194 protein-coding genes, 6 tRNA genes, 1 pseudogene and 1 riboswitch (2 of these 202 only partly in view) are annotated in these 230,686 nt (G+C 49.0%); of the genes and pseudogenes, 122 read left to right on the top strand and 79 right to left on the bottom strand.

Features of this window, described 5'->3' with window-relative positions; translation table 11 throughout:
• The 14 genes from J7619_RS17280 to J7619_RS17215 form a co-directional block, all read right to left on the bottom strand.
• Positions 1 to 677, bottom strand: the 5' end (the start) of a protein-coding gene (locus J7619_RS17280; RefSeq protein WP_291201040.1) for an ATP-dependent Clp protease ATP-binding subunit. 1,795 nt of this gene lie to the left of the window's left edge; the window shows 677 of its 2,472 coding nt (coding positions 1–677); the start codon lies at positions 675 to 677; its stop codon lies beyond the left edge, outside the window.
• Between the two features lie 32 nt (positions 678 to 709).
• Positions 710 to 1,648, bottom strand: coding sequence for a hypothetical protein (locus J7619_RS17275; RefSeq protein WP_291201038.1), 939 nt, complete (start codon positions 1,646 to 1,648; stop codon positions 710 to 712).
• Positions 1,649 to 1,895: 247 nt separating this feature from the next.
• Positions 1,896 to 3,059 carry a hypothetical protein gene (locus tag J7619_RS17270; RefSeq protein WP_291201036.1) on the bottom strand — a complete coding sequence of 388 codons (1,164 nt, stop codon included), beginning with the start codon at positions 3,057 to 3,059 and terminating at the stop codon, positions 1,896 to 1,898.
• A 21-nt stretch (positions 3,060 to 3,080) separates the two neighbouring features.
• On the bottom strand, positions 3,081 to 3,305 hold the full coding sequence (locus tag J7619_RS17265) for a response regulator transcription factor (protein WP_262510557.1): 225 nt from the start codon (positions 3,303 to 3,305) through the stop codon (positions 3,081 to 3,083).
• 104 nt (positions 3,306 to 3,409) lie between these two features.
• Positions 3,410 to 4,060, bottom strand: coding sequence for a response regulator transcription factor (locus tag J7619_RS17260; protein WP_291201034.1), 651 nt, complete (start codon positions 4,058 to 4,060; stop codon positions 3,410 to 3,412).
• Positions 4,061 to 4,296: 236 nt separating this feature from the next.
• Positions 4,297 to 5,415 (bottom strand): P1 family peptidase, encoded by a 1,119-nt coding sequence (locus tag J7619_RS17255; RefSeq protein WP_291201032.1) that lies wholly within the window; start codon positions 5,413 to 5,415, stop codon positions 4,297 to 4,299.
• Between the two features lie 90 nt (positions 5,416 to 5,505).
• Entirely contained in the window at positions 5,506 to 6,429 is a 924-nt protein-coding gene (locus J7619_RS17250; protein WP_291201030.1) for a DUF4249 domain-containing protein, read from the bottom strand.
• Positions 6,430 to 6,464: 35 nt separating this feature from the next.
• A complete protein-coding gene (locus tag J7619_RS17245) occupies positions 6,465 to 8,828 on the bottom strand; it encodes a TonB-dependent receptor (protein WP_291201028.1) in 2,364 nt (787 codons plus the stop codon).
• A 279-nt stretch (positions 8,829 to 9,107) separates the two neighbouring features.
• Positions 9,108 to 9,599 carry a 2-amino-4-hydroxy-6-hydroxymethyldihydropteridine diphosphokinase gene (gene folK, locus J7619_RS17240; protein ID WP_291201026.1) on the bottom strand — a complete coding sequence of 164 codons (492 nt, stop codon included), beginning with the start codon at positions 9,597 to 9,599 and terminating at the stop codon, positions 9,108 to 9,110.
• 90 nt (positions 9,600 to 9,689) lie between these two features.
• The gene (gene rpmB, locus J7619_RS17235) at positions 9,690 to 9,929 is read right to left on the bottom strand and encodes a 50S ribosomal protein L28 (RefSeq protein ID WP_015813019.1); all 240 of its coding nucleotides are present in this window, start codon (positions 9,927 to 9,929) and stop codon (positions 9,690 to 9,692) included.
• Between the two features lie 93 nt (positions 9,930 to 10,022).
• On the bottom strand, positions 10,023 to 10,709 hold the full coding sequence (locus J7619_RS17230) for a response regulator transcription factor (RefSeq protein ID WP_291201024.1): 687 nt from the start codon (positions 10,707 to 10,709) through the stop codon (positions 10,023 to 10,025).
• Positions 10,709 to 11,959, bottom strand: coding sequence for a sensor histidine kinase KdpD (locus tag J7619_RS17225; RefSeq protein ID WP_291201022.1), 1,251 nt, complete (start codon positions 11,957 to 11,959; stop codon positions 10,709 to 10,711). The genes J7619_RS17230 and J7619_RS17225 overlap by 1 nt, the downstream gene beginning before the upstream one ends.
• A gap of 105 nt (positions 11,960 to 12,064) precedes the next feature.
• A complete protein-coding gene (locus J7619_RS17220; RefSeq protein WP_291201020.1) occupies positions 12,065 to 12,934 on the bottom strand; it encodes an N-acetylglucosamine kinase in 870 nt (289 codons plus the stop codon).
• An 18-nt stretch (positions 12,935 to 12,952) separates the two neighbouring features.
• Entirely contained in the window at positions 12,953 to 13,189 is a 237-nt protein-coding gene (locus tag J7619_RS17215) for a cytochrome b5 domain-containing protein (protein ID WP_291201018.1), read from the bottom strand.
• Positions 13,190 to 13,328: 139 nt separating this feature from the next.
• On the opposite strand from J7619_RS17215, the gene J7619_RS17210 reads away from it, so the two are divergent.
• From J7619_RS17210 to J7619_RS17200, 3 genes are all read left to right on the top strand, one after another.
• Complete coding sequence (locus tag J7619_RS17210) at positions 13,329 to 13,784, top strand: hypothetical protein (protein ID WP_291201016.1); 456 nt, start codon at positions 13,329 to 13,331, stop codon at positions 13,782 to 13,784.
• Between the two features lie 82 nt (positions 13,785 to 13,866).
• Positions 13,867 to 14,889, top strand: a complete 1,023-nt coding sequence (gene thiL / locus J7619_RS17205; RefSeq protein WP_291201014.1) for a thiamine-phosphate kinase — start codon at positions 13,867 to 13,869, stop codon at positions 14,887 to 14,889.
• A 142-nt stretch (positions 14,890 to 15,031) separates the two neighbouring features.
• On the top strand, positions 15,032 to 15,889 hold the full coding sequence (locus J7619_RS17200) for a hypothetical protein (RefSeq protein ID WP_291201012.1): 858 nt from the start codon (positions 15,032 to 15,034) through the stop codon (positions 15,887 to 15,889).
• Positions 15,890 to 15,949: 60 nt separating this feature from the next.
• Here J7619_RS17200 and J7619_RS17195 read toward each other — a convergent pair whose 3' ends face one another.
• A complete protein-coding gene (locus J7619_RS17195; protein WP_291201010.1) occupies positions 15,950 to 16,780 on the bottom strand; it encodes an aminotransferase class IV in 831 nt (276 codons plus the stop codon).
• Between the two features lie 151 nt (positions 16,781 to 16,931).
• Here J7619_RS17195 and J7619_RS17190 point away from each other — a divergent pair, with 151 nt between their 5' ends.
• Positions 16,932 to 17,906, top strand: coding sequence for a polyprenyl synthetase family protein (locus J7619_RS17190; protein ID WP_291201007.1), 975 nt, complete (start codon positions 16,932 to 16,934; stop codon positions 17,904 to 17,906).
• A gap of 24 nt (positions 17,907 to 17,930) precedes the next feature.
• On the top strand, positions 17,931 to 18,551 hold the full coding sequence (locus J7619_RS17185; protein ID WP_291201004.1) for a rhomboid family intramembrane serine protease: 621 nt from the start codon (positions 17,931 to 17,933) through the stop codon (positions 18,549 to 18,551).
• Here the strand turns inward: J7619_RS17185 and J7619_RS17180 are convergent.
• Positions 18,543 to 19,202 carry a phosphatidylserine decarboxylase family protein gene (locus J7619_RS17180; RefSeq protein ID WP_291201001.1) on the bottom strand — a complete coding sequence of 220 codons (660 nt, stop codon included), beginning with the start codon at positions 19,200 to 19,202 and terminating at the stop codon, positions 18,543 to 18,545. The two genes, J7619_RS17185 and J7619_RS17180, sit on opposite strands and share 9 nt — an antisense overlap.
• A 266-nt stretch (positions 19,203 to 19,468) precedes the next feature.
• Positions 19,469 to 22,813, bottom strand: a complete 3,345-nt coding sequence (secA, locus tag J7619_RS17175; RefSeq protein ID WP_291200998.1) for a preprotein translocase subunit SecA — start codon at positions 22,811 to 22,813, stop codon at positions 19,469 to 19,471.
• Between the two features lie 295 nt (positions 22,814 to 23,108).
• On the opposite strand from secA, the gene J7619_RS17170 reads away from it, so the two are divergent.
• The 7 genes from J7619_RS17170 to bshC all read left to right on the top strand — a co-directional run bounded on the left by J7619_RS17170 (position 23,109) and on the right by bshC (position 33,581).
• A complete protein-coding gene (locus J7619_RS17170) occupies positions 23,109 to 23,342 on the top strand; it encodes a PspC domain-containing protein (RefSeq protein WP_291200995.1) in 234 nt (77 codons plus the stop codon).
• Between the two features lie 162 nt (positions 23,343 to 23,504).
• Positions 23,505 to 24,683, top strand: a complete 1,179-nt coding sequence (locus J7619_RS17165) for an acetyl-CoA C-acyltransferase (RefSeq protein WP_291200992.1) — start codon at positions 23,505 to 23,507, stop codon at positions 24,681 to 24,683.
• Between the two features lie 106 nt (positions 24,684 to 24,789).
• Positions 24,790 to 25,797 (top strand): glycosyltransferase family 2 protein, encoded by a 1,008-nt coding sequence (locus tag J7619_RS17160; protein ID WP_291200989.1) that lies wholly within the window; start codon positions 24,790 to 24,792, stop codon positions 25,795 to 25,797.
• Positions 25,794 to 26,909 (top strand): glycosyltransferase, encoded by a 1,116-nt coding sequence (locus tag J7619_RS17155; RefSeq protein WP_291200986.1) that lies wholly within the window; start codon positions 25,794 to 25,796, stop codon positions 26,907 to 26,909. Before J7619_RS17160 ends, J7619_RS17155 begins: the two co-directional genes overlap by 4 nt.
• Position 26,910: 1 nt before the next feature.
• The gene (locus tag J7619_RS17150; protein ID WP_291200983.1) at positions 26,911 to 29,799 is read left to right on the top strand and encodes a putative Ig domain-containing protein; all 2,889 of its coding nucleotides are present in this window, start codon (positions 26,911 to 26,913) and stop codon (positions 29,797 to 29,799) included.
• Between the two features lie 165 nt (positions 29,800 to 29,964).
• Positions 29,965 to 31,779, top strand: coding sequence for an acyl-CoA dehydrogenase family protein (locus J7619_RS17145; protein WP_291200980.1), 1,815 nt, complete (start codon positions 29,965 to 29,967; stop codon positions 31,777 to 31,779).
• 251 nt (positions 31,780 to 32,030) lie between these two features.
• Complete coding sequence (gene bshC / locus J7619_RS17140; protein ID WP_291200977.1) at positions 32,031 to 33,581, top strand: bacillithiol biosynthesis cysteine-adding enzyme BshC; 1,551 nt, start codon at positions 32,031 to 32,033, stop codon at positions 33,579 to 33,581.
• 10 nt (positions 33,582 to 33,591) lie between these two features.
• Here bshC and J7619_RS17135 read toward each other — a convergent pair whose 3' ends face one another.
• The 3 genes from J7619_RS17135 to J7619_RS17125 form a co-directional block, all read right to left on the bottom strand.
• Positions 33,592 to 34,656, bottom strand: a complete 1,065-nt coding sequence (locus tag J7619_RS17135) for a hypothetical protein (RefSeq protein WP_291200974.1) — start codon at positions 34,654 to 34,656, stop codon at positions 33,592 to 33,594.
• On the bottom strand, positions 34,616 to 35,224 hold the full coding sequence (locus tag J7619_RS17130) for a hypothetical protein (protein ID WP_291200971.1): 609 nt from the start codon (positions 35,222 to 35,224) through the stop codon (positions 34,616 to 34,618). Before J7619_RS17130 ends, J7619_RS17135 begins: the two co-directional genes overlap by 41 nt.
• 236 nt (positions 35,225 to 35,460) lie before the next feature.
• Positions 35,461 to 36,024, bottom strand: a complete 564-nt coding sequence (locus J7619_RS17125) for an RNA polymerase sigma factor (RefSeq protein WP_291200968.1) — start codon at positions 36,022 to 36,024, stop codon at positions 35,461 to 35,463.
• Positions 36,025 to 36,204: 180 nt separating this feature from the next.
• On the opposite strand from J7619_RS17125, the gene J7619_RS17120 reads away from it, so the two are divergent.
• Both J7619_RS17120 and J7619_RS17115 read left to right on the top strand, forming a co-directional pair.
• Positions 36,205 to 37,428, top strand: a complete 1,224-nt coding sequence (locus J7619_RS17120; protein WP_291200965.1) for a 4-hydroxy-3-methylbut-2-enyl diphosphate reductase — start codon at positions 36,205 to 36,207, stop codon at positions 37,426 to 37,428.
• A 141-nt stretch (positions 37,429 to 37,569) separates the two neighbouring features.
• Positions 37,570 to 43,029 (top strand): alpha-2-macroglobulin, encoded by a 5,460-nt coding sequence (locus J7619_RS17115; protein WP_291200962.1) that lies wholly within the window; start codon positions 37,570 to 37,572, stop codon positions 43,027 to 43,029.
• A gap of 1 nt (position 43,030) precedes the next feature.
• Here the strand turns inward: J7619_RS17115 and J7619_RS17110 are convergent, their stop codons facing one another.
• Positions 43,031 to 43,771 carry an MIP/aquaporin family protein gene (locus tag J7619_RS17110; RefSeq protein ID WP_291200959.1) on the bottom strand — a complete coding sequence of 247 codons (741 nt, stop codon included), beginning with the start codon at positions 43,769 to 43,771 and terminating at the stop codon, positions 43,031 to 43,033.
• Between the two features lie 153 nt (positions 43,772 to 43,924).
• Between J7619_RS17110 and purB the strand changes: the two genes are divergently transcribed.
• Positions 43,925 to 45,280: an adenylosuccinate lyase gene (gene purB, locus J7619_RS17105; RefSeq protein WP_291200956.1), complete on the top strand. Its 1,356-nt coding sequence runs from the start codon at positions 43,925 to 43,927 to the stop codon at positions 45,278 to 45,280.
• A gap of 5 nt (positions 45,281 to 45,285) precedes the next feature.
• Here purB and J7619_RS17100 read toward each other — a convergent pair whose 3' ends face one another.
• The 7 genes from J7619_RS17100 to J7619_RS17070 form a co-directional block, all read right to left on the bottom strand.
• Positions 45,286 to 45,516: a helix-turn-helix domain-containing protein gene (locus J7619_RS17100; protein WP_291200953.1), complete on the bottom strand. Its 231-nt coding sequence runs from the start codon at positions 45,514 to 45,516 to the stop codon at positions 45,286 to 45,288.
• 172 nt (positions 45,517 to 45,688) lie between these two features.
• Positions 45,689 to 48,241: an adenosylcobalamin-dependent ribonucleoside-diphosphate reductase gene (locus J7619_RS17095; protein ID WP_291200950.1), complete on the bottom strand. Its 2,553-nt coding sequence runs from the start codon at positions 48,239 to 48,241 to the stop codon at positions 45,689 to 45,691.
• A 292-nt stretch (positions 48,242 to 48,533) separates the two neighbouring features.
• On the bottom strand, positions 48,534 to 49,580 hold the full coding sequence (locus tag J7619_RS17090; protein WP_291200947.1) for a hemin-degrading factor: 1,047 nt from the start codon (positions 49,578 to 49,580) through the stop codon (positions 48,534 to 48,536).
• Positions 49,581 to 49,604: 24 nt separating this feature from the next.
• Positions 49,605 to 50,402, bottom strand: a complete 798-nt coding sequence (locus tag J7619_RS17085; protein WP_291200944.1) for a heme ABC transporter ATP-binding protein — start codon at positions 50,400 to 50,402, stop codon at positions 49,605 to 49,607.
• Positions 50,399 to 51,505: an iron ABC transporter permease gene (locus J7619_RS17080; protein ID WP_291200941.1), complete on the bottom strand. Its 1,107-nt coding sequence runs from the start codon at positions 51,503 to 51,505 to the stop codon at positions 50,399 to 50,401. The genes J7619_RS17085 and J7619_RS17080 overlap by 4 nt, the downstream gene beginning before the upstream one ends.
• A 6-nt stretch (positions 51,506 to 51,511) precedes the next feature.
• Positions 51,512 to 52,291 carry a hemin ABC transporter substrate-binding protein gene (locus J7619_RS17075; protein WP_291200938.1) on the bottom strand — a complete coding sequence of 260 codons (780 nt, stop codon included), beginning with the start codon at positions 52,289 to 52,291 and terminating at the stop codon, positions 51,512 to 51,514.
• Between the two features lie 60 nt (positions 52,292 to 52,351).
• Positions 52,352 to 52,699 (bottom strand): DUF6686 family protein, encoded by a 348-nt coding sequence (locus J7619_RS17070; protein WP_291200934.1) that lies wholly within the window; start codon positions 52,697 to 52,699, stop codon positions 52,352 to 52,354.
• A 213-nt stretch (positions 52,700 to 52,912) separates the two neighbouring features.
• Between J7619_RS17070 and dctA the strand changes: the two genes are divergently transcribed.
• From dctA to J7619_RS17030, 8 genes are all read left to right on the top strand, one after another.
• Positions 52,913 to 54,184, top strand: a complete 1,272-nt coding sequence (gene dctA / locus J7619_RS17065; protein ID WP_291200931.1) for a C4-dicarboxylate transporter DctA — start codon at positions 52,913 to 52,915, stop codon at positions 54,182 to 54,184.
• A 46-nt stretch (positions 54,185 to 54,230) separates the two neighbouring features.
• Positions 54,231 to 54,461 carry a DUF433 domain-containing protein gene (locus J7619_RS17060; protein ID WP_291200928.1) on the top strand — a complete coding sequence of 77 codons (231 nt, stop codon included), beginning with the start codon at positions 54,231 to 54,233 and terminating at the stop codon, positions 54,459 to 54,461.
• The gene (locus tag J7619_RS17055; protein ID WP_291200925.1) at positions 54,458 to 54,748 is read left to right on the top strand and encodes a DUF5615 family PIN-like protein; all 291 of its coding nucleotides are present in this window, start codon (positions 54,458 to 54,460) and stop codon (positions 54,746 to 54,748) included. The genes J7619_RS17060 and J7619_RS17055 overlap by 4 nt, the downstream gene beginning before the upstream one ends.
• 23 nt (positions 54,749 to 54,771) lie before the next feature.
• On the top strand, positions 54,772 to 56,505 hold the full coding sequence (locus J7619_RS17050; protein ID WP_291200922.1) for a M3 family oligoendopeptidase: 1,734 nt from the start codon (positions 54,772 to 54,774) through the stop codon (positions 56,503 to 56,505).
• 77 nt (positions 56,506 to 56,582) lie between these two features.
• Positions 56,583 to 56,837 carry a hypothetical protein gene (locus tag J7619_RS17045; protein WP_291200919.1) on the top strand — a complete coding sequence of 85 codons (255 nt, stop codon included), beginning with the start codon at positions 56,583 to 56,585 and terminating at the stop codon, positions 56,835 to 56,837.
• 240 nt (positions 56,838 to 57,077) lie between these two features.
• Positions 57,078 to 58,154, top strand: coding sequence for an NAD-dependent epimerase/dehydratase family protein (locus J7619_RS17040; RefSeq protein ID WP_291200916.1), 1,077 nt, complete (start codon positions 57,078 to 57,080; stop codon positions 58,152 to 58,154).
• A gap of 54 nt (positions 58,155 to 58,208) precedes the next feature.
• Positions 58,209 to 59,156: a glycosyltransferase gene (locus J7619_RS17035; RefSeq protein ID WP_291200913.1), complete on the top strand. Its 948-nt coding sequence runs from the start codon at positions 58,209 to 58,211 to the stop codon at positions 59,154 to 59,156.
• Positions 59,157 to 59,160: 4 nt separating this feature from the next.
• Positions 59,161 to 60,783 carry a hypothetical protein gene (locus J7619_RS17030; RefSeq protein ID WP_291200910.1) on the top strand — a complete coding sequence of 541 codons (1,623 nt, stop codon included), beginning with the start codon at positions 59,161 to 59,163 and terminating at the stop codon, positions 60,781 to 60,783.
• 9 nt (positions 60,784 to 60,792) lie between these two features.
• Here the strand turns inward: J7619_RS17030 and J7619_RS17025 are convergent, their stop codons facing one another.
• From J7619_RS17025 to J7619_RS17010, 4 genes are all read right to left on the bottom strand, one after another.
• Positions 60,793 to 61,236, bottom strand: a complete 444-nt coding sequence (locus J7619_RS17025) for an Rrf2 family transcriptional regulator (protein ID WP_223400728.1) — start codon at positions 61,234 to 61,236, stop codon at positions 60,793 to 60,795.
• Positions 61,237 to 61,308: 72 nt separating this feature from the next.
• Positions 61,309 to 63,714 (bottom strand): 3-hydroxyacyl-CoA dehydrogenase/enoyl-CoA hydratase family protein, encoded by a 2,406-nt coding sequence (locus J7619_RS17020; protein ID WP_291200905.1) that lies wholly within the window; start codon positions 63,712 to 63,714, stop codon positions 61,309 to 61,311.
• Positions 63,715 to 63,753: 39 nt separating this feature from the next.
• Positions 63,754 to 64,218 carry a MarR family winged helix-turn-helix transcriptional regulator gene (locus J7619_RS17015; protein ID WP_291200902.1) on the bottom strand — a complete coding sequence of 155 codons (465 nt, stop codon included), beginning with the start codon at positions 64,216 to 64,218 and terminating at the stop codon, positions 63,754 to 63,756.
• 143 nt (positions 64,219 to 64,361) lie between these two features.
• The gene (locus tag J7619_RS17010; RefSeq protein WP_291200899.1) at positions 64,362 to 65,609 is read right to left on the bottom strand and encodes a peroxiredoxin; all 1,248 of its coding nucleotides are present in this window, start codon (positions 65,607 to 65,609) and stop codon (positions 64,362 to 64,364) included.
• 140 nt (positions 65,610 to 65,749) lie between these two features.
• Between J7619_RS17010 and rsmH the strand changes: the two genes are divergently transcribed.
• The 5 genes from rsmH to mraY all read left to right on the top strand — a co-directional run bounded on the left by rsmH (position 65,750) and on the right by mraY (position 72,260).
• Entirely contained in the window at positions 65,750 to 66,667 is a 918-nt protein-coding gene (rsmH, locus tag J7619_RS17005; protein ID WP_291200896.1) for a 16S rRNA (cytosine(1402)-N(4))-methyltransferase RsmH, read from the top strand.
• 245 nt (positions 66,668 to 66,912) lie between these two features.
• On the top strand, positions 66,913 to 67,326 hold the full coding sequence (locus J7619_RS17000; RefSeq protein WP_291200893.1) for an FtsL-like putative cell division protein: 414 nt from the start codon (positions 66,913 to 66,915) through the stop codon (positions 67,324 to 67,326).
• A gap of 21 nt (positions 67,327 to 67,347) precedes the next feature.
• A complete protein-coding gene (locus J7619_RS16995) occupies positions 67,348 to 69,492 on the top strand; it encodes a penicillin-binding protein (RefSeq protein WP_291200890.1) in 2,145 nt (714 codons plus the stop codon).
• A gap of 6 nt (positions 69,493 to 69,498) precedes the next feature.
• Complete coding sequence (locus tag J7619_RS16990; protein WP_291200887.1) at positions 69,499 to 70,974, top strand: UDP-N-acetylmuramoyl-L-alanyl-D-glutamate--2,6-diaminopimelate ligase; 1,476 nt, start codon at positions 69,499 to 69,501, stop codon at positions 70,972 to 70,974.
• 71 nt (positions 70,975 to 71,045) lie between these two features.
• Positions 71,046 to 72,260, top strand: a complete 1,215-nt coding sequence (gene mraY / locus J7619_RS16985; RefSeq protein WP_223400721.1) for a phospho-N-acetylmuramoyl-pentapeptide-transferase — start codon at positions 71,046 to 71,048, stop codon at positions 72,258 to 72,260.
• 328 nt (positions 72,261 to 72,588) lie between these two features.
• Here the strand turns inward: mraY and J7619_RS16980 are convergent, their stop codons facing one another.
• The gene (locus tag J7619_RS16980) at positions 72,589 to 72,873 is read right to left on the bottom strand and encodes a hypothetical protein (protein ID WP_291200882.1); all 285 of its coding nucleotides are present in this window, start codon (positions 72,871 to 72,873) and stop codon (positions 72,589 to 72,591) included.
• Positions 72,874 to 72,974: 101 nt separating this feature from the next.
• Between J7619_RS16980 and J7619_RS16975 the strand changes: the two genes are divergently transcribed.
• The 3 genes from J7619_RS16975 to J7619_RS16965 are packed head-to-tail and all read left to right on the top strand — an operon-like array spanning position 72,975 to position 75,509.
• Positions 72,975 to 74,912 (top strand): SGNH/GDSL hydrolase family protein, encoded by a 1,938-nt coding sequence (locus J7619_RS16975; RefSeq protein WP_291200879.1) that lies wholly within the window; start codon positions 72,975 to 72,977, stop codon positions 74,910 to 74,912.
• Positions 74,913 to 74,949: 37 nt separating this feature from the next.
• The gene (locus tag J7619_RS16970) at positions 74,950 to 75,213 is read left to right on the top strand and encodes a DUF4160 domain-containing protein (RefSeq protein ID WP_291200876.1); all 264 of its coding nucleotides are present in this window, start codon (positions 74,950 to 74,952) and stop codon (positions 75,211 to 75,213) included.
• Positions 75,213 to 75,509, top strand: a complete 297-nt coding sequence (locus J7619_RS16965) for a hypothetical protein (RefSeq protein WP_291200873.1) — start codon at positions 75,213 to 75,215, stop codon at positions 75,507 to 75,509. The genes J7619_RS16970 and J7619_RS16965 overlap by 1 nt, the downstream gene beginning before the upstream one ends.
• On the opposite strand, the gene J7619_RS16960 is transcribed toward J7619_RS16965, so the two are convergent.
• On the bottom strand, positions 75,506 to 76,420 hold the full coding sequence (locus J7619_RS16960; protein ID WP_291200870.1) for a DUF1338 domain-containing protein: 915 nt from the start codon (positions 76,418 to 76,420) through the stop codon (positions 75,506 to 75,508). The genes J7619_RS16965 and J7619_RS16960 overlap by 4 nt on opposite strands.
• Before the next feature lie 143 nt (positions 76,421 to 76,563).
• Complete coding sequence (gene proC, locus J7619_RS16955; RefSeq protein WP_291200867.1) at positions 76,564 to 77,367, bottom strand: pyrroline-5-carboxylate reductase; 804 nt, start codon at positions 77,365 to 77,367, stop codon at positions 76,564 to 76,566.
• A gap of 304 nt (positions 77,368 to 77,671) precedes the next feature.
• On the opposite strand from proC, the gene J7619_RS16950 reads away from it, so the two are divergent.
• The 5 genes from J7619_RS16950 (at position 77,672) to J7619_RS16930 (ending at position 86,299) form a co-directional block, all read left to right on the top strand.
• Positions 77,672 to 81,088, top strand: coding sequence for a DUF2126 domain-containing protein (locus J7619_RS16950; protein WP_291200864.1), 3,417 nt, complete (start codon positions 77,672 to 77,674; stop codon positions 81,086 to 81,088).
• A gap of 27 nt (positions 81,089 to 81,115) precedes the next feature.
• Positions 81,116 to 83,668, top strand: coding sequence for a circularly permuted type 2 ATP-grasp protein (locus J7619_RS16945; RefSeq protein ID WP_291200862.1), 2,553 nt, complete (start codon positions 81,116 to 81,118; stop codon positions 83,666 to 83,668).
• Positions 83,658 to 84,533, top strand: coding sequence for a transglutaminase family protein (locus J7619_RS16940; protein WP_291200859.1), 876 nt, complete (start codon positions 83,658 to 83,660; stop codon positions 84,531 to 84,533). The genes J7619_RS16945 and J7619_RS16940 overlap by 11 nt, the downstream gene beginning before the upstream one ends.
• A gap of 208 nt (positions 84,534 to 84,741) precedes the next feature.
• Complete coding sequence (locus tag J7619_RS16935) at positions 84,742 to 85,722, top strand: pyruvate dehydrogenase complex E1 component subunit beta (protein ID WP_106595638.1); 981 nt, start codon at positions 84,742 to 84,744, stop codon at positions 85,720 to 85,722.
• A 190-nt stretch (positions 85,723 to 85,912) separates the two neighbouring features.
• The gene (locus J7619_RS16930) at positions 85,913 to 86,299 is read left to right on the top strand and encodes a TraR/DksA C4-type zinc finger protein (RefSeq protein WP_106595637.1); all 387 of its coding nucleotides are present in this window, start codon (positions 85,913 to 85,915) and stop codon (positions 86,297 to 86,299) included.
• A gap of 292 nt (positions 86,300 to 86,591) precedes the next feature.
• Here the strand turns inward: J7619_RS16930 and J7619_RS16925 are convergent, their stop codons facing one another.
• Positions 86,592 to 87,812 carry an exonuclease subunit SbcD gene (locus J7619_RS16925; protein ID WP_291200856.1) on the bottom strand — a complete coding sequence of 407 codons (1,221 nt, stop codon included), beginning with the start codon at positions 87,810 to 87,812 and terminating at the stop codon, positions 86,592 to 86,594.
• A 36-nt stretch (positions 87,813 to 87,848) separates the two neighbouring features.
• Here J7619_RS16925 and J7619_RS16920 point away from each other — a divergent pair, with 36 nt between their 5' ends.
• Positions 87,849 to 88,676 (top strand): polysaccharide deacetylase family protein, encoded by an 828-nt coding sequence (locus J7619_RS16920; RefSeq protein ID WP_291200854.1) that lies wholly within the window; start codon positions 87,849 to 87,851, stop codon positions 88,674 to 88,676.
• Here J7619_RS16920 and J7619_RS16915 read toward each other — a convergent pair whose 3' ends face one another.
• From J7619_RS16915 to J7619_RS16895, 5 genes are all read right to left on the bottom strand, one after another.
• Entirely contained in the window at positions 88,677 to 89,795 is a 1,119-nt protein-coding gene (locus J7619_RS16915) for an acyltransferase (RefSeq protein WP_291200849.1), read from the bottom strand. It lies immediately after the preceding gene.
• Between the two features lie 11 nt (positions 89,796 to 89,806).
• Positions 89,807 to 90,328 (bottom strand): HAD family hydrolase, encoded by a 522-nt coding sequence (locus J7619_RS16910; RefSeq protein ID WP_291200846.1) that lies wholly within the window; start codon positions 90,326 to 90,328, stop codon positions 89,807 to 89,809.
• A gap of 64 nt (positions 90,329 to 90,392) precedes the next feature.
• The gene (locus J7619_RS16905) at positions 90,393 to 91,196 is read right to left on the bottom strand and encodes a Rossmann-like and DUF2520 domain-containing protein (protein ID WP_291200844.1); all 804 of its coding nucleotides are present in this window, start codon (positions 91,194 to 91,196) and stop codon (positions 90,393 to 90,395) included.
• Between the two features lie 122 nt (positions 91,197 to 91,318).
• The gene (locus J7619_RS16900) at positions 91,319 to 91,561 is read right to left on the bottom strand and encodes a hypothetical protein (protein ID WP_291200841.1); all 243 of its coding nucleotides are present in this window, start codon (positions 91,559 to 91,561) and stop codon (positions 91,319 to 91,321) included.
• Between the two features lie 64 nt (positions 91,562 to 91,625).
• Positions 91,626 to 92,378 carry a DUF1080 domain-containing protein gene (locus tag J7619_RS16895; RefSeq protein WP_291200838.1) on the bottom strand — a complete coding sequence of 251 codons (753 nt, stop codon included), beginning with the start codon at positions 92,376 to 92,378 and terminating at the stop codon, positions 91,626 to 91,628.
• Between the two features lie 18 nt (positions 92,379 to 92,396).
• Here J7619_RS16895 and J7619_RS16890 point away from each other — a divergent pair, with 18 nt between their 5' ends.
• From J7619_RS16890 to ftsZ, 15 genes are all read left to right on the top strand, one after another.
• Complete coding sequence (locus J7619_RS16890; protein WP_291200837.1) at positions 92,397 to 93,098, top strand: hypothetical protein; 702 nt, start codon at positions 92,397 to 92,399, stop codon at positions 93,096 to 93,098.
• 125 nt (positions 93,099 to 93,223) lie between these two features.
• Complete coding sequence (gene rplM / locus J7619_RS16885) at positions 93,224 to 93,667, top strand: 50S ribosomal protein L13 (RefSeq protein ID WP_026350982.1); 444 nt, start codon at positions 93,224 to 93,226, stop codon at positions 93,665 to 93,667.
• 3 nt (positions 93,668 to 93,670) lie between these two features.
• Positions 93,671 to 94,057 carry a 30S ribosomal protein S9 gene (gene rpsI / locus J7619_RS16880; RefSeq protein ID WP_015812950.1) on the top strand — a complete coding sequence of 129 codons (387 nt, stop codon included), beginning with the start codon at positions 93,671 to 93,673 and terminating at the stop codon, positions 94,055 to 94,057.
• A gap of 175 nt (positions 94,058 to 94,232) precedes the next feature.
• On the top strand, positions 94,233 to 95,051 hold the full coding sequence (rpsB, locus tag J7619_RS16875; RefSeq protein WP_291200829.1) for a 30S ribosomal protein S2: 819 nt from the start codon (positions 94,233 to 94,235) through the stop codon (positions 95,049 to 95,051).
• Positions 95,052 to 95,234: 183 nt separating this feature from the next.
• Positions 95,235 to 96,071 (top strand): translation elongation factor Ts, encoded by an 837-nt coding sequence (tsf, locus tag J7619_RS16870; protein ID WP_291200827.1) that lies wholly within the window; start codon positions 95,235 to 95,237, stop codon positions 96,069 to 96,071.
• Positions 96,072 to 96,207: 136 nt separating this feature from the next.
• Positions 96,208 to 96,810 carry an RNA polymerase sigma factor gene (locus J7619_RS16865; protein WP_291200824.1) on the top strand — a complete coding sequence of 201 codons (603 nt, stop codon included), beginning with the start codon at positions 96,208 to 96,210 and terminating at the stop codon, positions 96,808 to 96,810.
• Positions 96,811 to 96,908: 98 nt separating this feature from the next.
• Complete coding sequence (locus J7619_RS16860; protein WP_291200821.1) at positions 96,909 to 97,841, top strand: DUF3078 domain-containing protein; 933 nt, start codon at positions 96,909 to 96,911, stop codon at positions 97,839 to 97,841.
• Between the two features lie 25 nt (positions 97,842 to 97,866).
• Positions 97,867 to 98,196, top strand: a complete 330-nt coding sequence (gene mscL, locus J7619_RS16855) for a large-conductance mechanosensitive channel protein MscL (RefSeq protein ID WP_291200818.1) — start codon at positions 97,867 to 97,869, stop codon at positions 98,194 to 98,196.
• A gap of 125 nt (positions 98,197 to 98,321) precedes the next feature.
• Positions 98,322 to 99,665 carry a UDP-N-acetylmuramoyl-L-alanine--D-glutamate ligase gene (murD, locus tag J7619_RS16850; RefSeq protein ID WP_409012742.1) on the top strand — a complete coding sequence of 448 codons (1,344 nt, stop codon included), beginning with the start codon at positions 98,322 to 98,324 and terminating at the stop codon, positions 99,663 to 99,665.
• 68 nt (positions 99,666 to 99,733) lie between these two features.
• Complete coding sequence (locus J7619_RS16845; protein WP_106595622.1) at positions 99,734 to 100,888, top strand: FtsW/RodA/SpoVE family cell cycle protein; 1,155 nt, start codon at positions 99,734 to 99,736, stop codon at positions 100,886 to 100,888.
• A 1-nt stretch (position 100,889) separates the two neighbouring features.
• The gene (murG, locus tag J7619_RS16840; RefSeq protein ID WP_291200813.1) at positions 100,890 to 101,987 is read left to right on the top strand and encodes an undecaprenyldiphospho-muramoylpentapeptide beta-N-acetylglucosaminyltransferase; all 1,098 of its coding nucleotides are present in this window, start codon (positions 100,890 to 100,892) and stop codon (positions 101,985 to 101,987) included.
• Between the two features lie 15 nt (positions 101,988 to 102,002).
• Complete coding sequence (gene murC, locus J7619_RS16835) at positions 102,003 to 103,409, top strand: UDP-N-acetylmuramate--L-alanine ligase (RefSeq protein ID WP_291200810.1); 1,407 nt, start codon at positions 102,003 to 102,005, stop codon at positions 103,407 to 103,409.
• Positions 103,410 to 103,434: 25 nt separating this feature from the next.
• Positions 103,435 to 104,211 carry a cell division protein FtsQ/DivIB gene (locus J7619_RS16830; protein WP_291200807.1) on the top strand — a complete coding sequence of 259 codons (777 nt, stop codon included), beginning with the start codon at positions 103,435 to 103,437 and terminating at the stop codon, positions 104,209 to 104,211.
• Between the two features lie 15 nt (positions 104,212 to 104,226).
• Complete coding sequence (gene ftsA / locus J7619_RS16825; RefSeq protein ID WP_291200804.1) at positions 104,227 to 105,573, top strand: cell division protein FtsA; 1,347 nt, start codon at positions 104,227 to 104,229, stop codon at positions 105,571 to 105,573.
• A gap of 38 nt (positions 105,574 to 105,611) precedes the next feature.
• A complete protein-coding gene (ftsZ, locus tag J7619_RS16820; protein WP_291200801.1) occupies positions 105,612 to 107,051 on the top strand; it encodes a cell division protein FtsZ in 1,440 nt (479 codons plus the stop codon).
• A gap of 35 nt (positions 107,052 to 107,086) precedes the next feature.
• Here ftsZ and J7619_RS16815 read toward each other — a convergent pair whose 3' ends face one another.
• A complete protein-coding gene (locus tag J7619_RS16815) occupies positions 107,087 to 107,629 on the bottom strand; it encodes an NADPH-dependent FMN reductase (RefSeq protein ID WP_291200798.1) in 543 nt (180 codons plus the stop codon).
• Between the two features lie 219 nt (positions 107,630 to 107,848).
• Here J7619_RS16815 and accD point away from each other — a divergent pair, with 219 nt between their 5' ends.
• Positions 107,849 to 108,691, top strand: coding sequence for an acetyl-CoA carboxylase, carboxyltransferase subunit beta (gene accD, locus J7619_RS16810; RefSeq protein WP_291200795.1), 843 nt, complete (start codon positions 107,849 to 107,851; stop codon positions 108,689 to 108,691).
• A 75-nt stretch (positions 108,692 to 108,766) separates the two neighbouring features.
• On the opposite strand, the gene J7619_RS16805 is transcribed toward accD, so the two are convergent.
• Positions 108,767 to 109,270, bottom strand: a complete 504-nt coding sequence (locus J7619_RS16805; RefSeq protein ID WP_291200792.1) for a nuclear transport factor 2 family protein — start codon at positions 109,268 to 109,270, stop codon at positions 108,767 to 108,769.
• 59 nt (positions 109,271 to 109,329) lie between these two features.
• Here J7619_RS16805 and smpB point away from each other — a divergent pair, with 59 nt between their 5' ends.
• The 21 genes from smpB to J7619_RS16700 all read left to right on the top strand — a co-directional run bounded on the left by smpB (position 109,330) and on the right by J7619_RS16700 (position 132,476).
• Positions 109,330 to 109,788, top strand: a complete 459-nt coding sequence (smpB, locus tag J7619_RS16800) for an SsrA-binding protein SmpB (protein WP_291200789.1) — start codon at positions 109,330 to 109,332, stop codon at positions 109,786 to 109,788.
• 147 nt (positions 109,789 to 109,935) lie between these two features.
• On the top strand, positions 109,936 to 110,445 hold the full coding sequence (locus J7619_RS16795) for an HNH endonuclease (protein WP_291200786.1): 510 nt from the start codon (positions 109,936 to 109,938) through the stop codon (positions 110,443 to 110,445).
• Between the two features lie 464 nt (positions 110,446 to 110,909).
• Positions 110,910 to 112,706 carry a 30S ribosomal protein S1 gene (rpsA, locus tag J7619_RS16790; RefSeq protein WP_291200783.1) on the top strand — a complete coding sequence of 599 codons (1,797 nt, stop codon included), beginning with the start codon at positions 110,910 to 110,912 and terminating at the stop codon, positions 112,704 to 112,706.
• An 87-nt stretch (positions 112,707 to 112,793) separates the two neighbouring features.
• Positions 112,794 to 112,864: transfer RNA gene (locus J7619_RS16785), tRNA-Cys, on the top strand.
• Between the two features lie 294 nt (positions 112,865 to 113,158).
• Entirely contained in the window at positions 113,159 to 114,433 is a 1,275-nt protein-coding gene (locus J7619_RS16780) for a c-type cytochrome (RefSeq protein ID WP_291200780.1), read from the top strand.
• Positions 114,434 to 114,478: 45 nt separating this feature from the next.
• Positions 114,479 to 117,574 carry a TAT-variant-translocated molybdopterin oxidoreductase gene (locus tag J7619_RS16775; RefSeq protein ID WP_291200777.1) on the top strand — a complete coding sequence of 1,032 codons (3,096 nt, stop codon included), beginning with the start codon at positions 114,479 to 114,481 and terminating at the stop codon, positions 117,572 to 117,574.
• A 51-nt stretch (positions 117,575 to 117,625) separates the two neighbouring features.
• Positions 117,626 to 119,059: an NrfD/PsrC family molybdoenzyme membrane anchor subunit gene (gene nrfD, locus J7619_RS16770; protein ID WP_223400689.1), complete on the top strand. Its 1,434-nt coding sequence runs from the start codon at positions 117,626 to 117,628 to the stop codon at positions 119,057 to 119,059.
• Between the two features lie 47 nt (positions 119,060 to 119,106).
• Positions 119,107 to 119,637, top strand: a complete 531-nt coding sequence (locus J7619_RS16765; protein ID WP_106595609.1) for a DUF3341 domain-containing protein — start codon at positions 119,107 to 119,109, stop codon at positions 119,635 to 119,637.
• Positions 119,637 to 120,260, top strand: coding sequence for a cytochrome c (locus J7619_RS16760; RefSeq protein ID WP_106595608.1), 624 nt, complete (start codon positions 119,637 to 119,639; stop codon positions 120,258 to 120,260). Before J7619_RS16765 ends, J7619_RS16760 begins: the two co-directional genes overlap by 1 nt.
• Positions 120,261 to 120,294: 34 nt before the next feature.
• Positions 120,295 to 121,671 carry a quinol:cytochrome C oxidoreductase gene (locus tag J7619_RS16755; protein WP_291200768.1) on the top strand — a complete coding sequence of 459 codons (1,377 nt, stop codon included), beginning with the start codon at positions 120,295 to 120,297 and terminating at the stop codon, positions 121,669 to 121,671.
• A gap of 21 nt (positions 121,672 to 121,692) precedes the next feature.
• Positions 121,693 to 122,802 carry a cytochrome c oxidase subunit II gene (locus J7619_RS16750; protein WP_291200765.1) on the top strand — a complete coding sequence of 370 codons (1,110 nt, stop codon included), beginning with the start codon at positions 121,693 to 121,695 and terminating at the stop codon, positions 122,800 to 122,802.
• A 28-nt stretch (positions 122,803 to 122,830) separates the two neighbouring features.
• Positions 122,831 to 124,714, top strand: coding sequence for a cbb3-type cytochrome c oxidase subunit I (locus tag J7619_RS16745; RefSeq protein ID WP_291200762.1), 1,884 nt, complete (start codon positions 122,831 to 122,833; stop codon positions 124,712 to 124,714).
• Complete coding sequence (locus J7619_RS16740; RefSeq protein WP_291200759.1) at positions 124,689 to 125,717, top strand: heme A synthase; 1,029 nt, start codon at positions 124,689 to 124,691, stop codon at positions 125,715 to 125,717. Before J7619_RS16745 ends, J7619_RS16740 begins: the two co-directional genes overlap by 26 nt.
• 20 nt (positions 125,718 to 125,737) lie before the next feature.
• Positions 125,738 to 126,631, top strand: a complete 894-nt coding sequence (gene cyoE / locus J7619_RS16735; protein WP_291200755.1) for a heme o synthase — start codon at positions 125,738 to 125,740, stop codon at positions 126,629 to 126,631.
• A 17-nt stretch (positions 126,632 to 126,648) separates the two neighbouring features.
• Positions 126,649 to 127,236 (top strand): cytochrome c oxidase subunit 3, encoded by a 588-nt coding sequence (locus J7619_RS16730; RefSeq protein WP_291200752.1) that lies wholly within the window; start codon positions 126,649 to 126,651, stop codon positions 127,234 to 127,236.
• Between the two features lie 14 nt (positions 127,237 to 127,250).
• Positions 127,251 to 128,021, top strand: coding sequence for a cytochrome c oxidase subunit 3 (locus J7619_RS16725; protein ID WP_106595602.1), 771 nt, complete (start codon positions 127,251 to 127,253; stop codon positions 128,019 to 128,021).
• Positions 128,022 to 128,052: 31 nt separating this feature from the next.
• Positions 128,053 to 128,388: a cytochrome C oxidase subunit IV family protein gene (locus J7619_RS16720; protein WP_291200749.1), complete on the top strand. Its 336-nt coding sequence runs from the start codon at positions 128,053 to 128,055 to the stop codon at positions 128,386 to 128,388.
• 9 nt (positions 128,389 to 128,397) lie between these two features.
• On the top strand, positions 128,398 to 128,994 hold the full coding sequence (locus tag J7619_RS16715) for a hypothetical protein (RefSeq protein WP_291200746.1): 597 nt from the start codon (positions 128,398 to 128,400) through the stop codon (positions 128,992 to 128,994).
• Between the two features lie 6 nt (positions 128,995 to 129,000).
• Complete coding sequence (locus J7619_RS16710; protein WP_291200743.1) at positions 129,001 to 129,540, top strand: DUF420 domain-containing protein; 540 nt, start codon at positions 129,001 to 129,003, stop codon at positions 129,538 to 129,540.
• Positions 129,537 to 129,818 (top strand): hypothetical protein, encoded by a 282-nt coding sequence (locus J7619_RS16705; protein WP_291200740.1) that lies wholly within the window; start codon positions 129,537 to 129,539, stop codon positions 129,816 to 129,818. Before J7619_RS16710 ends, J7619_RS16705 begins: the two co-directional genes overlap by 4 nt.
• 135 nt (positions 129,819 to 129,953) lie before the next feature.
• A complete protein-coding gene (locus J7619_RS16700; RefSeq protein ID WP_291200736.1) occupies positions 129,954 to 132,476 on the top strand; it encodes a glycosyl hydrolase in 2,523 nt (840 codons plus the stop codon).
• 4 nt (positions 132,477 to 132,480) lie between these two features.
• Here J7619_RS16700 and murI read toward each other — a convergent pair whose 3' ends face one another.
• Entirely contained in the window at positions 132,481 to 133,290 is an 810-nt protein-coding gene (gene murI / locus J7619_RS16695) for a glutamate racemase (protein WP_106595596.1), read from the bottom strand.
• A 132-nt stretch (positions 133,291 to 133,422) separates the two neighbouring features.
• Here murI and J7619_RS32280 point away from each other — a divergent pair.
• From J7619_RS32280 to J7619_RS16610, 17 genes and pseudogenes are all read left to right on the top strand, one after another.
• Positions 133,423 to 134,012: pseudogene (locus J7619_RS32280) on the top strand (RNA polymerase sigma factor).
• Positions 133,993 to 134,829 carry a hypothetical protein gene (locus tag J7619_RS32275; protein WP_291200733.1) on the top strand — a complete coding sequence of 279 codons (837 nt, stop codon included), beginning with the start codon at positions 133,993 to 133,995 and terminating at the stop codon, positions 134,827 to 134,829. Before J7619_RS32280 ends, J7619_RS32275 begins: the two are co-directional and overlap by 20 nt.
• Before the next feature lie 11 nt (positions 134,830 to 134,840).
• A complete protein-coding gene (locus J7619_RS16680) occupies positions 134,841 to 135,962 on the top strand; it encodes a hypothetical protein (protein WP_291200730.1) in 1,122 nt (373 codons plus the stop codon).
• A gap of 164 nt (positions 135,963 to 136,126) precedes the next feature.
• Positions 136,127 to 136,209: transfer RNA gene (locus tag J7619_RS16675), tRNA-Tyr, on the top strand.
• A gap of 63 nt (positions 136,210 to 136,272) precedes the next feature.
• A tRNA-Gly gene (locus J7619_RS16670) sits at positions 136,273 to 136,345 on the top strand.
• A gap of 174 nt (positions 136,346 to 136,519) precedes the next feature.
• A tRNA-Thr gene (locus tag J7619_RS16665) sits at positions 136,520 to 136,591 on the top strand.
• 143 nt (positions 136,592 to 136,734) lie between these two features.
• The gene (tuf, locus tag J7619_RS16660) at positions 136,735 to 137,922 is read left to right on the top strand and encodes an elongation factor Tu (RefSeq protein WP_291200727.1); all 1,188 of its coding nucleotides are present in this window, start codon (positions 136,735 to 136,737) and stop codon (positions 137,920 to 137,922) included.
• A gap of 102 nt (positions 137,923 to 138,024) precedes the next feature.
• Positions 138,025 to 138,095, top strand: a tRNA-Trp gene (locus tag J7619_RS16655).
• A 19-nt stretch (positions 138,096 to 138,114) separates the two neighbouring features.
• Entirely contained in the window at positions 138,115 to 138,306 is a 192-nt protein-coding gene (gene secE, locus J7619_RS16650) for a preprotein translocase subunit SecE (protein ID WP_015812909.1), read from the top strand.
• A 33-nt stretch (positions 138,307 to 138,339) separates the two neighbouring features.
• Positions 138,340 to 138,894: a transcription termination/antitermination protein NusG gene (nusG, locus tag J7619_RS16645; RefSeq protein WP_015812908.1), complete on the top strand. Its 555-nt coding sequence runs from the start codon at positions 138,340 to 138,342 to the stop codon at positions 138,892 to 138,894.
• A gap of 75 nt (positions 138,895 to 138,969) precedes the next feature.
• On the top strand, positions 138,970 to 139,419 hold the full coding sequence (gene rplK, locus J7619_RS16640) for a 50S ribosomal protein L11 (RefSeq protein WP_015812907.1): 450 nt from the start codon (positions 138,970 to 138,972) through the stop codon (positions 139,417 to 139,419).
• A 36-nt stretch (positions 139,420 to 139,455) separates the two neighbouring features.
• Positions 139,456 to 140,154: a 50S ribosomal protein L1 gene (rplA, locus tag J7619_RS16635; RefSeq protein ID WP_015812906.1), complete on the top strand. Its 699-nt coding sequence runs from the start codon at positions 139,456 to 139,458 to the stop codon at positions 140,152 to 140,154.
• A gap of 1 nt (position 140,155) precedes the next feature.
• On the top strand, positions 140,156 to 140,686 hold the full coding sequence (rplJ, locus tag J7619_RS16630; protein WP_291200721.1) for a 50S ribosomal protein L10: 531 nt from the start codon (positions 140,156 to 140,158) through the stop codon (positions 140,684 to 140,686).
• Between the two features lie 90 nt (positions 140,687 to 140,776).
• Positions 140,777 to 141,160: a 50S ribosomal protein L7/L12 gene (gene rplL, locus J7619_RS16625; protein ID WP_291200718.1), complete on the top strand. Its 384-nt coding sequence runs from the start codon at positions 140,777 to 140,779 to the stop codon at positions 141,158 to 141,160.
• 278 nt (positions 141,161 to 141,438) lie between these two features.
• On the top strand, positions 141,439 to 145,305 hold the full coding sequence (gene rpoB, locus J7619_RS16620; protein ID WP_291200714.1) for a DNA-directed RNA polymerase subunit beta: 3,867 nt from the start codon (positions 141,439 to 141,441) through the stop codon (positions 145,303 to 145,305).
• A gap of 81 nt (positions 145,306 to 145,386) precedes the next feature.
• Complete coding sequence (gene rpoC, locus J7619_RS16615) at positions 145,387 to 149,709, top strand: DNA-directed RNA polymerase subunit beta' (RefSeq protein ID WP_291200712.1); 4,323 nt, start codon at positions 145,387 to 145,389, stop codon at positions 149,707 to 149,709.
• Positions 149,710 to 149,879: 170 nt separating this feature from the next.
• The gene (locus J7619_RS16610) at positions 149,880 to 150,209 is read left to right on the top strand and encodes a DUF3467 domain-containing protein (RefSeq protein ID WP_291200709.1); all 330 of its coding nucleotides are present in this window, start codon (positions 149,880 to 149,882) and stop codon (positions 150,207 to 150,209) included.
• On the opposite strand, the gene J7619_RS16605 is transcribed toward J7619_RS16610, so the two are convergent.
• Positions 150,210 to 153,611: a zinc-dependent metalloprotease gene (locus J7619_RS16605; protein WP_291200706.1), complete on the bottom strand. Its 3,402-nt coding sequence runs from the start codon at positions 153,609 to 153,611 to the stop codon at positions 150,210 to 150,212.
• Positions 153,612 to 153,863: 252 nt separating this feature from the next.
• Here J7619_RS16605 and J7619_RS16600 point away from each other — a divergent pair, with 252 nt between their 5' ends.
• From J7619_RS16600 to J7619_RS16580, 5 genes are all read left to right on the top strand, one after another.
• Positions 153,864 to 154,325: a (2Fe-2S)-binding protein gene (locus tag J7619_RS16600; protein WP_291200703.1), complete on the top strand. Its 462-nt coding sequence runs from the start codon at positions 153,864 to 153,866 to the stop codon at positions 154,323 to 154,325.
• A gap of 2 nt (positions 154,326 to 154,327) precedes the next feature.
• Positions 154,328 to 156,472 carry a xanthine dehydrogenase family protein molybdopterin-binding subunit gene (locus J7619_RS16595; RefSeq protein WP_291200699.1) on the top strand — a complete coding sequence of 715 codons (2,145 nt, stop codon included), beginning with the start codon at positions 154,328 to 154,330 and terminating at the stop codon, positions 156,470 to 156,472.
• Positions 156,473 to 156,607: 135 nt separating this feature from the next.
• Complete coding sequence (locus J7619_RS16590; protein ID WP_291200697.1) at positions 156,608 to 157,579, top strand: hypothetical protein; 972 nt, start codon at positions 156,608 to 156,610, stop codon at positions 157,577 to 157,579.
• Positions 157,580 to 157,632: 53 nt separating this feature from the next.
• Complete coding sequence (locus J7619_RS16585) at positions 157,633 to 159,573, top strand: KUP/HAK/KT family potassium transporter (RefSeq protein ID WP_291200694.1); 1,941 nt, start codon at positions 157,633 to 157,635, stop codon at positions 159,571 to 159,573.
• Between the two features lie 233 nt (positions 159,574 to 159,806).
• Positions 159,807 to 160,172: a hypothetical protein gene (locus J7619_RS16580; RefSeq protein WP_291200691.1), complete on the top strand. Its 366-nt coding sequence runs from the start codon at positions 159,807 to 159,809 to the stop codon at positions 160,170 to 160,172.
• Between the two features lie 83 nt (positions 160,173 to 160,255).
• On the opposite strand, the gene J7619_RS16575 is transcribed toward J7619_RS16580, so the two are convergent.
• Positions 160,256 to 160,540, bottom strand: a complete 285-nt coding sequence (locus tag J7619_RS16575) for a hypothetical protein (protein WP_291200688.1) — start codon at positions 160,538 to 160,540, stop codon at positions 160,256 to 160,258.
• A 247-nt stretch (positions 160,541 to 160,787) separates the two neighbouring features.
• On the opposite strand from J7619_RS16575, the gene J7619_RS16570 reads away from it, so the two are divergent.
• Positions 160,788 to 164,126 carry a C25 family cysteine peptidase gene (locus J7619_RS16570; protein WP_291200685.1) on the top strand — a complete coding sequence of 1,113 codons (3,339 nt, stop codon included), beginning with the start codon at positions 160,788 to 160,790 and terminating at the stop codon, positions 164,124 to 164,126.
• Between the two features lie 68 nt (positions 164,127 to 164,194).
• Here J7619_RS16570 and J7619_RS16565 read toward each other — a convergent pair whose 3' ends face one another.
• From J7619_RS16565 to J7619_RS16555, 3 genes are all read right to left on the bottom strand, one after another.
• The gene (locus J7619_RS16565) at positions 164,195 to 165,262 is read right to left on the bottom strand and encodes an acyltransferase (protein ID WP_291200682.1); all 1,068 of its coding nucleotides are present in this window, start codon (positions 165,260 to 165,262) and stop codon (positions 164,195 to 164,197) included.
• Positions 165,263 to 165,396: 134 nt separating this feature from the next.
• Complete coding sequence (locus tag J7619_RS16560) at positions 165,397 to 165,846, bottom strand: T9SS type A sorting domain-containing protein (RefSeq protein ID WP_291200679.1); 450 nt, start codon at positions 165,844 to 165,846, stop codon at positions 165,397 to 165,399.
• 105 nt (positions 165,847 to 165,951) lie between these two features.
• Entirely contained in the window at positions 165,952 to 166,626 is a 675-nt protein-coding gene (locus tag J7619_RS16555; RefSeq protein WP_291200676.1) for a tail fiber domain-containing protein, read from the bottom strand.
• A gap of 39 nt (positions 166,627 to 166,665) precedes the next feature.
• Between J7619_RS16555 and J7619_RS16550 the strand changes: the two genes are divergently transcribed.
• The 3 genes from J7619_RS16550 (at position 166,666) to J7619_RS16540 (ending at position 171,447) form a co-directional block, all read left to right on the top strand.
• A complete protein-coding gene (locus J7619_RS16550; RefSeq protein WP_291200673.1) occupies positions 166,666 to 166,929 on the top strand; it encodes a hypothetical protein in 264 nt (87 codons plus the stop codon).
• A 1,209-nt stretch (positions 166,930 to 168,138) separates the two neighbouring features.
• The gene (locus J7619_RS16545; protein ID WP_291200670.1) at positions 168,139 to 169,245 is read left to right on the top strand and encodes a hypothetical protein; all 1,107 of its coding nucleotides are present in this window, start codon (positions 168,139 to 168,141) and stop codon (positions 169,243 to 169,245) included.
• Between the two features lie 21 nt (positions 169,246 to 169,266).
• Positions 169,267 to 171,447, top strand: coding sequence for a S8 family peptidase (locus J7619_RS16540; protein WP_291200667.1), 2,181 nt, complete (start codon positions 169,267 to 169,269; stop codon positions 171,445 to 171,447).
• A gap of 407 nt (positions 171,448 to 171,854) precedes the next feature.
• On the opposite strand, the gene J7619_RS16535 is transcribed toward J7619_RS16540, so the two are convergent.
• From J7619_RS16535 to J7619_RS16515, 5 genes are all read right to left on the bottom strand, one after another.
• Positions 171,855 to 171,928: transfer RNA gene (locus J7619_RS16535), tRNA-Pro, on the bottom strand.
• A 126-nt stretch (positions 171,929 to 172,054) separates the two neighbouring features.
• Positions 172,055 to 175,486 (bottom strand): efflux RND transporter permease subunit, encoded by a 3,432-nt coding sequence (locus J7619_RS16530; protein WP_291200664.1) that lies wholly within the window; start codon positions 175,484 to 175,486, stop codon positions 172,055 to 172,057.
• Between the two features lie 117 nt (positions 175,487 to 175,603).
• A complete protein-coding gene (locus tag J7619_RS16525) occupies positions 175,604 to 176,734 on the bottom strand; it encodes an efflux RND transporter periplasmic adaptor subunit (protein ID WP_291201612.1) in 1,131 nt (376 codons plus the stop codon).
• Positions 176,735 to 176,779: 45 nt separating this feature from the next.
• Positions 176,780 to 178,141: a TolC family protein gene (locus tag J7619_RS16520; protein ID WP_291200661.1), complete on the bottom strand. Its 1,362-nt coding sequence runs from the start codon at positions 178,139 to 178,141 to the stop codon at positions 176,780 to 176,782.
• The gene (locus tag J7619_RS16515; RefSeq protein ID WP_291200658.1) at positions 178,116 to 178,757 is read right to left on the bottom strand and encodes a TetR/AcrR family transcriptional regulator; all 642 of its coding nucleotides are present in this window, start codon (positions 178,755 to 178,757) and stop codon (positions 178,116 to 178,118) included. The genes J7619_RS16520 and J7619_RS16515 overlap by 26 nt, the downstream gene beginning before the upstream one ends.
• 549 nt (positions 178,758 to 179,306) lie before the next feature.
• Here J7619_RS16515 and J7619_RS16510 point away from each other — a divergent pair.
• Positions 179,307 to 180,800 carry an arginine decarboxylase gene (locus J7619_RS16510; protein ID WP_291200655.1) on the top strand — a complete coding sequence of 498 codons (1,494 nt, stop codon included), beginning with the start codon at positions 179,307 to 179,309 and terminating at the stop codon, positions 180,798 to 180,800.
• Between the two features lie 241 nt (positions 180,801 to 181,041).
• On the opposite strand, the gene J7619_RS16505 is transcribed toward J7619_RS16510, so the two are convergent.
• From J7619_RS16505 to J7619_RS16480, 7 genes are all read right to left on the bottom strand, one after another.
• Positions 181,042 to 181,566, bottom strand: a complete 525-nt coding sequence (locus J7619_RS16505) for an HAD family hydrolase (RefSeq protein ID WP_291200652.1) — start codon at positions 181,564 to 181,566, stop codon at positions 181,042 to 181,044.
• A gap of 2 nt (positions 181,567 to 181,568) precedes the next feature.
• Positions 181,569 to 182,597: a uroporphyrinogen decarboxylase gene (gene hemE / locus J7619_RS16500; RefSeq protein WP_291200649.1), complete on the bottom strand. Its 1,029-nt coding sequence runs from the start codon at positions 182,595 to 182,597 to the stop codon at positions 181,569 to 181,571.
• Between the two features lie 48 nt (positions 182,598 to 182,645).
• Entirely contained in the window at positions 182,646 to 183,047 is a 402-nt protein-coding gene (locus J7619_RS16495) for a hypothetical protein (RefSeq protein ID WP_291200646.1), read from the bottom strand.
• Entirely contained in the window at positions 183,044 to 183,718 is a 675-nt protein-coding gene (locus J7619_RS16490; RefSeq protein ID WP_291200643.1) for a DUF433 domain-containing protein, read from the bottom strand. The genes J7619_RS16495 and J7619_RS16490 overlap by 4 nt, the downstream gene beginning before the upstream one ends.
• A gap of 108 nt (positions 183,719 to 183,826) precedes the next feature.
• The gene (locus J7619_RS16485; protein WP_291200641.1) at positions 183,827 to 186,274 is read right to left on the bottom strand and encodes a TonB-dependent receptor; all 2,448 of its coding nucleotides are present in this window, start codon (positions 186,272 to 186,274) and stop codon (positions 183,827 to 183,829) included.
• A gap of 71 nt (positions 186,275 to 186,345) precedes the next feature.
• Positions 186,346 to 186,440, bottom strand: a riboswitch (TPP riboswitch).
• A gap of 45 nt (positions 186,441 to 186,485) precedes the next feature.
• Positions 186,486 to 186,788, bottom strand: a complete 303-nt coding sequence (locus J7619_RS32270) for a type II toxin-antitoxin system RelE/ParE family toxin (RefSeq protein WP_409012739.1) — start codon at positions 186,786 to 186,788, stop codon at positions 186,486 to 186,488.
• Entirely contained in the window at positions 186,788 to 187,021 is a 234-nt protein-coding gene (locus J7619_RS16480) for a hypothetical protein (RefSeq protein WP_291200638.1), read from the bottom strand. The genes J7619_RS32270 and J7619_RS16480 overlap by 1 nt, the downstream gene beginning before the upstream one ends.
• Before the next feature lie 148 nt (positions 187,022 to 187,169).
• Here J7619_RS16480 and rocD point away from each other — a divergent pair, with 148 nt between their 5' ends.
• The 9 genes from rocD to J7619_RS16435 all read left to right on the top strand — a co-directional run bounded on the left by rocD (position 187,170) and on the right by J7619_RS16435 (position 199,350).
• Positions 187,170 to 188,432 carry an ornithine--oxo-acid transaminase gene (gene rocD, locus J7619_RS16475; protein ID WP_291200635.1) on the top strand — a complete coding sequence of 421 codons (1,263 nt, stop codon included), beginning with the start codon at positions 187,170 to 187,172 and terminating at the stop codon, positions 188,430 to 188,432.
• The gene (locus J7619_RS16470; RefSeq protein WP_291200633.1) at positions 188,429 to 189,820 is read left to right on the top strand and encodes a S41 family peptidase; all 1,392 of its coding nucleotides are present in this window, start codon (positions 188,429 to 188,431) and stop codon (positions 189,818 to 189,820) included. The genes rocD and J7619_RS16470 overlap by 4 nt, the downstream gene beginning before the upstream one ends.
• A gap of 111 nt (positions 189,821 to 189,931) precedes the next feature.
• On the top strand, positions 189,932 to 191,446 hold the full coding sequence (locus J7619_RS16465; RefSeq protein WP_291200630.1) for a GH3 auxin-responsive promoter family protein: 1,515 nt from the start codon (positions 189,932 to 189,934) through the stop codon (positions 191,444 to 191,446).
• Between the two features lie 110 nt (positions 191,447 to 191,556).
• The gene (locus tag J7619_RS16460) at positions 191,557 to 194,655 is read left to right on the top strand and encodes an SMC family ATPase (protein ID WP_291200628.1); all 3,099 of its coding nucleotides are present in this window, start codon (positions 191,557 to 191,559) and stop codon (positions 194,653 to 194,655) included.
• A 47-nt stretch (positions 194,656 to 194,702) separates the two neighbouring features.
• Entirely contained in the window at positions 194,703 to 195,902 is a 1,200-nt protein-coding gene (locus J7619_RS16455; RefSeq protein WP_291200624.1) for a hypothetical protein, read from the top strand.
• A 280-nt stretch (positions 195,903 to 196,182) separates the two neighbouring features.
• On the top strand, positions 196,183 to 196,578 hold the full coding sequence (locus J7619_RS16450) for an FdtA/QdtA family cupin domain-containing protein (protein WP_106595540.1): 396 nt from the start codon (positions 196,183 to 196,185) through the stop codon (positions 196,576 to 196,578).
• Complete coding sequence (locus J7619_RS16445) at positions 196,575 to 197,669, top strand: DegT/DnrJ/EryC1/StrS aminotransferase family protein (protein WP_291200619.1); 1,095 nt, start codon at positions 196,575 to 196,577, stop codon at positions 197,667 to 197,669. The genes J7619_RS16450 and J7619_RS16445 overlap by 4 nt, the downstream gene beginning before the upstream one ends.
• Positions 197,666 to 198,586 carry a glycosyltransferase family 2 protein gene (locus J7619_RS16440; RefSeq protein WP_291200616.1) on the top strand — a complete coding sequence of 307 codons (921 nt, stop codon included), beginning with the start codon at positions 197,666 to 197,668 and terminating at the stop codon, positions 198,584 to 198,586. Before J7619_RS16445 ends, J7619_RS16440 begins: the two co-directional genes overlap by 4 nt.
• Entirely contained in the window at positions 198,583 to 199,350 is a 768-nt protein-coding gene (locus J7619_RS16435; protein WP_291200613.1) for a bifunctional 2-polyprenyl-6-hydroxyphenol methylase/3-demethylubiquinol 3-O-methyltransferase UbiG, read from the top strand. The genes J7619_RS16440 and J7619_RS16435 overlap by 4 nt, the downstream gene beginning before the upstream one ends.
• Here J7619_RS16435 and J7619_RS16430 read toward each other — a convergent pair whose 3' ends face one another.
• Positions 199,351 to 200,229 carry a PIG-L family deacetylase gene (locus J7619_RS16430; protein WP_291200610.1) on the bottom strand — a complete coding sequence of 293 codons (879 nt, stop codon included), beginning with the start codon at positions 200,227 to 200,229 and terminating at the stop codon, positions 199,351 to 199,353.
• Between the two features lie 113 nt (positions 200,230 to 200,342).
• On the opposite strand from J7619_RS16430, the gene J7619_RS16425 reads away from it, so the two are divergent.
• The 5 genes from J7619_RS16425 (at position 200,343) to J7619_RS16405 (ending at position 205,371) form a co-directional block, all read left to right on the top strand.
• On the top strand, positions 200,343 to 201,167 hold the full coding sequence (locus J7619_RS16425) for an SDR family NAD(P)-dependent oxidoreductase (protein WP_291200607.1): 825 nt from the start codon (positions 200,343 to 200,345) through the stop codon (positions 201,165 to 201,167).
• 75 nt (positions 201,168 to 201,242) lie between these two features.
• Positions 201,243 to 201,821 (top strand): TetR/AcrR family transcriptional regulator, encoded by a 579-nt coding sequence (locus J7619_RS16420; RefSeq protein WP_291200603.1) that lies wholly within the window; start codon positions 201,243 to 201,245, stop codon positions 201,819 to 201,821.
• A gap of 48 nt (positions 201,822 to 201,869) precedes the next feature.
• The gene (locus J7619_RS16415; protein WP_291200600.1) at positions 201,870 to 202,871 is read left to right on the top strand and encodes a quinone oxidoreductase; all 1,002 of its coding nucleotides are present in this window, start codon (positions 201,870 to 201,872) and stop codon (positions 202,869 to 202,871) included.
• A 23-nt stretch (positions 202,872 to 202,894) separates the two neighbouring features.
• Positions 202,895 to 203,485 carry an NAD(P)H-dependent oxidoreductase gene (locus J7619_RS16410; RefSeq protein WP_291200597.1) on the top strand — a complete coding sequence of 197 codons (591 nt, stop codon included), beginning with the start codon at positions 202,895 to 202,897 and terminating at the stop codon, positions 203,483 to 203,485.
• Positions 203,486 to 203,496: 11 nt separating this feature from the next.
• A complete protein-coding gene (locus J7619_RS16405) occupies positions 203,497 to 205,371 on the top strand; it encodes a monovalent cation:proton antiporter-2 (CPA2) family protein (RefSeq protein ID WP_291200594.1) in 1,875 nt (624 codons plus the stop codon).
• A 5-nt stretch (positions 205,372 to 205,376) separates the two neighbouring features.
• On the opposite strand, the gene J7619_RS16400 is transcribed toward J7619_RS16405, so the two are convergent.
• From J7619_RS16400 to J7619_RS32265, 9 genes are all read right to left on the bottom strand, one after another.
• Entirely contained in the window at positions 205,377 to 206,762 is a 1,386-nt protein-coding gene (locus J7619_RS16400) for a sodium:solute symporter family protein (RefSeq protein ID WP_291200591.1), read from the bottom strand.
• A 4-nt stretch (positions 206,763 to 206,766) separates the two neighbouring features.
• Entirely contained in the window at positions 206,767 to 207,015 is a 249-nt protein-coding gene (locus tag J7619_RS16395; protein ID WP_291200588.1) for an acyl carrier protein, read from the bottom strand.
• Between the two features lie 94 nt (positions 207,016 to 207,109).
• On the bottom strand, positions 207,110 to 208,759 hold the full coding sequence (locus tag J7619_RS16390; RefSeq protein ID WP_291200585.1) for a fatty acyl-AMP ligase: 1,650 nt from the start codon (positions 208,757 to 208,759) through the stop codon (positions 207,110 to 207,112).
• Between the two features lie 81 nt (positions 208,760 to 208,840).
• Complete coding sequence (locus J7619_RS16385) at positions 208,841 to 209,137, bottom strand: hypothetical protein (protein WP_291200582.1); 297 nt, start codon at positions 209,135 to 209,137, stop codon at positions 208,841 to 208,843.
• 208 nt (positions 209,138 to 209,345) lie between these two features.
• Positions 209,346 to 209,645: a Dabb family protein gene (locus J7619_RS16380; protein ID WP_291200579.1), complete on the bottom strand. Its 300-nt coding sequence runs from the start codon at positions 209,643 to 209,645 to the stop codon at positions 209,346 to 209,348.
• Between the two features lie 29 nt (positions 209,646 to 209,674).
• Entirely contained in the window at positions 209,675 to 210,766 is a 1,092-nt protein-coding gene (locus J7619_RS16375; protein ID WP_291200576.1) for a cell wall metabolism sensor histidine kinase WalK, read from the bottom strand.
• A gap of 557 nt (positions 210,767 to 211,323) precedes the next feature.
• Positions 211,324 to 212,598: a Glu/Leu/Phe/Val dehydrogenase gene (locus J7619_RS16370; protein ID WP_291201609.1), complete on the bottom strand. Its 1,275-nt coding sequence runs from the start codon at positions 212,596 to 212,598 to the stop codon at positions 211,324 to 211,326.
• Between the two features lie 296 nt (positions 212,599 to 212,894).
• Complete coding sequence (gene typA, locus J7619_RS16365; protein WP_223400626.1) at positions 212,895 to 214,709, bottom strand: translational GTPase TypA; 1,815 nt, start codon at positions 214,707 to 214,709, stop codon at positions 212,895 to 212,897.
• Between the two features lie 211 nt (positions 214,710 to 214,920).
• Positions 214,921 to 215,109, bottom strand: coding sequence for a DUF2442 domain-containing protein (locus J7619_RS32265; RefSeq protein WP_409012737.1), 189 nt, complete (start codon positions 215,107 to 215,109; stop codon positions 214,921 to 214,923).
• 179 nt (positions 215,110 to 215,288) lie between these two features.
• On the opposite strand from J7619_RS32265, the gene J7619_RS16360 reads away from it, so the two are divergent.
• The 4 genes from J7619_RS16360 to J7619_RS16345 all read left to right on the top strand — a co-directional run bounded on the left by J7619_RS16360 (position 215,289) and on the right by J7619_RS16345 (position 218,530).
• Positions 215,289 to 216,914 (top strand): M28 family peptidase, encoded by a 1,626-nt coding sequence (locus tag J7619_RS16360; protein WP_291200571.1) that lies wholly within the window; start codon positions 215,289 to 215,291, stop codon positions 216,912 to 216,914.
• Between the two features lie 77 nt (positions 216,915 to 216,991).
• Positions 216,992 to 217,852 carry a TraB/GumN family protein gene (locus tag J7619_RS16355; protein ID WP_291200568.1) on the top strand — a complete coding sequence of 287 codons (861 nt, stop codon included), beginning with the start codon at positions 216,992 to 216,994 and terminating at the stop codon, positions 217,850 to 217,852.
• Between the two features lie 33 nt (positions 217,853 to 217,885).
• The gene (locus J7619_RS16350) at positions 217,886 to 218,341 is read left to right on the top strand and encodes a DUF6934 family protein (RefSeq protein WP_291200565.1); all 456 of its coding nucleotides are present in this window, start codon (positions 217,886 to 217,888) and stop codon (positions 218,339 to 218,341) included.
• A gap of 18 nt (positions 218,342 to 218,359) precedes the next feature.
• A complete protein-coding gene (locus J7619_RS16345; protein ID WP_291200562.1) occupies positions 218,360 to 218,530 on the top strand; it encodes a hypothetical protein in 171 nt (56 codons plus the stop codon).
• Positions 218,531 to 218,534: 4 nt separating this feature from the next.
• On the opposite strand, the gene J7619_RS16340 is transcribed toward J7619_RS16345, so the two are convergent.
• Positions 218,535 to 219,992, bottom strand: coding sequence for an NADH-quinone oxidoreductase subunit N (locus J7619_RS16340; RefSeq protein ID WP_291200559.1), 1,458 nt, complete (start codon positions 219,990 to 219,992; stop codon positions 218,535 to 218,537).
• Positions 219,993 to 220,074: 82 nt separating this feature from the next.
• Here J7619_RS16340 and J7619_RS16335 point away from each other — a divergent pair, with 82 nt between their 5' ends.
• Positions 220,075 to 220,740, top strand: coding sequence for a hypothetical protein (locus J7619_RS16335; protein WP_291200556.1), 666 nt, complete (start codon positions 220,075 to 220,077; stop codon positions 220,738 to 220,740).
• Position 220,741: 1 nt separating this feature from the next.
• Here J7619_RS16335 and J7619_RS16330 read toward each other — a convergent pair whose 3' ends face one another.
• The 5 genes from J7619_RS16330 to J7619_RS16310 all read right to left on the bottom strand — a co-directional run bounded on the left by J7619_RS16330 (position 220,742) and on the right by J7619_RS16310 (position 225,457).
• On the bottom strand, positions 220,742 to 221,986 hold the full coding sequence (locus tag J7619_RS16330) for an alkaline phosphatase family protein (protein ID WP_291200553.1): 1,245 nt from the start codon (positions 221,984 to 221,986) through the stop codon (positions 220,742 to 220,744).
• Between the two features lie 113 nt (positions 221,987 to 222,099).
• A complete protein-coding gene (locus J7619_RS16325) occupies positions 222,100 to 222,600 on the bottom strand; it encodes a hypothetical protein (protein ID WP_291200550.1) in 501 nt (166 codons plus the stop codon).
• 13 nt (positions 222,601 to 222,613) lie between these two features.
• Positions 222,614 to 223,936 (bottom strand): signal recognition particle protein, encoded by a 1,323-nt coding sequence (gene ffh, locus J7619_RS16320; protein ID WP_223410699.1) that lies wholly within the window; start codon positions 223,934 to 223,936, stop codon positions 222,614 to 222,616.
• Positions 223,937 to 224,098: 162 nt separating this feature from the next.
• Positions 224,099 to 224,911 carry a mechanosensitive ion channel family protein gene (locus J7619_RS16315; protein ID WP_291200544.1) on the bottom strand — a complete coding sequence of 271 codons (813 nt, stop codon included), beginning with the start codon at positions 224,909 to 224,911 and terminating at the stop codon, positions 224,099 to 224,101.
• Positions 224,912 to 225,127: 216 nt separating this feature from the next.
• Entirely contained in the window at positions 225,128 to 225,457 is a 330-nt protein-coding gene (locus tag J7619_RS16310) for a DUF6787 family protein (protein WP_019944969.1), read from the bottom strand.
• Positions 225,458 to 225,735: 278 nt separating this feature from the next.
• Here J7619_RS16310 and J7619_RS16305 point away from each other — a divergent pair, with 278 nt between their 5' ends.
• Positions 225,736 to 227,112, top strand: a complete 1,377-nt coding sequence (locus J7619_RS16305) for a hypothetical protein (protein ID WP_291200539.1) — start codon at positions 225,736 to 225,738, stop codon at positions 227,110 to 227,112.
• 32 nt (positions 227,113 to 227,144) lie between these two features.
• Positions 227,145 to 228,914 carry a sialate O-acetylesterase gene (locus J7619_RS16300; protein WP_291200536.1) on the top strand — a complete coding sequence of 590 codons (1,770 nt, stop codon included), beginning with the start codon at positions 227,145 to 227,147 and terminating at the stop codon, positions 228,912 to 228,914.
• A gap of 47 nt (positions 228,915 to 228,961) precedes the next feature.
• Here J7619_RS16300 and J7619_RS16295 read toward each other — a convergent pair whose 3' ends face one another.
• Positions 228,962 to 230,497: a PepSY domain-containing protein gene (locus tag J7619_RS16295; RefSeq protein ID WP_291200533.1), complete on the bottom strand. Its 1,536-nt coding sequence runs from the start codon at positions 230,495 to 230,497 to the stop codon at positions 228,962 to 228,964.
• 6 nt (positions 230,498 to 230,503) lie between these two features.
• Positions 230,504 to 230,686, bottom strand: the end of a protein-coding gene (locus tag J7619_RS16290) for a TonB-dependent receptor (protein WP_291200530.1). 2,163 nt of this gene lie beyond the right edge of the window; 183 of the gene's 2,346 nt are visible here — the last part of the coding sequence; its start codon lies off the right edge, out of view; its stop codon occupies positions 230,504 to 230,506.

The raw sequence follows: 230,686 nt of genomic DNA, 5'->3' as shown, positions 1-230,686 counted from the left end.
GCAATGAGTTTGGAAAACCCCTCCACCAATGCCGATTTACCTACACCGGGCTCGCCGGTCAATATCACATTAGGCTTGCTTCTGCGGCCCAGAATCTCAGCCATTTGGCGGATTTCCCGGTCGCGACCGATGATGTCGTCGGTTTTGCCTTCCGCCGCCCGCTGGGTTTTATCGGAAGTGTACTTCTCAAGATAGCCGGTGCCTTTTGCTGCTGCCGATGCAGATGGTTTTGTGACTTGATTTTCGCCGTTACTTGCAACAGGCGGAGCATTGTGCAGCGCCAATACCTCTTTCTGCGTAATAGGAAGGGATTTCAACTGATCGGAAGAAAATCCCACTCCGGGTTTGAGTAAAGCGGCTAATGTGCAAAGCGGGTCGGTGTCGATATTGAATTGTAATGCAATGAGTTCCGCAAGTTCCAGTGCCGATGAGGCCTGGTTGTCGGCCTGCGGGACTTCCGGCACGCGCACTGATTTGGCGCTTTCTTCGAGTCGTACCTCGGCCCAATCGCGGAGGTACGCGAGGTCTTTACCGGCCATTACGAGCTCGGAAACGAGGCCCACGTCATTATGCAGCAGGCCCATGAGCAAATGCGCGGGACCAAACCGCTCCTGCCGGTATTCGCGCGCAAGCGACTGTGCGATGGTGATCGCGTATCTGAGTGCTTCGGTTTGCATGGATCAATAGGATAGATTTGGAACGCTGTTTCTCAGGGTTGATTTTTTTGTAATGCCAATAGCCGCTCTGTCGCTTTGGCTTTCATGTCTTTGTTGGCCGTGGAAACCTGTAAGCCATCGAATATCTGTTTCGCCTGGTCATAGTATACTTTCCGGTCGTTTTTGCGCAGGTTTCCCTGGGTGAGCAACTGGTAGTAGCCCTCGGCCTCCGAATACCGCAGCCATTCGCGGTAGGTGACGGCGGTGCCATTTTTGGCAGCAAGGCATTCGTCGAGCTGTCGTTGAATGGCGGCAATGTCCCCACCGCCCGATTTGGAACTCCTGCAATTATCGAGGTCGCGTTGAAGCGCGGCTACTTTGGCTTGCAACTCCTTGTCGGGGCCGCCTCCACCGCCACCTCCTCCTCCGCCGCCTGCTGCGGCAGTCAGCAACTGACGTTCCATGCCTTTGATTTCCAGGTCCTTCATATTGATCTGGTTACGGAGGTCATTCACCATTTGCATATCAATGCCTTTGCTGTCGAGCGTGCGCCTGAGCTCGCCGATCGTCTGACGGTAGGTAACCAATGCCTCGGTCAGCTTTGCGATGCCAGTGGATAAGCGTTTATTCTGCTCGTGCGCCGCGGCTGCCGCCAGGTTGTTGAAATGGCTCATAATGCTGTTAACCCGGCTTTCAATGTCGACCAACTGCGTTCTCGCTGTGGCTTTGGCCATTTCGTCGGTAGCGCTGCTGTAAACGCCGTCGAGCTGGATGAGCCTGCGCGATATCTGGCTGAGCGTGTCGGTATCGATTAGCATCGGGTCCTGCTCTTCGACGATTTCGCGGTACTTGCGCCTTTCCGATGCGTCAACCGAGTCGGGTACGCGCATGAGCAGGTATACAGCTGCCAGCGGGAACGTGAGCGAGAGCACATACATGCCTACAAACCGCCCGATCGCCGATTTTCGCTGAATTTTGTTGAGAGGCTCCATTTCGATATCAATGTTGCTGCCAGTTAATCTAATTTCTTATCTATTTCTTTATCTATTTTTTATCTATTGATCCCCGGGTTAAAACCCGGGGCAAGGGGATTTTTTGTTTTGTGATCCATTTCCGTCGGTTTTAACCGACGGGCAACTGGTCAATTCTAGGGTAAATGGGATTTTTTGTTTTGTGATCCATTTCCGTCGGTTTCAACCGACGGGCAACTGGTCAAATCCCGGGCCAATGGGATTTGGGCTAAAGAGGGCTCCATCGGGATTTTGTCTTCTCCGGCTGCACCGGCGGCTCGTGTACGGGGCTTTCGATGATAAATACCTGCTGTCCTTTACGTTTGCCAATAAATTCAAGCTGGCTCAGTTTCAGGAACAGGGCCGTCCACATGCTGTAAAAACCATCGATGATACGCAGGCCGGGCAACATGTCATTTTGATTGAACGGTGCTTGTATCACGGCTAATAGCTGCTTTTCAATACTCCCGGGCGAGTCGTCGGCCCATTCGCCGAGGTAACCCAGCAGTTCTTCCTTCTCCCGGTCGGTAAGGCATTCCATAGCGACGCGTATGGCCTGGGCTGTCTGGATCATCGAGGTTACCATTTGTACCGGCGGTTCGAAAGGGATAGTCCTTTGAAAACTGATGTTAACCATTGTCATCGTACCGACCAGCCCTTCCACCATCATCTGAACACTGTCCGAGAGCGTACTTTTCTGGCTTTTGGTTTTGATCTTCTGCAAAATCCGGAATGAATACATTTCAATGTCGTTCAAATATCCCGACCACCGGCTGTGCCATTCGCGCAGGTTTTTATGGCTGCGTACTGCCCGGCTTGCCGGTACGAAATCGTGCAATACACGCAATTCGGAGTTGCTGTATGCCAGCTTGCCGATGATCAGCCCCGGGCCGCCCCATTGCTCGATGTTAATGAGCTCCGAAGGTACCAGGCTCACGCGGGACAGCGCGATTGTGTAAGGATGCCGCACCGGAATTTCGGATTCCGAAGGTGTTCCGGTCGGCTGTCTTTCGAACATGCCCACACTGACTACGATATAAATTTCCACATGCTGCGTCATCGGCAGCCGGTATTGTTCCAGGATCCCGGCCAGCGAGGTGTCGAGTTTCAGCTCGTCCGTTTCTTCTATGTCGAGCAGGCTGCCGTCGGGTGTTATTGCCTGGCAGCGGCTCACTTTTACCCTGATCTGATTTCCCGCATCGCCCAGAACCTGTATTTCCAGCGGGTCGCTGCCGTCTTTCGGAAGCAACAGGCCAAAATTGAACGGGGTTAACAATGCTGCCCCGGCGCGTCGAACCTGATCGGTGTGATAGTGATCTGTTTCGATAAAATGCTGCCGTGAGATTTTCATCCCATCCACCCAGTTGACGGCCATGCGACGGATATCTGCCATACTAATTTGTAATTACGAGTACTACATTTTCATGGCTGCTTTCACCAGCCCTATCACCGAACGTACACCGAATTTTCTGAACAGACTTCGCCGGTAGGCTTCCACCGTGGAAATGCTCACTTGCAGCCTTTCGGCGATTTCCTTGGAGCTCATTTCGTCCATGATCAGATCCAGGATTTCCTTTTCGCGCTTTGTCAGTTCCATAATTAAAACACTTAGACAAAGTTGTTGCGGCGCAAGCGCTATTTCAATCGGCGGATACCCTGAATTTTTCGAATTTTTACCCTGATTTTACTAATGGTTTTGGTTATTGATTTTAAGGGTTTCCCATGATGAAAACCGGTAAAAAACTACACTACGCCCATGCGGACGGCTATTTTGGTGAGACCTACCGAGTTTCGTACGCCCAGTTTCTGAAAGAGGTTACGGCGGTGCGTTTCGACGGTTTTATCACTGATGCAAAGCTCGCTGGCGATCTTGTTGGTAGAGTATTCGCTGGCGACGAGCCGGAGGATTTCGACTTCTCTTTTACTTAAAAAATCACGTGTAGAAGGCGCCGGTTCCTGGATATATTTGTCCATGGATGTTTCGGCGAGTTTGAGCATGACTTCCTGCCCGTAATACACTTTTCCTTCCGAAACGGCACGTATGGCGCGTTCCCATTCATCGAGCTCGGCTTCGAAAACAATGTAGCCGCTTACGCCCGACCGCACTACCTCGCGGACCGATTCGGCCGATGGGCTGGGGGCGAGCAGGAGGAATTTCAGTTTGGGGTAGAGTTTTCTGATCTTTAAAATCTGGTCTGCCGTCTTCTCGGCGTGATGGTCGAATACAACTACTATATCAATTTCTTTCAGGTAGGGTAACTGGGTGATTTGTTCAAGATTATTACACTTACCAACCAGCTCTATGTAAGACCTCCTCCTCAGCCATTCTGCAACCGCCTCGCACTCTAATGGATGCGGATGGACGAGGCACGCGTGTGTAATAGAATGTTCCATACTTTTCGGGGTTGAGTATTAGAATTTACACATCAAAATTAATTCTAAGCGACAGGTCCGGTCAATACGGGAAAGTACAGGAAAAGCCAGGTAAGATTACCCGGTTTCGTAAAGGGTTGAAAATTAGCGTTTTTTGTCCAAAATCCTAACTAATTGTTTGCATTACCCAAAATATAAGGGAATCCCTTAGGGGTATTCACTGACTGTTTACTATATACGTCGAATTATTTCTCGGGCTATTCCTTGATCCGCCCGTATTTGCGCATGATTTCCAGCACTTTGTCCTTGGGAAGCTCTTCTACCTTGTGGCCCTGGGTCCCTTCGGAAGTTTTGGCCATAAAAAGCGAATTGATAATGGCTTCCTCCGTCGCCTCCATGGCCGCCATGAAGAGCGGCGAAACGTAGTCGTTGTGCAGGAAAGCCGAGCTGAAAACCGGTTCGGAGGTTTCGTGCAGTACTTTGTTGGCCGTCGAAAAGGCGATCACATAGTCGCCGCTGCCGTTCGCGGCGATGCCGCCGGTTTGCGCCATACCGAGCATGACGCGCTTGGCAAGCCGTTTCAGGTTACGGGCGTCCAAAGGCGCGTCCGTGGCGAGTACCATCATGCAGGAACCGTCCGACGACTTGTCGAGCGATTCCTTAAAGGCATATTTGCCCAGTTCCTGGCCTACCGGCACGCCATTTACCCGCAATACGCCTCCGAAATTTGTTTGAACCAATACCCCTACCGTATAGTTGCCCAGCTTTTCGGGCAGTTTCCGCGAGGCTGTGCCAATGCCTCCTTTCCAGCCAAAACAAACCGTGCCTGTCCCGGCGCCTACATTACCCTCTGTCACAGGGCCGCTTTCGGCCTGGGCGAGCGCATTGAGGACGTGGTCTTTTCGCACGTAGCGTCCCCGGATGTCGTTCAGGAAGCCATCATTCGTTTCTCCGATAACCGGGTTCACGGATCTTACATTTTCATTGCCTTTCTGGCCCAATGTCCAGTCAATCACGGCGTCCGCGGCGGTGGGTACGCTTAATGTGTTGGTTAAAACAATAGGAGATTCTATGGTGCCTAGCTCTTCAACCTGCGAATAGCCCGTCATTTTGCCGAAACCATTACCAATGTACATGGCCGCCTGAACCTTTTGCTGGAACATGTTACCATCGTGCGGAAGAATAGCCGTCACGCCCGTGCGTACATCGGCGCCTTCCGTGAGCGTCACCTGACCTACTTTCACGCCCGTCACATCCGTGATCGCGTTCCATGCGCCCGTGGGTAAAACACCTATTTTGATACCCAGTTCGCGGGGGCGTTTCTGGGCGGCAAGGGTGAGCGGGAGCATGACGAGGAGTGAGATCAGGAGCTTCATAGGTCAGTTTGATTCAGGATGAAATATAATAAAAAATCCACTGGGAACCGGGGTTCTCCAGTGGATACATCTGCTGTTGAAGTGTAATTTTTAATCGTTGTCGGGACGTGCTTTTTCCGGGTCGATCACCGTTTCCATGCGGCTCACAGCCGATGTGCTGAAAAATCCGAGTGCTTTGGGGCCCTTGGCATCGGCATTGATGATATTGGACCGGACATTGGCGATCGGGGTGGCGAACAATCCGCCATTCGTACCTTGCTCGTTCACCTGTTTGAGAAACTCGAATGCCTCATAGGTAATGCTGTGCAGCTCGACACCTATTTGCGCACCAGCTGAATACAATGAGTCGGTTGTGATCGATTCGCGCAATGGAAGGATGAATATCAGCCCGTCGGATGGCGCGCCCGCACCGAATGCAGCGTCGTAGGCAATGGAAATGTTGGCGGCTTTGTCTACGACCGCTTTGCCTCGGATTACCGGTTTGATCCAATACGTATCGCCTTCGCCTTCGAGGTCACGGGCGTAGAATGACGCCACAAAACCTTCGCGAGGCCCCTTATCGGGCTCGAAAGGCCATTTTTCGTGGCGATATACCACCGAATCCACGGTTGGAACGCGTTTCAGTTCGGATTGGGCGGTGAAGGTGTCAGTGCCGTTCACGACTTTGAGCGAGTAGGTGCGGCCTACGTGCCCGAGCGTGTCGGCAGTAGTTTTACCCCAGGTATACTTGCCGTCGCCGTCGGTGTCCTCGAATTTGTAAACTTTGCCTTTGTCGTCGGTAACCGTTACCACCGCGCCCAGCACGGGTTTAGGTGCATTATTGTCGAAATAGGCTTGTGACCACGACAATTTGATGGCCTGCTCGCCAGGTTGGTTGGTCAACCAGCCGTCTACCACGAGCTGGGAAGGGCCGTTTGCCGTATCGAGATCGATCACATCTTCGCAGCTTGTGAGGGACATCAATGCGAGCGCGAACAATGCAGGGTATTTGATATATTTTAATGTTTTCATCATTGCAGTTTTTCTGGCGTGATTTCAGTTTGCTGGTATCAGAATTTGAAGTTGTAAGTCACGGAAGGAATGAAGTTTCCAATAATTGAATAGCGTACGGCTTCTGCTTTAAGCGGGTTGTCCTCATTAGTCCGCGTGTAAACCGAGAACGGGTTGCGACGGTTGTAAACATTATACACCGAGAATACCCACTCGCCTTCACCTGCTTTAAACAGCTTCTTCTTTGCCTTTAAAGTAGCTGCCAAATCCAGACGGTGGTAAGCCGGAATGCGGCTGTTGTTGCGCAATCCATCATAGTTGTTACCGAGCACCATGTCGCCCACAGTGTAACGGTTGGTCGGGAATGTGGCCGGGGTACCGCTTTGGATGGTGAAGTTCGAAGAAAGCGACAATCGCTTGTTCAACTCATAAATAGCCACCGCGGTGATGTTATGCGGCTTATCGAAGCGTGCAGGGAACCAGTCGTCATTGTTGATGGATTCGACCAAACGTTCTGTCCTCGAAAGCGTGTAGCTTACCCAACCGGTCAGTCTGCCTTTGTTTTTCTTTACATAAAACTCGGCCCCGTAAGCGCGACCTTTACCGAACAGCAGGTCGCCGGTGAAATATTCGTTCAGCAGCAGGTCGGATGCCGGCACATAATCGATCTGATTGTACAGTTTTTTGTAATACACTTCCACAGAAGCCTCGAAGGTATTATCCTTGAAATTTTGGAACCAGCCTAATGCAACCTGATCGGCCTTTTCGGGCTTGATATTAATGCCGCTCAAAGTCCAGACATCGAGTGGTGAACTGGCTGCGGTGTTGGAAAGCAAATGCAAATATTGCGATGTGCGGTTATAGCTGGCCTTAATGGACGCATTGCTCGTAATACCGATGTTCAATGCCGCCCGCGGTTCCAGGTTGCCGTAGCTTTTGATCACATCACCTCTTTTGTATTCGGTACCCGGGAAAATGGGATCTTTTCGAACGCCCTTGCCCTTATCGGCGTACTCGTATTCCGTGGCTGGTCCGAGGCTGCGGAAGTAGGAGTACCGCGCGCCATACTGCAATGAAATGCGGTCGCCGAATTTCAACTCATTACCTATATATAATGCAGATTCGTCGGCATAGCGGGGTTCAAGGCTGATGTCCTGCATATCGCCTTCCGAAACGAAGGTCGCCTTGCCGGGGCGTGTGTCATAATAAATGTACTGGCCACCAAACGTCAGCTGGTTGTTAGGGGTGATGTAGAATGTAAAATCAGGTTTGATACTGGTGCTGATAATCTTCGATTTCCAATCGAATTTGTCCTTTGCATCGGGCTTGTTCTGGTTCTGGCCCAGGTTATAGTCGTAGTTGCTGTAATAACCGGTCAGGTTCATGAAAAGCTTATTGGAAAAAATGTGGTTCCAGCGGGCTGTGGCCGTTTTGTTCCCCCATCCAAAGCCGAAATCGCCGCCTCCGAACACGTCTTTTCCAAAATAGCCCGAAGCATAGAAGGTATCCTTGTTACCCAATTGATAATTGACCTTCGCCGTCAGGTCATAGAAATAGAATTTGGAATCTTTCAAATCCGAGTTCAAAAATGGCTTTGCCAGAATATCAATGTAGGAACGACGGCCTGCCACGATGAACGACCCTTTTCCTTTTGCAAAAGGCTGCTCGTACGTTAAACGGGAGAAGATAGAACCGATACCGCCATTGATCTCGCGTTTTTTGGCATTACCTTCTTTCATACGGACGTCGAGAATGGAAGAAATCCGGCCGCCATATTGCGAGGGAATACCGCCTTTGATGAGCTTCACATCCTTCACCGCATCCGGGTTGAATACCGAGAAGAAGCCGAACAAGTGGGAAGAGTTGTAAACCGGTGCTTCGTCCAGCAATACCAGGTTTTGAGAGACATCGCCCCCGCGGACGTTAAAGCCGGAGGCCCCTTCACCGACGGTCGTCACGCCGGGAAGCAACTGAATGCTGCGGATAAGGTCCACCTCGCCGAGCAATGCGGGCATTTTGCGGATGGTTTTCATTTCCACCTTGTTCACCGACATTTCGATGCTGCGGACGTTTTCATCTTCTTTTTGTGTCGAAATCGTCACTTCCGCGAGTTGATTGCTTTCGTCGGCCATTTCAATACTCACGGTCTTGTCGCCGTCGAGTACCACCTCGCGGGTCACTTTCTGGTAACCGATGTAGGTAAAAACGAGCGTGTACTTGCCGTCAGGAAGGGTGAGCGAATAGAAACCGTAAGGGTTGGTGACAACGCCGGTTTCGGCTTCACGTACGTAAACGGATACGCCAATGAGTCCCTCGCCATTCGAGTTATCTTTGACGTAACCGCTCACGGAGTGCCGGTTCTGTGCGAGCGCCGGCAGGCTGATCAAGGCTAATAGAAGGCATTTGAGTATTCTGTTTTTCATGGACTGGATTTGTTTACTATCAAATTGGTTTATGTTGCTGTGAGCGGAGGCAGTCATTCTTGCAGACGATCAAATTGAATTTTTCCTTTTCTCCGTGACAACTCAGTGTGGATATACCCCCTTCCAATTGCTAAAAAATATTTCTACAATTTTTTCAAGGCCCGACAAAGCACGTGTTAATCGGCCTAAAAAGACAGCAAAAAATGATGAACTGGTGAAAAACCTGAATAAATGGCTCGATGCCTGAAATGAAACAATGAGAGCGCTTATGGTATTATTTCAAGGTATTTTTGACACAGCAGAGGTGTCGGGGCATTGTTCCAAAAGCTGTGCGCTGGTTTTTTGAAGAAGAGGGTGAACGAAACCGGCGGCAATCTCCGCTAACGGGGCGAGCACAAAACGGCGGTCCTGAATGCGCGGGTGCGGTAACGTAAGGCGGGCGCTGTCCATGACAGTTTGCCCGAAATATAAAATATCGATGTCGATCACGCGTGCGCCCCAGCGCTCGTAACGTACGCGCCCGAGGTCGTGCTCGATATTGAGAATGATCCTGAGCAAATCCTCAGGCAGGAGGGAGGTGGAGATTTCCAGTACCTGGTTCAGGAATACCGGCTGGTCGGTATTGCCCCAGGGTTCGGTTTCGTAGATGGCAGACTGACGGATAATACTCCCTGCCTGTGCCGCAATCGCCTCGCGTGCGGATGCAAGCACCTGCCCGCGATCGCCGAGATTAGAGCCTAACAACAGAAAAACCTGACCGGTGACCGCCATCACGAAAAGTGTTTGGAATAAACAATCCACGAAAAAAAGGACTTCCCGATCGGAGGAAAGTCCTTTTCCAATAAATTCGTAAAATTCCTTTTAGAACGTAAGCGTTCCTTTGTCGTATGCTTTTTGTATAGTTGCTTCGATACCATTCTTGTTGATAGTACGAAGAGCAGAAGCTGCTACTTTCAACGTAACCCATTCTCCTGATGAAGGAAGGAAGAAACGTTTCTTTTGCAAATTCGGGAAGAATTTACGTTTTGTTTTATTGTTAGCGTGGGAAACGTTATTTCCGACACGAGTTCTTTTACCAGATATTTGACAAACCTTAGCCATGACTTACAATTTTTCCAAATGAGGGTGCAAAGATGCGTAATTAATTTTTGTTGAGCAAGTAACGGCAAAACAAATTTTCAAAAAAACTGCATTTTACCATCTCATCCTGAACCCGACGCCATGCACGTTATCGATCCGGATGTCGGGGTCGCCCGAAAGATATTTGCGTAATCTTGAAATGAATACATCGAGGCTACGGCCCATAAAATAGTCGTCGTCGCCCCAAATGGCCTTCAAAAGTTCGTCGCGGCGGATCACCTGATCCGTGCGCTCGGCCATGAATTTCAGGACTTCGGCCTCGCGGAATGTGAGACTTTGCGACTTGCTGTCGAGTGTAAGTGTCAGTTTCTGAAAATCAAAAACATACTTGCCAATCTGCTTACTACCCGGTTTTACGACCAATATCGAATCGGCTTTGCTGCGGCGGAGGAAAACGTCGATCCGGAGTTTCAGCTCCTCGATGCTGAATGGCTTGGTAATATAGTCATCGGCGCCGAGTTTAAGGCCTTTGATTTTGTCCTCCTGCATCGAGCGTGCGGACAGGAAGAGAATAGGCACCTGGCTGTCGGAGCTGCGGATTTTCTCGGCTAATGTAAAGCCGTCCATTTTCGGGAGCATGATGTCGAGCACGCAAATGTCGAAATGCTCCTTGCCGAAAAAGTCGAGCGCTTCGGCGCCGTCCGTCGCGTGCACGACTTCGTAATCGTATTGTTCGAGGTTATCCTTGGTGGCAAATGCCAGATTGGGGTCGTCTTCAACGTACAGGATTCTCTTTTTCATCAAGCGTGTTTCTGCGGAATAGTGATTTTAAATGTACTGCCTTTACCCAGGGCGCTTTCCAGTCCGAGGTGCCAGCGGTGTGCGCGGACGATTTGTTTGACATAACTCAAACCGATCCCGAAGCCTTTCACATTATGCACATCGCCGTAAGGAATGCGGAAAAACTGGTTGAAAACCTTCTTCTGGTACTCAGGTGCAATGCCAATACCCTGGTCGCGGACAGCTATAACGAGGTTATTGCCTTTATTGTATGTTTCGACGACCACATCCGGCACGTCGTCCGAGTATTTCAATGCATTATCGACCAGGTTGCTGATCAGGCAGCGGAGGTGGAAGGGGTCGGCGTCGATCATGCTGTTGGTTGCATTGGCCTGGAAACGCACTTTTTCTTCGTAAGGAAGCAAAATCGACTCGATCATCTGCCGGGCGTCGAGCCGTTCTTTTTGCAAATGCAATGCATCACGTTCGGCTTTGGCCATGGACAGTACCATTTCTACCTGGCCCTGTAAGCGGAGGATTTCGTCCTGCACGATCTGCACATAACGCTTGTGCCGCGCGGGTTGGGATACGATATTGTCGGAATTCAGCACGTCGGCCGCAATGCGGATGGTCGAAATGGGCGTTTGCAGCTCGTGGGTCATGTTATTGACAAAATCGCGCTGCACTTCGGACAGCTGTTTTTGCCTTAAAATCACAAACAATGCATAGGCAAAGAAAGACACCGCCACCAATACCAGCGCCGACGACCAGATGGCGCCGCTGATGCTGCCTGCAAAATAGGTTTCCTGCTGGGGAAAGCGCACGCCGAAATAATAGGGGTACTTGTCGGTTTTGATCCAGTTGGTCGTTTTGGCAGGTATTTTATCGTTGTTTTTAGTACTTAAAGACATGCCGTAACGAATGCGATTGGTAGTACAATCGTAAATACCCACTTCGAAATCGGCGATCAGATTATGTTTCGTAAAACTGTCTTTGATAAAATGTTCCAGCATTTCGGGCTGGGTAGTGGCATTGGTATTCACCAGAAAATATTCCGGTGAAAGCTGCTCTACGGGATTGGTGGTTTGCATCACCCCGCACACGTGGGCGAGTTTTCCGGCAACGTCTTGCAATGCTATGTGGGCATTCTGGTTGAACTGCCGGTGCCGAAGGTCGAGCGCCTGTTTTACCCAGTAAATCTGCGTGATAACGACGCCGATAATGAGCAATGCAGAAAAAACAGTGAGGGACTGAATGGTACGTCTTGACATAACTAACTCGAAATGACCAATAAATATACGGCCATTCGTTCAATTAAACAGCCGTGCCGGTCGTAACATGACCAGCGCTGCATTGTTTAACATTTCATTAACTTTTTAAGCTTTCAAATCGGTGAGATGGTAGCCGATCAATCCTTCCAAGGGCGATTTCAGAATGCGGCCGGTTTTTAAGCCATTGTTTTCCAGCACCGACCGAAGAATATCCTGGTAATAGTAGGCGATCGAACCGGTGAAATGCACGGGATATTGGGTCGCATTCGCATGTTTCAAAATATATTTTTTTGTAAACAACCCGAATGCATGGCTGAGCAAAGTCCGGATGAATTCGTGGGTACGATTTTCTGCAATGAATTTGGAATACGAAGCGAAATACCGGTTCGGGTAAGGCTTTTTGTAGGCATGGTCAAGTACGGTGAGGCGGTCGAGGCCGGGATAATCTTTGACAAAGCGCTCGTGCAGATCTTCGGGCAGCTCGTTTTGCAGGTAATGCACGACCAATGTCTTGCCCAGATAAGAGCCGCTACCTTCGTCGCCCAGCCAGAAACCCAGCGAGCCGATGGAATGCGTAATGCGGTGACCATCAAAAAAAGCATTGTTCGCGCCTGTGCCTAATATGCATGCAAGCCCGGGCTCATGCCCGCATAACCCGCGTGCCGCGCCGAGCATGTCCGAGGCCACTTCCACGATGGTCGCGGAGGGGAAGCAATGTTTCAATGCATTGGTAACAGGAAGGCTCGATTGCTCGTTGGCGCAACCGGCACCATAGAAATGGATTTCCTCAATATCTCCGCCGATGCCGGGTACAACCTGGCTTTGCAGGACGGGGATAATCTCCTCCGTTGTCTGGTAAAACGGGTTAATACCCGCGGATTGAACCGGTTGATAATGGCCGGTTTCCGTTTGAATGCAGGCCCAGTCTGTTTTGGTAGAACCGCTGTCGGCGATGAGGATATATTTGGAATACATTGGTATCGTTCGGTTGGGTTATTCGGGTAATTGCAGCTTGCCAATGACATTGAACCGCTCGAAAACGCGTTCGGTATGCGGAGCGTCGCCGAGTTCTTTGGTGAGGTCCTGGCCGGCCCAGTGTTCGTAATGGTGGCCATTGCGCCAGAGTCGCGACGCGCTCACATCATAAATCATTCCTTTATATGCACACCATATTTCTTCCCGGTCCTGCCCGTTGCGAAGCGCCAGTTGTGCCCTGGTATATACTTTCATTATATTGTTTTAGCGCGCAATTTAGCGATAAGGGTATTCCGTTGGAAAATTTAGAAAATGATCTGCTATGAATATTTTGATTATAAGACTAAAAAGTAAGAACTTGGCGTTTTGAAAAGACATTCACGAAAAATAAAATATGAGAAAAAGTTACGCTCTTCTTTGGTGTTCGATCATGATGCTGGGCCTGGTTGCCGTGGGCTGTAAAGACAAGGTTAAGCCTGTATCTGAAAGAATTGCAAAGGCCTGGACGGCAGAATCTGTAAAGCACGGTTCGACGGTAGTGTATACCCGCGGCGGTTCCGGCAATATCGAAGCCGCTTACTCCGGCTTCCGTTTAACGCTTACCAATAGCGGTGGCACGAAAACAGTGAGCCTGACGGACGTGGACGGCAAAACGTTCACCGGAAACTGGGACGTAGAAGGAGATACCAAGCTCGTCCTTACCAACCTGACTCCCGCACCTACCGGCTCAGGCGGCAAGCTCGAATTTACGATCAACTCGATCGACGATGCCAAAGTGGTGCTGACGCGCCTCACAGCAAGCCCTAAAACGGGAGGTACTATTAATGAATACACATTGACTAACCCGTAAGCGGAAAGTCGATCCAGCATATCATCTGCGAAGCCATTTCCAATGCGGGAATGGCTTCGCTTTTTTTGTCTAATTTTGCGGCATGGAAACAAGAACTGAAATAAGCAGCCTGGGTGAATTCGGGTTGATTCAAAGAATAAATAAAGGAATACGGACTACATTGCCGGAGAGTGTCCGGGGTATTGGCGACGACGCGGCGGTAATAGACCTGGGCGAAGAATTTGGTTTGCTCACGAGCGATATGTTTCTCGAAGGGATCCATTTTGACCTTACGTTTTTCCCGCTCAAACATCTCGGGTACAAAATTATCGCTGCCGGGATTTCCGATATCGCGGCGATGAACGGTATTCCGCGGCAGGTTACGATCAATCTCGCATTAAGCAACCGCTTTTCGGTAGAGGCGGTAGACGAGCTGTATGAAGGAATGAAGCTGGCCTGCAAAGATTTTAATGTAGATCTCGTAGGCGGCGATACTACTTCCTCACGTTCCGGGCTCATTATTTCCGTGAGTGTTTTTGGGAAGGTTAAAAAAGACAAGATCGCATACCGGAACACCGCGCAACCGAACGACCTGCTTTGCGTGACGGGCGATCTGGGTGGGGCCTATATGGGTTTGCAATTGCTCGAAAGAGAAAAGCAGGTGTTCCTGGCCAATCCGAATATGCAACCGGAACTGGAAGGAAAGGATTACGTGATCCAGCGCCAGCTGCGCCCCGAAGCGAGAATGGACGTGGTGTACGAGCTCGATGAAGCCGGCGTAATACCGACTTCGATGATCGACTTGTCCGACGGCCTTGCCTCAGATCTTCTGCATATATGTGCGCAATCGGGTGTGGGCGCGGTCATTTTTGAAGAACGGCTGCCAATCGACGAGCAAACTTACCTGGCGGCTTCGGAACTGAATATCGGCGCGGCAACGGCGGCATTGAATGGAGGCGAAGACTATGAGTTGCTTTTCACCGTTTCGCAGTCGGCTTACGAGCAGATCAAAAACAATCCAAAAATCACTTTTATCGGGTATATCACGGATAAAAAAGGCGAAGTGGAACTTCACACCAAGGGCGATTCCCGCGTGCCGCTTACGGCGCAGGGGTGGAATGCCTGATTTGTTCCCCATCAAAAAGCTTCAAAGCATAACCCACACCGGTTATGCTTTTTTGTTTTAACCCGTACACGCAACCATCGGAAAGGTTTGGTCGTAATCGCGACGTATCCAATTCATCTTTAACAAATCATAATTAGATCCGATGAAAATCTTTTCAACTTCCAGAATGCTGGTTGCATTGGGACTGTTAATGGCCGTCAGCTTTTCGTGCTCGGACGACGACGACAAAACCGACCCTACACCAACCCCCACCAACGATGTTCAATTGAAAGACAATGCGACGCTAGGCAAGATCCTGACCGACAAAGACGGCAAAACGCTTTATTACTTTTCAAAGGATGCCTCCGGCGCCTCGGCTTGCTCGGGAAACTGCCTGATCAATTGGCCTATCTATTCGGCAGGCGACTTGTCGAATATTAAACTCGATGCGGGTCTGGATAAGGCCGATTTTGGAACGATTACGACAGATGGTAAGTCACAAACAACTTACAAAGGCTGGCCGCTTTACTATTATAAGGATGACGCCGTTGCGGGAGATGCGAAAGGTGAGAATGTGGGCACAGTTTGGTTTGTTGTGAAAACGGATTACACCATTATGATCGCCAGCGGTCAGCTTGTGGGTAATGATGGAAAGTCATATAAATCGGACTACACCGAGGGTACCGGCGCCACGCAGTTCTTCACCGACGCCAAGGGAAGGACCTTGTACGCGTTTGCGAACGACAAAAACAATAAGAACAACTATACCAAGTCCGATTTTTCGAATGACGGAGCCTGGCCTATTTACACCGCTGACCTGAAATCGCTGCCTTCGACCGTCGATAAAACATTGTTCAGTACGATCGATGTGTTTGGCAAGAAACAGCTGACATACAAAGGCTGGCCACTTTACTATTTCGGTGCGGACGGAACGACGAGAGGCGCTACTAAGGGCGTGAGCGTTCCTGTACCGGGTAAGTGGCCGATCGTCAACCTACAATCACCGATTGCGCCTAACTAAATAGTGCTTGTTACCAAGTGTAGTTGAAAAGTGGCTTTCTGACAGGGAAAGCCACTTTTTTTATTTACCCCAGCGGGCTACGAGCGCTTCGAATTGCTTCTGCAAATGCAACGTTCGTGCGCCGGCCAGGCCGTTTGCGACAGGCTGGTCGCCAATCTGCACTACGGGCATAACCCATTTCGTAGTGCTGGTAGTGAAAACTTCGTCGGCTGTAATAACTTCCTTGTAGGTAACCGGACGGATTTCTACTTCAAAATCTGCTTTGGCAAGCTCGATCACTACCCGGCGCGTCACACCGTTGAGGATATTGCGGTCGGAAGTAATGAGCTTGTTGCCCTGGAATGCGAACAGGTTACTGCGGGTGAGTTCGCTTACCTCACCATCCTTGTGAAAAAGTAAATCTGCGGCTTGCTGGCGTTTCATTTCATCGGCCATGAGTACCATATGTACATAGTTGGTGCTTTTGATCTCCGGCAAATCGCGAACGTATTCGTACGGCAGGACCTTAATACCTTTCAAACGGCCAGCCGGGTTGTCCTGGGGCAATGCTTCGGTACGGATCAGCAAATTGGGTTGGACTACATGCACGCCATCGGGCGCATAGCCGCCTGTGAGTACAAACCGGAACGCCACTTCGGCCTCTCCTGACATGGAATGCAAATCGGCCAGGATTTTTTCCGTCTCGGGCTGTGTCACGGGAAGCGCCAGTTTCAGCAAGCGGGCCGAATTTTCGAAACGCTGCCAGTAATCATCCCATCGGAAGGGAACGCCATTATAAGTCCTGAAAAAATCGAATAATCCGTAACCCCGAAGTAAGCCGAGGTCGCTGGTTTGGAAAACGGGCTGATCGAGCGGAACGATTTCGCCATTAAAATATTGGTGGAAAGGCATTGAAAGCTGGATTTGTTGATTGGGGTAAAGTTATTGATAAAGGCTTTTCAAATACTGCTTTTGTAAATGTAAATGCCAATTTTTAGGTTTTATCTTTGCGGTTCACATAACCCGCCGGGCCAGTCACGAGCCCGGCTATATTACGCTTCGCATGATCCAACCCACATCATTACTTGAAAGACTTCAGATTGAATTTGACGGGCATTCCTATGGCGATGCTCCGGCGGAGCTTTATGAGCCTATTACCTATATCATGTCGCTCGGCGGGAAGCGTTTCCGCCCGTTGCTGACATTGCTTGCCGCTTCCATTTTTGATACAAATATTGAAAAGGCCCTGAAACCGGCCATGGCGGTGGAAGTGTTCCACAACTTCACGCTCATGCACGACGATATCATGGACCGTGCGCCGCTGCGCAGGGGTATGCCTACCGTGCACGAGAAATGGAATGCGAATACGGCGATTCTGTCCGGGGATGTCATGCTGATCCGTGCTTACGACCTGCTGCTGGATGTGGCGCAGGATAAATTGCGGGCCGTATTGAGCCGTTTTAACCAAACTGCGGCAGAAGTGTGTGAAGGCCAGCAGCTCGATATGAATTTCGAGACACGCTGGGATGTGACGGAGGAAGAGTACATTGGTATGATCCGCTTGAAAACGTCGGTACTGCTCGGTTTTGCGCTGGAACTAGGTGGAATGATTTCCGGGGCGGATGAAGAAACGACGGAACTTTTATACTCGGCGGGAGAGAATATGGGTATCGGCTTTCAGTTGAAAGACGATCTGCTGGATGTTTACGGCGATCCTGCCAAGTTTGGAAAACAGGTAGGCGGTGATATTATTGCCAACAAAAAGACATTCCTGCTCATTGAAGCACTGTCAAAAGCGGAGGGCAATTTGAAAACGGAGCTTGACCACTGGATAAGCCTTGACACCTTCGATAATGCGGAGAAAGTGGCGGCTGTGACCGGCATTTACGATGCGCTGGGCATCCGCGCATTTACCGAACATAAAATAAATGAATATTTCTCGCGCGGAATGGCTAGTTTACAGCAACTGCGCACGGATAGCGTTCAGAAAGATGTGCTTTTGCAGTTTGTAGAGCAGCTGGTGGCGCGGGAAAAGTAATCTTATCAACCAATAACCCATTATATGTCGATTACCCTCATTTTAGTGATCATAACTTCCGGGATCAGCTATTATGCGTTCAACAATTACAGTTTGATGGACAAGCTGATCCTGAACCCTTACCGTGTAACGCAGCGCAACGAATATTACCGGTTTGTGACTTCGGGTTTTGTGCATGCGGATTTCGGCCACCTGATTTTCAATATGCTCAGTTTGTGGTTCGTAGGTGAAAGCATCGAACGGTTGTTCGGTATGCTTTTTGGCCCGAGCGGGACGTTTTACTACTTGTTCCTTTATCTGGTAGGTATTATCGTTTCGGACATCCCTACCTTTTTGAAGCACAGGAAAAACTCGAAATACAACTCGCTCGGGGCGTCGGGCGGCGTGTCTGCGGTACTTTTTGCGGCAATTCTTTACGCGCCGCTGATGCAGATCTGCCTCTACTTTTTCATTTGTATGCCCGGGTTCATATTTGGCCTGCTGTTCCTTGGGTACTCTTTTTACGAGGCACGGCGCGGCACGAGCTATGTCAACCACAGCGCGCACATGTACGGGGCCATTTTTGGGATGGTTTTTATGGCTGTGGTATATCCGAATGCGGTACCACAGTTTTTTGAGCAAATCCTGAGCTGGCGTTTATTTTAAAGTTGCCAGCACAGTGACGCTACCTACCGTCTTGTCTTGAAGATTGACATTGATTTCGGCGTCCAGGGGAATGTAAAGATCGACTCTGGACCCGAATTTGATAAAGCCCATTTCGGTGCTTTGCTCCACTTTATCACCTTCCTTCACATACCAGCGTATACGACGCGCTGCTGCGCCCGCGATTTGGCGGAATAGTACTTCGATACCTTCCTTGTTGCGGATTACAACGGTGGTACGTTCGTTTTCGGTGCTGGATTTGGGGTGCCAGGCGACCAGGTACAGTCCCGGGTGGTACTTGAAATATTGGATTACCCCGCTGATAGGGTTCCAGTTGACGTGCACATTCAGCGGCGACATGAAGATGCTGATCTGGCGGCGCGGACCTTTGAAATACTCTGTTTCAACAACCTCTTCAATAACCACTACCTTACCATCACAAGGCGCCACGATTTCGCGGTCGCTTTGATGCACTACCCGAGACGGAACGCGGAAAAACTGCACGACAAGGAAGAAAATGACAATGCTCGCTATCAATACCAGGCGAGGTATCCAATAGCCGTCGGGAAGGAGATAGTTGATCCCTAAATTAATGATGATCAGTACAATGGCCGTTACAGCCATGATTGTATATCCTTCTCTGTGCAGTTTCATGCAGGTTTATTTTTGTTAATGGTCGTCTCTGAAATGCAAATATCGCATAAATCCTGATTTTACGTCAACGAAAAAGCCCCGACGGGATACGCCGGGGCTTTTTCGTAACGTCTCTTGACACTTCGTCAAGTGTAGTCAGGTATTGTCAGAAGTTGTCATTTGTTGTTAACAGGGTTGAGAAATTTTCTCCTCCTGACTTTCAATGACTATTCTTGACAACCATTGACCATACCTGACTACTACTGACTACACTTGACTAAAAATGACTATTCCTCATGCACATCAACCACCACACAGTCGCCGTTTTTCACCTCGTGCTCCACTTTCTTGAACTTTACGTCGCGGACAATGCGGCCGTCGCGGTACTGAACGGATACCCGTTGGTTGCGGTCGGCGATTTTAATGGTACGCACGGGCTGCGCTTTGGTCGTCGATTCCTGTGAATGGAAAGTATCGGTTTCCACGTCGTAGTCTTCCTCACGGTTGGTGTGAAGTTCAGGTGTAGGCTCCGGTCTGCGGACTTGCTGCGCTACGGCAGTAGGCGGCGCTGCTTCCTCCTGTGGAATGTCGGCCTTCATCAGGAAGGAGATCATATCGAAGTTAACCTTGCTCAGGAAGCGTTTGAAGAGTTCTACCGACTCGAATTTGTAGATCAGCAATGGATCTTTCTGCTCGAATACCGCATTCTGCACCGATTGTTTCAGATCGTCCATTTCACGCAAATGCTCCTTCCATTCCTGGTCGATGAGCGAAAGCACGATCGCCTTCTCCATTTCGCGGGTAATGTCTTTGCCTTCGCTTTCAATGGCTTTTTGCAGGCCAACTACCACTCCGGCCTGACGGATACCATCTGTAAACGGGATCATGATTTCGGAAATCACCGCGCCGCGCTCTGCATAAATCGAGCGGAGTACCGGCAATGCTTTGCCCGAAATCGAGTCGTTTTTATCCTGATATTGTTTTTCTGCTGCGTCGTAAAGCTTTTGCGAGCGGTCGGAAGGCTTCATGGCACCATATTCGCTCTCGCTGAAAGGAACTTCCATGCCCAATGTGGTAATGGCAGCCAGTTCAAGTTCGGCGTAGCTTCCCGCAGTCGTCGCGATTTCGTCGCACACGTCGAACAGCGTGTTGGCAATATCCACAGCCAGACGATCTCCGAACAATGCATTGCGACGGCGCGTATAGATCGCGTCACGCTGATAGTTCATCACGTCGTCATATTCAAGCAAACGCTTACGCATTCCGAAGTTGTTCTCTTCTACTTTTTTCTGAGCTCTCTCGATCGATTTCGTGATCATGCTGCTCTGGATCACTTCACCTTCTTCGAGGCCCATGCGGTCCATTACTTTCGCCATACGGTCGGAACCGAACAAACGCATCAGGTTATCTTCGAGTGAAACGAAGAACTGAGATGAACCCGGGTCACCCTGACGTCCCGAACGACCACGCAGCTGGCGGTCGACGCGACGGCTTTCATGACGTTCCGTACCGATGATCGCCAGACCACCCGCCGCTTTCGCTTCCGGCGTCAGTTTAATATCGGTACCACGACCGGCCATGTTGGTAGCGATCGTTACAGTTCCAGGTTTACCCGCTTCCGCAACCACCTCTGCCTCGCGCTGGTGTTGTTTTGCATTCAAAACCTGGTGTGGGATCTTGCGCAGCGTGAGCATCCGGCTGATGATCTCGGAGTTCTCCACCGAAGTGGTACCCACGAGTACCGGGCGGCCTGCTTCTACGAGTTCCACGATTTCGTCGGTTACAGCATTGTATTTCTCACGAACCGAGCGATATACTTTATCTTCCTGATCCTTACGGACGATTCCGCGGTTGGTAGGGATCGACACGACGTCGAGTTTGTAGATTTCCCAGAACTCACCCGCTTCTGTTTCCGCAGTACCGGTCATACCAGCCAGTTTGTGGTACATCCGGAAGTAGTTTTGCAGGGTAATCGTCGCGTACGTTTGCGTCGCGTCTTCCACGCGCACACTTTCTTTTGCTTCGATCGCCTGGTGCAAACCGTCGGAATAGCGGCGACCTTCCATGATACGGCCGGTCTGCTCGTCGACGATTTTTACCTTTCCGTCCATGATCACGTATTCCACATCTTTTTCGAAGAGCGTAAATGCTTTCAAAAGCTGGTTTACCGTGTGGATACGGGCTGTTTTAACGGAATAATCGCGGATCAATGCTTCTTTTGCGATCACGCGATCGTGCTCGCTAAGCGAAGTATCTTTTTCGATAGCGTCGAGGTCAACAGCAATGTCGGGGAGAATGAAGAAGTTGCTTTCTTCCGATTCGCCGGTGAGGAAGTCGATCCCCTTTTCGGTCAGCTCGATGCTGTTATGACGCTCATCGATCGTGAAATAGAGCGGAGCGTCGGCTTGCGGCATCAGTTTCTGGTTTTCTGCGAGGTAAATCGATTCCGATTCCTGCATAATGGCCTTTACGCCGCCTTCGCTGAGGTATTTGATCAACGGCTTGTATTTCGGCATACCGCGGTGTGCGCGGAACAATGCCAAGCCGCCTTCTTTTTTATCTCCTGCCTGGATTTTCTTTTTAGCATCGTTGAGGAAGTCCATTGCGAGGCGCTTTTGAGCCTCTACAATCCTTGCAACGCGTGGTTTCAGCTCCAAAAACTCCTGTTCGTCGCCGCGTGGCACCGGACCACTGATGATCAATGGCGTACGCGCATCGTCGATCAACACAGAGTCGACCTCATCGACCATCGCAAAGTGGTGTTTGCGCTGAACGAGCTCTTCCGGCGTCCGTGACATATTGTCACGCAGGTAATCGAAACCGAATTCGTTGTTGGTCCCGTAAGTAAGGTCAGCTTTGTAGGCATTGCGACGTGCAATCGTGTTCGGTTGGTGACGGTCAATACAGTCGACACTCATGCCGTGGAATTCGAAAAGCGGTGCATTCCACTCGGCATCGCGTTTGGCCAGGTAGTCGTTCACGGTTACAATGTGAACACCTTGTCCTGCGAGCGCATTCAGGAACGAAGGAAGGGTAGCCACGAGGGTTTTACCTTCACCGGTCGCCATTTCGGAAATCTTGCCCTGGTGCAACACCACACCACCGATCAGCTGCACATCATAATGGACCATGTTCCATTTGATAGGCTGACCGATCACGTCCCAAGTTGTATTCCAAAGTGCCTTATCGCCGCTAATGGTCACATTCGACTTTTTAGAAGCGATTTCGCGGTCAAAATAGTTGGCGGTTACTTCCAGCTTATCATTTTCTGTAAAACGGCGGGCTGTGTCTTTCACGATCGCGAATGCCTTCGGGAGAATATCGAGCAATACCTTTTCCAGTTCTTTATTTCTTTCCAGTTCGAGTGCGTCGATTTTCTTGAAGATCGCCTCTTTACTGTCCACATTCGGTTCGTCGGCTGCCTGCTGTCTCAATGCTGCGATTTGCTCATCGACAGATTTCAATTGATCGGCAATATGTTGTTTCAAGTTCGCGGATTGTGCCCGGAGCTCGTCATTCGACAGGGAGGCTAGCAATGCATATTCGGCATTGATCTTATCAACGTACGGGGTCAGTTCTTTGAGGTCCCGTTCCGATTTCGTGCCAAATAGCTTGGAAAATATTTTAAACATGATGTGATGTATGTTTTTTAACAGGTTTTTCCTTATAAAATATTGAGCCTGCCACAAATCGCGTGTCACATTGTCAGCAAAACCCGCATTTACAATCCCAAAGGTAATTCATTGCCAATAGTATTACGCAACATCCGGCAGAATCCTAATGCATATCTAATCTTTTAATACCCATTTATCTATCCTTAAAAATCACCCGTGCCAAGAGCGTAGGACCGTTTGTATAGATTTTGAACCACTACTAGGTAATGCATAGTACCTTTAACACGTCAAAACGATTTAAACAGATATAGCCATGAACCACAATAGATTGTTCCGTAACACCAGCAACAAAATGATTGGCGGCGTAGCCTCAGGATTGGCCGATTACTTCGATATCGACGTCACCATCGTCCGTGTTTTGTTCGTACTCGCGATCTTCATCCCGGTCACTTTCCCGGTCATTTTGTTTTACATCATCCTTTGGATCGTCATGCCCGACATCGCAAAACGCCCCAAAGAGCTGGAACAAGGGCATATCCCTTCTTGAAAATTAAGACTTCCATCAGCAAAGACTTGGTAGTTACAAACCGCCGGAAAACAAACTCCGGCGGTTTGTTGTTTTAGGATTAATACCTATTTTTACGAATGGTATGCAGGCATACTAATTGAATGTGCCTGCTTTAATATCGATTTCAAAAACAGATCCAATATGAACGCATACATTGTGGCGGGCTATCGCACCGCGGTAGGCAAAGCGCCGAGAGGCGGTTTCCGGTTTACACGTCCCGACGACCTCGGTGCGGCGGTGATCAGGCATTTGCTCGAACAAACCCCGCAGCTCGACCCCACCCGCGTGGATGATGTGATTGTGGGAAATGCAGTGCCGGAAGCTGAGCAGGGTATGCAGATGGGCCGGTACGTGGCATTGCTTTCTTTGCCCAAAAATGTATCCGGGATTACCATCAACCGGTATTGCGGCTCGGGCGTGGAGGCAATCGCGATGGCTTCGGCAAAAATCCATGCCGGTATGGCCGAATGCATTATCGCCGGTGGTACCGAGTCGATGTCACTGGTGCCTACAATGGGCTGGAAGACCGCATTGAACTACGAAATAGCCCACACCAACCCTGATTATTACCTGAGCATGGGCCTTACCGCCGAGCAGGTGGCACAGGATTTCAAGATCAGCCGCGAAGCGCAGGATGAATTTTCATTTCAATCACACCAAAAAGCGCTGCGCGCCCAAAAGGAAGGCTGGTTTGCCGATGGGATAGTACCGGTAACCGTGAAGGAAACTTACTTTGACCAGGCCTCGGGCAAAAAGAAAACCAAGGAAACGGTGATTAGCCAGGACGAGGGCCCACGTGCGGATACGACTGTGGATGCATTGAATAAACTGAAACCCGTTTTTGCGGCAGGAGGATCGGTGACGGCCGGGAATTCTTCGCAAACGTCGGACGGAGCGGCATTTGTGATCGTGATGTCAGAAAAACTGGTGAATGAGCTTGGTCTGAAACCGATCGCACGCATGATGTCGTACGCGACAGCGGGCGTAGATCCACGGATCATGGGTATCGGGCCCGTTGCAGCGGTACCGTTGGCACTGAAACAGGCCGGGTTGAAACTGAGCGATATCCAACAGGTCGAATTGAACGAGGCATTTGCAGCACAATCGCTGGCAGTGATCCAGGAATTGGGAATCGATCCTGCGATCGTGAACCCGAATGGAGGCGCTATTGCACTAGGGCATGCATTAGGCTCGACGGGCGCCAGGCTTTCGGTGCAACTTTTTAACGAAATGAAGCGCCGCGACCAGAAATACGGCATGGTAACGGCCTGTGTAGGAGGTGGGCAGGGCGTTGCCGGCATTTATGAAAGACTCAATTAAGCCGTAGACTAACATTCGACTTGATTTTAAAGCTCTCCCGGGAAGTGTTACCCATCTTCCCGGGAGATTTTTTATTTTTGCCCTTTCATCATGCACGCCCGCTTTCATGGATGTATCCATTATTATCATTAATTACAGGACGCCTCAACTCATTATCAATTGCTTAGATTCTGTCAACCGGGTTACATCCGGAGTAACTTATGAGGTTATTGTTGTTGACAACGATCCTGAGAATGGCGGCGGTGCGTTGGTGAGGGAAGCCCATCCGGAAGTGCGGTGGGTTGATATGGAATACAATGCGGGTTTCGGTATTGCCAATAACCGTGGCATGGAAATCGCGAAGGGAAAATACCTGCTTCTGCTGAATGCCGATACGCTACTGACCGACAATGTGATCGGCCGGTGTTTCTGGCGGATGAACGAGCGGCCGGATATTATCGCCTGCGGCGCTTTACAATACTACCCCGACGGTACCCCGATGCCTTTCTACCGGAGTTTCAACGAGTTCCGGCGCACGTTTTTCATACTTCCTCCGAGTGGCCTGGTAGATAAGGTCATCCATAAACTTTATCCAGAACCGGCCTATGCCGATCCCGATCAGCACGACTGGCTGGTGGGCGCATTTATGTTTGTAAGGAGGGAAGGTTTTGAAAAAACAGGCGGTTTCAGCAAAGAGTTTTTCATGTACGGGGAAGACGTGGAATGGTCGGGGCGGTTGGGAAAACTCGGCAAGCTGTGCTATTTTCAGGATTGCACTTTTATCCATCTTGAAAATAATAACCCGTTCCGGCGGACGCATATTTCGTGGATCAACCGGTTCAGCACGCAGATGCAGGTTTCCAATTTCCTGTGGGTACGGAAGCAGTACGGTATTTTTCAGTACATTATGCTGATCCTGCATTACATTTTTATGGTGCCGGTGATTTATGGGTGGAAAATGCTTCTTAACCTGAGAAAAAGCGGAAATCCGTTCTCTGAACTTCGCACACAACATATATATGTAAAGAAGACACGCGTTCTTTTAAAATATTTCTGGAAAACGCTGTTCCTCCGGAAGGGGCTTTATAAAATCAAGCCCCAGGAGAATATCGACCTCTTAACTGCCTCTGCATGAATCAATCCAAGAAGAGAATCCTCTTTTTTACGCCCTATGCCACACGGACAGGATCGGAAATGATGCTGTTGTACATTCTGAAAAAAATCGACCGTTCGCGGTTTGACGTCGGTATTGTCAGTTTCGCGAATGGTGAATTGCTTGCCGAGTTTCCCCAGGACATTCCCGTCCATATTGCCCCCCGTAAATTCAATACGATCGAGAAAATTTCTTTTCACCTGGGCATCAATCCCACGCTTCGTGCATTAAGAAAGCTGGCCAAAAGTTTCAGTGCGGATTTCTGGTATGTGAATACGACGATGATTCCCGAAACCATCGTGGTAGCCAGGGAATTCGGGATCAAAGTAATCACCCATTTCCACGAAATGCCGCTCACATATGCATACCTGAGCGCGCCTGACTTCAAAAGCATCGTGGATTACTCGGAGCTTTTGATAGGTTGTTCGCAGACTACTTGCGATTCGTTGAAAGATGCCGGTGGGAAGAATGTAGGGTTGCTTTATTCATTTATTGACTCTTCGCTGGTAAAAAAGGACGATAATCGTTCCGCCGAATTGCGGAAAAAACTCGGTATTCCGACCGATGCATTTGTTTGGATACTGTCCGGGATGACCTCTGAGCGGAAGGGTTTCGACATGCTGCCGGACATCGCCGCGGAAGTGAACGATCCGAACGTGCACCTGGTGTGGGTCGGTGCAACGATCGACGACGGATTGGTGTATTATACCGAGCAACGCTGCGCCAACAATACGTCGGCCACCAAAATTCACCTGACCGGCAAGCAGAAAGAGGATTATTATGCCTATCTTAATATGGGAAATGGTTTTCTGCTTACCTCGCGGCAGGATCCTTTTCCACTGGTGATGATAGAAGCTGCGTTGCTGGGTAAACCTATTGTTGCATTTCCTTCCGGAGGTGTTTCCGAGTTTGTCAAGGATGGAATGGGTGTGGTGACGGACGATCTGAGCGTCAGACAAATGGTTGCGGCCATGCGTTCATTGATGAGTGGTGAAATCAAAACCGACAGTGCCCGCAGCATCGAGGTTGCCAGCCGGTTCAATGTGGAAAACGGATATAATGAGTGGATCGAATTAATTGACAAAACCCGTTAGTATGCTCAATTCTACGTGCGTATTTAAGTTTTTGACCCGTATTGCCTTGTTGCTGACCGTCCTGGTATGGGCCGGGCCGGTGTCGGCGCAAAGTCCGCAAAAAACTACCGAGACAGACAACCAGCGCTATCTTGCGCTCATGCTCCTGAACCTCACTAACCCGGACGACATCGGTCCGGAGCCGGATCTGATCCGATCGGCAAAGAGTTATGGGCTTAATGCGGTGTACATTACCATTCCCTGGGACAAGATCTATCTAAATTCTCCTACCGATAAACCGCAGTGGGCCAAGTACGATCAGCAAATCAAAATTGCGACGGACCTGGGCATGAAGGTGGCATTGCGCATTCACCTGGGCCGGCATAGCACACGTATCAAAGGCTTTTGGGATGTTTCGGATAGCCAGTTCAGCCATTCCGGCAAGCCGTTGCTCAGCGGTTACGAGGATACCTTTTTCGGGTTTGATAACCAGCCTATTCTCGATAAAGGAGTTGCCTTTGTGAAAGAGGTAATGAACCACTACAAGTATTTGCAAACAGAGAAGAAGCTGCTGTATGTGTCGGTGACCTGCACAGGTACGCAGGAAGGTGAGTATGGCGGTGGTTTGATCGAAAACGGCAAGGAAAACGCGGCGGTTTATGACTATTCGCCTTCCATGGTGAAGGGGTTCAAGGAATTTGTTAAAGGGAAATACAAAAAAATCGAGCGGATCAATTATCTGTGGGGAATGACTTTCAAGTCGTTCGACGAGGCCAACCCGCCGGCAACCGCGTGGGAACCCAACCTTTCGTTCCGCCAGCGATATGGAAAGGATTGGTACATCTATCGCCATATGATGCTGAAAAGATTTACCGAGCAAATGGTGACGGCGGTCAAAAGTGTCGATCCGGGAGTTAAATATGTGTCGGATTACGGATCGGTATTCGATGCACAATCAGCGACGCGGGGTACATTGGGCTTTCGCGATCTCAATGAAAAGACAGACGGGATCAAAGTCAACGACAACCTGGCTGCACACGACCACCGGTGGTCGGTAGACATTCTGAAAAGCTATGCGCCGGCGGGTTTTATCACGGCCAATGAACTCTTTGTGAGTTCATACCTTGACAATGCCGCCCATATGAAGCAGATCAACGAGAACTTTGAGCATGGAGCGAATGTGGTGGCAGCGGTGATTTCGACAAAGGAACAGATGGCCCGCGCAGAAGGCTTTTTGAGGCAGGGTGCTGTTTCCTGGCTGAACAAACCGATGACCCCGATCGTGTATGCCGATTCAGTTTCGTACCGCTTGTCGGCAGCAACTGAAAAAGGGGGCGCGCAAGGGGTGATTTACGATGAATGGGCCAAACGCGCATATGCAGATCCGGCTAATCCCCGCCCGGTGCGCATTCGTTTGATCGAAGACATATTATCGCCCAGCTATTGGGACGATGCGTCCAATTACATGCCTTATGTTTTCAGACCGGTGCCGATGCAGATCATTCCGGTCAACAAGGATTTCGAGTACCGGTTGCCTATTGATACTTTCTCGGACGTGGATGGCAAGATTGTTCGCGTGGACGTAGGTGCGTTGCCAGCCTGGCTGCGCTACGAAAACGGTGTTTTAAGGGGAAGGCCCACGGTGCTCGGTGATTACCGCATTTCGGTGAAGGGTATCGACGACGAGGGCGGCTCGGCGGAAGCATTTTTCACTATTCGTGTGGATACGCGCGAGAATGCGAACAAACCGCCGACAGTCGACAGCAATTTCTCGAACCAGATGGTGGCGGTGGACAAGCCATTTACCATTACCATTCCCAAAACCGCATTTGTGGACCCGGATGGAAGCATTACCAAAGTGGAGGCGAGCGAACTGCCTTCCTGGCTGACATTTTCGAATGGTATACTGAGTGGTACGCCCTCCAAATTGGGCGACTACCGCATTATCCTCAAAGCCTTCGATGACCTGAATGCATTTGTGGAAACTTACTTTACGATTAAAGTCGTGGAGCCTCAGTTCCTGAATGCGCCGCCATTTGCTACGAGCGGATTGCCCGTGAAGTATGCGCAGATCAACATGCCGTTTAACTATATACTGCCGACTAACATTTTCGGAGACCCTGACGGCTATATTTCGTCTATTACTGTACAAAACAGGCCTTCCTGGCTCAGTTTCGCATTGAATGAGTTTTCGGGAACACCTACCGAAGAGGGGGAATACCGGTTGATTATCCGTGCGTACGACAATGCGGGTGCATATGTGGAAATCCCGCTGGTGCTGTTGGTACAGACTCCGGAGCTCCGTTTCGAATTGGTTCAGGGTGGCAGCAAGGTGGATCAGCGCGTGATCAGGAAGTTATCGGGCGATGATGTGATCCCTTACGATTCATTGCCTTCGAGACTGAATATGTATGCATATGGGAATTTCGAGTATGACAAAGTTTCGTTTGATCTGAATGGCCCTTTCCGCAGAAAAGCGACGACATCGATTTTCCCTTATGCCTTGTATGAAGATGCATCCGGCTTTGCCCCCTATGTAGGAAGATATACGTTGACGGTTACCGCGTTCAGGGAGGATTCCGCTGTGGTAACAAACTCCATTGAATTTGGCATTTCGGCCGGCGATAAGGTGAATATCAGTAAAAACATGGAAGACTGGACATTTTATCCGAACCCCGTAGAAAGCATTGTCAATATCAAACTCCCTGAATACCAGCCCGGCGATAACCTGAGCTGGGAGATTGTCACGGTGGCTGGCAAGCGGATGCCAATCGCCAATTCGCTGATAAAGGTGTCGGACGAACTGGCAAACCTGGACCTGGATGCACTTGGTTTGCCCGCCGGGATTTATTTTATCAGGGTAGAAAACAACGGGGAACTGGTGAAGCAATTCAGGATTTTCAAGAAATAACAAAGACTTTCGCTGTATGATGAGTGGCCGTCTTCACTAGGCGGTCATTTTCATTTATTTTGACAATAGTATGCTTGCATAATAATTTTTATGATCTATATTTGCATCGACCTCTAATGGTATGCAAGCATACTCAACACTTTTCCGACTAACCCGCATTCAGATATGTCCGTTGCAGCAGTAAACCAGACGTCCATCAAAGGAGGTGAATTCCTGATTAAGGAAACCCTGGCGAACCAGATTTTTATCCCGGAAGAATTCAATGAAGAGCAGCGAATGATTGCTGATACCTGCCGAGATTTCCTTTCAAAGGAAGTCTGGCCGCATTTGGATGAAATCGACCAGGCCAAGAGTCCTGCGCTGATTTCCGGACTGATGGATAAAGCGGGTGAGCTGGGTTTGCTCGGAACGGCGGTTCCGGAAGAGTTTGGAGGTTTTGGAATGAATTTCAACACTTCCATGCTGGTAGCGGAAGCGACGGGAGCCGGCAATTCTTTCTCGGTGGCGCTTTCGGCGCACACGGGTATCGGGACGCTCCCCATCCTTTATTATGGCAATGAAGAGCAGAAGTCGCGATATCTCCCCAAACTCGCCTCGGGTGAATGGAAAGCAGCTTACTGCCTCACAGAGCCTGATTCAGGGTCGGATGCCAATTCAGGTAAAACAAAGGCAAAACTGAGCGCCGACGGGCAGCATTATGTGATCAATGGTCAGAAAATGTGGATCACGAACGGCGGCTTCGCGGATGTGTTTATTGTTTTTGCCAAAGTGGAAGAAAATGGCGAGACCGATAAAAATCTGACCGCATTCATCATCGAGAAGTCGTTTGGTGGCATTACAATGAACGAGCCCGAACATAAAATGGGCATCAAAGGATCGGATACGCGGCAATTGTTCTTCAACGACTGTCCCGTACCGGTAGGAAACATGCTTTCGGAACGGGGTAACGGGTTTAAAATAGCAGTTAATATCCTCAATGTCGGCCGGATCAAGCTCTCGGCGGCAGCGCTGGGCGGCTCCAAGCGTGTAGCTTCGCAGGCGATACAATATGCCAACGAGCGCAAGCAGTTCGGAACAGCGATTGCCAATTTCGGGGCGATCAAACACAAGCTGGCCGAAATGGCGGTAGGAATGTTCGCGACAGAATCGGCGGCTTACCGTGTTGGACAAAATATAGATGACCTCATCCAGGCCTTCAAAGAGAAGGGAATGAACGATGCCGAAGCGAAATTGAAGGCCCTGGAAGAATTTGCGATTGAGTGCGCGATCATGAAAGTGCATGGATCGGAAGTGCTGGATTTTGTGGTGGACGAAGGTGTGCAGGTGTATGGGGGGATGGGTTTCTCGGCCGATGCGCCCATGGATCGTGCCTATCGCGATAGCCGGATCAACCGGATCTTTGAAGGGACCAACGAAATCAACCGCTTATTGGTAGTAGATATGCTCCTGAAACGTGCGATGAAAGGCCATCTTAACCTGATGGGGCCGGCCATGGCGGTAGGTAAGGAGATTTTATCGATCCCCGATTTCAGCTCGGATGAAGACGAAGCCGTTTTTGCCGCGGAGAAAAAGGTAATCAAAAACCTGAAAAAGGCGGCGCTGATGATCGCCGGTGCGGCGGTGCAGAAGTTTATGATGAAACTTTCTGAGGAACAGGAGATTATCATGAGCTTGGCCGATATGGTGATTGAAATTTATGTGGCCGAATCCGTGTTATTGCGGGTGGAGAAACGAATCGGGATGCTGGGTGATGAGGCGAATGCCCTGCATAAGGACATAGCGCTTATTTACCTCAATCGCGCCGTGGAAAGAGTGAACAATGCGGGTCGCTCGGCGATTACCAGTTTTGCCGAAAGTGATGAGCTCCGTGTAATGCTCATGGGACTGAAAAGATTTACGAAGATCGAGCCTATGAACCTCAAAGACGCGCGCCGCCGGATCGCCGACGAGCTGATAGCCAAAAATGATTATGTCTTTTAAAAAACTATAAATACCTCAGGCGAATAACCTGCTACAACTGAAAACCAAAATGTACACGTTTGAAAGCCGCATCTGACTCAGATGCGGCTTTTTTGTATCTTGGTAAAAGGTTTTCGATTATTGGTCAAAATGCGCAATTTTGGGAAACCAAAAACGACGCCTTTCTCGTTAGGTATTAGGTTTCTTTTTTGAGTCAAATAGCAAAAATAATTACGTTGGATTCTCTACTAGCTACTGAAAAACCACCTTTCATGACCTTGCATTCCGTGGATCTGCGTACCACAGGCCAGTTTCCTGCATTACTGCTGGATTATCTCGATCAGAAACCGACGCTTGACTCTTTTTACAGCATTTTCCCGACGTTGGAGAATGCAGAAAAGGCTATTTTGAATAAAAAGGACTTCACCGCGGACAAGCGGAAAACGCTCGTGGACGTGCTCACAAAGCAGTACCGTGGCCTGCCTTACCTGCCCGATTTCTCAGTTTTACTACAAGAGAATACCTTCACCGTTACTACCGGCCACCAGCTGAATATTTTCACCGGGCCGTTGTACATCATATACAAGATCGTTACGATCATCAAGCTCGCGGAGGCACTGAAAGCGAAGTATCCGGAGTACAATTTCGTACCCGTTTACTGGATGGCTACGGAAGATCATGACTTTGAAGAAATCGCAACTTTCCATCTTTTTGGGCAGACGCACAAATGGACGGGCGAGCACAAAGGTGCCGTCGGAAGGTTGAATCCAAAGGAATTGGAAGGTATTTTGAAGCAATTGCCGGATAAACCGCTGCTGTTTGCGAAGGCTTATCTTGAAAATAATACATTGGCGGACGCCGTGCGATGTTACATGCACGAGCTCTTCGGACGTTACGGGCTGGTGAGTCTCGACGCCGACAACGCAGATTTGAAACGGCACTTCCTGCCCGTTATTCAGGAAGAACTAAAAGACTCCATTTCGGAAAAAATCGTTACAGAAACCACTTCCCGGTTGAATGCGCTCGGCTACCACACTCCCCTGCATGCGCGCGAAATCAATTTCTTCTATCTTGACGACAACCTGCGCGAGCGCATCGTGCGCGAAGGCGACGTTTTCAAGGTGCTGAATACCGAACTGGAATTTAGCGAAGCAGAATTGCTGGCACTGGCCGAGAGCAATCCGGAACGTTTCAGTCCGAATGTGATCCTGCGGCCGTTGTACGAGGAAGTGATTTTACCCAACCTTGCGTATATAGGCGGGCCGTCAGAAGTGCCTTATTGGATGCAGCTGAAAGGCGTTTTCGACCATTTTGGTGTTCCTTATCCGATGCTGATGCCGAGAAACTTCGCATTATACATGAACGGGCATCAGTATAAGAAGGCACAGAAGCTGAAAATTGATTATAAAGACCTGTTCCTCGATGATATTGCATTACGCAAGACATTCATCGAACGCAATACCGAGCACGAGCTGAACCTGAACGAGCAAAAAGAAGCATTCAATGCCATTTTTGACCAGATACTTTCCAAAGCGACGGACGTGGACCAAACCATGCACGGCGCGGTGAAAGCCGAGCAGACACGTCTACTAAACTCATTGAAACACCTTGAAAAGCGCATTATCCGCGCCGAGGAGCGTAATCATGAGTCGGAGATTGAGCAATTGCTGACGCTTAAAAACAAACTGTTCCCGAACGGAATCGCCCAGGAACGGTTTGATAATCTGCTGAATTTCTATATTAATGACCCTCAGTTTATCCAGAAACTTTACAATGCCTTCGATCCGCTGGATTTCAGGTATAATGTGCTGCTGGAAGAATAGAAGAGGGGGGTTAATTCTTCATTTTTACATCACCGAAGACCGAGGTAACGGTAATCTTGGGCCCGCCACCGGAACCTACTTTCCCCTGGTAATGCTTCATTTTGTCGGGTCTGCCGTCTTTATCCGGTTGCATTGAGAAATTGATGTTCTCTGTCGGGTAACTGAATTTACCATACGTTACACTTACATTGAACTGATTGGATTCGGCAGGCAGCACGATCGAAGAGTATTGCGCCTGGATATCCACATTTTGGGCTGAATGCATCAGCTCGTCGATTTTGAAATTCCCCGAATAATTGAGCTTGATTTTACCGGTACCGCGGATCGTCCCGATTTTAGCCCCTGAGTAATCGATAGCGGCATCCAGATTCACGACGTCGCCGATCGTCAGTTCGCCAAATTTGTTGCTTAGCCATACTTTCTTAGCCTGATCGAGCTTCACATTGGAATATTGGCAATCCAGCTTACCGCCATCCATTTTGCCAATTTTTGCATTCCCAAACTGCACTTCAATCACATTGTCCGGGTTTTCGAGCAGCATAGCCATAAAATTCCCGTGCTTGGAATCGACCGTCAGCGGCGCGTAAAATGAAGGAATATCGGTATTGCCGAACTTGTTGCGAACGGTGAGCGAATTCTCTTTCGGCATGTAGATCGTGTAATCGATCTGAATGAAATTCTTGTCGCCCTTGCTCTTGTTCCAGCCATTGTTGCCGAATTGGCCGCGATCGATGCGGGTGGTGAGGCTGATGACGTTTTTGACACGCTTTTCATCGATATTCACCGAGCTGAGGTATTCTGCGGCGCGGTTATCGGAGGGCGCGTTGGCGGTTACCACAATCTCCACTTTAATTTCTTCCTTGGCCCACAGATTCACTTTTACGAGGCCGAACTGGTTGTCAACTTCAAGCGCATCGCTCTTTCTGACGTCGAACACTTTCACAATATTCCTCCGCTTTTCTATCAGTCCGTTCTGTTCTGAATCGTCGGGATCGAGGGCTGCGCTGGCCACCTGCGGGAGTACGGAGATCGCACTAAATAACAGGAGCTGCGCTATTTTCTTTATCGTTATCATTTTTCACTTTGTTAATACGTTGCAAAATTTCCAGTTGTTGGTTCAGCAGATCAACCTGTAATTGCAGGTTCTGAACCATTGCTTCAAGCAGTGCTTCCTGGTTAGGGGCGTTCGACAAGTTGGAACGGAGGTTTTTATAGCTCGATTCCAGACTTTCCAAATCAGCGGAGAAATCTTTGTACAGCTCGGGATTATTCCGGGCCAGCTTGATGATCTCCTCCCTTTTTTGGTCTATTGCAACATTGTATTGATTGAATTCGCGGGCGTATGCGGGAACTTTCAGGGCCACGCGCGGATCACGGGTGATGCCGTATTCGTTATTGAGGTAAACCAGAAACCCGATCCCGAGCGCCAGAAATACCCCCGCGGCAATACGCCAGTCGAAATAAGGGTTATTCAGACGCCTGATTTTTTTTTTCGATTTTTCAGGTACTATCGGAATCTCGTTGTGTAGTTGGCTCTCAATCTGGCTCCATAAAGAATCCTGCGGTAAGAAAGTATCAAATCCATCCCTGTTATCTCGCACAAACCGCTCCAATCGATCCTTTTTATCAGAAGAATTTTTCATAGATTAATTAACTTGTCAAGTGTAAATAATAGTCTCAAATCCGTAATAGTTTAAGGGTTTAATATCTTTTACTCCTGGTGCCTGCTGTTGTTCTAGTCATTTGCCGCGATCCGCCGCGCGGTCAGGCATTGTCATTTTTAGTCATGTATTGTCAAGTGTTGTCACTTGTTGTTTCTCTCCCATTTGATTATCCATGACCATACCTGACTACCTCCTGACCACATCTGACCGTTTCGTTACCGTACCAGCATCTCGGTCAATTTACGTTTTGCCCTCATATATTGCGTCCGGGAGGTGGTTTCGCTGATCCCGAGCACTTCACCGATTTCTTCATGGTCGTAGCCTTCGAACAAATACAGGCTCAGTACCACCCGGTAACCATCCGGCAATTTCTGTACCGCGTTGCGTACCCTTTCTATTTCAAGCGTCGTGTCGCTCTCATCCAGTCCGAAAGAGTCGTCATTCCGGTCACTTTGCTCCAATGTTTCGTGGAATTCGTCGATTTCCACCCATTTTACCTTCCTGCTGCGCATGTGGTTGATAGCCTTGTTGACCACGATTTGCTTCAACCATGCCCCAAACGTCGACTGCTGCCTGAACTGGTGGAGGTTCGTGAATGCATCCACGAAGGCCTCCTGCAAAGCATCCTCAGCCTCTCCCAAATGGTTCAGTATCCGCATGCAGATGTTGAACATGGCTTTTGAGTAATGTTTATAAAGCTCGTATTGCGCTTTGCGCTCTCCGAGTTTACAACGCTCTACCAGTTCGACGTGCCGGTCGGGGTAAATTTGTGTTTTCAAGCAGAAGGTTTATATTTTGAACGTTCTGAACCAAAGACAATCGTTTATGCGGCATGTTGCATTTGTTTTAAAAATTTTTTCAAAATGCCGCATACCGAACAAAGGAGGCATACCGTGTTGTTCTTAGAAGAAGGCAGGGTTATCTTTGTACTGCCTTGATGCAATCTACCGATTTAGTACATGAAAACTTTCAATATCCCCGATTTTTACCGGAGCCGCATTATCACGCCGATCAAGGAATTTCGCCGTAAAAACGACAAATTAAAAAGGGATTACTCCCCGACGGTGCTCGATTTCGGACCGGTCCAGTTTCTCATCGCGCGGCATTTTGGGTTCTGTTACGGGGTAGAGAACGCGATCGATATTGCGTACAAAGCCATTGCCGAAAATCCGGGCAAGCGCATTTTCCTTTTGAGTGAAATGATCCATAATCCTGATGTCAACCGTGATCTCATGGAGCGTGGCGTGCAGTTTATCATGGACACTAAAGGCAAGCAGCTTATTGACTGGGAGCAGCTCACGGCGGAGGATATTGTGATCGTTCCGGCGTTTGGTACAACGGTGGAAAATCAGCAGAAAATAGCAGGGCTGGGTGCAGGAGAATATATATATGACACGACCTGCCCGTTTGTGGAAAAAGTCTGGAACCGCGCCGCGCAGATCGGTGGGAAGGATTACACGATTGTAGTCCATGGAAAGCCAAACCACGAGGAGACCCGTGCGACATTCTCCCATAGCAAGGAAAATGCCCCGACTGTCGTGGTCGAGAATATGAAACAGGCGCAAGTTCTGGCAGAATATATGACGGGGGCCAGACCTGCATCGCAGTTTTTCGAGGATTTCAAAAATCAGTACTCCGAAGGTTTTGATCCCGAAAAGGATTTACAGCGCATTGGCGTCGTGAATCAGACTACCATGCTGGCTTCCGATACGCAAGGCATTGCCGATCACCTCAAAAATGTGATGATCCGGCATTATAATCTGCGCCAGGAAGAGGTCGAAGACCGTTTCGCGAATACGCGTGATACATTATGCTACGCGACGAACGATAACCAGGATGCCACCTATGCATTGCTTACACACGACGCCGACCTGGTGATTGTGGCTGGTGGCTATAATAGTTCCAACACTTCCCATTTGGTCGAGCTGTGCGAACAGAAGTTTCCGACTTATTTTATCGAATCGGTTGACAAAATTCTCGACGGGCAGCTGATCCGCCATTTTGATCTGCATAAAAAGGAGGAAACCGTGACCGAAAATTATATTCCGGACAAAAATCCCGTGCGTATCATGCTCACGTGCGGGGCGTCGTGCCCGGATGCGGTGGTGGAAGGAATTCTGGTGCGGCTGCTTTCATTTTTTGAAGAGGCCAGGCCGATCGAAGACGTGATGCAGGCATTTTGAAGCAGCGGTTGCCGCTAAATCTGGCAGGAGCACCGTTGAATCATTTGAAAGAGGTTATTAAGAGCGAATTAACTTGTATAGTTTAATTTAGGCGGATGGTTTTGGTTACAAAAATCATCCGCTTTTTATATCTGCTTTCCTATGAAAAAGACTGCCATCCTAAGTTCTTTTTGCCTCCTTTTTTTTGTCTGGTTTTTTAGCAGCTGTTCATCCTTCAATGAGGTCCGCATTGCGGGGACCAACTTCACCGAAGAGGTAGGGCAATCGCAAAACCTGGTATTTACCTTTAATAAGGACCTGGTTTCGGCCGCCGAGCTGAACAACTGGGATTCGACGCAATATGTGACATTCGAACCGGCTGTTCGGGGTAAGTTCAAATGGAGCGCACCGAATGAGCTCGTCTTTTCGCCCGTCGCAAGCTTCGGAGCCGCTACGTCCTACAAGGCACAATTGACCGACCTGATTACGGAAAAAACGGATAAGGAGAAAAAATACAAGCTTTCCCAGGACCCGATCACTTTTCACACGCCCTATTTGCAACTCGTGGAAACCGAAAGCTGGTGGACATTGTCGCAGGAATCAGGCAGGCAGGAGGCGCGGCTGCGATTGCATTTTAACTATCCGGTGAATGGGCAGAATGTGGCGGAGAAATTGAAAGTACTATTCGAAAACCAGCCATTGGATTATCGCCTGTTGCCCTCGCAGGATGAATCGTCGGTTACGCTGGCTTTTGCCAAAATGGGTAGGGCGGATAATAGTGAAACGCCGGTCAACATCGCGATCGACAAAGGCGTGAAGGTGCAAAACACCTCATACAGCAGCCAGGAAGCACTTGCGAAAACCGTCAGCATTCCTTCCCCGCTGCATCTGGAAGTGGTGGATATTAAAACAGGCTTTGAAAACAATGCGGGTTATGCACGGATCATCACCACCCAGGAACTTGATAAGGAGAGCATTGCCAATAGCTTCACCGTAAACCCCGAAGCTGCGACAGAAACCGAACCGACCGAGAATGGCTTTATTCTTCGGGGCAATTTTAACGAGACGGAAACCTATGTGCTGCAACTGAAACAATCGCTGAAAGGCGTTTTGGGACATGCTTTGGAAGAAGAAACTTCACGAGACCTGTTTTTCGGTAAAATGCCCGCGGCGATTTCTTTCGCCAACAAAAAGGGGCTGTATTTGTCCTCTAAAAGTTCGAGAAACATCGGTGTCAATATCGTGAATGTACCCAAAGTGCAGGTGCGCATTTCGAAGTTGTATGCTAATAATATCCTGCATTATATCCACAACAACCGTTGGAGCGACTACGCGTACGTGGGCGACGACTGGCAACCGACTGGTAATTTCAATTACAGCGACGACCGTGAGAACCAATTGAGCGATGTGATTGTCAACAAAATCGTCGAGACCGAAAATCTTTCCAAAAACAAAGGCGTATCCGCATTGAACATTGCATTGCCGGATGACAACAGGCGACAGGGCGTTTATTTGGTTTCAGTGAATTCTTCTGAGGAATTTTATCTCGGAGCGACCAAGCTCGTCTCTATTTCCGATATAGGCCTTATCGCCAAGCAGGGCCAGGATGAATTGTGGGTTTTTGCCAATTCCATTAAAACCAACGAGCCGATCAAAGACCTCGAACTGACGCTGGTAAGCTCGAATAATCAAACGGTACACACCTTAAAAACCGACGGCGATGGCATTGCGCATGTAGATAAGCTGAGTGAAAAAGCGCCCGGCTTCAAGATTGCGATGATTACGGCAAGCTCGGAGGACGATTTTAATTACCTGTTACTCGAAGATACCCAGGTGCTTACCTCGCGGTTTGATGTGGAAGGCTTGCGGGATAATGCATCGGGTTACCAGGTATTCATCTATGGTCAGCGCGATATTTACCGGCCGGGCGAGACCATGCATTTTAATACGGTGCTCCGTACACAAGACTGGAAAACGGCGGCCAAAGTACCTTTGAAACTCCGGCTGTTAACTCCGAACGGCAGGGAATTCAGGACGTGGCGCAAAACGACAAACGAACAAGGGGCCGTGGAATCCGAAATCCCCCTCGATGCTGGCGTACTTACCGGTACTTACATTCTTGAAGTTTACAATGCGAATGAGGTCTTGTTGGGTTCTCAGGCTGTGAGTGTAGAAGAATTTATGCCCGATCGCATTAAAGTCGATCTCAGCGGGGCTGCCAAAGATTATGCTTCGGGTCAGAAGGTTTCACTTACGGCTACGGCGACGAATTTGTTTGGCCCGCCCGCGAGCAGCCGCACGTATGAAATGGACTTCCAGTTACAGCGGAAAGGCTTTTCTGCCAAAGCATTTCCTGAATATACATTCGATATCCCCGCCGAAACCACTTTCGAGCGCGATAGCCGCCATGGCATTACCAATGAGCAGGGGCAGGCCAATGAGCAGTTTACCTTGCTATCCGGGTTACAGGATATCGGCGTGCTCGAAGGCAAGATTTACGTAACGGTCTTCGACGAAAATGGTCGGCCTGTCAACCGATTGCAACGCTTCGACGTGTACACTCAGCCGGTATTTTATGGCATCCGGTTACCGGATACTTACGTCGGCACCAATGCTCCGGTTCCCGTTGATATTGTGGGGGTTGGCAAGAATGGCGCATTGCAGAATGGTGCGATTGCGGCCATCGAAGTGGTGCGACTGGAATACCAAACGGTTGTGGAAAAGAAATATGATCGTTTGCAATATACCTCACGCAAAAGCGAGAAATTGGTTTATTCGAATAAACTGACGCTTACGGGCGGCAAAGGTACGTTCAGATATGTGCCCACAGTTTCGGGCGAGTATGAGGTACGTGTGCGACGCCCGGGTGCTGCGCATTACACGCTCGCGAATTTCTATGCTTATGGCTACGGTTATACACAGTATTCTTCGTTCGAGGTGAGTAATGAGGGCCGTGTGCTGATGGAAACGGATAAAGAACGGTACAAAACCGGCGAATCGGCGAAAGTTCTTTTCAAAACGCCATTTGACGGAAGGTTGCTCGTGACGATGGAGCGTAATAATGTGTTGGAACAACATATTCTCACCACTGAAAAGAAAGCCGCCGAACTGACATTCAAAATCAAAGAAGAGCATTTGCCGAACGTATTCGTAACCGCAACGTTGATCAGGCCGTTGGACGCATCGGATATGCCGCTGACGGTGGCGCATGGGTTCGAGCCGATCCTGGTAGATGATCCCGACCGCAAATTACCGGTTACGATTACAGCTGTTGAAAAGTCGCGTTCCAAAACAAAGCAGCAGATCCGGATCAAAACCGAGCCGAATACGGAGGTGACGCTGGCGGTAGTGGATGAGGGTATTTTGCAGATCAAAAACTCCAAAACGCCGGATATCCATGGCCATTTTTATCAAAAGCGGGCATTGGAGGTTTCCAGCCACGATTTATATGCGCAACTTTTCCCTGAACTGACGGTCTCGGGAACATCCAGCTCGGGTGGTGATGGTTATGATTTGGAAAGAAGGATCAACCCACTGAGTAATGGCCGGACAGAACTGGTGTCGTTTTGGAGCGGCCAGTTGAAAGCGAATGGCAGCGGCGATGTTACTTTCGATGTCAATATCCCGCAATTTAGTGGCGATCTGCGCATTATGGCGGTGGCTTATAAGGACAATGCATTCGGTTCGGCTACCGGGAATATGAAAGTAGCAGATCCGATCGTGATCAGTGCGGGGTTGCCTCGTTTTCTGAGTCCGGGCGACGAACTGGTTTTGCCTGTGAATATCAGCAATACAGAATCCAAAGCGACAACGGCGACGGTTTCCGTACAGCTGTCTGGCCCGTTGGCAGCCGGAGCTGCGCCGGTTACCCAAAATATTAATATACCTGCCGGAAAGGAAAGCCGTGCCATGTTTGCAGTGAAAGCTGCGACGGCCATCGGTATCGGGAAGGTGGTGGTGAAGGTGAATGCTTTTAAGGAAACATTCGTCAATCAGACCGAAATTACCGTTCGCCCGGCGTCACCATTGCTTAAAACCAGCGCATCCGGCCTCATTGCAGGCGACAAACAGGGTTTGATCGACCTTAAATCTTCGTTCATCCCTGCTACAAGCAGCAGCCAGGTGGTGTTGAGCCGTTCGCCGCTCGTGCAAGGAGGCGGAAAGGCATTATCGACATTGTTAGGCTATCCTTACGGTTGTTTGGAACAAACGGTTTCCAAAGCTTTCCCGCAGATTTACTTTGCGGACCTCAGCAAGGCAATGGCTGCACCGGTTTACACGGTAAGGAGCGGAGAAAGTGATTTTAACCCGATGACCAATGTGCAACAGGCCATTCGGAAAGTGGAATCGCAGCAGCTTTTCAATGGAGGTATGGGAATGTGGCCGGGAGCGCAACTCGAAGACTGGTGGGCGACGGCCTATGCCGTGCATTTCCTGGAAGAAGCGCGTCGGGCAGGTTTTGAAGTCAATGCCAAAACGCTCAGCCGCGCGGTGGAATACCTGACCGCCCAAAGCGGCACGACGGCTAATAGGGAAGTCGTGATTGCAAGTACGAACAACGGATTGGCTTACGAGGGGCAGCCGAAAGGTACACAGACCAAAAAGACAGTAGCCCGCCGCGAAGCCATTTACTCGCTTTATGTGCTGGCATTGAATGGTCACCCGAACCGCGCTTCGATGAATTATTACAAACAAAATCCGCATTTGCTTACCCAGGATTCGCAATATCTGCTGGCCGGGGCATACCAGCTTGCAGGTGATGCACGGAGCTTCAATGCGTTGCTGCCCAAGAAATACACAGCCGAAAATGCGGGGCATTACTATGACAACAGCTACTCATCCCCGTTGAGAAATATGTCTCTGGTTTTAAATACATTGATAGAATCTGACCCTTCCAATTCGCAAATCCCGGTGTTGGGCCGTCAGCTTTCGCTGGCTATTCAATCGGCTTCGTACCTGAATACGCAGGAAGCTGCATTTGCGGTACTTGCATTGGGTAAACTGGCAAAAAAGACGTCCAATTCGACCGTAACGGCCTCTGTTTCTGCGAATGGAAAGTCGCTCGGTCAGTTTTCGGGTAAGGAGTTGAAGATTTCAAAAGGTGTTTTGAACCAGAAACTGCTCGTGAAAACGCAGGGCAAAGGCGATCTGTACTGGTTCGCGCAGACGGACGGTATGTCGGCTACGGGAACTTATGTGGAAGAAGATCAGGGTATCAGCATTCGTCGCCAGTTCCTTACCCGCAATGGTGAACCTGTGCAGACTTTCCATCAAAACGACCTCGTCGTGGTGAAGCTTACGCTTAACAGCAACAACGGCTTGCCCGTAGAAGATATCGTTATCACCGACCTGCTGCCGGCGGGCTTCGAAATCGAAAACCCGCGTATCACCGAGCCACGTGACATGCCATGGATCACGAATGCAGCCGTTCCGGAATACTATGATATCCGCGACGACCGCATTCATTTCTTCACCAACGCCGATGGTCAGCCAAGGACATTCTACTACCAGGTGAGAATCGTGGCCAAAGGCACGTTTACAATCGGCCCGGCCGCAGCGGATGCCATGTATCGTGGCGAGTACCGCAGCTACTCGGGCGGCGGCAAGATCACCGTCGAATAGTCTAGAAAGAGAAACTACGCAAAATCAGTCCACCAATGATGGCTCCCGCAATGGGGGCCACAACGGGGATCCAGCCATAGCCCCAGTCGGAACTGCCTTTGTTGGGAATGGGCAGAATGGCATGAGCGATGCGCGGGCCCAGGTCGCGTACCGGGTTGATCGCATAGCCGGTAGTGCCGCCAAGCGACAAACCAATGCTCCAAACCAGCATACCCACCAGATAGGGCGCTACACCCGAGGGGATGCCGCCTTTTTCCGGGTCTGACGTGCCGGCGTAGCCGATAGCGACGATGCCGACGATCAATATTACCGTTGCGATAAATTCACTCAGAAAATTGGCCCCGGTGCTTCTGATCGCCGGGTCGGTCGAAAAGCAGGCCAGTTTGGCGCCGCCGTCTTCCGTCGCTTTCCAATGCGGCAGGTATTGCAGCCAGACCAGCACGGCGCCGAGGAAGGCACCTATCAACTGGGCTGGAATGAAAGTTGAAATAAGGCTGTAATCATTTTGAAGTACTGCAAAACCCACAGTTACCGCAGGATTAAGGTGCGCCGCCGCGCTGCCGAATGCATTCGCCGTGAACACCCCGAACATCACCGCAAACGCCCAGCCTGCCGTAATGACGATCCAGCCACCGCTTTCGCCTTTGGTTTTTTTCAACACGACATTGGCGACCACGCCGTTGCCTAACAAAATAAGGACCATTGTTCCGACTAATTCTCCAACGAAAGGCGAAGGCTGCATGTGCTTTGTAAAATCAAGGTTAAAAACGAATATGCGAATAGTTTTATAATTTCTATTTCCAATCCCAAAAAGAATTTTTCATTCCTGTTTTACCATTTTAGGACCATGAATTCTGCTAACTTTGCCTGATAATCAATTTTTGTATTGAAAATCATGTCATTAAATCAGCTTACGGCGATCTCTCCGGTTGATGGCCGTTATTACAAACAAGTATCTGAACTTTCGGCTTATTTCTCGGAATATGCCCTGATTTACTACCGGGTGTATGTGGAAATCGAGTATTTCATTGCACTCTGCGAAATTCCCCTCCCTCAGCTATCAGAATTTGACAAGAAGAAATACGCGTCGCTGCGCAAGATCTATGAAGATTTCAGCGAGGCTGACGCATTGCATATAAAGGACATCGAAAAGGTGACCAACCACGATGTAAAGGCTGTCGAGTACTTCATCAAGGAGCAGTTCGAGAAGCTGGGCATTGAATCTTACCAGGAATTTATCCACTTCGGCCTTACTTCCCAGGATATCAACAACACGGCGATCCCGCTTTCGCTGAAAGACGCGATGGAGCGGCAGATCAAACCATTGTTCCGTCAGGTACTTTTCGTGTTGAAGAGAATGTCGATCGAATGGAAGAACGTACCGATGCTCGCGTTCACGCACGGGCAGCCCGCGTCGCCTACACGTGTAGGCAAGGAGTTCCTGGTGTTTGTAGAGCGTTTGGAGCGTCAGCTCGAAATGCTCGATAAAATCCCGCATTCAGCGAAATTCGGAGGGGCAACGGGTAACTTCAACGCGCACCATGTTGCGTATCCGAAACAGGACTGGATGGCATTCGGCCACCATTTTGTGGAAGGTTTGGGACTGAAAAGAAGCCGCCACACCACGCAGATTGAGCACTACGATAACCTGGCCGCTACTTTCGATTGTCTGAAACGCCTCAATACGATCCTCACCGATCTTAACCGTGACATGTGGACGTACATTTCAATGGGTTATTTCAAACAGAAGATCAAAGCCGGTGAAGTAGGTTCATCGGCGATGCCGCACAAGGTAAACCCGATCGATTTCGAAAACTCCGAAGGTAACCTGGGGCTCGCGTCGGCATTGTTCGAGCATTTCGCATCCAAATTGCCCGTTTCCCGCCTCCAACGCGACCTTACCGACTCAACGGTGCTGCGCAATATCGGCGTACCTATCGCACACTTGGCCATCGCTTTGAACTCCCTGTTGAAAGGTTTAGGCAAAGTGGAATTGAACGGCGAGGTACTGAAAGCGGAACTGGAAGACAACTGGGCAGTGGTATCCGAGGCGATCCAGACTATTCTCCGTCGCGAAAGCTATCCGAAGCCTTACGAAGCATTGAAAGAGCTGACGCGTACCAACGAAAAAATTACTCACGACTCCATCTCGCGCTTCATCGAAACACTGGATGTGTCTGAAAAAATACGGGAGGAACTTCGCGCATTGAGCCCATTCAACTACCTGGGTGTTGTAGAAGAGACTTTTTAAGGAAGTCACACCCCCAATTCATCCCTGATCTTCTCCTGCCAGTCGCGTGGGAGAAGATCCATCAAATTCACATCACATAGCGTCGCAATGCGACAGTAATGCTCCATTTCAATTTTGGTGGAGCCGGTTTCCCATTTGTGGTACCCTACCTGGGAAACGCCGAGCAAGTCGGACATTTGTCTCTGAGAGAGTGCATTATCTCTGCGGTACCTGATCAGGATTTGCGAAATAACCATCGTGTCGGTTTAAAGCGTGAATGCTTTGAACCGGGGCAGGCGGTACGGTAATGAGTGGCGTGAGTATAGTTAATGTTGAATGATTGAATGACTGAATGATTGAATGACTGAATGATTGAATGAATAATGTCTATTCAATCATTCAATCATTCGGTCATTCAACATTAAAATTTTACCCGCATTTCGACGAGCCGCAATCTTTGCACGTCAAACATCCCTCCTGATAGAGCAAGTTCGTCGAGCCGCAGTTCTGGCATTTCTGCTTCACGGCTTCCGTGCCATCCGGGATATAGCGTTTCAATGCGCGTGCAACGCCGGCTTTCCAGGTGTTGATCGCCTCGTCGAGTTGGAGGCTGCTGATCAGGTCTACGACCTTTTCGATCGGCATTCCGTGTCGCAGCGTACTGGAAATCAGTTTCGCATAATTCCAGTATTCGGGATTGAATTTGTAAGACAATCCTTCGATTGTGGTTTTGTAGCCGCGGGTGTTTTTGTATTGAAAATCATAGCGCGAGCTGCCGTCGGCTTCCCGGTTTTTGATGATAACCCCTTCATTCACCCAGCGCGGGATCAGAATACCATCCTCATCATCCGCAAAACCGGTGAAAATCTCGTACGGGCGGCCGTCGATCAGGCCGATGAATGCGATCCATTTGTCTTTTTTGTTCTGAAAACGTACCACATCGGCTTCGAGCGTCTGCGGGCGCTCGGTTGGGAATGGTGCCGGCGAGCCGTCTTTCGGTTCCTCCTTTTTCTCGGAGTTGGAGATCAATACCCCCGAGCGCGAACCGTCACGGTACACGGTCACGCCCTTGCAACCCGCTTTCCATGCTTCCATGTAGCATTCGCCCACAAGCTCCTCCGTCACGTCGTTCGGCATGTTGATAGTCACACTGATCGAGTGATCTACCCATTGCTGGATAACGCCCTGCATTTTTACCTTTTTGAGGTAATCCACATCATTGGAGGTAGCTTTGTAGTAAGGCGATTTCTTAACCAGTTCGTCGAGGTCTTTCTGCGAATAATTGTTGTTGGTATCGAGACCATTTACCTCCATCCATTCCTTAAAACGGTGGTGGAAAACGACGTATTCTTCCCACGAATCGCCTACCTCGTCCACGAAATCCACACGGACGTCCTTATCGTTCGGATTTACCTTTCTTCTTCTTTTATAAACCGGAAGGAAAACAGGCTCGATTCCCGAGGTGGTTTGTGACATCAAGCTCGTCGTGCCGGTTGGTGCGATGGTAAGCAATGCAATGTTCCGGCGGCCGTATTCGAGCATTTCATAGTAAAGCTGCGCGTCGGCTTCTTTCAGGCGGTTGATGAACGGGTTATTTTTTTCTCTCTCCGAATCAAAAATGGCAAATGGGCCACGCTCCTTGGCTGTGTGGACCGATCCGCGATAAGCCTCGAGCGCGACGGTTTTGTGAATTTCCACCGCGAATGCATTGCCCTCGTCACTTCCGTAGCGCAGGCCCAATGCAGCCAGCATATCTCCCTCCGCCGTGATACCGATACCGGTACGGCGGCCTTCCCTGGCTTTGGTCTGGATATTCAGCCAAAGGTTGCGTTCTACGCGTTTCACTTCGGCATCTTCGGGATCTTCATCAATTTTTTGCAGGATGGCGTCGATCTTTTCGAGTTCAAGGTCGATAATGTCGTCCATCATGCGCTGTGCCGCCGCAATGTGCTTTTTGAACAGCTCCCAATTGAACCGGGCTTTGCCGGTAAATGCATCTTCCACGTACGAGAAGAGGTTAATGGCCAGCAAACGGCAGGAATCGTAGGCGCAAAGCGGGATTTCGCCGCATGGGTTGGTCGAAATGGTTTGATAACCCAGGTCGGCGTAGCAGTCGGGTACGGATTCGCGGATAATGGTATCCCAGAACAAAATACCCGGCTCGGCCGATTGCCACGCATTATGTACAATTTTCTTCCAGAGCGCGGTTGCATCGATATCCTTAATGTGTGAAGGACTGTCGCTTTTGACGGGGTATTGCTGGCGATAAGTAGTGCCTGAATCTACCGCTTTCATGAACTCGTCATCGATCCGTACAGACACGTTGGCGCCGGTAACTTTGCCCTGTTCCATTTTGGCGTCGATGAAGCTCTCTGAATCCGGATGTTTAATCGAAACAGAAAGCATCAATGCGCCCCGGCGTCCATCCTGCGCCACTTCGCGGGTCGAGTTGGAGAAGCGCTCCATGAACGGCACGATACCGGTCGATGTCAGCGCGGAATTTTTTACCGGCGAACCTTTCGGGCGGATATGCGACAGGTCGTGCCCGACACCACCGCGACGTTTCATGAGCTGTACCTGCTCCTGGTCGATCTTCATAATGCCGCCGTACGAATCCGACACGCCATTGTTGCCGATCACAAAGCAATTGGACAGCGAGGCGATCTGGTAAGGATTGCCGATGCCCGTCATGGGACTGCCTTGCGGGATAATGTATTTGAAATCTTTGATCAGATCGAAAATCTCTGCTTCGCTCAGCGGATTCGGATAGCGCTGCTCGATGCGCGCGATTTCCGACGCGATCCGGCGGTGCATGTCGTTCGGCGTCGCTTCATAAATAGCTCCGAACGAATCTTTCAACGCATATTTATTCACCCAAACACGGGCAGCAAGGTCGTCGCCCCTGAAATATTCCAGCGAGGCCTGAAAGGCTTCGTCACTGGTGTAGGTTCTTTCTGATTGTGAAGATTTTATAGATTCCATTAGGTGGTATCAGACGTTTTTTGAAGAAGTTGAGAGTTTCAAATTTACATATTTTGGAATTTAAATGAAAAGTGTTTTGATAAAAAGTTTTCAAATATTTTAAGTTAAATATTTGTATTTCAATATGTTGATATATTTTGAAATTCAAAAAGTTTACAAATTTTGTTTTTCCTGTAAAATGTGATATTGAAATTTTTTGCAAAAAAAATACCGGCTCACTAACGAAGCCGGCAATTTCTAATTACTATGGCGAAATTTTATCTTAAGTCGTTGGTACGCTGATTTTCTCAGGTTAGAAACTGACCGAATGCTGCTCGATGAGTGCAGGCCATTCGGCCAGCTCGGGAATGCCCGGCTTGCGCTTGCCGAAGAACTGGTTGAACATCACACCGTCCTTGTCGATGAGTTCAATACCGGTCACGACGCCGTCTGCGGTAGGCTTTCTCACCACCCAGGCCTCGTCTATGGCGTCTTCGCGCAAATGCAGGTTAAACTCCGGGTCCATTACGTTCAGCCACGGGCCCATAACAAAGATTTTTTTGATCGGACCAGTGTGGATTTGAATGCAGTTTGGGTTCGAAACAAAAACCATAATCGGCAATCCCGTTTCCGAAATCGCATCGAACAGCGGTTTCATGCTCTCCGGCTTAATGCGGTGTGCATAACCCTCCGGCGCGTTGCGTAATGCTTGCTTTCGCGATAGTTTATGCTTCCGCAGCAGTGTGAAAAAGTCGTGGGTATCTTTCAAGGCCAGCCACTCTTCCTGAAATGCGGCCTTATCGAGATCTGCTGCTTCCTCAGGCTCGGCTATCTTTTCTTTTTTCGCACTTACAAACAAGTTTACATCCTGATCGGCGGCGAGGTATTTGGCGACCAGCGCGTCGTAAGCTGCTTTGTTGCTTTTCTCCGTCAGGTAAATTTTATGCGCCGCTTCGCCGAAGCTGTTAAAGAATTGCAGGCTGAAACGGTCGTTTTCCGAAACAGCAAAGCCGAATTTCCAGTCGCCCAGGAACAGGCGGAGGTCAATATCCTCGCCCAGCACCAGTCCGACGTGGTTATTGAACGATATTTTCTCATACATGCCCTTGCGTTCGTGCACCACGTGATCGTTACGTGTGAGTGCCATCACGTGCCCCAGCGAGCCTATTTCCTTGATCAGCTTCCTGAAATCGCCGTCGAGGAGCTGCACATGAGCGCCAAGGCCGGTAGCGAGGAGTTCGGCTTCCGATGTGCCGAGCGCTTTGGCGTCGTCGCGGATGCGTGATTTGGGATTGGCGAGCTTGTATTCTGCCCAGCGTTCTTTCAATTCAGTTCTGTCCGGTGAAAGGGTTGACTTCATCTTTGGGTATTTAATAGTTACTAATCAGGATAAATGGTAAGAAACGGGTGCCACCTGGGGCACAATGACGGGGTATGGCGTCATTTCCGGCTGGATAATCTGCACCGGCAAGCCGAAAGCCTCCTGGATAGCCTGCTCGGTCAGCACATTTTCGGGTGAGCCTATCGCATGCATATGGCCATTTTTGAGCATCAGTACGCGGTCGGCATACTGTAATGCCTGGTTCAGATCGTGGATCACGGCGATCACCGCGAAATTTTTACGCGTAAGCTCCTTCGCCAGCTGGAAAGTCTCATATTGGTGCAAAAGGTCCATTCCCGTGGTGGGCTCGTCGAGCAGGAGCAGGCCGTTTTCGATCTCCCATACCTGTGCGAGCGTGCGCGCAAGTTGTACGCGTTGTTGTTCTCCGCCGGATAGTGTCGGGTAAAGGCGGCCTGTCAGATGCCCTATGCCTACTTTTTTCAGGCACATATCGACGATCGCCAGGTCGCGCTGTCCGGGATCGGCGTCGTAAAACGGATAGCGGCCCATCAACACGATTTCCTGTGTGGTAAACGAAAGCGTGATATTGTTTTTCTGGGACAATACGGCCCGTTTTCTGGCCAGTTCTTTCAGTTTGTATTTCCGGAGATCGCGGTCGTGGAAATGCACCGATCCGGAGGTAACCTCGTGTTCCGCGGAAAGCAGTTTGATCAGCGTCGACTTCCCGGCGCCATTCGCGCCCACGATCGCCCAGAAATCACCGGGTTTGACGGAAAAACTTACATTTTTAAGCAATTTCCGGCCCCTTACTTCGAATCCCGCATTCCTAACCTCGATCATAACCGCTTACGTTTTTGTTCCCACAAAATATAAATGAAGAACGGCGTGCCGAGCATGGCCGTAAGGATGCCGATCGGGAGTTCCGATGGTGCTACGATGGTACGGGAGAGGGTGTCGGCTAATGTGAGTACAATAGCACCCGACAATGCCGATCCGATAATTAGCGTCCGGTGGTTTGGCCCGAACAATGTGCGTATAATGTGTGGTACTACCAAGCCCACGAAGCCGATGGTTCCAGCAACAGCTACGGATGCGCCGACGCCCATTGTTGCGAGGATGATTACTTTCTGCTTCAATGATTTCATATTGACGCCAAGGCTCGCGGCCTGGCTTTCGCCCAGCACGAGCAGGTTCAATGCTTTGGAAAGATAAGGCATGAAGAAGAGCGAAATCGCTACAAATGGTCCTACGGCCATTACGGACGTCCAGTTGGCGCCACCGAGGCTGCCGAGGTTCCAGAACGTAATGCTCCGGAGCTGTGCGTCGTCGGCGAGGTAGGTCATGAGCCCCGTCATCGCCCCTACGAATGCGTTGATAGCGATCCCGCAGAGCAGTAATGTGGTTACACCGCCGTCGCCGGTGAGCTTTGATAGCTGGTACACGAGCAAGGTCGTGCAGGCGGCGCCGAGGAACGCGACAAACGAAATGCTGTACGCGCCGGCGAGCTCGTTCAGCATTCCGAAGTATTTAACGTTGAGCATAATGATAAATACGGCGAAAAGCGATGCGCCGGAAGTGACGCCAATGAGTGTGGCGTCGGCGATCGGATTGCGGAAAAGCCCTTGCAGCGAGGCCCCGGCAATGCCCAATGCAGCGCCGATCAGCACGGCGAGGCACACCCTTGGCAGACGGATGATCCAGAAAACGATCGATTTCTGTTCTTCAACCTGCATTTCGGAAACCCAGCCGAGTTTGAATGCAATGATCTGCCAGAGTTCACTCACGGAAATAGACAATGCGCCGGTACAGGCAGCAAATACCACGCACGCCAGCAGGATAGCTCCCAATATCCACACCATTTTGCCCATCGAGGAAGGCAGAATGTGCTTTTGGAACGTCCCCGCGCTCGTAGTTTGCCGCTCTTTTACCGTTTCTGTCAGCATTATCTCCTATTTTACTTTTTGAGAAAGTTCAATTGCCGCCTTGCCGAGCCGCGGTCCGAAGCCGGTGAGGAATTGCCCGTCCATGGTCACGATCCTCCGGTTTTTGCCCGCACTGGTGCTGGCTACGCCGGGTACTTTCAACAGGCCGTCCATGCCTTCCAGACTTTCCAGGCCGCTGGAAAACAGTACCAGCACGTCGGGATTGGCGGTAATCAGCGATTCCGCAGTCAGCGGTTTAAAATCGGTAAAACTGGTGACCGCATTCTTGTGGCCCGCCAATGCGAACATTTTATCCAGCGACGTGCCTGTGCCGGAAACCATTAATGTACCCGCGCCGCGGGCGTAGATGAAGAGTAATTTTTTGGGGCTGGCCGGTGAGGGGACCTTCGCCAGGTCGGCCTGTAACGTTTTGACCATTTTTTCGGCCTGCGCTTGGGCGTTAAAGTAAGCGCCTACTTCGCGGATCAGCCTGATAGCGCCGTCTTTGGAATATTCATGCTTGAACTCTACGAGCTTTTTGCCGCTGCTGTTGAGTTGCTTCACTACCGCCGGAGCAAGCATACTCTGGTCGGTGTATACGATTACGTCTGGGTTCAGGGCCAGGATGCCTTCGGCCGCGATAGTTCGGTTATGACCGATTTTGGGGAGCTTTTCGAGGGAAGCAGGGAAAGTACTTGTTACGTCCACACCAACGATCTGTTTTTCCAGACCAAGCCCCACGAGAATTTCACTCAACGTGCCGTTCGCCGAAACGATCCGGAGCGCTTTCGCATAACCGGATCCCATCGTCGACAGGATGAGTATTAGACAGATACAGAATCTCAAAACAGATTGCATTTCAGGGTTTTACTTTTTATAGGAAAATATTTTATCTACTTCCAAAACCAGCAACGCCTCCTGGAACATCGTGCGGATCTCTTCTATTTCGGTATCGTCGAAAGAGAGCATGAAATTCGGGATGGGCGATGGTAACAAATGGGTCTTGCCGTGTGGGAGTGCGTCGCCAATGCTTTGCAGGTGGTATTGGTCATACAAAATGGATTGAAAACCCCGCAGGCCGTCTTCTGTGAATACAAACAGCACATTGCCGTAAGCGAAATTGAAGTGCGTGCAGCAATGGCACTGCCCGATGTAGCCTTTGGTGGTGTGGCTCAAAATCCGTAACGAGTTGTATGAATGCGAATCCTCCTGCATGGCCTGTTAATATCGTGGATGTGAATGTCCGCCATTTGTCTGTGGCAAATATATGGTATTAATTTAGACCAAGTATAAATAGTTGATAAAAATTTACTTCCACCTTCCCGGAATCGTCTGGCAGACTTCTTATTATTGTAAATTGATAAGTTGCCCGAGTGCTTGTGGGTGACGCCCGACACGATCTGTTTCATTCCTATTACCTGAACGCCGTTGAAAAAGCTTGTTACCAACCTGACCTTCTGGGTCCTTACCGCCATTACTGCCGGTGCCCTCCTGGGCCACTACCTCCCCGAAAAGGCGGTTGAAATGAAGTTTCTCGGCGAAGGTTTCATTTCGGTGGTGAAGCTTTTTATCAATCCTATCATTTTCCTGACCATCACTTTGGGCATTGTGGGAATGGGTGACCTGAAAAAGGTGGGGAAGGTCGGTGCCAAGGCGTTGCTCTACTTTGAAGTGGTAACGACCCTCGCGCTCCTGGTCGGGATTATTGTTGCCAACATCATCCGCCCTGGTCACGGCGTGGTTACCGATACGCTGGAAAAGGGGGATATTTCCAAATATGCCGGGAAAGCGCACGATTTCAGCTGGCTGCAATTTTTCCTGGATAACGTGACTTTGCAGGTTTTGCTCTTTGCATTGGTTTTCGGCTCGGTGCTGAGCCGTATTGAGGCCAAGCAACGCATTGTCGATGGCCTGAATTTCGTGTCCAAATATGTCTTCAAAGCCCTACACCTTGTCATGATTTTCGCACCGATCGGCGCGTTCGGCGGAATGGCATTTACGATTGGGAAATACGGTATTCATACGCTGTTACCGCTCGCCAAGCTCATGGGGACTGTCTACGCGACCATGGCTGTCTTCATTTTCGGAGTTTTGGGATTGATTTTGAGAACCTATAAAATCAGCTTGTGGCGTTTTTTGAAATATATCAGGGAAGAGCTGCTGATCGTGCTCGGTACTTCCTCGTCCGAAGCAGGGTTACCTTCGCTGATGGCCAAGCTGGAACGAATGGGTTGTTCGAAGCCGGTAGTGGGGCTCGTGGTGCCTGCCGGGTATTCCTTCAACCTCGACGGGACTACCATTTACCTTTCAATGGCGACGATCTTCCTTGCACAGGTTTTTAACGTGCATTTGACTATCGGTCAGATTTTCTCATTGATCGGGATATTGATGGTAACGTCTAAAGGCGCCGCGGGTGTGACCGGCAGTGGTTTCGTGGTGCTTGCCTCTACTTTAACGGCCATTAAGGTAATTCCCGTCGAAGGGCTGGCACTTCTTCTGGGCGTCGACCGTTTCATGTCAGAAGCGCGCGCCATCACCAATTTCATCGGTAACGGCGTCGCCACCATCTGGCTCGCGAACAACGAAAAGGAGTTCGATCGCAGCAAAATGGAATATGCGTTCAGCAACATTCAGGAGACGGAAAATGTTGTTACCGATAATCTGAGTGATGTAACGCAGCCCGAACAGACGAAGTTGTAGGACTAAAAGTTGTATTTTAGTGTTCTATGCTAGACAATTGATTCTTATGACTTACAGAGATTTCATCACATCTGACCATAAGGTAATGCTCGGTAAACCTGTTATAAAGGGGACGCGGTTGACGGTAGAGCTAATCTTGAGAAAGTTGGGAGAAGGTGCTACACAGGCTGATTTGATAAAAATGTACCCTGGTTTGAGCCCCGAGTCCATACAGGCAGTATTGCAATATGCAGCGGAGGTCATCGCGAACGAGGAGGATTTGGAAACGGCACGGTGATTCTGGCTGATGAAAATATCGATCACGGTCTGATAAGAGCGATCCGTAACGCAGGATTTGACGTTCACTCCATCTACGAAAACAACCGAGGTTTGTCCGACGAAGACATTATCGATTTTTCCCGAAATCCACCGCGCATTATCCTTACCGAAGACAAAGACTTCGGCGAATGGGTCTTTGCCCACAACATTTCAGATATCAGCGTGATCTTTCTGCGGTATGCTTTCCATGAAACCGAAACCATTGTGATCTTTTTGCGTAAGCCAGGCCTTCATTTTTACATTTGAATTTTTAACAAAGTACCTCTTATATGTCCAACCAGAAAACACTACATATACCAACCCGCGCGAAGCGGCCTTTTATCGGGGAAGAATTTGATTTGAAGAAATGGGATGATGTTCAGCCATTCTTCGAGAATTTGAAAAACAGGGAAATCAACTCGCTGGAAGATTTGAAGCAATGGTTTTCGGACCGGAGCGAGATCGAGTCGTATCTCTCTGAAAATTTCGCATGGCGCTACATCCGGCAGACTTGCGACACTGCAAATACAGGTTTAATCAACGCATTGCAATTCTTCATCACGGAAATTCAGCCGAAACTGGCCGAATACGGCAATGCGCTCGACAAGAAGATCGTCGATAACCCTTTTCTGGGTGAGCTGACAGAGCCCGGTTTCGCGATTACATTGCGGGGAATGAAGAAGGCGATCGAGATTTTTCGTGAGGAGAATATCCCGGTTATCACGGAAATGCAAACCGAAGAACGTAAATACGGCGCTATCGCCGGTGCGATGACGGTTACGCTCGATGGCGAGGAAATGACCCTGCAACGCGCTGCCGACCGTCTGCAATCCACCGATCGCCATGTGCGTGAGGAAGCGTGGCGCGCGATCAGCGGACGCCGTTACGAGGATCACGAGAAATTGGATGATTTGCTCAACAAGCTTGTGAGTCTCCGCGACACCGTGGGCCGCAATGCGGGTTTTGCCAACTACCGCGACTATATGTTCGCCGCAATGGGCCGGTTCGATTACACGCCGCAGGATTGCTTCAACTTTCATGGTTCGGTAAAAAAGGCGGTTGTGCCGATTTTGAACGAAATGGCTGCAGAGCGTAAAGCGGCATTGCAGGTGGATGCGCTTCGTCCGTGGGATACGAAAGTCGATCCGAAGGGCTTGCCGCCTTTGAAACCATTCGAAACCGGTGAGGAGCTGCTCGACAAGACGATCCGCGCTTTCTCGCGCCTCGACCCGTTCCTGGGCGACTGCCTGCGCATTATGAAAACCATGAAGCACCTGGACCTCGAATCACGGAAGGGCAAGGCACCGGGGGGCTATAACTATCCCCTCGACGAGATTGGCGTGCCGTTTATCTTCATGAATGCGACTTCCAACCTGCGCGACATGGTTACGCTCCTGCACGAGGGCGGGCATGCGGTACACTCACTCGTGACGCGCGACCTCGCCTTGAATTCGTTTAAACACACACCTTCGGAGGTGGCCGAGTTGGCTTCGATGTCGATGGAATTGATCACGATGGATTTCTGGGACGAGTTCTTTGAAAACGAAGAAGACCTGAAACGCGCCAAGATCACCCATTTGGAATCGATCATCGAAACTCTGCCCTGGGTCGCGACGGTGGATAAATTCCAGCATTGGATGTACGAAAATCCGCGGCATACGCCTGAGCAGCGCACCGACGCGTGGGTGCGTATTTATGAGGAATTTACCGACACCGTAATGGATTGGTCGGGATTGGAAAATTTCAAAAAGTACCTGTGGCAGCGCCAGTTGCACATTTATGAAGTGCCATTCTATTACATCGAATACGGCATTGCGCAGTTGGGCGCGATCGGCGTCTGGAAAAACTACCGGGAGAACCCAACGGCTGGCTTGAAAGGGTACCTGGACGCATTGAAGCTCGGATATACCGCTACGATAGGTGAAATTTACCAGGCCGCCAATATCCCGTTCGATTTCTCGGAGCGGCATATCGCTGAGCTGATGCAGTTTGTGCGGGATGAATTGGCCGAATTAAAAAAATAATATTTCAGCTGCCTGCAATTTGGTGGTTATGAAATTGGCGGTTATTTTTGCGCACAATACTATGAACGATCAAAGAAATGAAATTCAATAAAATAGTTGCTTTTGCTGCGTGTGTGGTACTTCTTTCTTCTTGCGAATACCAAAGGTTCAACCGCAAGGATCAAAAAGATGTGAATGCCGGTAATGAGTGGGTATATGGCGTAAGCCCTGATTCCCTGCCGCGTCAGATGTCATTCAAGTATGATGCGAAGCCTGAGCTCGATGCCCGCGTAAACGACATCCGCGCGAAGCTTTACGGTGGTAAAATTCCTAGCTCGCTGGTGAAAGAATAGCAACCATTCATTGATAAAATATACGAGATATCCCCGGAAAATGGGGATATCTTTTTTTTGCCCTATTTTTTTAGTTATTGAACAATTTTAATATTGTGTTGCGCGTATTATCCTTCTGGATTCTGCCCATTGACTAAGTGAAGTTGTGACGATTGAACATTTTTAATTTACTTTACGTATTCGAGGCAGGGCGAAGCCGAAATTTTAGAAAGAAATAAGCGATTAAAAAGTATTCAAAACATGAACATAGCTTTGGTCACCGGCTCCGCCGGACTAATTGGAAGTGAATCAGTTGCTTTTTTGGCTGGCAAGTTTGACCTGGTCATCGGAGTCGATAACAACCTTCGCCAATACTTTTTTGGCGCGGATGGAAACACTGAATGGAACCGCAATCGCATTGAGGAGGCTTTTGGCAACTACAAACACTATTCTGCGGATATCCGCGAGGTCAGCCAGCTCGAACCTATTTTCAAAGAGTACGGAACGGACATTAAAATGATCGTTCATGCGGCAGCGCAGCCAAGCCACGACTGGGCAGCCCGCGAGCCATTCACCGATTTCGGCGTGAACGCGGTAGGTACATTGAATATGCTCGAAATGACCCGCCTGCACGCACCTGAGGCAGTGTTTATTTTCACTTCTACCAACAAGGTTTATGGTGATAATCCTAACTACCTGCCACTGGTAGAGCTCGAAACGCGTTGGGAAATTGATGAAAATCACCCGTATTTCGAAAACGGTATCGACGAAAATCATAGCATAGACCATACCAAACACTCTATTTTCGGTGCTTCCAAAGTGGCTGCCGATATTATGGTGCAGGAATATGGCCGCTATTTCGGGATGAAAACGGCTGTTTTCCGCGGAGGTTGCCTCACAGGTCCTAACCACTCCGGCGCGCAGCTGCACGGCTTCCTGGCTTACCTGATGAAATGTGCCATTACCGGAACACATTACACGATTTTCGGTTACAAAGGCAAGCAGGTACGCGACAATATCCATAGCCACGATCTGGTGAACATGTTCTGGCATTATTATCAAAACCCGCGTCCGGGCGAAGTTTATAACGCCGGTGGCGGCCGTTTTGCCAACTGCTCGATGCTCGAAGCGATCGCATTGTGCGAGCAGATTACAGGAAACAAACTTTCTTACTCCTATTCCGAGACCAACCGTATCGGCGATCACATCTGGTACGTCAGCGACCTTTCGAAGTTCAAGTCGCATTACCCGGATTGGAACTGGGAATACGGGCTCGTGGAAACACTCACCCAGATCCACGACGGAATCTCGTCGCGATTGGGCGTAAAAACGGTTTAAATCACATTCAAAGCCTCCGGAACTACTTTCCGGAGGCTTTCGTAACTCTCTCCCATGCCAGAAAATTACGTCATTATTATTCCCCAATTCAATGACTGGGAGGCACTGAATCTGCTGATTCAAAAGATTAATGCGGATTTAAATACCCCGATCCTTCAAAATACGACGCTACTCATCGTCGACGACTGCTCTTCCCGTCCCAGAACTGAGCCATTTGCTGCTTTCGGAGGAAAAGAGCTGAAAGTGTTGCGGCTATACCGTAACCTGGGCCACCAGAAAGCGATTGCGATCGGGTTATCTTATGTAGCCGAAAATTTGAAAGCGGACAAGGTGATCGTAATGGACGCGGATGGAGAGGATGCGCCCGGCGATATTAACAAGCTGGCGGCGAGGTCTATCGAAGAGCCGGACAAGATTATTTTTGCGGAGCGCAACAAGCGCACCGAGGGCTTCCTGTTCCGTTTTTTTTATGTGATTTATAAGTATGTTTTCAAATTGTTGACGGGTAAGGTGATCACTTTCGGCAATTTCAGCCTGGTGCCGCAAAGCCGTTTGCAGAACCTCGTGCGCGTTTCCGAGATCTGGAACAACTACCCGGGGGGAGTGATCAAATCACGCATTCCTTACGATTCGGTGCTGACCAACCGTGCCAAAAGGCTGGCTGGTGAGAGTAAAATGAATTTCGTGTCGCTCGTCCTGCACGGTTTGAGCGCTATTTCGGTGATGGTCGATACTACGGCAGTGCGTATTCTGATCTTCTCGATCTTCATGTCGGCCATTGCCATTGGATTTATATTCTTCATTCTTTTCCTGAAACTGATCGGGAATGCTACGCCCGGTTGGGCATCGACATTAGGCAGTACGCTCATGATCCTCATGTTGCAATCATTCCTTATATCGCTGTTTCTGGTATTTATGGTGTTGCAGTACCGGTCGCAGCAGCATTTTATCCCCGCCGTTCATTACCGCGATTTTGTCGAGAAAGTAGAGTCTTTTAGCTAATCGTATGTTTAGTTTCGACAATTCTCCCCCCATTTATTGGTTTCTGGGCTATTTGCTGGCTGGTGTTCTCATTTTTGCCTCACAAAATAAATCGCTGTCCACCCGGGCATACTTGTCGTTAGGCGTTCTGCTGCTTGTTGTGATGCGGTTGCCGGTGATCGTCTTCAACCGCGAGCTCAATCAGGACGAGAGCCAGATGCTTAGTCATGCGATTACGCTGTTACAGGACTCGGTATATTGGCGGTCTGTCGATGGCACCACCATAGGCCCGTTGGATAACTATCTGCTGGTATTTCCCAAGCTGCTGGGTTTTCAAATCGATTACAGTGCTGCCCGTTTTATGGGATTGCTTTGTGTGGCCGGGGCGTGGCTTTTATTGTTTTCCGCATTAAAAAACTGGTTTGGCGCGACGATAGCGCGTGGCGTTTCCATTGTTCCGCTGCTTTTTGTGGCTTTTACGCAGGAAATCGATTTCGTGCATTATTCGAGTGAGCAGCTTCCGGTTCTGTTGCTCGCATTTTGCCTGTATCAACTTTCGCGTCTCGATCCGAAAACGGCGCCTTCGCCAGGCGGACTTTATTTTCTGGGCCTCGCGGCGGGAGCGGTTCCTTTTGGGAAATTGCAAGCCGTACCGATTGTCGCCGTCATAGTATTGTCGGCATCCTGGGTATTGTTCAGTCGGTTTCAGCGGTATGGGGAGTTCAAATCCGCAGGTGCATTGATCCTGGGCGGACTTACCGTGCCGCTTTTTTTCCTCGCATTCACATTGGCGTTCGGTGTTTTCGACGACCTCATTGATTTTTATGTGCTTGGAAATGCGATTTATGCGGGTGGAAGCACGTTTGCGGAGATCCCCTCTCAATTCTACAAGATTGTCTCATTATCCACCGACTTCCAGTTTTTCACCCTTGCATTGATTGTTCCGATCGTGATCGGGTTGGTCAGGATAGTAAGGCTTTACGTGCCCGGTAAAATGGATTTCTATGTACCGTTTACCATCCTATTGCTTATTCTGGCGAGTATCTACGCCGTAACGAAATCGGGCAACGATTTTATTCATTACCTCAATTTCTGCATTATTCCATGGTCATTGCTGGCTGCATACGGCTTTTCGGCTGTCGAAGGCTGGTCGCTTGCATTCCCCGCGATCATTGTGATGTGGTTTGGTGGTTATGACGCATTGCATTACGTGAAAGAGCGCCGGTTGAATGCATTCGATTCGGTAGGCAAAACGACATTACAGCAAAGCCCGGTGGTAACGGAAATCCTGAAACGGCGGAAAGAAGGCGACTACATGGTTGTGTGGGGCTGGAATTGTTCGTACTATGTAGAAGCACAACTGGCGCAGGGAACGGCCGAAAACCATTCAGAACGCTCAATTTTTGAACATCCGATGCGCGATACCTATCGCAAGCGCTACATGTCCGACCTGGAAAGAACTAAACCGGCATTTGTGGTGGATGCGGTGGGCAAGAACAGCCATTGGGTGCAAGACAAAAAAACTCAGGGCATCGAAAGCTACCCTGAGTTAAATCAATATCTCCGTAATCACTACACTTTGCTGGGCGAGTATGACGATGTGCGGCTTTACATCCGCAATGATCGTCGCACGGCGACCCCGCAGTAGCCTGCCGTCTTACGATAAAATGTCTGTCGACGCGGCGTTTTCCGCTTGCAACAGGTCATTCAGCGTCGTCTTGTCCAAAACAGCCAGGTTGGCATCTCTCCATCTTTCGAGGACGGTACGTAAGCTGCATGTCTCTTCATCCTTGCAATCGTCGCATTTGCCATAGAAGAACATGGAAACGCAAAGCGCAGGTGCGATAGGCCCGTCGATGATCCGCAATACCTTCGAGAAATTGACTTCCCCCGGGGGTACGCGAAGCAGATAGCCACCGCCTTTTCCTTTCTGGCTTTGGAGCACGCCATTGTTCCGCAAGTCGAGCAGGATCGCTTCCAGGAATTTTTTAGGAATCTTCTCTTTTTCAGCAATGTAAGAGATCAATACGGGTCCTTTTCCGTATTGTTCCGCCAGAACTTTGAGGGCCTTGAGCGCGTATTTAGCTTTTTTCGAAATCATTGTTGATCAAATGTACTTTTGGGTCAGCAACCGTAAAGATGAAACATAATTTGGTGAAACAATAATTCCCGATCAGTTTCTGGGTGGCTTGCCGCCATTCAGGAGTCCCTGCATTCTTTCCAGCGTCTTTTTCTCGCCGCACAGAGAGAGGAAGGCTTCCCGTTCAAGATCGATCAGGTATTGTTCCGAAACAAGCTGCGGATAGCTCAAATCGCCGCCGTTGATGACGTAGGCCAGTTTACCCGCAATTTTGGCGTCGTGGTCGGTAATATAGTTTGCGAGGCGCATTTGGGTAATGCCCGCCAGGAACAATGCAATGCCCGTTTTGCCCTGTACCTTAATGTCGTGGCGTGGTTTGGGTTGGGTATAACCATTTTCCGCCAGATCAATGGCCGCCTGTTTGGCTTCGGCGATCAACCGGGAGCGATTGAGTACGATCTGGTCTTTGTCCTGCAAGTAATTCATCGCCTTTGCCTCGTGCGCGGACGTGGACACCTTCGCCTGAGCGATGTTCATGAATGCATTTTGGAGGATATTCAGTTCGGGATCGCCCGCCTGGTACATATCCGAGCAGCGCAATGCCATTTCTTTGGTACCGCCGCCGGCAGGGATCAGCCCCACGCCAAATTCGACCAGACCGATGTACGTTTCCGCGTGTGCTACTACCTTGTCCGCGTGTAGCGTAAGCTCGCAGCCGCCCCCGAGCGCAAGCGTGTGAGGCGCCACCACCACCGGCACCGACGAGTACCGCGCGCGCATCATGGTTTGCTGGAATTGCGAAATCACGAGGTTAATCTCGTCAAACTCCTGCTCGACAGCGTACATAAACAACATTGCCAGGTTGGCTCCGGCCGAAAATGCTTCGACGGCTTCATTTCCAATCACCAGTCCCCGGAAATCCTTCTCGGCAAGACTAATGCTTTTTTGAATGCCCTCGATCACCTCCGAACCCATCGTGTTCATTTTGGATTTGAATTCAAGGTTCAGGATGCCGTCGCCGATGTCGTACAGGTTAGCACCTGCGTTTTTCCAAACAATGTTGTTGGAAAGATTGCTGAGTAAAATGAAGCTGTCCTGGCCCGGAATGCGTTTGTACGATTTCGAAGGAATATCATAATACAGCCGCTTGCCAGCCTCGACTTTATAGAAGGACTCGTTGCCCGCTGCGAGCATTTCGTAAACCCACGCGGCCGGTTTCAGATCCAGCGACTCCATGATCGCCAGCATGTTTTTCACACCAATGGCATCCCACGTTTCGAAAAGGCCATATTGCCATCCGAAACCGGCTGTAATGGCCTGGTCGATCCGGAATATTTCGTCCGAAATTTCAGGAATGCGGAATGTGGCATATTTGAATACATCCGCAAATGTTTTCCGGTAAAAATCACCAGCCTTGTCCTTACCTGCCACCAGCGCGCCGAAGCGTTTGTACACGTCGCTGATATTTTTGGTGCCTTCGAGGGTATCGAATTTCACCTTGCCCGACGGCACGTATTCCAGCGTTTTAAAATCCAGCGCCAGGATAACGGATTTACCTTTTTCGTCTTTAATTTTCTTATAAAAACCCTGCCCCGTTTTATCGCCCAGCCATTTGTTATCGAACAGCCTTTGCATGATTTCCGGCAGCACAAATGCATCGCGCGATTCGTCTTTACCTTCGCCGGATGCATAAAGGTTGTTGGCTACATGGACAGTCGTGTCGAGACCTACGACATCCGAAAGCCGGTAGGTACCCGATTTCGGTCTTCCCGCAACAGGTCCGGTCAGTTTATCCACTTCATCTACACTCAGCCCCATTTCTTCGGCCACGCGGATGGTCTGGATCAATGCGTAAATACCGAGTCTGTTCGCAATGAAGCCGGGCGTGTCTTTACAGAGCACGGTGGTTTTACCCAAAAACAGCTCGCCATAATGCATCAGAAAATCGACCACACCCGGATCGGTATCGGCTGTCGGGATGATTTCGAGCAGGCGCAGGTAGCGTGGCGGGTTGAAAAAGTGCGTTCCTGCGAAATTTTTGCGGAAATCCTCGCTCCGGCCTTCGGCCATCAGGTGAATAGGGATACCCGACGTATTCGAGGTAATGAGCGTGCCGGGCTTACGAAGCGCATCCACTTTCTCGTAAAGGCTCTTTTTGATGTCCAGCCTTTCTACCACGACCTCTATTACCCAATCGTAGTTTTTAATATCGGCCAGGTTATCCTCGAAGTTACCGAGCTTGATCCGCGAAGCGAATGCCGGGCTGTACAACGACGCCGGCGTAGCCTTGAGTGTCGCCTGAAACGAATCATTCACGATCCTGTTCCGGAACGCCGGGTGATCGGTGGTGATGCCTTTCGCTTTTTCGGCGTCGGTGAGGTCTTTCGGAACAATGTCCAGCATGAGCACTTCAACGCCTATATTGGCAAAATGGCAGGCAATGCGCGAGCCCATAATGCCCGAACCAAGAACAGCTACTTTACGAATGGAACGATTCATTTTTACTAAGGTTGGTTTTCAGGATAGGATTGATGTTCGTCAGAGATCTTCGGTCATTTCTCCTGCTTTCAGCTTCTGATTCTCTTCTTCCACCAATCGGTTTATATCTTTAATAACATCAAAAAACACGACCAGCTTATCCAGCGGTATTTTATCGCGGATCATCGTGTTGAAGGAAATCACGCCCTCGCGTGCGAGTTCGCGTTTCTCTTTGCCGAGCTCTGTGAGCACAATGCGGACGAAACGCTTGTCGTCTTTACTCACTTCCCGGCGGATGAGGCCCCTTTCTTCCAGGTTTTTCAGCATCCGCACCAGGCTCCGCGGCTCCATACCGAGCAAAGGGGCTATTTTCGTAGCAGGCGTGCCGTGCTCAATGTCGATGTTCAGCAGGACGTAACCGACGGCCATCGTTGTGTCAAAACGGGCGGCATAGGCATTGTACATCCGCGATATGGAATGCCAGGCCCACTTGATCTGGAAATCGATTGTTTTTTCCTTGCGCATCGTTTCAAAAAGCTATTGGTATCAGGTAATGCCCTTGTCACAAATGTAAGCAATGTGCTTACTATTATGCAAGCATACTAATTTGGGACCAATAAAAAACACACCGCCTCATAGGTGACGGTGTGCTCTGCTGTCTTTGCTTATTATTTCTCGCTGATGAGCTTATCCATTAAGGTATTGAAGTCAGCCACGAACTCGTCGTAGTAGTGGCCGGTACCCGGGCCATTGAAGCCCGTATGGATCTCCCGGACCTTTCCGGACTTGTCGATAAAAATGGTAGTCGGGTACGACATCACCTTGTTGAGCATCGGCAACGCCTTCGCCGTGGAAGCATCCGAGCTGGTACCAGCGAGCACCACGGGGTATTCGATTCCGAAGCGGTGTACCATTTTGTCGATTTTAGGATTGGCAATTTCAGGCTTATCGGAGCGCTCGAACGACAGCCCGACGATTTCGACACCGCGGCTTTTGTTCTTTTTATACCAGGGCGCGAGGTAGTTGGTTTCATCCATACAGTTGGGGCACCACGAGCCCATGATCTGGATGATGACCGGCTTGCCGGCGAAACGCGGGTCTTTCAGTGTCCAGGTTTTGCCCTTGGTATCTTGCAAAGTGAAATCCACGCTTTCATGGCCTGGTTTGAGAAATGTCATTTTGGTCGCGTCCGGCAACTTTGCATTTGGATCGGGCTTCGCGGTCCAGGTTTTAAATGCTTTTACACCAGACCACTGGTTGCCGCTCAAAGAACCATCGGGCTGGAAGCCTGCTTTGAAAAGCATCGCGAAGGAACCGTCGAATGTGGATAAATAAAGGCTGTCGCCATTGACCGAGCCTGTCAGGAAGCGGTAATCGCCGGTCGGGGTCAGGAACGAGCCGGATACGTCGGTACCCTGCTGCGTAAAGTTTCCTACGGCAATAGTTTCGTCGCCGGTGGCCGGGTTCTTAAAGGTAGTGGCCCATTTGCCGCTCACATTACGGCTGCTTTTGGCTTCGCCTTTTTTGAAAAACTTATAATTTTCGCCCTGCTCGGCCTCGAAGGGCAATGAGCCCGCCACAACGCCGTTGGCATAGCGGTAGTAAGTGCCTTTCAACTCGTCACCGGTCGATTTGGCGACGATTTTGGCATCGAACATCATCATCGGGATTACGAGCGAGTCGTTCTGGAAATAGCTGCTGTCCATTTTAAGCTTTTCCGTTCCGTTAATGATGTGTACGGAGAGCGTTTTGCCATCTGGATTTGGCGAAATATCCAGGAGGAGGGGCAGCTTTTGCTTGTCTCGGGTGAGCGTGGCCCGCCAGATACCCGATTTTACGGGCGTGTCGGAGAACGCTGGAAAACTCGTTGAGATGATAAAAGATGAAAGTATTCCAAACAATAATAGGAGTCTCATATGCAATTTACTGGTGTTGAAAGACATTAGTGGTGTCAAAATTAATTCCCCGCGCGGGCGTGATTCCTACGCTTGAAAATTGCTAAGTTTGTAACTGCCGGATTGCCGGAAATAGTTCCTCAGTACATTGCTTTTAACAAATGGATTCGCCTAGTACCTACCACGTTCCCGTCATGTTGTCCGAGTGCCTGGAAGGCCTTCAAATACAGCCCGATGGCATTTATGTCGACGTTACTTTTGGTGGCGGCGGGCATTCGCGGGCCATTTTGGAAAGGCTTACGACCGGCCGGCTGCTTGTTTTTGACCAGGACCCGGATGCTGTCGCTAATGCGCTGGAATTCAAGGATGATCCCCGGTTTACATTCATCCCGGCCAATTTCAGGCACTTGAAACGTTACCTGAAACTGAATAAGGCGCCGCAAGTGAACGGCATCCTGGCCGATCTGGGTGTTTCGTCGCACCAGATCAACACGCCCGAGCGGGGGTTTTCTACCCGTTTTGACGCCGACCTGGACATGCGCATGAATCCGAATACCGAAAAAACGGCCCGGGAAGTGCTTAAAACACGCTCGGCAGGGGAATTGCAACGCATTCTGGGAATGTATGGAGAAGTAACCAATGCCCGCACCGCTGCGGAGGCGATTATCGCAGCCAGATACAATACGCCCATCGAAACCGTTAATGACCTGAAAAGCATTCTCATGCGCTACGCGCCCAAGCACCGCGAGAACAAGTATTTCGCACAGGTGTTCCAGGCGTTGCGGATCGAGGTGAATGATGAACTGGCAGTGCTCGAAGAGTTCCTCACGCAGGTGCCCGAGGTGCTCACGCCCGACGGCAGACTGGTGGTGATGTCGTACCATTCGCTGGAAGACAGGCTCGTGAAAAATTACATTCAAAAAGGGAAGTTTTACGGAGAAGTAGAGAAGGACTTTTATGGGAACGAGATCAAATCGCTGAAAAGCGTGACACGCAAGCCCGTCGAAGCCACTGCGGAAGAGGTAGCCGTAAACCCGCGCGCCCGGAGCGCCAAATTGCGGATTGCGACCAGGGCTTGATGGTGCCGGTGTATGATGTTGTCAGGTATTGTCAAGTGTAGTCATTGGTAGTCAGGTGTTGTCAGAAGTAGTAATGGATAGTATTGAGAGAGATTTTTTGCGATAAATGACCACCCCTGACCATTAATGACAATACCTTACCGCGCGGCGGACCGCAATAAATGACCATTCCTGACAACACTTGACCACAAATGACTACCTCCTGACCAAACCTAGTCGCTCAAATACTTAACGTAACGTTACGCATGGCTGAAAATAGAAAACGCCCAAAGCCGATGCCGCCTAAACCGCCGAAACGGAAGCGGGAATATTCACTGTTCAACTGGCTGAACAAGTTTTTGCCGCTCGACAAGGTTTTCGGTGAGAAGCTGCCGGGGCAGGAAGAGCGTTTGCCGGTGAAATATTTTTACTATTTCGGATGGGTGATCATATTGCTCGTGGCTTACGAGCGCATCGGGTTCCAATCGGAGGATTATGTACGGAAAAGCATCAAGCTCAAAAAGGAGGTTGACGACCTGAAAGCGGAATATACTTCCATCCATGCCGAATATGAGCGGGCCGGGAAGCAGTCCGTAGTGGTGGAAAAAGTACAGGCCGAAGGATTGGTTGAAAACCTTACCCCGCCTAAGAAAATCATTTTAAAAGAAGACGAAGAATAAGCCGTTTTTTCTCAACGCCTCATGAAAAACGAAGTCGAAAGCGGTCAGAACAATAAAAAAGCGCTGATCAACCGGGCCCGTTTGGTCGGCTGGATGCTGTTTTTGCTGGCGATTATGGTTTTCGTCAAGCTGATTCGGGTTCAGTATTACGATACATTCAAGGGAAAAACCTGGGCGGAGTATTCCGAAAAGAACGACCTGAAACTCGATACGATCCCGGCGATGCGCGGGAACATCTACGCAAGCGACAAAAGCTTGCTCGCTACCTCATTGCCATATTACTATGTTGGTTTTGATACCAAAGTGGCTGATTCGGCCTATTTCTACAACCACATCGATGAGCTGGCGTCGCTACTGGCCAAGAACTTCAAGGAAAACACCGCGGAAGGCTACAAAAGCAAGATCATGCGCTACCGCGTGAGCAAGAGCAAGCGGTACCTGCGCCTGAAAAGCAAAGAAATTACGCATTTGGAGCGCGAGCGGCTTAAAAAGTGGCCGTTTTTTGCCAAAGACCGTAAAGGCGGCGGCGGCAAGTTCGAAACGATCTACAAACGCTACAAGCCATTCAGCCCGATGGCCGACCGTACGATCGGAGGCATCGATCCGAAAAGCGGACGCGGGTATATTGGCCTGGAAGCCAGTTTTGACAAGCAGCTCGAAGGAAGACCGGGTATCGGATGGGTTGAAAAAGTAGAAGGCGGGTTGAAAATCCCGGTCGGGGATGCATTGAATGTACAACCGGCGGCGGGAAGGGACATTTACACTACGCTGGATATGAACTACCAGGAGCGCACCGAGATCGCATTGCGCCGGAAGCTGCTCGAAATGGACGCGGATTTTGGCTCGGTGATCATTATGGAAGTGGCTACGGGTGAAATCAAAGCCATGGCGAACCTTACCAAACGCGGCCCCGGTAAATACGAGGAAGTTTTCAACTACGCGTTGGCAGGCAGCAACGACCCCGGATCGACCTTCAAGCTGGCCACGATGATGGCCCTGCTTGAAGAAACCCATATGGACCCGGATCAGGTGACGGTCAATACCGGAGACGGCGCGATGAAGTTTCGCAACCATATTATCCGTGATGCGCACCGAGGAGGCTTTGGTACCATTACGGCTTCGCAGGTTTTGGAGAAGTCGTCCAACATCGGCATTGTGCAACTCATGCAGCGGTATTTTGCCAACAAGCCCGACAAATACCTGAGTTATCTCAAACAATTCCATCTCACGCAGCCAACCGGCATTCACATGAAAGGCGAAAAGCCGCCATTGATCCGCGACCGCAAGTCGAAGCAATGGAGCAGCTACTCGATGTATTTCATGGCGCATGGCTATGAAATGCAGATGACGCCCTTGCAAACGCTGGCATTCTACAACGCGGTGGCGAATAATGGTTACTGGGTACGCCCGATGATCGTGCGCGAAATCCGTAATGCGGAGGAAATCGAAGACAAGATCCCTCCATATGTGGAAGAAAAGCCGATTTGCTCGCCTGAAACGATCCGGAAGGTGAAAAAGATGCTCGAAGGGGTGGTGAACGCAGGTTTGGCGAAGCATATTAAAAGCGATTTATACCAAATCGCCGGGAAAACCGGCACTGCGCGGAAGCTGATCAACGGGGTTTATACCGAGGGTAAGAACTATACTTCATTTGCGGGCTATTTCCCGGCAGATAAGCCCAAATACAGCTGCATTGTGATCATCGACAACCCGAAAAGCACGGGTGCCGACTACACCCGGTATGCAGGAAGTGTCGCCGCCCCTGTTTTCAAGGAAGTCGCCGACCGTATTTACGCTTATGATGTGGCCATTCAAAAACCGGTTAGAGATTCTGTCCCCGAGAAATCGGAGGATGTGAAATGGGCGGGGATTACCAATGATCTGAATGTGATCAGTAAAACCCTGAACATGACGCCAGCGCCGGAGGAAAGCGAATATGCTGCGGCGTCGCTCTATAAAAAAGGCAAAACCAAATGGAATCCGCGCGAGGTCGACTCGCGCGATGTACCGAACCTGCAAGGCATGTCGATGCGGGATGCTTTGTATTTAATGGAAAACAAAGGTTTCAGGGTAACATTCAAAGGCTCGGGCAAGGTGGTAGAGCAATCGATACCGCCGGGCAGCAACAAATCAGGAAGCAAGACAATCCTGCTTACATTACAATAATCCTTCATGGAAAACGAACAAGTGTTGAGCAGCCTGCTCGGCGAAGTAAAAGGGGCCACTATTCATGGTTACGCCGATGTCAAGGTCAAGAATATCATTCTGGATTCCAGAAAAGTACTGCCGGGAAGCCTTTTTGTAGCATTGCGCGGCACACAGGTAGACGGCCATCAGTTTATCCACACGGCTGCTGAACTTGGCGCGACGGCCATATTATGCGAGGAGCTGCCCCAAAGTGTAAGGGAGGATGTTACCTACATCCAGGCGGAGGATTCCGCCGCGGCAATGGGGCTGATCGCAGCCGCATTTTACGGGTATCCATCCAAAAAAGTAAAGCTCGTTGGGGTAACCGGGACCAATGGCAAAACTTCGGTGGCCACGTTCCTGTTCCAGCTTTTCAGGGCGTTGGGGTACCGTTGCGGGTTGCTGTCAACGGTTCAGAATCAGATCGAAGACGAGGTGATACCGTCCACGCATACCACGCCCGATGCCGTTGCATTGAATGCATTGCTGGCGCAGATGGCCGCAAGTAATTGCAGCCACGTGTTTATGGAAGTAAGCTCGCATTCCGTGGCGCAGCACCGCATTACCGGTCTGCATTTCGCCGGGGGTATTTTTACCAACATTACCCACGACCACCTCGATTTCCACAAGACTTTCGATAACTATATCAAAGCCAAAAAGGGCTTTTTCGATGCATTGCCCAAATCAGCGTTCGCGTTGGTAAATATCGACGACCGGCGGGGTAATGTGATGGTGCAAAATACGAAAGCACGCGTCGAGACTTACTCGCTCCAAACGCTTGCGACTTTCAAAGGCAAGATCATCTCCGATACCCTTGCGGGGATGCATATGGAGATCAACAATCAGGAAGTCTGGTTCCGCGTGATCGGTCGGTTCAATGCCTATAACCTGCTTGCGGTATATGGTGCAGCGGTGCTTTTGGGAGAGAACGAAGAAGCCGTTTTGACAGAACTTTCGAATCTGAAAAGTCCTCCGGGGCGCTTCGAGCAATTCCATTCCGCGGACCATATCGTGGGTATCGTGGATTACGCGCACACGCCCGACGCGCTCGAAAACGTGCTCGAAACGATCACGCATTTGCGGCAGGGAAATGAGCAGGTCGTGACGGTAGTGGGTTGCGGTGGCAACCGCGACGCCGAAAAGCGGCCTAAAATGGCGGAAATAGCCTGCCGGTATAGCAACCGCGTGATCCTGACGTCGGATAACCCGCGGTTCGAAGATCCCATGGACATCCTCGACCAGATGCGTAAGGGCGTACCGCCGTTAGATTACAAAAAAACAACGGTGATCGAAGACCGCCACGAGGCTATTCTTAAAGCCGGACTGGAAGCGGCGCCGGGGGACATTATCCTGATCGCAGGTAAAGGGCATGAGAATTACCAGGACGTAAAAGGTGTAAAACACCATTTTGATGATAAGGAGGTGCTGATGGAAGTGTTCGCAAAACGGGCGGGCAATTAAAAATCACTATGCTTTTGGCGTAGTCTATTAAAAAAACCAATTTTGCAGCCGTCATCCCAACACGCTTTTTCATGCTCTATTATCTCTTCGATTACTTAGACAAACAATTCAACATTCCCGGGGCCGGGGTATTCCAGTACATCTCGTTCAGGGCGTTGGGTGCGACGGTTTTGTCGCTTTTCATCGCCGCCGCCTACGGGAAGTCGATCATCAATCTGCTCCGGAGAAAGCAAATGGGCGAGTCGATCCGAGATCTTGGATTGGCAGGGCAGATGGAGAAAGCGGGCACGCCTACCATGGGTGGCTTCATCATCCTGGCCTCGCTGCTGATCCCCGTTTTGCTGTTTGCCAAGTTGAGTAATGTCTACATCGTTTTGCTGCTCATTACGGCTGTCTGGACGGGAGGTATCGGGTTTTTGGATGATTATCTGAAAAAATTCAGGAACAATAAGGATGGCTTGGCCGGACGTTTTAAAATCGTCGGCCAGGTAGGGTTGGGATTGATCGTCGGAATCACGCTTTCGTTTAATGATAATGTCAAAATAAGGGTCTACGACCAGCCGGTGCTGAGTTCCAGCTTGGGTGAGGTGCAGCGTTACCGTGACATCATCCACCCGACGGTGACCACCATCCCGTTCATCAAGAATAACGAATTCGACTACAAGGCACTGCTTTTTGGCTGGTTGCCCGAAGAATATACCTGGGTTATCTACACGATCATCGCGATTTTCATCATTACCGCGATCTCCAATGGCGCCAACATTACCGATGGGATCGACGGCCTTGCTGCGGGAGTTTCAGGTATTATCGCACTCACGCTCGGTGTACTGGCCTATTTGTCGGGTAACACGAAGTTCTCGCAATACCTCAACATCATGTACATCCCCAATTCGGGAGAGCTGGTAATATTCTGTGCGGCATTCATAGGGGCCTGTGTCGGGTTTTTATGGTATAATGCGTACCCAGCACAGGTGTTCATGGGCGATACGGGCAGTTTGATGCTCGGCGGCGTGATCGCCGTGGTGGCACTGGCGATCCGTAAGGAATGGCTGATCCCGGTCATGTGCGGGATCTTCATTGTCGAGAATGCGTCGGTGATATTACAAGTCAGCTATTTTAAATACACCAAAAAGAAATACGGCGAAGGGCGAAGGATATTCCTGATGTCGCCGCTGCACCATCACTATCAGAAAAAGGGAATTCACGAGGCGAAGATCGTAACGCGTTTCTGGATCGTCGGGATTATCCTTGCGATTTTGACGTTGGCGACTTTGAAACTTCGATAGGGGGGAAAGGAAGGAAGGAGGAAAGGGAAAAAGGAGAAGGAGAAAGGGGTGAAGAAAACGTGGCCCGGAGGGCCATCCAAATCCAGATTGACATATGTTTTGGCTCCGTAGGTGCCTCCCGCGATGCGATCAGGAGGCACCTACGGAGCCAAACGCTGTATTGCCTTTCGGTTTCTATCAACAGGTAGCCGCGCCGTGGCTGTTTTTGCTTCTGGTTTTTTCCCGTTCCTCCATTCTCCATCCTCCCTTTCCTCCCAAAAAGCAAGAAGCCCCAATTCATGCGAATCGGAGCCTCCTGTGGTTTTTAGTCTGATGATATCGGGGTAATTTATTCTCTTAGTTCGAGCAGCATTTCGTCTGTGATCTTGTTCTTTTCCTTGAAATCTGCGACGGTTTCGGTGAAAGAGTTTTGAAGGTTTTCCACATTCTGGAGATTTTTATAAACACCGTCGTAGATCTCGTTCAACGACTTGTCGAGATTCTGGACGTTGACATTCATATTTTCTGTTTCAATCTGACCAATCTTCTTGATCACGGCAGTTTCGCTGTTTTTCAAATCCTCGATCTCGCGCAGGATTTTCTCCATGGTCTTAAACTTTTCGATCTTATCCATAAGCCTTTTTCAAGATTGTTTTCGAAGAATAAGTTTAAAATATCATACCAAAGCGGCCGTTACTGGCGGTAAAATTGCCCGCTTTTCATCTTTTCAACACTATGAAAAAGAAAAGTTTTGTACTGCTTTGGCTGGCGGTATTCATGCTGCCTACGATCCGTATTTCAGCTCAGATTTCCCCAAAAACGACGAATTGGAAAGGTTTTGAAAAAGTAGAATTCACATTTCAGGACCGCAATGCGTGGTACGTGAAACCCCGAAAGGCAATTGAAGGGAACCCGTGGGTGTGGCGGGCACATTTCCCCACATGGCACACCGATATGGACAGCATTTTGCTCTCGCGCGGGTTTCATGTGGCTTATGTGAATACCAATGACCTGTTCGCGCACCCGAAAGCGATGCAGGTGTGGGACGCATTCTACGATTACCTGGTGAAAGAGCAGCATTTCGCCCCGAAAGTGGCGTTGGAAGGTGTGAGCCGCGGTGGATTGTATGTGTATGGCTGGGCTAAGCGGAACCCCGACAAAGTGAGCTGCATTTACGCCGAAGCGCCCGTCGCCGACCCGAAAAGCTGGCCGGGTGGCAAAGGAAAGGGCAAAGGCTCACCTAAGGACTGGGAGGCGTGGAAGAAAATATTCAACATGACGGAAGAGCAGGCCGCCAGTTTCACTGACATTCCATTAAACGACCTCGCTGGCCTGGCTTCGTACAAAGTACCCATTGTCCATGTGGTTGGGTTAAAAGACGAACACGCGCCGGTTGCAGAAAATACGGACCTGCTGGTCAAAAATTACCTTGCATTAGGCGGGCCTGTGAGCGTGTACCCGATGACGCGCGGCGAGCAAACGCTCGATGGGCACCACTTCCCGATCGAACATCCCGAATTCTTCGCCAATTTTATCGAAGAGAACAGCGTGCCTGTTCAAAAGCCATTGCCGCACTCGACTTACATTACTTTGAATAGAGGATTGGGTAATGCATTTGAGAAGTTTCGCACGAGCAAGAAGGGGACGGTAGCATTCCTCGGCGGCTCCATTACGCATAATCCGGGCTGGCTCGACAAGACGTCCCAATATTTACAGGAGCACTTCCCGGATACGGAATTCACATTCATTGCAGCCGGAATTCCATCATTGGGCAGTACGCCGCATTCCATGCGTTTCAGTCGCGACGTGCTCGCCAAGGGCACGCCGGATTTGCTTTTTGTGGAAGCGGCGGTAAACGACCGGGGCAATGGATTCAGTGAAAAGGCGCAGATCAGGGCCCTGGATGGTATTCTGAGGCAAATGTTTGCCGCTAATGCCAAAGCAAATGTGGTGATGATGGCCTTCGCGGAGCCTAAAAAGAACGACGACTATGAAGCGGGCAAGGAGCCCGTAGAGGTAGGCGTGCACGAGCGTGTAGCGAAATATTACGGGGCGGTTTACATCAATCTGGCCAAAGAAGTGTACGACCGGATCAAAGCCGGTGAATTCAACTGGAAATATGATTTCAAAGATTTGCACCCGTCGCCCTACGGTCAGGAGATTTACGCGCAGACGATCAAGGAAATGCTGAAAATGGAATCCGCCGCGACCGGCGATATCAAGCTCCCCGCTCCAATGGACCGTTTCTCGTACGACAAAGGCAGCTACCACAAGCTCGAAGAAGCCAAAAACCTCAAAGGCTTTACGCTGGATCCCGACTGGAAGCCGAAGGTGAAATTTTCCACCAGACCCGGATTTGTGAACGTGCCGATGCTGGTGAGTGAAACCGCCGGTTCGTCACTGGATTTCGAATTCAAAGGCCGCGGGGTAGGGATCGCCATCATCTCCGGGCCGGACGCCGGGAAGATCACTTACACCATCGACGGGAAAAATCCGAAAACGCTCGATACCTACACGCCATGGAGCAATCAGCTGCATCTGCCCTGGTACCTCATGCTTGCCGACGAACTTTCAGCCGGGAAGCATAAGCTGCATCTGACGATTTCAAGCGAGAAGAATGAGAAGAGCGAAGGGAATGCAGTAAGGGTTGTGCATTTGCTTGTTAATGAGTAAATAGCAATAGGTTTTTCACACACTAAACTAATTGGATATGCCCGAAATCTCCCGTTTCTTCGGAATCATTATTTACATGTATTTCAAAGACCATCTTCCTCCGCATTTTCATGCCGAATACGGCGGACAGGAAGCACAGTTTTCAATTGAGACGGGAAATGTGATCGTGGGCGATTTGCCCAGAAAGCAGGTAAGGCTTATTCAGGCGTGGGTGGAACTTTATAGGGACGAATTGTTTTTGAACTACGAAGAGTCCCAGAAGGATAATGGAAGGCTGCGAAAGATCAGGCCATTGCAATAATGAATCCGAGAGTCAAAGAAATATTGTCCGTAAAACCGTTCGTCATCCAATCACTTTGGACTGATGGGAAGGTTCGGGTTACGGATTTCAGGAGGTTTCTTGGGGAATATGAAGGCCGGAAAGACAGTCTGTTTGGCAAGATTCTTCAACCTGAAATTTTCGTTCAGGCCAGGACCGATGGCAGAACCATACTTTGGGATAACCTGACCGAGATGGAAGATTACGACGGAACGATAATTCCCGGGCCGCTGGATTTCTGTCCGGATGTACTTTTCGAAAACTCTACACTCGCCTAATTCCGCCCCGTCTGCGTCGTATACGTACTTTCAAAAATCTTATCCGCATTCCCCGCTTCAAAACCATCCCGCCGGTGCTTTCGCTTAATTTCACTCTTGGGAAGGTTTGTAAATTCCGGTAGCACTTTCCGCTCGGCGAATTCAACGTACGAGCCGGAAATACGCAACTTCTCACCATTTGCAAATTCCGCGTCCAGCATTTCCGCTACGGTAGCACTTTGTAACAGGCCTCCATCCGGACTTACTTTGATTTTCCCGCCTGACGTATTGAGTTTAATACCATGTTTTTCTAAAAATTCATTGAAATGCGCTACGGTGTTGTAGCCTTCGGGCAGGTGATGGACGCTGATTGTGAAATGATTGAGGTAGTACCGGTTGTAAATCACCCACGCGGCGTATTCGCTTTCTTTGAGCAGCGATTGGTAATCGGCCACGGTAGGCGTACGCCATAGTGGCTGGTGCAGGAATGCATCTACGGCTTCGCCGTTGTCGAGGTCGAGGGAATCGACAGGGTCGGTGGTGACTTCATCGGTGTAGCTGCGGATAATGCGTTGGCTTTCTGGCGATAGGTCGCCTACGCGGAGCTCGCTCACAAAAATGCGCGGGTCGGTTTCGCGCGGCGGCGCGTACCACCAGGCGTCGAGTTTTTTGCCTTCGAAAAAATAGTGGTCGCGTTTTTCGTAGCCGTAATGCAGGAATATTTTCTCGAACGATTGTACGCCAAGCTGAGGCACACCCATCGTGCGGAATGCGATATGATCGTTTTCGATATCGTCGGCAGTTTTAACAACGCCGTCGCTCACCATGGCGTCGAGGATAATACCCACGTCCGGAACGCGCTCTTTGTAGCGGCGCATAAGGCCGTTCAGAACAATGTCGAGGGTGGCGAGTTTGCTGGCTGACGGTTTCATTTTTTTCAGTTTTTGATGATTGTGAAGTGTCTATGTAGGTTAGAAATACATTCAATTGTCAGCCTGAGCGTAGTCGAAGGCCGTTTCTGTACCGGCCTTCGACTCCGCTCAGGCTGACAAAAGGGCGTAATTTTAGTCTTTTTTTATCCTTTCGACAATTCCGTCGAGCGCACTTGTGCGGCGAAAATGCCTTTTTCAAGTATTTTATCGAGCTCGCCGGCTTCAAACTGGCGTAATGCAGCCTCGGTGGTTCCTCCTTTGGATGCAACGGCCTTGATCAGGTCGTCGAGCGATTTGTCGGCAGTATTGATCAGGTGATAGGAGCCCAGCATGGTTTGTTTTACCAGCAATGCGGCCACGTTTTCCTCAAAGCCCATTTGCTTACCGGCCTCGATCATCGCTTTCACCACGTAAAAAAAGTAAGCCGGCCCGCTACCACTCAACGCAGTTACCGCATTCAGTTGCTCCTCATCTTCCAGGAACACCGACCGGCCGGTTGCATTGATGAGGTTTTCTATTTTGCGTAATTGATGTAAATCTACTTCGGGTGATGCTGAATAGGCGGTAATGCCCATTCCAAGCATGGCAGGCGTGTTCGGCATTGCGCGGATGACCGCTTTATGATCCAGGGCATTCTGAATGCCTTCGATCGTGACGCCGGCCATAATCGACAATACTACCTGGCTGGGCTTAATGACTTCTTTGAGCGCACCGGCCACCGAAAGAAAATCCTGCGGCTTCACCGAAAGGATGATCAGGTCGTATTCGCCGATTTGCGGGCCGATCACGCCGGTGATCACGCCCGGTTGGAAGCTGGTGAGGCTGTCCATGCGGTCGGTGCTTTTTTCAACCAGTAAAAAGTCCTGGTTTTTGACGAGGTCAAATTTCAGGAAGGCGCGGGCGAAGGCCATACCCATGTTGCCGCAGCCGATGATAGCAATTTTCATTTTGGACTAAATTAATGGTATCGTAAGGATTTTGGCGAATTACGTAACTTTTAAGGAATTATCTGTCCTGCGAAGGCTTGCAGATTAATTAATGATGAATGAGGCATGTTCTTTATAACACTCCTTAGCTTTGCCGGGGATTCGGGCGGAGTGCATCGGACAGGTAAGTATTGAAGGGAAATAATATTCTGCTTTGATGATTTATGCCAACCTTATATTTTGAAAAATAAGTGTAATGCATTTGTTTAGAATTTGATATATCCCTGCTTGCCAAATTATCTAATTTTATTGTAATACTCCTATTATGGCTATAAAAGTTGCTATTTCGCACAAAACACGATATAAGTTCGACCGGAGTGTTTCACTTTCACCGCATATTTTCAGATTGCGCCCCGCGCCGCATTCGCGCACGCCGATCGAAGGCTATTCGCTGAAAATTACGCCCGAAAATCATTTCATCAACTGGCAGCAGGACCCATTCGGAAACTACCAGGCGCGGGTTGTGTTTCCGGAAAAGACAACGGAGCTGAGCATCGACGTGGAAGTGATCGCCAAAATGCAGGTGATTAATCCGTTTGATTTTTTTGTGGAGGATTATGCGGACAAATATCCTTTCAAATATGAGGCAACGCTGGAAAAAGAGCTGGGCCCATATCTCGAACCACGTGAGGCGGGACCGCTTTTGATGGATTTTATCCAAAACCTGAAAATACAACAGGATATCAAAACCGTCGATTTCCTGGTGTATCTCAATCAGGAGTTGTACAAGGCTATCAATTATAATATCCGGATGGAAGCGGGCGTGCAAACCTGCGAGCAGACGCTTACCATCAAAAGTGGGTCCTGCCGCGATTCGGCGTGGCTGCTGGTGCAGATCCTGCGGCATCTGGGCATTGCCGCACGGTTCGTGTCAGGTTACCTGGTGCAGCTTACTTCCGATATCAAGTCACTCGACGGACCCTCCGGGCCCGAGGCGGATTTTACCGACCTGCACGCGTGGACGGAGGCGTACGTGCCGGGCGCGGGATGGATCGGCCTGGACCCTACTTCAGGCCTTTTTGCCAGCGAGGGCCATATCCCGCTTTGCTGTACGCCCGATTATGCCAGTGCAGCCCCGGTTTCGGGAGCCACGGATGTTGCCGAAGTGACTTTTGAATTTGACAACAAGGTTTTTCGCATTCATGAGGATCCGCGTGTAACCAAGCCTTATTCAGAAGAACAGTGGGCGCAGGTGATGCAGGTGGGCTATGATGTGGAAAAAGATTTACAGGAAAATGACGTTCGCCTGACAATGGGCGGCGAACCTACCTTCATTTCCATAGACGATTTCGAATCGGCCGAATGGAACACAGCTGCCGACGGACCATTGAAGCGGCAACTGGCCTACGACCTTTCGTTAAGGCTTAAAAACCGATTTGCGCACGGTGGGCTGCTTCATTTTGGGCAAGGCAAGTGGTATCCCGGTGAGCTTTTCCCACGCTGGCAATATGCATTGTACTGGCGGAATGACGGTGTTCCGATGTGGAAAAACGACGATCTGATCACCAAGGAAGGACAGACGAAGTATACTTTCAGGGAGGCTGAGATTTTTACTTCGGAGCTAGCCAAATACCTGGGTATCGACACCAATAACATTACTCCTGCTTACGAAGACCCTGTTTACTGGGCCATGGAGGAGGGGAAACTGCCCGTCAATGTCGATCCTTTGAAAGTGAATCTCAAGGATTCTGTCGAACGCCGGACACTGGCCAAATTGCTCGAAAAGGGCCTGAACAACCCGGCGGGATTTGTGATACCTGTCAGATGGGACGGGATGCATTGGACCAGCACGGCCTGGCAGTTTCGGCGAGGCAACTGCTTCCTGATACCCGGAAATTCGGCGATGGGTTATCGTTTGCCATTGAACTCGCTGCCCGAGATCGCCAAAGAGCGGCGCGAACAGCCGGTGGAACGCAGTCCGTTCGAGGATTTGCCTGCATTGGCGGATTACCAGCCCATTGTGCAGGCGCGTTATGGTTCCGTGGCGCCTCCGTATAAGTTGCCTTTGAATATTCAGCCCGTCGATGAGGAAGAGGATTCAAAGAAAAAGGAGGAAGAAGAGCAAAATAACCTGCTTTTCGATGTACCGGTAATCAAAACGGCGCTCTGCGTGGAGGAACGTGACGGGATTATCTACGTCTTCCTGCCACCAACTGATTATCTCGAACATTATCTGGATCTGATGGCTTCCATCGAAGCCACTGCCGAAAAATTGAAAATGCCGGTGCGCATTGAAGGTTACCCGGCACCGTCGGATTACCGGGTGCAGAAACTGATTGTCACACCGGATCCGGGGGTGATCGAAGTGAATATACATCCGGCTAAAAACTGGCAGGAGTTGGTCGACAACATCAGCGCATTGTATGAAGAGGCATTCTTCTCTCGGCTGGGTACGGACAAATTCATGGTCGATGGCCGGCATACCGGCACCGGTGGCGGTAACCACGTTACGATTGGCGGGGCCAAACCGGCAGATAGCCCGATATTGCGCCGCCCTGATCTGCTGCGGAGCCTTTTGACCTATTGGCAGCACCATCCGGCATTGAGTTACCTTTTTGCCGGTCCGTTCATTGGCCCTACCAGCCAGGCGCCGCGTATCGACGAAGGCCGCGACGAGCGCCTTTACGAAGTTGAAATCGCTTTTGACCAGATTCCTGAGCATGGTGAAGTGCCATTCTGGATGGTGGACCGCATTTTCAGGAATTTGCTGGTTGATATTACGGGCAACACCCACCGCTCGGAGTTTTGTATGGATAAACTGTATTCGCCCGATTCGTCGAGCGGACGGCTGGGTATTCTTGAATTCCGGGCATTCGATATGCCGCCGCACAAGCATATGAACCTCGTGCAGACGCTGCTCATACGTGCGCTCATCGCGAAGTTTTGGAAAGAACCCTATAAGCATAAGCTCATCCGCTGGGGTACCGAGCTCCACGACCGCTTCCTGTTGCCGCATTTCGCTTATCTGGATATGGTGGATGTGGTGAACGACCTGAAAGCGGCGGGCTACCACTTCGATATTTCTTGGTTCGACCCGTTCTTCGAGTTCCGTTTCCCGCATTATGGCGGCATTACGGTGGATAACATTCAGCTGGAACTGCGGCTGGGCATCGAGCCATGGCATGTTTTGGGAGAAGAATTGTCGAATGCGGGCACAGCAAGGTTTGTGGACTCGTCTTTGGAAAGGTTGCAGGTAAAAGTGAGTGGTTTTGTGGAGGGAAGGCATATTCTGGTCTGCAACGGCTGCCGTGTACCACTCCGGAGCGCGGGGATCAAAGGCGAATATGTGTCGGGTATCCGTTACAAAGCCTGGAACCCGCCGTCGGCATTGCACCCGACGATCGGGGCTGACGCGCCGCTGGTTTTCGATATTGTGGATACCTGGAATAACCGTATATTGGGCGGCTGTACCTATTTCGTTTCGCACCCCGGCGGGCGCAGTTTTGATACTTATCCGGTCAATAGTTTTGAGGCCGAATCGCGCAAGATCAGCCTGTTTCAAGGCTTCGGGCATACGCCGTCTGCGACACGCGAGGTGCCTGTTGTGGAGAAAACGGCCTCGGGCGTTTCCCGGTTTGTGGCCGAAACGAAAAAGGAAATGCGCGGCGACACCCCGATCGAACTGATCAATCCGGAGTATCCCAATACACTGGATTTACGCAAATTCTGGAAATCGCGATAGATTTGCAGTATAACCCTGATTTTGAATATGCTTACCGAGGCTTCCGTGAATCTGTTACAATCCTATCAAGCCGGCCTGACTTCCTACGACGAGGTGCTGGATCCCAACGGAAAATTGAAGCCACACTGGCAGGCGCTTTTCGCCACGCTGGAAAAACTGGGTATTGAGGAGCTCAAAAACCGCAATCAGGAGATTATCAGCAGGCTGCGGGAGAATGGCGTGACTTACAACGTTTACGGAAGCCCCGACGGCATGAACCGCCCCTGGCAGCTCGACCCGATCCCTTTCCTGATCGAACACCGCGAATGGGAGAAGATTTCGAAAGGTTTGCAGCAGCGGGCCCTGTTGCTCGACCTCGTTTTGAAGGATATATACGGACCCAGAAACCTCGTAAAGGATGCAGTCATTCCGGCGGAACTCGTATTTGAAAACACAGGGTTTTTAAGGCCTTGCATCGATATTAAGGTTCCCGGACCGAGGCAGCTGACGCTGTTTGCCGCTGATATGGCACGGGGGCCGGATGGACAAATGTGGGTGCTCGACAGCCGCACGCAGGCACCCTCCGGCTCGGGCTACACGCTCGAAAACCGAATTGTGATGAGCAAGCTGCTGCCTGAACTGGCCGACGGCATGTATGTGAGCAAGCTCTCGCCTTTTTTTAACAGCATTCAAAACACCGTACTCAGGCTCTCGGACAAAACCCGCGACGCCCCGAATATCGTGTACCTGACGCCGGGACCCGGCAACGAGGCCTATTTCGAACACGCCTACCTGGCCTCGTACCTGGGTTATACACTCGCGCAAGGCGACGATCTGCTCGTTCGTAACGGAAGCGTGTGGCTGAAATCCATCGATGGTTTGCAAAAAGTGGACGTGATTGTACGCCGCGTTGACGACGACTGGTGCGACCCGCTGGAATTGCGGGAAGATTCGCGTCTTGGCGTGCCGGGCCTGTTGCAGGCAATCCGTCTCGGTAATGTGCAGGTAATGAACCCGCCGGGATCAGGCGTGCTGGAAAACCATGCTTTTCTGGCATTCATGGAGAATATATGCCAGTATTTTCTGGGCGAAAAGCTGATTATGCCCAATGTGGCCACCTGGTGGTGCGGCCATCAGAAAGAATTGACCTACGTGCTCGACAATATCGATGAACTGATCATCAAAAAGGCCAACCGAAAATCCAAGTTTGCCTCGATTTATGGCCGAACCCAGAGCAAGGAGGAAAAAGAAAAGCTGAAAGCGATGATTATCCAGCGACCGCACGATTTTATCGCGCAGCAGGAGGTAAGCCTTTCCACCACGCCTTCGTTGATCAACGGGGTGATAGAGCCCCGGTATGCCGCTTTGCGGGCATTTATGGTGGCGGATGAAAACGGCTACCACGTTATGCAGGGCGGGCTTACGCGCAGCTCGGCGGTGAAGGACCGGTTCGTGATCTCCAACCAGCAGGGCGGGTTTTCGAAAGATACCTGGATCGTGTCCGATAAGTCTGATGAACCGCAGGAAAGGATTGTCCTGAATACGCCTGCCGCGGTGAACAAGCACGTTTCGCTCCCGAGCCGGAGCGCCGAAAACCTGTTTTGGGTAGGGCGGTACTGCGAGCGGACAATGGCGGTGATCAAGTTCATGAACATTACCATCAATGTGCTCAACCTCGACCGCAATTTCGGAGGATCGGCGAAGCAGGAACATATTAAAGTGCTTTTACAGTCGCTCACGCATGTTTCGGCTACCTATCCCGGATTTTTGGATGCGGATGAGAAGCTGAATGATCCCTACAAGGAAATCATCGCATTGATCTCCGACAACTGCCGCGCAGGGACGGTGGCTTCGAATATCGGCTCGTTCCTGAACGCCGTTGGTGCGGTGCGGAACCAGTGGGAGCTGGAAATCTGGCGGATCGTGGACCTGATTGATAACGGCTACCACGAGATCCGCCATGCTTCGCATATGAACAGCACCAACATTCAGCGGACGCTCGACAAGCTGTTCAACAATATGTTTACGTTCCTGGGCGTGATTGCGGAAAGTATGCCGCGGGATAACAGTTACCTGCTGCTGGAAACCGGGAAGCTGATTGAAAGGATATTGTCAAGGATCAGCGTGATCCAGTCGAATTTTGGTGTTGGGCGTACGGCTGCGGTGGAAAACGAGCTGATTGAGGCAACGTTGATCAATCATCATATGCTGGTGAATTACAGGCAGATCTACAAATCGCACCTGAGTGTGGAGACGATGCTGGATATGATTTTGCTTGAACCGCGTTTGCCCTATTCATTGACTTATATGCTCGATGAGCTGGGTAAAAACCTCGCGGAACTGCCGGCTACCGCGCACGGAGAGAGGCTGAATGAGGCTGAAAAGCTCGCGTTGAAAGCATCGACGCTCATCAAACTCTCGAATATCCAGGATTTGTGCAAATGCAACGCCGAAGAGGAACGGGAGGAGCTTTTTACCCTGCTCGGGGAAGTCGCCAGGCTGGTGAGCTCGGTATCCATTTACCTGACCAACCAGTATTTCAGTCACACATTGATACACCACTCTTTCGAACCGATGGACTACGATACGGATGAAGTATAAGCTGATCCATAAAACCGAGTACAAGTACGCCGAGGCGGTGAATAATTATCACAGCCTCGTGTGCCTCACGCCGCGTACGTTACCCGACCAGCTTTGTCAGGATTTTAGCATTAAAATCACCCCGGAACCAGCGCAGATCAGTGAGCGGGTTGATTTTTACGGGAATACCACGCATTATTTTTCCCTGCATTCTCCCCATAAAGCACTCACCGTGCTCACGACGGCGGTCGTCGAGCGTTTGAAAGAACGTACGGGATCGTTGTTCATTCCTTCGTCGGTAACCAGTGGAGAGGCCAGGCAGCGGCTCACGGGCGACCGCGCGACGAAGATTTCAGTTTTGGAGTACACATTACCGAGCCCGCTGGTGAAATGGGACGCGGAAATCAAGGCATATGCAAGCGATTGTTTCGACGACCATGTGCCATTGTATGAATGCATTGCCAAACTTTGCCGGAAAATTTTCACGGAGTTCAAATTCATGCCTGATTTCACGACGGTGAACACACCTATCAAGGAAGTGCTGGCGGCTAAAAAGGGCGTTTGTCAGGACTTTTCGCATCTGGCCATTGCCTGTATCCGGAGTTTCGGCTTCGCAGCGCGGTATGTCAGCGGATACCTCGAAACACTTCCGCCGCCGGGAAAACCCAAGTTGCAGGGCTCCGACGCTTCGCACGCCTGGATTTCGGTTTTTATTCCCGATTACGGCTGGTGTGACTTCGACCCGACCAATAATGTCGTTCCCGGCGAGCGCCATATTGTCACCGCCTGGGGCCGCGATTACAGTGATGTGCCGCCGCTGAAAGGCATTATTTTCAGCTACGGAAAACACACGCTTTCAGTAGAAGTGGACGTGATCCCGATTTAATACCGGAATGCGCCGCATTTACCCCATTTTTTAACAGAATGGTTCCGGTAAAGAATTTGAGAATTGGCTGGTGTTGCCTAATTTTACCAGATCATTTTGAAATAAGTATACAAAACCTCTTTTAATGTAACCGCGCAGGTCGGTCTGTGTCAGATGTAATGATTTTGCAGTGGTTTCTTCTAAGAATTAATAATTATCAGAATTACGAATGAAAGAAATAGCATTTAGAGATGCCATTCGCGACGCTATGTCGGAAGAGATGCGCCTTGACAAGAGTATTTTTTTGATGGGGGAAGAGGTTGCGGAATACAACGGTGCTTATAAGGCGAGTCAGGGAATGCTCGATGAGTTCGGCCCTGAGCGCGTGATCGATACGCCTATCGCGGAGCTTGGCTTTGCGGGGATTGCGGTAGGGGCTGCCGGAAACGGCCTGCGCCCGATCGTCGAGTTCATGACATTCAACTTCTCACTCGTGGCGATCGACCAGATCATCAACAGTGCGGCGAAAATTCTTTCGATGTCAGGCGGCCAGTACGGTTGCCCGATCGTGTTCCGCGGGCCGACCGGTAATGCAGGTCAGCTAGGCGCACAGCACTCCCAGAACTTCGAAAACTGGTTTGCCAATACGCCTGGTTTGAAAGTGGTGGTTCCTTCGAACCCTTACGACGCAAAAGGCTTGCTGAAATCGTCCATCCGCGACAACAACCCGGTGATCTTCATGGAATCGGAGGTGATGTACGGTGATAAAATGGCTGTTCCCGAGGAAGAATACCTTATTCCACTGGGGAAGGCTGATATCAAACGCCAGGGTAAAGACGTAACTATCGTTTCTTTCGGTAAGATGATTCCCCGCGTGGTAATGCCGGCGGTGCTTCAACTCGAAAAAGAAGGTATCGACGTGGAAGTGGTTGATTTGCGCACCGTTCGCCCTATCGACTATGCTACTGTGATCGAATCAGTGAAGAAAACAAATCGCTGCGTGGTAGTGGAAGAAGCCTGGCCACTGGCTGCTATTTCTTCGGAACTCGCTTACCATATCCAGCGCCATGCATTTGATTATATGGATGCGCCGGTGATCCGTGTAAACAGCCGCGATGTACCTCTTCCATATGCGCCAACGCTGATCGAAGAGATCCTGCCTAGCGTGAAGCGCACAGTGGAGGCCGTGAAATCGGTGCTTTATAAATAATCTTCAGAGATTCACAGCGAAGCCATTACCGACCCAGGTTTTGGCTTTGTTGATTATAGCCCCTGATGTCAGTGTTAGTAAGTTTCTCATTTGAAAGTGGTTATTAATTAAATACTATTCCGAAATAGGCAGAATACTAGTACTTTTGTGCTTTGAACGCTCCTTGATGTAGACTAACAAATCAATTCAGATTATGCAAGAAGAACGAACAAGATATTCAGAGGAAGAATTAAAGGAGTTTGAAGAGCTGATCCGTGGGAAACTGGAAGCGACAAGAAGTGAGCTCGAATACATCAAAACGGGATTGAGTAAAAAAAACGATAGCGGCACGGACGTAACAGCCGGAGCGGCCAAATTAGTGGAGGATGGGGCAGATGCCAGTGAGCGTGAGAATTTGAGCCAGTTGGCCGCACGTCTTCAAAAATATTCGGTACAGCTCGAAAACGCGCTGATCCGCATTAAAAACGGTACTTACGGTATTTGCATTGACACGGGCAAACTGATCCCGAAAGAGCGCCTGCGCATTGTACCGCATACTCAGCAGACTATCGAAGCGAAGCTGAAAAGAGCTAGCTAAATCGTCACAAGATCAGATAAAACGCAAACGAGGCTATTCCGGAAGGAGTAGCCTCGTTTGTTTAATGCGGTCGCAGGGCCGCCTTCTGTTTATGGAATGTTTGTTGTGCGATAGTGCAAATCTCCTGCTTTGCACGCGCTATTGGCAGGCCTCCGGCCGGTCGATAATGTACTACGGCCTTCGCGGTATGGACCGGCCGGAGACCTGCGAATAGTTTGCTCGAAGGAAGACCTTCGTGCCAGCTCAGTTAGGCAGATCGATTTGCTACAAACAGGGTGCCTCTCCGGAGCTTTTACTCCGCTTCGCTGCCTAATACCTCGCGAAAAACCTCCATTAGCCCTTCTGAGGGCTCTTGGCCTTTGTTTCTACTTTTGAAATACTCCTGGAACAACTTCTCCATGCTCAGCGAAAGGTCAACCTCCGACGACGTATCCGCCACTTCGTTCTTCTTAATCTGCGGAATGATCTGGATAATGCCCGAATGCGCTTCCATTAACCGCTTTTTGTCGGATGCTTCGAGGTAATTATCGGAAATAATGGTCAGCTCAATCAAGTCTTCCTGATGTCCGCCGAGCCATTCGACCGCTTCGTCGATACTATGAAAGCTTTTCCGGCGCAGTTTTTTGCCTTTCAACAATTCAATAGGTTTGTAGCCAGTCAATTTGCCGGCCTCGGCTTCGATCAGGATCACATATTTAGTCTGATTGGCTTCGGAAAAGCTGTAAGCCAGCGGGCTGCTGGAATACACTGCGGGAGCAGGCACTTTATCGACCTGATGAAAACGGTGTAAATGCCCTAACGCAATGTAATGCACCTGTTTCGGGAAGTTTTCGGTATAAATGGCTTGCGCACCGCCGATATGTAGGATCGGGCGCTCGTCGTCGGGCTCCTCGGGCATTTCTCCGCCTTTTTGCATCACAAACAAGTGCGTTGCCAGCAGGTTGAAGCCGTTATTGTCCAGATATTGGTCCGCGAGATTTTGCCAATGTTCCTGCAAATGCACGCGTAATGCTTCTTCCGATTCCTCTACACCCAGGAAGGTTTTCAGGCGTTGCTCGTTCGCGTAAGGCGTGTGCAATACGCGCAGGGGAAATGCAGCATTAGGGAGATTGATTTCGATAAATCCGGGTGCCGTTTTGACAATATCTACCTGTCCCTGCGTGCAAAATGGTTTGACCTCGGTATTGGGGAACCCAACGAAAAGAATGCCGCAAACTTTGGCGAGCGCGTCGGGTACCTGAATACGCTCGGGGGAGTCGTGGTTGCCCGCAATGGCGATGACCGCACGGGTGCCGTTGGCCGACAAGCGGTGTAATGTGCTGTATAAAAGCTCGGTCGCTTCCGACGATGGGTTAAAATTGTCGAAGAGGTCTCCGGCAACGACGATGGCATCGACAGCCTCGCGCTCCGCGATTTCGCAGATTTCTTCCAGGACGAGGCGTTGTTCGTCGAGGCGGGAAAAGTTGTCGAGTTTTTTGCCGATATGCCAGTCGGCGGTGTGCAGTATTTTCATCCGTGTCGTTAATTTAGCGAAAATAACAGATCAGTTTTGAAATACATTAAAACCGCCTTGAAGGCATTAAACGGATTCTTCTCGCTACTCGTAGCAGTGATGGCGGTCGCTTTTGCGGGCTGTGGAAGCCCGTCCGGTAAACCCAATGCAGGCGGTATCGCTATTTCGTTCGATGATCATTTTATCAAAGAATGGTATGAACTGAGGCCATTATTCCAGAAATACAATGCGAAAGCGACCTTCTTCATTACCTGCCCGGACAGCCTGAATGCGGAAGAAGTATCGATGCTGAAACAGCTTGAAAAAGAAGGGCATGAAATAGGTTTCCACGGCACTGTTCACGCCAAATCTACCGAACTGATGGCCGCCGGCGGCCCGAAAGGATATATAGAAACCGAGCTTGGACCAGGCCTGCGGCATATGAACGCGGCAGGTTTCAAGCCCACTTCCTACGCCCACCCGGGCGGGAATCATAACGATCGCGTCGATTCAGTCCTTTTGGCGAAAGGTTTTACAATTTTAAGGGACGTGGCCATTTCAAGAAGGAAATACAAAGGTTTTCAGCTCTACGCCTGGCCGCCGCGCTGGATGAATTCGATTTATTATGCATTCGACGGTGCGCAAAAAGTGGATGCGCTGATGGTCGATTATGACGAGGTAACGGAGGAAGAGGTGGCGGAGGCCATCCTGGAAGCGAAAGAAAATGGTACCGCATTGATGATTTTCGGGCACGAGCCGTTGTACAGCGCGCCTCAGAATGGGAAGTATGGCTTTAATGTGAGTTTCCTGGCCGCGATTTTACGCGAGGCTGATAAGGAGAAACTGAAATTCTATACGATGTCCGAACTGCCGAAGTTCCAATAGCTAGCGGCCGAACTTCCGGTCCTTGTATGCGAGGAGTGGTTTTTCAATATAATTGAAAGAAAACGTAGCCACTGCCACCGAGCCGACGAAGCTGAGTACATATAGAACCGCCTGATAGCTTCCATCCCGCCAACCCGGCGCGTACATTTCGAAAAGGTTGATGATCACGACAATCACGGCTACGTGGTAAATGTAAAGCCCGTAAGAGATTTTGCCCAGATGATCCATCACCGGATGTCCCAAATGCACAATCGTTTTCGGGTTGCACGAGACATTCAGTACGAAGAATGCGAAGAACAGCGCATATATTTCCAGGAATCCGAAGAAATGTACGCCTGAGAAAAATAGTGCAAGTAACAGCACATAGGCGATGATCTGCACGTCTTTCCGGAAAATGAAGTCGAGGAACTTCATTTTATCATTGTAAACGAGCCATGCGCACAGGCCGCCCAAAGCCATCGTCTGAATGCGGAACTGGCCGAGGAATGTCGTGATCATCGATTTCCGGGTCTCTTCCGACGGATCAGCCATTTCAAGCCCCAGGTAGAGCAGGCCGGCTGTTAATAAAAGGAAGAATACCAGAATGGGAATGCGCTTTTTGGGATATTTGATTAACCATGGCCAGAGATAGTAAAACTGCTCTTCTACGCCGATCGACCAGGTTTGCGCGCACCAGTATGGTAGGTCATAGAGGACAAATGCAAAGTTAGGCAGTACCAAAAGCAGCAACGTGAGGCGCTCGGGCAGGTTTACGGTCAGCTTTTCTTCAATGCCCGGGTAATCGAATATCGGAATGTGGGGAAAAACGAAGAATGATAACCCTATGATGAGAAAGTAAATGGGCCAAATGCGGAACACGCGGCGCAGATAGAATTTTTTAGCGTCGACATTCCCGAACCGTCCGCGTTCTTCCAGCAGCAAATAAGTAATCAGAAATCCGCTGAGGACGAAGAATAACCCTACGCCGAGCCGGCCCGCATGCTGGATAATGGGCATATCATACACGTTGGCAATGCCCAATGCATGCTTGGCCTGTTCGAGGTGGTGAAATACCACCAGCGATGCCGCAATGGCACGGATACCGTTCAGATTTGGGAAATAGCGCTTTTTCTTATCCACCACCAAGCTCTTTATTCAAACCAGGCCATCCATTTTCCCTGTACTTTCATTACCTGTTCGATCAGGTCGCGAACGGCACCGCGGCCGCCGTTTTTTGGGGAAACATAATCAGCGATAGCGAGGATTTCGTCGGCAGAATCGGCCGGGCATGCGCCCATCACGCTCGTGCGCATGACTTCGTAGTCGGGCAGGTCGTCGCCCATAAATACGATTTCATCTTCGGTGAGGCCGGTTTCTGCAAGGTACTTCTTGAAAACAGGCAGTTTGCCATCCGGTGAAGTGCCGATGAAGATATCGGTAACACCGAGATATTCGAGCCGTTTGCGTACGCCTACCTGGCTTTGCGCGGAGATAATTGCCACACGGTAACCCATTCTGATCGCCCGGTTAATGCCGTACCCGTCGCGCACATTGAAAATGCGGGGTTGCTCGCCGGTTTCGAGTGCGATGACACTGCCGTCGGTCATGACGCCGTCGATATCAAAAATGAAGGTAGTAATGCGCTTGAAACGTTCCGTTAAAGTCGAATTCATGAATAGCAGAATTGTGAATCCTGCAAATATAGCCTAACTTTTTTCGTGACGGTGCGGCTACTTATTATTTTGAAATGTAGAGGTTCCGGATCTTGTCGGTGAGCAGGCGGTATATTTCGGTGTAGTCCTCATTGGTTTCCTGCAAATATTCAAGGTGGCGGGCCGTGGTTTTCCAGTCGCCGCGTCGGGCCGGGCCGGTCTGGCCGATCGAAGGATCGTCGGATGCCATGGCTTTATAAATGGTTGTCTGGATGAGCGGTTTCAGCAGGTCGAAGTTGAGCTGTTCCCGTTCGAGGAGATCATGGGAGATCGTGAGCATATAGTTGGTAAAGTTGCTCGCAAAAACGGCTGCAACATGCAGAATGAAGCGTTCGTCGGAATCCATTCGGGTTACATTATTGCTCACGCTCGATGCCAGCTGCATGAGTTTGCCTTCAATAAGTTCGTTCCGGGATTCAATACAGAACGGCAATTCACTGTAATCCATTTCGACGTCCCTGGTGAAAGTCTGTAAAGGATAGAACACACCCGTGTGGACATATACGTCGCTATAAATCTCCACAAGTTTCTGGAATTCAGCGAGCGAGCGCGTACCCGACGTATGCACGAGTATGACGCCCTCGGGGAGTACCACGCGCTGGATCACGCTTTCGATCGCGTCGTCGGTCACCGCGATCACGATCACCTCGGCTTCGCTATCCGAGAAATTGAGGTCGGGCTGGATATTGGTATCATACAACGACGAAGCCAGCTGACGCGCTTTCTGCGTGTCGCGGCTGTACACCTCGCAAATCCAGTGTCCTGCGTCCTCGAACGCCTGCGCCAAGTGCCAGGCGACGTTACCAGCGCCAATGAAGGAGATTTTCAATGATCTATCCAATTTTCCAGCTGAATACCAGCCAGATGTGTAAAATCTTTTGTGTTTCGGGTCACTAAGGTAAGATCATATCTCAATGCGTATGCAAATATTGATATCCAGTAGATATTGACTCATAGTTCAATGTCCCTTGGTGAATCATTTCGATTTGAATATATCATTTTTACCAATTCTTCCCCAGTTTCCTCACTTTCCCAACTGCCGAATAAGCTGTCCAAGAGCGCGTCTTTGTGTTCATTGCTCTCCGCAATATCTTCCACTACGATCTTTAATTTTCTGTCGCCAAAAATGTCCTGAACCGATTTTATAAAACGGTTATCAAGATCCGATGCGTTTACCTGAAATGTTTGTTGCATGGCATTTTCAGTTGGTTATTATGCTAATATAATATTTTGCCTGCGCATACCCATTCAAATACCGTCAATGAACCACCGGCGCCACCTGCTCCGGCGTGGTAATCCCTCCCGGCAGCTCCATGATGCGCATGTTCCGGAAATGGATTTCGGCGCCTTCGGCTTCGAGGCAGATGTAGCCCTTCTTGCGCTCGGAGGCACGGAGGCCGTTCACGAACTTGCCGTTCACTGAAAGTTTTACCGTACCATCGACCGCCACGACCACATATTTGTTCCATTCGCCTTTGCCCTTGCAGCGTTTTTCGAGGGATTTGCTACGGATACCACGGGGGTTGTCGGGGATGGCGGTCATGCCCATAGTGGGGAAGAGCTCGCCGTGCACGTAGTCTTCGGTAGCATTATGTTGCGGGGCATATTCGAGTTCGAGCATTTGTACTTCAATGGCTTTTGTGAGCGGGTCGTGCTCCTGCGGGGTGCCCTCGCTCCATATGAATATCCCCGAGTTACCACCGGCTTCCATGTGCTTCCATTCTACTTCGAGGATGAAGTTTTCGTATTGCCGGTCGGAGCGCATCACGCCAATCGGTTTGCCGGAGCATATTAATGTGCTGTTTTTGACTTTCCAGGTTTCTTTGGAGGTGTTCACATCGACCCACCCGTTCAGGTTTTTGCCGTTGAAAAGCGGTACAAATCCCAGATGATCGTTGCTTTGTGCATACAAATTGCTCCCGGATAACCCACAAAGTAGCAATATAACCGCTTGCAAACGGATAACCCGTGATTTCTTTCGGGGATAGGTTATTATTGTAGAATTCATCATCTAACTATGGGTTCATTCATGAAAATTTTAAAAGGACTATTGGCCATTTTATTACTGAATGCCACTCTTACACACGCACAATATACTACCCCTATCGCTGGCGGTGTGGATGTAGGTGCCAGCCTGGGGCGCGACTCCTGGGCACCTTCTATTATGTATCACGAGGAAATAGGTTCGCAAAAGCTTCCCTGGCTGCGGTTTGGCATCGGGTTCAGGGTGTGGGGGCTCTATGGAGGTAGGGCAAATCTGTATACCGAACGCATTGCGGGCATCAAGGACTATCTGGAATACCGGGATGTGTCCGTCAACGGCCTGAGCTTCCTCGCAGGCGTGAATGTGAGCTTCTGGAAACTCGATATGGGTGTGAATACCGATTTACTCGGGCTGACCTATGGCTCGAAAAGGCACGGGTATTATGAGAAAACCGTTCCCACAAACGGTACGGGCATGCCCAATTACAACCAATGGTTAGCCAGTAAGCCGACGGTATTCAATGCGTTGCCGCTCGCCCTGCGCAGGAACACCGGGCAGTCGGAAGCATTTGTGCGTTTCAAGGTAAGCCGGCAGATCGGTGTCAAGCTCGGCTACACTTACACCAGGCTTACTTACACGACCAAAAAAAGTGATGATTTCAATGTTTACCTTGATAACAGCCAGCGACATGTGTCCAAAATTTACGGTCTTCCGTACGTCGCATTAGCCTTTGCATTAGGGAATTGACAAATGAATTTCACAAACATACTTGTAATTCAATTTGTTAAACTCTATATTTGCACTCCCATTTTGCGATGGACTGTCTTGTTACAGTGTAAATTATTGAAAATCAATTTAATTTTTTGTTAATCGTGGATACGTTAAGCTACAAAACCATCTCGGCGAACAAAAACACAGTAAACAAGGAGTGGATTGTTGTGGATGCTGAAAATGCAGTTCTTGGTCGTTTGGCCAGCGAAGTTGCTAAAATTATCAGAGGCAAACACAAAGCAAGCTACACTCCTCATGTGGATTGTGGTGATAACGTTATCGTTATCAACGCCGATAAGATCAAGTTGACAGGTAAGAAAATGACGGACAAAGTTTATGTTCGCCACACAGGTTACCCGGGAGGTCAACGTTTTCAGACTCCTCGCGAGTTGCTCGAAAAACACCCTGAGCGTGTGATCGAGAAAGCCGTGAAAGGCATGCTTCCAAAGAACCGTTTGGGACGTCGTTTATTTACAAACCTGTTTGTTTACGCTGCCGCAGAACACCCGCACAGCGCACAGCAACCAAAGCAAATCCAATTGTAATTCATGGAAGTGATCAACACAATAGGTAGAAGAAAAACAGCCGTTGCTCGTATTTACCTTACACCTGGTAAAGGCGATATCAAAGTTAACGGTCGTGATTACAAAGAATATTTCCCATTTGAAGTACACCAGATCGTATTGCAACAACCGTTTGCAACAATCTCAGGTGGAAATGGTTACGATATCAAAGTAAACGTAAGAGGTGGTGGAATCTCAGGCCAGGCGGAAGCTATCCGTATGGCGGTTTCACGTGCACTGGTTCAATACAACGGCGAATTCCGCGGCGCATTGAAAAAAGAAGGATTCCTTACCCGTGACCCACGTATGGTTGAGCGTAAGAAATACGGACGCGCTAAGGCACGCAGAAGATTCCAGTTCTCGAAACGTTAATGAGCGGTCCGCCGCGCGGTGCATGAGTTTAGAGTCCATGAGTTCAGTGTTTATTTTATCACTTTCAACTCATTTACTCATAAACTTTGAACTCCACAAGTCCAGACGTCGCTTATCGTGCCCGATGCTTCGTGCTGCGTAACAAGTCTAAAAATATTTTAAATCAAATTTGGCAATGGCACAAATAGAATATAAAGAACTATTGGATGCAGGTGTCCACTTTGGTCACCTTACCCGCAAGTGGGATCCACGGATGGCTCCGTATATCTTCATGGAGAAGAACGGGATCCACATCATTGACCTGAACAAAACTTTGAGCTGCCTTGGCGAAGCGGAAGCTGCGCTGAAACAGATCGTTCGTTCAGGACGTAAGATCATGTTTGTTGCTACTAAAAAACAAGCGCAGGAAATCGTAACGGAAGAGGCGAAACGCCTTAAAATGCCTTACGTGACTGATCGTTGGTTGGGTGGTATGCTGACAAACTTTGGCACAATTCGCAAGTCTTTGAAAAAAATGCAGACTCTCGAGAAGATGCTGAAAGACGAAGCCACGGTTAGCAATATTGCGAAAAGAGAACGCCTGATGCTTACACGTGAAAAGGAGAAACTGGAAAGAGTACTAGGTGGTGTAGCGGACCTTACTCGCCTTCCAGCGGCACTTTTCATCGTTGATGTAAAACGCGAGCACATTGCGGTTGCAGAAGCAAAAAGATTGAACATCCCTATTTTTGCGATCTGCGATACCAACTCAAACCCTGAATTGGTTGACTTCCCTATCCCATCTAACGACGATGCTTACAAAGCAATCTCGTTGATCACCCTGGCGATCGGTAAGGCTATCGAAGAAGGTTTGATGGAACGCAAACAAGATAAAGACGATCAGCGCCTGGTAGAGGAAGAAGAAGCAAAACGCGCAGCTGACAAAGGTGAAGAGGCAGCCCCTCGCGCCGAAGTTGCGGCAGAAGCAGAAGTTGCTGAATCCGACGAAGAGTAAAAAGGGCAATATGGTGTAGTTTTTAAATAACTCGCCATACTTGACATATACGGTAGCCCATAGCCTCTTGCTATGGGCTACGTTTTTTTAAAATTCTTGCGAAGGGATTCCTTAACCATTTGATCATCCCCGGTTAACGGCCCTTTCACTACAAAACATTAATACATAATATTTATCACGATCATGGCAATTACCGCACAAGATGTAAACAAACTCCGCCAAATGACCGGCGCGGGCATGATGGATTGTAAAAAAGCCCTGCAGGAAGCAGATGGCGATTTCGACAAGGCCGTTGATATTCTCCGTAAACAAGGACAGAAAGTAGCTGCAAAACGTGCTGACAATGCTGTATCAGAAGGAACTGTTCTGATCAACATCAGCGCTGACGGCACCAATGGTAAACTCGTTGCGTTGGCTTGCGAAACTGAGCCTGTATCGAACGTGGAAGATTTCAAAAACCTTGCACAATCTATCCTTGACAAAGCAGTAGCGGATAACATCGCTGACAAAGATGCCCTTTTGGCTGCAACTTTGGCTGACGGTCGTCCTGTGTCAGAGCACATGGTGGAACTGACAGGTAAGTTGGGAGAGAAACTGGAAATCACTGCTTACGAAAGCGTTTCAGCGGATAAAGTGGTTCCTTACATCCACTCAAACGGTAAACTGGGTGTGTTGGTAGCATTCGCCGGCGTTAACGGAACGGATGTTTCTGAACTGGGTAAAGACGTAGCGATGCAAATTGCAGCGATGAAGCCAGTAGCTCTGGATAAAGACGGTATCGACGCTGCTACTATCGAGCGCGAAATCGAAGTGGGTAAAGAGCAGGCACGTGCAGAAGGCAAGCCTGAGGCAATGCTTGAGAAAATCGCTCAGGGTAAATTGCAGAAGTTCTACAAAGACAGCACCCTGTTGAACCAGGAGTTCGTGAAAGATTCTTCACTGACTATCCGTCAGCTGCTTGAGAAAACTTCAAAAGGTTTGACTGTTACTACCTTCAAACGCGTAGCGATCGGCGGATAAGCCTTTTCAGCAACAAAATATATTGACAACGCCTGGTATCTAATTTGTATACCAGGCGTTGTTTTTTCATATTTACAGAAAGTTAAATGCAATTTAATTTTCGACACACGCTATCGGCGGCATTTCATCAGGCAGAATGGTTGATTTACGGAGTAATTCCTGTTCGGAGCATAATTCGACAGATGAAGAATTAGTTAGATTCTTCCTCGAATCAAGGGACAATCGTCATTTTCAGAAACTTTACGAGCGTTATGCCGTCAAGGTTTATCAAAAATGCGTCACGCTCACCAAGGACGCCACCCGCGCCGAAGACATTATGCACGATGTCTTTCTTAAACTGATCCATAAAATGAGCTCATTTAAGACCGGTTCCAAATTCTCCACCTGGCTTTTTACCATCACGCATAATCATTGCATGGACCTCGCACGCGGCAGTAAACGCCGGGTCGTTCTTGTGCTCGAGGCTGAAACGCCCGAAGGCGCAGGGAAAGAAGAATTTTGCCTGCAAGGCTTATTTGAGGAAGATGTAAATCTGGTGATGCTCAAAGAAGCACTCGATTTGCTCGGCCTGGAAGACAAGGCGATGATTTACCTCCGCTACCTCGACGACCGCAGTATCCGTGACATTGCAAGCCTCTTCCGGATTACCGAAAGTGCAGTTAAGATGCGCCTGATGCGTTCGAGAAGGAAGCTCCGCAAGTGGTATCATAAACTTTCAGAAGGTGGCAATTTTTTTTGAAAGCGTCGGAAATTGCTTTACTTTGACCGCAACCTCCTCATTTGTTAGTCGTAAAACCATGGAAATTTAATGAGTATGGTCCACTAAACACATTGACAATGAGCCAAAAACTTCAACGCACATCCTTTATTGCCTTAACTTTACTCGCACTTCTGACATTCCCGGCCGTTTCCCAAAACAAAGTTGATCTCACCAATTCGATCAATTCAGGCCGGTTGAAAACCGCTAATGACACCGCCTGGCACAAAATCGAATTCGGCGCCAACCTGAACCAGGGCTCATTCAGTTCCAACTGGACGGGTGGTGGCGTCAACTCGATCGCACTGGGCCTTTTTCTGAACGCATTGAGCGAGAAGAAAGTGGGTAAGAATTCGTGGAGAAATGACTTCCAGGGACAGTATGGTATCGTCCGTAACAAGGGCCAGCAAAGTCGCAAAAACGTCGACCGGATCTTCTTCGATACCAAGTACAACCGCGAACTGACAGCTAAATGGAGCCTTTTCGCCAATGTCAACTTCCTTTCGCAGTTTGGCAACGGTTATGAATATTCGTCGGAGAAGGATACGGTGAAGTTCAAAAAGAAGGTCTCGGGCATTCTTGCTCCTGCCTACCTGACCGAGGCGATCGGTATCGAATACCGTCCCGTTCCGTATTTCTTTGTTGACCTTGCGCCCGGGGCATTGCGGCAGACGATCGTCGTCGACAAGGATTTGTACGTTAATACGCCCGACCAGAAGAATTATGGCGTACCCATCGGCAAGCGCGTGCGTACGGAAGCGGCCCTGATCCAGCTGGTAGCCAATTTTGACAAGGATATCGCGAAGGACGTCAATCTGAAATTCCGGTATCTGATGTTTTCCAGCTTCAAGCACCCTTTGAATATAGATAACCGTCTGGACGCCCAGCTGACAGCGAAGATCAACAAGTATGTCAATGTCAATCTCGGCGCCATTATGGTTTACGACGAAGACCAGAGCAACAAAATCCAGTTTGCTCAGGCCCTCAGCATAGGCTTTTTATTTGCTTTTTAATCTAATCAACTAACCTCATCTTGTTATGCTAAAAGAATTTAAAACATTCATTGCCCAGGGCAACGTGCTGGATCTTGCAGTCGGTGTCGTTATCGGTGCGGCGTTCGGGAAAATCACTACTTCGTTGGTAGAGGACATTATCAACCCGATCCTCGGGCTGATCCTCGGCGGAGTGGATTTTACACAACTTAAGGTTGTGCTGAAAGAAGCCGTCGGTGAAACCCCGGAAGTAGCGATCCGATACGGAAACTTTATCCAGACCATGATTCAGTTCCTGCTCATCGCCTGGGTGATCTTCCTGATTGTAAAAGCAGCCAATCGATTGAAATTATCCGAATCGTTGAAGAAGGAGTAGAACTGCTTTAAGGTTCATAAATAACAAAAGAGAGGCATATTTCGTGTGCCTCTTTTTTTATCCATTCGGCAAATGATTTACCTTCGTGGTTATTGCAGATTGTTCAACGCTTTAATTCGATTCTAGTGCAAAAAAAGGTGACGATTCTGGGTGGCGGAGAAAGCGGCGCAGGCGCGGCGATCCTCGCGAAATCCAAAGGTTTTGAAGTTTTTTTATCGGATAAGGGCCAGTTGCATCAGAAGTACGCGGACATTCTGAACAGTAAAAATATTCCATTTGAACAGGGGCAGCATTCGGAGGGACGCATCCTCGAAAGCGACCTCGTGGTAAAGAGTCCGGGCATTCCCGATAAAGTGCCTCTGATCGTCGCATTGAAAGAAAAGGGCATTCCGGTGATCTCCGAAATCGAGTTCGCCTCGCGCTATACGGATGCGAAACTGATTGCGATTACGGGTAGTAACGGCAAGACCACTACCACCTTACTTACCTATCATTTGCTCAAAACCGCAGGGCTGAATGTAGGCTTGGCAGGCAATATCGGCGACAGCTTCGCCTGGGCCGTTTCCGAAAAGCATTTTGATTATTATGTATTGGAAATCAGTAGTTTCCAACTGGATAATATTGTTGATTTCCACCCTTATATTTCCGTTCTCCTGAATATCACTCCCGATCACCTCGATCGTTATGGGTATGATTTCCAGAATTATGTGAATTCCAAATTCAATATTATCCGTAACCAGACGGCCTCAGATCATTTCATTTACTATAAGGAGAGTGAAGTGATTGAGAAGGAGCTCGAAAAGCGAAACCCGACGGTTGGGAAGGTGCAAGTTTCGCTGGAAAATGCATTGGACTCAGGTTCGTACCTTGAAAACGGGCAGTTGATTTCCAGTATTAATGGCCGTGCATTTGCGCAGGCATTCGGTGAATTGCCGATCAAAGGTCCGCATAATGCGATCAATGCGCTGGCGGCGATTTCGGTTGCACAGTTGCTGGGCGTCGATGCGGAAAAGATCAGCGAAGGATTGAAGTCGTTCACCAATGCGCCCCACCGACTCGAACAGGTGGAAGTGATCAATGGGGTAACCTATATCAATGATTCCAAGGCTACCAATGTGGATTCCGTTTTCTACGCATTGGGCAGCTTCAACCAGCCGGTGATCCTGATTGCCGGTGGTGTGGATAAAGGGAATGATTATTCACAAATTGAAGAGCTGGTAAAGAATAAAGTGAAAGGACTGATCGTGCTGGGGAAGGACCCGGCGAAGCTTGAAAACTATTTTTCAGGCAAAGTCCCGCAAATTTACGCGACCGAGGACGTCCAGGATGCCGTCAACAAAGGGCGGGAATGGGGCGTGCCGGGAGATATCGTTCTGCTTTCGCCCGCCTGCGCGAGTTTTGATTTGTTCAAAAACTATGAAGACCGGGGTGATCAGTTCAAAGCTGCTGTCAGAAATCTACTTTCATGACTCTTTCCTGACAATCCCTGACTATACTTGACAATAACTCAACAATCCAATATTAGCCGCCAAACAATATGGATTTCCTGAACAAAACAAGGGAAGATACCCAGGCATGGTTTAGCAAAAACCTCAAAGGTGACCCCTGGATATGGGGGATATGCATTATCATGCTGATGTGGAGCATTGTGGTGGTGTACAGTGCTTCGGTGAAGGACGCTTACAGCCAGATGGACGGTAATACCGAATATTACCTTTATAAACATGCATTGCTGTGCGTGCTGTCGCTCGGCGTGATGTATTTCGTCCACCGGGTGCCTTATATCAAATTCGTGTATGTAACGCGGCTTGCGGTCTGGAGCTCCATTCTGCTTTTGATATTCACGATGTTTTTCGGGAGATCGGTGAATGATGCAGCCCGCTGGATTGAGATCCCGGTGATCGGCCAGCGCTTCCAGCCTTCGGAATGGGCCAAGGTGGCGCTGGTAGCGCATTTGTCGCTGATTCTTGCGCGGCATATCAAAGGCGGCTGGAATACCCGTGAGCTCTTCATGGAACCGCTCGCGCTCGTAGGTGTCGTATGCGGGCTGATTTTCGTGAGTAACGTATCGACGGCCGTAATGCTGGCGGGTATTTGCTTTTTGCTGATGTTCGTAGGCAAAGTTCCGCTGCATTACCTGGCATTCACGGCGCTCGGCCTGGTGTTTTTTGCGACGATCGCCATTTTGCTTAACTCCACACAGCGTTCCGGAACGGCGCAAAGCCGGATATCTACGTTTTTTGACAAGGACGTAGTGGTTTACCAATCGCAGCAATCCTATATGGCAATGGCCCGCGGTGGATTGTACGGGGAAGGTGTTTCCAAAAGCCGCCAACGCCGCTTTCTTCCGGAGCCTCAGAAAGACTTCATTTTCGCGGTCGCGGTGGAGGAGTACGGCACGCTGGGTGGTACCGCGTTGATCATCCTGTACCTGATCCTGTTGTACCGGGGTCTGAAAGCGATCGAAGCGACGAAGCGGCCGTTTGGCGGGTTGCTATCGGCCGGACTGACATTTATCGTGGTGAGCCAGGCATTTTCTGCGATGGCGGTAACCGTAGGTTTAGTGCCGGTAACGGGGCAAACGCTGCCGTTTTTTAGTCAGGGTGGAACGTCGCTGCTTTTCACGGGTATTGCAATGGGCATGATCCTCAGCGTGAGCCGGGGGGAAATCGTGGAGGAAAAACGCATTTAACATGGCAAAAAGAATCATTATCAGCGGAGGAGGGACCGGCGGGCATATTTACCCGGCTATCGCCATTGCCAATGCATTGCAGCACAAGGAGCCGGACACGGAGATCCTGTTTGTAGGTGCTTTGGGAAAAATGGAAATGGAAAAAGTACCCCGCGCAGGTTATAAAATCGTGGGTCTCCCCATTGCGGGAATCAAAAGAAGCCTTTCGCTGGAAAACCTGGCGCTCCCTTTCAAAATGCTGCGAAGCCTGATGAAAGCCCGGGAGGTGATCAAAGAATTCAAACCCGACGTAGCAGTGGGGGTCGGCGGTTTTGCCAGCGGGCCGTTGCTGATGATGGCGTCCATGGCCGGTATTCCGACTTTGATCCAGGAACAGAATTCCTACGCAGGCATTACCAATAAATTTCTTGCTAAAAAGGCCGCCAGAATTTGTGTGGCTTACCCGGGTATGGAAGCGTTTTTTCCGAAAGAGAAAATTACGATGCTGGGAAACCCCGTCCGGAGCGACATTACGTACGTGCATTTGAAGCGCGCCGCTGGTTTGGAGCATTTTGAATTAAGCGAAGGTTCCAAAACACTGTTTGTAATGGGAGGTAGCCTCGGTGCGCGTTCGATCAACGAAAGTATCACGGAAGGACTGGGCAGGTTGGTGGAAGCCGGGTATCAGATATTATGGCAAACCGGCAAGAACGATATCGACAAGGCGAAAGCCGCTATCGAAAAACTGGGAACCGACCGGGTAAAAGCATTTGACTTCATATATACCATGGATCTCGCCTATGCGGTTGCCGATGTGGTGGTTTCACGCGCTGGCGCATTGTCGGTTTCAGAACTGTGCCTTGCTGCTAAACCTGCCATCCTGGTGCCGTTTCCGTATGCTTCGGAAGACCATCAGACCAAGAATGCGATGAACCTTGTCGATAGCAATGCGGCCATTCTGGTAAGGGACTCGGAAGCGCGGACGAAGCTGGTGGACCAGGCATTGGCCCTGCTCGACGATGTGACGCGCCAACGTGAATTGCAGACGAATATCAATAAACTGGCGCGTCCGAGCGCGGCCGACGACATTGCCGCAGAAGTTTTTAATTTGATTCAGTAACCCCAAGATTTGAATATGATGTCATCCTCTGTGACAAATTGGAAATATATCTATTTTGTAGGAATAGGCGGGATCGGAATGAGTGCGCTGGCCCGTTGGTTTAAAGCTAATGGCTTTGACGTGGCCGGTTATGACAAAACGATGACCCCGCTGGTAGGCAAACTCATTGAAGAAGGCATTCCGGTGACGCTCGAAGATGAGGTTTCGACTATTCCGGCAGCCTTTACCGCCGATCCGCAACAAACGCTCGTCATTTATACGCCTGCCGTTCCGGTGCAGCATAAGCAAATGCTTTACTTCCGGGACGAAAACTTTTTGATCCTGAAACGCTCGCAGGTTTTAGGCATTTTAACTAAAAACCTGCGGACAATCGGCGTCGCGGGTACACACGGGAAAACGACCACGTCTTCGCTGGTAGCGCACATCCTGCGCCACGCGCACGTGAACAGCACGGCGTTTTTGGGAGGTATTACCCAAAACTACGGTACTAACCTGCTCCTCAATGAGCCTACCGACAAGCTGGAAGAGGTTTTCTGTGTGGTAGAGGCAGATGAATTCGACCGCTCTTTCCTCACATTGTTTCCGGAAATTGCGATTGTGACATCAACCGACGCCGATCACCTCGATATTTACGGCAAGCACGAAGCTGTGCTCGAATCTTTCCGGGATTACGTGAGCCAGATCGACGAAAACGGGGCATTATTCATGCGCGAAGGTTTGGAAATCGCGGATAGCAGCAAGGCTCAGGTATTTACCTACTCATTAAATAGCGGACCATATCATTCGGAGAATATCCGTATCGAGAATGCCCGGTTCGTATTTGACCTGATCTACCCCGGAGGTGTGATTGAAGGTATTGCGATGAAAATCCCGGGTTATCATAATATAGAAAACTCGATTGCTGCGAGCGCGGTGGCATTATACATCGGCGTGGAACCCGCAAAAATCAAGGAGGCGCTGGAAAGTTACGGAGGTGTGAAACGCCGATTTGAATACCAGGTAGAGGAAGAAGGAAATGTGTATATCGACGATTATGCGCACCATCCGACGGAAATCGAGGCTTTTTTGTCGTCGGTGAAGGGGTTGTATCCCGGCCGCCACGTGACGGCGATCTTCCAGCCGCACCTGTTCACCCGCACGCGAGACTTTGCGGACGGTTTCGCAGAAAGTTTATCGCTGGCGGACCGCCTCTTGCTTCTGGATATTTACCCGGCGCGCGAATTGCCGATAGAGGGTGTTAATTCGAAAATGATCCTGGACAAAGTGACCTTGGATGATAAACAACTGGTTGCAAAAGAAGAAGTTTTACAACTTTTAAAAGAATTAAATACGGATATTGTAGTCACGATAGGCGCCGGGGATATCGATACTTTGGTAGGCCCGATACGCGATTTGCTGCAAAATACCGTTGCGAATAATTAGTCAAAGCATTTTTAATATTACTAAGATGTTACGTAAATTTGACTATTCATGGACTTTGTTGAAGCGTAGTTTGTGGCTTATTCTGCCCATCGCCGGCATCGGCATGGCGGAAAGCAAGCTCGGTCAACAGCGTTGCACAAATCTCGTAATATCGATTCAAGGGGATTCGGGTACAAGATTCCTGAACCAAATGGATGTGCAAATGCTGCTGACCGAAAACGGCGGTGATCCGCTGATCGGAAGCAGGCTTAAAGATGTGGCCTTGCACGATCTGGAAAACCGTGTCAGCCGCAACAAATTGATCAAGAAATGTCAGGTTTTTCGTGACCTCAGGGGCAATATAGTAGTCGAAGTAGAGCAGGAGAAACCGCTTGCGCGCTGGATTAACACTTCGGATAATGGGGAAATGCGGAACACATCGGGATACTATATCAACCATGAGGGCGTTTTTTTTCCTCTATCAGAAAGTTATTCAGCAAGAACGTTACTGGTTTCAGGGGCGTATTTCCAGAACCCTCAAAAGCTGAGGTCCGAAAAGGGCGCTCAGGTTTTGGAGTTATTGCGTTTTCTGAACACCGACCCGTTCTGGAAAGCGCAGGTTACGCAAATGAATGTGGACAAGGATGGTGAGATAGACCTTACGACATTACTGGGCGACCAACGGGTCGAACTGGGAATGGCGGAAGATTTCGAGGCCAAGTTCAAAAAATTGCGCATCTTTTATGACAAGGTGTTGAGCAAGGATTGGGGGCGGTACAAAAGAATTAGTGTTAAGTTTCAAGATCAAATAGTTTGTGAATAATAATTCACCATCAGCATGGCACACGATAAGATTGTAGTTGGGGTAGATATTGGAAGTACTAAAATAACGGTGGTGGCTGCGCAAGGCTCAGCGACGCGCCGGAACAATATCGAGATTTTGGGCTTCAGCGAAGTCCCTGTGCCGTCGGGAGCAGTAGTAAACGGCTCCGTTGAAAACATTAAACAGGTTGGCAGCGCGATCAAGGAAGCACTGGCGGAAGCTGGTTCACGTTCGGATCTCGATATTGGTATAGTCAATGTAAGCTTCGGGGGCACGCACGTGAAGGTGAGCGCGCAGAGCGACGGGGTGATCCGGCCTTCGGCGTCATCGGGCGAGGAAGTAACGCAGCGGGATGTAGACCAACTGGTTGATGACATGTACCGGGCGAAAATCGAACCGAATTTCGACGTGCTGCATGTACTACCGATGGATTTCACGGTCGATAACTCGACGGGCGTACGCGAGCCGGTAGGCCGCACGGGTATTAAACTGGGAGGTAACTTCCTGGTGGTGTCTGCGAACAGCCAGTCGGTATTGCGTACCAAGAAAAGCCTTGCCGAAGCGGACCAGGCGCTAAAATGCGATAAGCTGGTATTAGCTCCACTGGCAACCAGCCTGGCTGTATTGACCGACAATGAAATGAAAGCCGGTATTGCGATGGTGGATATCGGCGACCATACTACGGACGTGATCATTTATCACGACCGCATTGTGCGTCATATTGCATCATTCCCGATCGGCGGACGGCACATTACTTCCGACTTGGAGGTAGGCTGTGGCATTCAGTTCGAGAATGCGGAGCATTTGAAAAAAGAATATGGTGTGGCGGTGTCCGCAGATGTTCCTTTGAATGTCGAAATCCTGATCAATTACCTGGCAGGCCGCCAACCGAAGCCGGTTTTGAAAAAGAATGTGGCATTGATCATCGAAGAGCGTTTGAAGGAAATCGCGGCGATGGTTTATGCGGAGATCATTAAATCGGGTTACGCCGACAGACTGATCGGCGGACTCGTGCTGACAGGCGGTTCGGCGAATATCCCGGAAATCGAGGCATTGTTCGAAAGGATCACTGACATGTCGGTACGCGTAGGCTATCCCGAAAACCTGGACCGGACGGCGAAAGCGGATGCGGTAAGCAATGCTTCGTTCAATACTGCTATCGGACTGGCCTGGGCCGGATTGAAGTCAGTGGATCCACGGGTGAAATCGGTTTGCAAACCTGCATCGGCTTTCAATACCGGCAATGTCGTGCAGAAAGAACCCGTAAAAGAAGCCAAAGAGCAACCAAAACGCAACGGAACGTTTTGGGACAATATTACCGGCATTATTGGTAAAAAAGACGAGAGTCTGGGAGACTATTAACAGGAATATCATCACGCATACTCAACCCCGGAAAGAATATGAACAATAGCTTGTTGCACGCATTAGATCAGGACTATATAGTGAACGAAATCATCAAAGACCCAAACGGAGAAGGCCACGGTGAACCGGCTATCATCAAGGTGATTGGTGTCGGCGGGGGTGGTAGCAATGCTGTGAACTACATGTTTGAGAAGAAGATCAAAGATGTAGAATTTGCGGTTTGTAATACAGACAGGCAGGCGTTAGCAAATAGCCCTGTACCTGTCAAAATCCAGTTGGGAGCAACTTTGACACAAGGCCTGGGAGCCGGTACCGATGCCACCAAAGGTAAGGAAGCGGCTTTGGAAACAATCGAGGAGATCAAAGGTCTCCTGGGAGGTTCCACGCAAATGGTATTTATCACCGCTGGTATGGGTGGTGGAACCGGAACAGGTGCCGCGCCGGTGATCGCGCAGTTGGCCAAAGAAATGGGCAAACTGACCGTGGCCGTGGTAACAGCGCCTTATACCTGGGAAGGATTGGACAAGAAAGAGCAGGCGCTCGAAGGTATCGAGCAACTGAAAGAATATAGCGATACGGTCCTAGTGGTTCTCAACGACAAGCTCGAAGAACTCTATGAGGATATGACATTGACGCAGGCATTCGCGGAAGCGGATGGCATTTTGCTCAATGCGGTGAAAAGTATCTCCGAAATCATTACCACGAACGGTAATATCAACACGGACTTCAAAGATGTGGAGAAAGTGTTGAAAAGCGCCGGGCAGTCTGTAATGGGAACTTCGGAATCCACCGGAGCCGACCGTGCGCAGAATGCGATCAAGGAAGCATTGGATTCGCCGTTGCTGAACGACCGCGACATTCGCGGTGCTAAGCGCATCCTCGTAACGCTTGCGACCAGCAAGAAAAAAGAGGCTACGATGCGGGAGCAGCGCGAAATCTGGCAATATGTGCTTTCACAAGTGGGTGGCGAAGCTCGTATGTTCAAACTGGGTACCATCACCGACGATTCACTGGGCGATAAGCTGCGTGTGACCGTCGTGGCGGCCGGTTTCGATAGCATCGAGTCGCCTATCCCAGGTATTCAGCTTAAAGGCGTCAAAGGGCAACCGGAGCCAAGCCCCGTAGTGGTGGAAGAGCCGAAAGAAGAGCTACCTCCTCTTGCCGTGGAGGAAGATGAGCTGGTATTAACTGGTGAACTGGAAGAAAATACCCCAACCAGCTCGATCGACCTCGTCCTGGAAGATGAAAGGGTGACGCATGGCTTCGATCCTATCAATATTTCGCTGACGGAAATCGAACCGACGAACGACTGGACGGATGAAGATGCACTGAAAATGGAAATGATGGTGAAGTCTTTCCGCGATGGGCTGGTAAAATACTCCGACCTGGAAGGGCCGGCTTACCGCCGAAGCAGGGTAGAGCTCTGGAAGCGTCCTGCGATTCCAGCACATGAAATGGAACAGCACTGGCTGAAATAGTAAGAAGGGAGCGAAGAGCTCCCTTTTTTGATATGCTAAAAGTGGATAATCTGCCCGGCCTGTATTTCGAGCAGTTCTTTATACAATGCGTTTGAAATCACATTTTCGTTGTAATGTGAGCGTATCTGCCCAAGCTTCACGCGCAGCGCCAGCGTATTCATGCCCAGGTAACTGAAAACGTCGTTCAGATGGCTCAACGCAATGGCCGCTCCCTGCATGTTGGATGATAAGCCCACCAATGCTGCCTTTTTATTGGAAAAACTATTGGGATACGGAAGCCCGTCGATAAATGCTTTAAGCACGCCCGGGTAGGAGCCATTGTATTCAGGCACGATAAAGACGAATTTGTCGGTCTGCTCCAATAACGATTTCAGGTTGTTGAAAGCCTCATTCTTGCCGGTATTGGCATATAGTGCCGAGACAGTGAAGTCGTCGGGTAAGTTCACCAGATCGAGGATAATGCTGGGGGTGTGCAGTTGTTGGAGGATTTCCTGATAGTATTCCGCTATTTTCCTGGACATTGAGTTGGGCCGGTTGGTGCCAACGATGATCACTATAGGCGATGTGGATGGAGTCATGTGCCGGTTAATGTTCTTGTCACTAGTAACAAATAATGTTTGAAATTGTTCTAACGACGCCGTTACTGGCAGCAAAACTAACCGCCAAACCGACACGTTACCAGGCAGTTTTCATGATACCCAACAATTATTGTTATATTTGAGCCCGTTATTTATCATGAAACTTCAATAATTATCTGATTTTCAGATTATTATATATAAATCAACCCACATACAAATATGTCCTGGTTTATTCGGAAAGAAAAAGGTATCAATACACCGACTGAAATGAAGCGTGAAGCGCCGGACGGTTTATGGTATCAATGTCCTAATTGCAAAAAAATCACTCCTACCAGGGAACATAAGCAGAATGCTTTTACCTGCCCGCATTGCAACTACCACGAGAAAGTGGGTTCGGATGTGTATTTCAACCTGCTTTTCGATGACAATGAGTTTATCGAGCTCGATGCCAACCTTGTTTCCGGCGACCCATTGGGTTTTGTAGATACCAAAGCGTATCCGGACCGTATTAAGTCGACCATGAAGAAAACCGGATTGAAAGATGCGGTTCGTACCGGTCACGGTAAAATGAATGGGTTGGATCTGGTGATCGCTTGTATGGATTTCAGTTTCATCGGCGGCTCCATGGGCTCGGTAGTAGGTGAGAAAATCGCCCGCGCGATTTCGTACTCGCTCGAAAAGAAGATCCCATTCCTGATGATTTCGAAGTCGGGAGGCGCACGTATGATGGAGGCAGGGTTTTCACTGATGCAGATGGCTAAGACCTCAGCACGCCTGGCGCAATTGTCAGAGGCCAAAGTGCCCTATATTTCGCTGTTAACCGACCCTACAACCGGCGGTGTCACAGCTTCTTACGCCATGCTCGGTGACTTCAACATTTCGGAGCCCGAAGCTTTGATCGGTTTCGCCGGCCCACGCGTAATCCGCGAGACGATCGGTAAGGATCTGCCGAAAGGCTTCCAGAGTGCCGAATTCGTTTTGGAACACGGTTTCCTCGACTTTATCGTCGACCGCAAGGATTTGAAAGATAAATTGACAAGCCTGCTGAATATGCTCGCATAAGCAATAGCATTTAGCAAAGCGGCCCGTCAGGTTATCTGGCGGGCCGCTTTGTATTTATAGTTTCAAATGCATGGATCAGGGGCAAGCGTCTTTTCGACGCGTGTCTGTAATGTCGTTGATCTTCCAGCCGGCGCTGGTTTTGAGGAGATTAAATACATTGACGCCGCAGTGCGAGAACTTGCCGCCGAGGTAAAACTTGTAAGGCGCCCAAACGACCGCCATTGGTCTGTCGATGGAAATTTTCACGTCGTAAATGCGTTCGTCCCATTGCTCCTTGTGCGGTGTGCCAACGGCTTTTACGAACCCGTCGACGCTTCCTTTATGGGTAACGACCGAATCGGCGGCGTTCTTGGAAATGGAAGTCAATGCGGCAGTTTTGGTAAATACGCTCCTGACGGCAGTTGAATCGCCGTTGCGCATGCCGGTGAATAGTTTGTCGACCGTCTCACGCGCGGTTGCGGCGTCGGGCGCTACCGAGCCGGCGACTGTGGACGCGGCCTGTGCGAGGGCACGGGTGTCTGCGGAGGTAATGGCGGTCGTGAGCAAAATCAGTGTCAGGAAATGGCTAATGCGTTTCATTGGTATAGTTTTAACAAAAACTTAATTTTGAGCCCCTTTGTAAAATTTTGGGAATCGATATGTCGGAAAAAATAGTTAAAAAAGTAGATATAAGGAACAGGCGGGCTTCATTCGAGTATTTCTTTCTGGAAGAGTTCACGACCGGTATGGTGCTTACGGGTACCGAAATCAAGTCGATCAGGCAGGGGAAGGTTAATTTTCAGGATGCTTACTGCCTTTTTATGGACGGCGAGTTGTTTATCCGCAGTTTACACATTTCGCCGTACACCGAAGGCACGCATTACAACCACGAGCCCATGCGCGATCGCAAGCTATTGATTACCAAGCGAGAGCGCAAGAAGTTAATCGAAGGCTTGAAGGATGTCGGGCTTACGATTATACCGGTCCGGTTATTCACGAGCGACCGTGGTTTGGCGAAACTGCATATTGCATTAGCCAAAGGGAAAAAGCTTTATGATAAGCGCGATAGTATAAAAGAGCGAGATGTAAAACGGGAGAATGACAGGGCGGGTTACTGAGCACCCGGAGGGTTTGATATACAAAATGTGCTAATCCAGTGATCCTCGGGACTTTCTGTTAAATTCTTTCAACAATATTTGAAAATACCGGAGCGTTTTTTCTGGTGAAATATTCTTATATTGTGGGAATTAACTACCACAGGGCTCATGGGTAAAGTACTGGTTCTGAATCAAGATTATAGCGCACTAAGTGTTTGCACAGTTCCGAAGGCGTTTCTGCTGGTTTATATGAAGAAAGCTGAAATGCTCGCCGAGTCTCAGCAGGAGCATCTCAGGACTGTCAACGACAGGTATCCCATGCCCGTCGTGATACGCCTCCATCGTTACATACATATACCGTACAGGGGCGTAGTCATGACCAGGCAAAACCTCTTCAAGCGGGACGGCAACAGGTGCCAGTATTGCGGAACCCACGATAATCTGACGCTGGACCATGTGTTGCCGAAAAGTAGGGGCGGGAAGACCACCTGGGACAATTTGGCCACCGCCTGTAAAAGATGCAACTCCCGCAAAGGAGACCATACGCCGGAAGAGGTTGACATGCCGTTAAAGCAGCGACCGTTCCGGCCTTCTTTTTTAATGTTCATTCGTGATTTTTCAGGCATGGCCGATGATGAATGGCTGCCTTACCTCGGATCGAAGGAGCGGCACTGTTAACGTCCGTTCGGTATGGCACCGGTTTGTGGGTTGTTATTTGTGGTCAGGTATTGTCAGGAGGTTGAAGGAGGTGTCAGGTGTGGTCAGGAATAGTCATTGGTTGTCACACGTACTCTTTCGATACCTGGATCAAGTCTTCTCCGATTTTATTCCCCGACTATCTCTGGCCATACCTGAATATACTTGACCACCTCCTGACTACACCTGACAACGTTCGACTATCTCCCGACAACACTTGACCGCGCGGCGGACCGCTACTTCCTGACAATACCTGACTAACCCTGACCATTTTACACCCAAACGGCACCTTCTTCCCCTTGCGTAAAATTAAATCGCCCAACCGTTCGGATATTGCTTTCGAATCGCGTAATTTTGCGTCCTGATTTTTTAAAAAATACTTGTTGAACTAATTTTCAGCCGATTAGCCCGGCGGCTGATGTATCGAAGGGCCATTATTCCTATTTATGTCTAAGGAAAAACAAAATCAACCACTTCCCGAATTCGATTGGGATAAAGCATCGGACAAAGGTTTCGGAACTGCTTATTCATCAGCTGACCGTAGCCGTCTGGAACAAATGTATGAAACTACCCTTTCTCCGGTTTCGGAAAAAGAAGTAGTTAAAGGTGTTGTAGTAGGTATTACAGACCGCGAGGTGATCCTGAACATCGGTTTCAAATCTGATGGTATCGTTTCATCCAATGAATTCCGCGACCTGCCAGGTTTGAAAATCGGCGACGAAGTGGAAGTTTACGTAGAGAACCAGGAAGACGCACAAGGTCAGCTGGTACTTTCACGCAAAAAAGCGAAAGTTATCACTGCATGGGATAACATCCAGAAATCATTCGACGAGGATGTTGTTATCGATGCAAATGTTAAGAGAAGAACCAAAGGTGGTCTTATCGTTGATATTTTCGGCATTGAAGCCTTCTTGCCAGGTTCACAAATCGATGTGAAGCCAATCCGCGACTTCGACGTTTTCGTTGGAAAGCGCATGGAAGTAAAAGTTGTGAAAATCAACTACGCTAACGATAACGTAGTCGTATCTCACAAAATCCTGATCGAGAAAGACCTCGAAGCGCAACGTCAGCAAATCCTGAACAACCTTGAAAAAGGTCAGGTACTGGAAGGTGTGATCAAAAACATGACCAACTTCGGTGTGTTCATCGACTTGGGTGGTGTTGACGGTCTGTTGCACATCACGGATATCTCTTGGGGCCGTATCAACCACCCATCTGACCTCCTTTCACTGGATCAGAAACTGAACGTGGTTGTTCTCGACTTCGACGAAGAGAAAAAACGTATTTCTTTGGGTCTGAAACAACTTCAGTCTCACCCATGGGATTCTCTGGACGAGTCAATCCAGGTTGGATCGAAAGTTACAGGTCGCATCGTGAACGTTGCTGACTACGGCGCTTTCTTGGAGATCAAACCAGGTGTTGAAGGTCTGATCCACGTTTCTGAAATGTCATGGTCTCAGCACCTGCGCAATCCACAGGAGTTCATGAATGTGAACGACGAGATCAGCGCGGTTGTATTGACGCTTGACCGTCAGGAGCGCAAAATGTCTCTGGGTATCAAACAACTTACCGAAGATCCTTGGACTCAAGGTTCACTGAAAGAGAAATATGCGATCGGTACCCGTCACAAAGGTGTTGTTCGTAACCTGACGAACTTCGGTCTCTTCATCGAGCTGGAAGAAGGTATCGACGGTCTGGTACACGTTTCTGACCTTTCATGGACTAAGAAAATCAAGCATCCTTCCGACTTCGTGAAAGTAAACGACGAGCTGGAAGTAGTTGTACTTGAACTTGACGCAGAAAACCGTCGTCTTGCTTTGGGCCACAAGCAGCTTGAAGAAAACCCATGGGATACTTTCGAGAGCATTTTCGAAGTAGGTTCAGTACATAAATCGACGATCGTTGCGAAAGGTGATAAATTCGCTACACTCGAACTTCCTTACGGAATCGAAGGTGTTGCGTCTATCAAAAACCTTGCGAAAGAAGACGGAACATTTGCTGAGGTAGGTGAGAGCCTTGACTTCACTGTTCTTGAATTCCTGAAAGACGAGAAGAAGATCGTTCTGACTCACTCTAAAGTAAAAGGTGTTCCTGCTGAGGAAAAGAAAGAAGCAAAAGCTGCCAAAGCTCCTGCTGCGGAATCAGTGAACAAAGAAGTAGAAAAATCTACTTTCGGAGACCTTAGCGTTCTGTCTGCTTTGAAAGAGCAGTTGGAAGAGAGCGAGAAAAAAGGAAAAAAGTAAAATAAAATATGGTGCGGAAGAATTTTTTAATACTTTTGCACCCGGAATCAGCTGCCAGCCTTGTGCAGGCAGCTGATTTTTAGAAATGGTTCCGTGGCCGAGTGGCTAGGCAGAGGTCTGCAAAACCTCGTACAGCGGTTCGAATCCGCTCGGAACCTCACCTGGAATTGTGGTCATTTTCCCCAGATTCCGGACACAATTAAATGCCTGAAAAATACCATTTGGAACAAGCTTTTTGAACGAGCTCCAAATGGTATTTTTTTTGCTAGTTGCTTGAAAATCAGATATTAAAAATTTTGTAACTCCTGTTAACTTGGTCTAGCAAATTAGACAAATTATAAATAAGAAGGTGGGGTAAAATATCCCTGAAATACTTTTGTGGATAAAAAATCGTAAGCTAGTTTTGTCTGTTGAAGAATAATGAATAGTTGATTATGAATATACCATTCCGAATGGACGCTAAGTTTTGTTCCTTCTTTAATTACTCAAAAACCTTTGTAGCTATCCTCTTAGCTATCTTATTAAGCGTCCCCACTTTAGTATCTGCTCAGGATAGCACTGCTGCCGCAGGCGCTGCGGCACCTGCTGGGGGCGGCGACGCTGCGAAAGGTGAGTCGATCTTCAAAAACAACTGCGCCCAGTGCCACGCTCCGACAGACGAACGTGTGGTTGGTCCCGGGTTGAAGGGAGCAAGTTCCCGCCACGATTTTGCATGGCTTACCAAGTGGGTACGTAACTCTTCGGCGGTGATCGCTTCCGGCGATCCTTACGCTGTCAAGATTTACAACGAGTATTCGAAAGCTCAGATGACGAGCTTCCCGAACCTTTCGGATGATGATATCAAAGCGATCTTCGCTTATGTCGACAAGGCTGGTGCTGCTCCTGCTGCTGCGGCGGCTGGCGCTGCCGGAGCTCCTGCGGCTGCGGCGGGGGATGCAAAGGGTAGCGGTCCTTCCGATCTGTTCGTGATCGTATTGGTTGCATTGGTCGTGGTAATGGTATTGGTACTAGGCGTTCTGCTCGTGATCGTATCGCTTCTTTCGAAAGCTGTTAAAGGCGGCGGTGCTGAAACTGAGGAAGCTGCCGGCGAGGGTTTCGGTAGTATTCTTAAGAAATTGACAGTTGATCCTGCGATCCGCTCTGCGACACTCTGGATCTTCGTCCTGCTCGTTTTGAAATCTACTTTGGACGGAGCGTTTAATGTAGGCGTTCAGCAGGGATACGCTCCTAAGCAGCCTATTTCATTCTCTCACAAATTGCACGCAGGCGAGTACAAAATCGACTGTAACTATTGCCACACCGGCGTTAACCGCGGTAAGTCGGCACACATCCCTTCTGCTAACATCTGCATGAACTGCCACGGTGTTATCAAAAAGGAATCTCCTGAAATTCAAAAGATTTATACTTCTATCGAGAACAACCAGCCTATCGAATGGGTGCGCGTTCACAACCTGCCTGACCTGGCTTATTTTAACCACGCACAGCACGTAAACGTGGGTGGCCTGGAGTGTCAGAACTGCCACGGCGAAGTTGAGAAAATGGAAGTAATACAGCAACGTTCGTCACTGACGATGGGATGGTGTATTGATTGTCACCGTAAAACTGAGGTAAATACCAAAGACAATCAGTACTACGATAAGCTGGTACAGTTGCACGCTTCTGAAAGCAAAGAGGCTTTGAAAGTTGCGGATATTGGTGGTTTGGAATGTTCTAAGTGCCACTATTAATCAAGAAAATAATACCGGATACAACTCATTGTATTGAATAGTTTTATGGAAAATACTAATAAAAGATACTGGCGGGGACTTGAAGAGCTGAGGAATGACGAGAAGTTTGTAAAGGATGCAAGTTCAGAGTTCCCAAGCGCACCGACCGAAAGTCAGTATGAAAGCCTGGTGGATGGCGTAGGCACTCATCGTCGTGATTTCCTTAAAGTATTGGGCTTTGGAATGGCGGCGGTATCCCTGGCTGCTTGCGAGACCCCGGTTAAGAAGGCGATCCCTTACGTTAACAAGCCGGAGGGCGAATTCCCGACTATATCTAACTGGTATGCCTCCACTTACGCAGAAGGTGGAGATTACGCGAGTATCCTGGTCAAAACCCGCGAGGGCCGACCTATTAAAATAGAAAGCAATTCCCTTTCAAAAGTATCTTACGGTGTGAGCTCACGTGCACACGCTTCGTTGCTCGGCCTGTACGACAATGAGAAACTGAAAGGTCCTAAAAAAGGAGAAGATACAAAAGTAAGCTGGGAAGCTGTTGACAAGGAGATCGCTGATCAACTTGGGGCAATCGCAGCAAAAGGCGGAGCGATCCGTATTCTTACTTCAACCATTCTGAGCCCGTCGACCAAGGCGGTAATTGCAGACTTCACTGCGAAATATCCAACCACTACCCATGTGGTTTACGATGCCAACTCATCTTACGCTATTGTAAAAGGTAACGAGTTGTCATTCGGCAAAGCTGTAATCCCTTCTTACGATTTCAGCAAAGCAAAAGTAGTCGTAGGTATTGATGGCGACTTCCTCGGAACATGGCTTGCGCCTGATACATTCTCTAAGCAATTCGCGGACACCCGTCGCGTGAGCAGCGAGAAAGAGGGTAATAAGGAAATGTCCCGTTTGTACCAATTCGAATCAACACTTTCACTGACCGGTGCTAATGCGGATTACCGTACTTCGGTGAAACCTTCGCAGATCGGTCTGGTAGCGGCTGCACTTTATAACAAGGTAGCAGCGAAACTGGGCGGTGCTCCGGTTGCTACACCGGCATTGAACATCGACAACCTGGACAAAGCTGCTGCGGACCTCGTAGCTGCGAAAGGACAGGCAGTAGTTGTTTCTGGTGTAAACGACCCTTCGGTACAGGTGATCGTAAACGCGCTGAACAGCCTGCTGGGAAGCTACGGTTCAACTATCAATCTTGACAAACCTGCGAACTACCGTCAGGGTAACGACATCGCTACCAACCAACTGATCGATGAGATCAAAGGCGGTAAAGTTTCTGCATTGATTTTGTGGGGTGCTAACCCGGTTTACGATCACCCACGCGGTGCGGAACTGGCTGCTGCATTGCCACAGGTTTCATTGAGCGTGTCGTTCAACGACCGTGCAGATGAAACATCTTCCCTTTTGAAATACATCCTTCCTGCGCCGCACTACCTCGAATCATGGGGTGATGCAGAACCGGTTGCAGGGTCATACAGCTTGATGCAGCCGGCGATAAGCCTGATTTTCAGCACGCGCCAGGCACAAGCAAGCCTTTTGAAATGGGCAGGGGCTTCGGCTGACTACCATGAATATGTAAAGGCATATTGGAGAAAGAACATCTATCCGCAAAGCGCAGGTGGTGACTTCGAGAAATTCTGGATTAAGTCCCTGCACGACGGTGTATTCGATGTAGCTTCGGCATCGGCTGCTACGGGTGCTGCATTCACCGGAAACATCGCTGCTGCTGCTGCCGGTATTGCGAAAAGATACAAAGCATCGTCATCAGGTCTTGAACTGGCGATCTTCGAAAACGTAGGTATGGGTACTGGTTTCGCTGCAAACAATCCTTGGTTGCAGGAAAATCCCGATCCGATCACGAAAGCTTGCTGGGATAACCACGCGGGTCTTTCACAAAAGACTGCAAAGGAACTTGGCCTTGCACAAGGTGATGTTGTGAAGGTAGACCTGAAAGGCAAATCAGTAGAATTGCCGGTGATTATTCAACCAGGTCTTGCGCAAGGAACCGTTGCGGTTGCGATTGGTTTCGGTCGTGAAAAAGCTGGTAAATCAGCCAATGGTGTAGGTAAAAACGTATTCCCGTTTGCTACTTTCACCGACGGCTTCCTGAACTTCACTCCGGGCGAAGTAACTGTTTCAAAAACAGGTGAAACCCGCGAAATTGCTCAGACTCAGACGCACAATACCGTAATGAACCGTAAGTCGGTTCTGCAAGAGACTGTACTCGCTCACTTCCAGAAAGATCCGATGGCCGGACGTTTCGTTCCGAAAATCCAGACTTCGGAGGGAGAAGTTGATGCAACTGACCTATCGCTTTGGAACGGTCACAAATACAAAAACCACTCGTGGGGTATGGTGATCGACCTGAACACCTGCTTCGGTTGCGGATCTTGCGTGATCAGCTGTCAGAACGAGAACAACATTCCGGTTGTTGGCCGCCAGGAAATCATCAATGCCCGTGAAATGCACTGGCTGCGTATCGACCGCTATTACAGCAGCGATGCGGATGTAGAGGATCTTCGCGGATTGGAAATTGCTTCTGAAAATCCGGAAGTTACATTCCAGCCGATGCTTTGCCAGCACTGTAACAATGCTCCTTGCGAGACGGTATGTCCGGTATTGGCTACCACCCACAGCTCCGAGGGCTTGAACCAAATGACTTACAACCGTTGCGTAGGTACAAGATATTGCGCAAACAACTGCCCATATAAAGTACGTCGTTTCAACTGGTTCAAATATTTCGATAACGACAACTTCGATTACGCATTCAACAATGACCTCGGTAAAATGGTCATTAACCCTGATGTGACAGTACGTTCAAGAGGGGTTATCGAAAAATGCTCGATGTGTGTTCACAGAATCCAGGAGGCTAAGCTTACTGCGAAGAAGGAAAGAAGACGTATCGTCGACGGTGAAGTAAACGTGGCTTGCGCATCTTCATGCCCGACCAACGCAATTACTTTTGGAGACATGAACGATCCTGAAAGCCGCATTTCGAAATTGCTCGAAGTCGAAAGAGAAGGACGTGCATTCCATATGCTGGAAGAAATCAACGTTCGTCCGCAGATCTCTTACCTCACCAAAATCCGTAACAAGGATGCAGCTGCGAAAGTAGAGAAGGTTGAGAAAGAGCACGCCTAATATCAGAGTTTAGAATTATTGACGATCCAATCATTATAAATAAATAGTAGTATGCATGTTACTTCACCTGTAAGAGAACCGCTGATCCAAGGTGGGAAAACGTACGCGGACGTAACGGAAGACATATGTCGTCACGTGGAGGCAACTCCAACGAAAGAATGGAAGATCGCTTTCGGACTTTCGCTTATCGTTCTGGCGTATGGATCCGCATGTCTTGCCTGGACCTGGTGGGAAGGCCTCGGAGTTTGGGGTTTGAATAAAACAGTAGGTTGGGCCTGGGACATCACCAACTTCGTATGGTGGGTAGGTATCGGTCACGCGGGAACGCTGATCTCCGCGATCCTCTTGCTCTTCCGTCAGAAATGGAGAACTTCCATCAACCGCGCAGCGGAAGCGATGACGATCTTCGCCGTTATTTGTGCTGCTTCATTTATTTTGATGCACATGGGTCGTCCCTGGATGGCTTACTGGGCTCTTCCATTGCCAAACGCGTTCGGTTCACTTTGGGTTAACTTCAACTCACCACTCGTTTGGGACGTATTTGCGATCAGTACTTATTTCTCCGTATCGTTGGTTTTCTGGTACATCGGTCTGATCCCTGACCTCGCTACGATCCGCGACCGCGCTACCAGCAAAGTTTCGAAATTCATGTACGGAACATTTGCCATGGGCTGGGACGGTTCAGCTAAGACCTGGGCACGTTACGAATACATTTCATTGATCCTTGCGGGTCTTTCTACGCCACTCGTACTTTCGGTACACACCATTGTAAGTATGGACTTTGCTACCTCGGTAATTCCGGGATGGCATACAACGATCTTCCCTCCGTACTTCGTTGCGGGTGCGATCTTCTCCGGATTCGCGATGGTACAAAACCTGATGCTGATCACACGTGTAGTTTACAAATTGGAAGACTACATTACATTGGAGCACATCGAAACAATGAATAAGGTTATTACGCTGACAGGTTCTGTCGTGGGTGTGGCCTATATCACTGAGTTCTTCATCGCATGGTACGGTGGTGTTGAATACGAATACTACGCATTCTTCAACCGTATGACCGGTCCTTACTGGTGGGCATACTGGGCGATGATGACCTGTAACGTAATCTCTCCGCAGCTTTTCTGGTCAAGAAAACTGCGTCGCAACATCACGTTTACATTCTTCATCTCTGTGGTTGTAAACATCGGTATGTGGTTCGAGCGTTTCGTAATTATCGTAACCTCCCTGCACCGTGACTACGTTCCTTCAAGCTGGTCGATGTTCTCGCCAACGAGATACGATATCGGGGATTACATTTTCTCCTTCGGTTTGTTCTTCACATTGTTCCTCCTGTTCTCGAAATACCTGCCGGTAGTAAACATGGCGGAAGTAAAAGCGGTATTGCGTTCGACTTCTGCACAGTTGCCAGCTAAAATCGCCGGAGTTGCGAAAGTAAGACAGCGTGGAACTGCTGAGCCGGTTTACAATAAGGATCAGGAATAAAAGCATTGCGAAAAAGCGAATTATAGAGATTATAATTAAGTAATAGTATGGCAGAATTATCTGGTAAATATTTGGTCGGAGTTTACGACGATGACGATACTGTTCTTCACGCGGTTCCTAAACTGAGAAAAGCCGGTGTGAAAATCAAAGAAGTATACTCTCCATTCCCTATCCACGGGTTGGACGAAGCACTAGGTCACCCAAGAACGCGTATTGGTATTGCTGCCTTTATGTTTGGCGTGACAGGATGCTGCTGCGTGCTGACGCTGATGATCTGGACAATGGGATTTGATTGGCCGATGATCATTGGTGGTAAAGATCCGATCTCGATTCCTAACTATATCCCCATCACATTCGAAGGAACAGTGCTTTTCACTGCATTCGGTATGGTGATCACCTTCTTCATTTCGAATGGGCTCGGACCTGGTACGCATTTCCATCCAAGATTCGACGTACGAGCCACAGACAACAAGTTTGTGATGGCGATCGAGATGAGCAGAAACTCAATGAGCGAAGAAGAGATAGCGAGAGCGTTGAAAGACAGCGGCGCGGAAGAAGTCAACATTAAGCAATTCTAATGGCGTTTAAAGCAATGAAATTGAAAAGTTTATATAGATCTCTATTGGTTGCTGCCGTATTGCTTACTGCCGCTGCTGGTTGCAAAAAGGATCCCAACAATCCAGGGAAGGAATATGCACCAAACATGTACCTGCCCGTAGGTTATGAACCATACAAGCAGGAAAAGGCCAACCCGATCAACCCGCAGGGATTGACGATGCGTTTGCCGGTGGCTGGTACTGTTGCGAGACGTAACTACCACACAAGCTTCGGATCTTCGGATTCGGCAGTTGTTGACCTGATGGTTTACAACATTCCGGCCGATAGCATCGAGATTTCGGAAAGAGTACTTAAAAACCCGGTTCCTCTGAACGAGAAAACACTGGCGGAGGGAAAAGTACTTTATGACAGATATTGCCAGCATTGCCACGGCGCTTCCGGTGCCGGTGACGGAAAAGTGGGAGCAATGTATAAAGGTGTTCCCAACTATGCGAGCGATGCTTATAAAAACCTGAATGAAGGACATATTTTCCACGTGATCACACACGGGAAAGCACGCATGTGGCCTCACGGATCCCAGATCAACCCTGAGGAACGCTGGAAGATCGTACACTACGTACAGAAATTGCAGAAAGGGGCTTAAGTACAATTTTGAAAACAGAGAAATATTTTAAATAATGGCATCAGGACATTCGATTCCTTCTATTGAAGAACGGTTTGAATTTACATCGGGAGCTAAGAGAAGTTTGCTCATTGGTGGCGGTGTAGGACTGGCTCTTGTACTATTAGGAGCATACCTCGCAGCCAATGGCGGTGGTGGTCATGAAGTGGCTGCGCACGGAGCAGAACATGCAGCGGCAGCAGGCCATGCGGCGGCTGAGCACGGAGCAGCAGCTGCGGCACATGGCGCAGACGCTCACGGCGCTGCGGCAGAAGGCGGTCACCATGCGAAGAGCTGGGTGGCGCGCATTTGGGCTAACCTTTGGGTAAATGGTGTATATTTTACCGGAATGTCCGTTGTAGGGATGTTCTTCCTTTCTTATAACTACCTGGCACAAGCTGGCTGGTCGGCGGTATTCAAAAGAGTACCTGAGGCATTACCGGCATTCCTTCCTGTAACAGGTGCAGTGATGATCATTACGTTCCTTTTGGGTGGTCATGACTTGTTCCACTGGACGCACGAAGGCCTTTACGAAGTAGGTGGTCCTGAATACGACAAAATCATCGCCGGCAAACACGGCTATTTGAATACACCTTTCTTCCTGGGGCGTCTGGTTGTGTATTTTGCAGTATGGTACCTGATGTGGAGAAAGATCCGTACACTATCCTTGCAGGAAGATGAAATCGGCGGAACTGAGTTCTACGAAAAATCGATCCGTTTGGGAACAGCGTTCCTGGTGGTATTCGGTGTAACATCTTCTACATCTGCATGGGATTTCGTGATGTCAATCGATACGCACTGGTTCAGCACCATGTTCGGTTGGTATACGCTCGCAAGCTGGCACGTGGCTGGTCTGGCGGTAATCACCCTGACGATCGTAACATTGCGAGAAAGAGGTTACCTGAGAGCTGTTAACTCAAGCCACCTTCGCGACCTTGGCAAGTTTGTATTTGCATTCAGTATTTTCTGGACATATGTGTGGTTCGCACAATTCCTTTTGATCTACTATGCTAACCTTCCGGAAGAAACGATCTATTTCATCGAGCGTTTCCGCGGACACGGTGGATTCTTCAAAGCGCCTTTCTTTATTACATTGTTCCTGAACTTCTTCTTTCCGTTCCTGGTATTGATGACCCGCGACGCGAAGTTCACACATTCGATCCTGAAAGTGGCTTGCTGGAGTGTGATCGTCGGACACTGGTTCGATTTCTACACGAACGTTATGCCGGGAACGGTAGGTGCCAGCGCTGAGCTTGGACCATTGGAGTGGGGCTTCTTCCTGATCTTCCTTTGTGCCTTTGCATATTCAATCGCAAACCAGTTGACCAAGGCAAATCTGATCCCGAGAAATCACCCGATGTTGGAGGAATCACTGCATCACGATATCGCCTAATTGCAAAACCAGTAAATCATCATGTATATTATTATCGCATTAGTTGCTCTTGTATTTATTGTCCTCACCGGGGTTGTGATATCCAGGCTGCAGGGTGTTTTGAAGAGTATCAACAAAACCGATTCAGAGGAGGTTGAAACTTCTGGTAATAAATTCAATGGTGCCATGTTTATCGTGATCCTGATTGGAGGCGCTGTTTCCATTACCTGGTCATACCTGCATGCACGTGAATTCTTCCTTCCCGAAGCGTCTTCGATACACGGTAGAAGAACCGACGACCTGTTCTGGTTCTCAATGGGAATCCTTACCATTCCTTTCATCATCGTGAACTTCCTGGTGTTTTTCTTCGCCTGGAAATATCAACACAAGAAAGGGCACAGAGCGACATTCTATCCTGAAAACCATAAGCTTGAATTGGTTTGGACTATCATCCCCGCCATCGTAATGGCATTGCTGGTATTCACAGGCTGGAAAGCATGGTCGGATATTACTGCGGAGGCCCCACGCGACGCTGAAGTGATCGAGATCACCGGTAAGCAGTTCAACTGGATCGCACGTTACGGCGGCGTTGATAATAACAAGCTGGGTGATTACAATTATAAACTGATTGACGCACAAAACGAAGTAGGTATCGACTTATCGGATGAAAACTCTTTCGACGACTTTACCAACCCTTCTGAAATGCACATTCCGGTAGGCCGTCCGGTACTGTTGAAAATCCGTGCCCGCGACGTGTTGCACAGCGTGTTCATTCCTCACATGCGTGTGAAAATGGATGCGGTGCCAGGTATGCCAACCAAATTCTGGTTCGTACCGGACAAAACGACCGCAGACATGCGCGCCGAAACCGGTAACCCGAAATTTGACTACGAGATTGCTTGTACGGAGGTATGTGGACAAGGTCACTTTTCAATGAAAATGAGATTGATCGTAGACGACGAGGCTACATACAAAAAATGGGTTTCCGAACAGGCTACGTTCCTGTCGACTTACCCAGAGTATCTTGCGAAAGTTCCTGAGAACCTGAAAGCGAAGGCGATGAAATATGTGCCTGCCGAAGCGGCAACGCCTGCGGCCGACAGCTCAGCAACATCAGCTGGCGGTGCCGGAGCAAGTTCTAGTCTACGATAATTCTATTAATTAAAATACAATAAAGTATATGTCAGCTATTGAAGGATTGGAAACAGCTCACCACCACGCAGATGAGCATGCCCACCACCACGAAGCACAAAGCTTTTGGCAGAAATATATATTTTGTGAAGATCACAAGGTAATTGCCAAGCAGTATCTGATCACGGGTATCTTGTGGGCTGTTGTCGGGATTACCATGTCGGTGATTTTCCGTATCCAGCTCGGTTTGCCCGATTCTAACCTGTCCTGGTTGAAGCCAATCCTCGGTGGCTGGATCAGCGATGCAGGTAAGCTTGACCCGAACTTCTACCTGGCTCTGGTTACAATGCACGGTACCATCATGGTATTCTTTGTATTGACGGCCGGTTTGAGCGGTACTTTCAGTAACTTCCTGATCCCTCTTCAAGTGGGAGCACGCGATATGGCGTCGGGCTTTATGAACATGCTTTCTTACTGGTTCTTCTTCCTGGCCAGCGTGATCATGTTCGCTTCTCTGTTCCTGCAACAAGGGCCTGCTGCCGGCGGTTGGGTAATTTACCCTCCATTGAGCGCATTGCCACAGGCGCACCCGGGCTCAGGCATGGGTATGACATTATGGTTGGCTAGTATGGCATTCTTTATCGTGTCGCAGCTGTTGGGTGGTATCAACTACATTACTACGGTTATCAACCTGCGTACAAGAGGTATGTCTTTCGACCGTCTGCCTCTGACGATCTGGTCATTCCTGATCACTGCCGTACTGGGTTTGATCTCTTTCCCTGTATTGCTTTCGTCTGTATTGCTGCTGATCTTCGACCGTCACTTCGGCACCAGCTTCTATCTTTCTGACATTTATATTAATGGTGAAGCGCTGCCAAACGTGGGTGGTAGCCCGATCTTGTTCCAGCACTTGTTCTGGTTCCTCGGTCACCCTGAGGTATACATCGTACTCTTGCCAGCTTTGGGTATCACATCCGAAGTAATCGCGACGAACTCACGCAAGCCGATCTTCGGTTACCGTGCGATGATCGCTTCCATGCTCGGTATTGCATTCCTCGCATTTATCGTATGGGCGCACCACATGTTCGTAACAGGTATGAACCCATTCCTCGGATCGGTCTTCATGTTCCTGACGCTGATTATCGCGGTACCTTCTGCGGTGAAAGGCTTTAACTACATCACAACACTCTGGAAAGGTAACATCGTGTTTACCCCTGGTATGTTGTTCTCTATCGGTCTGGTTTCCCTGTTCGTATCAGGTGGTTTGACCGGTATTATCCTGGGTAACAGTGCATTGGATATTCAGTTGCACGATACATACTTCGTAGTAGCTCACTTCCACCTGGTAATGGGTGCGGCGTCAGCGTTCGGTCTTTTCGCAGGGGTTTACCACTGGTTCCCTAAGATGTTCGGCCGCATGATGAATACCTCACTGGGGCAGGCGCACTTCTGGTTGACTTTCATCGGAATTTACCTGGTGTTTATCCCAATGCACTACGTGGGTATCGCGGGCTTCCCTCGTCGTTACTATCAGTTCACCAGCTACGACTTTACACATAAGTTCATGGATATGAACATGTTTATCTCCATCGCGGCGATATTCACGTTCCTTGCACAGTTCATATTCCTCTGGAACTTCTTTTACAGCATTTTCAAAGGAAGAAAAGCCCCGCAAAATCCATGGCGTTCAAACACGCTCGAATGGACTGCACCTATCATTCCGGGTCACGGAAACTGGGAAGGCGAAATTCCTGCGGTATATCGGTGGTCATATGATTACAGCAAACCGGGTGCCAAAGAGGACTTCATCCCTCAGAACATCCCGTATTCTCAAACACCTGAATCGAACTTCCCTCATGAGAATGAGTTGATCGCAACGGAAAAGGTGATTGAGTCCCAAAACTTCAATGACCAGTTCAAAACACATCATTGATCTTAAAGCGAATCGCCGGTTCCGGCGATTTGCTTTAAATACACTCATTTCGCTGTACCTGGTAGTGATAGCAGGTGGCGTCGTGAGAAGTACAGGCTCAGGAATGGGCTGTCCCGACTGGCCTAAATGCTTCGGCAGATGGGTCCCTCCAACCGAAGCATCACAACTTCCTCCCAATTACAAGGAGATTTACGGTGCGAAGCTGAAAGGAGAAGTCGAGTTTAATGCGACGAAAACCTGGACTGAGTACGTAAACAGGCTTGTAGGAGCGATTACGGGCATCGTTATTTTTCTGATGCTGCTTGCCTCCATACCTTTCCTGAAATCCGGAAACAAGCCGATATTCTTTTTGAGCCTTGCGGCTTTTTTGCTGACTGGCTTCCAGGGGTGGCTCGGTGCGAAAGTAGTTTCTTTCGAGTTGCACCCGTTGATTGTCACAGTACACATGCTGCTCGCCATCGTGATCATTTTTATCGTGCTCTATGTGTTTACTTGGGCCGGCTATGTCGAGAAGGTGCTCACATTACGTGAAGGCAGTGAGAAAGTACTCAGTGGAATAGGGATCTTGGTAATGGCGCTGTCGTTGTTCCAGATCCTCCTCGGAACGCAAGTTCGTGAAGCAATGGATGTAGTGATTATGAAGCTCGGTTACGGGGCGCGGTCGGAATGGATCGATGAACTTGGAGCCAACTTTTATATACACCGGTCATTTTCAATTCTGGTCTTTGTTGTGAATGCAATCTGGATCAACAAGGTTTTGAAAACCGGAAACAAGGGAACCGCAGCGGGCAAAATTGCAATAGCTTGCCTCTGGATCCTGATCGCGGAGATTGCAACGGGCGTAATCATGGCATATTTCGGAGTTCCGGCATTTGCTCAGCCTATTCACCTCACATTCGCGATTCTTCTGATCGGCCTTCAGTTTATCGTTTGGCTGGTTGTGAATGGAAAGAAGTATTTGAAGTACAAAGGCGTGGCCGCGACGGCTGGTAGCCTGTTTTAGAATTTTCAATTTCTGTAATAATGATTTCAGTAGAGGAAAGTGTAAGCGGGGTTGGGAAGATCAGAGAGAGATTAGGGGTTTTATTTGAATTACTCAAATTCCGGTTAGCGTCGTTGATCGCGTTCTCCGGAGCTATGGGATATTGCCTGGGTTCGCGCGACGTGAAAGCTGGCGATATGGTGCTTTTCGTGTTGGCTTCAATCGGTATTACCGGTGCAGCGAACATTATCAACCAGATCCTGGAAAAGGACCTGGATAAAATGATGAAAAGAACGGCTTCACGGCCGTTGCCAAGCGGAAGAATTACCGTGGAACAAGCTGCATTATGGGCTGTGATCCTAGGTGTAGCGTCGCTGGCGATATTTGTAATGGTTTTTAACCTGACAACGGGGCTTATTTCCCTGCTGTCGCTTGTGCTTTACGGGTTTGTTTACACCCCGTTAAAGCGCGTCGGTCCGATTGCGGTATTCGTGGGAGCATTCCCCGGCGCATTTCCTCCGATGATCGGCTGGGTAGCAGCTACCAACCATTTTGGTCTGGAACCTGGTATCCTGTTTGCGATCCAGTTTTTCTGGCAATTCCCGCATTTCTGGGCTATTGCATGGGTATTGGATGAAGATTACAAAAGAGCGGGTTTCAAATTGTTGCCCGCCAATGGTTTGAAAGACTCTGATACGACTTTGCAGATCATGATCTATACCCTGTTCCTGCTTCCGATCGGCTGGTTGCCGTACGAACTGGGAATGACAGGCATCAATTCCGCATTCATCGCGACCGTTTTCGGAGTATTGTTCCTCGCACAGACGTTCCATCTTATGCGTACGTGCACCGACAAGACCGCGAAGCAGCTGATGTTCGGATCGTTCATTTACCTGCCTATCGTACAGATTGCTTTTTTGTTGGATAAATTGTGAAATAGAATCGAGTGAAAATGGAAAACGTTCAGCAATATAAATTGGAAAGAGAGCCGCAGGAGACGTTGGCGATGGACCCGAAGAAGTTTATTCTTTGGTTGTTCCTTGTGACGATCATCATGCTTTTTGCGTCTCAGAGCAGTGCATACCTGGTGCGTAGGGCCGAAGGCAACTGGCTTGAATTCGAGATGCCGCAGATTTTCTGGTACAGCACCGTGGTGTTGTTAATGAGCAGTGTAGCCATGCAATGGGCCTACTTTTCGGCAAAAAAAGATCAGTTCCAACAATTGAAAATAGCAATTTCTATTACTTTTGTACTCGGCCTGATCTTCCTTTATATGCAATTTCAGGGCTGGAAAGAGCTGGTGGCGATGAATGTATATTTTGTGGGAAACCCGTCCGGCTCGTTCTTTTACGTGTTTACAGGACTGCACGGATTCCACATCATTACCGGCCTGATTGTTTTGGTATTCGCGCTGTTTTCGGCATTTAAGCTGAATGTGCATTCCAAAAATCTGAGAAGAATTCAGATCAGTGCTACTTACTGGCACTTTTTGGACATACTCTGGTTATACCTTTTTGTTTTTTTATTGACCTTTAATTAATAATTTTTTTATCAATGGCGGCACATGTAACAACACCCGGCGCGGTAGAACCCAAAATGTGGTTGGGGGGTATTGAGCCTATGAAAGCAAGTTACGGTAAACTGATGATGTGGTTCTTCCTCATCTCGGATACCTTTACTTTCTCTGCCTTGCTGGTGGCATATGGTACAGCCCGGTTTAGTTTCCCCGCATTCACCGGAAAGCACGAAGATTTTACATTCTCCAACATGTACTGGCCGGTACCTGAGAGGGTTTACGAAGCCGTACCATTCCTGCACGGTGTTTCGCTGCCGCTGGTATTCGTTGGTATCATGACATTCATTCTCATCGCGAGCTCCGTTACAATGGTACTCGCTGTGGAAGCCGGTCACCGCATGGACCGCGCGAATGTTGAAAAATATATGCTTTGGACAATCCTCGGCGGTTTTACCTTCCTTGGTTGCCAGGCTTGGGAATGGAGCCACTTCATCCACGGAACCGATGCAGGTACTGTCATGAAAGTGATCGAAAATGGTACCTGGGTTGAGAAAACAATTTTTGGTGCTAACCTGACGGAAAACCAGTACGGCCCTCCGGCTTTCGCTGACTTCTTCTTTTTCATCACCGGTTTCCACGGAACCCACGTATTCTCAGGTGTGATCCTGAACATTCTGATCTTCTTCCGCGCTGCAACAGGTTTCTACGACAAGAGAGGAAGCTACGAAATGGTGGAAAAAGTAGGTCTTTACTGGCACTTTGTGGATCTGGTTTGGGTGTTTGTATTTACATTCTTCTACCTGGTTTAAATTATAGGACAATATTTAAAATTGAAGTAAAATGGCGGAAGTACATCATCACCACGTACATAACCAGGATCCCGAGGCAGGAGCAGAGCAGCGTAAAGCGATCTGGAAAACCTTTTGGATTCTTCTGATCATCACCTCACTCGAGTTCTTGATCGCATTTACAGTCCCTCACGGCATTTTGAAGATTACGATCTTCATCGTGATGACGATCGTGAAAGCATTCTACATCGTTGGGGAATTCATGCACTTGAAACATGAAACAAAAACGCTGATATGGTCTATCCTTGTACCGGTCATATTCGTCGCCTGGTTGATCCTGGCACTTATGCTCGAAGGAAATGCGATTTTCGAGGCGATTTTCGGATAATAGAATAGAATGAAGAAATTTCCCAAAGCCGGATTACTGATTGTCACATTAGTAATACCGGCTTTGATTTTTGCTTTACTGAAACTGTTCGGGACGAACCATTACGATCTGCCTTATTTCGTGGCGTCGAAGGATGGCAACGGCTCGATTATCGTCCAAAACGGCGATACGGTATTTCATCAGGTTTCAGCGGATTGCGGCGTTTTTGGAGGTGTAAACCTGGATGGACGATTGACGGTCGTGCACCGGATGCCTTCGAAATGCGGAGAACCCTGCGATATAGCCATTGATGAGATGGGCCGCATTGCAACATTGAAATCAATGATTCCGGAGTTACAGGTATTGTCGATTGCGGTGGACACTGTGAGACATGGAGAATGGCAATCGGTAAAGACGGATAGTGTGACGATCGCAAACTGTTTTTCGAGAGAATTGACGGATGCTGTCAAGGGGAGCGACGCTTTGAATGGTCGGGCGGGACAAATTGTCCTGATAGATCGTAAAAAATACGTGAGAGGCTTTTATAAAGCCGGAGATGGGGAAGAGACTGACCGGCTGATGGCCGAGCTCAAAATCCTCGATTATGAAAAGAAGAATGAGAAATAAGTGGGTATGGCTACATTAACAATCGAAAGAAAACCGAAATACGAACGTATTATTAACATTCTGGCAGTCGCCATTCCTGTGGTGGTTGCATTGTTGCTGGGAATCCGGCAGAAGATCGACCTGGGCGCCTGGACGAAGGTATTACCCCATATTATTGGTGCGATCAATACCCTGACTTCCTTGCTGCTGATCATGGGCTTTTATTTTATCAAACAAAAGAACATATCTGCGCACAGGAAAACAATGACCGGCGCATTCGTGCTCGGAGCGTTTTTCCTGGTTTGCTATGTACTTTACCACATTTCAAACGAGGCTACGCCGTTCGGTGGCACCGGACTTATCCGGCCTGTTTACTACTTTTTGTTGATTTCGCATATTGTGTTATCAATCGGAGTCGTTTGGTTTGTATTGCGGGCAGTGTATTTTGGATATACCAACCAGATTGCCGAACACCGGAAGGCCGTGAAATGGGCAATGCCGATCTGGCTTTATGTGAGTGTTACGGGTGTGATCGTTTACTTGATGATTAGTCCTTATTACGTATGAAAAAGTTTTTGGCAATATCCGGATTGGTAATCATGTTCGTCATGAATAGCGCGGGTGCATTTGCACAATGCGCGATGTGTCGCGGGTCGGTGGAAAGCTCCATGGGGAACGGACGGAATAATGTAGGTGTAGGTTTGAACACCGGTATCATGTTCCTGTTTGTGATTCCCTACATCCTCGTAGCAGTGATCGGTTACCTTTGGTACCGCAACTCGAAACGGGCGCAAGCCGAGCGCCAGTTCGTAGCGGCGCGCGTGCGGTCGGCGTACGAGAACTGATTTACAAAGCAAGATATTCAAAGGCAGGGCCAATGCGGTCCTGCCTTTTTGATGTTTTGGGGTTTGACAAAATATTCCCTTGTAGTGGCGTAGATAATGCTGCGTGCGTCTTTAAAGAAAAACACTGTCCAAATCATGCGCCGGATTCTACTCGCTGTCCTTCTGATATTCGCACTGTTTGCCCATAGCAATGCACAAAAGCTTTCGACCTCCAAACCCTGGACTTACTGGTGGTGGATGGGCAGCGCGGTCACCAAAGCGGATATCACCGCCCAGCTGGAATATTTCAGCAAATCGGGGCTCGGTGGCGTACATATTATTCCAATTTACGGGGCGAAAGGGTATGAAAAAGCGGCGCTCTCTTTCCTGGGAGCTCAATGGCTCGATGTCATGGAATATACCGTGCGGGAAGGGAAACGTCTCGGATTGGGCGTGGACATGACCACAGGGACCGGCTGGCCGTTCGGTGGTCCGAATGTGACGGCGGCAATTGCGGCACAAAGTATGACTGTCGTGGATGGGAAACCGGTGGTAAAACCAACTGGCCAGAAAGTGAAGCGTGCCGCTCCTGGCGGGGAAGGGTTGGTGCTGGATCCGTTCAGTGCAAATGGAATGCAGCAATATCTTTCGCGGTTTGATTCGGTATTCAGCAAGACTTCCGCGAAGCCAAGGGCGATGTATAATGATTCCTATGAAGCCTATGGCGCTAATTGGACGGACGATTTTGCAAAACAGTTTCAATCACGCCGGAAATATGACCTGCTGGCCAAGCTGTCATTATTGAATGACTCGACCGGAACCCCGGAGGCCACATTAGTCAAAATAGATTATCACCAGACGCTTGCCGAACTGCTTTTCGAACGCTATGCCAAACCCTGGACCGAGTGGAGCCGTGCGCACGGATTTGTGACGCGCTACCAGGCGCACGGTTCGCCGGGTAACCTCCTGGATCTTTACGAGGCGGCCGACATTCCCGAAACGGAATCATTTGGTACCAGCCGTTTCAATATCCCAGGCCTGCGCGTCGATCCCGATTATTCGATCGACCAATTCGGTACGCCGAATCCGCTGGCGATGAAGTTCGCTTCGTCGGCTGCAAATTTGTCGGGCAAGAAATTGGTAAGTTCAGAGACCGGTACCTGGCTTGCCAATCATTTCAAGGTTTCGTTATCTCAAATCAAACCGCAGATCGACGAGCTTTTTACAGCGGGGATCAACCACATTTTTTATCACGGCACTACCTATTCCCCCGAAAAGGAAAGCTTTCCCGGCTGGCTGTTTTACGCTTCTACCAATTTTGGCAAAACCTCCCATTTCTCCGAACACTTTCCACTCCTGAACCGATATGTCGAATGGTGCCAGGCGCTATTGCAGGATAGTAAGCCGGACAACGATGTGCTGGTCTATTTCCCGATCCATGATTTGTGGGCTACGAAAGCCAAATCGGGTGGCGGCGTACATTTGCTGGAAGTACACCACGTCGATCGCTGGTTGTTGGATCTGCCCTTTGGAAAGCTATCAGAAAGGCTTTGGAAGGAAGGATATGCATTCGATTTTGTGTCGGATTTGCAGTTGAAGAAATTTACGGTCGATACAAACGGGTTGCTAAGTTCCGGGAATGCTAGCTACAAGACTTTGGTGATCCCTTCGACAACCTATTTCCCGGATGAAACCTTGGCAGAACTTCTGCGGCTTGCAAACGCGGGCGCTAAAATCATTTTTGATAAGCAATTGCCCAAAATTGTAACAGGTAATGCGGATCACGAGGCCCGGCAGAACGCGTTTACGCAAAAGCTGGCAGGCATTTCAAAACTTGGCAATGTAAAAGTTTCCACAGATTTGAATGCAGATTTGGCGGCAAACGACGTGGTGAAAGAGCAATTGGCGGAGAAAGGGCTCACATTTATCAGGAAGAAGAGTGAAAATGGCCTGCCTTTGTATTTTGTGTCAAACCTTGGGAATACGTTCAAAGGCGGTTGGGTGCGAATCGGGAAGGGCGAAATGATGTCGCGGAATACGCCGCTTCGGGGAGAGTCACTGATGCAAATCCGGACGGTGGGCGGCCACGATGAGGTATATTTAGACCTTCCCCCGGGAGAATCCTGTTTCCTGGAAGGCGCTGCCGACGGTTCCGATATCCCAATGGTGGATGGTGTAGTGAAAGAATTGGAAATTAAAGGAAATTGGGAGGTCACATTTATTACCGGTAAACCTTCATTGCCAGCTCCCGCAAAACTTACGGCTCTCAAATCCTGGACGACATTACCCGATTCTGCCGAATACTTTTCGGGAAAGGCTCGCTATCGGATCGTTTTCGATTTGAAAGGCCCATTAAAGCAATATGAAGGAGCTGGAATTAGTCTGGGCGATGTTCGTGAAGTGGCGAGTGTCAAACTGAATGGGAAGGATCTTGGAACCGTTTGGCATATTCCCTTTCAATTGTACGCAGGTGAGGCATTAAAATCAAAAGGCAATGTTCTAGAAATCGAGGTAACCAACCTTTCGGCCAACTACATGCGCCTCCGTGACCAGCAGCAGCCCGACTGGAAGAAATTTTACGATATCAACATAGTCGACATTACCTATAAAAAATTTGACGCGACACGCTGGCAGCCCATGCCCTCAGGCTTGCTTGGTCCGGTGAAGTTGGTCTATTAATGTCTTATTCCCAGAGCGGGTAATGTTCGAGCTGGATTTGCCGGCCGAAGAATATGTTGGTGGATTGCTCAAATGACAACGTGTAATCCGACACATAGAATTGCCGCTTGCCTTCGCCTTTCTCATTGATGAGGTAATGTTGTTCGAGCCAGGCTTTCAGAGAACGCGCGACGATTTCGGAGGTGTCGAGCGTCTCCACGGTATCGCCATAGAATTTTCGGATCTGTGTTTTGATTAACGGATAGTGCGTGCAACCGAGGATTAATGCCTCAATGCCATTCAGAGATGGATCGGAGAGGTAATTGGCAATTACGCTTTCACTGATATTATTATCAAAAAAACCTTCCTCGATCATCGGGGCAAGTAATGGGGTAGCCAGTGATTTCAGGTGAATATTCCTGTCGAGCGCGTCCACCTTTTTTTTATATACATTGGAGAGGACGGTCTGCTTGGTACCGATCAGGCCGATGGTTTTCCCTTCATAATGCTCTTTCACATAATCCACCACCGGATCGATCACATTCAGGACTTTCGCTTTGCTTCCTACATACTCGCGTACGAGCTCGTAGGCGGCCGCGGACGCGGAGTTACAGGCGATGAGGATCAGCTTGCAGTTTTGCTGCAAGAGCATATTGCAGATTTTGATCGAATACGCCTGAATGGCAGCTGTGGATTTATCGCCGTAAGGCAAATGCGCCGTGTCGCCGAAATAAATGGTGTTTTCCTGGGGAAGCAACCGGGTTACAGCACTGGCGACGGTCATACCGCCGATTCCGCTGTCAAAAATTCCGATGGGCGCAGAGGAGTCGAGCATTGAAGAAAAGTCCTTTTGGTGATCAATGAGTGATATTCGCATCAAAGCTAAAAATAATATCAAAAAACTTTTCCGGCACATGCAACCTCACGCAGAGGAATGCGCATCTTGCTGTCGAAACCACCAATTAGAATGGGTCGAATTTTAGCACTATTTAGCCAGGAAGCACAGCTCGTCAAAGCTCTCAGGAAGGAAGATCCGAAGGCGCAGCGACAGCTTTACGACAAGTACAGCCATCGGATGCTGGCTTTGTGCTTCCGCTATGTATGCGATGAAATGGCGGCCGAGGATGTGATGGTAGAGGGTTTTTTAAGGGTATTTGAAAAAATAGATCAATTCAATAGCGAAGGAAGTTTCGAAGGGTGGATCAGGCGGATCATGGTGAACGAATCGCTGGGCTATCTGAGGAAACAAAAGCGGATTCTGGAGGATAACCTTTCGGATGAGGCTAACAACATTCCCGATTACACCCACGCTGACCAAAACCTGGAAACCGAAGAGCTAATGGCATTGATCGAAGCGCTGCCGGTAGGTTACCGGACGGTTTTTAACCTCTACGCCATCGAAGGCTACGCACACATTGAAATAGCCCAAATGCTGGGCATTACCGAAAGTACGTCGAAATCACAGTTGCACCGCGCCCGGGCATTGTTGCAGAAAATGGTCGCGGAATGGCAGAATGATTATAAAAAAAAAAAGACTATGAAAAAGCATCCTGTTGATGATCTTTTCAAACGCAAACTCGAAGGAGCGCAAAGAACACCTTCGGAAAATGCGTGGCTGAAAATTCAGGAAAAGCAGCCGGTAAAACGTCGCCCGGCTGTGTGGGGTTGGTATGCCGCCGCCGGTGTGGCTGCGGCGGTGATGGGAGGTTACCTGGTTTGGAAGAATCAGCAGGTTAATTCGCCGGAAAGTATTAAACCGCAACAAACTATTGCAGCTGCCAAGCCGATTCAAAAAGATTCCATGACTGCTCCGGTTGAAAATTCAAAAGCACCGGTGGAACAATTAGCGGCAGCGGAGGGGAAAAGTAATGGAGTGGTTACTAGTAATCAAGGGAATCTTAAACCAGTCGTCCATGTAGCCGAGGTGCGTCAGGCTCCGAAACAGGTAATCGAGACACCTGTCGCTACCCCCGAACTTATACAGAATGCGCCGGCAGTGGCAATTACAGAAAAGCCGGAGATACCGGTGAATGCCATACAGCCGGAATCTACAAATATCCCTGTTGCACAGGGTATTAAGACTTTGCCCGATGAGCCAGCTGTTAGTCGGGTAAACAAGCCGGAGCCCGAGCCGACAAGAACGATTGTCGTTGCCGTGGAGACCGGTCCTAGTGAAGCGGAAGAGAAACCACGTAATACCCGGTTTGCAAGGGTTTTCCGCCAGCTCAAAAATGCGAGGGCAGGCGAGAAAGTCGATTGGGATGAAGTGGGATTTAATCCAAAAAACCTTGTAGCACGTGTGGACGATCGCCTGCGTAACAAGGAAGACAGAAGTACAGAAAAAGATCACCCTAAAAACAAGACAAAACTGTAATCTCTTGTGCCATGAAAAGTAAAATATATGCAATGGCAATGCTGGTACTGCTGGTTGCCATTGGCGCGCGCGCTGGTTCATTGAAATCCAATGATCAGTTTGAATGGCCCGGCGGCCGGGATAAGGATTCGATTATCGTCACATTCGGTGATAAGACGAGGCTAATCATTTACGGCGAAAACCGCCAGGAGCTGGAAAAGATCATGAAGTATGATTTGAATGCATTACTGAAAGATCTGAAAGTAAGATTGGACAGTACCCAGGCCGATACGACGTTTCTGCGGGAGGAATTCAACGGAAATAAGTATTTGAAAAACCCGGATCAGCCTGCCGATAAGGATTATGTAAGAATTGGACTCCGCGGTATTCATATCAAGGATGGGGACACGAAGGTTTCTATCGATGGCTCGGGCGTGGAAGTGAAGGAAGGTGATGCCGTCGTCGGGTCGGATTCGACCTACCGGCGCATCGGTAAGCGGTTTCACGGAAAATCATGGGGCGGGTCGAGCCCGCGTAAGGGTTTCAATGTCGCATTGGGATTGAATACTTATGGTACCAATGAGGCTACCAATGGCTTCAATAAATCGGACTATGACCTGAAACCATTCGGATCGCGTTTTGTGAGCCTCGGTTATGTGGCCAGCGCCAATGTGATCAAAGGAAAAGATGCCCGGCTTCATCTGGACTTCGGCATCGACTTTTCGTGGTACAATATGATGTACGATGGCGATAATACGATTGCCAAAACCGACGACGGCGTCGAGTTCAGGCAAGTTGTCGATGACCAGGGTAAGCCGGTGGAAGTGAGAAAGTCGAAGCTCGTGGTGCCCTATGTCAACCTGTCCATTATGCCTACGCTGAGTTTTTCACACTCATTCATATCGTACATCAGCGCGGGTGCTTACGGTGGTTATCGAATTGGCAGTTATACCAAGGTACGCAAGGTCGGTACGAAGGATGTGGACCACGACCGGCGTAACTTTTACATCGAAGATTTGCGCTACGGTTTAGCTGCTGAAATTGGTATCCGTAACTTTCCTGACTTCTTTGTGAACTATGATTTGAACTATCTTTTCGAAGCCAACCGGGGGCCTTCGGTCCGGATGCTGAGTTTTGGGGTAAGATTGTTTTAAGTCAAAAAAGTGCCCGTGTGGCCTGGAATCGACGTTTTTGATTCCAGGCCACATTTTTTTTTAATTTTTTTTCAAAAGAATTTGAGAATATAAAAAATGGGTATAATTTTGCGACTCCAAATTGTGAAACAAACGGTTTTCACGCTTGTGTTGAAATGTTGTCTGGGGGTGTACCAGAGTGGCCAAATGGGGCAGACTGTAAATCTGCTGACTTATGTCTTCGGTGGTTCGAATCCATCCGCCCCCACAGTTTGAGTCTGAAAAAATGCTTCAATTAAGGCCAGTTCTTGAGGTAAAGACGAAAACAAATGCGGAAGTAGCTCAGCTGGTAGAGCGATAGCCTTCCAAGCTATAGGTCGCGAGTTCGAACCTCGTCTTCCGCTCAATTAGAAGCATCATCGAAGCGATTAGCGAAAACATTCAATAGATAACTTTCGCTAATCGCTTTTTGGTTCTAAGAACAATGCTTTTAGTAACAATGCTTTTGTAGCTCAGGGCGGTCCGCCGATGCGGTAGAGCACTTCCTTGGGAAGATGAGAGAAAAAAGAAGTAACAATGCTTTTGTAGCTCAGGGGTAGAGCACTTCCTTGGTAAGGAAGAGGTCAGGGGTTCAAATCCCCTCAAAAGCTCAGAAAGCAGGATGTGTCCCTGCATTGGTTTTGATCCTGGTTTGGTAGACGATTGCGGTGTTTGATTGCAGTAAAGCCAGCAGGATCAATTAGTAGTGTATAATAAATTCGTAATAACTTTTAATTTTAAGCGTACTTAAGTCATGGCAAAAGAGACGTTTGACCGCTCGAAACCCCACGTAAATATTGGTACTATCGGGCACGTTGACCACGGTAAAACTACCCTTACAGCGGCGATTACAACTGTGTTGGCTGATAAAGGTTTTGCACAGAAACGCGACTTTTCTTCAATCGACAATGCTCCTGAAGAAAAAGAGCGCGGTATCACAATCAACACTTCTCACGTAGAATACCAGACAGCCAACCGTCACTATGCGCACGTTGACTGCCCAGGTCACGCTGACTACGTGAAGAACATGGTAACTGGTGCTGCTCAGATGGACGGCGCAATCATCGTGGTTGCTGCTACTGACGGTCCTATGCCACAAACTCGTGAGCACATCCTTCTTGCTCGTCAGGTAGGTGTTCCTCAGCTTGTTGTGTTCATGAACAAAGTGGACATGGTTGATGATCCGGAACTTCTTGAACTCGTTGAGATGGAAATCCGCGAGCTTCTGAGCTTCTACGAATTCGATGGCGATAACATTCCTGTAATCCAGGGATCTGCTTTGGGTGGTCTTAACGGCGAGCCTAAGTGGGTTAAAACTATCGAAGACCTGATGGAAGCTGTTGATACTTGGATTCCAATTCCTCCACGTATGACTGATCTTCCTTTCTTGATGCCTGTTGAAGACGTATTCTCGATCACTGGTCGTGGTACTGTTGCAACTGGTCGTATCGAGCGTGGTGTGATCAACTCTGGTGATCCTGTTGATATCCTCGGTATGGGTGCAGAAGGTCTCAAATCAACTGTAACAGGTGTTGAGATGTTCCGTAAGATCCTCGACCGCGGTGAAGCTGGTGACAACGTAGGTTTGTTGCTTCGCGGTATTGACAAAGAAGAGATCCGTCGTGGTATGGTAATCTGTAAGCCAGGTTCAGTTAAGCCTCACCAACACTTCAAAGGTGAAGTTTACGTGCTGTCGAAAGAAGAAGGTGGACGTCACACTCCATTCTTTAACAAATACCGTCCTCAGTTCTACTTCCGTACCACTGACGTGACAGGTGAAATCACACTTCCTGCCGGTGTTGAAATGGTTATGCCAGGTGACAACATCACTATCGAAGTGAAACTGATCAACAAAATCGCTATGGAAAAAGGTCTTCGTTTCGCGATTCGCGAAGGTGGACGTACCGTAGGTGCTGGTCAGGTAACTGAAATTCTTGACTAATCAAGATAGCAATATTAAAACAAGTGCATTTCTTTCGGAATGCACTTGTTTTTTATAAAAAAGTCGTATCTTTGCAGCCCCGAATGGGCAATTGCACGATAAACGGGTGTAGTTCAAGGGTAGAATAGCGGTCTCCAAAACCGTTGATGGGAGTTCGAATCTCTCCACCCGTGCATAAATCGAAAAGGTGAAATGGAAAAATTTACTTCTTTTTTGAAAGCGTCCTGGGAAGAAATGACCCAACACGTTACATGGCCGCCTTTCAACGAGCTGCAAGCCAATACCACACTGGTGCTTGTAGGTTCGCTCATTTTTGCCTTCGTGGTAGGTGTGATGGATCTCGTGTTCGAGAACGCACTGAAACTGTTTTACCAGTCTTTCTAAGGCTATTTTAGTAAAGATAACCCCCTGAAAGGTATGAGTAGTCTAAATTGGTTTGTATTAAGGGCAGTGTCCGGGCAAGAGAAAAAAATCAAGTCCTACATTGAAAATGAAATCACACGCCAGAAGCTAAATGAATTCGTTCCGCAAATCCTGATCCCTTCGGAGAAGATTTACGAAATGCGTAACGGTAAGAAGCGTGTACGGGAAAAGAACTTCTTTCCCGGGTATATTATCATTTCAGCCGATCTGTCCAAAGGGGAGGTTTTGCACATTATTACAAGTATTCCCGGCGTAATCGGTTTCCTGGGCAATGCCGAAGGAAATTCCAAAGTGCCAGTTCCCCTGCGCCAGTCGGAAATTAACCGTATCCTCGGTAAAGTCGACGAAGCAGAGCAGCACGAAGAAGCGCCAAGCATGTCTTTCATCAAAGGCGAGACTGTGAAAGTCGTAGATGGTCCGTTCAGCGGATTCATCGGTCTGGTGGAAGAAGTATTCGATGAGAAGAAAAAACTCAATGTAGTTGTAAAAATATTCGGGCGTAATACACCCGTGGAACTCAGTTACGCACAAGTAGAAAAGGATAGTTGAGCGAATAGCGGGCAGGTAGGCTTCCAACTGCATGTGAGCCGCTGGTCAATCGATGAACCGACAAATTCCAAAACAATGGCAAAAGAAATAGGTGGATACGTCAAACTGCAGGTGAAAGGTGGCCAAGCCAACCCATCACCTCCGATTGGTCCTGCACTAGGATCGAAGGGTTTGAATATCATGGAGTTTTGCAAGCAGTTCAATGGCCGTACCCAGGATAAAATGGGTGTGGTATTGCCGGTAGTTATTACATACTACAAAGACAAGTCTTTCGACTTCGTCATCAAAACCCCCCCGGCCGCTATTCTTCTTCTGGAAGCCTCAAAAGTAAAGACAGGTTCGGCTCAGCCAAACCGTGTAAAGGTAGGATCAGTTTCATGGGATCAAGTTAAAACGATCGCCGAAACTAAAATGCCCGACCTGAACTGCTTCACCGTAGAGTCTGCTATGAAAATGATCGCGGGAACGGCTCGTAGTATGGGTATCACCGTGGCTGGCAAGGCCCCATGGGAAGAAAACAACTGAGCGTAGATTTATAGATACGCCAAAGAAACAAAGAACATGGGAAAATTGACCAAAAAGCAAAAAGAAGCTCTTTCAAAATACGACGCAACCCAGGCTTATACCCTGGAAGCAGCTGCGGATGTTCTGAAAACGATTTCCTATACCAAATTTGATGCTTCCGTAGATATCGACGTTCGTTTGGGCGTAGATCCTCGCAAAGCTGACCAAATGGTGCGTGGCGTGGTAACATTGCCACACGGAACCGGAAAAGAAGTTCGTGTATTGGTGCTGTGTACTCCCGACAAGGAGGCAGAAGCGAAAGAGGCAGGAGCGGATTACGTTGGTCTTGACGAATACATTACAAAAATCGAGCAAGGCTGGACAGACATCGACGTGATTATTACAATGCCTAGTGTAATGGCAAAAGTAGGTAGACTTGGTAAAGTATTGGGTCCTCGTGGTCTGATGCCAAACCCTAAGTCGGGAACTGTAACACCGGATGTAGCAAAAGCTGTGAAGGAAGTGAAAGCTGGTAAAATCGACTTCAAGGTTGACAAAACCGGTATCATCCACACCAGCATTGGAAAAGTTTCTTTCGGAACTGACCAGCTTGCACAGAACGCAACGGAGGTTATCAATACCTTGGTTCGCCTTAAGCCTTCATCGGCGAAAGGTACTTACGTAAAGAGCATTCACTTGTCAAGCACGATGAGCCCGGGTGTTATTATTGACAAAAACACGATTCCAGGATTGTAATATGACACGGGAAGAAAAAGCAGTAATTATTGACGAATTAAGTCAGAAATTCGCCAGCACGCCATACTTCTACATTACCAACGCAACCGGTATGACCGTGAGCGAGGTAAATACCCTCAGAGGCCTTTGCTTCGAGCGTGGTGTTGAGTATCGTGTTGTGAAGAATACATTGATTAAAAAAGCGCTCGAGACATTAGATACGGACTATTCTTCTTTCGACGACGTGTTGAAAGGATTTTCCGGAGTAATGTTTCACCCGGAGTCAGGTAAAGTTCCTGCACAACTGATTAAAGACTTCAAAAAGAAATCAGGTAGCGACAAATTGAAGTTCAAAGGAGCTTCTGTCGACACTGCCCTTTTCGTTGGAGAAAGCCAGCTTGATGTTCTGATTTCACTGAAATCGAAACAAGAACTCATCGGCGAAGTGATCGGATTGTTGCAATCGCCTGCCAAAAATGTTATCGGCGCTCTTACAAGCGGCGGACAGAACCTGGCTGGTATCTTGAAAACTTTGTCTGAAAAAGAAGACTAATTAACTAAACAGGCTTAGCTCTCCGGTTTAATAATTAAAGGAGCCTTTTTAAAATCATCTTATTGTATAATCAAAAAAATCAAAATAGAAATGGCAGATTTGAAAGCTTTCGCAGAACAGCTTGTTAACCTTACGGTTAAAGAAGTGAACGAATTGGCTACAATTCTTAAAGACGAGTACGGTATTGAGCCAGCAGCTGCTGGTGCAGTAGTGGTAGCAGGTCCTGCTGGTGGCGGTACTGATGCTCCTGCAGTTGAAGAGAAAACATCTTTCGATGTAATCTTGAAATCAGCTGGTGCTGGTAAATTGGCTGTTGTGAAATTGGTTAAAGACCTGACTGGTCTTGGCCTGAAAGAAGCGAAAGAACTCGTTGACGGCGCTCCAAAACCTGTAAAAGAAGGTGTTGCCAAAGACGAAGCTGACGCTCTGAAAAAGCAACTTGAAGAAGCTGGTGCAGAAGTTGAGGTGAAGTAATTTGCTCCACAGCATTAGAAGATAAATTCATAGGAATAGGCCTGACAACCGTCAGGTCTTTTCCTGTTTTTTATAAAAACCAAACGAAAAGTCCTTTTTTGTCGTTCTGGTTAGAGGCGGTAACGGGTTTACTGCCAAAATCCCCTTCCGGTTCACTTTGTCCGAAACACTTCCTTACTCGTAGAATGGAAGAACAGGGACGGTTAACCTTTCTCTACGAGGCAATAGATTAGGTTAAAACTAATTAGTTTTTCTGCTAACCCAAATCACACATAGCCTTGGCTACTATTAATCCAAAAACACCAAGAAAGAACTTCTCAAGGATTAATCAGATTATCGATTATCCCGATCTTTTGGGAATCCAGGTACAATCGTTCCGTGATTTCTTTAGTCTGGATACATCGGTTGAAGACCGTTCCGGAGAAGGACTTTACAAAGTTTTCGCTGAAAACTTCCCCATCGCCGACTCTCGTGAGAACTTCGTTCTCGAGTTCATCGATTACCTCCTTGAACCACCGAAGTATTCAGTCGACGAATCCATCGATCGCGGTCTGACTTACGCAGTGCCTTTGAAGGCGAAACTGCGTCTGATTTGTAACGACGCCGATCATGAAGAATTTGAAACCATTGAGCAGGAAGTGTTCCTCGGAAACATTCCGTACATGACCGAACGCGGTTCGTTCGTGATCAATGGTGCTGAGCGCGTAATCGTATCTCAGCTTCACCGTTCACCAGGCGTGTTCTTCTCGATGAGCAAACACACCAATGGTTCCAAACTATATTCTGCGCGGATTATTCCATTCAAAGGTTCCTGGATCGAATTCTCTACGGACGTGAACAACGTGATGTACGCCTACATCGACCGTAAGAAGAAGTTCCCGGTAACAACCCTTTTGAGAGCGATCGGTTTCGGATCTGATAAAGATATCCTCGACCTGTTCGGCCTTTCGGAAGAAATCAGCGCAACACCTGCTAACCTGAAAAAGGCAGTAGGGCGCCGGTTGGCGGCAAGGGTTCTCCGTACATGGACTGAGGACTTCGTGGATGAGGATACCGGTGAAGTAGTTTCTATCCAGCGTAACGAAGTGTTGCTGGAACGTGACTCTACTATTTCTGCGGATGATATCGATGTGATCCTGGAATCAGGTCAGAAGTCGATCATCATGCACAAAGAGGACATGAACGTAGCGGATTATAACATCATTTATAACACGCTTCAAAAAGATAGCTCAAACTCCGACAAGGAAGCTGTTGAGCAAATTTACCGTCAATTGCGTAATGCAGAGGCTCCCGATGAGCAAACTGCACGCGACGTGATCCAGAGCTTGTTCTTCTCGGATAAGCGTTACGATCTGGGCGATGTAGGCCGTTACCGCATCAACAAGAAATTGGGATCGGATACCAGCCTCGACGTGCGCGTACTGACCACCGGTGATATCGTTTCCATCGTGAAATACCTCATTGGTCTGATCAATGCGAAAGCGGTAGTCGATGATATCGACCACTTGTCAAACCGTCGTGTACGTACCGTGGGCGAGCAGCTTTATGCACAGTTCGGCGTAGGTCTTGCACGTATGGCGCGTACCATCAAGGAGCGTATGAACGTACGTGACAACGAAGATTTCAAACCGGTTGACCTGATCAATGCTCGTACATTGTCATCGGTTATCAACTCGTTCTTCGGTACAAACCAGCTTTCTCAGTTCATGGACCAAACTAACCCATTGGCTGAGATTACCCACAAACGCCGTATGTCGGCATTAGGGCCTGGTGGTCTTTCCCGCGAACGTGCAGGTTTCGAGGTTCGTGACGTTCACTACACCCACTACGGGCGTCTGTGTACGATCGAAACACCGGAAGGTCCGAACATCGGTCTGATCTCGTCACTTTGCGTATTCGCGAAAGTGAATGGAATGGGCTTCATCGAAACACCTTACCGGGTGATCGATAGCGCAGGTAAGCTGACCGACGAGCTGATCTACATGACGGCGGAGGAAGAAGATTCCAAATACATCGCACAGGCAAATGCTTCTGTCGATAAAGAGGGAAACTTCACCGTTGAAAAAATCAAAACACGTTTCGAAGGTGACTTCCCGATGGTAGACCCTTCGCAAGCGTCATATATGGACGTTGCTGCGAACCAGATCGTATCGGTAGCAGCTTCGCTGATTCCGTTCCTCGAACACGATGATGCGAACCGTGCATTGATGGGATCGAACATGCAGCGCCAAGGTGTGCCTTTGTTGCGTCCTCAGGCTCCTATCGTTGGAACCGGCCTCGAACGCCGCGTAGCCATGGACTCACGTGCATTGGTCGTAGCGGAAGGCGATGGTGAAATCGAATTCGTAGATGCGAAGAAAATCGTTGTGAAGTACGACCGTACCGATGAAGATCGTCTGGTTAGCTTCATCGACGACAGCGTTTCTTACGACCTCGTGAAATTCCGTCGTACCAACCAGGACACTTGCCTGAACCTTCAACCAATGGTGTTGAAAGGCCAGAAAGTGAAAAAAGGCGAGCCGCTTTGCCAGGGTTATGGTACCGAAGGTGGTGAGCTTGCATTGGGCCGTAACTTGTTGGTTGCATTCATGCCTTGGCAAGGATACAACTTCGAGGATGCGATTGTAATCTCTGAGAAAGTAGTACGCGACGATATCTTTACTTCGATCCACATCGAGGAATTCGAACTCGAAGTGCGTGATACTAAACGCGGAGAAGAAGAATTGACCGCTGAGATCCCGAACGTAAGCGAGGAAACAGTTAAAAACCTCGACGAAAACGGTATCGTACAAGTAGGTACAGAAGTAAAAGAAGGCGATATCCTGATCGGTAAGATCACTCCAAAAGGAGAATCTGATCCAACTCCGGAGGAAAAACTCCTTCGTGCAATCTTCGGTGATAAGGCTGGTGACGTGAAGGATGCTTCTAAAAAAGCACCACCATCCATGAAAGGTGTGGTAATCGATACCAAACTTTTCTCCCGCCCAACCAAAGAAGAGCGTGCAAAACATAAAGACGAGCTTCGTCTGTTAATGAAAAAATACAGCCGTGACCTGACTGCATTGCGCGGTCGTGTGATCGACAAGCTGGTGACATTGACGGATGGCAAAACTAGCTCAGGCGTGAAGCACAAATTCGGTGACGAACTGATCAGCAAAGGAATGAAGTTCAACGTGAGAAACATCTCCGAGAACCTGTTCCCTGCCAATAACCCGTACCGCGACGAAAGCCAGTACGCAGTTCCCGAAGAAGTAAACCTCATTGGTGACGTATTGACCGACTCATGGACAGAAGACGCTGACACCAACCGGCAGATCTCTCTGGTATTGAAAAACTACCTCAATGCCCGCAGCGAAGTAATGGGCCGCTTCAAACGCGATCGTTTCGCATTGGAAGTAGGTGATGAATTGCCGGCAGGTATCGTGAAACTCGCGAAAGTTTACATCGCTAAAAAGCGCAAGCTGAAAGTGGGTGATAAAATGGCGGGTCGCCACGGTAACAAAGGGGTTGTTGCCCGGATTGTTCGTGACGAAGATATGCCATTCCTGGAAGACGGAACTCCGGTAAACATCGTGTTGAACCCACTTGGGGTACCTTCACGTATGAACATCGGTCAGATTTACGAAACAATTCTGGCTTGGGCTGGTTTGAAACTCGGCCGTCGCTACGCAACACCGATCTTCGACGGTGCTACGGAAGCGGAAGTTGCTGCTGAGTTGAAAGAAGCAGGGCTTCCGGATTGGGGACGTACTTATCTGTACAATGGTCTCACTGGTGAGCAGTTCGACCAACCGGTAACAGTCGGTCTGATGTATATGATGAAACTGGGCCACTTGGTTGACGATAAAATGCACGCGCGTTCTATCGGGCCATACTCGCTCATTACCCAGCAACCATTGGGTGGTAAAGCGCAGTTCGGTGGACAGCGTTTCGGTGAAATGGAAGTGTGGGCGCTTGAAGCGTTCGGTGCATCGCACATTCTTCAGGAGATCCTTACGGTGAAATCCGATGATGTGGTAGGCCGCGCCAAAGCGTACGAAGCGATCGTGAAAGGTGAAAACCTTCCGAAACCAAATATCCCAGAGTCATTCAACGTACTTGTTCACGAGCTTCGCGGACTAGCATTGGAGATTACACTGGACTAATTTCTAGTCGTTGGCGCGGGCAACCGCGCCATAGAAATGCAATTGAATTAGTTTCGACTAACAGACAAACGACTCTTTATTATGTCTTTCAAAAAGAATAAAAAATTAAACAGCGACTTTTCCAGAATGACGATCAGTCTGGCGTCACCGGAGTCTATCCTAGAAAGCTCCTTCGGTGAAGTAACCCAGCCTGAAACCATCAACTACCGGACCTACAAGCCGGAGATGGGCGGTCTGTTCTGCGAGCGCATTTTCGGTCCTGTAAAAGACTGGGAATGTCACTGCGGTAAATACAAACGCATTCGCTATAAAGGAATCATCTGCGACCGTTGCGGTGTGGAGGTAACCGAGAAAAAGGTTCGCCGCGAGCGCATGGGTCACATTGAACTCGTGGTTCCTGTTGCACATATCTGGTACTTCCGCAGCTTGCCGAACAAAATTGGTTACCTGTTAGGACTTTCTACCAAGAAACTCGACCAGATCATTTATTACGAACGGTACGCAGTAGTTCAGCCAGGTATCAAAGAAGAGGACGGCGTTGGCTACCTCGACTTCCTGACCGAAGACGAATACCTCGACATCGTGGACAAACTCCCACGCGAGAACCAGTTGCTTCCTGACACGGATCCCAACAAATTCATCGCGAAAATGGGTGCCGATGCATTGGAAATGCTGTTGAGCCGCATTAAGCTCGACGAACTTTCTTACGAGCTCCGTCACCAGGCTGCTACTGACACTTCTCAGCAACGTAAAGCGGAAGCTTTGAAGCGCCTGAAAGTGGTAGAAGCATTCCGTGATGCGAATACCCGTATCGAAAACCGCCCTGAATGGATGGTGATCAAAATGGTACCGGTTATTCCACCAGAATTGCGCCCATTGGTACCTCTGGACGGTGGCCGTTTCGCGACGTCGGATTTGAACGACCTTTACCGTCGTGTAATCATCCGTAACAACCGTCTGAAACGCCTCATCGAGATCAAGGCACCTGAGGTGATCTTGCGTAACGAAAAGCGGATGTTGCAGGAAGCGGTTGACTCCCTTTTCGACAACAGCCGTAAAGTGAATGCGGTACGTTCGGAAGGTAACCGTGCTTTGAAATCACTTTCAGATATGCTGAAAGGAAAGCAAGGCCGTTTCCGTCAGAACTTGCTTGGTAAGCGTGTCGACTACTCTGGTCGTTCGGTTATCGTGGTAGGTCCTGAGCTGAAACTGCACGAATGCGGTCTGCCGAAAGATATGGCTGCTGAGCTTTTCAAGCCGTTCATTATCCGTAAGCTGATCGAGCGCGGAATCGTTAAAACTGTAAAATCAGCGAAGAAGATCGTGGACCGCAAGGACCCTGTGATCTGGGATATCTTGGAAAACGTTTTGAAAGGACACCCTGTGCTCCTCAACCGTGCTCCGACACTTCACCGTTTGGGTATCCAGGCATTCCAGCCTAAACTGATCGAAGGTAAGGCGATCCAGCTTCACCCATTGGTGTGTACGGCATTCAACGCTGACTTTGACGGTGACCAGATGGCGGTACACGTACCACTGGGTCAGGAAGCCGTATTGGAAGCTTCGATGCTGATGCTTTCTTCACATAACATTCTTAACCCTGCCAACGGTGCGCCGATCACGGTACCATCTCAGGACATGGTTTTGGGTCTGTATTATGTAACAAAAGGTCGCGTAAGCACCGAGCAATATCCGATCATCGGTGAAGGCAAAATCTTCTACGGCCCGGATGAAGTTATTATCGCGATCAACGAAGGCAAGCTTTCAAAACATGCGAATATCAAATGCCGCGTTCGCGTTCGTAACGAGGACGGTTCATTTGAAATCAAGCTGATCGACACCGTTGCAGGTCGTCTCCTGTTCAACCAGGCTGTTCCTGAGGAAGTGGGTTATATCAACGAATTGTTGACTAAAAAGAAACTTCAGCAGATCATTGGTTTGGTATTCAAACAGGCTGGTGTAGCCCGTACTGCACAATTCCTTGACGAAATCAAAGAACTTGGTTTCCAAATGGCCTTCAAAGGCGGTTTGTCAATGGGATTGGACGATGTAATGGTTCCAAGTGAAAAAGAAAAACTCATCGAGCAGGCGAAGGGCGATGTTGAAAACGTCTGGAACAACTACCTGATGGGTTTGATCACGGAGAACGAACGTTACAACCAGGTGATCGATATCTGGACGCGCGTTAACTCACGCATTACAGAAACGTTGATGAAGCAACTGGAAACAGACAAAGGCGGATTCAACTCAATCTATATGATGATGCACTCCGGAGCCCGCGGTTCTCGTGAGCAGATCCGTCAGTTGGGTGGTATGAGGGGTCTAATGGCCAAGCCTCAGAAAAACATCGCTGGTGGTGCGGGAGAAATCATCGAAAACCCGATTCTTTCTAACTTTAAAGAAGGTCTCGACGTTTTGGAATACTTTATCTCTACCCACGGTGCGCGTAAAGGTTTGGCCGATACAGCGTTGAAAACTGCGGATGCGGGTTACCTGACCCGTCGTTTGCACGACGTTGCACAAGACGTGGTAGTAGTAGAAGAAGACTGCGGCTCGCTCCGTGGTATCGCGATCTCTGCATTGAAAGACAATGAGGATATCGTAGAACCATTGTCGGAGCGTATCCTTGGCCGTGTGAGCGTTCACGATGTGTTCGATCCGTTGACCAACGAATTGATCCTTACATCCGGACAGGAAATCACCGAGGAAATTGCAGCTTACATTGATGAAACCAGCATTGAAACGATCGAAATCCGTTCGGTACTGACTTGCGAAACCCGTGACGGTGTTTGTGCGAAGTGCTACGGACGTAGCTTGGCGTCTGCCCAGATGGTGAACATCGGGGAGGCAGTAGGTGTGATTGCTTCCCAGTCCATCGGTGAGCCGGGTACACAGCTGACACTCCGTACATTCCACGTGGGTGGTACGGCTTCGAACATCTCTGTTGAAGCCAACATCAAAGCGAAATTCGATGGTTTGATCCAGTTCGAAGATCTTCGTTTGGTACAATCTGTTAATTCAGAAGGCGACGAAGTAACCGTAGTAATGGGCCGTTCAGGTGAGGTGAAAATCGTACACCCTGAAACGAAACAGCTGCTGATCTCGAACAACGTACCTTACGGTGCGCATTTGCAAGTGAAAGAAGGCGATACCGTATTCAAAGGACAGGAACTTTGTACCTGGGACCCTTACCACGCGGTAATTCTTTCTGAATTCACAGGAACGGTATCTTTCGATGCAATCGAAGAAGGCATCACATTCCGTGAAGAATTTGACGAACAAACAGGCTTCCAGGAGTCGGTGATCATCGAAACACGTGACAAAACCAAAAACCCGGCTATCGTGGTGAAAGGTAAGTCTACCTTGTTGAAAGATCAGACTGAAAAAGGCTACAACCTACCTGTTGGAGCACGTTTGGTTGTGAAAGCAGGTGCAGCTATCAAGGCTGGTCAGCCGCTGGCGAAAATCCCACGTGTTGTTGGTAAAACACGCGATATCACGGGAGGTCTGCCACGTGTGACCGAATTGTTCGAAGCACGTAACCCATCGAACCCAGCAACGGTTTCTGAAATCGACGGTGTGGTATCTTACGGCGGCGTAAAACGCGGTAACCGTGAAATCCATATCGAATCGAAAGACGGAACACAACGCCGTTACATGGTACCTCTGTCGAAACACATCCTCGTTCAGGATGGTGACTTCGTAAGAGCCGGTGACCCGCTTTCAGATGGTGCTATCACGCCTGCGGATATCCTTTCTATCAAAGGACCAACCGCGGTACAAGAGTACCTCGTGAACGAGATTCAGGAAGTATACCGTCTGCAAGGTGTGAAGATCAACGATAAGCACATCGAATGTATCGTACGCCAGATGATGCAGAAAGTAGATATTCTGGATGCCGGTGATACCAACTTCCTCGAAATGCAGGCTGTCGACCGCGTGGTATTCCGCGAGGAAAACGACAAGATCCTGGATATGAAAGTGGTTGAGGACGCCGGTAGCTCCGAAACATTGAAACCGGGTATGATCATTTCGGTACGCCGTTTGCGCGATGAAAATTCAAGCTTGAAACGTCGTGACCTGAAATTGGTTACTGCCCGTGATGCTCAGGCTGCGGTTGCAAGACCAACCTTGATGGGTATCACACAGGCTTCTTTGGGTACTGAAAGCTTTGTTTCTGCGGCTTCATTCCAGGAAACAACCAAAGTATTGAGCGAAGCGGCTGTTCGTGGTAAACGCGATGAACTGAAAGGCTTGAAGGAGAACGTGATCGTTGGTCACCTGATCCCTGCCGGTACAGGTATGCGTACCTACGAAAACCTGATCGTTGGATCGAAAGAAGAATTCGATGCGCTGTCTGATTCTCGCGAGAGACAATCACGCAAGAAAAAAGAGTTGGCGTAATCCAACGGATAATAATAAGTGAACAAAGAGCCGGCCTGCATTAGCGGGACCGGCTCTTTGTTTTCCAAGCGGGCTTCCCAAGCCGAGCCTTCCATGCCGGGCTTTTCCAAGCGGGAGATTTTTAGTAATTTTCGCAGTAAATTCAATAGCGCAGCTATTTAAAACCAACAATGAAAGAAGATAACAAGGAAAACGAACAACAGATCAATGTAGAGCTGTCGGAGGAAATGGCAGAGGGAGTGTATTCCAATCTCGCAATGATCGCTCATTCAAACAGCGAATTTATTCTTGACTTCATCCGCCTCATGCCCGGCGTGCCGCGCGCGAAGGTGAAGGCCCGGATTATTGTAACTCCGGAGCATGCCAAACGCCTGGTGGCCGCATTGCGCGACAATATCCAGAAATACGAAGACCAATACGGTCCCATTCAAAACTCACAGGATAGCGAACCTACATTCAATTTCCCGATCAGTTTCGGCGGACCGGGGGGCGAAGCGTAATCAATTCTTCACGATTTTCCAGGACCGTTTATGACCATTTTGGACGGTCCATAAAATATATATCCCGGCGCTCAATTCACGGATATCCCACTCGGTAATGCTATTGGCCGTTTTTAGCGAAGCAACCTGGCGGCCTCGCGTATCCGAAATGAAATAGTGTGATGCCTTGGCATCCTGTTGCTCATAGTGCACCAGAATTCGATCGGAACTCGGGTTAGGATAAATGTTGATTAACGGTAATGCGGGCTCCAGGTCGCCAGTAATGATATTGGCCGTGATCTTTATCGTATTTCGCACGATACCGTTGAAACAGTACTGATCCGAAAGTCCGTTGATCTTCAATTCAAAATCGTCGGGTTGTGCAAGCACAAACTTTTTTGAAAACGTAGCCGTTTCCGACGTCGCTCGGGCATTGTCCCACAGGGAAAACGACCATGGGCTTTGCCCGGTTAATGTAACGGTAACCACCGCCGTGTCTTTTCGGGGAATCAACAACGTTTTGTCAGCTTCAATGGTTGCCGTTGGAAGCTCACGGACGCTCAGTTGACGCTTGCCAGGGGTTAGAATTTCCGGATCGCTGCTTTTCAATTGAACATATAAGCCAGTGCCGCTAAGACCATCGGGAATCCTGATCTTGATCTGGCTTCCCTGTAAACGGAGGTCGGCTACGTTCACGGTTTCGCCCGAAGGTTTAGTAAAAATCGCTGAAAAAGGCTTTTGCAAGTCAACGCCGCCATGGGTGCTCACAATGGCGGTCAGCGTATCGCCGGCGCAATAGTCTTTTTTATCGATTGACGTCAGATCGAAACGGGCTATGTTCACTCGGACAAGGCCGTATTGACCGATCAGCCAAATATCATCGTTGTCGTCCGGGACAAAATCATCCGCGATATTTTCGAGGCCAATGTCGGCTACTTCCTTCCATTGCCCATTATCGTACCGGTAAATGCCATGTCCCGTACGTTTGGTCAGCACATAGAAAACACCCTTCGGCGAAACCGCGATCGACTGGATATTACCCGAAAAAGTGCTGCTTTGTCCCGTGTACGCAACCCATTTTCCATCCGCCCAAAGCGACACGCGGAAACCAGTTATCGCCGGGTCGAACTGCCTTACAAGTATCTGCCCTTTGTCGTTCACCACCATCTGGTCCATGCGATATAGCAAATCAGGATGGTTGGCATTGCTGAACCTCTGTAATTCATTCCCCGAGGCTGCATCCAGAGCTATGATTTCGCCTCCGCCAAAATTATCTGTTTGCATGATCCAGATCTTGCCTCCTGCGACAGCTACCTGCGCGAATTGTCGGTTGTCGGCCGGCACGCTTATGGTATTCAGCAGGCCGAAAACTGCACGATAAATGCCGTTACGATTCCAATACAAACCGTGTGTAGGGCTGCAACCCTCGACATCACCTGCGAAAAATATTTTGTTGACCACGGCATCCACGCCCGGAGTATCAGAGGGTAACATTACTTGTCGGATAAAGCCATTACTGGCCTGACTGATCACATTGATGTGGCCGTTGGAGTCTGTCACAAGCGGTTTTGTTATGTACGTATTCCCGATCAGCGCCGCGGTATTATCACGATTGTATATCTCAAAAGTAAGGCTGCTTTTATCGAGCTTTACAAATCCGAAAGAAGGAGATTCCAACCATACGGCCTTCTCTGTAATTGCCATTTTAGGTTGGCTTACATTGAAAACGTCAGCATCGATACCAGCCATAAACGTCAGGTTGCCGGCAGGTACACCTGAGTTAGTTTTAATCGTAAAAGAATAATCTGCGATCTTCCTTTTGGGATAATATTGTTCATCTAAATTCCACTCCTCGACCTTTACATATAATGTGCTATTGACAGGCAGGCCGGAAAGTGCGTCTCTTGCATCCCTGTAAGAAACAAACTCCCTTTTGTAAAAAGGACTTGAAAAATCGCTGTTCTTTGAAACGGTGATGACCGACTTTGAATAGAAAGTGGTGGTGTAATAGGCAAATGGAAAGCCTGTTGGTAAAGCATCCGATTTTTCCTGGCCGGGGATGAAAAACTGCGATCCTACCTTCGGGTTTACTGAAAAATAGTCTGTCGCCGACCATGGCCCTTTCACATTGTCCTTTACCGCGCGGGCACGCCAGTAAAACAATCCTGAATAGTTTTGCACAAATCCGATGTTGAGTTCGGTGGTGTGGAGCGTCGCAACCGGATACCGGAAATAGGGATCAAGGTAGCTTGTCACCTGAATCTCGTAAGCTGTTGCTCCCTCTACTGCCTGATAGGAAAGCATTATTGGGGCGCCATTTTCAAAAATGGATTGTGTTTCGGGAAAAACGTTGAGCGCCGGCCTGCCCAACTTGGGTGTTGAGGGCTGCAACGTAGCAACTTCCGACCAGTCTGACTTCCCGAATGGATTCACGGCCCGGACTTTGATGTATATCGGAATGCCAGGCCGCATGTCCATGAGCGAAATCCCATTAAAACCGGTAACCATTGTACGCGCATCTGAAAAATCGGGGTGGTTGGCGATCAGCATATCGTAGGTTAGTGCATCCGGAACAACTTCCCAGGTATAAAAGTCAAATAGCTTAAGGTTGGAATGTTTGCTCAGTCTGGGCGCGGCAGGTGGAGCATCAATTTTTTGCAATGCGTTTTCAGCGTAATTCTTCATCAGCGCCTGACATAGCGGATGAAATGTCTGTGCAGCCAGGCAATAGCTCATAATGGTTCCCTCAACTTTGGAAAGACTACCCAGCGCCCCGTCATAGCAAGCGCCCTCAATGCCTGCGCAAAAATCTATCGGCCCACCCGGCCACATACAGTTATGGGTATGCGGAGAGCCGAAGTTGTGGCCGATTTCGTGCATCATTAATTGCGGGATTCCAAGCGCTGACACATTGAACAAACCGCCGAGATAAGCTACTCCGCCCGGGCCATTCAATTGTTTAGTATATAAATACATACGCTTGTCTGTCTCAAAATCCGGAGCTGGCAAGCCGGCCAATATTTCAAGCAGCCTGTATGTGTTGTCGGTAATTCCGAAAGGGTCAGTTCCGGGGTCTTTCCAGAAGCGAATGCCCGCCACCACGATACGCGTGTTAATTTCTTTCTCGTATACTTCCGAAACTTTGGCAATATCCTCAAATACCTTACGGGTTATCAGACTGGTATCGCTATCATACTGAATGTAAGTTTGGTAATCGATCTCAATACCGAGGCGGCAAATGCGCATTTCACCAGCTGTCGTTCGTGCCCGCTGGCTTTGCAGGATGGCAGGGAGCCTGGCAATTCTGTCACGTACTTCCGGCGGAAGGTTTTCATCCGATGTTCCGCAGTTGGCTGGCTGTTGTTGTGCGAGTGCGGAGGAAAGCGCGCAGAGCACTAGAAGGACAATGTGAAAAAAGCGCATATGGTTAAGGAGGTTGACAAAGTATTAATCTAAGTACCAAAGCCGAGTTATGACGAAAAGCTTTTGTTTTTACACAGACACATAAATTGCTCCCGGTGTTGTGCCGGCGGATCTGAAATCGCGAATTTGTTGTAAAACACCAAAAAGCGAAATGTAAGCGTAGTTATATCGCTATCAATCAGGTACTTCGCGAATAAGGAGTTTGGCTTCTCAGGTGATTTTTTTGTAACTTTTGGCAAACTCTTAATCACCATGGCATTATTCAAACTTACAATCAACAACCGTGCATACAGCGCAGACGTGGAGGGGGATACCCCGCTACTGTGGGTATTGCGTGATAATCTGGGCCTCGTAGGTACCAAGTATGGATGCGGAATCGCACAATGCGGCGCTTGTACAGTACATCTGGATGGCAAAGCAGTCCGCTCTTGTGTATTACCGGTGTCAGCAGTAGGCAAGGCAAAGGTGACCACGATCGAAGGGTTGTCGGAAAAAGGAGATCACCCGGTTCAGAAAGCGTGGGACGAAGTGGACGTGGCGCAATGCGGATACTGCCAGGCAGGTCAGATCATGACGGCCGCGGCATTCCTCAAAGAAAAGCCCAAACCGACCGAGGAAGAAATCGTCGGTGCGATGAGCGGCAACCTCTGTCGTTGCGGGACCTACCACCGTATTCGCGAAGCAGTAAAAGTTGCAGCCTCTAAAACCAATTAACCATGAGCACATTAAATCAGACATCGCGTCGCGACTTCATGAAGCTCGCGGCTGCGGCCGGTGGTGGGCTGTTCCTTGGCTTCAACTGGTCTGACACGACTGCGGCACCCGTTGTTGTCGATGCAAACCAGATCGCGGCGGGATCGGTAAAGTTCAATAGCTACCTGTCCATCGGATCGGATAACAGCATTACCATCATCTCCCCAAACCCAGAAATAGGGCAGGGCATTAAAACCGCATTTCCAATGGTGATAGCCGAAGAGCTCGACGCCGATTGGAAATTGGTGAAAACCGTGCAGGGACATCTGGACAATGCCGCGTTCGAGCGGCAGGTGACGGGTGGCAGCGGTGCCGTTCCGCATTCGTGGGAACGCCTGCGCAAGGCGGGCGCGACGGCGCGTTACCTGCTCGTGAATGCAGCTGCTGCCAAATGGGGTGTGCCGGCATCGGAAATTACGACTGCGGATAGCAGGCTGGTTCACAAAGCATCGGGAAAATCGGCGAGCTACGGCGAATTTGCGGAAGCTGCCGGCAAGCTTACTGCACCAACAGACATTAAATTAAAAGATGAAAAGACATTCAAACTGATCGGACAGTCGGTCAGGAATGTGGATAACAAGAATATTGCGACGGGTAAGCCGCTTTTCGGGCTGGATTTTTATCGTGAGGGAATGCTCTTCGCGATTATCCAGCGTCCCAAGGCATTTGGTTTCAAACTAAAAGCCGTTGATTCCGCGGCTGCCAAAGCGATGCCCGGCATTGTGGATGTGGTTACTTTCGAAAACAGCGTCGCGGTAGTCGGTAAATCGACATGGCAATGCAAAAAAGCGCGTGAGGCCCTCAAAATTGAATACGAAAAAGCGGCCGACCTCGAAAGTTCGGAAGATCATAACCGCATTTTCTCCAACTTGATGGACAATGGCGAAGCTACCGTCCGCAGGAAAAATGGAGATGTGGAAGCTGCTTTCAAGAGTGCGGCGAAAGTCATTAAGGCCGAATACCAATGCCCGTTCCTGCCGCACAGCCCGCTGGAACCAATGAACTTCTTCGCACACGTACGCGAGGACGGCGTGGAGCTCGTGGGCCCGACGCAGACGCCCGACCGCGCACGCGAAGCAGCCGCAAAAATTACCGGCTTCCCGACTGAAAAAATATCCGTGGAAATCACACGGCAGGGAGGCGGTTTTGGCCGCCGGCTTTCGGCTGATTTTGCTATCGAAGCAGTACATGTTTCCAAACTGGTGAAAGCGCCGGTGAAGGTAATATGGACGCGTGAAGACGATATGACCGGCGGAACCTACCGTCCGGCGGTGCGTTACCGGTTCGAGGCTGCATTGGATAAAAATGGTGAAATGATCGGCTACAAGCTGCGCGGTGTGGGTATCAACTCGGGTAACCCTACCCGCGAGGATAATTTCCCTTCCGGTTCCGTGGATAACTTGCTGATCGATTCGGTGGAGCATAAATCGGCCATTACCACCGGCCCGTGGCGCGCGCCCATTACCAACTTCCTCGCCTACGCCGAGCAGTCGTTTATCGACGAAGTGGCGGAGGCTGCGGGTAAAGACCCTGTACAGTTCCGCCTTGCCCTTTTGGAAAAAGCCAAAAAATCACCGGCGGGTGATGTAAAATATGATGTCGACCGAATGATCGCGGTGATCAAACTGGCGGCTGAGAAAAGCAACTGGGGCAAGAAAAAGGGCGTTCATCAGGGTTTCAGCGTTTACTTTTCACACCGGTCGTATGTGGCGCAGGTAGGCGAAGTAGTTATTGAAAAAGGCAAGCCGGCCTTGAAAAACATCATCGCAGCTGTCGATTGCGGCATTGTGATCAATAAAAGTGGCTCGTTGCAGCAGGTACGCGGCGGGGTGGTGGACGGCGTGGGCCATGCGATGTTCGGGAATATGACTTTCAAAGCGGGGACTCCTGATCAGAGCAATTTCAATGGTTTCCGTTTGATCCGTATGAACGAGATTCCCGAGGTCGATGTCCATTTCGTGGACAACGGCATTTCACCGACCGGCCTGGGCGAACCTGCGTTGCCACCGGCGGGAGGAGCGGTAGCCAATGCGTTTTATAAAGCCACCAAGCAACGCCTGAGGAACCAGCCTTTTATTAATGAGGAAGCTTTCAAAGGTATTTCGTAGGTATTAAATCATGCAAATTGTAAGGCAGTAAGGTGAAAATGTGATACCGCATTTTTATCTTACTGCCTTTATTTATAGCGGGTTTGAAATGTTCCACATCCAGCCCGGTTTTTCTTCCTAAACCATTCCATACCAATGAAAAAGATTGTTATCCTTTTTTCTGCATTGATATGCATTGCAATCACTGCATTTACCCTCGCGGAGTTTCCGCAAACCGATATTTCAAACGGTGTCATCAAAGCAAAACTGTATTTGCCTGATGGAAACGAAGGATATTATCGCGGCGTACGCTTCGATTGGGCGGGTGTGGTACCCAGCCTCGAATATAAGGGCCACACTTATTTCGGTACGTGGAACCAGGCTCCCTACGATCCCAAGTTACACGACGCGATCATGGGCCCAGTAGAGGAATTCACGCCATTGAATTTCGATGATGCAAAGCCAGGAGAGCAGTTTGTCAAGATCGGGGTGGGTGTTTTGACCAAACCCGATGATAAAAAGTATTCATTCGCCACCAATTATGCGATTAAAAATCCGGGCAAATGGTCGGTGACGAAGGGAAAAGACCAGGTTTCCTTCACCCATGAATTGAAAGACGAAATGGGTTACGGCTACGACTATCATAAAACGTTGAAACTGGTCAAAGGCAAACCGCAACTCGTGTTGGAACATACGCTGAAAAATACAGGCTCCAAACCCATCATAGCGAGTACTTACAACCATAATTTCTTCATGATCGACAACGAGCCGTCGAATGAGAACATACGCATTGTGTTTCCTTTTGAAGTGAAAGGCGAGGGCAGAGGGTTTGGGAGTATTATCAATGCAAATGGTAAAATGCTGAACTATTCGCGGGAGGTAGTCAAAGGTGATCAGGTTTTCAGCGCCGGCTTGCAAGGCTTCGGGCCAACCGCCAAGGATTATGATATCAGGATTGAAAATACCAAAACAAAGGCAGGCGTGAGGATTACCTGCGATCAGCCGTTGGAAAAGCTGGTTTACTGGGCTTGTCCCACCACATCCTGCCCCGAGCCTTACATCAAGATCGCCGCCCAGCCGGGCCAGGAGATCAAATGGAAGGTGACTTATGAGTTTTACACCTTTTAGCGAAGAGCAGCCGGATTTTTCTAAATTCGCACCGCATTTCAACAGACTAGCCAATGGGTTCGCATAAACACCTGGATAAAGCATCGGCCGCCGGACTTCTGGTTGCATTAGGGATTATTTACGGAGATATCGGGACGTCGCCCCTCTACGTAATGCAGGCGGTGATCGGTACCAACAAGATTACGAGTGATGTCGTTTACGGGGCTGTATCCTGTATTTTCTGGACGCTTACCCTGCAAACGACTATTAAATATGTGATCCTCATTCTCAGGGCCGATAACAAAGGCGAAGGTGGTATCCTTGCATTGTTTGCCCTCGTACGCAGGCGTGCGGCCTGGCTGACGGTCCCGGCCATTATCGGGGCTAGTACCCTGTTGGCCGACGGGATCATCACGCCGCCTATTTCGGTGTCGTCCGCGGTGGAGGGTTTGCGTATACTTTATCCCGATATTCAGACGATCCCGATTGTGATCGGCATTCTTACGTTGCTATTCATTATCCAGGTTTTTGGAACGACGATTGTCGGGCGTGCATTCGGTCCGGTGATGATGATTTGGTTCCTGATGCTGGCCGTATTGGGCGTTTCACAGGTGATCGACCATCCCGAGATCATGAAATCGCTAAGCCCGGTTTATGCATACCGGCTCCTCGCCAACCATCACGGCGGGTTCTGGATGCTGGGTGCCGTTTTCCTGTGTACCACGGGTGCCGAAGCGTTGTATAGTGATCTGGGGCATTGCGGGCGCGGCAATATCCGAATCAGCTGGGTTTTTGTAAAAACCTGTCTCATCCTCAACTATTTCGGTCAGGGAGCTTGGTTGATCGTGCATTCAGGTGATCTGCTGAATGGCCGTAAACCTTTTTACGAAATTATGCCCGACTGGTGGTTGCTGCCGGGTATTGGTATTGCCACTACGGCTGCCATTATCGCCAGCCAGGCGCTGATCAGCGGTTCGTTTACCCTCATTTCGGAGGCAATCCGGCTTAACTTCTGGCCGAAAGTCCGGCTGGTGTATCCGAGCGATCAGAAAGGGCAGCTTTATGTACCGAGCGTGAACTGGCTGCTTTGGGCCGGCTGTATTGGTATTGTGTTGTATTTCAAAGAGTCGTCGCATATGGAGGCTGCGTACGGGCTTGCGATCACGCTTACGATGATCATGACGACGATCCTCATGTCGGTATACCTTTATGTGAAACGGGTAAACCGATCGATTGTCATCGTTTTCCTGGTCATTTACCTGGCGATTGAAGGCTCGTTCCTGGCTGCAAACCTGCTGAAATTCACCCATGGGGGTTGGGTTTCACTGGTATTGGCAACAGTTATCGGGTTTGTGATTACCGTTTGGTTGAAAGCATATTATATCAAAATGCGACTGACGGAGTTCGAAAGCCTCGAAAAATACATTGGTCCGTTGAAGGAACTGAGCAACGACATCAGTATTCCCAAATACTCGACGCATTTGATATTTATGTCGAATGCCTCGCGTGAAAGTGAAATTGAGAGCAAGATCATCTATTCTATATTTTATAAGCGGCCGAAGCGGGCGGATATCTACTGGTTTGTGCACGTAGAAACGACCGATGAACCATACACCATGGATTACCACGTAAATACCCTCGCGGAGGACGATGTAATCAAGGTGACGTTCCGTCTCGGGTTCCGGATCGAGCAGCGCATTAACCTTTTCTTCCGGAAAGTGGTGGAAGATATGGTGCTTAATAAAGAGGTGGATATTACCAGCCGCTACGAGTCGTTGAGCAGGCAGAATATCACGGGAGACTTCCGCTTCATTGTGCTCGAACGCTATTTGTCGCTTGAAAACAACCTGCCGTTCATGGAGGAACTGATTATGAAGATCTACTTCGGTATCAAAAGCATTACTACGTCGGAAGATAAATGGTTTGGTCTCGATAGCAGCTCGGTGAAAGTGGAAAAAGTGCCGCTCGTGTTGACACCCAGCGAGAAAATACGAATGAAAAGGGTGTACAGCTAGTAGTCGGGCTACGAAGTACTTCGAATATGGTGACTGATTTTTAAAGTTTCACTTATCCAATGGAGCGTCGCCCATTTTGGGTATATCGCTACGCATTTTGTGGACGAGACATCCGGAATTTCCTGCGGAGGAGGCCATTGGAAGCCTGGGCATAACGAAGGGTTCTGGAATGCTTTTAGTGCAGATAGCCGCCATAGTATAGGTAGTTTTTGTTCACTAAACCAGCTTGGACCATGAAATACCTTGCATGCATATTCACAATGCTCCTGGGAATTACAGGGGCATTGGCACAGAATCCGGTGACGCCGGAACCATCTGTGCCACAGCCAGTACCGCAAAGTCCTGTTCCGACGACAGCGCCTGAAACGAAGCCGGAATTCAATTCGCCGCAATCACCGGCCCGCCCCGCTCAGATTCCGTCTGAGGATACGCTTATTAAAGGACAAAAAAGCTCGGGCGCGGTCATTCACGATACGCTGATGCCTACCGATGACAAGCGGAAAGAGCGCTCGGAGCGTCGGAAAAACCGCAAAGGAACTGCTGAAACCGATGATACTACTTCGGTGAAGCCGCAAACCGATCCTGCGGGAAAGCCCTGATAAGAGAAGGCCAAACTGAAAAAGCCCGGGAGTGATTCCGGGCTTTGGTGTTTAGTTTCGAGACGAGTAAAGGGATTCAGGAATTAGTGCGTGTGATTAAGGGAGGAATAGGTGTAATGGTCGGTCAGCTGCCGGTGTGTAGCAGGTTCCAGATCGTCTTCCCAAAACGGCTGTGTAATCACCGCTTTGTTTTTATTGACCCATGTACACCAAACCTTTCCACTGAATACCCGCCGGGTGGCAGGAAGCGTGGTCGATCCGTTATGATCAGCCCCGGTCTCGACGATCTGGTACTCGTCAACCTGCATAAGCTGGCTGCCGCCTTTTTCTTTTACCCAGTCGTCCTTCATAAACTTAAAAGTGTCCATTGGTCTTGAATTGATTTATGCAGGAAGGTGGAAATCAAATCCTGTGCCAGAAATGATGCGTTTTCAAAGGGCATGGCGCAAAATACCTCCGCCGAATCTGCTGGTAGAAATATTTCAACAAAACTACGACATATGCCGGGCGACGCAGAAATCCAGTCGCTAATCCATACGCCACGCTTGCTGGACCGAAGCAGATAGAATCTTCAAGCCATGCTTTATTGAGGGTTCATCAGATATTCCTGAAGATATGCGGTACTTCAAAACGCACGCGCTACTTATTGTGGCGTTGCTGGTCGGTTATCAACTACAAGCCCAGTGGACGGCCCCATATGCCAATAGCTGGATCGATTACAATAAGCCTTACGTCAGAATCGGAATCCTTAAAAAAGGTTTGCACCGGGTCGCGTTTTCCTCCTTGCCTAAGGATTTTCCCACCGGCTCCCCTGAGAAATTTCAGGTGTGGCACCGGGGCAAAGAGGTCTCCATTATTAGTACGGCAAACCAGGAAATCATTTTCTACGCCGTTCCGAACGATGGCGCAAGCGACTCGCTGCTCTACCGCCCCATGAGCTCGCGGGTGAATCCGTATTTCAGTATGTATTCGGACGAAAGCGCGTATTTTTTGACTGTGGGCGATAGGTTGGGCAAGAGGGCGGACGTGGCTGTCCGGCCTGGCGATGCATCGGTGCCTGTACTGACGCTACATCGGGAAGTAAGCACCACGGTTTTTCAGCAAGAATATTCGCTGGGAACCAAATATGCGATTAACCCGGGTTTCTTCAACAGTTATTTCGAACTGGGTGCGAGCAGGACAGGCACCGTGTGCAAGGGAGAAGAGGGCAAAGAAATAGTGGTTGATTTTAAACTGAATGATTTGGTCCGGAATATGCAACTTCCCGTGATCAGGCTGATGCTACATGGACGGAGCAAGAATGACCGGAAGTTTGAGCTGTTCATCGGAAAGAACAAGAATGCGCTGCGGTTGGCGAAGACATTGAATAATTCCGGTTTCGGCCCGGCTGAATGTACGTTGGAAATAAAAGCGGAAGATATGGATGCCAATCAAAAAGGCATGCTGGTAATCCGATCCGTCGCGAGCGAACCCCGGAACTGGTTTTCGCTCACCTATTACACCCTCGATTTTCCTCAGGTCATTAAGATCGGTAGCCAGCCGACGAAGGAGTTTAGATTCGATCCTGGCGCGGACAAATGGAGCCAAATACCCGCGAAGGACGTTCCCTACCAGTTTAGATTCATCGATATTTCCGATTCGGATAATCCCGTCATACTGAAAAGGTCGGGAGATAATCTCGTGCTGCCCCGCCTGACCGGGAAAAAACAGATGGTCCTCGCTACGACCGAAATGACCGAGGTTAGCCCACAGAATATACGTGAAGTGCAGATGACAATTCACGACCCTAAACCGGCTAATTTCATCATCATTACAACAAAAGCGCTCCTTTCGGGCGCAAAGAGCTACGCCGATTACCGTGCGTCATCCACGGGAGGAAGTTTCAAACCTGCGATTTTTGAAATACAGGATATTTATAACCAGTTTAACTACGGCGAGCCAAGCCCTGTCGCGATTAAGAGATTCATGTCCTATATGCTTTCGGGAGGGAGCAAGGACAAATACCTGTTCCTGATCGGCAAATCAATTACCCAAAATGAGCGCATGGTGAGGGAAATACCGGACGAAGTCCCTACCATAGGCTTTCCCGGTTCAGATGCGCTACTCGTGGAGGGAATAGCGGGAGGGGCGGTCAATGCGCCAGTGATACCGGTTGGGAGGCTTTCGGCTGTGACCAACCAGAATATCACCGATTACCTTCAAAAAGTGAAGGCTTACGAGGCGGCTGCGCCCGAGGAGTCGGGCTGGCGCAAGAAGGTACTTCATTTGAGCGGAGGCAAAACGACGAGCGAAATCATTCAGCTGCGCGATTATCTGCATGCCTTGGAACCGGCGGTGCAAAAAGGTTTTTTTGGTGGAACAGTGAAGTCCTACGCGAAACATCAGCCGACCGAGGAAGTGGAACCCGTGGACATTGCAGCAGACCTAAATGAGGGCGTGGGAATGATCACATTTTTCGGGCATGGCTCAACGATTATCACGGATCCTAATATCGGCCATGTCAGGGATGCAGACAGAGGGTACCACAATTTGAACAAATACCCGGTGATGTATTTCAATGGTTGTGGGGTGGGGAATGTATTCTGTAACCGGTTCAACCCGGCACCAGCCAATCCCAAGGCGGCCGACCGGATTACGCTTTCGCTCGACTGGCTCGTAGCACCAGATCGCGGCGCCATTGCGGTTATTGCCAGTTCGTATGAGAGCTTCGTGAGCCCGGGGATTACATATCTCAATTCACTCTATCATCACATGTTTGAGAATCCGGCTACGGCGAACCTGCCGATTGGCAAAATTCAGCTGGCGGTGGCCAACGACATTTTGTCCAAATACAAAGATCAGTACAATATCGCCTATGTGCACCAATCGTTGCTGCAAGGCGATCCTGCATTGCGGCTACTTACTGCCGCTGAACCCGACTATTCCATCGGAACAGAGGACGGCATTACATTGTTTTCCGATTCGGTGAATAAGACGATAGGACAATCGGATTCGCTGAGACTGACTATTGAATTGGCGAATTTCGGCAGATTTGCGAAAGGGCAGGTCATACCGCTGGAAGTTGTCTGCTCGGGTGTCACGGGGGCGAATGTCAGGAAGGTCAATGTAAATGCCTTTGCATCTCAGCAAATTCTGAAAATATCATTTCCGAATAAAAAAGATCTGAAATCGGTCAAGGCGCAAATCGACCCGGGACAGACTTTGAAAGAACTTACCCGCGACAATAATGTTGCGGAATTGCATGTGGACTGGAATTTGGTGAAGGACAAAAATATGTTCTCCAACAAATCGTCAAAGGACAATATTCCTCCAATTCTGACGATAAAAACCAACGGGCGCTTCCTCAAACAAGCCGAATTAATGTCGTCCAATCCATCTTTTCGCATTTCGCTTAACGACGACCGAGTGCTTTCTCCCGACACGACGCTCGTCGATATTTTTATAAAGCCCTGCAAGAATGACGACTGTGATTTTGAAAGAATCACTTATGCCGGCAATACTATCAAAATGCAGGCAATGGGAAGCAGAGAGTTGGTATTCGACTATTTAACTACGTTGGGGCCGGGAAAATATGAAATGATGGTCGATGCGAGGGACTTGTCAGGCAATGAAGTAACCCAGCCATATCGTATGTATTTTGAAATTGCCACGGCAGAAGAAATGCAGCACAGCCTGGTCGTTAGCCCGAATCCCGCCACTTCGTACTTACGATTTGAGTTGAAGGCGGCTGGCCTGTCGCAATTGAAATCGGTCCGATATGTTATTTATAATCAGTGGGGAAATATAATTGAAGACAATCCCGTGGAGGTTTCTGATTTATCTTCGGTTATAGAGTGGTACTGGGCCCGGCCGGATATTGCTGCTGGCCTGTATTATTATAAAGTAATTCTTTTGGGAAGCGAGGGGGGCATAACTGACATAAAAACGGGTAAAGTGATTATGACAAGAGAATGAAATATGCCGTGCAGACATTCGAGGCGGTTGGTGAGCAGTATGACTCATTAATTTCATCAGGTGAGCAACTATCTTTTACCGTTTAAATACTTCCTCGCAGGCGTGTCAAAAACCACCATCACCAGATACGCCGCCCCGATCAATAGGATTATTCCACTCACAATAATGAGCGTTAATTGCGTGTTGTCGGGTTTATGAGTCGTATAGTAATTACCGAACATCCATAGCGCAGCATAATGCGTCATGTACAACGGGTAGGAAATCTTCCCCGAAAATGCGCAAACCTCTTTCAAGCGAGGAAAGGTAGTCCCCGCGCTCAAGGCTATCAGCAAGGGAAAGTAAAACAGTACCACCAAAGGTTCGGATACCCAGTTCCATTTGGAAAACGGCATTACGAAGGCCAGCAACAGTAATATGCTCAGGCCGATAAATCCAAGCTTGTTTCGGATGATCCAGTTGGAACGTTGAATAAGCAATCCTGCCAAAAAGGAATACGAGACGCGGGCGGCTCCGTCCCAAAAGGTAGGCCCACTCCACCCGCCCAGTAAATTGCCCGAACGGTAAGCGACAAAGCAAAGCGTGACCGCGGAAAGTATGGTCAGCAGGAGCAGGTAACTGCGGGCAATCCGATGAAGCACGAATGCGTAAGCGATATTGGCAATATATTCCCAGAATAATGACCATGCCGGTGCATTGAAACTGAACAGGTTAAATGCGCGATCGGCAATTACCGGGAGTGGAACAAGAAATAGGGAGCAAAGGAATGCGAGGGCGATTTTGCCTGTGCTATACGAGTCAGGATGGCCGCCAAACGGGTCGAACAGGAATGCTAATAAGCCTAGCACCGATCCTGCGATAACCAGCGGATGCAGCCTGATGATCCGGGCAATGAAAAATTTGCGAAGGCCCATTGTTGCCATGCGATCGTCGTAGGCGTAAGCGATTACAAATCCTGAAAGGCAAAAGAAGAAATCAACAGCCAGGAAACCATGCCCGATAAAGTTTTTTTCGGGATTGGTATAGATCCATTCCATAAAATGAAATAGGACAACGGCCAATGCGGCGACGCCCCTCAATCCGTCGAGTATTTCGAAATGTTGTTTGGTTTGTGGAATCGGAGTGATGATTTTGTTCACAAGTGTTTGGTCTGAAAAAGAAGGCTGCCTGGCTGCGAATGCCATCATTGCACATAAAATCAGCGACATTCGAGGCTTACATCAAATAAGTCCCAAATGTCGCTGGATAAATTGTGTTTTTAATCTTTGTAAAACTAATTTTTCAGTACCCTGAAACTTTGGCCATTGACCATCAGCACGTAGATTCCGGGAGGCTGGTTATGAAGGTCGATCTTCTGAAAATTCGTTCCTGAAGCCTGCACGATCCCTTGCACCTTCGAGCCGTTGGCCCTGAATACTTCCAATGATTTTACCGGTGTGCCGGATTCGACATTCAATACCTCGGTCGCCGGATTAGGATAAACACTGATCGTGATCCCGGCGTCGGACAGTATGGAAATCGTCTTTGAAAAAGAATACGTGCCATCCAGATCGACCTGCTTCAACCGGTAGTAGTTGGTGTTGGGTAGCGGTGCCTTGTCTGAAAATGTATAATTGATAAGGACCTTGCTTTCACCCTTTGCGCCGACATTTCCGATGGGCTCAAAATTTTTGGCGTCGCTGCTTCTTTGTACCTCAAAATGCGATGCGTTGGTAAGCGCCACGGTATTTCCATTTTGGAATTGCAGATTGTGGAAACCGGGTGCGGCCGAGCCGCTGATTGTCAGCGCTCCCGAGGCGCCGAACAGGTCGAGGCTTCCCGTACTGGTCTAGTAGCCGTTGTTCTGAAAGCTCAGGTAGCCGTGCTCATAAGCCACCAGTTGCGCTTTAAGTTTTTCGATTTCTGCCGGTTGTTCCTGAATGGCTTTGGTGAGTACGGGAATCAAGGTGGAGTACGCTACATTGTAAAGCTCGTTGGCTGGATCTTTCGGCACGAGCACAGCTTCCGGCCCAACTTTCTCCAATTCCTGTGCGAGGAAGCCGATTCGGTTCACCGTTTTGTCATTCTCGGTAAATTTCACCACGCCGTTTCTGAGCGTTCTTCCGAGGTGGAAATCATAGGACACCGGGCGCATGGCCATTACTTTCGCGAGGCCGTTTTCGATGATGTTAACATTCGTTTTGACGCGTTTGTCGGATACGTTGTTGTAAGTTCCGTCAGTATTGATGAAGGCGATGTCGTTATCGGGGAAACTTGCGGTGCCAGTTGAGCCCTGGGGACTGACATTATAGAAGCGGAACCCGCCTGTACCGGTACCCTTATAATTGATGAACTCCGTTTCTCCAATGTTGTCGCGCACGGTGCTCCACACGATGTACGTTCCATTCGCGTGGGCGATGTTTTTATCCCGGTTGCGCAGAATACCTCCGTTTAGCTGCATTTTTGTTTTTGGTCCGGCAATGCCAACGCCCAGGTTACCACTACTGTCTGCGGGAAATGCCATGCCAGCTTGTTTCCAAGCTGAAAGCTTATCTTTTTGGTATTGGCGGAACTCACCCGGAGGGCAACTTCATCGGGTTCTACTACATGCAGCTTTGTCTCGGGCGCAACTACACCGATGCCGACGCGGCCGTTTGCCAATACACGCGCCGCCTCCGCATTGTTCGCGCGGACAACCAGCGGCTGGTTGTCGGTAGTTCCGATGAAATTCGTTGCGGGGTTGGTACCTGCATTACCCGAGATGTTCCAACCCGCAGCAGGGGTTGTAGACCAAACCGGTGTAGCAGGAGTTCCTGTGTTCGTCTGAATTTCGTTGGTCGTTGTGTTGAAGATGAGAAGTCCTTTGGCGGGGTTGGTGATGGCGTTGCGTTGCGCGGTAGTGAGGCGGGCAGGAGCAAACCTTTGTTATTGCCGGCGCCGCCGGTTACTTCCAGCGTAGCGCTGGCGTCGGGGGCACCTGCGGCGCCGATTTTTACTTGTGCAAAACCGGGCGCAGCGGCGAGCTCCAGGAAGCCCGCCAGGATGTAATGTTTTTTCATAAAAGCGATGTTAAGTGATAGCCAAAACAGCTTCTACAAATGTCGATGCGGGCAGGGGAAGGAATTGTAAGGAGTTCTGTGAATTATTAGTACAAATTGCTACATGGACTGAAATCATTCGTACGGGATTTGCTTTTACTTCTCAGTAAACAGGGCTAGTTTATTGGCGGGTGCTTCTGAGGGAGGGGTTAAGAAATCTCAGAGCGGTTTGCACGATCAGTCAAAAGTTCTGGAGGCTGTATCCACCACCTACTTGAAAACAAGATCGGAGTACCAGGTATTGGAAAGAATCTGGAATGCATAGCTGAAATCCTGTCTTAAAAAAGATGCTTGGGGTTGAAGAACAAATTTTCACCTTTAATATAAAATTTACCATCCGAATAACCAGCCCACTTTCTGGTTTATATCCTCTTTCACCACGTGCAAGTGAAAAAGTAAAAGTTTGGACTTTTTCCAGCTCCCTTCTAACAAATGACAACCTGGCAAGGCTCTGTCACTATAGATGTGAACCTTTGTATAGAACAAATAGAATGACTAACCGATAATATATGTTCTTGTTACTTGAATTGTGTTCCGCAAGGTTCTACAATATATTTCTTGATTCTGATCATGTAATCAGTATGTAGCACTTCTTTAAAGAAAAATCACTTAAAAGAAAATGAGTGATACACGCCTACTTATAGAAAAATTTTTATGAAATTATATTTTTTGTAAAACGACAGTTAATCATTATAAAATAGTGTTATTAGTGCGATATTAATATTAATGCTTGCTTTATGAAAAAAGTGAAGTACCTTTCATCGGTTACTAGTGTTATGAAAATTGAAAGCTCCTTAGTTGAATGAGATTGATTTAGGAGGAAGAGATGAGCTATATCAACAAAAGCTTCCAATATTTCATCAGATTCTTAATTGTTTAAAGGTGAATCCCGAAAAACCTTCAACAGAGTAGGGGAAATAATTAACCAATTTCCAATAATGAAAAAAATAATGCGTAAGCTTGTACTGCCCTCGTTTTTATTTCTGTCAGCAAATGTCATGTATGGGCAGACCAAGGTAATCAACCCCGATTCTGCTCGTTCTGCAAGGATGCAGAGTTTTTCCGGAACTGTTACCTACGATGGGTCAGGCGCGGGAACAGGTGGAGCCAATGGGACATACGTTGGTTACAATGCCGGACATACGACCACAGGGGATAGAAATTCATTTTATGGTGCTGAATCGGGCTATTTGAATTCGACAGGTATTAGTAACAACTATTTTGGGCATCAGTCAGGCTATTCCAGCACCAGTTCGACAGGGAATAGTTTCTTTGGCTCTCGCACCGGTTATTCCACAACTACCGGAGGAACGAATAGTTTCTTTGGGAACCTTTCAGGATACTCAACAACAACTGGGGAGAACAATACATACTTGGGATACTATACAGGCTATGCCAACACTACCGGTACACGTAATGTATTGATTGGTGCACACGCAGGTTCACCGAATACCGCTGGAAACTATAATACCATGTTGGGCAATAGGGCCGGTTTTACTAATGTTGCCGGGTCAGGAAACGTTTTTCTTGGGTACTACGCTGGTGGACAGGAGCTTGGTAGTAATAAACTATACATTGCCAATTCAAATACTACAACACCGCTTATTTATGGAGATTTTGCAACGACCAAACTAACCCTCAACGGAAAAACATCAATTGGTACCGCCAATTTTCCAGATTCAATTGGAAGTGCAAATATCAGCAACTATAAATTATATGTGAAAGGTGGAATCTTGGCTGAACAAGTCCGGGTACGGACCGGCTGGGCAGACTACGTTTTTAAGGGTGATTATGTCTTGAAAAACCTACCAGAGGTTGAGGCATTCATTCTAGAAAAAGGGCACTTGCCAAATGTCCCGTCAGCCAAAACAGTTGAAGAACAAGGTTTAGATTTAGGCGATATTGCCCGAATCCAGCAAGAAAAAATAGAAGAGCTCACATTATATCTAATTAATCAAAACAAAATCATCGAACGTCAGCAAATAGAGATGAAGAGATTGGGTGAAAGAGTTGATAGTTTGGAGCGTATAAACACAAATAGATAATTACTCAACCAATCGAGCAATATGAGAGCGATTTTATTTTCAACTCTTTTGGTAGGCTGTATTTTCTCCAGGCCAGCTACTGCGCAGACCGCTGAGGAGATTTCCTGGATACAAAAAAGAACCGACGTGAAAGGCTTGCTGAACCTCGCGCGAGCCGAGGATCTCAAGTATCAGCAACTCCAAATCCGGCTTAACCAGTTTGTAAAGAATTTCGGGTGGCAGCGGAGAAAGTTGGGTGAGAACTCAAAACCACTAATATTAACGGGAATCACACGGGATAACAAGCCTGTATATGTGGAGGCACTGGATTCTCAGGGAAACCTTACGGTCCGTTCTAATTCTCTGTACTCCGGTGGTAGCCTGGGACTAGACCTGCATGGCGAAAATATGACTGCAGCAGTATTTGACTGGAGCGGAATCAACACCGCTCATATGGCATTAGAAAATAGAGCAACCGTAAAGGATGGGATATTTTATAGTTACAATCCTAGCGACGAGGATGACTACCATTCTACCGCTGTTGCAGGGCAGATCATAGGTTCCGGTGCTTTTAATTCAGACTATGTGGATGGGAGTGGATTCAACTGGGGGCAGGCTATTGGAATTGCTTATAAAGCAAATGTTGATGGCTATTTGCTTTCGAATGATGCATCGAAAGCAAGCGCAGCGGCCATGAATGGGTTATTGGTGTCTAACCATTCTTATGGTTCGAAGACCGTTGGTCCAGTCGTAAACCCTTCCAGTTTCTACGATGAAAGAGCTGAAGCATTTGACGATATTATGCACATGGCGCCTTACTATCTATCAATTTGGGCGGGCGGCAACAACAACAACGCAACTGCGACGGACAGGTTAAATACCCATGCAGTTGGAAAAAATAGCATTGCCGTTGCTGGTGTAGAGGAATACGTCAATTATTCTGGCCCTGGGCTGGTCACTAGGGCAGTGTCAAGTCGCGGACCAGCCGATGACTGGCGTATCAAACCAGACATTGCGGCAGTAGGCGTCAGAGTAAGAGTACCAGAGGCTAATCCGACGATTAGCCTGAACGAGTACAAGACGACAGCGGGAACGTCGTTCGCTGCACCAACAGTGACGGGGGGTGTGCTTCTCCTTCAACAGCATTACAAGAATCTTAATGGGCATTTTATGCTGGCAGCGACTGTAAAGGGGATCATGCTCCATACCACTTTTGAGGCAGGTCCTAATCCTGGTCCCGACGTTGATTTTGGCTGGGGATTGCTTAATATGGAGAGGGCTGCCAGTGCTATCACCAACAATGGGCGTGAATCGCTGATTTTGGAAGAATCTTTGCAGAATGGCGGAAATTATATGAAGGAGTTAGTCGCTTCCGGTAGTGAACCATTGGTTGCAACGATTTCCTGGACAGACCTTAAAGGCACTCCTGTCAGCGATAATGATAGAAGGGTACAATTGGTTAACGACCTGGATTCTAGGCTTACTGATAACTTGACCACTTTCTTTCCCTGGAAGCTTGACACTGCAAATGTCACTGGTCCTGCGCTGAGGGCCGACAACCGAAGGGATAATTTGGAGCGGATTGAGATAGCGAATCCTGTGCCAGGGCAGGTGTATAAACTTACCGTCAATCATAAAGGAACACTAATTGGCGGTAGCCAAAAATTTTCATTGATTGTTACGGGTCTTCAGGAATGTGTAGCCGACCGTGCTATTTCTGCTCCTGTAAACGCTACTTCCGTGGACCATCAACAAGCATCCGGCACGCTTACGGCAAGCAACTTAATTAACCCGAAAGGGGAGGCTATTTATCATGCTGGTGACGAAGTACTATTGTCTGACGGATTTGCCGCCGTTGATAGTAGCTCATTTAGAGCCTATATTGAGGGATGCTCTAACGACTATCAGTTGCGCAAAGGCACCAACGAAAGAGAGGTTGTGACATTTAATAACCCTCCCCTTACCAAAACAGTCGCCGAGTATCAGCTTCCTAAAAGTGCAGTATATCCCAACCCTGGGTCTGGAGTGTTTAAAGTAAAGCTAGGCACTTTGGGGACAGGTGATGTACAAGTCACGTCAACGGACGGTACCTTAATTTTCAACCAGGATTTTAAGCAAAAAAGCGAGCTGGATGTTGATTTGAGGAAGGCAACGTCGGGTATTTACATCCTTAGGGTAACAACAAAGGAAAAAGTGTTAACCCATAAGATTATAAAAAAATAAATGTTCAACAAAAAACATGTCGAACTTCTATTGAAATTGATGAATGCTTTTTGAGCTTTATTCGCGCAAAATGTTCACCATAGAGTAATATTAAATATTAAGAAGAGTGCTGATTATTTGGCACTCTTCTTATTTTATAGAGAAGTCGTTATCCTTTCGGATTGACAGCTAATGCCTTCTTTTTTATGTTGCCTTTGCTTCTTACCGAGCTAAGGCTTAGAGTCCTTTAGCAATTAGATAAAGTTTGAATCTCCCAGCATTGCCTGTTCCCAACGTTCCGCGCAAGACTGGGATTGCAAGGTGAGTTGGCCAAAGTAGGCAAAAATGAATCGTAAAGACCAAAAAAATGTTCGACCTAATGAAAAAGCCACTCACAACTCTTGGTCGTAAGTGGCTGATTTCCAATGTCGGGATGACAAGATTCGAACTTGCGACCCCTAGCACCCCATGCTAGTGCGCTACCGGGCTGCGCTACATCCCGAACTTTTCAAGAATGCCTTACGGCTGTTCTTTGGGGTTGCAAATCTAAGAATGTTTTGGATTATTGTTCATTTCAGGTTGAAAAAAATTGAATCAGCCCGAAATGAACAATAAATGTGCCGTCAGTCTAGATCGACTCGTTCTGCCAGTTAGGGTTCACGACATCGACTTTGCCTTTACGGAACCATTTGTCGCGGACGCGCTCGTTGACGTAGTACATACAAGGTACCATGATGAGCGTCAGCAAGGTTGAGAATGTCAGACCGAAAATGATCGTCCAGGCAAGGATATTCCAGAACACCGAACTAGGGCCTCCGACGATCAGGTGGGGTTGGAGGTCGCGGAATAGGCCGACAAAGTCGACGGTGATACCCAAGGCAAGCGGTACCAGACCGAGTACGGCCGCAGAAGCGGTGAGTAGTACCGGGGTCAGACGAATCGCCCCACCTTCAATAATGGCCTCGCGCATCGGGTACCCACGCCCGCGGAGCTCTTCGATGAACTCGATGAGTAGAATACCGTTTTTCACCACAATACCAGCCAATGCGATGATACCTACGCCGGACATAATGATCGAGAAATCTTTCTGGAAGATCACAAAACCAAGCAGTACGCCGATCAGCGAAAGTACGATCGTGAAGAAAATAATGAACGGCTTGATGACTGAGTTGAATTGCGTGGCCAGGATGAGGTAAATCAGCATAATCGCCGCACCAAATGCCGTTCCGAGGAACGACATGGATTCGGCCTGTTCTTCCTGTTCACCACCCATTTTAATGATATACCCGTTAGGAACTTCCATGTCCGCAATCAGCGTCTGGATCTGCCCTACGATCTCGTTGGCGTTGTAGCCCGGCAATACATCCGAACCCAACGTAACAATACGGCGCTGGTCCTGTCTGTTGATCTGACTGAAAGTGGTGGAGTAGTGGATATTCGCCACGGACGTAATAGGCACTTGTCTCAATGCGCCACCCATGTTCATATCGCGGTAAACCACGTTGAGGCTTAGCAGTTTCTCAATCTGCTCGCGATCGTCTTTTTCAAGTCTTACCATGATCGGGTACTCGTCCTTGTCGTCGCGGAATTTGGATACTTCCAAACCAAACAATGCGGTGCGGACAGCCAATGCGATCTGCTGCGAACTGATCCCTTCACGCTGTGCCTTTTCACGGTCGATGTCGATCACGATTTCGGGCTTGTTGGTAACGAGGTCGGAGCGGAGCTGATCAATACCTTCGATACCCGAATCCTGTACTTTTTTGAGTACGTCTTTTTCCAGTTTTTGAAGTACTTCAAATTCATCGCCGGAAATTTCGATCGAAATAGGTTTACCGGTAGGCGGACCGACGGCTTCACGTTCCACGGAGATTTCGGCGCCTGGAATACCGGCTACGGCATCGCGGATTTTGCGAAGGATCGCTTCGGAAGACCTGCCGCCGCGTTCGGTACCATACACGAATGCTACGGTCACTTTCGATTTGTGAGGCGTGGCAGAACGGTCGGGGTTGTACGGGTCACCCGCGTTTTTACCGACGTTGGCTATCACGGAGTTGACCATATCCATGGCCTTTTCCTTCTCCAAAACATCAAAAACACGCTTTTCAATGATTTTGGTCACGGAGTCAGTCACACGGGCGTCCGTTCCGATCGGTAATTTGTTGTAGACATACACGTAATCGGGATCTCCGCTCGGGAAGAACAATACTTTGGGCTGCGCGATGCCGGTAATGATAAATGTAGCAATCAGCAGGAAGAACACGCCTATAATCGCAACCACCGGGCGCCATCCCCTGAGCAGCCAGTCGATGAGTTTACGATAACCGTTTTTCAACGCAGGCAGCAGGTTATCCTGGAATGGGACCAGAATGCGTGGTGTAAGAATGTAGTGGTTAAAAATCCAGAGTATCAATATAAATACAAAGAAATTACCCACACCACGATCGGCCAGATAGCCTAGTGCTGCTGCTACTGCAAGTATAATGACCGGCCGGCGGATCGCCTTGAAACTGGTATCGTGCGCTTCTTTTTCGTCGTCATGACGGCCCATGAACGACACCGCAAACACCGGGTTCATCACATAAGCCACAAAAAGCGAGGCACCGAGTGTAATAATGAGCGTCAGCGGCATGAACTTCATGAATTCGCCGACTATCCCCGACCAGAAAAGCAGCGGGAAGAATGGTGCGATGGTTGTGAGCGTACCGGAAAGCACTGGAATGAACACCTCGCCGGCGGCTGCTTTCACCGCCTGCTGGATCGTCCAGTCTTTATGCATATTGAACAGGCGGTGCGTGTTCTCGATTACCACAATCGCATCATCCACTACCAGACCGATACCCAGCAGGAATGCGAAGAGTACGATGGTATTCAGGGTAAATTCGGTGCCTACCATCGGACCAATAATAGGCATTAATACAAATGCCACTAATGCCGACAATGGTACCGAAAGCCCGACGAATATCGCGTCGCGCACGCCCATGAAGAACATCAGTACGAGTACCACGAAAATAAAGCCGAGTACTACGGTATTGATCAGGTCATGCAAATCAGCACGGGTCTGGATCGACTGGTCGGCTGTAATTTTAATATCCAGACCGGCAGGGAAACGGTTTTCCTTGTAATCCGCTATTACATTTTCAATCTTGTCGGCCGCGTCGACGAGGTTCTCTCCCGAACGTTTGATGACGTTCAGGGTAATTACCGATTTGTTGGCCAGACGTGCGAAATCCTGCTGTTCTTCAAAGCTGTCTACTACCTGGGCAATGTCGCCGAGGCGGACAGTAGCGCCTGTGGACGTGCGTATGCGGATATTCGCCATGTCGTCCACGTTCGTGTATTCGCCTTTCACACGCAATGTGCGGCGCACGCCCTGTACGTTCAGTTCTCCACCCGAAACGTTGATGTTCTCACCCTGGACGGCGGTCTGAACATCGTAAAATGTCAAACCTGTCGATTTCATACGGTCCAGATTTACATTGATCTGGATTTCGCGGTTCAATGCGCCGAGGATATCCACCCGGGTGATTTCAGGCAATGCCTCGATTCCGTCTTGCAGGTCTTCGGCGTATTCTTTCAGTTGTTTCAAAGAATAGTTACCTGCAATGTTGACGTTCATGATCGGGAACTCCGAGAAGTTCACGTCCTGGGCTGTCGGGCCGGAGTCGAGGTTCTGGGGTAAGTCGGTTTTGGCTTTATCGACCGCATCCCGCACCCTTTGCAGGGCCACTTCCACGGCCACGTCCGGCGTAAATTCCACCAGGATAACCGAAACGTCCTGCAATGCATTGGATTTAATCTTCTTGACCCCATTGAGGGATTTGAGCTGCTTTTCGATCGGTTTGTTGATCGTGTTTTCGATATCGGCCGGCGCCGTCCCAAAATACACCGTATTGATGTAAATCTGTGGGATCTTAATGTCCGGGAACTGCTCCTTCGGCAGGTTATTGTAGACCATGAACCCCGCCAGCGTGATGATGAACGTAAAGATGTAGATCGTCGTCCTGTTCTCTACGCACCAGTTGGTGAAGCTTAAGGTTTTATATTCGCTGAATTTCATAATGTTGAATGAGTGAATGAGTGAATGACTGAATGATTGAATGAGTGGATGACCGAATGACGGACAATACCTGACTCACTGACTATTGCTGACCTTTTGTGGTCGTCACTCTTCATATTAGTAGCTGATCGGCTGGCCGTCGGACACTTCCTGGTAGCCCAGCGTGATCAACGCATCGCCTGCTGACAATCCGGAAAGGATCTCGACTTTGCCATTGTAGCTCAGGCCGGTCTTCACTTCTTTTGCTTTGGCTACCTTTTTGTTGCCTTCGGTAACGGCTACGTACACCACATTCCCTTTCTCCGTGCTTTGGACATAGTTCTGGTCGATTGCCAGTGCATTCTTGCTGGTGGCATCGTTGATCTGCACCTGCGCCATCATATTAGGTTTGATAGCACGGTCGGAAGGCAGATTGGCCTCAATGGTGAATGTTCTGGAGAGCGGATCAACCGCGGTGCTCACGAATGAAATTCTCGCTTTGAATTCCTTTTTCAGGTCAGGGAATTTGACGATCACTTCATCGCCTTTTTTCACGCTGGCAGCATAAACGTCCGATACTTTGGCCAAAACTTTGAGGTTGGCCAGGTTCACTACGCGAACTACGCCTACGCCCGGGGAAGCCATTTCACCTACTTTCACATTCACGAGGTCCACCACGCCTGCCATTGGCGATACGATATTCGTCTGCGAAAGCTGGGTATTCAGCGTAACCAGTTTCTTTTCCAGCGATTCCTTGTTGTTTTTCGCCTGCAGGTATTGCAGTTCGGTGCCGATCTTCTGGTCCCACAGGTTCTTTTGCTTTTCATAAAGCGTATTGGCGAGGCTGAGCGAAGTTTTCAATTCTTCAATAGATTCGGTCAGAATGCTGTTATCGATCTTCCCGATCACGCTTCCGGCTTTTACCGCGTCGCCTTCCTTGACATACATGGCCACGATCACACCGCCTGTTTTAGGTGTAACCAGCACGTTGTTTTTTGCGTCGACAGTGCCTTGCAGCTCTACATAATGCTTGAATGTCTCGGCATTCAGCGTGTCGATCGATACGGGCTTTATTTTGGCTTCCGTCGTTTTCTTGGGATCCAGTTTCGCGATTTCGATTTCAAGCTCCTTGATTTTCTTGGCGCTCTCGACTTGTCCCGCTTTCAGCGCGGCAAGCTCTTCTTTTTTGCCCTCCAAACCTTCTTTCTTAGCAGAGCAGGAGGCCATGATGGTGGCAACAGCGGTTATAATCAGAATATTGGTTTTCATGGTATTGGTAAGTAGCTGTTTCAATTTTGTTAAGTGTTAATGGTATTATTCGGAATAAAGCTCGCCTCTGGCCTTGCTGTGATCCACTTTGGCAATCATCAGGTCGTACAATGCGGTGAAGTAGTTCGTCTGCGCTTCCTTCAAAGAAGATTCGGCATTAATCACCTCTATGTTTGAGCCTACGCCTTCTTTGTATTTGATTTTCGAGACGCGTACGATCTCTTCGGCGAGCGTCAGGTTCCGTTTCTGGGTTTCCAGCGTAGCAAATGCATTTCTGATATTAATGCTCGCCTGGTTGTTTTCCAGATCGATCGACTGTTTCAGCAAGTTCTGGTTGTTCTTCACCTTGTCGATCGCGATTTTCTTCTGCGCGATCTGGTACTTTTTGGTGAAACCATCGAAGATCGGAATGTTCAGGTTCACAGCCAGTACCATGTTGTTGAACCATGGATTATTGAATAGCTGGGAAAATTTATCCATACCAGCATTGTATCCGTAACCCAGCGATGCCGATAAGCTGGGCAGATAGCCGGCGCGCACATTGCGCAAGTCGAGCATGGCCAATTTCTCCTGGGTATTCAATAAGGAGTATTCAATTCTCTTCTCATAGCTCACGTCCAGGCTCTCCGACTCCGACCGGAGCTCGGCTACGTTTACCGCATTGATATCGTCCGTCAGCTTAATGGGCTCGTTCGCCGGCATGCCCATCTGGAAACGCAGCAATGCATAGCTCAGCTCGATCAGGTTCTGTACCTTCTGGCGCTCGGTTTGCAGGTTGTTGATTTGCACTTCTAGACGGTTTACATCGAGCAGCTCCACAAAGCCGCTGGCGTTCATGGCCTTCGTCTCGCGCATGGACGAGTCTACGCGGGCGATGTTCAGGTCGAGCAGCTTGGCGCGTTCTTCCGCCACCTGAGCCGAGTAGTAGGCCTTCGTTACCGCTTCGGCAACAGTTACTTTCGATGAAGTGGTACTCTTTTGGGCCAGTTCGCGGTAAGTTGCTGCCGCTTTCAACCCGATGAAATAGGAGCCGTTGAATATCAGCTGATTCAGGTTAGCAGACGCAGAACCTTGCCACGGGATACCAAACTTCACAGCGCTTGGTGGTGCGTCGTCCGGTGCCGATGGGTCGAAAGTCTTGGCAGGCAAAAAGAACCTTGGAATGATAATGTTGTTGGTCAACGAAACGGCCCCAGTAACCTGTGGCAAGCCCGCCGCACGGATTTCACCAATGCGCGCCTCGGCCGAAACGGCGTCGAGCTGTGCATTCTTGACATTCAGATTGTGCTTGATCGCGTAATCAACGGCCTCTTTTAATGAATAGCCGGTTTGTGCATGAAGTGGTACAAAATTGATCAGTGCCGCGAGCAGCATCAAAGTGCTACGTATTGTTCTGGCATTTTTCATGGATATTGAGTTCAGTTGCTGGTTTATCTTTTATGGTGTTGTAGTATTCAAAGCCTTTTTCCGAAAGTATCCCCCTCAAAAAGTGCCCGAGAAACTGGGTTTGCACGTGCATGATATTGAATTTCTTGGCGGGGTAAACGGTCGGGTCGAAAGCAAGCACGATCTGCTCCACACGCAGGAGCGAGAGTACATCCACGTCGATGTCAGGCCGGTATAGACCCATTTCGATTCCTCTGAGGAGGTTTTCCCGCATGTTTTTGATAATGAACTCGTGTTTGTAGTTCTGAAACAGCTCCCAGGCATTGGGATAATACTTTTTCAGATCATACAGCAGCGTGGGATTCATGTCGGCAAGCGTTTCCTGCATTTGCACTGTGGCGTACATCGCTTCCTCAATGGGGTTCTCGGCGAGCTCTTCCAGTTTCTCCATTTCGCATTTCTGGGTCCGGATCTCTTCCTGTATCACAAGGGCGAGAATGGCCTCCTTGTCGGAGTAATGCTGATAAATGGTACGCTTCGAAATCCCCAGGTCGCGGGCAATGTCGTCCATCGTGACGCTACGGATGCCATAACGCCAGAAAAGGTTCAATGCCGATTTGATAATTCGCTCTTTCACAGCGACAAATTTGAAATTTTCGAATGACAAAAACTAAGAAAACTCTGAGAATGTTTAAAGTTTTCTGTGAATTAGTAGTCAATAATTGGCAAAGAAGACACAAGTGTGGCGAAAAATAACCTTTAAACGCTGGTTATTAGCGGTTTTGGTGGCATTTGGGCCGTTTGCAGAGCGCGGCCTTTTTGAGAGAAATCATAGGATGGTTTTTAGCTGTTGAGAAATGTATAAATTTTGAATAGGATTATATTTAGAATAAATAGTCCAACACAAGGCGCTGTGAATGAGCGCGGAACCGGAAGCAGTTGGTGCGATTTCCGAATTTCCGGCCTGAAAATAGGTAGCACGGGGCCGGTTGGTCAATTAAATAATTATTAAGCGGGGATTTTCAGGTATGAACTTGGCAAATAGAGAGATAAATTGCTTTCGAATGGGAATGATTTGCCAGTGATCCGTGTTTGGAAATGACACATATTCTGACCAATTTTCGGGTCATTTTCGTTCCTATTTTTTAACCCCAATTCACTAATTGCCATCGCGACAAACAAATCAATGAAAAGCTACATTGACCTGATTCAGCAGACGTTCGAGTTTCCGACCATGGAGTTCAACGTTGATAACAATGAATTGCTGTTCAACAATGTACCTCTGATGGATATCATCAAGGAACATGGTACGCCGTTAAAGATCAATTACCTGCCTAAGATCGGAGAACATATAGAGAATGCCAACATGTTCTTCCGTAATGCCTTCAAAAGACACAACTACAAAGGCACTTATACCTATTGCTACTGCACGAAATCGTCGCATTTCAGCTTTGTGCTGGAAGAGGCCCTGAAGCACAACATCCATATCGAGACGTCTTCCGCTTTCGATATTCCCATTATCCGGGAGCTTTACCGCCGCGGCAAAGTCAATAAGAGCACGTACATTCTGGCGAATGGCTACAAGCTGCCGCGCTACACGCAATACCTGAGCGAGTTGATCAACGAAGGTTTCAATGTGGTGCCGATTCTGGATAACCTTAAAGAAATCGAATCGTACGAGCAACAGGTAACGGCAGATTCGGTGCATTTCGGCATGCGCATCGCGACGGACGAGGAACCGAATTTTGCGTTCTATACGTCACGTCTGGGTATCCGCTATAACGACGTGCAGCAGCTTTATAAGGAGAAAATCGAGCCGAACCCTCGTTTCAAGCTCAAAATGCTGCACTTCTTCATTAATACCGGTATCAAGGACAGTGCCTATTATTGGAGCGAATTGACCCGCTTCATGTTCAAATACTGCGAAATGAAGAAGATCTGCCCTGACCTCGATTCGATCGACATTGGTGGGGGCCTTCCGATTCAGACTTCGCTGCAATCCAACTACGATTACCAGCAGATGATCGACGAGATCATCGAAAACATCCAGTGGATCTGCAACAAGAACAACGTTCCTGTTCCGCACATTTTCACAGAGTTTGGAAGCTATACGGTGGGAGAGAGCGGCGCGGTGATTTATGAAATCATCGACAAAAAGCTCCAAAACGATAAAGAGCTCTGGTACATGATCAATGGTTCGTTCATTACCCAGCTTCCCGATTCGTGGGGTATGAACCAGAAGTACATTATGCTGCCGATCAATAACTGGGATAATCCTTATCAAAAGGTCAATCTCGGCGGATTAACGTGCGACTCGCAGGATTTCTATAACAGCGAAATGCACAGCGCAGATTTGTACATGCCGATTTTCGAAGACAACGAGCCGCAATATATTGGCTTCTTCCACACCGGTGCGTACCAGGAGTCACTCGGTGGTTATGGCGGTATTCAACACTGCCTGATCCCTGCACCGAAGCATGTGCTGATCGATCGCGACGAGGAAGGCCGTTTAACGACCCGCGTTTTTGCGGAGGAACAGAACAGCGACTCGATGTTGAGGGTGTTAGGTTTCAAGGAAGAACCATTCGGCCCTCAGGACCGTGCTCCGCAGGACCGTCAGCCGCAGAAGGATACCAAAGCGGTCGAGCCCGAGGAGGAGCTGGCGGAAACAAAAATCTGACCCCGTATATAAAGTTCTTTGAATGAGTTCGTTATTAGTCAGGCTAAAACGCTCATTCAAAGAACTTAATTTTATATTTTTGTAGTGACAAAATCTTATACGAACTGGAAAATGAAAAAGATCTTACTTCTTGTAGCTGTTTGCGGAACATTGGCGGTGGCATCATCTTGCACCAAACACGCCTGCCCTGCTTACGGATCAATACAGAAAACGCAGCCTGCGCCGGTAGTAAAAGCTTAATTTACTGCTTCAATATCAGTCTGGCTGCTTCCAGTAAATTCACAGCGGTATAATCTCCCGTCGATTCTTCTGCATTCGGGATGATGTGAACCGTTTTCAAACCCACATTCTTTCCTGCTTCCATATCCCTGTCCCGGTCGCCGATCATCCATGATTGCGCGGGATCGATATCATATTTAGCAATGGCCTTCTCAATCAGTAAAGATCCCGGCTTCCGCGACAATGAGTTGCCGGAATAGGCGGGGTGATAAGGTGAGAAATACAGGTCGTCGAGGGCATTACCCGAAGCGTCTTGCATAGCTTCGTGAATAGCATAAACATCATCCGCCGTGTAAAGCCCCTTGGCGATACCCGCCTGGTTTGTGATGACAATTAACAGGAAACCAGCCTCTTTCAGCATTCGCAATGCGTCCACAACCCCTTCGGGAATAACGAGCTCTTCCAGCTTGTACAAATAATCCGGGCAATCCTCGTTCAGTACTCCGTCGCGGTCGAGGAATATGCATTTGTTTTGGTGCAAAGCCATATTTACAGGGAAGAATACTCTTTAACCGCCTCGATGAAGCACCGTACCTTGTCGGGGTCGGTGTCGGGATAAACGCCGTGACCGAGGTTGGCAATGTAACGCTGTGTACCAAACTGGTTCACCATTTTCTTCACCTCCGCCCGGATCTGGTCGTACGAAGAATACAGTACGCAGGGGTCAAGGTTACCTTGTAAAGTTTTGTTCGGGATCAGCTCGCGCGACTCGGCGATGTCCATATTCCAGTCGAGACCCACTACCGAGCAGTTCAGTTCACCAATTTCTTTTCTGGCGAAGAATGCCCCTTTGGCGAAAACAGTCACCGGTACTTCGGTAATGGCGTCGCAAATCTGTTTGATGTAAGGCAGCGAGAATACGCGATATTGCTCCGGCGACAAAATGCCCGCCCAGGAATCGAAAAGTTGTACAATGTCGGCACCGGCAGCGATCTGCGCTTTGAGATAGGCGATCGTGCTGTCGGTGATTTGTTGTAATAATGTATGCGAAAATTCGGGATTGGCGTACAGATGCTTTTTCGCAACCGAGAAGGTCTTGGAGCCTTTACCTTCCGTCATGTAGCAGAAGATCGTGAAGGGTGCACCCGCGAAACCGATCAGCGGAACGCGGCCTGCGAGGCCTTCCTTCGTAATCTTAATAGCGTCCAGTACATATTTCAGGTCCGTTTCCGGCTCGGCAATATGTAGTTTTTGCAGGTCGCCCAACGTATGCACCGTGCTTGGGAAAACGGGCCCGCGTTGTTCCACCATTTCATAAGGCAGTCCCATCGCCTCGGGAATGACCAGGATATCGGAAAATATTATGGCAGCGTCCACACCCAGCAAGTCGACGGGTTGCAGGGTCACTTCCGCTGCCATTTCAGGAGTAGTGGCAAGGTTGATAAAACTTCCGGCTTTCTCGCGAACGGCCCGGTATTCTGCAAGGATGCGTCCGGCCTGGCGCATCATCCAAACAGGCGTACGTTCGGTCTTCTCCCCCCGTGCCGCCCGAAGCAAAAGGTCATTTTTCAGATTCATGCGGCAAAGGTAGGGAGAAAGTGGTTATGGCGGAGTGGTGAGGTGTATTTATAGTCGCTCAAAGTCATTGCCTCGCGATGTGCACCTAAATGCAAATGGCCGTTTCCCTTTACAATGCTTCTTAATATCGCGCCAACGTTTGATGATCTGTTCAACCATTTCCCAATACTGGTAGCCGGTTTTGGATGGCAGGCTCAGGAAAAATACTCCAACATTAAACTTTTCAAATAATTCGCGTTGACTTCTCGTGCGGTGAATATTGAGATCCTGGGTAATAACAACAGCACCCTCCTCACCAATTTTGGGTAACCATTCTTCATCTTTGGCACCACGTCCGAAGGTACTTTCTATCGAATGCACTTCAAATTGGTCTCCATTTGGTTTTTCAAGGATAGCCAGCCCCACGGCAATGTGCGGTGAGATGTTTTCGTCGATGTAAATTTTTGTCATGCTGCCGCCCGGTGATAGTTGATAGCGTCATTCACTTGCCCAGGCTTTAGGTTGTAAAGTCTGCTAATCATGCTAACCGACTCGCCGCCCCTGAAAAGATTGAAGATAGTTTCTGTCAATATATTTGTTCCCTCTATAATTGGTTGTCCAAACTGCCTTTTTGGATCGATCACAACATCATGATTTCGCCCCATTGGGAAAAATCGCGCAGCCATATCATTTTGATTGAAGTCGACTTTTTTACAAAATGGGGACAAAATTTCCTTGATTGCTATCTGTAACGTCTCATCCGCATGGATGATGTTGCCGACTTCTCCGGAAAACAAAACAGCCTTGCCGTCGGTTAAAATTTGGGATTTGGCAAAAGGGTACGGTGTTTGAAAGGTTTTCGCAAGAATATGGTGCGCCTTTACAATTCTCTGGGCACTAACTCCTTCTTCCCGGAGCTGGTAAAATGTAAAGAACTCTATAAGCGTAAGAAAATTGGTAACCCTGTCGCGCCCTGCGCCGCTTGTGAAGCTAGGTTGTGCTGTTTTACTGAAATGAAGATTCCAATATTCGTTTATCCACCTGCTTACCTTGGCAGGTGTTAGTCCGAGGATGGTGGATATGTCGGTGAGCGTATAGACTCCAGTTCCGATTCCGATAAGTTCTTGATCTTCGAAAGGCATAATTAGTGAAATGTGTGTAGTGAAATCTTAAACTTCAGCAAGTTAAGAAATAAAAAGCGGCTCCGGCAAGTGTTGCCGAAACCGCTTGAAAAGTATTGGCATGTAGTTCTAGAACCTGAAATTAACCCCGATCAGGAAATTTCGCCCGGCTTGCGGAAAGTAGAAATTCTCCTGCGTGAGCACGCCTCCGTACATATAACCGTAGGTATAACCGTTCGATTCATATTTCTCGTCCAGTACATTATTGACGAGCAGATTGAATGCAATTTCGTTCGCCCACGATGGTTTGATGGTCCAGGAAAGGCGAATATCGTTGGTCAGGTAAGCGTCGAGTTTGCGGCTTTCCGTGGAGGTGTTGTCCAGGTATTGTTTCCCGACATACTTGGTCAGCAAAGCCAATTCCAGGTTTTTACGCAGAGAGTAAGTAAACTGGCTTCCTGCGATCACATTTGGTGAAAATGAAATATCCGATTTGCCGTGATCGACCATCTTGTATCCGCCATTATCATAGTCGACAATGTATTCTGTAAAGTTTTTGATCTTGTTCTGGCTGAACGTTGCGTTCGCGTTCCATTTCAGGTGATTGTTGAAAACCACGGCACCTTCCAGTTCGATACCGGTGCGGTAGCTCTTCGGTACGTTCACGCGCACGGAGCCACCCACGTCGTTGATCTGGCCGGTGAGTACGAGTTGGTTTTTATAACTCATTAAATAGTAGTTCGCCGCGAATGCCCATTTGCCTTGCTGTGTGCGGAAACCTGCTTCTACATTCTGCAAGCGCTCGCTTTTGGGGAACAGATTGGCGGTTGAGGATGTGAAATCATCTCGGTTCGGCTCGCGGTTACCGATGCTGTAAGATGCATAAACGGAACTTTGTTCAGCCAATTGATAAGTAAGACCCGCCTTTGGATTAAAGAACGAATACGACTGATCGAACGCGAGTTGAACGAGATCATTGTCTGTCCCGTGGATGGCGTGGCTCACACGACGGTATTGCAAATCGCCAAAAGCCGTCAGCCGGTCCGTGAATGCATAGTAAAGCTTTCCGTACAGGTTGAAATCCTTCTTTTTGCCAGTACTGAAATAATATTGGTGCTCATTCTCGATGTTTCCAGCATTGCGCGCCCAGATAATCTGGCCGTAATGGTCGCCGTCGTACTGGTTCCAGCCGCCGCCGAAGCTGGCAGTGAGCTTTTTGAAACTGTTGTAATCGAAAGAGAATGTAGTTCCGTAAAAGTAATTATCCAGCCAGCGGCGACGGATGAAGTCGGTGCTGGTGAGGGTGTCTTTGCCGATGATGACATTGGGAAGATTGTACTTGCTGTAATCGTCTCCCGAACGATATTGCTCATAATAGCCCAGCCCGCGGACGAGAAAAGCATTGAGGTTAAACGTCAGTTTATTACTCAGGTTATGAGAAGAAACGATCTGATAGTGATCCTGACGGTAGTTGTCTACCTCGTTTTTGTAGGTGTAAGAATTATAAGTCCGGTTATCGGAATTGAGCAGGTTTTGCGCATCTTTTTCACCCAGCGCATTCCGCTCGATGTACGCAAGGATACCTTCCCGATCGCCACGCAGCTTGGCTTCCGGCACGCCGTTCCAGGATTGGTAGGTACGTTCTTTACCCGAGAATACATTGACCCGTACAAAACTTTTTTTACCAAAATACCCGCCTGATAGGTAGTAGGAGTGCAGTTCCGAAGAAGCACGGTCTACAAAGCCGTCGGATGATACCCGCGACAGCCGCGCATCAAATGTAAACTTGTCCTTGATAAGTCCCGAACCCACTTTCAAGGTGTTTTTGAATGTGTTGAATGAGCCGTAAGAGTTATTCAGCTCCGCATAAGCCGTTTCACGAAATGCATTGGTATTGATATTCACCGAAGCGCCAAAGGCACCGGCGCCATTGGTGGAAGTTCCGACACCACGTTGGATCTGAATGCTGCTCACCGACGAGGCGAAATCCGGCATATTCACCCAGAAAACGCCCTGGCTTTCCGCGTCATTATAAGGGATACCATTCACGGTCACATTAATGCGCGTCGCATCGGAGCCACGTATGCGTATACCCGTGTAGCCCACGCCCCCACCTGCGTCGCTCGTGCTTACGAGGGATGGCGAGAAGTTGAGCAGTACCGGCAGGTCCTGTCCCATATTCTGCTTGTCGATTTGCGCGGCGGTCACATTGGTATAAGCCATACCGGTTTTGTCGTTCACGCGGGTGGCATTGATGATCACCTCGTCTGCCTGATAAGTACTTTTGTTAAGCTTGATTTCCAGTTCATTTGAAGTGCCGATCGTAATTTTTGAAGTTTGATAGCCGATATAGGAAATATCGAGGGCATCGATATTTTCGGAGATGTTTTTCAAAATAAAATGGCCATCCTTGTCGGTGCTCGTACCACGGATTTCGCCGGCTTTAATGGTCGCGCCGGGTAGCGGTTTGCCGTCTTCGGCATCGATCACATGGCCGGAGACACTTTTTTGTGCAAAAGTGAGGAGTGAGCTGGTGCTGAGCGCCAGCGCCAGCAGATAGGCAGTAATTTTTCGCATTGCGATCAATAATTACAACAGGCAGGGGCCACCTATCAGAATGTTCGATAAAATGTTAAACAGAAAACAGCCGTTCCTGGCTTTCTCTCCCTACGCCGGCATTACCCGGATCAGGTTAAATGGGTATGATCTCAGCCCGTTCGGTGGGGCACCCCTTGAGATTATGTTGCAAAATTAATGCTTGTGAAGCGAAGATTCTAGGAAAAGCAGGTTATTGTTCACGTGATTGCCACCTTTGCGGATTCAGACTCGAATGAAAGACACCGACCACAGAAACGATCCGCCGTTTTTCATCGACGTTAAAAAAGATCAAAAACGGAAAGACCGGTACGATCGCCGCACGCATGTTTGCTCTTCGAACTTGATATATGTGAGGGTTTTCACAGATCAACTCGATTTTCTTCGTGATATAGTGTGTGAATCGCTTGCCTAAACCAGGTTTCTGGTCATTGTACCAGTGTGCTGCTTCCCTGATATCCTTCCTGGCTGAGCGAAGAATATGGTTTCTATACATTAAAGGTCTTTTTCAATTTCTTTCATGGCCTCCACTAAATCCATTTCATCTTCCAGTCCATTTTCATAATCTTCCATTCTCTGCATCAAGATGTCCGCGACCCAGTCCGGGATTGAATGATCTTCCTCTTGTTCGATCTCCTGATACTTGGATTTCAGGGCATTCCAGTCTCCAATTGGGATATAAACGCCGCGGGTTACTCCCTTGCTGTCAGAAATATATTTGAGCTTCATGGTTGTTCCTTGATGATGTTTGCATTACCTGATAAACAAATATAACCAATTAAATTCATTACATATTTTGGGCGTATCCGCATTTTAATGGTGTTTTCCGTAATTTTACATATCTCGAAATGAACTTCTTAACTATTTGAATATCAAAATGGAAAGCTATACAGACACGACCGATATCAGCACCTCCCAACATGCTATGGAGCTGGAATACCGGTATGGAGCGCATAACTACAAGCCGATGCCCGTAGTGATCCAACGGGGCGAGGGCGTTTTTTTGTGGGATGTGGAAGGGAGGCAGTATTTCGATTTCCTGTCGGCATACAGCGCCGTGAGCCAGGGGCATTGCCATCCGAAGATCGTGGACGCAATGGTTGCTCAGGCACGAAAGTTGACGCTTACGTCCCGTGCATTCTACAACGACCGCCTCGGTGAATGCGAGAAGTTCCTTTGCGATTATTTCGGATATGATAAGGTCCTGATGATGAACTCGGGCGTTGAGGGCGGCGAAACTGCGTTGAAACTAACCCGGAAATGGGCATATAAGGTAAAGGGGATCGAGCCCGGAAAGGCGAAAACAGTTTATGCCGCCGGCAATTTCTGGGGCAGGACGCTGGCGGCGATATCCTCTTCCACAGACCCTTCGTCGACCAACGATTACGGTCCGTTCCTGCCTGGTTATGAAATCATTCCTTATAACGACCTTCATGCCCTTGAAAATCTGCTGAAAAACGACCCGAACATTGCCGGTTTCATGGTGGAGCCCATCCAGGGCGAAGCCGGAGTGGTGGTGCCCGAGGAGGGTTACCTGAAAGGCGTGCGCGATTTGTGTACCCAATACAATGTCCTGTTCATCGCCGACGAAGTGCAAACCGGCATCGGGCGCACGGGTAAGCGACTGGCGTGCGATTGGGAGGGCGTGAAACCTGATATCCTTGTCCTCGGAAAGGCATTATCGGGTGGTACGATGCCGGTTTCGGCTGCATTTGCCGATGATGAAATCATGCTGACGATCGCTCCGGGCGAGCACGGCTCCACCTATGGCGGCAATCCGTTGGCCTGTGCAGTAACGATAGCTGCGTTAGAGGTGGTTCAGGACGAAAACCTGGCCGAAAATGCCGAACAAATGGGCGTGATCTTCCGTGGGAGAATGCAGGAGCTTCAGAAACAATGTTCTCTGATCGAAAGCGTTAGAGGGAAAGGATTGCTGAATGCGATCGTGATCAACGACTCCGAGGATAGCAGCACGGCCATGGACCTTTGTTATAAAATGATGGAAAAAGGGCTGTTGTGCAAGCCTACGCACGGCAACAAAATTCGTTTCGCACCGCCATTGGTGATCAATGAGCCGCAGATGGACGCAGCTTGCCGCATTATTGAAGAGGTATTTTTAGAAATGAACGGAAATCTATGAAACTGAGACTTTTCCTGCCTGTCATGTTACTCGTCGTGCTCGTTTTTTCCTGCAAGGAGAAAAACGCAGATCCCAAAAACGACACAGAAACCAACCAGTGGATTTATACCAATATGAAATACTGGTATTACTGGACAGATCATATCACCGCGTCGCCCGATTACAACAAAACGCCGAGCGACTTTTTTAATTCACTTCTTTATAAGTATGACGCAACAGCGCGCCCCGACGGCGACCGGTTTTCGTGGATGCAGGAGAGTGCGAAGGAACTGGAGGCCTCTTTGGGCGGCGAATCGAAAACCAGCGGGATGGAATATAAGCTGGTGTATTTCCCGGCTAATACCAGTAATGTTGTCGGTATTGTGCTTTATGTGATCCCGGATTCCCCCGCCGCCAAGGCCGGCTTTGTGCGGGGCGATGTTTTCAGTAGCGTGAATGGCCAGAAAATGACGGATTCGAACTATTCAAAACTATTGAATACCGAGAACAAGGCCACCTACACTTTGGCCGACATCAAGGACGGCACATTGAAAGAAACCACGACGACGCGTGACGTGACGCCCATCGTATTGCAGGAGGACCCTGTGTTTTTCGACTCGGTTTACACGATCGGGGCGAGCAAAATCGGTTATGTGGTTTATCACCAGTTTATTCCCGAGCCTTATCAAACCAGCAACAAAGCGTACGACAAGAAACTGGATGCGATTTTCTCGGAGTTCAAAAACAGTAACATCAATGCATTGGTCCTCGACTTGCGCTACAACCCGGGAGGTTATGTGAGTTCCGCAACTAACCTGGCGAGCCTTATGGGCAAGGTGACGGCCAACGACGTATTTTATTACAAAGAATACAACAAGCAGGTGACCGAAACGAGCCTCAAAAAATATGGGGAGACCTATTTCTACGACAAATTTGTATCCAAAAGTCAGAATGTAGGTAGTGACCTGAAACACCTCGTAATACTCGTATCGTCGCGAACTGCCTCTGCGAGCGAGTTGGTTATCAACGGGTTGAAGCCTTTTATGACCGTGACATTGGTCGGAGGAAAAACGGTCGGCAAAAATGTGGGGTCGGTAACAATTAGTGATGAAAAGAATGGTATTAAAGTGGGTTTGCAGCCGATCGTCTCCAAATCGTTGAACAGGGATAAAAAGTCGGATTACCATGTTGGCTTTGAGCCGGATGTGAAGGTTAGCGAAGGGAATATTCTTTACCCGTACGGCGATCCACGCGATCCTTTGCTGGGAGAGGCGCTCTTTCAGATCACGGGTACGCATGTGACACGCCAACTCCGGAGCGCACGCGTACTGGCGGAGGAAGCAAGCGCGGAACTGTCGTCATCTGTCAGCCGGAAGGCGGGCGGCAGCAACATGTTCTTCGACAGATAACGGCCTGCTGGTAAAATTTTCAGAATGGTGAGAGAACGGCTTGCAACTGTTCTCTCACCATTTTTTATTGCTATTTTTACAAACTTGCGTATTTCTAACTAATTGACCTTTATGAAGCTGGTAAATGATATGACTGTCTGGTTTATGAAGCGGCGCTTCGAACGGATCGAACAGTTTATGAAGTACCCCATTGAAACCCAGCAGCGTATATTTTCCGAGTTGATCGAAACAGCCCGTTACACCGAATGGGGCAGCCGCTATAACTACGGTCAGATCAAATCGGTCAAGGAATTTCAGGAACAGGTACCTATTTCGGCTTACGAGCAACTTTATCCCTACATCGAGCGCGTCCTGAAAGGCGAGCCGAATGTGCTATGGCCGTCGCCGATCGAATGGTTTTCCAAATCGTCGGGTACCACGAATGCGCGGAGTAAATTCCTGCCCGTTTCGCCGGAGGCATTGGAAGAATGCCATTACGAGGGCGGAAAGGATATGATGACCCTGTTGATTAACAACCGCCCCGATACCCGCGTTTTTGATGGGAAAGGTCTTTCGATCGGCGGGACTTTGCATGCCAATCCTTTTGACGATTATACCCAGATCGGCGATGTGTCGGCGGTCATTATGCAGAACCTGCCTTCCTGGGCGGAATTTATGCGGACGCCGCCTTTGGAAGTGGCTTTAATGGACCATTGGGAAAGCAAGCTGGACAAAATGGCGTCGATATGCTCGCAGGAGAACGTAACCAGCATTCTCGGCGTGCCTACCTGGACGATCGTGTTGCTTGACCAGATCCTTGAACGTACCGGTAAGAAAAATATGCTCGAAATCTGGCCGGATTTCGAGGTTTTCGTGCATGGAGCGGTTTCATTCGAACCCTACCGTGATTTGTTTATGACCAAATATTTCCCTTCCGATCAGGTATTATACCTCGAAACGTACAGCGCCTCGGAGGGCTTTTTCGCGATCCAGGACGATATTAATAGGGTAGGAGAAATGTTGCTGATGCTCGATTACGGTATTTTCTACGAATTTGTACCCATCGAAGAGTTGGGTAAAGAACATCCCCGGGCATTGCTGCTGAGTGAAGTGGAAGTAGGGAAGAACTACGCCATGGTGATTTCGACGAACGCCGGACTCTGGCGCTACCTGATCGGTGATACGGTGAAATTTACTTCTACTTACCCGTTCCGTGTGAAGGTGAGCGGGCGTACGAAGCATTTTATCAACGCATTTGGCGAGGAAGTGATTGTAGAGAATGCCGATCACGCTATTAAGGTAGCGGCGCACCAGACGGACGCCCTGGTGGCGAACTATACCGCCGGGCCCGTGTACATGGGCGACGGCTCTCGGGGCTGCCATGAATGGATCATCGAGTTCACCAAAGAACCGGAAGACCGCGAGGCATTCGTGCAGGCACTGGATGCGGCACTACGCGAGGTCAACTCCGATTATGATGCCAAACGTTACAAAGATATGGCTCTCACGCGCCCGCAAGTGCATTTTGCGCCTACCGGCACCTTCTATGCCTGGCTGGGCAAGCAGCACAAGCTCGGCGGTCAGAACAAGGTGCCGAGGCTGAGCAATACGCGGGAGTACCTGGATGATTTGCTCGCCAATTTGTAGACTTCGGCTGTCGGCTATCGGCTGTCGGGTTTTTGAAGCAAAATTTTTATAAAAACTGTATTTGACAGGCAGAAAGCCAACGGCCGATAGCTGACTGCCGACAGCCATTCATGATTCCCAAACGCTTAAAAATCAGAGGACTTTATTCTTACCAAACCGAACAGGAAATCGATTTCGATCCGTTGACGGATGCGTCGTTGTTCGGCATATTCGGGGCTGTGGGGAGTGGGAAATCCTCCATTCTGGAAGCGATCACTTTTGCATTGTATGGTGATACCGAGCGGCTCAACAAGTCGGGCGACGACCGGACTTACAATATGATGAATCTCCGTTCGGATGATTTGCTCATTGATTTTGAATGCATAGCAGGTAAAAACGGCGATCGCTATCGGTTCACGGTACGCGGAAAGCGGAACAGCAAGAATTTCAAGGATGTAAAAACCTTTGAACGGAAAGGCTACATCTGGCGGGAGAATGACTGGGTGCCCTTGGCCGAAAGCGAATCTACCGAGAGCATTATCGGCCTTAGTTATGACAATTTTCGCCGGACGATTATTATTCCGCAGGGGCGCTTTCAGGAGTTCATCGAACTGAAAGATGCTGAACGGACGCGGATGATGAAAGAGCTCTTTCAGCTTGAAAAATATGACCTCAGCCGGAATGTAGGTTCGCTGAGCAACCGGAATAACCTCGCATTGTCGAACGTGGACGGTCAATTGCTGGGCCTTGGAGAAGTAACGAAGGAAATGCTTGAGGAAGGCGAGCAGCAGTTGGAGCTGCTCCGTCAGCAAATTCAGCAGGTTACCCGTGAGCTGACGATCCAGACGGAGCTGGAAAGCACTTTTCAGAAACTCAAACTTGCCGGAGAGAAAATACAAATGCTGCAAAGTCGGCTGGCGGCACTTGATTCCCAGCGCGCAGCCATGCAGGAACGCGAGGCGACATTAAAGACTTTTGAAATCTGCTCACTGCATTTTAAATCCATTTTTGACCAGAAAACCAACCTGCTAACGGCCATAGTACGGGATGAGCGCATTTCGGCGGCTAACCAGTCGAAGTTGGCAGAACTAGAGACATTACTCGGGAAACAGCAGGAGACATTACAAGTACTGAAACCACGCTATGAAAAGCGCGAGGAACTGCTCGCGACCGCCGAGGAGCTTGAAAAAGTAATGCGGATTATGGAGCATTCTCAGGCGGTTATCAAAAGGAAGGATGCGCTTGCACGTGGCGAGGAGCAGTTGAAGGAGAAGGAAAACGCCATTGAAATACAAAAACAGCAAAAACAGGAGCTGGAAGCCGCCAACGAGCAGCGCAAAGCCGGCTTGGGCGATGTGCTCGAAATGGGGCTTGTGAAATCGTGGTTTGTGAAAATAGATGACCTCGCGGCGGACCGGCAGTCGATCAAAACGGAGGCGGAAACGCTTGCGGCGGAGATCAAAACTCTGACGGACGGTCTCGCGGAGCGCTTGCACGAGATTACCGGCGATTTCGGCATTCAGTTTGATGGTGAAATGGTGTTAGAAACCTTCCAAAAGGGCATCGTTAGTTATTTGGAGGCCGGTGAAACTAACCGAAAAGAGCTGAACCGGCAGTTGTTGCATATTAATACCAGGGTTGCGTTGCATCAATATGCGGGTAACCTCGAAGACGGAGAACCCTGCCCGCTCTGTGGTTCGCTGCACCATCCCGAGGTGTTGATGGCTGACGGGGCATTGGCCGCGGAGAGAGCGGCGATTGAGAAGCAACTGAATGCATTGGACGAAAAGGAAAGGCTGCTAAGGCGGTTGCAATCCCCGATCGAGCGCGTTTTTAACCAGATCGAAAATCTCGAAAAACAGAAAACTTCGATCAAACAACGCTATGCTGATGCCCAGGGCAGGTTGAAGGCACACGACGAGGCATTTGCGTGGCCTGCATTCAACAAGGCCGATCACGAAGGTTTTGAAAAGCGCTTTGCGGAAAGCAGTCGCGTGCAGGGTGAAATCAAAGCCGGCGAAACGATTTTGAAGGGCTTGACGACGCAAATAGAAACGGCATTAGCCGAAAAAGCCGAAAAGATCGAAAAGCCGCTGCAAGTATTGAGGGATGAGATTCTGAGGTTCGAAAATACAGTTCAGACGCTTTCGGAGCAGTTATCGAGGGTGAATCTGGCAGAGTTTGAAACTGTTGAGAAAGGCGATGTTTCAGAGAGGATCGCAGCATTAAAAGCCGAATATCAGCAGGTTTCAACGGCATTTGCAGAAGCGGAAAAACGGTCAGACGTGTTGGAAAAGGACCGGAATACGCTTTCCGGGAGCCAGGCTACACTGTTGGTAGCGCTGGAGGGAAGCCGGCGCGAACTGCTAGTCGTGCAGGAAAAGATCGATAGCGAGCTGGCCGCCTATGCATTCCAATCAGAAGCACAGGTAGGGGAAATCCTGCAAAAACCGATTCGCATTGAAACCGAGCGGCAGGCGATCGACGAGTTCAAATTGGCATTGGAAACAACCGGTGCCGAGCTGAAAAACCTGCTGGAAGACCATGCGGGCGAGCAGTATGACGCGGCAAAACACGAGGAAGTGGCAGCATTAAAAAATACACTGACCCAAAACCTGAATACCCAGCGGAAAGAGGAGGGGAATATCGACGGGCGGTTGAAACAAATGGCGGAAGATCTGGCCCGAAAGGCTGCGCTTCTGGCAGAAAAAGGTCGTTTGCAGCTCCGAAAGGAGCATCTCGACGATCTTGCGAAACTCTTCCGGTCGAGCGGGTTCGTGGATTATGCGTCGAGCATTTACTTGCAAAACCTGATCCAGGCAGCCAACCACCGGTTCCATCAGATGACCCACCAGCAGCTTCACCTCGAATTGGGAGAAGGTAACAGTTTCTGGGTGAGAGACTTGCTTAATGGCGGGCATATGCGGTTGCTGAAAACGCTTTCGGGCGGGCAGAAATTTCAGGCGGCGTTGTCGCTGGCTCTGGCTCTGGCCGATCATATTCACGTCCGGAACGAATCGAAACACAACTTTTTCTTCCTCGACGAAGGTTTTGGATCGCTCGATAAAAATGCATTACAAACCGTGTTTGAAACGTTAAAATCATTGAGAAAAGAGAACCGGATTGTAGGCATTATCAGTCACGTGGAGGACCTGCAACAGGAAATCCAGACGTACCTGCGCATTACCGAAAGCGAAGAAGGCAGCCGGATCGTGCCGAGCTGGAAATGAGTATCGCACATTAAATGTATATTTGAGCCTATTTGCCAAGCCGTCCTATGCTTTTGGAAAACTTTTACGGTTCGTTACTCCTTTGGATTGAAGCACAGTTGTCTGGAAAGAACTGGTTGTGGAAACTCACTTTTTTGGCTGTCGCCCTGTCGCTTTTTCTTGCATTTCCGCCCTATTCGCTCTTGCTCGATCATTTGAGAAGCAATGGTGTGAGCCTCGATGCCTGGGTTTTCATCCATAATCAGGCGCAGGATATACTGCATCCGAAAGACATGGATTACGACGTCCGGCGCGAGAATATGATCTTCCGCTGGACATTGCCGGCCCTTTCATTCCTGACAGGCCACAATGTGCTGCTGATCCTGATGATCCAGGCTGTTCTGGGTGTATTGTTCCTTTACAAAACTGCCGGGTATGTTTATTCCGTTTCGGGCGATAAAGTAATCACTGCGCTCTTTGTGACGGCTATTGCCAATATCTTCGTGAGCGTATGGGCATTCGCAGACGTGCATGGGTATGGCGACGAATTTGCCTTTTTCTTTCTTTTACTGGCATTATTAAGTAAAAATCCGCTTGTCATATTCCTATCACTGTTGATCGCATTCTTTACCGACGAGCGGGCTGTGGTGGCAGGAGGCTATTTGCTGCTGTGGTGGATGGGGACCAAGGCGTACCGCAATAACAATTTTGGGGTTCCCGGACTGCTCAAATCGGCTTTTACGGGTGAGAGCCTGGTCGTGTGGGTAGCGTGGGCGATCTATTTCACGATCCGGGAATATGTACAGACTACCTATTTTCCACACCATTCCTACTCTACAATCGGAACGCCTGTGTTGCTGGCCAATGCCCACCGAAATGGATTAGGAAGCAGTATCTGGGGTGCATTCGAAGGAACATGGCTGATTCTGATCGCAGCTTTTGTCGTGCTGTGCCTTACGCGGCGTTACTGGCTTTTGCTGGCGCTCATGGCCGGTTTTGCGGTACTGGTAGCCACGGGCATTTACGTCCACGACATCGACAGGGCATTGTCGTACGGCTTTCCGTTTATATTACTGGCCGTATTTATATTGATCGAAACCTCTTCTACATCGTCAGTCCGGCTCATTTTATTTTTCACGATGGTTATCTGCGTGGTCCATCCCCAGGTTTTTTATATGGGTTACAATAAAATCCTCTGGCTGGAACCGCTACCTGTCAAAGTCTTCATGCTGATCGACCATCGCCTGCAATGGGGATTGTTCAGTTAGGGCCCGCATAGGGTGGCCCGCATAGGGGTCGCGTCGATTATTTTCGTCCTTTCCCAACCAATACCTTGTAACATTGGTCAACGCGAAAGTGGCAGTGCTCTGTATTGGTATGCATTAAATGATCATTAAGCCTTGCCTCAGGATAATCGATTTTTTTATGTGAAAGGTATTTTTGTATTTTAAAGGAAAAAATGTCTGACATTTACTAATCGGTTACTTTTGAAGAAGATCGCGTATTTGAAAGAGTTTAACCACACCCTAACAATCTAGAAATTTCCATATGCCGCTTTTAGTACAGCTGGATACATTTAACACCGGATCGGGCAACCTCACAGTCTTTGAAAAAATCATCCCCGGTACAATTAAACGCGTGTTTTACATTTATGGCGCGGGTGAGACGCAGCGAGGTGGCCACAGGCATCACAAAACGTGGAATGCCCTGGTTTGTATTCACGGAAGTTGTCGTATATACTCTAACGATGGTGAGAAGGAGGAGATCTTCATTCTCGATAATCCCGTATCTTGCCTGATTCTCGAGCCGAAAGACTGGCATATCATGGATTCTTTCTCGGACGATGCGATCCTGTTGGTGTTGTCCAACGAATATTATGACAAAGCCGACTATATCGACGATCCTTATCCCCTGAATCAGCTAATCCAGACAGTATCTCAATGATCCCATTTCTGGATTTAAATCAGGTAAATGCCCCTTATCTGCAAGCGATCGAAGATGCTTCTCTCCGGGTGATCCGCTCGGGCTGGTACATTTTGGGTAATGAATTGAAGGCATTTGAAAAGGCTTTCGCTGCCTATTGCGAAGCGGAGCATTGTGTAGGAACGGCTAATGGGCTTGATGCGATCACGCTCATATTGCTGGCGATGGACCTGCCAAAGGATAGTGAGATCATCGTTCCAGCCAATACGTACATCGCATCGGTGCTGCCCGTGAGCTACTTGCACCTGACGCCCGTTTTCGTGGAACCCGACCCGCATACGATGCTGATAGACCCCGCACGGATCGAACAGAACATTACGCCGCGGACGAAAGCCATTATCACTGTCGACCTGTATGGAAGAAGCTGTGAAATTGCACAAATCCTTGACCTCGCGCGGAAACACGACCTTAAAGTGATCACTGACGCAGCGCAGGCGCACGGCGCTAAGCACGCAGGCAGGAAGGTAGGGGCATGGGCGGACGCGACGGCATTCAGTTTTTACCCTACCAAAAACCTGGGTGCACTGGGTGACGCGGGTGCCATCACCACCAACGACGCTGCATTGGCCGAAAAGATACGCTACTTGCGCAACTACGGCTCGGTGATACGTTACCAGAACGAATACCAGGGGGTAAACAGCCGTCTGGACGAAATGCAGGCCGCTGTTCTCAGCGTCAAGTTGCCCTGCCTCGATCCTGAAAATACCCGCAGGAGAGAGATCGCCAGCCGCTATTTGCAGGAATTGAAATGTCAGGACCTGGTGCTGCCGCCTGCCGACCGGATTTCGGAAGACGCGTGGCACCTCTTTGTCGTACGGCATCCTCGTCGCGCGGAGTTTATCGCTTTCCTGGATGCGCGCGGTGTGCAGACGAACGTCCATTATCCACAGCCCATTCATAAACAATTGGCCTACAAAGAATTTAAAGATTTACATTTGCCTTTGACAGAGCAGATCCACCAGCAGGTGATCAGCTTGCCGCTTAACCCGGTTCTGACGGACGATGAGGTGGCTTATATTATACAAACCGTCAACCAATTCGATCGTCAATGAAGCTATCGGTCATCATCCCGGTTTATAACAGCGAAAAAACCATCCGGCCGCTGATCGAAAAGCTACAAGCCACTTTATCAGAAATATCGTTCGAGATCGTAATGGTCAACGACGGTAGCCGCGACCGTTCGGACCAGGTTTGCCGGGAGTTGTCGGATAAGTATGCCAATGTGCGGTTCATATCGCTGCGCCGGAATTATGGGGAGTTCAATGCGGTCATGTGCGGCCTCAACTGGGCTTACGGTAATTATTGCGTGATGATCGACGATGATTTTCAGAACCCGCCGGAGGAGATATTGAAACTGGTAGAAACCGCGGAATCGGGGGATTACGACGTCGTTTATACCTATTATGCCAAAAAACAGCATTCCTTCGGCCGCAATATGGGCAGCAGGTTTGTCAACTGGATTACCAGCTATCTTCTGAATAAACCCAAGGATCTGTATTTGTCGAGCTTTAAACTGATCCGACAGGAGGTAGTACAGGAAATTATCAAATATCACGGGCCCTATCCTTACATCGACGGGTTGATATTCCGGATTACGCGGAATATCGGGACTGTACAGGTAGCGCACCAGAAGCGTGAAGAAGGCGCCTCCAACTACACATTTCACAAGTTGATATCGCTTTTTCTCAATATCCTTTTCTGTTACTCGTCGCTGCCAATCCGCCTTTTTGTACCGATTGGCGTAGGGCTGTTCAGTTTAGGCTTTTTGCTTTTGCTCTTCCTGACCATACAGTGGATCATCGGTCCCGACCCGAAAGGTTGGCAAGTCGTAACAGCCACCATCATTTTCATCGGGGGCATTCAATGCATGTTGCTGAGTGTTTTGGGGGAATATATCGGCAAAAGTTTTATGGCGCAGAGCGGTCAGCCGCAGTATGTGATCAAATACAACAGCTCCGAACACGTATGATCGACAACCGGCTCGAATACCAGCGCATGTATGAAACCGAGCGCAAGCTGTGGTGGTACCAGATTCTCCATGGCAAGGTTTTGGGCCAGATTCGCAAGCATTTCCGGGCCATGGACCCCGATCTCAAAATCCTCGACGCGGCTTGTGGAACGGGCGGGTTGTTGTCGTTTTTAAAGGAAAATGGTTATTCCAACCTGCGGGGCTTCGATTATTCGCAGCACGCTATCGATTTCTCGAAGGAACGCGGCTTAAATGTCGTTTTCGGCGACCTCCGGAATGTGGATGCATTTGAGCCGGGTGAAACTTTCGATATCATTACCTGCAATGACGCGCTCTACTTTCTGACCGACGAAGAAATCGTTCGTGCACTGACCGCATTCAAAAATCGCTTGAACCGCAACGGGCTGATCATTATCAATATCCATGCATTCGAAGCCTTCTCGGGCACGCACGACCTCGCGGTAGGGAGCTCGCGACGCTTCAAATTGGAGCAATTTCAAGCATTCGGCAAGGCGGCCGGGCTGCGCATCTACTACACCACCTATTGGCCATTTGCGCTTTCACTGCCTATTCTGCTCGTACGGCAATGGCAGAATTACCAGATTCGCAAGAAAAAGATCGACGTCGATCACCTCGATTCGGATGTCGAATATCCCGGTGATGCGGTAAACTCCATTTTAAAAACCATCACCAAAGCCGAATCCGCCATTCTGGGCAAAGCGCCCTTCGGAAGCTCGCTCTTCATGACCTTCCAGCCAGTCTGATCACTTTTTGGAATACCCCGAAGAATTCAATGCATCAAACAATGCTTTCGTTTGGGCAATGCCGTTTTCACCATTGACCGCGAAATACCAGAATGTTTCGAGGTCGCCCCGGTGCATGGCCTGATTCATATCACCGCTTTGCGATTTGTGTGCGGCTTTAACCCAGTCGGCAACAATCATATAGCTGTGTTTTTTGTCCTCTCCGAAGCTGTAAGAGCGGTCGAATTCGAATACGGGTGCAGTTTTGAGAACATTGGTTTCCGGATAGCCGGCAAGTCCGGTGAATTGGAAGGTATAGCCCTTATTTTGAGATTGCCCACCCAGCACAATTGGTTTTTTAGGGCCTTTAAAACGTTGTACGGCCCGTATCGCGCTGATGGAAGCGGTTTTATGATGTGCATGCTGCCCCTCGTGCGGAATGAGGCAGAGTATGAAGTCATAGTTGCCGTTGGCCAGGATGTTGTCCAGCTTTTTCTCTACGTACGCAATATCCCAGTTTTTGCCTTGCAAATAGGGCTTTTCGTCGCGGTTGTAGTAATCGTCGAGTTGGTCGAGGAAGAAGAAATTGCCGATTCCCATTACCTCGCCGGAAGCCATCAACTCTTTTTTACGGATTAAGGGCAAATGTTTCCTGCCCGTGGCTGAATCAACGAGGTTCAGGCCATAGTAACTCGATGCGACGAGGCCATTGTATCCGCCCGACGCATCGGTGATCAATACGAGATCGGCGGAGCCTTTCAATTCACGGGTAATTTTGAAAACAGTCACTGGAAACATGGTTTCATCATCCGGGTGCGCCGTGACGATCAGAACGCGGGGGCCTTGCGCATGTGTGGCCAGGGAAAGCAGCAATAGTAACAAAAGATAAATGTTTCTCATGCGATGATTTTGTCAGGTGATGTGTTATAAAATTATGGATTCCGGGGATTATTGCAATCGTTGCCCGCCCTGTCTGGTCAAACTTTCATCTACGCTCTTATTATCAAAGTTTTATGGATTTGAAACTCAACGGGAAAACTGCATTCATCAGCGGTTCTACACAAGGCATCGGCTTTGCTATCGCGCAGGGTTTATTGAAGGAAGGCGCCCACGTGATCATCAATAGCCGCTCGGAAAGTAAGGTCGCAGAAGCGGTTCAAAAATTGAAAGATTCGTCGCTCGGCGAATCGTCGCCCAGCGAGTCGTCGCCCGGCGCAAATGTGAGTGGTTTTGCGGCGGATTTCTCAAAGGTGGAAGAAGTGAATGCATTGCTGCAACAGTTGCCGGATATCGATATACTTATCAACAATGCCGGAATTTTCGAACCTAAACCATTTACCGAGATTTCGGATGATGAATGGTTTCGTTTTTTTGAGGTGAATGTGATGAGCGGAGTGCGCCTGGCCAGGCACTTCTTTCCGAAAATGATCGCCAAAAACTGGGGCAGGATTATCTTCATTTCCAGTGAGTCGGGCGTGAATATTCCCGAGGAAATGATTCACTACGGTACTACCAAAACCGCGCAGCTCGCCGTAAGCCGCGGTTTGGCTGAATTGACCAAGGGCACGAACGTTACTGTGAACACCGTCATGCCGGGGCCGACGAAGTCGGAAGGTGTTGCCGATTTTGTCAAACAGCTGGGGGAAGCCAACAACACGTCTGCGGAACAGGCTGAAAAGGATTTTTTCAAAAATGCACGCCCGACCTCGTTATTGCAACGGTTTGCATCGGTGGAGGAAATCGCCAACCTGGTGGTTTACGTAGCGAGCCCGCTCTCATCGGCGACGAACGGCGCTGCCCTGAAGGTGGACGGAGGCGTCGCCAAGTTCATCATCTGAGGCTTGTTTTTGAGTGAACAATCAGAATATAGGTCAATTCTGGAACGTTCGTTCTGAAATAATTGTCTGATAGTCATGGCACGCAACAAAGCATTCGAACCGGAAGAGAGGCTGGAAAAGGCGAAATGTCTTTTCTGGCAAAAAGGCTACAACGCCACCTCCATGCAAGACCTTGTTGATACGATGGGGCTGAACCGCGGGAGTATCTACGACACGTACGGCGACAAGCACAGCTTGTTTCTGCAATGCCTGAGGAGTTATACCGAAGGCATGTTTGAAGAGTACCGGAAGGTGGCGGAGGAGACGAAGTCGCCCATGAAAGCGATCGAAAAGATCATCAAAAAAGCGGCGAGCCGGACGGTGGAGGAGGAACGGACCTGCATGGGTGTGAAATCGACTTTCGAGCTGGGTTCCGTGGACGAAGAAGTACATGCCATATTGAAACAAAACACCGCCAACCTGACGGCCCTGCTGAAAGACCTTTTGAAAAAGGCACAGAAAGCAGAGGAGATCAGCAGTAAGAGAGACCCCGCAATGCTAGCCAACTTCGTCGTGTCGAATTTTACGGGCTTCTGGCAGGTTTACCTGGTGTATGGTGATGGGGAGCTGGTACAGCAGCAAGCTGAATTTTTAATAAAATCTATCAAAAAATAATTTGTCCAATGATGGAACAAGCATTCCATAATGACAATGCTTACGGACATGTCAGGGTTAGTTACAGAAATAGCAAATAAATCGGGTATAGTAAAAATCTACAAGCAAGGAGCGCCTTCGGTGCTGGGTTACGAACGAGAGACGATCACAGAGCCGGGCCCGGGACAGGTAAGACTGCGCCAGGAAGCCATCGGTCTGAATTTTGTAGACACTTATTACCGTGACGGCAAATTTCCCGTCAAATCCTTTCCTTACACGCCGGGTGTAGAAGCCGCCGGCGTCATCGAGGCGGTCGGGCCGTGGGTGACGGAATTCAACGTCGGCGATCGCGTGGGTTATCACTTCATTCCCGGCGCCTATGCGGAAAGCCGCGTCGTATCGACGCAGCAGTTGATCCATATTCCGGACGACATCACATCGGAAGAAGCGGCCGCCATGCTCGTGAAGGGGTTTACCGCCAGGATGCTCGTGAAAATTGTGAGTCCCGTTAAGCCGGGTGACGTGGTACTGGTGCATGCGGCGGCCGGCGGTGTCGGTACCCTGGTGACCAAATGGGCCAAGGCACTTGGGGCGACGGTAATCGGTACGACGGGTTCGGAGGAGAAGAAAGAAGTAGTGCTGGCGAATGGCGCCGACCATGTTTTTCTGGCAGAATGCCGGGAATTTGTACACTCGGTACTGGAAATCACGGAGGGCCGTGGTGTGGACGTCGTGTTCGACGGAGTGGGAAAAGATACATTCAGCTATTCGCTGGATGTGATCCGGAAAGACGGCAAAATCGTGCTGTACGGATCGTCGTCGGGCCAGCCCGAGCATATCGATCACGCATTGTTGCGTGAAAAATCCATTGTCATGGCAACCCCGACGCTCAGCGCTTACATTACCGACCGCGAAGTGCTGGAAGAATATGCCGCCGATACTTTTGAGGCATTCAGCAGCGGAATTTTCGGAGGGCTGGCTATTACACGGTATCCATTATCGAAAGCATATCAGGCGCAGGCCGATCTCGAAGCGCGGAAAACAACAGGTTCCGTAATTTTGGTACCATAAGTTTTTCGCATCAATTCCATATTATGTCCAAGGTTCTGATCCAGTTTGCCCACCCTACTCATAGCAAGTCCAATGTGCAAAAAACGTTGGAAAAGTATGCCCGAAAGGTAAAGGGAGTGACTTTCAATGATCTGTATGAGCATTATCCGGATCTTTTTATAGATATCAAAAGGGAACAGCAATTGTTGGCAAAACATGATATCATCATATTTCAGCATCCATTCTACTGGTACAGCAGCCCTCCGATCCTGAAACAGTGGCAGGACCTGGTGCTGGAATATAATTGGGCCTACGGTCCGAAAGGGCATGCGCTGAAAGGCAAGAAGATCTTCAATGCGGTGTCGTGCGGGGGCGGGCGTGATGCCTACACCCCGTCGGGGTATAACCGCTTCCCCGTCGGTCAGTACCTGTTGCCATTCAACCAAACGGCCTATTTATGCCGGATGGGCTATTTGCCGCCCTTCGTCGTACACGAAACTTATACGATCGAAGATTACACATTGAAAGCCTACGGTGAACAGTATGCCGAGCTGCTGGACGCGCTGGTGAACGACCGCATCGACCCTGCAGAGTTAGCCGGAGTCGAGTATCTGAACGAACTTTTTCCACACTAAATACCCCCGATATGCAACAATCCTTCTTTTTTCAGGCAATGATATACCTCGCGTCTGCGGTGGTAATGGTCCCGATTGCCAAACGGCTGGGGTTGGGATCGGTGTTGGGTTACCTGGTTGCCGGGGTGATCATCGGCCCGGCCGGCCTGAAGTTCATAGGGATGGAAGGTCAGGATATTATGCATTTTGCCGAATTCGGTGTGGTGATGATGCTATTTGTCATCGGCCTTGAACTCGAACCTTCGCGCCTGTGGCGCATGCGCAAGAGTATCGCCGGGCTGGGCGGATTGCAGGTCGGCGTGACGACCGTCCTTGTGGCCGGCGCCGCAATGCTATTCGGTGTAAGCTGGAAGGAGGCGCTCGCGCTGGGGATGATTATTGCGATGTCGTCCACCGCGATTGTAATGCAAACACTGAATGAAAAGGGTTGGCTGAAAACCGTTGCCGGGCAGAGCTCGTTCGCCGTACTCCTGTTCCAGGATTTGGCGATTATTCCAATGCTCGCATTGTTCCCCCTCCTCGCGGATCATGCAGGAGCGACTGACGGGCATGGCGGCGGGGATTCGCTCGTAAGCGCATTGCCCGCCTGGCAGCAGGCCGTCGTGGTATTGCTTTCGGTTTCGGCGATTGTGCTGACGGGGAAATACCTGCTGCGACCGGTTTTTCGCATGATGGCGCGTACCGCGTTGCGTGAAATGTTCACAGCCACTGCATTGCTGCTTGTGGTGGGTATTGCCGTACTCATGACTTCCGTGGGCCTTAGCCCCGCATTGGGGGCATTCCTTGCTGGCGTGGTACTGGCCAACAGCGAATACCGTCATGAGCTGGAAAGTTCTATCGATCCTTTCAAGGGCTTGTTACTGGGGCTGTTCTTCATTTCAGTAGGATCCTCCATTGATTTTTCATTGGTAGTATCCAAGCCGCTGCTCATCATCGGATTAGTAGCAGGTCTAATGCTGTTGAAAATGGCTATTCTCTTTGTTTTAGGCAAAATCTTCGAAGTGCGGAACGCGCAGAACTTCATATTCAGCATCGGTTTGAGCCAGATCGGCGAATTTGCATTTGTATTGCTTAGCTTCTCGGTCCAGGAAGGTGTTTTGGGAAAAGAAGTCTCGGACACGATGACGGCCGTGGTCGCGATCAGCATGGCAATGACGCCGCTGGCGATGATGGTCAATGAGAAGTTTATCCTGACGCGATTCTGCCTCGTAAGTGCCGGACTTCAAACGGCGCAGCGGCCAAGTGATGTGGAGGAAGAAGATAACCCGGTGATTATCGCAGGTTATGGCCATTTCGGAAATATCGTGGGGCGCTTTTTGCGTGCGAACGGCGTGGAGGCGACGGTCCTCGATAATGATAGTGACAATGTTGATTTCCTCCGCCGAATGGGCCTCAAAGTGTATTACGGCGATGCTACCCGCTATGAATTGCTGGATATTGCCGGTGCCGGGCGCGCCCAGATGATCATTATCGCGATCAGTGACGAGGAAAAGAGGCTGGAATTGATTGAAACAGTGAAAAAACATTTCCCGCACCTACATATGCTCGTGCGCTCAACCAACCGCAATGATGCGTACGATCTCATGAACGCGGGTATGATGCATATTTACCGGGAGACGTTCGATACGAGCCTCCGGTTGGGTGTGGATGCATTGAAATTGCTCGGGCATCGCGCGCATGAGGCGACGCGCATGGCGAAGACGTTCTTTGTCCACGACGAACGGACTTTGAAGCATTTGTCGAGCATCCGGAACGACGAGGAATACATTCATGCGGCGCGGCAACACATGGAAGAACTGGAAATGATCATGCAGGCCGACAGGGATGCGGTGCATTTAAATGCGCTTGCAGGTTGGGACCGTAAAGCCGAGGCCGAGACGGCCTGATTACCTCAGGATATGCCCGGCGCCCGACTACTTTTTCCCCAAATCCACCCGACTAACATACCCCCAAAGCTTGCGAGTAGTCCGTAAACGAGGGCGGGATATTCGGTTTCAATGAAAACGCAAAACAGCCATACCGCCAGTCCGACGACCATGGATAGCATGCAGCCCAGGGTATTGCTGGATTTCCAGTAGAGCCCCGCAGCCAGTGGGACAAACAATGAAACGAGGCTGAACGCGGACGACTCTGCCACGAGCTCGAAAATGCTTTCCCGGGTCGCAGCCATGAAAATGCAGACGGCCGTGATGCCGATAATGCCCATGCGAATGATTTTCAGCAGGTGCTTGTCGTCGAGATCCGGGTTGAAGTATTTGAAAATATTTTCCCCCAAAACAACGGCGGGAGCCATAATAGCACTACTCGTCGTGCTGAGAATCGCCGAAACCAGCGCGCCGAAAAACAGGATTTGAAGCGGCAGGTTCATGTGTTTCAGGACCATATTGGGGATGATCATCTGGCCGTGCTGTTCTTCGCCGGGGTACAGATGGTGCCCGCAAAGTCCTATGAAGAGAGGTAGTAGGGCAATGGTGAGGTACATGAACGATGAAAGCAGCGTCGATTGTACCGACACTTTGGCCGATTTGGCGGACATGACCCTTTGAAAAACATCCTGCTGCGGGATCGAGCCGAGACCGATGGTGATCCAGGCTGCAAAATACTCGAGGTGGCCTTTGAGTGTATTTTCAGGGAAGAAGCGAAAAAAGCCGGTTGGGGCAGCGTCCAGCAGCGGCTGAAAACCTCCTACTTCCTTATATAATACCGCCGCCACTATGAGCAGGCCTACGATGATCATGATCGTCTGGATAAAATCAGTGATCGATATCGACCACATCCCACCCCAGATCGTATACAGGATCACGACGAAAGAACTTGCCAGAATACACACCAGCAGCGACCAGCCCAGCACGACTTTCAGTACAATGCCCATAGCCAGCAACTGCGCGGCTATCCAGCTGAAATAGGACGGAATAATGAGAATGGCAGAGAGCAGTTCGGCATGGCCGCCGTAGCGGATCCTGAAAAAGTCACAAAATGTGATAATATTCATTTTGTAAAACCGCCGGGCAAAGAACAGGCCCACCAGGAAAAGGCACAGCGAAGCGCCAAACGGGTCCTCGATAATACCCAACACGCCGTGTTCGACAAACTCGGTTGGGGCACCCATAATGGTTTCCGACCCGAACCACGTGGCGAAAGTTGCCGAAGCCGCGAGGATCAGTGGTAGCTGGCGCCCTGCCAACACGAAGTCTTGGGTAGTAGTGATTCTTTTGGAGGCCCAGAGGCCTATTCCCAGGTTTGCCAGCAGGTATGCCAGGATGGAAAAGGCCAGCATCCCTTTAAGCCTCCTGGTTTTCTACAATCCATTGAGTGGTTGCATTGATAGTGCCCATTTCCCAGAAAATGGAAGGGCTTAGCTCGACCCCGAGCCATTCCTGCAACTCGGTTGTGATATCGACCATAAGAAGGGAATCCAATCGGTAATCGATGATTTCAGCGTCGAGATCGACTTCGGAAGGGTCTATTTCCGCATGGTGAGCGATACGCTCAACTATCCAGCCGGAAATTTCGGTAAATGTTTTACTCATTTAGTTAAAGTTTGTAACAAGCAATGAATGTTACGTGAAAATAGTACTTTCGCAGGTTTTTAAAAAAATTAGGCGGCTTTTTAAGTAACCGATATTAATCTACAAAACTCTTTTTGGCGAATAGCTCGCGGGCCTTCAGGCGCTGGATCTTGCCGCTCGATGTTTTGGGTAGTTTGCCCGGTTGGATCAGCACGATTTCATGCGGAATAAGCCCAAATGCCAATCCGACGCTCTGTGCCATTTTGTTTTTGATGATCTTCTCGTCATCCGGTGTTTGCGCAACCCTCCGCACTTCGCTTACGATCATCAGTGCTTCACCCTGGTCTGTCTCGACCGAGAATGCCGCAGCGGCATTAGGCTGGATATCGGGATGGCTTTCGCTTACGACCTCTTCAATGTCCTGCGGATAATAGTTGACGCCGCGAATGATGATCAGTTCTTTAGTACGCCCGGTGATAAAAAGAAGGCCATTCTCCATAAAGCCTAAATCCCCAGTCCGCAAATAAGGGCCTTCACCGTCGCTGGTGTAAGCCTGGAAAGTAGCTTTGGTTGCATCGGGTTTTTCCCAATAACCTGCTGCTATGCCATCGTTTTTTACCCATATCTCTCCTTCTTCCCCCTCTGGTAAACTTAGGTTGCTGGCAGGGCCAACGATCGATACCCGGGTAAATTCCACAGGAGGACCACATGCCACTACTTCCTTGGAATCGCTCAATTTGCGATAGGTAGTGGGTGTGCCGTTCAAATGCAGACTGACGGCCAGCGTAGCTTCGGCGAGACCGTAGGACGGAACGAGACTGTTTTTCTTAAAACCGGCAGCCTGTGTCGCAGCAGCGAATCTTTCGAGGGTCGAGATCCGGATTGGTTCTGCACCCACATAGAGGACGCGTAGGGAGCTCAGATCCAGTGCATCCAGCTGTTCCTGGGGAATGCGTGCGAGGCAATGGTCAAGTCCGAAGCCTGGCCCGCCGCAAAATCCGGCCTGGTATGTGCTGATCGTTTGCAGCAGCAATGCAGGTTTGGTAATAAACAGCAGTGGGGAGATTACAAAGCCGGTACCGCCGGTAAAGAGCGGGGAGAGAAGTCCGTCCACGAGCCCCATGTCATGGTAATGCGGTAACCAGGTAACCGACGTATCGTCCGCCGTGCGTCCGAAGCAATTATTGATGGCGCGGAGGTTAGCCGTCAGGTTGGCGTGGCTGATCATCACACCCTTGGGCTGGCTGGTTGAGCCGGAGGTATATTGTAAATAGGCTGTTTCAGTCGATTCTTTATGCCGGCGGATGGCACCGGGTGCGGCTGGTGCCGTCATCAGGTCGTCGGTGAAAACCCACTCTGCGTCGTATTCCTGTAATGTGGAAGAAGCGTCGTTTTTCCGCTGAAACAGCATTTTATAGGTTTTCGTATTGGTAATGATCCCGGAAGCCGTACAGTCACGCATAATGCTCAGAATGCGGTTTATTCCGGGTTCGGAATAGCTGATGGGTGTAGGAACCGCAACAATTCCCGCATGCAAAGCACCCAGGAACGAACAGACGAAAGCAGCTTCCGCGGGGAGCAAGAGGATCACCCTGGCGTTGACGGGAAACTTGGCGCTCAGCAGATGAGATGCGGCCAGTACACGCTGATGAAGTTCATTATAATGAAGCTGCTCGGTTATTTCACCCTCTTTGCCAATATAGCCGTAGGCAAGTTTGTCGGGATGTAATCCGGCATTGGTTTTCAGTACATCAAGTATATCCATAAACTGCAAAATAAAAAGAAAAGGCCAGATAAAAGTGGCTAAATGCACAGTATCGGGCCTTTTTTATCTAAAGGTATTCAATTATCGTCTGTGTCCGCGATGGCGGCCATTGTTTCCGTAATGGTCGTTGTGGCGGTATTGTTTGCGGTAAGCGCGGTCGTCGTGCCGACGGTACCTGTGGCGGTCGGCATAAATGACCCGCGGCGGTGCCGGTCTCACCACTACTACTGGCGGCGGCGGGGGAGCATGATAGTGCCTGTAACCATGCCGGTAACCATAGTCATAACCCGGCTCGTAGGAACGATAGGTGCAGGAAGAAATCGAAATGGCTGCGATCAGGGTGATCATGACCGACAGCAAGACACTGTTCTTTTTCACGGTTCTAGTTCGTTTTGTACTGATGCTAGAACGAATTGGATAGTAGGATAGTGCCGAAGGAAAAGAAATTACCGGAGGTGGAAAAAGTTATCCACAATGTGGGTAATGCTTAAATATAGCTTAACTGATTGATAATCTGCACTATTGAAAGTTGTTAACAAGTTATACACATTTTGCGTGTGGATAACTTGTTAACAAATATTAGGCTTTACGCTTCAACATCGTAAATCAGCACCTTCTCCCAAAGATGTGCGCATTCTTCCACGAATTTTTTGTGCAGAGGGTGGACCTGATATACATCATGCGCAGCCTCATCCTCGAAAATCAGGATTTCAGCGAAGTCATAGGTAGCGTCGATAACGGGCCTGCGGGTAGCAGCAGGTGGGCCGATATATGCCGATTCGATGGATTCGATTGCTTCGAGTGATTTGATACCGGCTAGCAGGGCTTGTCTTGCTTCTTCGTTGTCCTTCTCCTTCAACCAGAAGAATACATTGTGGATAAACATGGATAATGGTTTATGGTGTTAGAAATTGATTATGGATTCAACTGATTGACGACTTCGTCCGTTTTGGCTTCCGGTAACTGCTGGTGATATGCCTTTTCGAGTTTAAAAGAGAATGTGGTCCCCTTATCCGGCTTCGACATCACGGCGATCTTCGTGTCGTGGGCGTTCAATATATGCTTAACAATGGCAAGTCCCAAACCGGTGCCGCCGATTTCTTTGCTCCGGCTCTTGTCAATCCGGTAAAAACGCTCGAAAATACGGTTCAAATGCTCGTGCGGGATGCCCGGGCCGTTGTCTTTTACCTCCACTTCGATATACTTTTTACTCTCGCTGAAATGGACGATCACCTTACCATTCTCATTGCCGTATTTGATCGCGTTCTCGATGAGGTTGAGCATTACCTGCTCCATCCGGTCCGCATCGGCCTTGATCCACACTTCGGGCATGTCGTCCGGTTTCACTTTCAAAGTCACATTGCGGTTTTTAGCAATGTGTTCGAGGCGGCTGAAAATGCTGAGGGTGAGTTTGCGCAGGTCGGTCGGGACGATATTCATTTTAATATCCCCGGTTTCCATTTGTGACAACACAAGAAGGTCCTTGACGAGCACGTCGAGGCTGTCGAGGTTATTGGCGGCTTTGCGTAAAAAGCGTTCGCGTACGTTTTCATCATCCATCGCACCGTCGAGTAATGTATGGATAAATCCTTGTGCGGCGAAAATCGGGGTTTTGAACTCGTGCGAAACGTCAGCCAGAAACTCCCGGCGGAACAATTCCAGCTTTTTCAGCTCATCGATCTCCTTTTGTTTTTTGGTGACATAAACAAAGATCTCGTCGTTGATTGTTTTAAGCGGATTGGATTCCCGGATCAGCTTCTTGCGCGGGGCCATATTGAAATCCCGCATTTTCAGCTTGTGAATGGTCCGGTACATTTTGTTCACCTCTCGGAAAACCAGGATATCGACCGCGTAAAGTACCAGGAAAAATGAGGAAATGAAGGAGGAGATGGCCGAAACGAACAGCATCCCTTTTGAAACCCCATCCACAAATGCAAGAAATGTGGTGGTAATGAGGGATATCAGGAATGCCAGAATAACGGCAATGAAGCGAGGACTTAACGACATGGTACTTTAAAGCTTGCTTCGCGCGGGAGCTTGTTTCCCGCGTGAAGCGAATCTGTTGAAAATTTAGCCTTAAAGTTAACACTTTGAAACCGGTTTAGATTCGGTTTCGCCTCGGAAGTGGCTTGTTAAGAAATTGTTAACCGATTACGGTGTGATGTGTCGCTGGTGTCGTCAAGAGTTGTCATTTGTGGTCAGGTATCGTCAAGAATAGTGGTTCGTAGTTGTATGCGCAGCTTTTGATCGGCGGTAAATGCCGTCAGGCATATAACATTGGTAGAAAATACAGTCGGCCCGGATTACGTCAAAATGCCGTCAGGCATGCAACAACAATGCTCGGTTGTTGCATGCCTGACGGCATTTTCAGGGGTGTAACTTCTGGTCTGGCTGCTACTTGTTTTGCCAGGTGTGGTCAGGTGTGGTCAGGGTGGTCAGGTGTTGTCAGGTATTGTAAGGTATTGTCAGGGATAGTCAGTTCTTGTTTCAACCTCAAACAAGAACTGACTATTCCTGACTACAAATGACTACACCTGACCACGAATGACCATACCACACCTGACCTAAAATCCCCCACGGTACTTATAAGTACTCGCGACTTTGTCAATCGCCACAATGTACGCCGCAATACGAAGCGATACCTTGTATTTCAACGAAGTTTCATACACTTTGTCGAATGCCTCTTTCATAATGCGGTCGGTGCGGCGGTTAATCCGTTCCAATGTCCATTTGTAGCCGATCCGGTTTTGGACCCATTCGAAATAGGAAACGGTAACACCACCCGCGTTCGCGAGGATGTCGGGCACCACCATAATGCCTTTTTCATTGATAATGTCGTCGGCTTTGGCAGAGGTTGGGCCATTGGCGCCTTCCACAATCATGCGTGCCTGAATGCTGGATACATTTTTGCGGGTAATCACGTCTTCTTTGGCGGCGGGCACCAGCACGTCTACCGGTAGGCTGAAAAGGTCGTCGCCGGAAATCTGCTCGGCTTTGGCATAGCCTTCCAGCGAGCCTTTGTTGGCATCGCGGTATGCGATAGCGTCAGCCACGTCGATTCCCTTATCATTATAATATGCCCCCGAAATGTCGCTGATCGCGTGGATGGCCGTGCCGCGCTCGCGCAGGAGCAGGGCCGCGTGCGAGCCTACATTTCCGAAACCTTGTACCGCGGCGGTTGCCCGGTACGGATTGATGCGCAGTTTTTCCATACCCGCCAATGCAGATACCATTACACCGCGGCCCGTCGCCTCGGTGCGTCCCAATGAGCCGCCGAGCACCAGTGGCTTGCCTGTTACCACGGCGGGGATCGTCATGCCTTTCGATTTGGAATACTCATCCATGAGCCAGGCCATCTCGCGAGGGCCGGTACCCATATCCGGTGCTGGAATGTCCTGGTCAGGGCCGAAAACGTCGAGTAGGGCCGTCGTGTACGCGCGCATGAGGCGCTCGATCTCACCGGCAGACATTTCGCGCGGGTTACATGCAACACCACCTTTCGCTCCACCATAGGGAATGTCGACCACGGCGCATTTCCATGTCATCCATGCGGCTAATGCACGCACTTCGTCGAGGTTTACGTCGGGATCGAAACGAATGCCGCCTTTGCTCGGGCCGAGGATGGTGGAGTGGATCACGCGATAACCTTCGAAAGTCCGGATTTCGCCGGAATCCATGGTAACCGGGAGCCCGACTGTTACCTGCTTACGCGGTACTTTGAGGATATAGTACATTTCTTCGGATATCCCGAGGAGGTCTACGGCTTTGTCAAATCGCTGCATCATTGACTCCAACGGATTGTCTTTATCCTTAATCGGAGCCGGTTCTATGTAAGACATCATTTGATCTTTAAGGTGTTGATATTAAAATAGTTAACTCAAATTGGCTGAGCTGACGATACAAACTACGCTATTTGTTGTTATAAAAGCAAAAAACTAATTTTTCTTGAAATAGTAATAAAAAATAGCGGACATAGAATGTTCCAGAAGAGTGACAAACATTAAAATTATACCACAGGTTTTGGCTGGAATCCCAAATTTTCTGGCTGGATCGGGGGAAATATTGAAATGCAGGAAAAATAAAAAAGGAGGCAAAATTTTGCCTCCTTTTCGGGTTTGGAATATCGGGCTTTGAATTAAGCCATTTCCAGTTTGGACGCGTAGCGCTTGCGCTCGTTCTCGTCCAGGTATATTTTCCGCATACGCATGTTCTGCGGGGTAACTTCAAGATATTCGTCTTTCTGGATGTATTCCATCGATTCTTCCAGAGAGAAATTGATTTTCGGAGCGATACGCAGACCGTCGTCCGAGCCGGAAGCACGCATGTTGGTCAGCTTTTTCGCTTCTTGCAGGTTCACCACGATGTCGTTAGGACGGTTGTGCTCACCTACTACTTGTCCACCGTAGATTTCATCGCCCGGATCCACGAAGAAACGTCCGCGATCTTGCAGTTTGTCCAAAGTATAGCCGGTTGCAGGACCTGTGTTTTTCGAAATAATCGATCCGTTCTGACGGCCCGGGATTGGCCCGCGGAATGGCTCGAAGCTTTTGAAACGGTGCGTCATAACAGCTTCACCTTGTGTTGCGGTGAGAACGTTCGAACGTAAACCGATCAATCCACGTGAAGGGATTTCGAACTCAAGGTGTTGCAAATCGCCTTTAGGTTCCATGATCAACAGCTCGCCTTTACGCTGCGTAGCCAATTCGATCACCTTTCCGGCAGTTTCTTCCGGCACGTCTACTACCAATGTCTCGATTGGTTCGAGGCGCTGGCCGTTTTCGTCTTCTTTGTACAATACCTGCGGCTGACCTACCTGCAATTCGTAACCTTCGCGACGCATGGTTTCGATCAATACCGACAAGTGGAGGATACCACGGCCGTAAACCAGGAATTTGTCCTCGGTATCAGTTGGTTCCACGCGCAATGCGAGGTTTTTCTCCGTTTCTTTCAACAACCGGTCGCGGATGTGGCGTGAGGTAACGAATTTACCTTCTTTACCAAAGAACGGCGAGTTGTTGATCGTGAAGAGCATGTTCATCGTAGGCTCATCCACCGCAATACGTGGCAGTGCCTCAGGATTTTCAGCATCAGCGATAGTATCACCGATTTCGAAATCTTCGATACCTGTTACGGCGCAAATATCACCAGCGCTTACTTCGCTTACTTTGGATTTACCCAAACCTTCGAACAGCTGAACTTCTTTGATTTTTACTTTCTTCATCACGCCGCCGGCTTTGCAAAGCGTAACGGTCGATCCTTCCTTGATCGTTCCTCTTTTTACGCGGCCGATGGCGATACGGCCCACGAATGCATTGTAGTCGAGGGAAGTGATCTGCATTTGAGTATTTCCTTCTTCGATTACCGGAGCAGGGATCTGCTCGATAATGGTGTCGAGAAGGAAAGTAATATCTTCGGTTGGTTTCTGCCAATCCGGACCCATCCAGCCTTGTTTTGACGAACCGTAAACCGTCACGAAATCGAGCTGATCTTCGGTCGCACCCAGGTTGAACATCAGGTCGAATACATTCTCCTGAACTTCTTCCGGGCGGCAGTTTTCTTTATCTACTTTGTTGACAACCACGATCGGTTTCAGGCCAAGACCGATGGCTTTGCCCAATACGAAACGGGTTTGTGGCATCGGACCTTCGAATGCATCGACCAGCAACAAAACGCCATCCGCCATTTTAAGTACGCGTTCCACCTCACCACCGAAGTCTGCGTGACCTGGTGTATCAATTACATTGATTTTCACATCTTTGTAACGCACCGATACGTTTTTGGAAACAATTGTAATCCCACGCTCACGTTCCAGATCGTTGTTGTCGAGGATCAGGTCGTCGAACTCCTGATTGTCGCGAAACAGCTTTGACGCGTGGATGATTTTGTCGACCAAAGTCGTTTTACCGTGGTCAACGTGCGCAATAATTGCGATGTTACGAATGGCTTGCATTGTTTTATGGATCAGTTGTTTACGACGCTGCTACGAAATGCTCAGAATACGTGTCAGGGCCGATTTGGCTTTTGTCTGGATGTAAGTTGGCCAAACAGGGTGCAAAGGTACGTACTTTTCCTCTGAATAACAGTATTTTACAATTAATTTATTGTTATCCCGTGAAAAAGAGCCTTTAAACTAAAAGAAGTGCAAAAAGGGAAAGAAAATATCAGAAGGATGCTATTTGACTTTCCGACATACGGTAAAGATTATCCGGGTCAAAATCGACGCCATTATCCCATGCGAGCGTTCCGTAGGAATCGAGTCTGACGGTTTTGAAATAATTCGGATCCGATAACTGACTTATCAAATCGTCATTTATCCTTCGGTACTTTTCAACTATTTCTCTCAGGTTCATGGTGCGCGTTTCTCCGTGTTGAACTCACATGCGACAGTATAGTCGTGTATATCTAGGATATTTTTGACGAAGTATAACATGATTTTGACTGCAATGAATCAAATGTAATGAATGTGCTGCGTTTTGCATTAGCTATGACGTTTCGTTAATTTGTAAAGATTGAAATACCATTAAACCTCATGATGAACAAGAACCTATTGGCTGGATTATTCCTGTCTATCAACACTTTGGCATGGGCGCAGGCGGTCCTGCCGCAGGATCGCCTGCCGCAGGATGATGCTGCCAAATATGCGGCAAGCATTACACCCTCCGATTTGAAAAAGCACCTGGTAATTATCGCTTCCGACAGCCTGGAAGGCCGGGATACCGGTTCGCCTGGCCAGAAAAAGGCTGCGGAATACGTCTCCAAACACTATAAACAGTACGGATTGCAGCCCATTGCAACGGATGCCGACGGATCGAAAAGCTATTTACAGAAGTACAAGCTCTATAAGCGCAGCTGGGGTGATGTATATGTAACGGCACACGGCAAGAAGTATGAATTCAACAAGGATTTCTATCTGAACGGCTTGCTGGATATTCCCGAGGAAATCAGCACAGGCGTGGTGACGGTAGGTTATGGAATCGAAGACGGAAATTACAGTGATTATGCCGGGGTCAATATTAAGGATCAATCCGTAATCATGTTCGATGGCGAGCCTAAAACTTCGGGGGGGAAGTACCTGATCAGCGGCAATTCGGAGAAAAGCAAATGGAGCGGCCCGGTTTCCTGGCAGGTGAAAGCCAAACTGGCAAAGGAAAAAGGTGCTAAATATGTCTTCATTATTACGGATAAAACAGGCGAAGATCTGGATAAGGAGATCCGTCAGCGTGCGGTAATGGCCCGGCGGTTCAGTGCACCCACGTTGAAGCCGGTTCAGGAAAATCCTTCGGGAACTGCTGCATTCGTATTTTCTGCGAAAGGCGCTGCTGAAATGCTGGGAACTTCGGTTGCGAAACTCATGAAATTGAAAGCCGAAATCGATAAGTCGGGTAAACCCGTTTCAGAAAATTTCGCGAACACGGTTTCATTGAAAGTCGGCCGCGTGAGCGAAACGATTGATACAGAGAATGTCGCGGCATTCATGGAAGGTTCCGACAAGAAGGACGAGGTGCTGGTAATCAGCGCACACTTGGATCATATCGGTATTTCTGAAAACGGCGAAATCAATAACGGCGCCGACGATGACGGGTCGGGAACAGTATCGCTGCTGGAACTGGCAGAAGCATTCAGCAAAGCCAAGGCCGAAGGCAAAGGGCCGAGGAGAAGCATTCTGTTTCTGAATGTTACGGGGGAAGAGAAGGGGCTATTCGGTTCTGAATATTATTCTGAACATCCCTTGTTGCCACTTAAAAATACGATTGCCGACCTGAATATAGATATGATCGGTCGTGTGGACGAAGCGCATAAGAGCGATCCGAAGTACGTCTATCTGATCGGTTCCGACAAACTTTCCTCGAAGTTGCATGAAATCAGCGAGGAGGCGAATAAGAAATACGTCAACTTTAAGCTCGATTATACCTTCAACGATCCGAAAGATCCTAACCGCTTCTATTACCGTTCCGATCACTATAATTTTGCTAAAATGGGTGTTCCGGTGATTTTCTATTTTACGGGCGTTCACGAAGACTATCACCGCCCCGGCGACGACGTGGAGAAAATCCTGTTCGATAAGCAATCCGAGATCGTGAAACTGGTGTTTTATACTGCCTGGGACCTGGTGAACCGGGATGAGCGCATTGTGGTGGATAGTCATAAGGAATAGTTTCGGGGAAGGGAGGAAGAAGGAGGAAAGGACTAAGGAGGAAGGGGAGGAAGGTTAATTAAACCAATAACTGAAATATGAATCGGGTTTTGTTGTTGCTGATTTTTTGTACGTCAGGCATTATGTCGCTGGCGCAGGTGCCTACTGAGAATTCACTCCTTTGGGAAATCAGCGGGCGTGGGCTGGCGAAACCCTCCTATTTGTTCGGGACCATTCACCTCATTTGCCCGACCGATTTTTCTCTGAGTGATTCCTTGAAGGGTACACTCGCGCGCACGCAGCAGGTGGCGCTTGAAATGGATATGGACGACCCCGGTATGATGGCCGGGATGATGAAAACGATGAACATGACTGCGGGTAACGAGTTGAAAAAGCTCGTTACCGGGCAGGAGTATGAGCGGCTGGACCGCTTCTTCAAAGACTCCGTGCACGTGGGCCTGGCCATGTTCGAGCGCGCGAAGCCATTCGTGCTGATGGGGCCGCTATTCAATGCGGTACTCGATTGCCAACCCCAATCCTATGAAATGGCACTGATAGAACTAGCCGGTAAACAGAAATCGGAAGTGATCGGTATCGAGACTTTGGAAGAGCAAATGGCTATTTTTGATACCATTCCTTACAAAGACCAGGCGAAGATGCTCCTTAGCCTGATTGATAGTCTGCCCGCCGCACGAAAAGAATTCAAGAGCCTGGTTGCGTCATACAAGGCACAAAATATCAGCGAGCTTTACGGAATGACGTTGAAAAGCGAGTTCGGAATGGAGGGGAACGAAGAGGTAATGCTTTTCGCCCGCAACCAGAAATGGATCCCGCGCATACGCAGGATCGCCAGCGCGAAACCGACGTTTTTCGCAGTCGGCGCGGCGCATTTGGGTGGGGAGAAGGGGGTGATTGCTTTGTTGAGGAAGGAGGGCTTTGTGGTGCGGGCCGTGAAGTAGAATACATTTTTCAATACACTATAACACAACACTATGAATGCTGACTACTATCTCTTGGCCAGAGATGAAAACTTGGCTGTATATTACTTTGTTAGCGAAGGAAGTAGAGGGAGGATCAAAAAAGGTATCTTCTTTCAACTTGTTGATGAGGAGGAACAGTTATATAACCTCGCGTTTGGAGATTGGAACGACGAGATCGGACATTTGGATGATGTGGTTCGGACTGATAACGGCGACACCCAGAAAGTGCTTAATACCGTCGCCGTTGCGGTGGTTGACTTCATGACTAAAAATCCGGGTGCCAAACTTATGGCAAGGGGAAGTACTAGCTCACGGACTCGACTCTACCAGATGAATATTCTGAGAAACTGGCAGGAAATTTCTGAACATTTTGATGTGCAAGGTGTGAAAGATGGTCAGTTTGAGGTATTCTGTAATGGAGTTAATTACGAAGCTTTTTTACTAACCAAGAGATTGCTAACTTTATAATAATCAAACGCACTAAAAATGAAAGCTCAAAAAAAATCAATCTTCGACAGCATTTCTGAAATCAGGACGGTTAAATCAATAGGATTACCTACTAATCCCATTTTTGAGAAAAAGCGCCTGGATGCCATTGAATTTATTAAAAAAAATCGGCTGACTGAACAACTCCGTCAGCAAGCTTCTCAGGACTAGCTCCTCAAAACGCCGAAATCCACCGCGTCAGCCACTCAGGGCTGAAAAATAGCATTAGTAACGCAATCAGGAACAGCCCCGCAACCAGCTTGCCGGAGGCGCTGTCGTTGCTTATAACGGCCTCGGCCCTTACGGTTTTGAAAAACAATAAATACGGCAAGCGCATGTAATACGCGAGCGAGATGGCTGCATTGAGAATGCCGCCGACGAGTAACCATAGCATCCACGTCAGTTCCTGGTCGTGGTAGCTATCCCAGAGGGCCGAGAATACCAGTAATTTGGAAGTGAAACCGCCGGTAGGAGGCAAGCCCGCTAATGCCACCATTACTACCGTCAGAATGCCGGAAATCCAGATATAATTGCGGCCGAGACCTTCGTAGTCTTTAAGTTGAGTTTCTTGCCTGGGTTGCAGTAAATCCACCAGGAAGAAAGCAGCAAGATTAATAACCAGATAGGCGGCAGTGTAAAACACAGCGGCCTCGAAACCGAAGCGACTGTATGCAGCGATGCCCACGAGCAGATAACCGGCCTGCGCGATAGACGAATAGGCTAGCAAGCGGCGCGCATTACTTTGCCAAAGGGCGGCCACATTGCCGATGGTCATGCTGATCAAAGCGATTCCACCTAAAACAGGAAAATACTGGGCAGGCAATATCCCGGCTAGCCGCATAAGCACCAATACAACGGCCGCTTTGGGCGCTACCGAAAGAAATGATACCAATGGCGTGGGCGCTGCTTCGTAAACGTCGGGCGTCCAGATGTGGAATGGCACGAGCGACAGCTTGAAAAGCAGGCCGGCGAGCGTCAGTACAATGGTAACCGTTACCACGAGATCGGAATTGTTACTAAGGGCGACGGTCATGGCGTCGTTCGTGATGTCGAGCGTGCCTGTGAGGCCATAGATGAGCGAAATGCCATAGAGCATAACTGCCGAGCTGGCGGTTCCGAAAAGCAGGTATTTAATGCCTCCTTCCGCCGCTTTTTTGTAGGGCGACAATGCTACCAGCAGATAAGAACTGATGGAAATCAGTTCCAGCGAGAGGTAAATCGACAGCAAGTGTGTGGACATTGTCAGCAGATGCATGCCAGCGACGGCGGCGACGAGCAATGCATGGTATTCGGCCGGAAAATCATATTTTAAAATGCGGACGTGCAGCAATGTGAAGACCCAGGCCAGCGTGATCAGGATTTTAAAAAATACAGCCTGTCTGTCGAGGAATAGCAGTGGCTGGAAACGGAATGCAGGTTCGGTATTCCATTGACCGATAACTAGTAACAAAGTTATTAAACTGCCTGCAAGTGCTACATTTAACAAATAAGAGGTTGATTTCTCTTTGCCGAAGCGCCTGGTGAAAATCAGTTCAGTGAGCAGGAACAGACAAAAGAATAGGGCCAGAAAAATTTCAGGGATGATTCCGCCAAGGCTCTGGCGTATATGTATGAGCTGATCGTTGATATCCAAGAGAGCAGGTACAATTTTTGTGCAAAAGTACGGAAACAACGGCTTCCAAACCTCGAACTTATCAAATTAACCAACTTAAATCATGAAATATCTGCTAAGAATTTTCCCGCTGGCATTCTGCATTATGTGCATTCAGGTGCATGCGCAGGATTCGACGGGACTGGCGGGAACGCCTTATCAGGAAACACAGCTGGCGGCAGGGGAAAAGTCTCCTTATCTCTTAAAAGAATGGTATTCGGGGGCGGTCCGCACCAGCGACGACCGCGTTCATGACGGCGTTCAGCTCCGGTACGATTATCAGAAAGACGAAATAGAATACAAAGCGGGTTCCGGCCTGTACCGCGTCTCGACAGGTGTAACGGAATTCACCATACCAAGCGGCGTTGAATTGTACACGTTCAGGAGTGGCTACCCGGCTGTCGGTAGCAATACCGAAAAGAGCTTTTACCGCGTGCTTTACGATGGAAACACGAAGCTTTTGAAAAAATATACCAACCCCATCAAAGTAGAAAAGGCCAGCGCCACAAGGGAAATGGACGCTGGCGCAAAGTTGTATTTGTTGAAGGATGATAAAATGAACCCGGTGCAGCTGGAAAACCGTAACAGCTTCCTTAAACTTCTGACCGACGAAAAGAACAAGCTGAATTACGTTATTAAAGAACAGCAGCTGGATTTCGCCGGGGAGGATGACCTGATCCGCCTCCTGGAAGAATACGATTCCTACAAAGCCGGACGGGGAGGTAACTAGGCTATTTTTCCACAATCCAGCGGTTCACGCTGTTGTATTTACCTTCCAGAACGATCTTGAAAAAGCCGGAAGGATATTTCGAAATATCTATTTCGGCTTTTTCATGGTTAATATCCACCTCGTCCATCAGGTAGTAAAGGTCGCGACCTCCTTTTTCGAACTGATTGGTGGTAGTAAGCCAAATCTTCACTTTCCCTTCTTCTTCAACTGCTTTCCAGGAAATATTCACCTTGCCGCCGGATTTCAGCATTTCAGGTGCTGTAACCGAAAGTTTGCCAGTAAATGGTACCCCGTCGACTTCGAATGCCTGCTCCTTTGGGATGTTGATATCCATATGCCGTGCGACGGTCGGGAAGATGTCGACCACACCTGGTGTCGCTTTGAAATTTGCATTTAAGCCTTTTGCATTAGTGACGATCCACGTGCTGCGCTCGCGGTCGCTTTGCCCGCCGTGCCCCTTGCCGGTTTTGGCATCGCGGCCATGGTCCGTTGTGACGATCATCAGCCAGTCTTCGTTGAAGTTCTTTTCGCGATAATTAACGGATTTCCAAATGCGGCCCATCTGGTCGTCCATCATCTGGATGGCTTTATGAAATTGTTCACTGTCGCCGTATTTGTGGCCCATATCGTCGGTGTATTCGAGGTACACCCACGACATATCGGGCGCGCTGTTCTGAATGTAGGCCGCAGCTTCGTCCACCACTTTTTCGTCGATTTTGTGAATGTATTCGCTTTGCTTGTCGTGTTTGAAATGCACAGTGTCGAGTTCGAAGCCGTCGAATGAATAGTCGATTTGCAGCTTGTCGGTTTGCGGTAGGTTGGTACCTACGAGTTTGGTGCGGTTATCGAGCCAGGTGGAGAAAATAGCGCTGCGTTTTTGCGGATATTGCTCTTCCATGAAGCGGAACAATGTCCAGTAATGGTAGTTAGGGTCTTTAATATCATTATCCCAAACATTATGCTTGTTTACCCATGTTCCCGTCAACAGGCTGTTATAGCCTACGGCCGAAATGGTCGGAGTTTGCGAGTAGGTGCCTTTGCCTCCGCCAACATATGCACGTGTGTAGCCGCCTGCCTTCGCGATCGCATCCAGGTGAGGTGTCGCGATCTTTTCCTTGCTGTCGCTGGAAATGCCGTCTACGATCACAAAGACGACCTTTTTAGTTTTCGTGGCCTGGGAGAAGGCCTCCGGAGTAATGATTGCGGCCAACATCAGCCATAACGGAAAGGAAAAAAGGGTTTTCATAAATTGAACGAGTGTTTAATAAAAAATCCCCCAAATTAACGGCTAATTCGCCGAATTTGAGGGATTTTCAGACTAAGAAATTATTATTTTAAATCACAATTTCTTGAAGTTTTCTATGGACTTACCGGTTGCTCCGGCGCTGCGTCTGTTTTTTTCTTTTTACCAAATGCATATACGATCCCGAAATGGCTTTTGAGTACGCCGCTATCGAATTTGTCTTTCACGTATGGGTTCAATTCCAATGCGAGCATGATGCGGCGGTTCATGGGGAGCGGGGCAATTCGCACGCCAAAATTAACCGAATATCCGTCGATGGTGATCAGGTCTGCGTCGGCATCGGCAATGCGATAGAGCGGGTTGAGCCGCAGGCCGCCGCCGATGTACCATTGCGCCACCTCGCCTCTTTTCAGGTTGATCATCGGAAGCAAGTCGATGCTCAGGCTGCTGAACAGCGAGTTGGTTTGCAGACGTGTATCCAGCCAGATCGCCTTTTTGGCATTCGTGCTGACGGTCAGCAGGCTGCTCCAAGGGTAGTAACCCACCGTTGCCTGTGCCCGCAGTTTTCCCAAGTTTGCCAGCAGTATCAGCGACAATACAAAAAGAACTCGTTTCATCGAGGAGTGTTTATTAGCGGCGCATCGCTTTTCCCAGCTTGCCTGCCGCTTGCATGGTATTCATTTTTTTCATCATCTTCCGCATTTCGTCAAACTGTTTGATCAGGTTGTTGACTTGCAGAATTGTGGTGCCGCTACCATTGGCAATGCGTTTTTTGCGGCTGCCATCGATAATATCAGGGTTTTCACGCTCCTTTTTGGTCATCGACTGAATGATCGCCTCGATCGGCTTGAACGATTCGTTGTCGATATCGAGGTTTTTAATGGCCGAGCCCATGCCGGGGATCATACCGATGAGGTCTTTTACATTACCCATCTTCTTGATCTGCTGTAACTGGCCCAGGAAGTCGTCAAAATCGAATTTGTTCTGACGCATTTTGGCGTTAATGCGTTTCGCTTCGTCTTCGTCGAATGCCTGTTGGGCACGCTCAACAAGAGAGATCACGTCACCCATACCAAGGATCCGGCTCGCCATACGATCGGGGTAGAAGGAGTCGAGCGCTTCCATTTTTTCCCCGGTACTGATGTATTTGATCGGTTTTTCAACCACCTGGCGGATCGAAAGGGCCGCACCACCGCGAGCGTCACCGTCGAGCTTGGTCAGAACGACACCGTCGAAATCGAGTCTTTCATTAAATGTCTTGGCCGTATTCACCGCATCCTGACCGGTCATGGAGTCGACCACGAAGAGGATTTCAGAAGGTTTTACAGAAGATTTAATGTCTTCCACCTCCTTCATCATCACCTCGTCCACCGCCAAACGCCCCGCCGTATCGACGATCACGATCTTTTTGCCGGATTTTTTGGCATGTGCTACTGCATTCTGCGCGATGCTGACCGCATTTTTGTTCTCAGGCTCCGAATACACTTCTACGCCGATCTGCTCACCGAGCACTTTCAACTGGTCGATCGCCGCCGGGCGGTACACGTCGCAGGCAGTAAGAAGTACCTGGCGACCTTGTTTTTTAAGCAATGAGGCTAATTTTCCGGAGAACGTCGTCTTACCGGAACCTTGCAAACCTGCGATCAGGATCACCGCCGGGTCTCCCTTGATATTGATCCCCTCGGCATTGCCACCCATGAGCTCGGTCAGCTCTTCCTGCACGATTTTGACGAACATCTGCCCCGGTTCAACAGAAATCAGGATTTTTCTGTCGATGGCTTTTTCACGGATGCGGTCGGTAATTTCCTTGGCTACTTTGAAGTTCACATCGGCGTCGACCAATGCCTTACGTACTTCCTTGGTGGTAGCGGCAACATTTATATCTGAAATCCTATCCTTTCCTTTTAGTGTGCGAAAGGCGTTATTAAGCTTGTCCTGTAAGTTTTCAAACATGGAATAATATCTATGAATCTGAACCTGAATTTGAAATAAAACACAAAGGTATAAATAAAATGAGGAGTACAGGAAGGTTACCTCCCGTACTCCTCAATATTCCCTTGGTTCGAAGCTGTGCTTCGGACCGTTTATTCGCGAAGCTCCTGCTTCGCTAGGCTATTATTGCTTCATCGCAATACTCAATTCTGCCGGTTTCGGCGCCTGAATACCATCAATCGCGAACTGACGGCTGATGCCTTCGTGCACATCATAATAAGTTTCCCAGTATGTCGCGCTTGGCGTCCACACACGTACGTCGAAAAAAATGGCGTTTTCGGTGAGTTTGGTCACCAGAATATCGTGCTGAACGTCTTTCAGTGCCGTGGGGCAGGCATCGACCACTTTTTGCACCGAAGCTCTGATCTTATCCACGCCATTCTGGCTTCCCGCGGCAAATATCATGTCGACGCGAATCTTGCCTTTCCCCGAAATATTCGTGATCGGAGAGGTCGATAACGCTCCGTTCGGGAGGATAATGGTCTTATTATCCGGCGTTACCAGGATTGTGTTAAAAATTTGCACGCCTTCAACGGTTCCGGTAAATCCCTGGGCGTTGATCAGGTCGCCTACGCGGTAAGGCTTGAAAATCAGAATCAGGACACCGCCTGCGAAATTGGCCAGACTGCCCTGCAATGCCAAACCTACCGCCAGACCGGCCGCACCGAGTACGGCAACGAATGAGGAAGTTTCGATGCCCACAATGCCCGCAATGCTCAGAAGCAGCATTACATTGAGCAACACGACGATCAATGAGCTCAGGAATGGCTGCACGTCGCGGTCGACTTTTCGTTTCTCCATTACATTGGTGAGCATCGAACTGATTTTGCCCACAATGAAACGGCCGATGATAAATGCAAGTAGAGCGAGTAAAATCTTGCCGCCATAGAGTGTTGCCAGCGTCCAGATTTGCGCTTTGATAATGTCAAAATTCATATCGTAGAGGTTTTGTTGATAGATGTGATTGTGTGAAGATTGTAACTGCAATAGGCATTCAGTTGCAAAGTCACTCATTCCGCAGACATTAGCAATGGACTGGGCAAAATCTTTGAGTAGAAATTGTTCTATCGAGAGTAGTAGCGCAACGAAAAAAGGGTGAGCGACGGCCTGTTACCGTCTGCTCACCCTTTGGTATATACTTTGAAAAATCGCTTATTTCTTGAACTTGGCGGCGATCCAGCGGAACATTTTCTTTTCCTTTTCCCAGAAAAACGAGAACTGGCCCAGCAGGAACCCATACAACAGCAACAAGCTTTGGTAAGTCGGGAAAATGAATAGAATGTAGGTAATGGTTTTGAGCCACATCGGCGTCGTGTCGTCATAGCCGAGCAGGTAAAAGAGCCCTTTACGGAGCCATACCACCGACGAACCTGACAAACTGAACACTGCGAGTACCAATAAAACCTGCCTGGTTGTTTCCAATCCCCATTTTTCCTGCATTTTGCCCAACCAGGGCTGTGCATTCTTTTCTCCGCTTTGCATAGATGTTATTGTATTGACTGCGACTGAATTTCCTGCAAAGAAACAACGTGAATCGCAAAAATCCTTGGTTTTAATGAAGGTTTAATAGGCGAGTTCGTGAAAGGCGGTTAGTTAATGAGGGGCCGTGAATGCGGTAAAATACCGTTCGGGTATCCATCCCGGTCATTAGGAGATCGGATTGAATTTACAAGCTAATTGTAGCTTAAACTTGAATTAGTTGAATGAGGCCGGGCTGGTCAGCCAGGCTTTCAGTTGTATCAATTTAAAATTCAAGTACTATGAAAAACCTGTATGCATTACTGTTTGCACTCACATCGAGTCTTTCCGCTTGTTCGCAGGAAGCGCAGCCGGATACCACCAGCGACGATGTGGTCGACGCCATCGATAGTACGGAAATACTCCCCAGCCTGCACCCGATAGCGAAATTTACCAGCATGCAAACCGGCGAGGTAGAAGTTCAACCATCCCTGGATTTTAACAAATGGAATGCACAGCAAGTAGGCCATGTCGATTTAAGCAACCTGAAAGGCTCCGACGCCACATTGCAAATGATCGCCGTCGGCGGTGGACTAACCGCAGGCGTTTGCAATGGGGGCCTTTACCGGGAGAGCCAGCAATTTGCCTATCCCAATCTGGTTGCCCACCAAATGGGCTTGACTGATTTTGAAATGCCGCTTTTCAGCGAGCAGGATTTCAATGGAACGGGCTATTACCTATACGATAACCCGTTAGCGAAATATCCGAAGTGGAAGAAGGTAGTTAACAATCGCGCACCAGTGACAGATGGAGCACCGCCGGTGCTGCCGAAGTATGAGGGGAATGCTTCGAATTTCGCAACGCCCTGGGGCGCTTCGACATGGCTCTCTTATCCATTTTGCGAGAAATGTGCGACGCAGCCGTACGTGTCACGCCTTTCAACTTTGAAAGCGACTCCTGAGCATAATGTTTTGAGCGAAATTTTGGAGAAGAGGCCATATAACTTTGTTCTGCTTGATGATTTTTTTGATAGATGGATAGAGGGTCTTCAGGACAATTCTCATATCAATCATTACACACTGAATTTCAATGGATCCATATATCTGAGTGGAACAATAACTGACTATACATTAAATGCCATTCTTGGTAAAGGGCAGCGGGGAGTAATTTTCACTGTCCCTCATTACCGGACGCTACCTTACATGAATTGGTATAAAGTCAGTGAATTAATCGATGCAAGTACAAATTCAGATGCGTCTTATCTGGTACCCTCGCCACGCGTCAGCCGCACCTTCGAAAAACATGAGCCCGGAAGCAAGTTTACTATCAAACTCGATCCGCTATCTGTGATCGACGCTGAGGAAGCGCTTTTCTCCGATCCACAAACCATGTACAATCCGAAAATTAAGGAGTATGCAGAAAAGCATAATCTAGCCGTCGTGGATCTGTACGAAGTTTATGAGGAAATCCATACGGGATCATTTGTAACGGACGACGGCGTTCCCATCGACGGCACTATGAAAGGTAACTTCTTTTCAGCTGATGGCATTTATCCTACCGCTCTTGGACAGGCCATTATTGCGAACGAAACGATCAAGGCGATCAACGGAAAATATCACACACGGATTCCGCTGATTAGCATTAAGGATTTCGTGAAAACCATTGGGTTTAAAAACTAAACCTATCCATACATTTAATCATGTAATGAATTATGAAAGCAAAAGATATCTTTATAATTCTGCTATGTGGGTTGGTGGGAAATAGTTCATTCGGGCAATTCGTTCTCCTTTCTTACCCTATTGAAAAAAGCGTCATGCAGCGAAATGCCGCAAATACGGCCAACGTTACAGTTGCCGGACAGGTCGTTTCGTCAAGCTTGTTGGCAACCGTGGGTTATCGTTTTCGCCCGTTGAGTGCTTCTGGCGTCGCCGGAGCGGCCGGACCTACCACTACGCTACCACTGGCATCGAATGGAATGTTCTTTGGCACGACAATGATGTCCAAAGGGTGGTACCTATGCGAGATAATATACAATGGGATTGTCTACGCGAGTTCGCGATTCGGCATTGGGGATGTATTTATTATCGCCGGGCAATCTAATGGACAAGGTATGAATGACAAGACCTGGAATTTACCGCCTACTACTAATTACCCCGAGTGGATTGTCGGATCATCGGACAGCAAGAACTGTACGAAAAATTTACCGGAAATGTTCGGGAGTTTTTTCTCCTTCTCCAATGCGAACGACGTAGTCAAGCATGGCAGCCTATCACCCACAGGAAATACAATCTGGTGCTATGGAGTGCTTGGAAAACTGATCTCCGACGCAAATGGTGGAATGCCGGTCGCCTTTTTTAATGCGGCTTCCGGCGGAAGTACCATTACGCAATGGTACCAGGGCTCACAAGGATTGGCTGCTCCGAACGGCTACACCGGTTTGCAGTTCTGCGATGGGGGGGCGTTTCAAGGACCTTTCATCGGGCAACCCTACACACCGTTGAAGTCTGCATTGAACTACTATGGATCAATCTTTGGCGTACGTGGTATACTCTGGCATCAGGGAGAGGCGGAATCAGACCCCAACCTAGGCGCTGCATATAAGGTGACAACTTCCGCCGATTACTCGACTAAGTTGACAGCGGTAATTAATAAATCAAGGGCTGATTTTGCGAATCCCAACTTGACTTGGTTTGTATCCAATGTTTCGATTACAAATTATCAAGGCCCTAATCCGACCGTGCGTGCCGGCCAGACATCAGTTATCAATGCCGGTTTTGGTTTGCTCGGGCCGGATTCAGATTATGATGGTGCGGCAATCACGCAAGGGATTTGGCGCAAGGACGGCACCCACTTCGAAGAATCCTATAACTCGTCCCTTACCTGGCTCGGCGGCAAATGGTTCAATCAAATAGGAGCCAGCGGAACACGAGTCGAACATGGCTTTGTGCCCTCACTAACTTATTCCAAAAACGGTGATTTACGTTCACTTACCGCTCCGGCAGGGTATGCGGAATATCGATGGGGCAACGACATCAATGGGGCGATCGCCGGCGCGACGACCAATGTATTTACGACCGACCAATTTTATACCGGTATAAGATGTTTTATCAAAGATGCTAATGGCAACTGGCATGCGTCGCAACGGGTTAACCTCGGACAATTCAGCTCCCAACGCATCGGCAGCGAAATTGGAATGGCTGAAAAGGGTAAAGTCGCGGACTTAGCATGGAGAATTTTTCCAAACCCGTACACGCGCGATGTTACGATCGAGTTTACGGTTCCCGAGGAAAATAGCCAGGTGCGGCTGGAAATACTGGATAGCGATGGAACTGTTGTGAAGAAAGTAGTTGATAACCCACACGCTAAGGGACAATGGAAATACCCGGTAAATAATTTCGAGATATATAGTGATGGAATGTACTTCATCCGGCTCAAAATTAATGAGTCATTTATGACCCATAGAATTTTAAAAGAAAAATAAGCGAGGGCCGAAGCTATTTGCTTTGGCCCTCGCTTTAAATGTAACAGCTACTTAATCTTCAAAAACACCAATAACCCCAGCAAACTCACAACCAAAACACTCGCAGCCGCGGCCGTCATAACCCCATCCCGTGCATTCTTGCCCAGGAAATCCAGGCCATTGTATTTGTGCAGGAATGCGAAGCTGAAACCCTCGCGGCGGTTTCGGTCTTCGACCTTCGTTGAAAGACGGCTGGTTGTGGTTTCGATGTAATAGGTGGTGTGATCGGGCGTGTCGTAAGCCAGTTTCACAACCGGTAACCTTTTATTCACAAAACCATATTCACCGGCAAAACTGGTGACCAGTGACGCTTTTTCAACTTCCGCATCCGAAATAGGTGATGAAATTTGCGCTTCCATCAAATCGCAGCAGCTTTCGGCATTCCGCTCTTCCTGCGCGGCGAACTTGCGCGCGAGGTATTTGGCGAAACGGGTATTGCCGTCTTCGAGCTTTTTACCATCGCGGATGTTGGTATAGTCCACCACGGTTTTGTCGGTTTCCCAATCCTTCCGCACGGTTTGCCAGAAAATGTTCTCTCCCCATTTGATCAGTCCGATATTAGTGACGCCTTTGAGGTCGATAATGGACGCCTGAGCGACTTCCTCCGTTTTGATCACGGGATCGTATACATATTTCTGCCGCTGGTCGGGGTCGAGCTTCTGAATGGCGTGGTATGCACCCGAAAATGCGAACGTAAATGTGAAAAGGCTGCACCAGATGCCGATCGAGCGGTGGTATTTGCGCAAAATGCCCCGCTGATTACCCGAACGTCCGGTTTTAAACTTTTTCCACATCAACCCATACACCAACACGCCGGCGACTGCCGAAAGGATGATCAGGCTCAGGAAGGCCACCATCACAATGATGCGGATCGCATTGTTGGTGATCATATCCATAAAACCCCAGTTATGGAATGTGCTGAATATCCAGATGAATGCTTTACGCCCACTGTCGTTGAAGGTAGCGAAGCGGCTCTGGCCGGTTTCGACATAAATGTCCATCTTCCGGTTGTCGTCGAAGCTGATTTTCCAGACCGGCAAAAAGCGGTTTACGTACTTGTACTGATCGGTGAATTCGGTCAGCAATGTGCTGGAAATGATCTTCGATTTTTGATCATCCAACATGTAGCGCGCCATGTGTTCGGCATATTTGCGGTCGCCGTCAGAGAGTTCAGCGCCGGTAATGGTGTTGAAATACCTCAGCTTATCGTCGACACCTTTGACCTGGTACCACGCATTTCCCTCAAACCTAATCAGCCGGAAATTCTTGAATTCCGTAACCATGTTTTGGGTCAAAACCTGCCCGAGTTGCAGTTTTACGTCGGCAGGTGCTACGGGTTCGGCTTTGTAAAATTCATGCGCAATAGTCGTTTTGAACCAATGCGACATGAATGGGTGCATCACGCCCGAGGCTGTCCAAAAAATCGTAGGAACAAGTGCCAGCAGCCCCAATATGCGGTGCCAGCGGTAAATGTTTCTGCGGATCGTCTTTTCTGCCTTTGCTTTGAATGACTCTTTGGGTTGAATGGCAATTTCCTCGATCATAACCTGTTATTTTTTGCCGGTGAAAGTGTATTGCACGCCGAAAACGAATGTCCGTGGCGCCGCAGCATTGTAGGTAGTGCGGTCGGTGGCATTGTTGCCCCGGGTCGCATTGGTGGCGTAGAGCACGTCGGTAAGGTTGAGAACGTTGGTGAACAGTTCTACGCCTTTCCAGCTATACCCTAATCTCAG

The organism is Dyadobacter sp. (assembly GCF_017744695.1).
Classification (GTDB): domain Bacteria; phylum Bacteroidota; class Bacteroidia; order Cytophagales; family Spirosomataceae; genus Dyadobacter.
The sequence above is the reverse complement of the archived record's forward strand: the minus strand, read 5'-3'. Positions and strand labels throughout refer to the sequence as shown.

Coding starts and splice junctions, on each gene's coding strand:
- J7619_RS17275 (WP_291201038.1), bottom strand. CDS start 1,648: ATGGAGCCTCTCAACAAAATTCAGCGAAAATCGGCGATCGGGCGGTTT.
- J7619_RS17270 (WP_291201036.1), bottom strand. CDS start 3,059: ATGGCAGATATCCGTCGCATGGCCGTCAACTGGGTGGATGGGATGAAA.
- J7619_RS17260 (WP_291201034.1), bottom strand. CDS start 4,060: ATGGAACATTCTATTACACACGCGTGCCTCGTCCATCCGCATCCATTA.
- J7619_RS17255 (WP_291201032.1), bottom strand. CDS start 5,415: ATGAAGCTCCTGATCTCACTCCTCGTCATGCTCCCGCTCACCCTTGCC.
- J7619_RS17250 (WP_291201030.1), bottom strand. CDS start 6,429: ATGATGAAAACATTAAAATATATCAAATACCCTGCATTGTTCGCGCTC.
- J7619_RS17245 (WP_291201028.1), bottom strand. CDS start 8,828: ATGAAAAACAGAATACTCAAATGCCTTCTATTAGCCTTGATCAGCCTG.
- folK (WP_291201026.1), bottom strand. CDS start 9,599: ATGGCGGTCACCGGTCAGGTTTTTCTGTTGTTAGGCTCTAATCTCGGC.
- rpmB (WP_015813019.1), bottom strand. CDS start 9,929: ATGGCTAAGGTTTGTCAAATATCTGGTAAAAGAACTCGTGTCGGAAAT.
- J7619_RS17230 (WP_291201024.1), bottom strand. CDS start 10,709: ATGAAAAAGAGAATCCTGTACGTTGAAGACGACCCCAATCTGGCATTT.
- J7619_RS17225 (WP_291201022.1), bottom strand. CDS start 11,959: ATGTCAAGACGTACCATTCAGTCCCTCACTGTTTTTTCTGCATTGCTC.
- J7619_RS17220 (WP_291201020.1), bottom strand. CDS start 12,934: ATGTATTCCAAATATATCCTCATCGCCGACAGCGGTTCTACCAAAACA.
- J7619_RS17215 (WP_291201018.1), bottom strand. CDS start 13,189: ATGAAAGTATATACCAGGGCACAACTGGCGCTTCGCAACGGGCAGGAC.
- J7619_RS17210 (WP_291201016.1), top strand. CDS start 13,329: ATGAGAAAAAGTTACGCTCTTCTTTGGTGTTCGATCATGATGCTGGGC.
- thiL (WP_291201014.1), top strand. CDS start 13,867: ATGGAAACAAGAACTGAAATAAGCAGCCTGGGTGAATTCGGGTTGATT.
- J7619_RS17200 (WP_291201012.1), top strand. CDS start 15,032: ATGAAAATCTTTTCAACTTCCAGAATGCTGGTTGCATTGGGACTGTTA.
- J7619_RS17195 (WP_291201010.1), bottom strand. CDS start 16,780: ATGCCTTTCCACCAATATTTTAATGGCGAAATCGTTCCGCTCGATCAG.
- J7619_RS17190 (WP_291201007.1), top strand. CDS start 16,932: ATGATCCAACCCACATCATTACTTGAAAGACTTCAGATTGAATTTGAC.
- J7619_RS17185 (WP_291201004.1), top strand. CDS start 17,931: ATGTCGATTACCCTCATTTTAGTGATCATAACTTCCGGGATCAGCTAT.
- J7619_RS17180 (WP_291201001.1), bottom strand. CDS start 19,202: ATGAAACTGCACAGAGAAGGATATACAATCATGGCTGTAACGGCCATT.
- secA (WP_291200998.1), bottom strand. CDS start 22,813: ATGTTTAAAATATTTTCCAAGCTATTTGGCACGAAATCGGAACGGGAC.
- J7619_RS17170 (WP_291200995.1), top strand. CDS start 23,109: ATGAACCACAATAGATTGTTCCGTAACACCAGCAACAAAATGATTGGC.
- J7619_RS17165 (WP_291200992.1), top strand. CDS start 23,505: ATGAACGCATACATTGTGGCGGGCTATCGCACCGCGGTAGGCAAAGCG.
- J7619_RS17160 (WP_291200989.1), top strand. CDS start 24,790: ATGGATGTATCCATTATTATCATTAATTACAGGACGCCTCAACTCATT.
- J7619_RS17155 (WP_291200986.1), top strand. CDS start 25,794: ATGAATCAATCCAAGAAGAGAATCCTCTTTTTTACGCCCTATGCCACA.
- J7619_RS17150 (WP_291200983.1), top strand. CDS start 26,911: ATGCTCAATTCTACGTGCGTATTTAAGTTTTTGACCCGTATTGCCTTG.
- J7619_RS17145 (WP_291200980.1), top strand. CDS start 29,965: ATGTCCGTTGCAGCAGTAAACCAGACGTCCATCAAAGGAGGTGAATTC.
- bshC (WP_291200977.1), top strand. CDS start 32,031: ATGACCTTGCATTCCGTGGATCTGCGTACCACAGGCCAGTTTCCTGCA.
- J7619_RS17135 (WP_291200974.1), bottom strand. CDS start 34,656: ATGATAACGATAAAGAAAATAGCGCAGCTCCTGTTATTTAGTGCGATC.
- J7619_RS17130 (WP_291200971.1), bottom strand. CDS start 35,224: ATGAAAAATTCTTCTGATAAAAAGGATCGATTGGAGCGGTTTGTGCGA.
- J7619_RS17120 (WP_291200965.1), top strand. CDS start 36,205: ATGAAAACTTTCAATATCCCCGATTTTTACCGGAGCCGCATTATCACG.
- J7619_RS17115 (WP_291200962.1), top strand. CDS start 37,570: ATGAAAAAGACTGCCATCCTAAGTTCTTTTTGCCTCCTTTTTTTTGTC.
- J7619_RS17110 (WP_291200959.1), bottom strand. CDS start 43,771: ATGCAGCCTTCGCCTTTCGTTGGAGAATTAGTCGGAACAATGGTCCTT.
- purB (WP_291200956.1), top strand. CDS start 43,925: ATGTCATTAAATCAGCTTACGGCGATCTCTCCGGTTGATGGCCGTTAT.
- J7619_RS17100 (WP_291200953.1), bottom strand. CDS start 45,516: ATGGTTATTTCGCAAATCCTGATCAGGTACCGCAGAGATAATGCACTC.
- J7619_RS17095 (WP_291200950.1), bottom strand. CDS start 48,241: ATGGAATCTATAAAATCTTCACAATCAGAAAGAACCTACACCAGTGAC.
- J7619_RS17090 (WP_291200947.1), bottom strand. CDS start 49,580: ATGAAGTCAACCCTTTCACCGGACAGAACTGAATTGAAAGAACGCTGG.
- J7619_RS17085 (WP_291200944.1), bottom strand. CDS start 50,402: ATGATCGAGGTTAGGAATGCGGGATTCGAAGTAAGGGGCCGGAAATTG.
- J7619_RS17080 (WP_291200941.1), bottom strand. CDS start 51,505: ATGCTGACAGAAACGGTAAAAGAGCGGCAAACTACGAGCGCGGGGACG.
- J7619_RS17075 (WP_291200938.1), bottom strand. CDS start 52,291: ATGGGATCCGGTTATGCGAAAGCGCTCCGGATCGTTTCGGCGAACGGC.
- J7619_RS17070 (WP_291200934.1), bottom strand. CDS start 52,699: ATGCAGGAGGATTCGCATTCATACAACTCGTTACGGATTTTGAGCCAC.
- J7619_RS17060 (WP_291200928.1), top strand. CDS start 54,231: ATGACTTACAGAGATTTCATCACATCTGACCATAAGGTAATGCTCGGT.
- J7619_RS17050 (WP_291200922.1), top strand. CDS start 54,772: ATGTCCAACCAGAAAACACTACATATACCAACCCGCGCGAAGCGGCCT.
- J7619_RS17045 (WP_291200919.1), top strand. CDS start 56,583: ATGAAATTCAATAAAATAGTTGCTTTTGCTGCGTGTGTGGTACTTCTT.
- J7619_RS17040 (WP_291200916.1), top strand. CDS start 57,078: ATGAACATAGCTTTGGTCACCGGCTCCGCCGGACTAATTGGAAGTGAA.
- J7619_RS17035 (WP_291200913.1), top strand. CDS start 58,209: ATGCCAGAAAATTACGTCATTATTATTCCCCAATTCAATGACTGGGAG.
- J7619_RS17030 (WP_291200910.1), top strand. CDS start 59,161: ATGTTTAGTTTCGACAATTCTCCCCCCATTTATTGGTTTCTGGGCTAT.
- J7619_RS17025 (WP_223400728.1), bottom strand. CDS start 61,236: ATGATTTCGAAAAAAGCTAAATACGCGCTCAAGGCCCTCAAAGTTCTG.
- J7619_RS17020 (WP_291200905.1), bottom strand. CDS start 63,714: ATGAATCGTTCCATTCGTAAAGTAGCTGTTCTTGGTTCGGGCATTATG.
- J7619_RS17015 (WP_291200902.1), bottom strand. CDS start 64,218: ATGCGCAAGGAAAAAACAATCGATTTCCAGATCAAGTGGGCCTGGCAT.
- J7619_RS17010 (WP_291200899.1), bottom strand. CDS start 65,609: ATGAGACTCCTATTATTGTTTGGAATACTTTCATCTTTTATCATCTCA.
- rsmH (WP_291200896.1), top strand. CDS start 65,750: ATGGATTCGCCTAGTACCTACCACGTTCCCGTCATGTTGTCCGAGTGC.
- J7619_RS17000 (WP_291200893.1), top strand. CDS start 66,913: ATGGCTGAAAATAGAAAACGCCCAAAGCCGATGCCGCCTAAACCGCCG.
- J7619_RS16995 (WP_291200890.1), top strand. CDS start 67,348: ATGAAAAACGAAGTCGAAAGCGGTCAGAACAATAAAAAAGCGCTGATC.
- J7619_RS16990 (WP_291200887.1), top strand. CDS start 69,499: ATGGAAAACGAACAAGTGTTGAGCAGCCTGCTCGGCGAAGTAAAAGGG.
- mraY (WP_223400721.1), top strand. CDS start 71,046: ATGCTCTATTATCTCTTCGATTACTTAGACAAACAATTCAACATTCCC.
- J7619_RS16980 (WP_291200882.1), bottom strand. CDS start 72,873: ATGGATAAGATCGAAAAGTTTAAGACCATGGAGAAAATCCTGCGCGAG.
- J7619_RS16975 (WP_291200879.1), top strand. CDS start 72,975: ATGAAAAAGAAAAGTTTTGTACTGCTTTGGCTGGCGGTATTCATGCTG.
- J7619_RS16970 (WP_291200876.1), top strand. CDS start 74,950: ATGCCCGAAATCTCCCGTTTCTTCGGAATCATTATTTACATGTATTTC.
- J7619_RS16965 (WP_291200873.1), top strand. CDS start 75,213: ATGAATCCGAGAGTCAAAGAAATATTGTCCGTAAAACCGTTCGTCATC.
- J7619_RS16960 (WP_291200870.1), bottom strand. CDS start 76,420: ATGAAACCGTCAGCCAGCAAACTCGCCACCCTCGACATTGTTCTGAAC.
- proC (WP_291200867.1), bottom strand. CDS start 77,367: ATGAAAATTGCTATCATCGGCTGCGGCAACATGGGTATGGCCTTCGCC.
- J7619_RS16950 (WP_291200864.1), top strand. CDS start 77,672: ATGGCTATAAAAGTTGCTATTTCGCACAAAACACGATATAAGTTCGAC.
- J7619_RS16945 (WP_291200862.1), top strand. CDS start 81,116: ATGCTTACCGAGGCTTCCGTGAATCTGTTACAATCCTATCAAGCCGGC.
- J7619_RS16940 (WP_291200859.1), top strand. CDS start 83,658: ATGAAGTATAAGCTGATCCATAAAACCGAGTACAAGTACGCCGAGGCG.
- J7619_RS16935 (WP_106595638.1), top strand. CDS start 84,742: ATGAAAGAAATAGCATTTAGAGATGCCATTCGCGACGCTATGTCGGAA.
- J7619_RS16925 (WP_291200856.1), bottom strand. CDS start 87,812: ATGAAAATACTGCACACCGCCGACTGGCATATCGGCAAAAAACTCGAC.
- J7619_RS16910 (WP_291200846.1), bottom strand. CDS start 90,328: ATGAATTCGACTTTAACGGAACGTTTCAAGCGCATTACTACCTTCATT.
- J7619_RS16900 (WP_291200841.1), bottom strand. CDS start 91,561: ATGCAACAAACATTTCAGGTAAACGCATCGGATCTTGATAACCGTTTT.
- J7619_RS16895 (WP_291200838.1), bottom strand. CDS start 92,378: ATGATGAATTCTACAATAATAACCTATCCCCGAAAGAAATCACGGGTT.
- J7619_RS16890 (WP_291200837.1), top strand. CDS start 92,397: ATGAAAATTTTAAAAGGACTATTGGCCATTTTATTACTGAATGCCACT.
- rpsI (WP_015812950.1), top strand. CDS start 93,671: ATGGAAGTGATCAACACAATAGGTAGAAGAAAAACAGCCGTTGCTCGT.
- rpsB (WP_291200829.1), top strand. CDS start 94,233: ATGGCACAAATAGAATATAAAGAACTATTGGATGCAGGTGTCCACTTT.
- tsf (WP_291200827.1), top strand. CDS start 95,235: ATGGCAATTACCGCACAAGATGTAAACAAACTCCGCCAAATGACCGGC.
- J7619_RS16865 (WP_291200824.1), top strand. CDS start 96,208: ATGGTTGATTTACGGAGTAATTCCTGTTCGGAGCATAATTCGACAGAT.
- J7619_RS16860 (WP_291200821.1), top strand. CDS start 96,909: ATGAGCCAAAAACTTCAACGCACATCCTTTATTGCCTTAACTTTACTC.
- mscL (WP_291200818.1), top strand. CDS start 97,867: ATGCTAAAAGAATTTAAAACATTCATTGCCCAGGGCAACGTGCTGGAT.
- J7619_RS16845 (WP_106595622.1), top strand. CDS start 99,734: ATGGATTTCCTGAACAAAACAAGGGAAGATACCCAGGCATGGTTTAGC.
- murG (WP_291200813.1), top strand. CDS start 100,890: ATGGCAAAAAGAATCATTATCAGCGGAGGAGGGACCGGCGGGCATATT.
- murC (WP_291200810.1), top strand. CDS start 102,003: ATGATGTCATCCTCTGTGACAAATTGGAAATATATCTATTTTGTAGGA.
- J7619_RS16830 (WP_291200807.1), top strand. CDS start 103,435: ATGTTACGTAAATTTGACTATTCATGGACTTTGTTGAAGCGTAGTTTG.
- ftsA (WP_291200804.1), top strand. CDS start 104,227: ATGGCACACGATAAGATTGTAGTTGGGGTAGATATTGGAAGTACTAAA.
- ftsZ (WP_291200801.1), top strand. CDS start 105,612: ATGAACAATAGCTTGTTGCACGCATTAGATCAGGACTATATAGTGAAC.
- J7619_RS16815 (WP_291200798.1), bottom strand. CDS start 107,629: ATGACTCCATCCACATCGCCTATAGTGATCATCGTTGGCACCAACCGG.
- accD (WP_291200795.1), top strand. CDS start 107,849: ATGTCCTGGTTTATTCGGAAAGAAAAAGGTATCAATACACCGACTGAA.
- J7619_RS16805 (WP_291200792.1), bottom strand. CDS start 109,270: ATGAAACGCATTAGCCATTTCCTGACACTGATTTTGCTCACGACCGCC.
- smpB (WP_291200789.1), top strand. CDS start 109,330: ATGTCGGAAAAAATAGTTAAAAAAGTAGATATAAGGAACAGGCGGGCT.
- J7619_RS16795 (WP_291200786.1), top strand. CDS start 109,936: ATGGGTAAAGTACTGGTTCTGAATCAAGATTATAGCGCACTAAGTGTT.
- rpsA (WP_291200783.1), top strand. CDS start 110,910: ATGTCTAAGGAAAAACAAAATCAACCACTTCCCGAATTCGATTGGGAT.
- J7619_RS16780 (WP_291200780.1), top strand. CDS start 113,159: ATGGACGCTAAGTTTTGTTCCTTCTTTAATTACTCAAAAACCTTTGTA.
- J7619_RS16775 (WP_291200777.1), top strand. CDS start 114,479: ATGGAAAATACTAATAAAAGATACTGGCGGGGACTTGAAGAGCTGAGG.
- nrfD (WP_223400689.1), top strand. CDS start 117,626: ATGCATGTTACTTCACCTGTAAGAGAACCGCTGATCCAAGGTGGGAAA.
- J7619_RS16765 (WP_106595609.1), top strand. CDS start 119,107: ATGGCAGAATTATCTGGTAAATATTTGGTCGGAGTTTACGACGATGAC.
- J7619_RS16760 (WP_106595608.1), top strand. CDS start 119,637: ATGGCGTTTAAAGCAATGAAATTGAAAAGTTTATATAGATCTCTATTG.
- J7619_RS16755 (WP_291200768.1), top strand. CDS start 120,295: ATGGCATCAGGACATTCGATTCCTTCTATTGAAGAACGGTTTGAATTT.
- J7619_RS16750 (WP_291200765.1), top strand. CDS start 121,693: ATGTATATTATTATCGCATTAGTTGCTCTTGTATTTATTGTCCTCACC.
- J7619_RS16745 (WP_291200762.1), top strand. CDS start 122,831: ATGTCAGCTATTGAAGGATTGGAAACAGCTCACCACCACGCAGATGAG.
- J7619_RS16740 (WP_291200759.1), top strand. CDS start 124,689: ATGACCAGTTCAAAACACATCATTGATCTTAAAGCGAATCGCCGGTTC.
- cyoE (WP_291200755.1), top strand. CDS start 125,738: ATGATTTCAGTAGAGGAAAGTGTAAGCGGGGTTGGGAAGATCAGAGAG.
- J7619_RS16730 (WP_291200752.1), top strand. CDS start 126,649: ATGGAAAACGTTCAGCAATATAAATTGGAAAGAGAGCCGCAGGAGACG.
- J7619_RS16725 (WP_106595602.1), top strand. CDS start 127,251: ATGGCGGCACATGTAACAACACCCGGCGCGGTAGAACCCAAAATGTGG.
- J7619_RS16720 (WP_291200749.1), top strand. CDS start 128,053: ATGGCGGAAGTACATCATCACCACGTACATAACCAGGATCCCGAGGCA.
- J7619_RS16715 (WP_291200746.1), top strand. CDS start 128,398: ATGAAGAAATTTCCCAAAGCCGGATTACTGATTGTCACATTAGTAATA.
- J7619_RS16710 (WP_291200743.1), top strand. CDS start 129,001: ATGGCTACATTAACAATCGAAAGAAAACCGAAATACGAACGTATTATT.
- J7619_RS16705 (WP_291200740.1), top strand. CDS start 129,537: ATGAAAAAGTTTTTGGCAATATCCGGATTGGTAATCATGTTCGTCATG.
- J7619_RS16700 (WP_291200736.1), top strand. CDS start 129,954: ATGCGCCGGATTCTACTCGCTGTCCTTCTGATATTCGCACTGTTTGCC.
- murI (WP_106595596.1), bottom strand. CDS start 133,290: ATGCTCGACTCCTCTGCGCCCATCGGAATTTTTGACAGCGGAATCGGC.
- J7619_RS32275 (WP_291200733.1), top strand. CDS start 133,993: ATGAAAAAGCATCCTGTTGATGATCTTTTCAAACGCAAACTCGAAGGA.
- J7619_RS16680 (WP_291200730.1), top strand. CDS start 134,841: ATGAAAAGTAAAATATATGCAATGGCAATGCTGGTACTGCTGGTTGCC.
- tuf (WP_291200727.1), top strand. CDS start 136,735: ATGGCAAAAGAGACGTTTGACCGCTCGAAACCCCACGTAAATATTGGT.
- secE (WP_015812909.1), top strand. CDS start 138,115: ATGGAAAAATTTACTTCTTTTTTGAAAGCGTCCTGGGAAGAAATGACC.
- nusG (WP_015812908.1), top strand. CDS start 138,340: ATGAGTAGTCTAAATTGGTTTGTATTAAGGGCAGTGTCCGGGCAAGAG.
- rplK (WP_015812907.1), top strand. CDS start 138,970: ATGGCAAAAGAAATAGGTGGATACGTCAAACTGCAGGTGAAAGGTGGC.
- rplA (WP_015812906.1), top strand. CDS start 139,456: ATGGGAAAATTGACCAAAAAGCAAAAAGAAGCTCTTTCAAAATACGAC.
- rplJ (WP_291200721.1), top strand. CDS start 140,156: ATGACACGGGAAGAAAAAGCAGTAATTATTGACGAATTAAGTCAGAAA.
- rplL (WP_291200718.1), top strand. CDS start 140,777: ATGGCAGATTTGAAAGCTTTCGCAGAACAGCTTGTTAACCTTACGGTT.
- rpoC (WP_291200712.1), top strand. CDS start 145,387: ATGTCTTTCAAAAAGAATAAAAAATTAAACAGCGACTTTTCCAGAATG.
- J7619_RS16610 (WP_291200709.1), top strand. CDS start 149,880: ATGAAAGAAGATAACAAGGAAAACGAACAACAGATCAATGTAGAGCTG.
- J7619_RS16605 (WP_291200706.1), bottom strand. CDS start 153,611: ATGCGCTTTTTTCACATTGTCCTTCTAGTGCTCTGCGCGCTTTCCTCC.
- J7619_RS16600 (WP_291200703.1), top strand. CDS start 153,864: ATGGCATTATTCAAACTTACAATCAACAACCGTGCATACAGCGCAGAC.
- J7619_RS16595 (WP_291200699.1), top strand. CDS start 154,328: ATGAGCACATTAAATCAGACATCGCGTCGCGACTTCATGAAGCTCGCG.
- J7619_RS16590 (WP_291200697.1), top strand. CDS start 156,608: ATGAAAAAGATTGTTATCCTTTTTTCTGCATTGATATGCATTGCAATC.
- J7619_RS16585 (WP_291200694.1), top strand. CDS start 157,633: ATGGGTTCGCATAAACACCTGGATAAAGCATCGGCCGCCGGACTTCTG.
- J7619_RS16580 (WP_291200691.1), top strand. CDS start 159,807: ATGAAATACCTTGCATGCATATTCACAATGCTCCTGGGAATTACAGGG.
- J7619_RS16575 (WP_291200688.1), bottom strand. CDS start 160,540: ATGGACACTTTTAAGTTTATGAAGGACGACTGGGTAAAAGAAAAAGGC.
- J7619_RS16570 (WP_291200685.1), top strand. CDS start 160,788: ATGCGGTACTTCAAAACGCACGCGCTACTTATTGTGGCGTTGCTGGTC.
- J7619_RS16555 (WP_291200676.1), bottom strand. CDS start 166,626: ATGGCATTTCCCGCAGACAGTAGTGGTAACCTGGGCGTTGGCATTGCC.
- J7619_RS16545 (WP_291200670.1), top strand. CDS start 168,139: ATGAAAAAAATAATGCGTAAGCTTGTACTGCCCTCGTTTTTATTTCTG.
- J7619_RS16540 (WP_291200667.1), top strand. CDS start 169,267: ATGAGAGCGATTTTATTTTCAACTCTTTTGGTAGGCTGTATTTTCTCC.
- J7619_RS16530 (WP_291200664.1), bottom strand. CDS start 175,486: ATGAAATTCAGCGAATATAAAACCTTAAGCTTCACCAACTGGTGCGTA.
- J7619_RS16525 (WP_291201612.1), bottom strand. CDS start 176,734: ATGAAAACCAATATTCTGATTATAACCGCTGTTGCCACCATCATGGCC.
- J7619_RS16520 (WP_291200661.1), bottom strand. CDS start 178,141: ATGAAAAATGCCAGAACAATACGTAGCACTTTGATGCTGCTCGCGGCA.
- J7619_RS16510 (WP_291200655.1), top strand. CDS start 179,307: ATGAAAAGCTACATTGACCTGATTCAGCAGACGTTCGAGTTTCCGACC.
- J7619_RS16505 (WP_291200652.1), bottom strand. CDS start 181,566: ATGGCTTTGCACCAAAACAAATGCATATTCCTCGACCGCGACGGAGTA.
- hemE (WP_291200649.1), bottom strand. CDS start 182,597: ATGAATCTGAAAAATGACCTTTTGCTTCGGGCGGCACGGGGGGAGAAG.
- J7619_RS16495 (WP_291200646.1), bottom strand. CDS start 183,047: ATGACAAAAATTTACATCGACGAAAACATCTCACCGCACATTGCCGTG.
- J7619_RS16490 (WP_291200643.1), bottom strand. CDS start 183,718: ATGCCTTTCGAAGATCAAGAACTTATCGGAATCGGAACTGGAGTCTAT.
- J7619_RS16485 (WP_291200641.1), bottom strand. CDS start 186,274: ATGCGAAAAATTACTGCCTATCTGCTGGCGCTGGCGCTCAGCACCAGC.
- J7619_RS32270 (WP_409012739.1), bottom strand. CDS start 186,788: ATGTATAGAAACCATATTCTTCGCTCAGCCAGGAAGGATATCAGGGAA.
- J7619_RS16480 (WP_291200638.1), bottom strand. CDS start 187,021: ATGAAGCTCAAATATATTTCTGACAGCAAGGGAGTAACCCGCGGCGTT.
- rocD (WP_291200635.1), top strand. CDS start 187,170: ATGGAAAGCTATACAGACACGACCGATATCAGCACCTCCCAACATGCT.
- J7619_RS16470 (WP_291200633.1), top strand. CDS start 188,429: ATGAAACTGAGACTTTTCCTGCCTGTCATGTTACTCGTCGTGCTCGTT.
- J7619_RS16465 (WP_291200630.1), top strand. CDS start 189,932: ATGAAGCTGGTAAATGATATGACTGTCTGGTTTATGAAGCGGCGCTTC.
- J7619_RS16460 (WP_291200628.1), top strand. CDS start 191,557: ATGATTCCCAAACGCTTAAAAATCAGAGGACTTTATTCTTACCAAACC.
- J7619_RS16455 (WP_291200624.1), top strand. CDS start 194,703: ATGCTTTTGGAAAACTTTTACGGTTCGTTACTCCTTTGGATTGAAGCA.
- J7619_RS16450 (WP_106595540.1), top strand. CDS start 196,183: ATGCCGCTTTTAGTACAGCTGGATACATTTAACACCGGATCGGGCAAC.
- J7619_RS16445 (WP_291200619.1), top strand. CDS start 196,575: ATGATCCCATTTCTGGATTTAAATCAGGTAAATGCCCCTTATCTGCAA.
- J7619_RS16440 (WP_291200616.1), top strand. CDS start 197,666: ATGAAGCTATCGGTCATCATCCCGGTTTATAACAGCGAAAAAACCATC.
- J7619_RS16435 (WP_291200613.1), top strand. CDS start 198,583: ATGATCGACAACCGGCTCGAATACCAGCGCATGTATGAAACCGAGCGC.
- J7619_RS16430 (WP_291200610.1), bottom strand. CDS start 200,229: ATGAGAAACATTTATCTTTTGTTACTATTGCTGCTTTCCCTGGCCACA.
- J7619_RS16425 (WP_291200607.1), top strand. CDS start 200,343: ATGGATTTGAAACTCAACGGGAAAACTGCATTCATCAGCGGTTCTACA.
- J7619_RS16420 (WP_291200603.1), top strand. CDS start 201,243: ATGGCACGCAACAAAGCATTCGAACCGGAAGAGAGGCTGGAAAAGGCG.
- J7619_RS16415 (WP_291200600.1), top strand. CDS start 201,870: ATGTCAGGGTTAGTTACAGAAATAGCAAATAAATCGGGTATAGTAAAA.
- J7619_RS16410 (WP_291200597.1), top strand. CDS start 202,895: ATGTCCAAGGTTCTGATCCAGTTTGCCCACCCTACTCATAGCAAGTCC.
- J7619_RS16405 (WP_291200594.1), top strand. CDS start 203,497: ATGCAACAATCCTTCTTTTTTCAGGCAATGATATACCTCGCGTCTGCG.
- J7619_RS16400 (WP_291200591.1), bottom strand. CDS start 206,762: ATGCTGGCCTTTTCCATCCTGGCATACCTGCTGGCAAACCTGGGAATA.
- J7619_RS16395 (WP_291200588.1), bottom strand. CDS start 207,015: ATGAGTAAAACATTTACCGAAATTTCCGGCTGGATAGTTGAGCGTATC.
- J7619_RS16390 (WP_291200585.1), bottom strand. CDS start 208,759: ATGGATATACTTGATGTACTGAAAACCAATGCCGGATTACATCCCGAC.
- J7619_RS16380 (WP_291200579.1), bottom strand. CDS start 209,645: ATGTTTATCCACAATGTATTCTTCTGGTTGAAGGAGAAGGACAACGAA.
- J7619_RS16375 (WP_291200576.1), bottom strand. CDS start 210,766: ATGTCGTTAAGTCCTCGCTTCATTGCCGTTATTCTGGCATTCCTGATA.
- J7619_RS16370 (WP_291201609.1), bottom strand. CDS start 212,598: ATGTCTTACATAGAACCGGCTCCGATTAAGGATAAAGACAATCCGTTG.
- typA (WP_223400626.1), bottom strand. CDS start 214,709: ATGCAAGCCATTCGTAACATCGCAATTATTGCGCACGTTGACCACGGT.
- J7619_RS32265 (WP_409012737.1), bottom strand. CDS start 215,109: ATGAACCTGAGAGAAATAGTTGAAAAGTACCGAAGGATAAATGACGAT.
- J7619_RS16360 (WP_291200571.1), top strand. CDS start 215,289: ATGATGAACAAGAACCTATTGGCTGGATTATTCCTGTCTATCAACACT.
- J7619_RS16355 (WP_291200568.1), top strand. CDS start 216,992: ATGAATCGGGTTTTGTTGTTGCTGATTTTTTGTACGTCAGGCATTATG.
- J7619_RS16350 (WP_291200565.1), top strand. CDS start 217,886: ATGAATGCTGACTACTATCTCTTGGCCAGAGATGAAAACTTGGCTGTA.
- J7619_RS16345 (WP_291200562.1), top strand. CDS start 218,360: ATGAAAGCTCAAAAAAAATCAATCTTCGACAGCATTTCTGAAATCAGG.
- J7619_RS16335 (WP_291200556.1), top strand. CDS start 220,075: ATGAAATATCTGCTAAGAATTTTCCCGCTGGCATTCTGCATTATGTGC.
- J7619_RS16330 (WP_291200553.1), bottom strand. CDS start 221,986: ATGAAAACCCTTTTTTCCTTTCCGTTATGGCTGATGTTGGCCGCAATC.
- J7619_RS16325 (WP_291200550.1), bottom strand. CDS start 222,600: ATGAAACGAGTTCTTTTTGTATTGTCGCTGATACTGCTGGCAAACTTG.
- ffh (WP_223410699.1), bottom strand. CDS start 223,936: ATGTTTGAAAACTTACAGGACAAGCTTAATAACGCCTTTCGCACACTA.
- J7619_RS16315 (WP_291200544.1), bottom strand. CDS start 224,911: ATGAATTTTGACATTATCAAAGCGCAAATCTGGACGCTGGCAACACTC.
- J7619_RS16310 (WP_019944969.1), bottom strand. CDS start 225,457: ATGCAAAGCGGAGAAAAGAATGCACAGCCCTGGTTGGGCAAAATGCAG.
- J7619_RS16305 (WP_291200539.1), top strand. CDS start 225,736: ATGAAAAACCTGTATGCATTACTGTTTGCACTCACATCGAGTCTTTCC.
- J7619_RS16300 (WP_291200536.1), top strand. CDS start 227,145: ATGAAAGCAAAAGATATCTTTATAATTCTGCTATGTGGGTTGGTGGGA.
- J7619_RS16295 (WP_291200533.1), bottom strand. CDS start 230,497: ATGATCGAGGAAATTGCCATTCAACCCAAAGAGTCATTCAAAGCAAAG.